The 230,686-nt window shown below is 46.8% G+C and carries 203 protein-coding genes and 1 pseudogene (1 of these 204 running past the window's edge); 151 read left to right on the top strand and 53 right to left on the bottom strand.

Annotated features, from left to right (window positions below):
* The 14 genes from ACFPTP_RS14030 to ACFPTP_RS13965 form a co-directional block, all read left to right on the top strand.
* On the top strand, positions 1-211 hold the final stretch of the coding sequence (locus ACFPTP_RS14030) for an HpcH/HpaI aldolase/citrate lyase family protein (protein WP_381446005.1). It extends 665 nt beyond the left edge of the window; 211 of the gene's 876 nt are visible here — the last part of the coding sequence; the start codon falls outside the window, past its left edge; its stop codon occupies positions 209-211.
* A gap of 12 nt (positions 212-223) precedes the next feature.
* Positions 224-688 (top strand): MaoC family dehydratase, encoded by a 465-nt coding sequence (locus ACFPTP_RS14025; protein ID WP_381446003.1) that lies wholly within the window; start codon positions 224-226, stop codon positions 686-688.
* A 16-nt stretch (positions 689-704) separates the two neighbouring features.
* Positions 705-1,835, top strand: coding sequence for a CaiB/BaiF CoA transferase family protein (locus ACFPTP_RS14020; protein ID WP_381446000.1), 1,131 nt, complete (start codon positions 705-707; stop codon positions 1,833-1,835).
* 443 nt (positions 1,836-2,278) lie between these two features.
* Positions 2,279-2,773, top strand: a complete 495-nt coding sequence (locus tag ACFPTP_RS14015; protein WP_381445998.1) for a tripartite tricarboxylate transporter TctB family protein — start codon at positions 2,279-2,281, stop codon at positions 2,771-2,773.
* A gap of 13 nt (positions 2,774-2,786) precedes the next feature.
* On the top strand, positions 2,787-4,307 hold the full coding sequence (locus ACFPTP_RS14010; RefSeq protein WP_381445996.1) for a tripartite tricarboxylate transporter permease: 1,521 nt from the start codon (positions 2,787-2,789) through the stop codon (positions 4,305-4,307).
* Positions 4,308-4,348: 41 nt separating this feature from the next.
* Complete coding sequence (locus tag ACFPTP_RS14005) at positions 4,349-5,335, top strand: tripartite tricarboxylate transporter substrate binding protein (protein ID WP_381445994.1); 987 nt, start codon at positions 4,349-4,351, stop codon at positions 5,333-5,335.
* A gap of 94 nt (positions 5,336-5,429) precedes the next feature.
* A complete protein-coding gene (locus ACFPTP_RS14000) occupies positions 5,430-6,446 on the top strand; it encodes a mannonate dehydratase (RefSeq protein ID WP_381445992.1) in 1,017 nt (338 codons plus the stop codon).
* 15 nt (positions 6,447-6,461) lie between these two features.
* On the top strand, positions 6,462-7,994 hold the full coding sequence (gene garD / locus ACFPTP_RS13995) for a galactarate dehydratase (RefSeq protein WP_381445990.1): 1,533 nt from the start codon (positions 6,462-6,464) through the stop codon (positions 7,992-7,994).
* 1 nt (position 7,995) lies between these two features.
* Entirely contained in the window at positions 7,996-9,003 is a 1,008-nt protein-coding gene (kdgD, locus tag ACFPTP_RS13990) for a 5-dehydro-4-deoxyglucarate dehydratase (RefSeq protein ID WP_381445987.1), read from the top strand.
* The gene (gene gucD, locus ACFPTP_RS13985; RefSeq protein ID WP_381445985.1) at positions 9,004-10,473 is read left to right on the top strand and encodes an alpha-ketoglutaric semialdehyde dehydrogenase GucD; all 1,470 of its coding nucleotides are present in this window, start codon (positions 9,004-9,006) and stop codon (positions 10,471-10,473) included.
* Between the two features lie 84 nt (positions 10,474-10,557).
* Positions 10,558-11,883: an MFS transporter gene (locus tag ACFPTP_RS13980; RefSeq protein WP_381445983.1), complete on the top strand. Its 1,326-nt coding sequence runs from the start codon at positions 10,558-10,560 to the stop codon at positions 11,881-11,883.
* Positions 11,880-13,235 carry a glucarate dehydratase gene (gene gudD, locus ACFPTP_RS13975; RefSeq protein ID WP_381445980.1) on the top strand — a complete coding sequence of 452 codons (1,356 nt, stop codon included), beginning with the start codon at positions 11,880-11,882 and terminating at the stop codon, positions 13,233-13,235. The genes ACFPTP_RS13980 and gudD overlap by 4 nt, the downstream gene beginning before the upstream one ends.
* A gap of 130 nt (positions 13,236-13,365) precedes the next feature.
* Positions 13,366-14,046, top strand: coding sequence for a FadR/GntR family transcriptional regulator (locus tag ACFPTP_RS13970; RefSeq protein ID WP_381445978.1), 681 nt, complete (start codon positions 13,366-13,368; stop codon positions 14,044-14,046).
* A gap of 75 nt (positions 14,047-14,121) precedes the next feature.
* Positions 14,122-15,093, top strand: coding sequence for a 2-hydroxyacid dehydrogenase (locus tag ACFPTP_RS13965; protein ID WP_381445976.1), 972 nt, complete (start codon positions 14,122-14,124; stop codon positions 15,091-15,093).
* 883 nt (positions 15,094-15,976) lie between these two features.
* Here ACFPTP_RS13965 and ACFPTP_RS13960 read toward each other — a convergent pair.
* The 3 genes from ACFPTP_RS13960 to ACFPTP_RS13950 form a co-directional block, all read right to left on the bottom strand.
* The gene (locus ACFPTP_RS13960) at positions 15,977-16,372 is read right to left on the bottom strand and encodes a VOC family protein (protein WP_381445974.1); all 396 of its coding nucleotides are present in this window, start codon (positions 16,370-16,372) and stop codon (positions 15,977-15,979) included.
* 46 nt (positions 16,373-16,418) lie between these two features.
* Complete coding sequence (locus ACFPTP_RS13955; protein ID WP_381445972.1) at positions 16,419-16,934, bottom strand: DUF2975 domain-containing protein; 516 nt, start codon at positions 16,932-16,934, stop codon at positions 16,419-16,421.
* A 161-nt stretch (positions 16,935-17,095) separates the two neighbouring features.
* A complete protein-coding gene (locus ACFPTP_RS13950) occupies positions 17,096-18,715 on the bottom strand; it encodes an ATP-binding protein (RefSeq protein ID WP_381446082.1) in 1,620 nt (539 codons plus the stop codon).
* 357 nt (positions 18,716-19,072) lie between these two features.
* Here ACFPTP_RS13950 and ACFPTP_RS13945 point away from each other — a divergent pair, with 357 nt between their 5' ends.
* Entirely contained in the window at positions 19,073-20,104 is a 1,032-nt protein-coding gene (locus tag ACFPTP_RS13945; protein WP_381445970.1) for an SDR family oxidoreductase, read from the top strand.
* A gap of 75 nt (positions 20,105-20,179) precedes the next feature.
* Here ACFPTP_RS13945 and ACFPTP_RS13940 read toward each other — a convergent pair whose 3' ends face one another.
* Positions 20,180-20,821: a collagen-like protein gene (locus tag ACFPTP_RS13940; RefSeq protein ID WP_381445968.1), complete on the bottom strand. Its 642-nt coding sequence runs from the start codon at positions 20,819-20,821 to the stop codon at positions 20,180-20,182.
* Between the two features lie 36 nt (positions 20,822-20,857).
* Positions 20,858-22,654 (bottom strand): PKD domain-containing protein, encoded by a 1,797-nt coding sequence (locus ACFPTP_RS13935; protein ID WP_381445966.1) that lies wholly within the window; start codon positions 22,652-22,654, stop codon positions 20,858-20,860.
* 187 nt (positions 22,655-22,841) lie between these two features.
* On the opposite strand from ACFPTP_RS13935, the gene ACFPTP_RS13930 reads away from it, so the two are divergent.
* Genes ACFPTP_RS13930 through ACFPTP_RS13895 form a run of 8 tightly spaced genes read left to right on the top strand, consistent with a single transcriptional unit; the run spans position 22,842 to position 29,969 of the window.
* Complete coding sequence (locus ACFPTP_RS13930) at positions 22,842-23,252, top strand: hypothetical protein (protein ID WP_381446080.1); 411 nt, start codon at positions 22,842-22,844, stop codon at positions 23,250-23,252.
* Positions 23,253-23,258: 6 nt separating this feature from the next.
* Positions 23,259-23,717 (top strand): hypothetical protein, encoded by a 459-nt coding sequence (locus tag ACFPTP_RS13925; RefSeq protein WP_381445964.1) that lies wholly within the window; start codon positions 23,259-23,261, stop codon positions 23,715-23,717.
* A 13-nt stretch (positions 23,718-23,730) separates the two neighbouring features.
* A complete protein-coding gene (locus tag ACFPTP_RS13920) occupies positions 23,731-24,312 on the top strand; it encodes an SCO family protein (protein WP_381445962.1) in 582 nt (193 codons plus the stop codon).
* A gap of 17 nt (positions 24,313-24,329) precedes the next feature.
* The gene (locus ACFPTP_RS13915) at positions 24,330-25,070 is read left to right on the top strand and encodes a hypothetical protein (RefSeq protein WP_381445960.1); all 741 of its coding nucleotides are present in this window, start codon (positions 24,330-24,332) and stop codon (positions 25,068-25,070) included.
* A complete protein-coding gene (locus ACFPTP_RS13910) occupies positions 25,071-25,361 on the top strand; it encodes a hypothetical protein (RefSeq protein WP_381445958.1) in 291 nt (96 codons plus the stop codon).
* A gap of 17 nt (positions 25,362-25,378) precedes the next feature.
* A complete protein-coding gene (locus ACFPTP_RS13905) occupies positions 25,379-25,654 on the top strand; it encodes a hypothetical protein (protein ID WP_381445956.1) in 276 nt (91 codons plus the stop codon).
* Between the two features lie 17 nt (positions 25,655-25,671).
* Positions 25,672-29,313: a multicopper oxidase domain-containing protein gene (locus ACFPTP_RS13900; protein ID WP_381445954.1), complete on the top strand. Its 3,642-nt coding sequence runs from the start codon at positions 25,672-25,674 to the stop codon at positions 29,311-29,313.
* A gap of 17 nt (positions 29,314-29,330) precedes the next feature.
* Positions 29,331-29,969, top strand: a complete 639-nt coding sequence (locus tag ACFPTP_RS13895; RefSeq protein WP_381445951.1) for a hypothetical protein — start codon at positions 29,331-29,333, stop codon at positions 29,967-29,969.
* A 67-nt stretch (positions 29,970-30,036) separates the two neighbouring features.
* Here ACFPTP_RS13895 and ACFPTP_RS13890 read toward each other — a convergent pair whose 3' ends face one another.
* Positions 30,037-30,306 (bottom strand): hypothetical protein, encoded by a 270-nt coding sequence (locus tag ACFPTP_RS13890; RefSeq protein ID WP_381445949.1) that lies wholly within the window; start codon positions 30,304-30,306, stop codon positions 30,037-30,039.
* Positions 30,307-30,336: 30 nt separating this feature from the next.
* On the opposite strand from ACFPTP_RS13890, the gene ACFPTP_RS13885 reads away from it, so the two are divergent.
* Positions 30,337-30,471, top strand: coding sequence for a hypothetical protein (locus ACFPTP_RS13885; RefSeq protein ID WP_381445947.1), 135 nt, complete (start codon positions 30,337-30,339; stop codon positions 30,469-30,471).
* Between the two features lie 135 nt (positions 30,472-30,606).
* Here ACFPTP_RS13885 and ACFPTP_RS13880 read toward each other — a convergent pair whose 3' ends face one another.
* On the bottom strand, positions 30,607-31,314 hold the full coding sequence (locus ACFPTP_RS13880; protein WP_381445945.1) for a DNA alkylation repair protein: 708 nt from the start codon (positions 31,312-31,314) through the stop codon (positions 30,607-30,609).
* A 307-nt stretch (positions 31,315-31,621) separates the two neighbouring features.
* On the opposite strand from ACFPTP_RS13880, the gene rihC reads away from it, so the two are divergent.
* Together rihC and rbsK are read left to right on the top strand one after the other, a co-directional pair.
* Positions 31,622-32,545, top strand: a complete 924-nt coding sequence (rihC, locus tag ACFPTP_RS13875; protein WP_381445943.1) for a ribonucleoside hydrolase RihC — start codon at positions 31,622-31,624, stop codon at positions 32,543-32,545.
* A 23-nt stretch (positions 32,546-32,568) separates the two neighbouring features.
* Entirely contained in the window at positions 32,569-33,444 is an 876-nt protein-coding gene (gene rbsK, locus ACFPTP_RS13870) for a ribokinase (RefSeq protein ID WP_381445941.1), read from the top strand.
* 191 nt (positions 33,445-33,635) lie between these two features.
* On the opposite strand, the gene ACFPTP_RS13865 is transcribed toward rbsK, so the two are convergent.
* On the bottom strand, positions 33,636-33,983 hold the full coding sequence (locus tag ACFPTP_RS13865; protein ID WP_381445939.1) for a DUF192 domain-containing protein: 348 nt from the start codon (positions 33,981-33,983) through the stop codon (positions 33,636-33,638).
* Positions 33,984-34,447: 464 nt separating this feature from the next.
* On the opposite strand from ACFPTP_RS13865, the gene ACFPTP_RS13860 reads away from it, so the two are divergent.
* On the top strand, positions 34,448-35,101 hold the full coding sequence (locus tag ACFPTP_RS13860) for a plasmid pRiA4b ORF-3 family protein (RefSeq protein ID WP_381445937.1): 654 nt from the start codon (positions 34,448-34,450) through the stop codon (positions 35,099-35,101).
* Positions 35,102-35,210: 109 nt separating this feature from the next.
* Here ACFPTP_RS13860 and ACFPTP_RS13855 read toward each other — a convergent pair whose 3' ends face one another.
* The 3 genes from ACFPTP_RS13855 to ACFPTP_RS13845 all read right to left on the bottom strand — a co-directional run bounded on the left by ACFPTP_RS13855 (position 35,211) and on the right by ACFPTP_RS13845 (position 40,388).
* Positions 35,211-36,461, bottom strand: a complete 1,251-nt coding sequence (locus ACFPTP_RS13855; protein ID WP_381445935.1) for an S-layer homology domain-containing protein — start codon at positions 36,459-36,461, stop codon at positions 35,211-35,213.
* A 173-nt stretch (positions 36,462-36,634) separates the two neighbouring features.
* Positions 36,635-38,185, bottom strand: a complete 1,551-nt coding sequence (locus ACFPTP_RS13850) for an NlpC/P60 family protein (protein WP_381445933.1) — start codon at positions 38,183-38,185, stop codon at positions 36,635-36,637.
* Positions 38,186-38,651: 466 nt separating this feature from the next.
* Complete coding sequence (locus tag ACFPTP_RS13845) at positions 38,652-40,388, bottom strand: ABC transporter ATP-binding protein (RefSeq protein WP_381445931.1); 1,737 nt, start codon at positions 40,386-40,388, stop codon at positions 38,652-38,654.
* Positions 40,389-40,507: 119 nt separating this feature from the next.
* Here ACFPTP_RS13845 and ACFPTP_RS13840 point away from each other — a divergent pair, with 119 nt between their 5' ends.
* From ACFPTP_RS13840 to ACFPTP_RS13815, 6 genes are all read left to right on the top strand, one after another.
* Positions 40,508-41,926 (top strand): ABC transporter permease, encoded by a 1,419-nt coding sequence (locus ACFPTP_RS13840; protein WP_381445929.1) that lies wholly within the window; start codon positions 40,508-40,510, stop codon positions 41,924-41,926.
* Between the two features lie 13 nt (positions 41,927-41,939).
* Positions 41,940-43,436, top strand: a complete 1,497-nt coding sequence (locus ACFPTP_RS13835; protein ID WP_381445927.1) for an ABC transporter permease — start codon at positions 41,940-41,942, stop codon at positions 43,434-43,436.
* Between the two features lie 62 nt (positions 43,437-43,498).
* Entirely contained in the window at positions 43,499-45,313 is a 1,815-nt protein-coding gene (locus ACFPTP_RS13830) for an ABC transporter substrate-binding protein (RefSeq protein WP_381445925.1), read from the top strand.
* A 407-nt stretch (positions 45,314-45,720) separates the two neighbouring features.
* Entirely contained in the window at positions 45,721-46,680 is a 960-nt protein-coding gene (locus ACFPTP_RS13825) for a hypothetical protein (RefSeq protein ID WP_381445923.1), read from the top strand.
* An 18-nt stretch (positions 46,681-46,698) separates the two neighbouring features.
* A complete protein-coding gene (locus ACFPTP_RS13820; RefSeq protein WP_381445920.1) occupies positions 46,699-48,477 on the top strand; it encodes a hypothetical protein in 1,779 nt (592 codons plus the stop codon).
* 16 nt (positions 48,478-48,493) lie between these two features.
* Positions 48,494-49,081 (top strand): class D sortase, encoded by a 588-nt coding sequence (locus ACFPTP_RS13815; RefSeq protein WP_381445918.1) that lies wholly within the window; start codon positions 48,494-48,496, stop codon positions 49,079-49,081.
* Positions 49,082-49,268: 187 nt separating this feature from the next.
* Here ACFPTP_RS13815 and ACFPTP_RS13810 read toward each other — a convergent pair whose 3' ends face one another.
* The gene (locus tag ACFPTP_RS13810) at positions 49,269-49,910 is read right to left on the bottom strand and encodes a metal-dependent hydrolase (RefSeq protein ID WP_381445916.1); all 642 of its coding nucleotides are present in this window, start codon (positions 49,908-49,910) and stop codon (positions 49,269-49,271) included.
* Positions 49,911-50,119: 209 nt separating this feature from the next.
* Here ACFPTP_RS13810 and ACFPTP_RS13805 point away from each other — a divergent pair, with 209 nt between their 5' ends.
* The gene (locus tag ACFPTP_RS13805; RefSeq protein ID WP_381445914.1) at positions 50,120-50,383 is read left to right on the top strand and encodes an excalibur calcium-binding domain-containing protein; all 264 of its coding nucleotides are present in this window, start codon (positions 50,120-50,122) and stop codon (positions 50,381-50,383) included.
* A gap of 237 nt (positions 50,384-50,620) precedes the next feature.
* On the top strand, positions 50,621-52,258 hold the full coding sequence (locus tag ACFPTP_RS13800) for an SWIM zinc finger family protein (RefSeq protein WP_381445912.1): 1,638 nt from the start codon (positions 50,621-50,623) through the stop codon (positions 52,256-52,258).
* Between the two features lie 317 nt (positions 52,259-52,575).
* Here ACFPTP_RS13800 and ACFPTP_RS13795 read toward each other — a convergent pair whose 3' ends face one another.
* The 4 genes from ACFPTP_RS13795 to ACFPTP_RS13780 all read right to left on the bottom strand — a co-directional run bounded on the left by ACFPTP_RS13795 (position 52,576) and on the right by ACFPTP_RS13780 (position 57,225).
* Positions 52,576-53,442 (bottom strand): YitT family protein, encoded by an 867-nt coding sequence (locus tag ACFPTP_RS13795; protein WP_381446078.1) that lies wholly within the window; start codon positions 53,440-53,442, stop codon positions 52,576-52,578.
* Positions 53,443-53,527: 85 nt separating this feature from the next.
* Positions 53,528-54,679, bottom strand: coding sequence for a Ger(x)C family spore germination protein (locus ACFPTP_RS13790; RefSeq protein WP_381445910.1), 1,152 nt, complete (start codon positions 54,677-54,679; stop codon positions 53,528-53,530).
* The gene (locus ACFPTP_RS13785) at positions 54,672-56,111 is read right to left on the bottom strand and encodes a spore germination protein (RefSeq protein WP_381445908.1); all 1,440 of its coding nucleotides are present in this window, start codon (positions 56,109-56,111) and stop codon (positions 54,672-54,674) included. Before ACFPTP_RS13785 ends, ACFPTP_RS13790 begins: the two co-directional genes overlap by 8 nt.
* Positions 56,112-56,136: 25 nt before the next feature.
* Positions 56,137-57,225, bottom strand: coding sequence for an endospore germination permease (locus ACFPTP_RS13780; RefSeq protein ID WP_381445906.1), 1,089 nt, complete (start codon positions 57,223-57,225; stop codon positions 56,137-56,139).
* A gap of 527 nt (positions 57,226-57,752) precedes the next feature.
* On the opposite strand from ACFPTP_RS13780, the gene ACFPTP_RS13775 reads away from it, so the two are divergent.
* The 13 genes from ACFPTP_RS13775 to ACFPTP_RS13715 all read left to right on the top strand — a co-directional run bounded on the left by ACFPTP_RS13775 (position 57,753) and on the right by ACFPTP_RS13715 (position 74,662).
* Complete coding sequence (locus tag ACFPTP_RS13775) at positions 57,753-58,328, top strand: NEAT domain-containing protein (protein WP_381445904.1); 576 nt, start codon at positions 57,753-57,755, stop codon at positions 58,326-58,328.
* Between the two features lie 17 nt (positions 58,329-58,345).
* Positions 58,346-59,791 (top strand): NEAT domain-containing protein, encoded by a 1,446-nt coding sequence (locus ACFPTP_RS13770; RefSeq protein ID WP_381445902.1) that lies wholly within the window; start codon positions 58,346-58,348, stop codon positions 59,789-59,791.
* 68 nt (positions 59,792-59,859) lie between these two features.
* A complete protein-coding gene (locus tag ACFPTP_RS13765) occupies positions 59,860-60,795 on the top strand; it encodes an NEAT domain-containing protein (RefSeq protein WP_381445900.1) in 936 nt (311 codons plus the stop codon).
* 15 nt (positions 60,796-60,810) lie between these two features.
* A complete protein-coding gene (isdE, locus tag ACFPTP_RS13760; protein WP_381445898.1) occupies positions 60,811-61,689 on the top strand; it encodes a heme ABC transporter substrate-binding protein IsdE in 879 nt (292 codons plus the stop codon).
* Between the two features lie 23 nt (positions 61,690-61,712).
* Positions 61,713-62,696 carry a FecCD family ABC transporter permease gene (locus ACFPTP_RS13755; RefSeq protein ID WP_381446076.1) on the top strand — a complete coding sequence of 328 codons (984 nt, stop codon included), beginning with the start codon at positions 61,713-61,715 and terminating at the stop codon, positions 62,694-62,696.
* On the top strand, positions 62,686-63,456 hold the full coding sequence (locus ACFPTP_RS13750; RefSeq protein WP_381445895.1) for an ABC transporter ATP-binding protein: 771 nt from the start codon (positions 62,686-62,688) through the stop codon (positions 63,454-63,456). Before ACFPTP_RS13755 ends, ACFPTP_RS13750 begins: the two co-directional genes overlap by 11 nt.
* Positions 63,457-64,107: 651 nt before the next feature.
* Positions 64,108-65,985, top strand: a complete 1,878-nt coding sequence (locus ACFPTP_RS13745) for an NAD-dependent epimerase/dehydratase family protein (RefSeq protein ID WP_381445893.1) — start codon at positions 64,108-64,110, stop codon at positions 65,983-65,985.
* Between the two features lies 1 nt (position 65,986).
* Positions 65,987-66,904: a hypothetical protein gene (locus ACFPTP_RS13740; RefSeq protein ID WP_381445891.1), complete on the top strand. Its 918-nt coding sequence runs from the start codon at positions 65,987-65,989 to the stop codon at positions 66,902-66,904.
* A complete protein-coding gene (locus tag ACFPTP_RS13735; RefSeq protein WP_381445889.1) occupies positions 66,885-68,717 on the top strand; it encodes a DUF2194 domain-containing protein in 1,833 nt (610 codons plus the stop codon). The genes ACFPTP_RS13740 and ACFPTP_RS13735 overlap by 20 nt, the downstream gene beginning before the upstream one ends.
* A 4-nt stretch (positions 68,718-68,721) precedes the next feature.
* The gene (pelF, locus tag ACFPTP_RS13730; protein WP_381445887.1) at positions 68,722-70,131 is read left to right on the top strand and encodes a GT4 family glycosyltransferase PelF; all 1,410 of its coding nucleotides are present in this window, start codon (positions 68,722-68,724) and stop codon (positions 70,129-70,131) included.
* A 5-nt stretch (positions 70,132-70,136) separates the two neighbouring features.
* A complete protein-coding gene (pelG, locus tag ACFPTP_RS13725) occupies positions 70,137-73,250 on the top strand; it encodes an exopolysaccharide Pel transporter PelG (RefSeq protein ID WP_381445885.1) in 3,114 nt (1,037 codons plus the stop codon).
* 1 nt (position 73,251) lies between these two features.
* A complete protein-coding gene (locus ACFPTP_RS13720; protein ID WP_381445883.1) occupies positions 73,252-73,962 on the top strand; it encodes a polyphosphate polymerase domain-containing protein in 711 nt (236 codons plus the stop codon).
* Positions 73,963-73,981: 19 nt separating this feature from the next.
* Positions 73,982-74,662, top strand: coding sequence for a DUF4956 domain-containing protein (locus ACFPTP_RS13715; protein WP_381445881.1), 681 nt, complete (start codon positions 73,982-73,984; stop codon positions 74,660-74,662).
* A gap of 296 nt (positions 74,663-74,958) precedes the next feature.
* Here ACFPTP_RS13715 and ACFPTP_RS13710 read toward each other — a convergent pair whose 3' ends face one another.
* Positions 74,959-76,134: a M20 family metallopeptidase gene (locus ACFPTP_RS13710; protein ID WP_381445879.1), complete on the bottom strand. Its 1,176-nt coding sequence runs from the start codon at positions 76,132-76,134 to the stop codon at positions 74,959-74,961.
* 282 nt (positions 76,135-76,416) lie between these two features.
* On the opposite strand from ACFPTP_RS13710, the gene ACFPTP_RS13705 reads away from it, so the two are divergent.
* Positions 76,417-79,173, top strand: a complete 2,757-nt coding sequence (locus tag ACFPTP_RS13705; protein WP_381445877.1) for a M14 family metallopeptidase — start codon at positions 76,417-76,419, stop codon at positions 79,171-79,173.
* Positions 79,174-79,303: 130 nt separating this feature from the next.
* Here ACFPTP_RS13705 and ACFPTP_RS13700 read toward each other — a convergent pair whose 3' ends face one another.
* Positions 79,304-80,926 carry a glutathione ABC transporter substrate-binding protein gene (locus ACFPTP_RS13700; protein ID WP_381445875.1) on the bottom strand — a complete coding sequence of 541 codons (1,623 nt, stop codon included), beginning with the start codon at positions 80,924-80,926 and terminating at the stop codon, positions 79,304-79,306.
* A 350-nt stretch (positions 80,927-81,276) separates the two neighbouring features.
* On the opposite strand from ACFPTP_RS13700, the gene nikC reads away from it, so the two are divergent.
* The 4 genes from nikC to ACFPTP_RS13680 are packed head-to-tail and all read left to right on the top strand — an operon-like array spanning position 81,277 to position 85,173.
* Positions 81,277-82,170, top strand: a complete 894-nt coding sequence (nikC, locus tag ACFPTP_RS13695) for a nickel transporter permease (RefSeq protein WP_381445873.1) — start codon at positions 81,277-81,279, stop codon at positions 82,168-82,170.
* Positions 82,171-82,186: 16 nt separating this feature from the next.
* The gene (locus ACFPTP_RS13690; protein ID WP_381445870.1) at positions 82,187-83,128 is read left to right on the top strand and encodes an ABC transporter permease; all 942 of its coding nucleotides are present in this window, start codon (positions 82,187-82,189) and stop codon (positions 83,126-83,128) included.
* A gap of 16 nt (positions 83,129-83,144) precedes the next feature.
* Positions 83,145-84,197 carry an ABC transporter ATP-binding protein gene (locus ACFPTP_RS13685; protein WP_381445867.1) on the top strand — a complete coding sequence of 351 codons (1,053 nt, stop codon included), beginning with the start codon at positions 83,145-83,147 and terminating at the stop codon, positions 84,195-84,197.
* Complete coding sequence (locus ACFPTP_RS13680) at positions 84,142-85,173, top strand: ABC transporter ATP-binding protein (RefSeq protein WP_381445865.1); 1,032 nt, start codon at positions 84,142-84,144, stop codon at positions 85,171-85,173. Before ACFPTP_RS13685 ends, ACFPTP_RS13680 begins: the two co-directional genes overlap by 56 nt.
* 82 nt (positions 85,174-85,255) lie before the next feature.
* Here ACFPTP_RS13680 and ACFPTP_RS13675 read toward each other — a convergent pair whose 3' ends face one another.
* Entirely contained in the window at positions 85,256-87,031 is a 1,776-nt protein-coding gene (locus tag ACFPTP_RS13675) for a methyl-accepting chemotaxis protein (protein ID WP_381445863.1), read from the bottom strand.
* Positions 87,032-87,256: 225 nt separating this feature from the next.
* On the opposite strand from ACFPTP_RS13675, the gene ACFPTP_RS13670 reads away from it, so the two are divergent.
* Complete coding sequence (locus tag ACFPTP_RS13670) at positions 87,257-89,788, top strand: EAL domain-containing protein (RefSeq protein WP_381445861.1); 2,532 nt, start codon at positions 87,257-87,259, stop codon at positions 89,786-89,788.
* Positions 89,789-89,966: 178 nt separating this feature from the next.
* Here the strand turns inward: ACFPTP_RS13670 and ACFPTP_RS13665 are convergent, their stop codons facing one another.
* The gene (locus ACFPTP_RS13665) at positions 89,967-90,983 is read right to left on the bottom strand and encodes a hypothetical protein (RefSeq protein ID WP_381445859.1); all 1,017 of its coding nucleotides are present in this window, start codon (positions 90,981-90,983) and stop codon (positions 89,967-89,969) included.
* 133 nt (positions 90,984-91,116) lie between these two features.
* Between ACFPTP_RS13665 and ACFPTP_RS13660 the strand changes: the two genes are divergently transcribed.
* Entirely contained in the window at positions 91,117-91,824 is a 708-nt protein-coding gene (locus tag ACFPTP_RS13660; RefSeq protein ID WP_381445857.1) for a GDSL-type esterase/lipase family protein, read from the top strand.
* 31 nt (positions 91,825-91,855) lie between these two features.
* Here ACFPTP_RS13660 and ACFPTP_RS13655 read toward each other — a convergent pair whose 3' ends face one another.
* On the bottom strand, positions 91,856-92,911 hold the full coding sequence (locus ACFPTP_RS13655; RefSeq protein WP_381445855.1) for an acyltransferase family protein: 1,056 nt from the start codon (positions 92,909-92,911) through the stop codon (positions 91,856-91,858).
* 592 nt (positions 92,912-93,503) lie between these two features.
* Here ACFPTP_RS13655 and ACFPTP_RS13650 point away from each other — a divergent pair.
* Positions 93,504-94,913, top strand: coding sequence for an alanine/glycine:cation symporter family protein (locus ACFPTP_RS13650; RefSeq protein ID WP_381445853.1), 1,410 nt, complete (start codon positions 93,504-93,506; stop codon positions 94,911-94,913).
* Positions 94,914-94,928: 15 nt separating this feature from the next.
* Positions 94,929-95,993 (top strand): alanine/ornithine racemase family PLP-dependent enzyme, encoded by a 1,065-nt coding sequence (locus tag ACFPTP_RS13645; RefSeq protein ID WP_381445851.1) that lies wholly within the window; start codon positions 94,929-94,931, stop codon positions 95,991-95,993.
* A gap of 152 nt (positions 95,994-96,145) precedes the next feature.
* On the opposite strand, the gene ACFPTP_RS13640 is transcribed toward ACFPTP_RS13645, so the two are convergent.
* Entirely contained in the window at positions 96,146-97,318 is a 1,173-nt protein-coding gene (locus ACFPTP_RS13640) for a hypothetical protein (protein WP_381445849.1), read from the bottom strand.
* Between the two features lie 83 nt (positions 97,319-97,401).
* Positions 97,402-98,106 (bottom strand): YiiX/YebB-like N1pC/P60 family cysteine hydrolase, encoded by a 705-nt coding sequence (locus ACFPTP_RS13635; protein ID WP_381445847.1) that lies wholly within the window; start codon positions 98,104-98,106, stop codon positions 97,402-97,404.
* Positions 98,107-98,509: 403 nt separating this feature from the next.
* On the opposite strand from ACFPTP_RS13635, the gene ACFPTP_RS13630 reads away from it, so the two are divergent.
* The 3 genes from ACFPTP_RS13630 (at position 98,510) to ACFPTP_RS13620 (ending at position 100,886) form a co-directional block, all read left to right on the top strand.
* Positions 98,510-99,793 (top strand): helix-turn-helix domain-containing protein, encoded by a 1,284-nt coding sequence (locus tag ACFPTP_RS13630; RefSeq protein WP_381445845.1) that lies wholly within the window; start codon positions 98,510-98,512, stop codon positions 99,791-99,793.
* Entirely contained in the window at positions 99,793-99,930 is a 138-nt protein-coding gene (locus tag ACFPTP_RS13625; RefSeq protein ID WP_381445843.1) for a hypothetical protein, read from the top strand. Before ACFPTP_RS13630 ends, ACFPTP_RS13625 begins: the two co-directional genes overlap by 1 nt.
* 176 nt (positions 99,931-100,106) lie before the next feature.
* Positions 100,107-100,886 (top strand): hypothetical protein, encoded by a 780-nt coding sequence (locus ACFPTP_RS13620; RefSeq protein ID WP_381445840.1) that lies wholly within the window; start codon positions 100,107-100,109, stop codon positions 100,884-100,886.
* A gap of 217 nt (positions 100,887-101,103) precedes the next feature.
* Here the strand turns inward: ACFPTP_RS13620 and ACFPTP_RS13615 are convergent, their stop codons facing one another.
* Both ACFPTP_RS13615 and ACFPTP_RS13610 read right to left on the bottom strand, forming a co-directional pair.
* A complete protein-coding gene (locus ACFPTP_RS13615; RefSeq protein ID WP_381445838.1) occupies positions 101,104-101,238 on the bottom strand; it encodes a hypothetical protein in 135 nt (44 codons plus the stop codon).
* Complete coding sequence (locus ACFPTP_RS13610; protein WP_381445836.1) at positions 101,238-102,533, bottom strand: tetratricopeptide repeat protein; 1,296 nt, start codon at positions 102,531-102,533, stop codon at positions 101,238-101,240. The genes ACFPTP_RS13615 and ACFPTP_RS13610 overlap by 1 nt, the downstream gene beginning before the upstream one ends.
* 225 nt (positions 102,534-102,758) lie before the next feature.
* Between ACFPTP_RS13610 and ACFPTP_RS13605 the strand changes: the two genes are divergently transcribed.
* Positions 102,759-102,926: a hypothetical protein gene (locus tag ACFPTP_RS13605; protein WP_381445834.1), complete on the top strand. Its 168-nt coding sequence runs from the start codon at positions 102,759-102,761 to the stop codon at positions 102,924-102,926.
* A 114-nt stretch (positions 102,927-103,040) separates the two neighbouring features.
* On the opposite strand, the gene ACFPTP_RS13600 is transcribed toward ACFPTP_RS13605, so the two are convergent.
* The 3 genes from ACFPTP_RS13600 to ACFPTP_RS13590 form a co-directional block, all read right to left on the bottom strand.
* Positions 103,041-103,586: a manganese efflux pump MntP gene (locus ACFPTP_RS13600; protein WP_381445832.1), complete on the bottom strand. Its 546-nt coding sequence runs from the start codon at positions 103,584-103,586 to the stop codon at positions 103,041-103,043.
* 112 nt (positions 103,587-103,698) lie between these two features.
* Positions 103,699-103,884, bottom strand: a complete 186-nt coding sequence (locus ACFPTP_RS13595) for a hypothetical protein (protein ID WP_381445830.1) — start codon at positions 103,882-103,884, stop codon at positions 103,699-103,701.
* Positions 103,885-104,132: 248 nt separating this feature from the next.
* On the bottom strand, positions 104,133-104,678 hold the full coding sequence (locus tag ACFPTP_RS13590) for a GbsR/MarR family transcriptional regulator (protein WP_381445828.1): 546 nt from the start codon (positions 104,676-104,678) through the stop codon (positions 104,133-104,135).
* Positions 104,679-104,881: 203 nt separating this feature from the next.
* Here ACFPTP_RS13590 and ACFPTP_RS13585 point away from each other — a divergent pair, with 203 nt between their 5' ends.
* The 9 genes from ACFPTP_RS13585 (at position 104,882) to ACFPTP_RS13545 (ending at position 115,779) form a co-directional block, all read left to right on the top strand.
* A complete protein-coding gene (locus ACFPTP_RS13585; protein WP_381445826.1) occupies positions 104,882-106,147 on the top strand; it encodes a quaternary amine ABC transporter ATP-binding protein in 1,266 nt (421 codons plus the stop codon).
* Entirely contained in the window at positions 106,140-106,988 is an 849-nt protein-coding gene (locus tag ACFPTP_RS13580; protein ID WP_381445824.1) for an ABC transporter permease, read from the top strand. Before ACFPTP_RS13585 ends, ACFPTP_RS13580 begins: the two co-directional genes overlap by 8 nt.
* 5 nt (positions 106,989-106,993) lie before the next feature.
* Positions 106,994-107,902: a glycine betaine ABC transporter substrate-binding protein gene (locus ACFPTP_RS13575; RefSeq protein WP_381446074.1), complete on the top strand. Its 909-nt coding sequence runs from the start codon at positions 106,994-106,996 to the stop codon at positions 107,900-107,902.
* Positions 107,903-108,448: 546 nt separating this feature from the next.
* Complete coding sequence (locus ACFPTP_RS13570) at positions 108,449-108,826, top strand: MerR family transcriptional regulator (RefSeq protein WP_381446072.1); 378 nt, start codon at positions 108,449-108,451, stop codon at positions 108,824-108,826.
* A 4-nt stretch (positions 108,827-108,830) separates the two neighbouring features.
* Positions 108,831-110,336, top strand: a complete 1,506-nt coding sequence (locus ACFPTP_RS13565; protein WP_381445822.1) for a class I adenylate-forming enzyme family protein — start codon at positions 108,831-108,833, stop codon at positions 110,334-110,336.
* Positions 110,333-112,003 carry an acyl-CoA dehydrogenase family protein gene (locus ACFPTP_RS13560; protein ID WP_381445819.1) on the top strand — a complete coding sequence of 557 codons (1,671 nt, stop codon included), beginning with the start codon at positions 110,333-110,335 and terminating at the stop codon, positions 112,001-112,003. Before ACFPTP_RS13565 ends, ACFPTP_RS13560 begins: the two co-directional genes overlap by 4 nt.
* A 233-nt stretch (positions 112,004-112,236) precedes the next feature.
* Positions 112,237-112,458 carry a hypothetical protein gene (locus ACFPTP_RS13555; RefSeq protein ID WP_381445817.1) on the top strand — a complete coding sequence of 74 codons (222 nt, stop codon included), beginning with the start codon at positions 112,237-112,239 and terminating at the stop codon, positions 112,456-112,458.
* Positions 112,459-112,618: 160 nt separating this feature from the next.
* A complete protein-coding gene (locus ACFPTP_RS13550; protein ID WP_381445814.1) occupies positions 112,619-114,028 on the top strand; it encodes a tetratricopeptide repeat-containing diguanylate cyclase in 1,410 nt (469 codons plus the stop codon).
* A gap of 431 nt (positions 114,029-114,459) precedes the next feature.
* Positions 114,460-115,779 carry an acetamidase/formamidase family protein gene (locus ACFPTP_RS13545; RefSeq protein WP_381445812.1) on the top strand — a complete coding sequence of 440 codons (1,320 nt, stop codon included), beginning with the start codon at positions 114,460-114,462 and terminating at the stop codon, positions 115,777-115,779.
* Positions 115,780-115,829: 50 nt separating this feature from the next.
* On the opposite strand, the gene ACFPTP_RS13540 is transcribed toward ACFPTP_RS13545, so the two are convergent.
* Positions 115,830-116,336, bottom strand: a complete 507-nt coding sequence (locus ACFPTP_RS13540) for a hypothetical protein (protein ID WP_381445810.1) — start codon at positions 116,334-116,336, stop codon at positions 115,830-115,832.
* 256 nt (positions 116,337-116,592) lie between these two features.
* On the bottom strand, positions 116,593-116,829 hold the full coding sequence (locus tag ACFPTP_RS13535) for a hypothetical protein (RefSeq protein WP_381445808.1): 237 nt from the start codon (positions 116,827-116,829) through the stop codon (positions 116,593-116,595).
* 168 nt (positions 116,830-116,997) lie between these two features.
* Here ACFPTP_RS13535 and ACFPTP_RS13530 point away from each other — a divergent pair, with 168 nt between their 5' ends.
* The 6 genes from ACFPTP_RS13530 to ACFPTP_RS13505 all read left to right on the top strand — a co-directional run bounded on the left by ACFPTP_RS13530 (position 116,998) and on the right by ACFPTP_RS13505 (position 123,421).
* Entirely contained in the window at positions 116,998-118,608 is a 1,611-nt protein-coding gene (locus ACFPTP_RS13530; RefSeq protein WP_381445806.1) for an ATP-binding protein, read from the top strand.
* Positions 118,592-119,284 carry a response regulator gene (locus tag ACFPTP_RS13525; RefSeq protein WP_381445804.1) on the top strand — a complete coding sequence of 231 codons (693 nt, stop codon included), beginning with the start codon at positions 118,592-118,594 and terminating at the stop codon, positions 119,282-119,284. The genes ACFPTP_RS13530 and ACFPTP_RS13525 overlap by 17 nt, the downstream gene beginning before the upstream one ends.
* 139 nt (positions 119,285-119,423) lie before the next feature.
* Positions 119,424-120,437 (top strand): Bug family tripartite tricarboxylate transporter substrate binding protein, encoded by a 1,014-nt coding sequence (locus ACFPTP_RS13520; protein ID WP_381445802.1) that lies wholly within the window; start codon positions 119,424-119,426, stop codon positions 120,435-120,437.
* A gap of 110 nt (positions 120,438-120,547) precedes the next feature.
* On the top strand, positions 120,548-120,997 hold the full coding sequence (locus ACFPTP_RS13515; RefSeq protein ID WP_381445800.1) for a tripartite tricarboxylate transporter TctB family protein: 450 nt from the start codon (positions 120,548-120,550) through the stop codon (positions 120,995-120,997).
* An 18-nt stretch (positions 120,998-121,015) separates the two neighbouring features.
* Positions 121,016-122,542: a tripartite tricarboxylate transporter permease gene (locus tag ACFPTP_RS13510; protein WP_381445798.1), complete on the top strand. Its 1,527-nt coding sequence runs from the start codon at positions 121,016-121,018 to the stop codon at positions 122,540-122,542.
* A 99-nt stretch (positions 122,543-122,641) separates the two neighbouring features.
* Entirely contained in the window at positions 122,642-123,421 is a 780-nt protein-coding gene (locus tag ACFPTP_RS13505) for an SDR family NAD(P)-dependent oxidoreductase (RefSeq protein ID WP_381445796.1), read from the top strand.
* A 114-nt stretch (positions 123,422-123,535) separates the two neighbouring features.
* Here ACFPTP_RS13505 and ACFPTP_RS13500 read toward each other — a convergent pair whose 3' ends face one another.
* Positions 123,536-124,525, bottom strand: a complete 990-nt coding sequence (locus ACFPTP_RS13500; protein ID WP_381445794.1) for an ornithine cyclodeaminase family protein — start codon at positions 124,523-124,525, stop codon at positions 123,536-123,538.
* Between the two features lie 21 nt (positions 124,526-124,546).
* Positions 124,547-125,824, bottom strand: a complete 1,278-nt coding sequence (locus tag ACFPTP_RS13495; protein WP_381445791.1) for an MFS transporter — start codon at positions 125,822-125,824, stop codon at positions 124,547-124,549.
* A 161-nt stretch (positions 125,825-125,985) separates the two neighbouring features.
* On the opposite strand from ACFPTP_RS13495, the gene ACFPTP_RS13490 reads away from it, so the two are divergent.
* Entirely contained in the window at positions 125,986-126,528 is a 543-nt protein-coding gene (locus ACFPTP_RS13490; RefSeq protein ID WP_381445789.1) for a helix-turn-helix domain-containing protein, read from the top strand.
* 26 nt (positions 126,529-126,554) lie between these two features.
* Here ACFPTP_RS13490 and ACFPTP_RS13485 read toward each other — a convergent pair whose 3' ends face one another.
* The 3 genes from ACFPTP_RS13485 to ACFPTP_RS13475 form a co-directional block, all read right to left on the bottom strand.
* A complete protein-coding gene (locus ACFPTP_RS13485) occupies positions 126,555-127,298 on the bottom strand; it encodes a YitT family protein (RefSeq protein WP_381445786.1) in 744 nt (247 codons plus the stop codon).
* Positions 127,298-128,506 (bottom strand): thermonuclease family protein, encoded by a 1,209-nt coding sequence (locus tag ACFPTP_RS13480; RefSeq protein ID WP_381445784.1) that lies wholly within the window; start codon positions 128,504-128,506, stop codon positions 127,298-127,300. Before ACFPTP_RS13480 ends, ACFPTP_RS13485 begins: the two co-directional genes overlap by 1 nt.
* A gap of 292 nt (positions 128,507-128,798) precedes the next feature.
* A complete protein-coding gene (locus tag ACFPTP_RS13475; protein WP_381445782.1) occupies positions 128,799-129,716 on the bottom strand; it encodes a YflT domain-containing protein in 918 nt (305 codons plus the stop codon).
* A 185-nt stretch (positions 129,717-129,901) separates the two neighbouring features.
* On the opposite strand from ACFPTP_RS13475, the gene ACFPTP_RS13470 reads away from it, so the two are divergent.
* A complete protein-coding gene (locus ACFPTP_RS13470) occupies positions 129,902-133,738 on the top strand; it encodes an AAA domain-containing protein (RefSeq protein WP_381445780.1) in 3,837 nt (1,278 codons plus the stop codon).
* On the top strand, positions 133,739-134,479 hold the full coding sequence (locus ACFPTP_RS13465; protein WP_381445778.1) for a hypothetical protein: 741 nt from the start codon (positions 133,739-133,741) through the stop codon (positions 134,477-134,479). It abuts the gene before it with no gap.
* Between the two features lie 243 nt (positions 134,480-134,722).
* On the opposite strand, the gene ACFPTP_RS13460 is transcribed toward ACFPTP_RS13465, so the two are convergent.
* The gene (locus ACFPTP_RS13460; RefSeq protein ID WP_381445776.1) at positions 134,723-135,145 is read right to left on the bottom strand and encodes a general stress protein; all 423 of its coding nucleotides are present in this window, start codon (positions 135,143-135,145) and stop codon (positions 134,723-134,725) included.
* A gap of 153 nt (positions 135,146-135,298) precedes the next feature.
* Between ACFPTP_RS13460 and ACFPTP_RS13455 the strand changes: the two genes are divergently transcribed.
* The 12 genes from ACFPTP_RS13455 (at position 135,299) to paaX (ending at position 145,625) form a co-directional block, all read left to right on the top strand.
* Positions 135,299-136,036: a hypothetical protein gene (locus tag ACFPTP_RS13455; RefSeq protein WP_381445774.1), complete on the top strand. Its 738-nt coding sequence runs from the start codon at positions 135,299-135,301 to the stop codon at positions 136,034-136,036.
* 266 nt (positions 136,037-136,302) lie between these two features.
* Positions 136,303-137,256: a 1,2-phenylacetyl-CoA epoxidase subunit PaaA gene (gene paaA, locus ACFPTP_RS13450; RefSeq protein WP_381445772.1), complete on the top strand. Its 954-nt coding sequence runs from the start codon at positions 136,303-136,305 to the stop codon at positions 137,254-137,256.
* Between the two features lie 18 nt (positions 137,257-137,274).
* Positions 137,275-137,622: a 1,2-phenylacetyl-CoA epoxidase subunit PaaB gene (gene paaB, locus ACFPTP_RS13445; RefSeq protein ID WP_381445769.1), complete on the top strand. Its 348-nt coding sequence runs from the start codon at positions 137,275-137,277 to the stop codon at positions 137,620-137,622.
* Positions 137,619-138,431: a 1,2-phenylacetyl-CoA epoxidase subunit PaaC gene (gene paaC, locus ACFPTP_RS13440; RefSeq protein WP_381445767.1), complete on the top strand. Its 813-nt coding sequence runs from the start codon at positions 137,619-137,621 to the stop codon at positions 138,429-138,431. The genes paaB and paaC overlap by 4 nt, the downstream gene beginning before the upstream one ends.
* A gap of 23 nt (positions 138,432-138,454) precedes the next feature.
* On the top strand, positions 138,455-138,955 hold the full coding sequence (gene paaD / locus ACFPTP_RS13435; RefSeq protein ID WP_381445765.1) for a 1,2-phenylacetyl-CoA epoxidase subunit PaaD: 501 nt from the start codon (positions 138,455-138,457) through the stop codon (positions 138,953-138,955).
* An 18-nt stretch (positions 138,956-138,973) separates the two neighbouring features.
* Complete coding sequence (locus ACFPTP_RS13430; RefSeq protein WP_381445763.1) at positions 138,974-139,276, top strand: EthD family reductase; 303 nt, start codon at positions 138,974-138,976, stop codon at positions 139,274-139,276.
* Positions 139,276-140,055 carry an enoyl-CoA hydratase/isomerase family protein gene (locus tag ACFPTP_RS13425; protein WP_381445760.1) on the top strand — a complete coding sequence of 260 codons (780 nt, stop codon included), beginning with the start codon at positions 139,276-139,278 and terminating at the stop codon, positions 140,053-140,055. Before ACFPTP_RS13430 ends, ACFPTP_RS13425 begins: the two co-directional genes overlap by 1 nt.
* Before the next feature lie 12 nt (positions 140,056-140,067).
* On the top strand, positions 140,068-140,841 hold the full coding sequence (locus ACFPTP_RS13420; protein ID WP_381445758.1) for an enoyl-CoA hydratase-related protein: 774 nt from the start codon (positions 140,068-140,070) through the stop codon (positions 140,839-140,841).
* A gap of 13 nt (positions 140,842-140,854) precedes the next feature.
* Complete coding sequence (locus tag ACFPTP_RS13415; RefSeq protein ID WP_381445756.1) at positions 140,855-142,372, top strand: aldehyde dehydrogenase family protein; 1,518 nt, start codon at positions 140,855-140,857, stop codon at positions 142,370-142,372.
* A 195-nt stretch (positions 142,373-142,567) separates the two neighbouring features.
* Positions 142,568-143,440 (top strand): 3-hydroxyacyl-CoA dehydrogenase, encoded by an 873-nt coding sequence (locus tag ACFPTP_RS13410; RefSeq protein WP_381445754.1) that lies wholly within the window; start codon positions 142,568-142,570, stop codon positions 143,438-143,440.
* On the top strand, positions 143,437-144,642 hold the full coding sequence (locus ACFPTP_RS13405; RefSeq protein ID WP_381445752.1) for an acetyl-CoA C-acyltransferase: 1,206 nt from the start codon (positions 143,437-143,439) through the stop codon (positions 144,640-144,642). The genes ACFPTP_RS13410 and ACFPTP_RS13405 overlap by 4 nt, the downstream gene beginning before the upstream one ends.
* A gap of 122 nt (positions 144,643-144,764) precedes the next feature.
* Positions 144,765-145,625: a phenylacetic acid degradation operon negative regulatory protein PaaX gene (gene paaX, locus ACFPTP_RS13400; protein ID WP_381446070.1), complete on the top strand. Its 861-nt coding sequence runs from the start codon at positions 144,765-144,767 to the stop codon at positions 145,623-145,625.
* A 43-nt stretch (positions 145,626-145,668) separates the two neighbouring features.
* Here the strand turns inward: paaX and ACFPTP_RS13395 are convergent, their stop codons facing one another.
* Positions 145,669-146,187: a gamma carbonic anhydrase family protein gene (locus tag ACFPTP_RS13395; protein ID WP_381445750.1), complete on the bottom strand. Its 519-nt coding sequence runs from the start codon at positions 146,185-146,187 to the stop codon at positions 145,669-145,671.
* An 81-nt stretch (positions 146,188-146,268) separates the two neighbouring features.
* On the opposite strand from ACFPTP_RS13395, the gene ACFPTP_RS13390 reads away from it, so the two are divergent.
* The 12 genes from ACFPTP_RS13390 to ACFPTP_RS13335 all read left to right on the top strand — a co-directional run bounded on the left by ACFPTP_RS13390 (position 146,269) and on the right by ACFPTP_RS13335 (position 157,703).
* Positions 146,269-147,237 (top strand): NAD(P)H-dependent flavin oxidoreductase, encoded by a 969-nt coding sequence (locus ACFPTP_RS13390; protein WP_381445747.1) that lies wholly within the window; start codon positions 146,269-146,271, stop codon positions 147,235-147,237.
* A gap of 283 nt (positions 147,238-147,520) precedes the next feature.
* On the top strand, positions 147,521-147,922 hold the full coding sequence (locus ACFPTP_RS13385) for a thioesterase family protein (RefSeq protein WP_381445745.1): 402 nt from the start codon (positions 147,521-147,523) through the stop codon (positions 147,920-147,922).
* 48 nt (positions 147,923-147,970) lie between these two features.
* Positions 147,971-149,116, top strand: a complete 1,146-nt coding sequence (locus ACFPTP_RS13380; RefSeq protein ID WP_381445743.1) for a Leu/Phe/Val dehydrogenase — start codon at positions 147,971-147,973, stop codon at positions 149,114-149,116.
* A gap of 21 nt (positions 149,117-149,137) precedes the next feature.
* Complete coding sequence (gene pdhA / locus ACFPTP_RS13375; protein ID WP_381445741.1) at positions 149,138-150,193, top strand: pyruvate dehydrogenase (acetyl-transferring) E1 component subunit alpha; 1,056 nt, start codon at positions 149,138-149,140, stop codon at positions 150,191-150,193.
* Position 150,194: 1 nt separating this feature from the next.
* Positions 150,195-151,214 (top strand): alpha-ketoacid dehydrogenase subunit beta, encoded by a 1,020-nt coding sequence (locus ACFPTP_RS13370; RefSeq protein WP_381445739.1) that lies wholly within the window; start codon positions 150,195-150,197, stop codon positions 151,212-151,214.
* Between the two features lie 11 nt (positions 151,215-151,225).
* Positions 151,226-152,443 (top strand): dihydrolipoamide acetyltransferase family protein, encoded by a 1,218-nt coding sequence (locus ACFPTP_RS13365; RefSeq protein ID WP_381445737.1) that lies wholly within the window; start codon positions 151,226-151,228, stop codon positions 152,441-152,443.
* Position 152,444: 1 nt separating this feature from the next.
* On the top strand, positions 152,445-153,890 hold the full coding sequence (locus tag ACFPTP_RS13360; RefSeq protein WP_381445735.1) for a dihydrolipoyl dehydrogenase family protein: 1,446 nt from the start codon (positions 152,445-152,447) through the stop codon (positions 153,888-153,890).
* Positions 153,891-154,027: 137 nt separating this feature from the next.
* Positions 154,028-155,014 (top strand): ABC transporter substrate-binding protein, encoded by a 987-nt coding sequence (locus ACFPTP_RS13355; RefSeq protein ID WP_381445732.1) that lies wholly within the window; start codon positions 154,028-154,030, stop codon positions 155,012-155,014.
* Between the two features lie 17 nt (positions 155,015-155,031).
* Positions 155,032-156,084, top strand: a complete 1,053-nt coding sequence (locus ACFPTP_RS13350; RefSeq protein ID WP_381445730.1) for an ABC transporter permease — start codon at positions 155,032-155,034, stop codon at positions 156,082-156,084.
* Positions 156,059-156,856: an ABC transporter ATP-binding protein gene (locus ACFPTP_RS13345; RefSeq protein ID WP_381445728.1), complete on the top strand. Its 798-nt coding sequence runs from the start codon at positions 156,059-156,061 to the stop codon at positions 156,854-156,856. Before ACFPTP_RS13350 ends, ACFPTP_RS13345 begins: the two co-directional genes overlap by 26 nt.
* Positions 156,857-157,177: 321 nt before the next feature.
* The gene (locus tag ACFPTP_RS13340) at positions 157,178-157,435 is read left to right on the top strand and encodes a hypothetical protein (RefSeq protein WP_381445726.1); all 258 of its coding nucleotides are present in this window, start codon (positions 157,178-157,180) and stop codon (positions 157,433-157,435) included.
* 70 nt (positions 157,436-157,505) lie between these two features.
* Positions 157,506-157,703 carry a hypothetical protein gene (locus tag ACFPTP_RS13335; protein ID WP_381445724.1) on the top strand — a complete coding sequence of 66 codons (198 nt, stop codon included), beginning with the start codon at positions 157,506-157,508 and terminating at the stop codon, positions 157,701-157,703.
* A 166-nt stretch (positions 157,704-157,869) separates the two neighbouring features.
* Here ACFPTP_RS13335 and ACFPTP_RS13330 read toward each other — a convergent pair whose 3' ends face one another.
* A complete protein-coding gene (locus tag ACFPTP_RS13330; protein WP_381445722.1) occupies positions 157,870-158,925 on the bottom strand; it encodes a YsnF/AvaK domain-containing protein in 1,056 nt (351 codons plus the stop codon).
* A 144-nt stretch (positions 158,926-159,069) separates the two neighbouring features.
* Here ACFPTP_RS13330 and ACFPTP_RS13325 point away from each other — a divergent pair, with 144 nt between their 5' ends.
* Both ACFPTP_RS13325 and ACFPTP_RS13320 read left to right on the top strand, forming a co-directional pair.
* On the top strand, positions 159,070-160,089 hold the full coding sequence (locus tag ACFPTP_RS13325; protein ID WP_381445720.1) for a C40 family peptidase: 1,020 nt from the start codon (positions 159,070-159,072) through the stop codon (positions 160,087-160,089).
* 129 nt (positions 160,090-160,218) lie between these two features.
* Positions 160,219-161,139, top strand: coding sequence for a patatin-like phospholipase family protein (locus ACFPTP_RS13320; protein ID WP_381445716.1), 921 nt, complete (start codon positions 160,219-160,221; stop codon positions 161,137-161,139).
* Between the two features lie 42 nt (positions 161,140-161,181).
* Here the strand turns inward: ACFPTP_RS13320 and ACFPTP_RS13315 are convergent, their stop codons facing one another.
* A complete protein-coding gene (locus tag ACFPTP_RS13315) occupies positions 161,182-161,889 on the bottom strand; it encodes a C40 family peptidase (protein ID WP_381445714.1) in 708 nt (235 codons plus the stop codon).
* A 746-nt stretch (positions 161,890-162,635) separates the two neighbouring features.
* Between ACFPTP_RS13315 and ACFPTP_RS13310 the strand changes: the two genes are divergently transcribed.
* The 17 genes from ACFPTP_RS13310 to ACFPTP_RS13230 all read left to right on the top strand — a co-directional run bounded on the left by ACFPTP_RS13310 (position 162,636) and on the right by ACFPTP_RS13230 (position 182,239).
* Positions 162,636-164,381 carry an AAA family ATPase gene (locus tag ACFPTP_RS13310; protein WP_381445713.1) on the top strand — a complete coding sequence of 582 codons (1,746 nt, stop codon included), beginning with the start codon at positions 162,636-162,638 and terminating at the stop codon, positions 164,379-164,381.
* Positions 164,382-164,979: 598 nt separating this feature from the next.
* A complete protein-coding gene (locus tag ACFPTP_RS13305; protein WP_381445712.1) occupies positions 164,980-169,506 on the top strand; it encodes an endonuclease in 4,527 nt (1,508 codons plus the stop codon).
* A gap of 436 nt (positions 169,507-169,942) precedes the next feature.
* Positions 169,943-170,707 (top strand): CpaB family protein, encoded by a 765-nt coding sequence (locus tag ACFPTP_RS13300; RefSeq protein WP_381445711.1) that lies wholly within the window; start codon positions 169,943-169,945, stop codon positions 170,705-170,707.
* 33 nt (positions 170,708-170,740) lie between these two features.
* Entirely contained in the window at positions 170,741-171,901 is a 1,161-nt protein-coding gene (locus ACFPTP_RS13295) for an AAA family ATPase (protein WP_381445710.1), read from the top strand.
* 13 nt (positions 171,902-171,914) lie between these two features.
* Positions 171,915-173,267 carry a CpaF family protein gene (locus ACFPTP_RS13290; protein ID WP_381445708.1) on the top strand — a complete coding sequence of 451 codons (1,353 nt, stop codon included), beginning with the start codon at positions 171,915-171,917 and terminating at the stop codon, positions 173,265-173,267.
* The gene (locus ACFPTP_RS13285; RefSeq protein ID WP_381445706.1) at positions 173,261-174,187 is read left to right on the top strand and encodes a type II secretion system F family protein; all 927 of its coding nucleotides are present in this window, start codon (positions 173,261-173,263) and stop codon (positions 174,185-174,187) included. Before ACFPTP_RS13290 ends, ACFPTP_RS13285 begins: the two co-directional genes overlap by 7 nt.
* 4 nt (positions 174,188-174,191) lie before the next feature.
* Complete coding sequence (locus tag ACFPTP_RS13280) at positions 174,192-175,124, top strand: type II secretion system F family protein (protein WP_381445704.1); 933 nt, start codon at positions 174,192-174,194, stop codon at positions 175,122-175,124.
* Between the two features lie 29 nt (positions 175,125-175,153).
* On the top strand, positions 175,154-175,360 hold the full coding sequence (locus tag ACFPTP_RS13275) for a hypothetical protein (protein ID WP_381445702.1): 207 nt from the start codon (positions 175,154-175,156) through the stop codon (positions 175,358-175,360).
* 29 nt (positions 175,361-175,389) lie between these two features.
* Positions 175,390-176,802, top strand: a complete 1,413-nt coding sequence (locus ACFPTP_RS13270) for a vWA domain-containing protein (protein ID WP_381445700.1) — start codon at positions 175,390-175,392, stop codon at positions 176,800-176,802.
* Between the two features lie 15 nt (positions 176,803-176,817).
* Positions 176,818-178,500, top strand: coding sequence for an ICP22 family protein (locus ACFPTP_RS13265; RefSeq protein ID WP_381445698.1), 1,683 nt, complete (start codon positions 176,818-176,820; stop codon positions 178,498-178,500).
* A gap of 42 nt (positions 178,501-178,542) precedes the next feature.
* On the top strand, positions 178,543-179,097 hold the full coding sequence (locus ACFPTP_RS13260) for a hypothetical protein (RefSeq protein ID WP_381445696.1): 555 nt from the start codon (positions 178,543-178,545) through the stop codon (positions 179,095-179,097).
* Positions 179,094-179,441, top strand: coding sequence for a hypothetical protein (locus ACFPTP_RS13255; protein ID WP_381445694.1), 348 nt, complete (start codon positions 179,094-179,096; stop codon positions 179,439-179,441). The genes ACFPTP_RS13260 and ACFPTP_RS13255 overlap by 4 nt, the downstream gene beginning before the upstream one ends.
* Complete coding sequence (locus tag ACFPTP_RS13250) at positions 179,438-180,106, top strand: hypothetical protein (RefSeq protein WP_381445692.1); 669 nt, start codon at positions 179,438-179,440, stop codon at positions 180,104-180,106. The genes ACFPTP_RS13255 and ACFPTP_RS13250 overlap by 4 nt, the downstream gene beginning before the upstream one ends.
* Positions 180,094-180,501 (top strand): hypothetical protein, encoded by a 408-nt coding sequence (locus ACFPTP_RS13245; protein WP_381445690.1) that lies wholly within the window; start codon positions 180,094-180,096, stop codon positions 180,499-180,501. The genes ACFPTP_RS13250 and ACFPTP_RS13245 overlap by 13 nt, the downstream gene beginning before the upstream one ends.
* A gap of 41 nt (positions 180,502-180,542) precedes the next feature.
* A complete protein-coding gene (locus tag ACFPTP_RS13240; protein WP_381445688.1) occupies positions 180,543-181,142 on the top strand; it encodes a hypothetical protein in 600 nt (199 codons plus the stop codon).
* A gap of 18 nt (positions 181,143-181,160) precedes the next feature.
* The gene (locus tag ACFPTP_RS13235) at positions 181,161-181,577 is read left to right on the top strand and encodes a TadE/TadG family type IV pilus assembly protein (protein WP_381445686.1); all 417 of its coding nucleotides are present in this window, start codon (positions 181,161-181,163) and stop codon (positions 181,575-181,577) included.
* Positions 181,574-182,239, top strand: a complete 666-nt coding sequence (locus ACFPTP_RS13230) for a pilus assembly protein TadG-related protein (protein ID WP_381445684.1) — start codon at positions 181,574-181,576, stop codon at positions 182,237-182,239. Before ACFPTP_RS13235 ends, ACFPTP_RS13230 begins: the two co-directional genes overlap by 4 nt.
* A gap of 271 nt (positions 182,240-182,510) precedes the next feature.
* On the opposite strand, the gene ACFPTP_RS13225 is transcribed toward ACFPTP_RS13230, so the two are convergent.
* Both ACFPTP_RS13225 and ACFPTP_RS13220 read right to left on the bottom strand, forming a co-directional pair.
* Positions 182,511-183,134, bottom strand: coding sequence for a hypothetical protein (locus ACFPTP_RS13225; RefSeq protein WP_381445682.1), 624 nt, complete (start codon positions 183,132-183,134; stop codon positions 182,511-182,513).
* A 123-nt stretch (positions 183,135-183,257) separates the two neighbouring features.
* Complete coding sequence (locus ACFPTP_RS13220; protein ID WP_381445680.1) at positions 183,258-184,190, bottom strand: LCP family glycopolymer transferase; 933 nt, start codon at positions 184,188-184,190, stop codon at positions 183,258-183,260.
* Positions 184,191-184,370: 180 nt separating this feature from the next.
* On the opposite strand from ACFPTP_RS13220, the gene ACFPTP_RS13215 reads away from it, so the two are divergent.
* The gene (locus ACFPTP_RS13215) at positions 184,371-185,867 is read left to right on the top strand and encodes a class I adenylate-forming enzyme family protein (protein WP_381445678.1); all 1,497 of its coding nucleotides are present in this window, start codon (positions 184,371-184,373) and stop codon (positions 185,865-185,867) included.
* A gap of 68 nt (positions 185,868-185,935) precedes the next feature.
* Here ACFPTP_RS13215 and ACFPTP_RS13210 read toward each other — a convergent pair whose 3' ends face one another.
* From ACFPTP_RS13210 to ACFPTP_RS13200, 3 genes are all read right to left on the bottom strand, one after another.
* Entirely contained in the window at positions 185,936-186,418 is a 483-nt protein-coding gene (locus ACFPTP_RS13210; protein ID WP_381445676.1) for a VanZ family protein, read from the bottom strand.
* Positions 186,419-186,516: 98 nt separating this feature from the next.
* Complete coding sequence (locus tag ACFPTP_RS13205) at positions 186,517-187,956, bottom strand: S-layer homology domain-containing protein (RefSeq protein WP_381445674.1); 1,440 nt, start codon at positions 187,954-187,956, stop codon at positions 186,517-186,519.
* 30 nt (positions 187,957-187,986) lie between these two features.
* Positions 187,987-188,820 (bottom strand): hypothetical protein, encoded by an 834-nt coding sequence (locus tag ACFPTP_RS13200; protein ID WP_381445672.1) that lies wholly within the window; start codon positions 188,818-188,820, stop codon positions 187,987-187,989.
* A 191-nt stretch (positions 188,821-189,011) separates the two neighbouring features.
* Between ACFPTP_RS13200 and ACFPTP_RS13195 the strand changes: the two genes are divergently transcribed.
* Positions 189,012-190,400: a S41 family peptidase gene (locus tag ACFPTP_RS13195; protein WP_381445670.1), complete on the top strand. Its 1,389-nt coding sequence runs from the start codon at positions 189,012-189,014 to the stop codon at positions 190,398-190,400.
* Positions 190,401-190,421: 21 nt separating this feature from the next.
* Here the strand turns inward: ACFPTP_RS13195 and ACFPTP_RS13190 are convergent, their stop codons facing one another.
* Complete coding sequence (locus ACFPTP_RS13190; RefSeq protein ID WP_381445668.1) at positions 190,422-190,598, bottom strand: sporulation histidine kinase inhibitor Sda; 177 nt, start codon at positions 190,596-190,598, stop codon at positions 190,422-190,424.
* 380 nt (positions 190,599-190,978) lie between these two features.
* Here ACFPTP_RS13190 and ACFPTP_RS13185 point away from each other — a divergent pair, with 380 nt between their 5' ends.
* The 9 genes and pseudogenes from ACFPTP_RS13185 (at position 190,979) to leuD (ending at position 202,177) form a co-directional block, all read left to right on the top strand.
* A complete protein-coding gene (locus tag ACFPTP_RS13185; RefSeq protein ID WP_381445666.1) occupies positions 190,979-191,521 on the top strand; it encodes a DL-endopeptidase inhibitor IseA family protein in 543 nt (180 codons plus the stop codon).
* Positions 191,522-191,862: 341 nt separating this feature from the next.
* Complete coding sequence (ilvD, locus tag ACFPTP_RS13180) at positions 191,863-193,530, top strand: dihydroxy-acid dehydratase (protein WP_381445664.1); 1,668 nt, start codon at positions 191,863-191,865, stop codon at positions 193,528-193,530.
* Positions 193,531-193,868: 338 nt separating this feature from the next.
* Positions 193,869-195,629, top strand: a complete 1,761-nt coding sequence (gene ilvB, locus ACFPTP_RS13175; protein WP_381445662.1) for an acetolactate synthase large subunit — start codon at positions 193,869-193,871, stop codon at positions 195,627-195,629.
* Positions 195,626-196,141 (top strand): acetolactate synthase small subunit, encoded by a 516-nt coding sequence (gene ilvN / locus ACFPTP_RS13170; protein ID WP_381445659.1) that lies wholly within the window; start codon positions 195,626-195,628, stop codon positions 196,139-196,141. The genes ilvB and ilvN overlap by 4 nt, the downstream gene beginning before the upstream one ends.
* 16 nt (positions 196,142-196,157) lie before the next feature.
* Positions 196,158-197,210: pseudogene (gene ilvC / locus ACFPTP_RS13165) on the top strand (ketol-acid reductoisomerase); the annotation flags it as partial.
* Complete coding sequence (locus ACFPTP_RS13160) at positions 197,197-198,741, top strand: 2-isopropylmalate synthase (protein ID WP_381445656.1); 1,545 nt, start codon at positions 197,197-197,199, stop codon at positions 198,739-198,741. The pseudogene ilvC and the gene ACFPTP_RS13160, both read left to right, overlap by 14 nt.
* Positions 198,742-199,039: 298 nt before the next feature.
* A complete protein-coding gene (gene leuB / locus ACFPTP_RS13155) occupies positions 199,040-200,140 on the top strand; it encodes a 3-isopropylmalate dehydrogenase (protein WP_381445654.1) in 1,101 nt (366 codons plus the stop codon).
* A 19-nt stretch (positions 200,141-200,159) separates the two neighbouring features.
* Entirely contained in the window at positions 200,160-201,569 is a 1,410-nt protein-coding gene (gene leuC, locus ACFPTP_RS13150) for a 3-isopropylmalate dehydratase large subunit (RefSeq protein ID WP_381445652.1), read from the top strand.
* 23 nt (positions 201,570-201,592) lie between these two features.
* The gene (gene leuD, locus ACFPTP_RS13145; RefSeq protein WP_381445650.1) at positions 201,593-202,177 is read left to right on the top strand and encodes a 3-isopropylmalate dehydratase small subunit; all 585 of its coding nucleotides are present in this window, start codon (positions 201,593-201,595) and stop codon (positions 202,175-202,177) included.
* A gap of 111 nt (positions 202,178-202,288) precedes the next feature.
* On the opposite strand, the gene ACFPTP_RS13140 is transcribed toward leuD, so the two are convergent.
* Positions 202,289-202,744 (bottom strand): LytR/AlgR family response regulator transcription factor, encoded by a 456-nt coding sequence (locus ACFPTP_RS13140; RefSeq protein ID WP_381445648.1) that lies wholly within the window; start codon positions 202,742-202,744, stop codon positions 202,289-202,291.
* 185 nt (positions 202,745-202,929) lie between these two features.
* On the opposite strand from ACFPTP_RS13140, the gene aceA reads away from it, so the two are divergent.
* The 4 genes from aceA to ACFPTP_RS13120 all read left to right on the top strand — a co-directional run bounded on the left by aceA (position 202,930) and on the right by ACFPTP_RS13120 (position 207,299).
* Positions 202,930-204,213, top strand: coding sequence for an isocitrate lyase (aceA, locus tag ACFPTP_RS13135; RefSeq protein ID WP_381445647.1), 1,284 nt, complete (start codon positions 202,930-202,932; stop codon positions 204,211-204,213).
* An 84-nt stretch (positions 204,214-204,297) separates the two neighbouring features.
* Positions 204,298-205,854: a malate synthase A gene (gene aceB, locus ACFPTP_RS13130; RefSeq protein WP_381445645.1), complete on the top strand. Its 1,557-nt coding sequence runs from the start codon at positions 204,298-204,300 to the stop codon at positions 205,852-205,854.
* Positions 205,855-205,871: 17 nt separating this feature from the next.
* The gene (locus ACFPTP_RS13125) at positions 205,872-205,997 is read left to right on the top strand and encodes a YhfH family protein (protein WP_381445643.1); all 126 of its coding nucleotides are present in this window, start codon (positions 205,872-205,874) and stop codon (positions 205,995-205,997) included.
* Positions 205,998-206,129: 132 nt separating this feature from the next.
* On the top strand, positions 206,130-207,299 hold the full coding sequence (locus ACFPTP_RS13120) for a pyridoxal-phosphate-dependent aminotransferase family protein (protein ID WP_381445641.1): 1,170 nt from the start codon (positions 206,130-206,132) through the stop codon (positions 207,297-207,299).
* A gap of 211 nt (positions 207,300-207,510) precedes the next feature.
* Here ACFPTP_RS13120 and ACFPTP_RS13115 read toward each other — a convergent pair whose 3' ends face one another.
* A complete protein-coding gene (locus tag ACFPTP_RS13115) occupies positions 207,511-208,377 on the bottom strand; it encodes a glycerophosphodiester phosphodiesterase family protein (protein WP_381445639.1) in 867 nt (288 codons plus the stop codon).
* 138 nt (positions 208,378-208,515) lie between these two features.
* On the opposite strand from ACFPTP_RS13115, the gene ACFPTP_RS13110 reads away from it, so the two are divergent.
* The 10 genes from ACFPTP_RS13110 (at position 208,516) to ACFPTP_RS13065 (ending at position 218,561) form a co-directional block, all read left to right on the top strand.
* On the top strand, positions 208,516-209,646 hold the full coding sequence (locus ACFPTP_RS13110) for an ABC transporter ATP-binding protein (RefSeq protein ID WP_381445637.1): 1,131 nt from the start codon (positions 208,516-208,518) through the stop codon (positions 209,644-209,646).
* A complete protein-coding gene (locus ACFPTP_RS13105) occupies positions 209,643-210,539 on the top strand; it encodes a carbohydrate ABC transporter permease (RefSeq protein ID WP_381445635.1) in 897 nt (298 codons plus the stop codon). Before ACFPTP_RS13110 ends, ACFPTP_RS13105 begins: the two co-directional genes overlap by 4 nt.
* A 2-nt stretch (positions 210,540-210,541) precedes the next feature.
* The gene (locus ACFPTP_RS13100) at positions 210,542-211,354 is read left to right on the top strand and encodes a carbohydrate ABC transporter permease (RefSeq protein ID WP_381446068.1); all 813 of its coding nucleotides are present in this window, start codon (positions 210,542-210,544) and stop codon (positions 211,352-211,354) included.
* A gap of 34 nt (positions 211,355-211,388) precedes the next feature.
* Positions 211,389-212,774, top strand: a complete 1,386-nt coding sequence (locus ACFPTP_RS13095) for an ABC transporter substrate-binding protein (protein ID WP_381445632.1) — start codon at positions 211,389-211,391, stop codon at positions 212,772-212,774.
* A 190-nt stretch (positions 212,775-212,964) separates the two neighbouring features.
* Positions 212,965-214,203 (top strand): hypothetical protein, encoded by a 1,239-nt coding sequence (locus tag ACFPTP_RS13090; protein WP_381445630.1) that lies wholly within the window; start codon positions 212,965-212,967, stop codon positions 214,201-214,203.
* A 27-nt stretch (positions 214,204-214,230) separates the two neighbouring features.
* Entirely contained in the window at positions 214,231-215,424 is a 1,194-nt protein-coding gene (locus tag ACFPTP_RS13085) for a hypothetical protein (RefSeq protein ID WP_381445628.1), read from the top strand.
* Positions 215,425-215,441: 17 nt separating this feature from the next.
* Positions 215,442-216,335, top strand: coding sequence for an ATP-binding cassette domain-containing protein (locus ACFPTP_RS13080; RefSeq protein WP_381445626.1), 894 nt, complete (start codon positions 215,442-215,444; stop codon positions 216,333-216,335).
* Positions 216,307-217,035, top strand: coding sequence for a cupredoxin domain-containing protein (locus tag ACFPTP_RS13075; protein WP_381445624.1), 729 nt, complete (start codon positions 216,307-216,309; stop codon positions 217,033-217,035). Before ACFPTP_RS13080 ends, ACFPTP_RS13075 begins: the two co-directional genes overlap by 29 nt.
* Before the next feature lie 91 nt (positions 217,036-217,126).
* Positions 217,127-217,348, top strand: a complete 222-nt coding sequence (locus ACFPTP_RS13070; RefSeq protein WP_381445622.1) for a hypothetical protein — start codon at positions 217,127-217,129, stop codon at positions 217,346-217,348.
* Positions 217,349-217,472: 124 nt separating this feature from the next.
* Positions 217,473-218,561 carry a CapA family protein gene (locus ACFPTP_RS13065; protein WP_381445620.1) on the top strand — a complete coding sequence of 363 codons (1,089 nt, stop codon included), beginning with the start codon at positions 217,473-217,475 and terminating at the stop codon, positions 218,559-218,561.
* Between the two features lie 59 nt (positions 218,562-218,620).
* Here the strand turns inward: ACFPTP_RS13065 and ACFPTP_RS13060 are convergent, their stop codons facing one another.
* Entirely contained in the window at positions 218,621-219,517 is an 897-nt protein-coding gene (locus ACFPTP_RS13060) for a C40 family peptidase (protein WP_381445618.1), read from the bottom strand.
* A 371-nt stretch (positions 219,518-219,888) separates the two neighbouring features.
* Between ACFPTP_RS13060 and ACFPTP_RS13055 the strand changes: the two genes are divergently transcribed.
* The 4 genes from ACFPTP_RS13055 to ACFPTP_RS13040 all read left to right on the top strand — a co-directional run bounded on the left by ACFPTP_RS13055 (position 219,889) and on the right by ACFPTP_RS13040 (position 225,397).
* Entirely contained in the window at positions 219,889-220,968 is a 1,080-nt protein-coding gene (locus ACFPTP_RS13055; RefSeq protein WP_381445616.1) for a glycosyltransferase, read from the top strand.
* A 56-nt stretch (positions 220,969-221,024) separates the two neighbouring features.
* The gene (locus ACFPTP_RS13050) at positions 221,025-222,128 is read left to right on the top strand and encodes an amidohydrolase (protein WP_381445614.1); all 1,104 of its coding nucleotides are present in this window, start codon (positions 221,025-221,027) and stop codon (positions 222,126-222,128) included.
* 230 nt (positions 222,129-222,358) lie between these two features.
* On the top strand, positions 222,359-223,363 hold the full coding sequence (locus ACFPTP_RS13045; protein WP_381445612.1) for a TAXI family TRAP transporter solute-binding subunit: 1,005 nt from the start codon (positions 222,359-222,361) through the stop codon (positions 223,361-223,363).
* A gap of 66 nt (positions 223,364-223,429) precedes the next feature.
* Positions 223,430-225,397 carry a TRAP transporter permease gene (locus ACFPTP_RS13040; protein ID WP_381445610.1) on the top strand — a complete coding sequence of 656 codons (1,968 nt, stop codon included), beginning with the start codon at positions 223,430-223,432 and terminating at the stop codon, positions 225,395-225,397.
* A 197-nt stretch (positions 225,398-225,594) separates the two neighbouring features.
* Here ACFPTP_RS13040 and ACFPTP_RS13035 read toward each other — a convergent pair whose 3' ends face one another.
* Genes ACFPTP_RS13035 through ACFPTP_RS13015 form a run of 5 tightly spaced genes read right to left on the bottom strand, consistent with a single transcriptional unit; the run spans position 225,595 to position 230,495 of the window.
* A complete protein-coding gene (locus tag ACFPTP_RS13035) occupies positions 225,595-227,169 on the bottom strand; it encodes a SulP family inorganic anion transporter (protein ID WP_381445607.1) in 1,575 nt (524 codons plus the stop codon).
* Positions 227,170-227,174: 5 nt separating this feature from the next.
* Complete coding sequence (locus tag ACFPTP_RS13030) at positions 227,175-227,429, bottom strand: hypothetical protein (RefSeq protein WP_381445605.1); 255 nt, start codon at positions 227,427-227,429, stop codon at positions 227,175-227,177.
* 16 nt (positions 227,430-227,445) lie between these two features.
* Positions 227,446-229,104, bottom strand: coding sequence for an ABC transporter ATP-binding protein (locus ACFPTP_RS13025; protein ID WP_381445603.1), 1,659 nt, complete (start codon positions 229,102-229,104; stop codon positions 227,446-227,448).
* The gene (locus ACFPTP_RS13020; protein ID WP_381445601.1) at positions 229,101-229,868 is read right to left on the bottom strand and encodes an energy-coupling factor transporter transmembrane component T family protein; all 768 of its coding nucleotides are present in this window, start codon (positions 229,866-229,868) and stop codon (positions 229,101-229,103) included. Before ACFPTP_RS13020 ends, ACFPTP_RS13025 begins: the two co-directional genes overlap by 4 nt.
* Positions 229,869-229,892: 24 nt before the next feature.
* Positions 229,893-230,495 (bottom strand): ECF transporter S component, encoded by a 603-nt coding sequence (locus ACFPTP_RS13015; RefSeq protein WP_381445599.1) that lies wholly within the window; start codon positions 230,493-230,495, stop codon positions 229,893-229,895.
* Positions 230,496-230,686 lie beyond the last annotated feature (191 nt).

Genomic DNA, 230,686 nt, shown 5'->3' with positions numbered 1-230,686 from the left:
GCTACTTCATCCATCGAATGTGAGTATCGTTAATGCTATTTATTCACCAACGGAGGAGGAAATCGCATTTTATGAAGGGATGGTACAAGCTTTCAGGAATGCGGAAGAACAGGGAATCAGCGCCATCATGTACGAAGGGGATCATATTGACTACGCACATGTGAAAACTGCGGAAACAATCCTTTCCTATGCAAAGTCGTTGAATCGATAAGGGGGAATTTGAATGGCATCCGGAAAGTATTTTGAAGAGCTGTCGATCGGTGACGTCTTTCCGCATAGTTTGAGAAGAACCGTGACAGAGACGGATAACTTGTTGTTTACAACGTTGACGCATAATACACAGCCGTTGCATCTAGACGAAGAGTTTTCAAAAAAGACGATTCACGGAAGCAGAATTGTCAATAGTTTATACACACTGTCATTAGTCGTTGGGGTTAGTGTCAATGACCTGACGGAAGGCACAACTTTGGGCAACTTGGGTTTTGACGAAACGGTTTTTCCGGCAGCGGTCCGTATTGGGGACACGTTGCGATGTGAAACCGAAGTCGTCGGAAAACGCGAGTCCAAGTCAAGGACGGATTCGGGCATCGTCTGGTTTGAACACCGGGCTTACAATCAAAATGATGTAGTTGTCGTTAAAACGAAGCGTGCAGCTTTGATGCTCAGGAAGACGGACGGCAACGAATAAAAGGGAGGACGAACAGATGAAAGGACCTCTTGATGGTATACGAGTACTTGACTTGACGTCTGTTGTCATGGGACCTTATTGTACACTCCAGCTAGCCGATATGGGAGCAGATGTCATCAAGGTGGAAAGTGCAACCGGGGATACGACCCGCTATCTTGGACCTTCACGCAACAAGGGAATGGGCAGCATTTTTCTTCATTTGAACCGGAACAAACGGAGCGTCGTTTTGGATTTGAAAAGTGATGAAGGAAAGGGCAAGCTCCTTGAATTAGTTAAAACAAGTGATGTATTCGTCCATTCGATGCGTCCGCAATCCATGGAAAGATTGGGATTGACGTATCGGAACCTTGTCGAGGTAAATGATAAAATCATTTATTGCGGAATGTATGGTTTTAGCAAGGAAGGTCCTTATGGAGAAAGGCCGGCCTATGATGATATTATCCAGGGAGCGGCCGGAGTGGCGGCTGCACAAGGGCAAATGACGGGGAGTCCACAATATCTTTCTTCGCTCATGGCCGACAAAACAGCCGGCTTGATTGGTGTGAACGCAATCGTGGCGGCACTTTTCTCCCGCGAGCGAACAGGTAATGGACAGGAAATAGAAGTACCGATGTTTGAAACGATCATTTCATACAACATGATTGAACATATGTATGGAGAAACATTCACCCCAGCAATCGGGTCATCGTTTTATGCAAGGGCAACATCGCCTTTTAGAAAACCTTATAAGACGAAGGATGGCCATATTGGCGTATTGATTTATAACGACAAACAATGGGAAGCTTTCTTTGGTGTTTCCGGACATGAGGAATTGAGAAATGACACCCGCTTTTCCGATATAAGCGAAAGGGCGGCAAACATTGATTTTGTCTATGAAACTGTGGAACGAATTATGATGGAAAGAACTACGGATGAGTGGCTTGAAATATTCGAAACAGCCGATATTCCTTGCACACGAATCAACAATCCCGAAGATCTGTTTACAGACCCTCATTTACGCGCGACTGGATTTTTTAAGATGGTTGAACACCCGACAGAAGGAGAAATCCGCACAATGAAACATCCAGTAAACTTTTCAGGCACACCAGTCGCCATAAGAAGCCACGCCCCTCGCCTAGGCGAACATAATACTGAGATTCTTCGTTAAGTACCTATAATTTCTTTGATGCGACTTATTTGGTGCCTGCTCAACACAATATTCAGTTTATTAACTACAATTGCATATTTGGAAAGTAGGAAGCCAATCAATCAGGCGGTTGATTGGCTTTTGGTTGTATTTTAATACTGATTGTTGAATACCATAAATGTATTTTGCACAGGAACCGGAACTAGGCACCGGAACTATTCAGTTTATTAACTACAATTGTATATCTGAAAAACGAAAAGTCAGCCGTTTAAGCGAATAGCTGATTTTTTGTTGTATTTTCATGCTTTCGGTTGAATTGTCATAAATGTGTCTTGCACAGGCACTGCTTAAAAGTCGCCAATTAAATCTCTAAAACTATTTTAAATTTCATGTTGACATCAAATTATTATTGTCTTACAATAAAAACTAATTAATAGAATATTCAAAAGGGGTGAGGTATTGTAATGGTTTCGAAAATGAGGGATGTCCACTCAGGTATTTTCCTTCTGTTTGTAAGCGTTATCATGTTTTCGGCGACGTTAAGTTTTAAAAAGTTGACTACTTCGCAGATTGGACCTGCTTTTATGCCGCAAGTGATTTCGTTTCTGATTGCTGTCGTCAGCATAGTGATTATTATTCAAGGTTTAAAAAAGGTGAAGGCGAGTAGAGAGGAAAGTACATCTTCCACTGCTGAGGTTGAGGAGAATGTAAGTGAAGAAGTTACGTACAAGCCGGTCATTCTGTCATTTATTTCGATGGCTGTCTATGTAGTTGTGATGCCTATCGTCGGTTTTCTAATTACGACAGCAGTGTATATGTTTTTTCAAATGATGATTCTATCGTCAAAGCCAGAGCGTAGATGGCTACTATTCCTTGTGGTTTCGGTAGTTTCCTCAGGCGTTATCTATTATGTTTTCCGCAATGTCTTCTATATCATGCTGCCAAACGGATTTCTATAAGGGGGGTGGGCAAATGATTGATCTACTGCTAAGTGGTTTCGCATCTATTCTTACATTAAAAGGTGTCCTGCTCATCATGGGAGGGGTCATCCTAGGTTTGATCTTCGGGTCTATTCCTGGACTAACGGCAACGATGGCGATTGCCATCTGTTTGCCTATCACATTCGGTATGCATCCGATCGATGGAATGGCGCTCTTAATGGGCCTTTATATCGGCGGGGTCTCAGGTGGTCTTATTCCGGCAATTTTATTGAAGCTCCCGGGGACTCCATCGTCTATCGCAACTACATTCGATGGCTATCCGATGGCAAGGAAAGGGGAGGCGGGCAAGGCATTCAACTTTGCGATTGTCGCTTCCTTCATGGGCGGTCTGTTAAGCATTCTTGTTCTGATTTTGATAGCTCCACCACTTGGAAAAGTGGCGCTTCAGTTCGGACCGTTCGAGTACTTTGCAATCATCATTTTTGCCCTGTCTCTGATTTCGAGCTTGTCCGGTGATTCATTGCCGAAAGGGATGATGGCAGGGTTGCTGGGAATTGGATTTGCAATGGTCGGGTCCGCTCCGATTGATGCGTTTCCTCGATTTACATTTGGAATGTCATCTCTCAACGCCGGATTTTCTTTATTGCCAGTTCTGATTGGATTGTTCGCAATTTCGGAGATTCTAATTAATGCCGAGAAGAAGGTTAAGGACAACCTTAGGGTTAACATGAAGAAAATCAGCTACAAGGTGAGTCTTAAAGAATATCTATCTCAAGGCTGGAACTGGTTGCGGTCAAGTTTGATTGGGATAGGGATCGGTATCTTGCCGGGAATCGGGGGCGGAACATCGAATCTTGTCGCCTATGCGGCTGCGAAAAATTCTTCCAAAAATCCTGAGAAGTTCGGTACTGGTGTTCCGGACGGCGTCGTGGCATCTGAATCGTCGAACAATGCGGCTATCGGAGGAGCGCTTGTTCCACTAATATCACTTGGAATTCCAGGAGATACGGTTACTGCACTTCTTTTGGGCGGGCTTGTTCTTCACGGCCTGCAGCCTGGACCGCTGCTCATCCAGAATAATGGAGATATCGTTTACGCTATCTTCGCCGCTCTGCTTGTAGCCAATCTATTCATGATTTTATTCTTGTTCCTTGGAATGAGAGGGTTTGTAAAAATGCTAAGCATTCCGCAGAACATTCTAATGCCAGTTATTCTTGGGCTCTGTGTGGTGGGAGCATACGGAGAGAATGGTCGTGTATTCGATATTGGAGCTCTGTTCTTCTTCGGTCTTCTTGGCTACCTGATGGTCAAGTACGGTTTTCCATTGACGCCGCTTGTTTTAGGATTCATCCTCGGACCGTTGCTTGAAACAAACTTACGTCGAGGACTCATGCTGTCTCAAGGGGATTTTATGCCATTCCTGACTTCGCCGATAGCGGCAGCCTTCCTCATCTTTACCTTTGCATCTGTCGGGTTAAAGATCTACAGCAACTGGAAGAAGAAGCGTAGCAACAGCACTCAATCATTTGATGTATTAAAAGGGGAACACTGAATCACCAAATAACACTAAATTGAAAGCAGGGGGATATGCACATGAAGGGAATTTGGAAGAAACTTACGTTTGGAGCTGCTGCCATCGTGATTGCGGCAGGACTTGGAGCTTGTTCGGAAGAGGCATCAGGTGACACGAAAGCAGGGGGCTACCCTGAAAAGCCAATTGAAGTTGTTGTACCTGCAGGAGCTGGCGGTGATACGGACTTGAATACGCGGATCATGGCGAAGGCGATGGAGAAAGAAATCGGCAAGCCGCTTGTTGTCACGAACGTTACGGGTGCAGGGGGAACGACAGGGACACAAAAGGTGAAAGAGGCAAAGGCTGATGGTTATACAGTACTAGCATTCCACAATTCAATGATTCTGAACAAGGTCTACGGACTCGCAGACTATACCTACTCTGACATGAAAGTGGCGGGTGTGGGCGTCCTTGACCAATCCAACACGTTCCTTGTATCCAAAGATTCGAAGTTTAAGACAGTTGAAGAGCTGATTGAATATGCAAAAGCCAACCCGAAGAAAGTTACTGTTGCAACGGAAATCGGTTCGATGACGTACATGCAGATTGTCCAATTCCAAGAGCAAGCAGGGGTTGAATTTAACATCGCAGATGTCGGTGGTGCCTCTGACAAAATCACGGCACTTCTTGGCGGACGGGTGGATATCGTACCGACTTCTCTCGGACTTGTAAAAGGCTATATTGAGTCAGGAGACTTTGTAGCCCTTGGCGTCATGGCGGAGGATCGTCTTCAAGATCTTCCAGAAATCAAGACATTCAAAGAGCAAGGCATAGATTTGGTGGTCGACAAAGTTTTCTTGTGGGCATTCCCGAAAGATACTCCAGACGAAGTCGTGGCTGTCTTCACTGAGGCGATGAGCAAGGCGGTCGAAAGTGATGAGTATCAAGAGGAAATCAAGAAATCCTGGTTGAATCCAGTCTATCTGAATCCTGAAGAAGCGAGCAAGAAACTTTCCGAGATTGAGGCGGAATATGTGGAGCTTCACAAATTGACCGAGGGCAAGTAAAAAGTCTGTAGCACTGGATAATAGAAAGGCGGCCCGGGTACAGTCGATTTCAGATTGGTCCCGGGCTTCATTTATGGAATTGGGGGAGACGATGATGATGCATGTTTCGGTAACGGTAAACAGTGCTGATTTGACCGATCTGGATCTCAAGCAGATGGCACAGCTTGGTATTGACTATGTGGATTTTGGGAATGGGCAGTCGTTCAAAGGTGTTACGGAACAGGGCTATCCGGATCTCGATGAGCTGTTGAAGCTGAAAAAGCGTGTCCGTTCATTTGGACTTGACATCAATCGGGTCACACTGCCGAACATCTCGCGCCGTTTCATTGATGGCGAGGAGGGCGGCGAACAGGAGCTAGAAAACTCGCTCAATGCAGTTCGTGTATTCGGAGAGGCTGGAATCAAAATTGTCCGCCAACGTTTTGAGGGCGATGTCTTTATAGGGCGCGGTTTAAGTTATGAAGCGATACAGCGCGGGGGCGCTGTTGCCCGCGGTGAGAGTATCGGGCTCTTAAAGGAGAAAACCGAGACGCCGGGGCAGGAAGAGTTACAGAACTGGTGGGCATCTTTCCAACGTGCTTACAGAGAAATTGTTCCGCTAGCACAGGATTACGATGTGAAAGTGGCAATGCACCCATCAGACACGCCACATCCAGATTCACCGTTCGGCGGGATTGGTCTGAACCGGATCATCGATGACTTCCCACACAAGAATGTCGGGTTTGTATATTGCATTGGCACGCGCGCAGAGGCGGGCGGCTCTTCCCTAGTCATGGATGAAATCAATCATTTCGGGCGAAAAGGGCGTATATTCCTCGTCCATTTCCGGAATGTTCGGGGAAGCCTTCCGACAGCTGGAGCGTTTGAAGAAGCACTTCTTGAAGATGGAGATATGAATATGTTCAAAATTCTCTTGGAGTTGCGCAAAGTCGGCTACGAAGGCTGTTTGAATCCTGATCATGTCCCTACGTTTGCAGGGGATGTCGCGGATTTTCACGACAGCTGGAAGTATTCGAATATAGGATGGAAGCCATCAAGCCTTGGTTTCGCCTATTCAATCGGCTATATCAAGGCGCTTCTGAATGCGCTGAATGAATTTGAAGGTCGGTGAATGGAGGAGGAAATGATGACTGAACACGGGATAAGCATCAAGCCGCTCTTTATCAAGATGAATGACCGGGATAATGTTGCTGTCATTGCAAATGATGGAGGTTTGCCTGCGGGAACTACTCTTCAGGATGGCGTGGAGTTGACTCGGAGAATCCCGCAAGGACATAAGGTCGCATTAAAAGACTTTGCGGAAGGTGACGCGGTCTACCGCTATGGAGAGGTGATCGGGTATGCCGACCGGGAAATCCTAAAAGGGAGCTGGGTCCGTGAAACGATGCTGCGTATGCCGGAACCGCCGACGCTGTCCGAATTACAGATCGGTGGAAAAGTAGAACCGCTCGTTCCATTTGAAGAAACACATACATTCTTGGGCTATCCGAATCCGGATGGTTCCTTCGGCACGAAAAATTTGCTTGGCATAACTACAAGTGTACAGTGCGTAACTGGCGTTTTGGAATTTGCCGTGGAGAAGATCAGAAAGGAACTGCTGCCTAATTATCCGAACGTCGATGATGTGGTGGCGATTAACCATGCATACGGGTGCGGTGTCGCGATAGATGGGCTGGGTTCCGAAATTCCGATTCGTACGATCCGGAACTTGGCAAACCATCCGAACTTCGGAGGGGAAATGCTCATCATCGGGCTTGGCTGCGAGAAGCTGACACTTGACCGACTGAATGCCGGGGAAAGTGAATCCGACGTTCTGTTTCTACAGGATCGATCAGGTTTTTCTGAAATGGTTTCATCCATCATGGAGATGGCGAAACAGCGATTGGAACGACTAAACCGACGCAAGCGGGTCGAGGCCCCGCTGTCTAATCTGACAGTCGGACTGCAATGCGGTGGCAGTGATGCGCTATCCGGCGTGACTGCGAATCCAGCTGTCGGCCATGCTGCGGATCTTCTCGTACGTGCAGGTGCCGCTGTCATGTTCTCGGAAGTGACCGAGGTCCGTGACGGGGTCCATTTATTGGCGAAAAGGGTTGTGACGGAAGAGGTCGGCCAGGCGCTGATCCGGGAGATGCAATGGTACGATGCCTATTTGTCAAGAGGGCTTGCGGACAGGAGCGCCAATACGACTCCCGGCAATAAAAAAGGCGGCTTGTCCAATATTGTGGAAAAATCACTCGGTTCCATCGTGAAATCCGGCAGCGCTCCAATCGTGGACGTTCTCGCACCTGGTGAAAAAGTGAGAAAGACCGGGTTAACTTTCGCTGCGACACCAGCGGGAGATTTTGTATGCGGAACCCTACAGTTGGCTTCCGGGATGCATATTGAGGTCTTCACTACAGGCAGAGGCACGCCGTACAATCTGTCTATCGCACCGGTGATCAAAGTCTCTACAAGAACAGGGCTTGCCGAGCAATGGCATGATCTGATTGATATTGATGCAGGGAAGATTGCAGATGGGAAAGCGACGATTGAAGGCGTAGGAGAAGAAATATTCAAAGCCATCATCGACGTGGCGAGCGGGCGCCGAGAGACATGGGCGGACCACTGGGGCATCCGCAACGATCTTGTTTTATTCAACCCTGCACCGATAACGTAAAATGATTGTTGACAGAATTATTTTATTGTCTTACAATAATACAAAATCAATAGAAGGGTGGAAGATAAAAATGGGTAAACAACGACATTGCCCGACCGGCATTTTGGGTTTCCCGGTCGCGCCACTTAAAGAAAACGGGGAGTTGGATCTGAAGGGGCTTGAAGCGAACATTGAATTTCTGTTGGAAAACGGTCTTCAATCCGTCTTCGTCGCTTGTGGAGCTGGGGAATTGCATGCATTGAACAAGGATGAATATAAATCGATGGTTGAAACGGCAATCAAGCAAGTAGATGGCCGCGTACCTGTATACACGGGCGTGGGAGGCAACATCCAACATGCATTGGAGCAGGCCGAAATTTCGACTGACCTTGGTGCTGATGGTTATTTGATACTTCCTCCGTACTTGATTGATCCATCTCAAGACGGCTTGTTTAACTACTTGAAGGCCATCATTGAAAGCACGGATTTGAATGCGATCGTCTATCAGCGTGACAATTGCATCCTAACTAAAGAAACATTGCTAGCTCTCTGTGAGCTGCCGCAACTAGTTGGATTCAAGGACGGTATCGGCAACATGGAATTCAACACAGAAGCAGTTCAATTGATTGGCGACCGCTTGGAGTGGATCAATGGCATGCCTTTGGCGGAAGTCACAATGGCAACTTATTACAACCTCGGATATCGGACATATTCATCAGCCATTTCGAATTATATCCCGCATATCTCAGCTAAGTATTTCGAAGCTCTTAAGCAAGGGGATCTTAAGACGGTCCATGATTTGCATACAGATGTCATCCTGCCGATCCATTCAATCCGGAAGCGCAAAAAAGGCTATGCCGTATCACTTATCAAGGCGGGCATGAACATCGTAGGGCTACCGGTCGGCACAACCGTCCGACCGCCAATTGCTCCGGTTGAACAAGCGCATTATGATGAACTGAAAGAAATTCTGACTGCTGCAAACGAGAAATATCCGTCAGAAAAGGCAGCACAAGTGGAGGTGTCCTGAATGACGACGAATATAGACACGGCGGTTCAAACCGTCCTCAACTACATCGATGGACAGTGGGTTGGATCTAGCGGCGGCAAAACAGCGGAAAGCCGCAACCCGGCGAATGTAGATGACATAGTCGGTCGCTACCAGCTCTCTTCAGTGGAAGACTTGAACGAAGCTGTTGAGGCGGCTAGCGTTGCCCAGAAGGCATGGCGAAAGCTTTCGGGAAGTGCACGGGGCGATCTTCTTTTCAAGGCTGCCGACATTATGGAAAAACGAATTGATGACATCGCTCAGACGATGACACGTGAGATGGGCAAGACCTTGGCTGAGGCGAAAGGCGAAACTGCACGCGGAATTGCCATCCTCCGCTATTACGCAGGGGAAGGCATGCGACCGATCGGAGATGTCATACCGTCGACGGACAGGGATGCACTTATGTTCACGACACGGACGCCGCTCGGAGTTGTCGGTGTCATCACTCCGTGGAATTTCCCGGTTGCGATTCCAATTTGGAAGGCGGCGCCGGCACTGGTTTACGGAAATTCAGTTGTCATCAAGCCTGCAAGCGAAGCGGCGGTCACATGCGCAAAAGTGATTGACTGTTTGCATGAGGCTGGCATTCCGGCGGGTGTCATCAATATGGTCACCGGCTCCGGGTCGGTAATCGGCCAAGGGCTTGCCGAACACCCGAAAGTGAACGGAATCACTTTCACCGGTTCCAATGCAGTCGGGAAACAAATCGGCCAGGCAGCCCTTGCACGTGGCATCAAATACCAGCTTGAGATGGGTGGCAAAAATCCAGTCATCGTTGCGGAAGACGCAGATCTGGATCTGGCAGTGGAAGCAACGATTAGCGGCGGCCTAAAGTCGACCGGCCAGAAGTGCACGGCGACGAGTCGTGTAATTGTCCATGAGGAAGTTTACGAGGAGTTCCGCAAGAAGCTCGTGGAAAAAGTTGCGGAAATCACGGTCGGCGACGGACTGGAAGACGGGAGCTGGATGGGACCTTCCGTCAGTGAAAGTCAGCTAAATACGGTCCTTTCCTATATCGAAAAAGGCAAAGAAGAGGGGGCGAAGCTACTCTACGGAGGAAGGCGTTCTGAAGCAGGGGCAAATGCCAATGGCTACTTCGTTGAACCGGCAGTTTTTGATGAAGTGACTCCGGATATGGCGATTGCCCGTGAAGAGATTTTCGGACCGGTCCTAGCCCTTATGAAAGTTTCATCCTTTGAAGAGGCACTAGAACTAGCAAACGATTCCGATTATGGACTCAGTGCATCTGTATTCACAACCAATATTTCGAAGGCTCTCGCATTTATCAATGAAATGGATGCCGGCCTCGTCCGCATCAATGCGGAAAGTGCTGGTGTAGAGCTTCAGGCACCATTCGGCGGGATGAAGCAGTCGAGCTCTCACTCCCGGGAACAGGGACGTGCAGCGATTGAGTTCTTTACCTCGATCAAGACCGTTTTTGTAAAGTGATGGGACAGAAGGGCCGGACAGGAGTCCGGCTCTTCTTTTCGCTACTAACCGGAAGGCATTTTGGGGATGGAAGGAAGTTGTGGCATGGGCGCTTTTATTGCAATGAGAAAGCAGCGTAGGATGCAGGTGCGGCATGGTGTTTTGCTGATGCTATTCTTCTTTTCCGCTGTCAGCTTTTCGGAACGTTCAATCCTTTCGATTGCAGGGGCTCCCATTGCGGCAGATTTAGGTATTGGGGATGTGGCCATGGGCTTCCTATTCTCGGCGTTTGGCTGGGCGTACGTGATCGGGCAAGTGCCGGGAGGGCTGATTCTGGACCGTTACGGGTCGGGAAAGGTCTATGGAACGGTGATTATCACTTGGACCGTAATCATTTGTTTACATGCCTTTGCAGGTTTCATGGCACCACTTGCCGCTTATATCAGCCTGTTCTTGTTACGGATTTTGTGCGGATTCATCTCCGCACCGGTGTTTCCTGCAAACGCACGGATTGTCGGCGAATGGTTCCCTCCGTCTGAAAGGGGAAGGGCCTCCTCGGTATTTAGTTCGGCGCAATATTTCGCGATTGTCCTATTCGGACCGGTGATTGGCTGGATCGCCCAAGAATTCGGCTGGGTGAATGTGTTTGTCGTATTCGGAATAATCGGCGTGGCCTGTGCGGTTCTATGGGTGAATCTTTATAAAGATCCTTTTCCTAAAGAAGCGAAGAAAAAGGAGAATGCAGCGGAAAAGTCGAAACAAATAAAGGAAAGAATCAATGCTCGGAAACTTCCATGGAAACAGCGGCCAATCATCCTGCTTTTAACGAACAGAATGACACTAGGCATTTACATTGGACAATATTGTGTCACAGCGATTACTTATTTCTTCATGACGTGGTTTCCCGTCTATCTTGTCAGTGAGAAAGGCTTGTCTGTACTGCAAGTCGGACTTGTATCGACGATTCCGGCCCTGGCAGCCTTTATTGGGCAACTTTGGGGCGGCAGGTTTTCTGACGGTTTAGTGGGAAGAGGTATGCCCCTCTCAAAGGCTAGGAAATTACCGATCATCATCGGGATGCTTTGCTCAATGACAATCATCTTTGCAGAACAGGCTGAGTCGACCATCCTTCTGGTCGCCATTATGTCCTTCGCTTTTTTCGGACGGGGATTCGGGGGCATGGGATGGGCGATAGTCGCCGAGACGTCTAATCCGACGAATGCTGGACTGAATGGCGGGCTCTTCAATATGTTCGGCAATTCGGCCGGAATTATCACACCTGTTATTATCGGATACCTTGTACATTGGTCAGGGTCGTTCGGACTGGCCCTCCTGTATGTAGGCATCCATGCAGTGCTTGCCATCATTTGCTATATGTTTTTCGTAGGGGAAATTAAACAAATACCAATGAAACAGGAGGAAACGATATGAGAACTGCAATGGAGGAAGCAAAGAAGACGGTTACGCCTGTGATTACTAAAGTGACGGTTATTCCTGTTGCAGGCCGGGACAGCATGCTGCTGAATTTAAGCGGCGCACACGCTCCGTTTTTCACACGTAACATCGTATTGCTTGAGGACAGCAGCGGTAATACCGGAGCAGGCGAAGTGCCGGGCGGGGAAGCAATCCGCCGGACGCTGGAAGAGGCAACCCCATTTATCGAAGGGCAGTCCATTGGGAGATATAACCACGCCCTTAACCAGGTCCGTTTGGCGTTCGCCCATAGAGACGCAGGAGGACGCGGTAATCAGACATTCGATTTGCGCACGACAATTCATGCGGTGACTGCTCTGGAGGCAGCATTCCTAGATCTTCTGGGGCAGCATTTGAATGTGCCGGTTGCGGAACTACTTGGGGAAGGTCAACAGCGAGACAAGGTGAAGATGCTTGGCTATCTGTTTTACGTCGGTGACCGGAAAAGGACCGATCTCCCTTACAATGCTGGAACTGATGAACGGGATGGCTGGGAAAGAATCCGGCATGAGGAAGCACTGACACCGGAAGCCATCGTCCGTCTAGCAGAAGCGGCATATGACAAGTATGGTTTTGAGGACTTTAAGTTGAAAGGCGGCGTCCTGCCGGGGGAGCAGGAGATCGAAGCAGTGACAGCACTCGCAAAGCGTTTTCCGGATGCTCGGATTACACTTGATCCGAATGGCGGATGGCTGTTAAAGGATGCAATCTGTCTGTGCAAAGGAATGGAGGGAGTCCTTGCCTATGCCGAAGATCCATGCGGACCGGAAGACGGTTATTCCGGACGTGAGACGATGGCGGAATTTCGCCGGGCAACTGGGCTCCCAACTGCAACGAACATGATTGCTACGGACTGGCGTCAGATAGGCCATGCCATCCAATTGCATGCCATTGATATCCCGCTTGCAGATCCTCACTTCTGGACGATGCAGGGGTCGGTTCGGGTGGCGCAGATGTGCCATGATTGGGGACTTACATGGGGCTCGCATTCTAATAATCACTTTGACATTTCACTAGCAATGTTTACCCACGTGGCGGCGGCTGCACCGGGGAATATTACGGCAATTGATACACATTGGATTTGGCAGGACGGACAGCGTTTGACGAAAGAACCTTTTCAGATCAAAGGCGGAGAAGTGGATGTGCCACAATCGGCGGGTCTCGGCATAGAAATCGATATGGATGAAATTGAAAAAGCACATAAGTTGTATACAGACATGAAGCTTGGTACCCGTGACGATTCGATCGGGATGCAATACTTGATTCCAGGATGGAAATTCGATGCGAAAAAACCTTGCTTAGTCCGTTGACTTGATTAAGGTAAAGAGTTTGTTCAGCAGTGTTGCCAGTCTTACGTTTTTTGTCTGAAGATAGTATAATTAAGTACGGTTAATTTGTCGTATTGTAAGTCAATATTAATAAGAGAAAGGGGGAACCACTTTGCAACCCTATCAGGTCGATACAGTGAAACGCAACACTCTTGCCCAGCAGGTAATGGAGCAGATTATCACCCTTTTAATCAGCGGTCAGTTGAAGCCGGGCGACAGGCTTCCACCCGAAATGGACCTCATGGAACAAATGGATGTCAGCCGCCCGGTTGTCCGCGAAGCACTTAGTTCGCTAGAAACGCTGGAAATCATTACAAGAAAGCCCCGTGGCGGAACATTTGTCAATGATAAAGTCGGGAGTAGTCCGTTCCGGGCAATGCTTGCTATATCTATCAACAATTTGCCTGCTGTTATTGAAGCTCGTATGACACTTGAACTCGGACTTGTTACAATCGCCGCCGAGAAAATCACAGATGCAGAGCTGGCAGAACTGGCGGAGACGATTGAAAACATCCGGCTTAATGACGAAGACTACGGCCTGTATGACAAGATGTTCCACCGGATTATCGCCTACAGCGCGAAAAATCCAATTGTGGAAGGAATGATTGATTCCCTTCTCATTGCACATGAAAAGACCGACTCCCTCATTAAGTTTCGGGAACCGGAACTGACAATCCAGTATCATACTGCGATTTACGAGGCTCTAAAAAAACGGGATCCCGTGGAAGCATACATAAAGATGTATGACCATCTAAAGTATGTGCGGGATAAAATTCTGAAGGACCAACAATAATTCTTCATTTAAAACAGGACGGGAAAAGATGACTTCCCGTCCTGTTTTCTAATATGGATGAAAGGATGATTTCGGATGGGGGAAAAAGTGTTAGTATACAGTCCGATTTCCGAGGAAGGGGCTAGAAAACTGGAAGAGCGATTCACCGTTGTCATGGCGACTCCGGATAGCCCGGAATTCATGAAAGAGCTTTCCTCGGCAACGGGGCTAATCGGTACAGGATTAAAAATAGACTTGGCGCTTCTTGAACGGGCACCATTATTAAAAGTCGTCTCAAACATTTCGGTTGGGTATGACAATTTTGATGTTGAGGAACTTACAAGGCGGGGGATTCTGGCAACGAACACCCCGGATGTCTTGACGGAAACGACAGCCGACGCCATTTTTGGCCTGTTAATCGCGACAGCTAGAAGAATACCCGAACTCGACAAGTATGTGAAAGAAGGACATTGGAATGCAAGATTAAGTCCTTCGTTCTTCGGTGTCGACGTACATGGGAAAAAACTTGGCATCATTGGAATGGGGAAGATCGGACAAGCGATTGCGCAGCGGGCGCGATTCGGCTTCAAGATGGATATCCTTTATCACAACCGGTCAAGGAACCTGGAGGCTGAAGAAGAGTTCGGTGCAACGTACTTGGAAATGGACGACCTTTTACGGCAAGCGGACTTTGTCTGCCTAATGGCACCGCAAACCCCGGAAACTATTGGCCTGATCAGTCGCCGTGAGTTTAAGTTAATGAAAAAGAGCACCATTTTCATTAATGGATCAAGAGGCGGCTTGGTGAACGAGGATGATTTGGCGGCTGCCTTGAAGGAGGGTTACATCCTTGCAGCAGGATTGGATGTGTATGTACAGGAGCCCATAGCCGAGAATCATCCATTCCTTAGCCTGCCGAATCTGGTCACGCTCCCACATATCGGATCTGCGACTTCGGAGACTCGGGAGAAGATGGAAAAGATGGCTTGTCGGGATTTGATTGCCACGCTGACGGGTGAGAGGCCTGGGGCTTTAATTAATGAAGAGGTTATGGCTGGTAGGGTTTAATGAAGTTTAATTATTCGATGAGACATTAGAGATAGTTCGCACGAACGAAATCGTAAAGTGAATTGTAAGGTGCCTGTGCAGCACACTATTCAGTTTATTAACCACAAATGTATATTCGGAAAGTGGAAAGCCAATCAATCAGGCGATTGATTGGCTTTCTGCCGTATTTATATACTTTTTGTTGAATTACCATAATTGTACCTTACACAGGCATCCAAACAAGCGGTGAAAACCGACTTTCCGTGACAGCCCTTTCTGATTTACTGAGAGGATAGATTCAATCAGTTAGTCGCGGTAAAGGATCGAGAAGCTCCCAAGAAAGCGATAGACTATTTCAAAATGCTTGCATAAAATAAACAGATTGCTCTTATGTTTAGTTATAATCAAAAAGTTGTGGGGGGAGTTACTCAGTCATGCAGCGAATGAAGTTGATGTTCATGCAGTTTCTAAAAGAGCCTTTATGGTTTAAAATGCTAATCTCTACAACCTTGTTTATTTCGATTGTTTTTAGTAGTTCACTATTCTCGGATAATGCTATCTTTCAAGTCTATTCAAAATTAGCTGCAGTGATCTTTTTTTGTGCTTATGGTATAAAATTCAGGAGTAATCTTAAAATCTCTCTCATCTTCTTCACTTTAGCGGGTATATGTATTCTTCTTTCCATTCTGGCATGATAATAGTATTGATCAAAGGGGTATTGGTACGAGATGATGCAGTCAACAGATTATTTGTTGGCTTTTTCTTATGTCGCAATTGGACCAAGCTGTGTAGAAGGCGGAGCTTCTTAAAACTCTTCCCAGTAGTAATGAAGGGCTGTCCAGAAACCCGGCATAAACCGACTTTTTCATGACAGCCCTTAGTCTTTATCCCATATCAATAAACTTTATTTCGCATTCTCATCAGGTTGATGGATGCCAAATACATTGCCTTCCGTGTCGATATAATAGCCTTGCCACGCCATGCCTGGAAGAGCGTATTTTGGCATGGCGACCGTGCCGCCATTCGCCATAATTTTCTCATGCGTTTCATCGTAATTCTCGATGCCCATTGTGCAGGTAAATCCGTTCATAGCTTGTCCTGCTTCTGGCGGAGCACTTTGTCGCTGCATCAATGCGCCGTTGATTCCTAGTTCACTGTCATCCCCCGTGACAGCCCCAAAGTAAGGCAATCCAGCAAAATCACTCCAATCCTGGAATGACCAATTGAATACTTCCCCGTAAAACTTCTTTGCCCGATCCATGTCATCCACATGGATTTCGAAATGAACGATTCTTCCCATGATTTCCTCCCGATTTTCTCATTTTGGTTAAGAATATTGTGATTCGTTAGATTATACCATCTTCTGGGCAGTTTAGTAAATGATCTTTAGATGGTAATAAATCAGTAGTTTCCAGGAATAGCTTTTGGAGAACAAATGCAATGGTTGCAATTACGCTGGACGCAAAAATGGTTAGGAGACCAAGCATTATGACACCTGTGATGTCTTCCTTCCCTTGAAATAGAGCTATGCATGCAATGATTCCTACTGCCATTAAGATACTAATCGAGATGGCACAGTGCTTTATGATCTTCAAAGTCCGGACAGACATCCTTGAGAAAGCTTCGCCATTATGAATGAATGTTAAAAGTTTAAAGGCTTGATATAGTGCAATGAAAAATGGAATGCACAATGCATACGCATATAGTAAGAAGGGATATTGCAAGTAAGCAGTCTCTGGATGCACTATTGCATCTCTACTTGCGGCTCCGGGCAGCCAAAATATGCATAAAGCAAGAACTGGAATGCCGATAAGTAAAACAACTAACTTCAAGAAGAGGATTGAGCCTTGTTTACGTTTCATAAAAGCACCTCGCGATCTATTATAGTTATATTATATGCAGGTATTTATCGATTATCAATAAAAAAATATTGATATTGGATAAGCATGAAGAGAAAGGGCATTGATCCGGCTTGGATCAATGCCCTTGATGTCAATACTATTTACGATTTTTATCTTTTAAATTACTTGCCGTTAATCATTTGCTTAGCAGTATAGAAAATATCATATATATCTTTATCCTCTTTACTAAGTTTAGCTGGATTTGCCTTAACGGTAAGTTTACTAAATCGAGCCTCAAAGCGTCTGGTTATTTCAGTGAGTTCTCCAAGTCGCTTATACACTGAATCAATGTCTTTCCAATAATAAGGTTGTTGAAAATTGTCAGGGTTGGGGTTGTTATTTGTTCCTCCATTGTCATGGCTCCCGCCTGGAATTCCTGCTTCATCTCCAGTTGGAGACTTTGGTCCGTTCTTTTTTCCTCCTGAGGAAAATCCACTATTATTTCCTTTAGCCATCGGTTCTTTGCCGCCAAAATCACCTTGTTTAGGTTCTGGTTCCTTATCTTTTTCTTTGCTATTTGGTTCATTTTCCATATCTCTCATTATTTGATCCAGATTTTTTTTGATTGCATAAATCCCGTTTTGCAAATCATTATCAATCTCTTTCAATAAAAGAAATATTGATTTTCTTAGCTCATTAGCAAGTAAAGGGGTTGTAGATGCCATTGAACTTCTATCTGATGTAAGTTGGATTGCCTGGCAATTAATGAAACCATGAAGTATCTGGCTTGACGACGCCCCTCCATCCCCGACCCGTGGTAGCCAATCATTAATATTCTGAAGAGGGATATAGTCTTTGGAAAGATATACACCGTATCTGTCCATTACACGGTATGTGTAGGTGCTTCGATTCTTTCCAGTGCGTTTGATGCAAGGGTTATAAGATTTTTTGACCTCGTCACCCTCGAAGTATATGACATATTCGTATTCCGCTGTTATCTCATTTTGTTCTTCATCGTGGATGGTGACGGTTCTTTTCCCAACCCATTTTTGCACGGCATGCTTGAAGAAATACTTCTTTTTCTCTCGAACGACCTCCATTAAATTAGGCGTTAGAACTGGAAAATGATGACCGATTGGACAAGCCTCATATTCCATCTCAAACAAAGTAGGTATTGCAGGCATGTCGTCATGAATCCCTTTTAGAAAAACAGTGAAGTCTCGCGGCTGGTAGCCAAGTTCTTTCTCGAATGTCCCTACCTTAGTGAACCAGCAGATATAATCTTTCATCTTATCATGTGAAAAATCGATCGAAACGTTTTGATTAAAGCCAATCAATGTGATTTCCGTTCCTGTTTTCCCATTGTTGTTTTCTAGCTCTTCTATCGAGAAGCTGAACAAATTGCCTTTTGACAGTTCTGAAAGAGGGTGGCTTGCTTGTGAGCGATAGGAGCCAGTTGCATGGTATGTATCGATGATAATTTGCTCGGAACGCAAATAAATCAGTGTGCCGTGACTCTTATAGCCAATAGTCTCTTTTGAACCTTCTTCTTTATCACTGTAGCCTAGTCCCCAAAAATTTCTGATTAGGGTTTCGGTATCCATACCCGAGCCGTCGTCAATAAACTTTAGCACAAGTTTACCAGCCTCATTTTTATATGCATTGATATGCAGAGAGGTTGCTCCCGCATCATATGCATTAGAAATGGCTTCCCTGACAACTTCAAGTGGTTCAGAGAAATTGCACGACACCTCGTACATTTCCTTGATGGTATTCACCTGTGGTGTGTATCGATTAATCATCTTGTTCAATTGAATTCCCTCCTGTTTCTAATGTATGACTAGTAATAGGGTAGCAGAAGCGTATAGGTCTATATAGTAATATTGATTGGAGTTATCACCATAAATGGTACTGATCATTGATACATTCGCGAAATTCGCAGAATAAGACGATTCTATATAATATCTTAATTGATTAAAGAATGTAATTAGAGAGCCCGAAGCTTTTATTTATGAAAGGAAAATTAAAAAGCACTTGATTTCATATTGTTAAAAAAGGATTTTATCTGTTTAATATCGAAGTTGTTTTAATTAGTAATGTTTTTATTTGCTCTTATTAAAGAAATCAGCTTCACATAAGACGTCACGGGGGGAATTTTAATGAAGGTTCTTATATTAGGGGGCACTCGATTTTTAGGAAGGGCTTTGGTGGAGGAAGCGCTGAAACGAGGGCATGAGGTCACGTTGTTTAATCGGGGAACGAATCCGGAAGTGTTTCCGGGTGTAGAGCAACTGATCGGCGATCGAAATGGCGATGTGTCCCAGCTGGAAAATCGGAAATGGGATGTTGTGATGGACACATGCGGGATTTCCCCGCATCAAATTGAAAAGACTGCAGTTGCACTTGGGGACAACGTCGAGCATATGACCTATATTTCGAGCATCTCCGTTTATCCGGATTGGATTCCACTCCATATTGCGGAGGATTATCATGTCCATTCGATCCCGCCGGAAAATGTGTTGAAAGACATAGAGGAGGGGACCGTATCTCCTTACGAGTATTACGGTGGCATGAAAGTGGCGTGCGAGGCGGAAGCGGAGAAGCATTGGCCAGGCCGGGTTTTGCAAGTGAGAGCAGGGTTGCTCGTCGGGTCGTTTGATTATACAGACCGGCTTCCGTACTGGGTTCATCGCGTAGCGCAAGGCGGAACTGTGTTGGTGCCGGGGCGACCGGAGCGGGCTGTCCAATTCATTGACGTCAAAGATCTGGCCGTCTGGGCGCTCACTATGGCGGAAAACAGGAAAGCGGGTACGTACAATGTAACAGGACCGGGAACTGAATTGACGATGGAAAAGTTCTTGAATACGTGCAAAGCCGTCACGGGAAGCGACGCCGAATTCGTATGGGCGGATGAACAATTCATGCTTGAACAAAAGGTGCAGCCGTGGACGGAAATGCCGTTATGGATTCCCGAAGAGTTTGCGTTGGAAGGAGCCTCAGAACCGTGGAAAGGCAGTTCCTTCATTAGTATAGAGAAGGCGGTCACCGATGGCCTGTCCTTCCGACCACTTGAGGATACAATTTCCGATATTTATCAATGTGTAAAAGCAAAGGATACAGAATGGAAAGCGGGAATCCCACGGGAACGGGAGCAGGAGCTGCTGGACTTGTACTCCAAAGAGATAATCTAGAACAATATACCTCTTTACATGAGAAAGACAACCTGGCAGTGATGTAATACTGTCGGGTTGTCTTCCTTTCTGTTCTTATCCAATTCGCATAAGTTGCAAACTAGCCATTTTATAACTGCAATGTTCTTGTAATTCAGCGATCAGTTGGATGACATCGCCTTCCTGTAAGGAAACGAGTTGGGTGTTTGTCAATGTCGTGGAAATCAAGGATTCCGTTACGGATGAATGGACATGAACGTTGTCATTTATTTTCACCCGAAATGTTGAAGGGGTGCAGCTGATGACCTTCGATTCGAGAATGACGGTATAGCTAAGTTGAAAAATTCCATCCTTTAAGACTTGTAATCCATTGCGAACGACTTTGATGTCTTGTAACGGTCCAGCAATTTGGAAATTGACAATGCCTGATGTCGAGCTTTTTGTTGTTGTATAGGCATATCCGTATGTCGTATCAAACGTCCCGGCTGGCCCGCGTTCTCCTTGCGGTCCTTGAAGTCCCCGTTCACCCCGTTCCCCTTTCTGTCCAGGCTCGCCATCCAGTCCTTGATAACCCCGGGGGCCCCGATCTCCTTTTGGACCAGGTGGACCTTGTTCCCCTTTCGGTCCAGGACGTCCTGGTTCTCCTTTTGGTCCTTGATAGCCGCGCGGTCCTCTTCGTCCTCTGCTTTCACTGCATTTACAAAAGACATCTTCATTGCATTTTGAACACCGCTCCATTTATTTTCCTCCTTTCCACTGAAATGTTCCGGGCATTCATCTGCGGATGGTAATTGGCGCGGAGAGAAGTGTGCCGCCCGAGCTGGATTGAATGGAGATTGCCCTCGTTTCGTCAGGCTGTATGGTAGCTTCCTCGACGCGATATTCCCATTCGCCAAGTGTGTTGACCAGCACTTGGGCAAGAAGGACGCCTGCTGCTTCATTTCCGATGAAGATTGAAATGGCTGCACCACTGCCGATTACATCCGATGTTCCAGTCATTCGCCATTCTGCATCCCGAGTCCGGAATTCCGCCCGGGTGACCGTTAAATTACCTGTGGGTGTTGGAGCGGATTCGATCACATGAATGTGCACTTGATCGGTAGACGTATTCTCTTCACCAGTGACGGATAATTGAAAGCCTAACGTTTCTGCAGTGTTCGGGGCATTGAAGGAGGGGGTTAATGTATCTTCGTTTAGTAATTCAACGGGTGTACCTGTCAGCTGGGTCCAGTTAAATGAGATGATTTTTCCGCTCGATCCGGAACCATTCAGTGTCACCCTTTCATCGAAAAGTACTGTCGCATCCTCACCGGCGTTTGCTATAACTGTCGTCGGTGAAGTTGGAGAACCACTCACGGTTACCGGGATTGTTCGGCTTCCACCGGCAGTTGAGCGAACTGTCACAGCAGCGGGGGCGAATTGAAGATTCATGGAAAGAATCCCGGTCGATGGGATGACCAGTTCACCACGTCCAAATTCTTCTGCAGATAATGTCGGCGTTCCGATTGCATCACTGGAAACTGCTTCGATCGTAAGGGTCTGCGAATCTATATCGTAGTTGGCGGCGGCGGTAATAAAGTCGATGGGTGCCACATCTATACGGCTATCCGGCTCATCGCTCAAATTTGTAACAGTAATCGAACTTGGAGGACGGTCACCGGTAAATTGGACTCTGGCAAAATACTGTCCATTGCTTCCCGATAATAGAGTAGGGACAATCCCTGTGCCCGTCACTTGTATCGATTGATCCATATCGTCAGAGGCAGCAAACACATCGATCACCTGAAGATCAGCATTTTGGGTGTACGTCGCCCTTGGGACATCGACACCGGAGATTGTGGAGATTTTACCTAACAGACTGAAGTTTCTCGTCTCAATACAGTGGTCCGGGTCAAACCCCGGTGTAGTGGAACGGTCCGGCGAGCCGATTCCGATGCCAGGCCCTTCAATTCGGAAATAGTTTTGTGGTTGCCCGGACTGATCTACGAATTGACTTCCGATAATGGGATGAGGTACAGCCGGATCACCGATATATCCCGCGGGAGCGGCTGGTGCTGCAGCTGGATCCCATTGTAAAAAAGGTTGGACACGGCTATTCAATACAATGTCAAAGTCACCGCCGTTCATTCCTCCAAAGTCTTCTGTAAAATTGATCTCCCCGACAGTTGGATTACGGGGGGCCGCTTCTGCAATAAATGTGTCAATTCCATACGGGTGCGTGACGGTGTATTGTGCATTGGCTTGTAAGCCGGCAACTCGCACGCGGACCCTTGCAAACACGATTTGTTCATTCATTTTTGGCACTTCATTCACAAATGCAGCCTCCAGTGCCAACACGAGCCTTGCCCTTTCACCTGCACCAGTTGTCATTTCCGCTTCGGCCAGTTGATAAAAACCTTCATCCGGATAGTTGTCGGGAAATGATACGGGTTGTGTAGGGGCGGGTAAATCGGTAGATGCAATGCAGGAAAATGGATCGGTCGGGTCTATGTTCAATTGGAGGCGTAAGCCATTTTCATCCTTATACCAAATCGGAAAACCATCGAACGGATTGATGGGACCAACTCTCATAACATCTCTCCTACTAAAATGATTACTGAGGGACGCCAATTGATCCCCTAAATCTACTATATGCCCAAGGCTTTTGTTGAGGGGGGACAATTGAATCAGATCCCCGTCTTTTATTGGGTCAATTCACTAGGACTAGTTTCATTTGGAAACAAATCACCATAGCGTAAGAAGAGGTGAGGTCTTGGATATGCCCATTTGGCTGTTCATCTATGTGGATAGTTGCTTGTTTCTCATCTTTTATTTGTATGTGCGGAAAATAAAAAAGCGGATCGGTTTTCAATTGGGGATGAACATAAGCATCGTTATGGGCGGAATGATGGCAATGCTGTCAGGCGTTCTGTTCATTCTTCAATTTCCTTTCCATTTTACGTCTATTACAATGCTCTCCGCCCTGATCGGCATGGGATCGGGGGCGATGTACGGCAAACTTTTTGATTATCAGACGTTTGTGGCGGGCCTGACGAATGGGGCCATTGTCGGTTTAATGGCACCGATGATCGGGACCGTTGTTGAGATGCCCGGGAAGTTCGTTTGGGGCCTTCATATTTTATTCGCGATTTGCATGGTGGTAATTTTGAGTTCTGTCATAAGGTCGTGAGACACCATGTTGCTCATCCTCGTTTTACTCTTGTGGAATGTCGGCGAGATCATTTATATTTACGGCGTATTCCGGAAGAAGCAAACCCTTTTTGACGATCGGTACACAAAGACGATGTGCATGGCGCTGTCCTCGATTTCTTCGTTCGTCCTCGCCCTTTATTTAACATTGCTTCTCCCGCTTAACCCCTTAACGTATTTTCTTCCTTCACTCGCAGGACTTTGGATCGGTTGGAAATTCGGTTCATTCATGAAAGCTCCTGCCTCTTTGAACGGCATGTATAATGGTGCTCTCGGCGGCATAATGGGCATGATGTTTGGCGCTGTCCTTCAAAACCCGGCGATTTGCAACATCCCGATTGAAACGGAAGCATCATTCACCTCTAATCTTGTGAGCCTCGTCATTTTTTGTGCCGCGCTCCATACGCTTGTCCACCATTTCATACGTAATTCGCTGACAAACTAACGGAAGGATGAAGTTGCTGAAAATCGTATGGAGTATCATTGTCCTCACTCTAGGGTTCGTTGCGTTCTACTTGTTTTGGCCTCGCGCGCTTGACCTCCCACAAATCGGAACCGTGAAAGAATGGCCATTTACCGAGGTGAATGGAAAAGAGGTGTCACATCAGGATAAGCCGAAGCTCGTTACCTTTTTCTTTACCAATTGTCCGGATGTTTGCCCGATGACCTTTATTGAATTAAAAGAACTCCAGGAGGCGATGCAGAAAAAAGGGATTGCGGACGACGCGTACAGCATCCTGGCTGTTACGCTGGACCCCGAATTTGATACGGAGGAAAGAATACGTCAATACGCGGAAAATATGGGAATAGCGAAATCTAATTGGTTGTTTTTAAGAGGTACGGAAGAGGAGACGATGCAATTTACGCAAAGCTTTCATTTCACCTATACCAAAAATGCCGAGGGGTTTGTCACCCATTCCACTTCCATGTATATCGTCGATCCAAAAGACCGTATCCGTTCGCTTCATAATATGTCGGTTGGGACGAGACGGGTGAATATCGAGGAAATTGCCGACCAGTTGGAGCAATTCATCAATTAACGGAAGGGGGGCTAAGCATGTCCAAAGAGTTCAATCGGTTTGTGACAGGCAAGCCGGACTCTCCACCATACACATCGCAGACAAGCGCAGTTTCAGCGGAGGAAACCCGGATTCTCACAGAATATATCCAGCAGAAAAATCTGTTTCATGTGATCAACCGAGACGAATCCCGCCGAAAAACCCTTCTGCTAAAACAGTTTTTTAAAATGAAGCGGCATCAGCAAGTCACTATCATTTCAGCAATCAAACATGATGAAACAATCGCTACCGTGGGAAAGGTTGCCACAATCGGAAGGGATTTTGTTATGGTGAGCGACTTGAAAAAGAGGATTTGGATTCCTTATGAAGCCATCGAATCCGCTTCCATCCCCTTTGGTTTTCCTACCTATTCAACCCCGCATCAACACCATATCTATGACAATCAATTACAGCAAAAGCTCGTATTGCGTTTCGGGGAGACCGTAGCTGCAAAAGATGCATTGGTTCGCCAATTTTTTGAGGAAACGCTCCATACGAATCTCTCGACTTGGAAGGGCGTCTGGGTGGAGGTCGTCACAGTGGAATGTTCATTTTTCGGGAAACTGAAAAGCGCTTCCAAAACGGAATGCGTTTTACAACGAATGGGCAGTGAACAACGAATCCCGTTAAACGAAATACGATCCATTACAACAATCGGCATAGCTTCTTTATGGAAGAGGTTCGGGAATCAAGTAGTCACTGCCTTTAGCCAAAGATTAAAGGGATGGAGGGCTTCGTGAATGGGACTTAAAGAAGAAGACTTGCATGGGAAGTTAGAATTGTTGAAAGGGGAAGAGCTGCTCGTCATTACGAAAGCGACACAATTGAATTTATTAGGTCAAGTGTTCCGGCCTATTTTTGCAGGGACGGTGTCGGATGTCCAACCAGGCCATCTAACGTTATCACCCGTCATTATTAAAATGGTGAATGCCCCGTTTTATCGGTTTCCTTTTCCGTTAAGCATTCCCCTTGAGCAGATCGTCTCATATTCAACTGATGTGCCAAGTGATCTGGCATTTCCACTAACATAAGCGAGGAGGGTTAACAATTGGTTAAATCATTCAATGATAAAAAAGAGGAAGCAATCATCCATTTTTTTCGAAAGAATATGGGGCGCAGAGTCTTTATGTTAACCGAAGCATTTCCTTTTATGTTTATTGGGAAAATCAAGTCGATTGTGGAAGACATGGTCGTTTTGGATGTGGAGACGACATCCGTCCCCGCATTGGAGGGAAAGGAATGGACGGTGCATCTTCATTCCATTGAAGTCTTTTATATTGAAACAGGGACCGGTGCCAAAATTCCTCGTCTGAAAGACAGCTAGAAAAGAGGGGGTTGTCAATGCTCAGAAAGTATCACGTCGTGGCTATTCCGATTCGGATCGTCTTGAACACGTTTGGCGACCATAATCCGAACGGAATGATGTATGTGCTGAAAGAGAACGAAGAAAAAGTGAAGCGGTTGGTCAAGGAAAATCCCTTCATGCCAGTAGATCTCGTACAGCCCCTCATTATTCGGGCGAATGAAGGGGATACGGTGGAAATCTTGCTTGAGAATAAATTGCCGTTTCACGCAGGGCTTCATTTCCAGCAAGCTGAATATGATGTCCGGACCGCGGATGGCGCCAATGTCGGGTTGAATGAAGATAGTACGGTGCCGCCTGGCGGATCCCATCTGTATCGGATCAACGCTGTGAAAGAAGGGATCTATTTCTTTTCGGATCTGGGCCACCCTTCGAGCAGCGAAAACGGCTCAAATGGAAATGGATTATTTGGAGCTCTGTTTGTTCAAAAGCGTTTTTCATGGTGGACAGATCCTGAGACGGGGAAGCCGATGAATAGCGGGGTGTTCGCGGATATCCACCATCCTATTTTGCCGTCGTTCCGCGAGTATGCATGGGTTTTCCATGATGAAATGGAAGTGGATGATCTGACCGGGAATCGGCCGATCCATCATTTGACCAACCAAGAGGAAAGTTCGTTCCACGGTGCCAATTATCGGTTTGAACCGATTAACCGGCGACAGCAGTTGATTGCCGAAGGGGTGGTCTGCCCCAATTGTGAAGGGGAGGAAGTCCATCATGATTCGTGGGTGTATGGAGACCCTTCGACCCCTATATTACGCGGTTATGTCGGTGATCCCGCAAAAGTCCGGGTCGTTCACGGGGGTGTCAAGGAAACGCATGTTTTTCACTACCATGTCCATCAATGGCTAAGTGATCCGGATGATTTGGAATCCGAGATCATTGACGCCCAATCGATCAGTCCCCAAACCCATTATACAGTGGAACCGCTTTACGGATTAGGCAGCTTGCAAGGATCTTTCGGCGATTCAATCATTCATTGCCACTTATACCCGCATTTTGCGGCGGGCATGTGGGGGTTGAACCGGGTTTTTGATACGCTTCAAGACGGAAGTCAGTGCTATCCGAATGGCGTTCCGATCAAGCCGCTGCACCCATTGCCTGACCGGGAAGCGCCGCCCAAGCCGACAGCCGAAAGGCCGGGGTTCCCGAATTTCATTCCCGGCAAGGTGGGCTATAAAGCACCCCGTCCACCGCTTGGCATCGTAGGAGGGCGGGGATTGACAGAATTGGAGCGGCATGCTGCGATTGAGAATCCGAGACCGGGCGCCGTCTTTACGGATCCTTGCCCCGAAGAGGCCCCCATCCGGGAATTTAACATCTCGTTGATCGAACTGCCCATTACGTACAATAAGCAAGGATGGCATGATCCTAAAGGAAGAATATATGTGCTTGATGAAGATTTGAAAGATATTTGCGCAGGGCGGAAAGAGCCGGAGCCACTTGTCATCCATACGCCTGCCCATACGTCCTTTCGAATAAATTATACGAATCGTTTGCCGCATATTTTGGATGGGGATGCGTTTCAGCTAGTCACCCGAGCATATGAAACCGGTTTTCATATCCATTTTGTCAAATTCGATGTGTTGGTGAACGATGGGGCGAATGTGGGCTGGAATTATGATTCCTCCGTATTGCCGGGTGAAACGATCCAGTACTGCTATTATGCGGAGGCCGAATTGAAAGCATGGTTCTTCCATGATCATCTCTATCCGAATGCCCATCAACAGCATGGCGTTTTCGGCTCTGGCGTGGTCCACCCCCGTTTTACGGAATTCCTTGACCCGCGAACAGGAGAGCCTGTCGTGCATGGAGCGCAAATCACGTCAAAGAATCCATTGATTCCGGATTACCGGGACTTTGCATTATTTGTACAGGACTTCACGTTATTGTTTGATAAAAACGGAAAACCGCTGCAACCGCCAAAGTATCCGAGCTCTGATGACGATCCGGGTTTATTCGGCGTGAATTATAAGAATGAACCGTTGCAGTTCCGGTTAAGGAAAGATGGTGATCCCGCTTATTCGTTCAGCTCTTATCAAAATGGGGACCCCGTCACGCCGATTTTGAGGGCCTATGAAGGGGATCCGATCCGGATTCGGCTGCTGCAAGGCTCGCAAGAAGAATCCCATAGCTTCAACGTGCACGGGCTGAGATGGCATAAGGAGCGGGGCAGTCTGAACTCGTCATTGAAAGAACAGCAGCATATCGGAATTTCGGAATCCTTTACGATGGAAACGTATATCGAAAGAGCGGGGGATTACTTGTGGGCGTTTGAAACGGAGGAGGATTTATGGAACGGGCTATGGGGGTTGATTCGGGCGTATGATGAGAAAGTTCCGGATTTAATCCCATTATCTGACCGACCCGAGCCGTTAAAGCGTTCCAAACCGTTGCCGGAATACACGGGTGACAAGCCGCCGCAAGCAGAAGATCCAACTGTCCTTCCTGTGGAAGGGCCGATCCGCTATTTTGACGTTGTCGCTTTCCAAACTAAGCTGACATATAACGACTTTGGGGACCATGATCCGCATGGGATCATATTCGCCTTGCGAGAAGATCAAGCAGCCATTTTAAATGGAACGAAAAAGCCGGAGCCTCTTATTATCCGGGCCAATGTAGGGGATACCGTAGAAGTGACGTTAACGAGCGAGTTGGAGTTGGAGAAGTTTCCGTTTCCGGATGGGATCTATCCATATCCTATCGTAAAAGAACAAGCATATTATCCGCCTTCTTTACGCATTTCCTTGCATCCTCAATTAATTCAATACGACGTCAAGACGTCTGCCGGGGAAACCGTAGGATTCAATGGTGACCAAACGGTGGGGCCAGGGGAGAAACGAACGTATCGTTGGGTGGTGGATGCCCAAGTAGGCGCTTGTGGGTTATGGGATATGGCGGATATCCGGAACCATAAATCACATGGGGCGTTTGGGGCATTCATCGCGGAGCCTAGAGGAACGGAGTATCTCGATCCGTATACTCTACAATCCGTTGAATCGGGAGCGAATGTTGTGCTGCGTAATCCTTTTTTGGCCGATATTCGGGAGTTTGTCATCATACTGCATGATGGGGTGCGGCTGTACGATAAGCAAGGGCAGGTCATCTTTGATCCGGTTGACGGAATTCTGGTCCCGCCTCCAGAAATGGACGAAGATTTACTGGATACGTACGACCAAGGTTCCCGAGGGATCAATTATAGGAGTGAACGGTTGATTAACCGTTATCGAAAACATCCGAAGCTGCATGAGCTGTTCAGTTCCAAAGTGTTCGGAGATCCGGCGACTCCCGTTTTTGAATGTTATGCAGGAGATCCTGTGAACGTCCGGCTCGTGACGCCGGCTGATAGAAGAAGAGCGCATTCTTTCCATTTGCATGGACATCGTTGGCGGTTTGATACGAAAGACATCGAATCGAGGACAGAAGCCTTTGTCGGATTCCATGTCGCGGGAGCGGTGAAGAACTTGGAGTTGCTTGGAGGAGCGGGGGCGTATGGGAAGTTCCCGGGTGACTATCTGTACCGATCAGGGAATATCCGCTGGGATATCGAACAAGGCATGTGGGGCATTTTGCGCGTCCACGATAAACTGATTGCCGAACTGCCGCCTTTGGAGCATTAGGGAGAGGAGGGTTGCAAATGAAAAATGAAGAAAATCGGAAGGAATGTCCTGAAACCTTCCCGAACCCTCAACTCCCTTCCCCAACGGATAACCTGCCTCCTGAACTGCTTGAAAAAATCCATGATGCGAATGAGTTATTGCTCGATTTGGCTCTATCGGATGATCGATCGGCCAATGAAACGTATCAAAAAGTGTTCGATGGATTAATTGGCTTGTCCGTTGAAGTTCCCATTCGGGCAGGGAAGCCTGTCGTGGGTAAAGTGACACTCGCAGGTTTCGATTTTGTGGTGCTCCAAGCGGCGGATGAAACTTTCATTTTACCGTATGGGCAAATCGAAAAAATCAAGCCTGCAGGCCGATTTGCTGAACCTTTTCCCGACCCGAAACTGAAGGATGCCTCCCGGGACTGTCAGCAAGCACTGACCTTTCGTTTCGGAGAGAAGGTATCTTCCTCGCCTGAATTGATCCACCTGTTTTTTAGAATGCGGTTGGACGTCTATTTACTGACACTGGAGTCACGTTCCCTTCAGGTCGTTGCGGATGATTCAACATTCATCGGTACTTTACAACAGGTAAACAGGGAAACTATCCGTCTTTTCACGAAGGGAAAGGAAATCGAAATCCCGATTAGCGGGATCTGTCTTATCCATGTGTAATTAATAGAAAGAAGTCAGCTAGTTCTACACGGCTGACTTCTTTTTGATTGGATTGTTACTGACTGGGTCAGTGCGGCTTCTCATTGGAAACTTCCACATGCGCGATTTTATCGATTGAAAAAATCCAAGTCCGTCCGATCGGATGCTCCCGCTTGTCGGTTGACGACTCTTCTTCGATATCCACTTCTTTTCCTTCCCGATCCAGGGCAAGGGTTGTCTCATTTTCTTGTGAATTGGTATCTGCTAGTAGAACTTCAACAAAATTTGACCCAACCGAGACGATGGTCCCTTTTACTTCAGTGCCATCCTCGAGCTTGAACTGTGCTTCACTCCACAACAATCGGTGCAGCCTGGAAAGAAGTCCGTCTTGCAATCCAGCCAATCGGATACTGAAGTGATGGCAACCGCTGCTCCGACAACAACCACAATGATGGTGGAAGTGCCCACAACAGTCGAAGTGGCAGCACGCGGAACATTTATGCGAACAGCAACAATGATGTGAACTCATACGATAACCTCCCTACGGCTTCACCCTTACTATATGTGGAAAAATGGGAGGTCCTTGGTTGGTCAACCTATAGGCAACTACAACAAAAGGCGTTCATCCACATTGGATCAACGCCCTTGGAGCTATTGTTTAACATCTTACATATTTGCGTTTGAAGCCGATTTTCCCACGATCGATTTCCTTTTGGATGTTTTCGTATGCGTTGAGGATGGCGGGTTTTTTATTGTCCCGTTTCATTTCGACGGGGCCTACTGCCTTTGCAGTTTCGACTGCCAGTTCATGGAGCGGCAAATAGGAAAAGCCGACTGTGTACATGAAGTTATTCATGGCTGACTTTGTTCGTTCCGGCGCCTCGTGAATCGTGTTTTTCACAATTTCCAGCATGCCGGCCAGCTTGTCCGCGGAGAATTCAGCGTCTGGGCGGTTCCCTAGCAACCAGCAATAGCAGCTCCAGCCGGCTGACATCCTCAATTCCTCACCGCTCGCAATCCATTTATCGGCAACTTCTTGTGCAATATCCGCTTCCGCCAATGTGACGGCCACGACGTAATCGGACAGCATGTAAAAATACGCGGAATCTATCCACCGGTCATAGTCCGCCTCAGACATTCCGTTCGGATCTGCGATAATGCCTGCGAAGTACATGGCGTCGTAGTTACCTGTTGCGTAAAGCTCTTCCGCGAGGGATTGGTCAATTCCGATTTTCTTAGCGATCGGCTTCATAGCGCCTGTCGCCACGCCGAACAGCGGCTCATGTGCCCCGTTGGAGATGTATATTTTCTTGGTGCGTTCTTTGCCTAGAGCTTCTAGGTCTTGCATGACTGTTTCGAAATCCATTGTTTTAGCACTTCCTCTTAGAGTTCATCTTTCAAACCATTATACTGCTCGTATCACAATGAACCAAGTTCGTAACAAAATCAAATTCATTCGTAAGACAATCAAGTTCACTCGCATCGAAATAAGTCCTGCTCGTACCGCAAGAAAACGCCATCGCAACGAAACCAAAACAGGTTGCAACACAATCAATTAGTTACCAAGAAGCGAAAGGAGTATTTTGGGGACAGGTAAATAGCAAAGAATCGTGATGTTTTTACAACGTTCTTTTATAATTAAAGTGAGTACAAGTGAAATGAGGAATGAACTTATGAAAACACCGATTATTATCGATACAGATCCCGGAATTGATGACGTCATCGCCATTACGGCTGCATTATTTGCGAAAGAACTTGATGTGAAATTAATCACGACGGTCGGTGGCAATGTTGGGATTGAAAATACTACGACTAATGCCGTGAATTTGGTGAATTTTTTAGGTAAAGATACGCCCGTTGCGAGAGGTGCGGATCAACCGTTGCTGAAAAAATTGGTGTCAGCTGCAAAAGTACATGGGGAAAGTGGAGTCGGCGGCTATCATTTCGAAGCGAAAGAGAATCGTACGCTGCTTTCAACTAAACATGCAGTTGAGGAATTAAGGGATGCCATTCTTTATTCAAACGAGCCGATTACACTTGTGCCGATTGGGCCGCTTACGAATATCGCGTTGTTACTTAAAACGTACCCTGAAGTCAAAAGCAATATTAAAGAGATTGTCTTGATGGGCGGCGCGGCTAAAGGAGGCAACGTGACGCCGGTTGCAGAATTTAATATGTTCGTGGATCCGCATGCTGCGAAGATTGTTTTTGACGAGCAAATCAGCATCGTCATGTGCGGATTGGATGTGACGCTGCAGACCCGGATTTCGACCGATGATATAAAGGAAATCGCAGGCCACGGCAAAGTGGGAGAGATGGTCAGCCAGATGCTTAGTTACTACGACAGCCCTTCATCCACGGAAACAGAGATGTCAATTCACGATCTGAGCACGATTTTTTATTTGACGAGACCTGAATTGTTTACACTGAAACGGGCGACGGTCAATGTCGTCACGGAAGGTGAAGCATCAGGGTGTACCATTACGCATTATAATGAAGAAGGAAATGTGCAGGTAGGCTTGGATGTTGATGTTGAGGAATTCAGACGTGAATTCATAGCGACGTTTATGAAAGTGTATGGGATGTTAGGGGAATAAAGAATTCGAAAGAAGTGATGAAAATGATAACAGTCATCGGTAGTATGAACATGGATTTGGTCGTCGACACAGTGAGAATTCCGGAGAATGGAGAGACGATCTTAGGGAAGGATTTTTATACGTTTCCGGGCGGCAAAGGGGCGAATCAAGCGGTTGCGGCTGCACGGTTAGGCGGAAACGTCCACATGATCGCATGTGTCGGGAATGATGTATTTGGAACCGAATTGACCCGAAATTTATTCGATGAAGGAGTGAATACTGCCAACGTATCCTTCTCTTCGGAAAAATCCACGGGAATCGCCAACATCATCCTATCCGAAAATGATAATCGGATTATCGTCGTGCCCGGTGCAAATTATGAATTAACACCGCAAACGATCGAGGACTTAAGAGACGTCATCAAAACGAGCGATGTTGTTGTAATGCAACTGGAAATCCTGCCTGACACGGTGAAAGCAGTTTTGAAAATATGTGATGAGCTGGAGATTCCAGTCGTCATGGATCCGGCGCCGGCACAATACTTCGAGAGGGAAATGATTTCGAGCATTCGATACATAACGCCAAATCAATATGAATGCGAGCAGCTATTCGGCGTTGAGCTGGATGAAGCACTGGAGATGTACCCAAACAAGTTGATCGTAACATTGGGCAAAGACGGCGTCCGCTATTTTGACGGGGAGAAGCATATTCATGTCGAAGCCATTCAGACAAATGCAGTGGATACAACAGGCGCTGGGGACACGTTTAACGGCGCGTTGGCATTTGCGATCAGTCATCAATATGCATTACATGATGCGGTGAAATTTGCAAATGCAGCATCCTCCTTATCTGTTGAGAAGTTAGGTGCACAGACAGGCATGCCGACGAAGGAAGCGGTAGAAGAGCGCCTTGCTCGGTGAGGTGCTCTTTTTGTGGTGCCTGTGCAGCACACGATTCAGATAATGCACTACAATTGCATAATCGAAAAACGCGAAAGCCAATCAACTCGACTGTTGATTGGCTTATCGTTGTATTTATATTTACTGCGTTGAATTGTCATAAATGCACCGTGCACAGGCACCGACACAATTAGACGCCGGTAAATATAGGATCAACTATTCTCGTGAAAATTTAATTGAAGTGTATCGTCAACACGGATTTTCTCTTTTTTCACTGTGCCAAGGGGGAGAATAAGTGTTGAGTATGCATTTTTTACAGGAGGTACGACTCGCCAAGGTCTACGATAAGACATTGTTTTAAGGACACGATTTGATTTGTTTAGAAAGATGACGTCAATTGGATGCCTTATAAAAAACATACGGAGAGAATTGCAGGGTGTAAGTAGAAGACCTTTATTGACAAGCTGGCCTTTGTAACCTAAACGGCCTTTGAATCTGGCCCAGATCGTATCGGCGCGATTAATTTGGAATGGTAGAAGAATAGTTTTAGAAATGACCATCAAGCCTCCTTTTTAACTCATCTTATTCCTCGTGGATTGTAAAGATGCATGCATTGAAGAGGTGAAGTTTTCCGAATCTTTTTGGTGCCTGTGCAGCACATTATTCAGTTTATTAGCTACAATTGAATTCATAAAAAAAGAAATCCCATGACATCAATGTGTCATGGGATTATTTGTGGATATTCATACGTAAATATGAATCATCATAATTGAAGCTTGCACAGGCACCGGCACAATTCAGTTTATTTACTACAATTGAATATTGGCGAAATGAAGAGTCAGTCATAATAACAATAGAACGACTTTTGATTGTATTTAAATGCCTTTTGTTGAATTGTCATAAATGTGCCATGCACAGGCACCAGATCAGGCACCAGATCAGGTTCTCGTACAATGCTGGCTATTTACAAGTTGGAGAATTAGTATAGAGGTAAGTTAAATTTCTATAAAGTTGAGGTGTTTCCATGAAAGCATATATTGTAAAACTGGCGTTTGAAGATATCAGCCCCCTGATTTGGAGAAGGGTTGTTTTGCCTGCGGGGGCGACCTTTAATCGATTGCATGAGATGATTCAAAACGTGACGAACTTTCAAAGCAAGTATATTGATGAGCCATATCATTATTTCGATATAGAGGTTGATGGGCTTTTCATTACGAATAATCCTTTGATACATGAAGAATATGGGAAACAGTTTAATGGATTGACGCTTAAACGTCCTTCCCATCTAAAATTCGATAAGTATTTGGAGGCGGAGGGCCAATTTTTGTATCGTTATGATTCCGGGGATGATTGGCGTATTACTGTGGATCTTGAGGAGATTGTAGAAGATTACTATTTCGGTTTCCCGACCGTTCTTATGGGGGAGGGTACAGCGCCTCCCGAAGATGTTGGGGGACCGCCCGGATATGCTCATTTTATGAGTGTATATCACGATGCAACACACCCCGATTATTTGGAGATGCATGCATGGGCGGAAGGACAGTATTATAAACCCTTTGATATAGACGCTATCAACAAATCGATAAAATATATGAAGTACAAGAAAACGGAGTGGGACCGAATTGACCATGAAAATTATTATGTGAAATCGGATAAATATCGTGGTCCGAAGCAGTAGAGCAGGTGAATTGTCCATATAAATAGGAAGTCGATCAATTCAACTTTTTGATCGACTTCCCTTCGTATTTATATGTGTTTTGTCCTTGCACAGAAAAGGCGGTTTGACTTTATTTCCTGTTCCACCCCTTCTGGTCTAAACGGTAAATAATAGCGGCCATTTGTGCTCTTGTTATCGAATCACTGGGGCCAAAACGTCCATTTCCATATCCCGTCATAATTCCTTCTAGCTTGATTGTTTCAATTGCTGCATATGCCCAATGGGCTTCCTGTACATCTCTAAATGAAGTTGTACCAGTATTAACTGGTTGAGTATAAAAACCGGCATTGTAAAATATTTGAGCCATTTGTGCTCTCGTTAAGTTTGTATTGGGTGAGAAGCGTTCACGGCTTGTCCCATTCATTAATTTGTGTTGCGCAACTAATGTGATTGCATGGTGTCCCCAAAATGTTTTAGGTACGTCAGTAAAATAAACCGGTTGGGGCGTTACGGTTAGTCCTAGAAAATTGCTAATGATTTTGGCTGTTTCCGCTCTGGTTAACGTAGCATTCGGTTTAAAGGTTCCATCATTATATCCGTTTATCCAACCGTTGTCCTTTAAGAATTCAATTTCTTTTTGAGCCCAATGTCCGTTTACGTCTTTGAATGTTTTCTCATCGAGTTTATACAAGTCCCATTCTGTCATCACATTGCAGACTATGTTTCGGTAATAGTCGCCACCCAAGTGGTTGTACCCAGCAACTGCGATTTCATATATGTATTGTTTAGACGCTTGCTCGTAACTCCATCCTTTTTTTAGATTGTTTTCGTAATTTGTTTTTGCGAAACCGTATCTTTGATTGAGGAGAAATGTTCCTGCTAAGTAATCGACTGCATCTTTGTAGTCAGCAAACATACGATACCAATTATCGACTCTTTTGGACTCGTCATAGATTAATCGATCTTTGCCGTAATTAGCCAAAATAGGGACCGTTCCATTGTTTTCGTCAGGTTGACCTTTCAGTTGCCAGCCTCCGCTCGGGTTGTTCGCCCACACTTTTATTCCAAATATATTATTTGCATTTGTTGCAATTCTTGTTGTTCCATATCCACTTTCGATTATAGCCATTCCGATGATCGCACTGGCCGGAATGCCCCATTTCGCATTTGCCTCTTTTGCATAGACCGAAATCTCTTCAATGAAACTTTTCTTCAAATCCATGGACGGACTGAATGTCGGTAAATAAGCGTTACTGTTTCTTCCTGCCTCATTGTCTTCGAAAGGTAAAAAGTTTTTTGCACTTGCGCTTACAATCACTGTGTTCAGTGACAATAGTAAGATGACAACGAGCAACAGTATGATTCTTTTTGGTGTTGACATGATGTTTCTCCTTTACTAGTAATCTCGGAAAAAGTAAGCAAAACAAGTTGAATATGTTTTGTTCCGGAGAATACTATTATAAAGGATATAGTTTTCATAAAAATTGTTAAATTGCACCATCCATGGGTGGGTGTGGAGTTAAAGATTAAAAAGAAAACTACAGACAATCTCAATCAATTTGAAGGCAGGTATCTGCGCGAACCGGAATAATTCTTCTTATATAATGGCGTGTCAATTGAAATGATTTCGATACTACGGGAAGAGTTCGGGGCATGGATCATCTTCCCTTCGCCAATGTATATCGATACGTGATACACCGCTCCCTTTCCGCCATTGTGTGCAAAAAACATAAGATCTCCGGGTTGCAGCTGACTGCGGCTAACTGCTTTTCCGTGAGTCGCCTGAACGAAGGAATCACGTGGTATAAGGATTCCGTGGTTTTTATAGACGGAATAGATGAGGCCTGAGCAGTCAAAGCCATAGGCGGAAGTTCCGGCCCATACATAGGGAAGTCCTACATACTGTTTGGCGCTAGCGATAATGTCTTTTGCAGTCGGTTTTGGAATAGCGGCGTAATTCTCGTGTACTTTGGCGTCCCGCTTCAACATGAATTTTGTATCGCCTTCCACTGTTAATACTTCTAGAAACTGCCCATGATCTGCAACGACTGGCAAGATAGTCGTGTAACTAACATCCATCCATTTCTGATTGTCATCCCATTTCGCCATGTTGTAGAGCGTGGCTATCTTTGCATCCACAACAGCAATGGGGCAGTTCGTGTTATTGATAGTGGAGGCGGCGACGTGCGATTTAGGAATCCAACCTTCATAGCCGTTCTTATGTCCGGTTTTCGCTTGATCTTTTATGGCGATATAATGCCAGTTCCCACTCGATCTTATAATCTCGACTGGATCCCCATATAACGCCTGTGTGTCCGTTTTTCCTATAAGCCAATGCTTTTGGGGGATTGTCAATTGGGAGGACCATTTCTTCATATCCGGTTTTGCTTGGATTGAAATCTCATCTATAGGACGCGTCTTGCCGGGCACATGCCATACGTTCGTTACGGGCACACTTATTGCGTAAGATTTTTTGCTTTCCTTTGAATAGCAGGCAGGACGCTGTCTGAATTCCGGGTTCAGGATTCTAGCTAAAAAAGTGCTGAAATGCCCTTTTGTCAATGAAGCGGTCGGCTTGAAAGTTCCATCCGTATACCCGAAAGTAATTTCATTTTCTACAAGAATACCGATTGCATCACTCGCCCAATAGGATGCAGGGACATCGTGGAATAGTTTTTGTGAATTACCTTCTAACTTGAATGCGGCAACCAAGATGGACGCGGCTTGTGCCCGAGTCAACTGAGCTTTGGGCATGAACTCCTGGTTTGCATTTCCGATCATGAATCCCGCGGTTGCTGCCGCCTGGATGATCGCATAAAATTCATCCTCCGGGTTAACATCAATGAAATCGACATCGGGTAACCCTTCCGTCTCCAGCCCTAACGCCTTTACAATCATTTCAGCCGCTTCAATGCGCGAAATCGTATTGTTTACGCCGAATGATGGTGCTTCTGTCAGAATCCCATTGCCGACAAGGTATTCAATTTCCTTGCTTGCGGAATGGGTGAGGGGGACATCTGGATATGTAGGGGCAGCGGCATGAACAGAAACGCTTGCCAAGAACAAACAAACCGCCAAAAATAGGCCAACCATCGTTTTTTTCAAAGCGCAGTCTCCTTTTCTCGTTGATAGTAGTTGCACCAAAGGATTATCAGGTAGGTATACTGTGAAAAAACAGGGAGTTTTTCAGTTGTCGTATTTCTTTTATATTGGGAAGAGTTTGAAAGTTATTTAGTTACAGTCTACCATAAAGTGGTACCCACTTTCGATACAATCCTGCATTCAAACAGGTGCCTGTGCAGTATACTATTCAGTTAATTCACTACAATTGCATAATCGGGAAAAGGAAAGCCGTTCATTTAGTCATTTCATTGGCTTGCGTTTGAATTTGTATACATAATATTGAATAGTCATAAATGCGTCCTGCACAGGCACCGGGACAATTCAGTTTATTAACTACAATTGTATATAAGAAAAGAGGAAGCCGATGACAGCAACAAGTCATTGGCTTCCTCGCGTATTTTTACCCGGAATGATGAATTGTCATAATTGAACCATGCACAGGCACCTTTTACATAGCGACCCAATGTCCCTTTGATACTTCTACTAATTGAGCGTTGTGGAGGTTGTATCGGTCGCTTGTTGTTGCGCCTTCTTCAGGGAGGCGGCGCTGTTTGTTTGCTTCGACGCGTGGGTCGGGAATCGGGATGGCGGAGAGCAAGGATTTTGTGTATGGGTGCAGTGGATTGCTGTACAGTTCCTCGCTTTCCGCTAGTTCGACGATTTTGCCGGCGTACATGACGGCGACCCGGTCGCTTATATGTTTCACCATCGACAGGTCGTGGGCGATGAATAAGTAAGTGAGGCCTAGCCGGTGTTGCAAGTCCTCTAATAGCTCGACGATTTGTGTTTGGATTGAAACATCGAGTGCGGATAATGGTTCGTCGCAGACGATGAAATCTGGTTCTACTGCCAAGGCGCGGGCGATGCCGATTCGTTGGCGCTGGCCCCCTGAAAATTCGTGGGGGTACCGCATGGCGTGCTCCGGTTTGAGGCCGACCATTTCGAGCAGTTCTTCCACTCTCTTTTTCCGTTGCGCCTTCGTTTGACTTAGCTTATGGATATCAAGCGCCTGCCCGATAATGTCGAGCACTTTGAAGCGCGGGTTCAGAGATGAATATGGGTCTTGGAAGATCATTTGCATATGGCGGCGCATTGTTTTCATTTCATTTTTCGATAACCGGTTAACAGCGATCCCTTGGTAGAGGACGTCGCCTGATGTCGGTTCATTTAGCCGTAGGATGGCGCGGCCCGTCGTCGATTTGCCCGATCCGGATTCGCCGACAAGTCCTAACGTTTCCCCGGGGCGGATATAGAAGCTAATATCATCGACCGCTTTCAAAACCTCACCTTTTCCGCTGTCGAAATGCTGCCGCAATGAATCCACTTGCACGAGTGGAATCGTCGTGTCCACGCCTGCCTTTATATGTGGAGGAAGTTTCGGTTTCTTCTTTTCATCAAGGCGGGGCAATGCGTTTAATAGTTTTTTCGTATACGGGTGCTGTGGGTTTTCGAATATGTCGATCGTCGTCCCCGCCTCGACAATTTCCCCGTCTTTCATGACCGCGACACGGTCGCACATCCCCGCCACGACACCGAAGTCATGCGTGATCAGGATGATGGACGTGCCGAAGCGCTGCTGCATGTTCTTCATCAAATCCAAAATCTGCGCTTGAATTGTCACGTCCAGTGCTGTCGTCGGCTCATCTGCAATGAGGAGGGACGGCCTGCACGCGAGCGCGATGGCAATCATCACCCGCTGGCGCATACCGCCCGAAAATTCGTGAGGATACTGGGTAAAGCGCTTTTCACTGTTTTTAATTCCGACAAGCTTCAGCAGCTCGATCGCTTCATTCTTCGCATCTCCTTTCGATAACCCCCTATGCTTCACTAGGCTTTCCGCAATTTGTTTTCCTACCCGTATAGTCGGATTAAGAGAAGTCATCGGGTCTTGGAAAATCATGCCCATCTCTTTTCCGCGAATGCTTTCCATCTCTTTTTCCGTCTTCAAAGAGAGGTCTTCTCCTTGGAATTCGATTGTTCCTTGCTTCATATAGGATGGAGGGGAAGGGAGCAGCCGCATGATGGACCGCGCAGTGACGCTCTTTCCGCTGCCTGATTCCCCGACAATACCTAACGTTTCCCCTTTCTTCACTTCAAAACTTACGCCGCGGACAGCATCGAAATCCTCTTCCCTTCCGGCGAATGAAACATGCAGATCCGTCACGCGCAACACTGTATCCGACATTCAAAATCCCCCTATCGGTCATCAAAATGAAAATTCTTAAATTGACAACATCTTTTTGTTTGAATATAGTATAGTATACCGATAGGAATTATACAATATAGGGGAGGAGGGGACTACGGATGAAAATTGGCGTTTCTGCCTTGCTCAAGAGAACGGTCCTTGAGGCGCATAAAAGGGCATTGTATCGGTTCCTGCTCTATTTGACAGGGTTGCCTCTCCATTTACTTGTTTATCTCTTTTATTTATTGAAGAGGAAAGACGATACATACGAAGCAACAATAGCAGAAGTAGAGCGGGAGCTTTCTGATGGCAGACGCAACGAATATATAAAAGAGTACGAGGGCCAACTGCTGCGAAAAGCGGCATTCTTCCAAGAAAAGAGAAGCCGTGAGGAGATTCGCAGAGAGGCTGAAAAGCTTGCGGACGAACGGCTCAAGGATGAGGTTATACTCAGGACCGATGAACGGCTTGCGCAAATCGGTACAAAAAAGGAGACATATTCCGCATACTTCCTGTCTCTCCTTGAACGGCCGCTATTCCTCGTCGCCTCGCTAGTGCCGGGCGTCGTCATGTATGTTTGGCTCTTGCTGATCAGCAATCCGTTTTTGAAATACATTATGGAACGGCTCGTACAAAGCGTGTTCGTAATCATCGGGGTAGGGATACTTGTTTTTTCCATTCTTTATATTTCGCCTTTTGACCCCGCTTCCAACATCCTCGGTGAGTCGGCGACACCGGAGCAGATTGCCGCGTTCAATCGAATCCATGGTCTGGACCTGCCGTATTTGCAGCAACTATGGAATGCATTGAAAGGGATTGCGTCGTTCGATCTCGGCTCATCGTTTGCGGGAAGTGAGGATGTGGCGTCGAGCATTGCAAATAAATTCCCGATTACGTTTACGATTGCAATGTTCTCCGTCCTCATGGCAATCGTCATCGCCATTCCGGTCGGCATTTTGTCTGCGACAAGGCCGAATTCGTTTTTGGATACGACGTTCATGTTCATCGCGCTGATCGGCTTGTCGATTCCGAATTTCTGGCAAGGGCTTATCTTCATCTTGAATTTCTCGATCAAGCTCAATTGGCTGCCTGCTACTTATAGCCCGGGAAATGCTTTGTCGATGATCATGCCGGTTGTCGTGCTAGGAACGGCGCTCACTGCTTCGATTGCAAGGATGATGCGGTCGTCATTACTGGAAATCATTCATGAGGATTACATTATTACGGCGCGTGCAAAAGGGCTGACAAAAAGCCAGATGCTTTGGAAGCATGCGGTCGGGAATGCGATGATTCCGGTCATTACCGTCATCGGTCTGTTGTTTGGCGGCATGCTTGGCGGGGCCGCTGTGACGGAGAAGGTGTTCAATATTAAAGGGATCGGAAGTTATATCGTGGATAAGCAATTTATTCCAGATATCCCCGCCATTATGGGGGGCGTTGTCTATATCGCGATTACGATTTCGCTCGTGAACTTGCTGATCGATATTTTATACGCATTTCTCGATCCGCGTATCCGTTCGAAGATGAAACAATCATAAAGCAGGTGTAAAGATGGAAGATAAGCTTAACAATCGGCATGCATTGGTTTTATCAAAGGAATACCCGCAAGCGAATTTCACATGGATCATTTCATTGATCATCTCGGCGGTCTTCTTGGTGAACAGTTTCTCGTTCAAAACCGGGGAAATGAATACGTTTGTGTTTGCCTTGTTCATGGCCTATTTGGCAACAAGTCTTTGGCAGGTATTCATGACGCGGAGGATGAAGGAGGATTTGCTGCACCATGGCGCGATTCAACAAAAGACCCGAAGGCTTGGGTATGTGCAATTGCTTAGTTTATTGACGGGGAACGTCTTCGCAGTTGCGTTCGCGTTCACGATCATCAATAAACGAAAGACGCCGGAATACACATTTGCCGTGTATATGTTTTTGACGCAACTGTTCGTCATCGCGATTTCGGCAATGAATATTTTCAAACCATATGTAACGGATACGTTTCCTTTTGCGATGGTCGTGTTGCTTGCTATTGCCGTTTTCGATATTGCGGTTTTGATTATCGTGGCAAGGTCGGTGGGGGATTTGGAAGCTCCGAAATCGATGGCGATTGTTGGGGGCATCGTCCTTCTCACTGCAGTGACGGGCAATCTTTTCGCGCTCGTTTTAGGATGGAGCTTGTTGTTGAAATCAATGAGCAATGATCGTTCGCGGATTTTGAAATGGAATGTGATGTGGGAGAAGATTACGCGAAATTCGACAGCGGTTTTGGGCATGTTTTTCATTATCCTCATGCTGACGATTTCAGTTGTGAGCCGGTTCACGTTCGATTATGATCTAGCAGTCGAAAATGATTATGGGAACATTTTGCAACAGCCAAGCTTGGCCTATCCGTTCGGTACGGATAATTTCGGGCGAGATGTATTTTCGCGAATTGTTTTCGGCGCACGGATTTCGTTGATCGTCGGATTTGCATCGACGGTAATTCCAGCGGTTATCGGTGGATTCCTTGGTGGGATTGCCGGTTATTACAGCACCCGGACGGATAATGTGATCATGCGATTGCTCGATGTGCTGTACGCGATTCCGGGGATTTTGCTTGCGATTGCGATTATCGCGGCTTTTGGTGCCAACACGGTGAACTTGATCATCGCGCTCAGCGTCGGGTCGATTCCGACATATGCCCGGACGATGCGGGCGAATGTGTTGATGGTGTCGAATTATGATTTCGTCGATTCGGCTCGCGCGCTTGGCACTTCTGATTTATCGATCATCTTCAGGCAAGTTGTGCCGAATTCAATGGCACCGATGATCGTCAAGTCGACGTTGACGATTGGCGGGGCCGTCATTGCGACGAGCAGTTTGAGCTATTTAGGGCTTGGCGTGGAGCCGCATATTCCGGAGTGGGGGAATATTTTGCGGGTCGGAAGCACGTATTTGGAATCCCATTCGTATTTGGCGGTTTTCCCGGGGCTTGCCATCATCTTGCTCGTCCTTTCCTTTAACTTTTTAGGGGATGGGTTGAGAGATGCGCTTGACCCGCGGCTTGATTGAAAGTAGTTCTGGTTTTCGTTTTGGTGGAATGAACATAGATAGAAGGAAAAGGAGATTTGATTATGGGAAAAAGATTATTGGCCGTATTACTTGCACTTGTTGTCGTGTTGGCAGGCTGTGTGAAAACGAAGTCGGATGTTTCCGGTGAAAAGGATGGCGGAGAGACAAAAGGCGGCGGTGGTTCAGATAAAGTGACGATTGAGTTGCTTGGAACGAGCGCTGGCGAGGAAGATATGAATATTGTCCGGGATCAGCTCATTAAAAATGGGTTTGACGTGAAATTGAATATCCAGCCTGATTATGGCAGCTTCAAGGCGCAGCGCGATGCTGGGAATTACGATATTGCGCTATCGAGCTGGACGACTGTGACGGGGAATCCGGATTACGCGGTCCGTTCTTTATTCAAATCGGACGGTGATAATAGCAATATTAATGATTCTGTGGTGGATGAATTGATTGAGAAAGCGAGCACGGAGACGCCTGATGAATTCAAGGAGACGTATAAGCAGCTTGAACAGCAGATTGTCGGAGAGAAAGCGTATATTGCGCCGCTTTATATTTCATTCAAAGCGCAAGGGGTCAATAAGGATGTGTTGAACCCGGATACGGTCCGCCTTGCAAAATCGAGAGCGATCGCATGGGAGACAATTGATTTCAAGGATGCATCAAAGCGCGATGCGGACGCATTAATTACCCAACAGGCGATCGGTTCGTTGACGTCCCTTGACCCGATCAAAGGGAATGACGGCTCGATCAATACGTTGAATACGAATATGTACGTGCGCCTCGTCAATTTGACGGATGACGATCAAGTCGTATCGGAAGGTTCGCTTTCTTATAATTACGCAATTGGCGAAGGGAATAAGGATTATTACTTCATTCTCCGCGATGACATCAATTTTGCGAAAGTGGCGGATGGAAAAGCAGTTGATACAGGAGAGCGCGTCGGTGCGGATGATGTCGTATTTTCATTGAACCGCGCGAAAGATAGGGATTCCGTGCCGGATCACCGGACGTACAGCTTGCATGAGAGCATGAAGAATATCGAAGTTGTGACGGATCTTGCGGAGCTTGAAGACGCAAAGCTGTCTAGCGGCGAAGGGTCGGTTCTTGAGGCTCTTGGGGAAGGGCTTGAATCCGATATTACGGAGCTTGTTGGAGATAAAACTGCAGCGGACAGCAGTGCAGGGAAATACCAAGTTGTAAAAGTGACGACGAACGAGCCGTTCCCGCAAGTGCTGAACTATTTGGCGCACCAATCTGCCGGGATTGTGTCGAAAAAGCAAGTGGAGAGCATTAATACGTACGATGTGGCGGCGTTTGATGTGAATAAGGATATTCCGTACGGTGATCAGCGCACAGTGACGGAAGGCGCGAGCTATGACAACCATCTGTATGCGAGCGGTCCATATATTCTTTTAAAGAAAAACGATTACCAAGCAGACTTCGTGAAAAATCCGGCCTACCGTGCCGGCAGCGAATTCGAACCGAAAATTAGCAGCGTTACCGTTCGTTTCATTGAAGATGCGGACAGCGCGTTATCCGCATTGCGCAACGGGGAAATCCATCTCTTCAACGGCGTACCGGAAACGAAATATGAGTTAGTGGAGAATGACGATAAACTCGTCTTGCAAAAGAACGATAGCAACGCGGTCACTTACTTGCTCTTCAACGCATCCGACCGTGACGTTGCGAAAAGCGAAAACTTACGGAAAGCCGTTCTCTACTCCATCAACCAAGACGAGTTCTTGAATTATTACCAAGGGAATAAGAAAAAAGCCTATTCCACAGTAAGCCCATTAGTCGACACAGGCAACGAATTAGTGGCCGATCCGGCCAAAGTGAAACAATTCCTAGCGGATTATCAAGCGGAATAAACTTTCCAAACGGTGCCTTCAAACGGTGCCTGTGCAAGACACTATTCAGTTTATTAACTACAATTGTATTATGCAGAAATGAAAAGCCGATCAGTTAGTCATTTGATCGGCTTTTCTTTGCATGTGTATACGTACTGTTGAATTGTCATAAATGTTTCTTGCACAGTCACCGGAACAATTCAGTTTATTAACTACAATTGTATAATGCGGAAAAGGGAAGTCGCCAGATCAGGTTTTGGTTGACTTCCCTATGTGTTTTTATACTTGAAGGCGAATAGTCATAAATTCACCTCGCACAGGCACTGACACAATTTGGTTGGGAATGTTTACCTTTTTGACATTTGGGTACGTGTAAAGGAGATGGGGTGTTTTGAAATAAATGGATGGTTTCAAAGGAGGTGACTTATGTGAGATGGGTATTTATCTGCGCGAGCCTCTTGTTTTGCTTGTTTGTTGCTCCAGCTGCTGTCGCTTATGCCGAGGATGGCGGGGATGGAAACGGTCCTATGTCTGGCGTGTTGAAGAAGGTTGAATCGACGGTGACAGAGACGACGGAATCGGTTGGTAATGTCATCGGCTCGGAAACGGTTGAATTTGTCGAGGGAACGTTGGAGAATGTCGTGACGGTTGTTGAGAAAACAACGGCGGAGACGGTACAAGCTTCATCTTCGGCGGTGACGGGGATCGTGGAGAAGTTGCCTGAGATTCCTGTTGCTGCGCCAGTATTGGATGAAGTGAGTCAGGTCGTCAATAAGACAACTGAGAAGGTGAGTGAATCCGTTGAAAGTGTCGGAGTTGAAGAGACGGTTGATGCAATCGAAAAGATCGCCGAGACTCCAAGACTTCCGCGAACGGATGCGCCGGATATCGATGTTCAACCTGACGAAGTGATTGAGCCTCCAGTCAATGAGACCCGACAAGGCGTAGAAAATGATGAGTCGACTTCTATGATTGAGTCTCCTGAAATTCCTGAACCCACTGATCCGATGGTGGATGAAGAAACGATTTTCATTTCAAATGAAGTGTCTCAACAAACTGCCGTTCATCCCGTGAATCAAGTATCTGAAGATGCAAAAATGAAAGCACCGGCTGAACAGGGTCCACCATTGATTCCTATCCAATCCGATACGCAATGGGACAGGTTTCCGGTTGCCATCACTACGGGAACAACATCGGTCATTTCTCCTTTGGTAACCCATGGCGGGAGTGCTGATGTTGTACCGGGAATCGTTGATGGTTTTACAATGGTGCACAATCTATCAGGCAGGCCGTGGGTTCATTCCGACGAGCATATGAGGATCCAATGGGTTCACGCACCACCCGGCCAACCGCCACAATCTAATCCTTTTTTACAAGCAAAAAAGTAAAAAAGGAGAGGAAACGAAATGCAAACTAAATTGATGAATATGGGTGTCCTAGCGGTTGGTCTAACTGTGGCGCTTGTTTTTTCGCCTTCGAATGCCGCCGCGTCCGAAGACGATTCGATTGTTGACGTGAGTGTGTTTAGCCAAGAGGACGGAAAGTCATCGGTGCTTGATGTGGAAATGCTGGATGGTCCGATTGTCGGCGATGTTAGCGTGACGATTCCATCGGAGTCAGATGAGGAGCCTGTCGCATTGGACACTGTTGAGATAAGTGACGGTGTTTTGGATGATTTGGATGTAACGGTGCTGGAGAAAAACGACTCCAAAGCATCTGTGGCGACAGTCAAGGTGGAATCGACATTGACGGATGATGCGACGGTTGACGTTGTTTCCGGAGAAAGGACGCCGGAAACTGAGGTTTCAAATGCATTGGCCACTATAGAGTTAAAAGACGGCGATATGGATGATTTGGATGTAACGGTGCTGGAGAAAGCCGACTCTAAAGCTTCTGGGGCGACGGTCGAAACGGAGTTGACATTGACGGGCGATGTATCGGTCGACGTTTTATCGGGCGAAAAGACTGCGAACACATTTGTAGGCGGAGTGGTTGAAGCGAATGTGGAAGACCTGTCGGTGCTCGGCGGGACGCATGTCGGGGTGTTGGATGAACACGTGACTGCTGATGAGGAGGGACAGTCCTTTTCATCAGGTTTGATTCAAGCCGATCTCAATGCAGGTCTGCTGGATGATGCCTCCGTCGATGTGTTGTCGGCGGAATATGCGGCAGATGAGTCGGCAGAGCTTGAACTGTCCACTGTTGTTGATATTTCCATCGATGGCGATGAGGCGGTTGTGGATAATCTGGGCGTTTCTGTTTTGAAGAGTGAAGAATCTGAAACTGGAGCGAAATCTTCACTTGCTTCCGTCGTATTGGAAACCCCGGTGACGGATGATTTGATTGTGGACGTGGCTTCGCGTGATAGAACGGACGGCTCATTCGACGGCGGTCTTGCCGAAGTGAATGGGGAAGACGTGCCGTTGCTTGGCGAAACGCATGTCGGTGTGTTGGATAGGCATTTGGAAGCCGATGAGGAGGGGGAATCCCTTTCCGCCGGCTTGATTCAAACAGATCTAAATGAAGGTTTGCTTGAAGATGCGTCTGTCGGTGTGCTTGTTCAGAGGATGGCAGCGACTGAGGACGGCCAATGGGTGACTGAAAGCGGTGCTAGATTGGCTGTAGGATTGCCGTCGACGAATAATACGATTTCTGGAGATGTGTTGACAAGGGAGCGGCAGTTCACGATTCAGATGGATGGCAGCGTAACTGCTCCTGGGGAGGATAGCGGTATGGAGGTTCCAGGAAGTGCTGATGAAGCGGGTTCAAATGAGAGTGGGCATGATCAAGGAACAGCCACGCCCCCTGCAAACGAGGGGAATTCCGGAGACAGTTTCGGCAATGAAGACGATGGGACAACGAATAATAATGCTGGTGGGAATGATGCCATGGATGAAGCAGAGCAGGAATCTATCGCAGGGAATGGCTTGTCAGGTGATGTTGATGCGGATTTCGGCTCCAGAACAGGTGACTTAAGTGGAATTGCCGATGCATCTGCACTTCTTGGTAAAGGCCAATCCAGTTTCATGAATAGCCTTGCGATGAATGGTGCGGATTCACGTTCTTCATTGCCAAAAACAGGCGGATTTTGGGATGGAAAACGGTTGGCATTCCTTGCGCTGATTCTCATGGTGACGGGGTTTGCAATGCGGCGAATGGGAAAGTTGAAGATGTCGGCAGCGTGAAAGCGGTGGTTGACAGATGAAGCGGATATTGAACTGGCTTGGAACGCTGCTCATCGTTGCCGGTCTTGTGCTGTTCGTTTGGCTCATGAACGGCAAGGCAGAAAGTGAAGAGCACCAGCAAGAATTGATGGATGCATTCCGTTCCGTGCAAGTCATGGAGGAGACGGTCGAGTTGCTTGAAAAGGAAACCGATGCCACCAAACTTGATGGAATGGAAGGCATCTTATCAATCCCGGCAATTGACCTGGAAGCGCCGGTCATGCACGGCGCGGATGCAGAGACGCTTAACCGATCCCTCGGGGCCATCGAAAATATGGACCTGCCCGGCGAAATGGGCGGAAGCTATGCCATTGCCGGGCACCAGGCCCATGTTTTCGGCAAGTATTTCAATCGGCTGCATGAAATGAAGGTAGGCACGGAGTTCACATTCCAAACAGGTGAAGGAGAGATGGTCTTTAAAGTCTTCGACATTAAAATTGTAAAGCCTCACGAAGTCGATGTACTTGAACCAAAGGAAGGTATGGCGCTTATATCTCTCATCACCTGCTACCCCGCGCATTCCAACGAATATAGACTCGTCGTGCAAGGGGAGAGGATTGATTGAGAATTGTTTGAGAATTGTGTGGGTGCCTGCGCGGCACACTATTCAGTTTATTAACTACAATTGTATATTACTGAAAAGGGAAGTCTTCCAGATCGGATTCTGGTCGACTTCCCTTTGTATATTAATACTTTCAGTTGAATTGTCATAAATGCGCCGTGCACAGGCACCGGAGCAATTTGGACACAATTCACCATTCTTTATTCCAGAATGGGAGAAACCATTTCACGCCTCGGCGGTTCATGGGCAAGAGTTTCATGTCTGCAATCAAGTGGCTTGCGTACCCGGCTATGCCTGCAGCGAGCAGCCCTTCGAACGCCCACTCCTGCTGTAAATGATTCAAAATGAACGCATAAAATGCTAGGCCGAGAAACGAGTGGGTGTAGGATCGGTGCGGAAGGAATGAGGCGATGACAATATAGCTTCCAGCTAGCAAGATACCGATTGATTGATGCATCACAATTCCTAGCCACATCACCATGACGCCCGTTAGCGTCAACATTCTTCTTTGTGTAATAAATTGCGATACGATGAAAAAGAGCAAGCCGATTCCTGCATATAAAAGGATGGAGGGACTAAAGCCTGCAGTGAAATACTGATAGATAATCGCGACTAAAATGCCGATTCCGACGAACTGCATTAGCCACTGAGTGATCTTTTTTGAAATGGTGATCCGGTTGCTCGCCACTCCATTTGTGTCTAGGTCGGGGACGAGTGCTGACACTCCGCCGACCAAGGAGGAGATTGCGATGGTATATAGGTCAGGCTGCACCTGATACCCTGCAATTGCTCCGACGGCGGCTCCGATTGCTGCGTGTGAACTTCCTTTCATCTGTAAACCTCTCTTGTTGTGTAATCTATTTATTATCCCTTATTAGGGAGAGGGGAGGCAATGGGTGGATGATAACACTTGTTTGTTTTATGGTGGGTATAATGGTAGAAAGCTATTGAGATTAATAGTTGATTAATGAAAATTCGTATAGCTTAATTAGAATTTCGTGTTACAATTATTTGCAAATAATTGTAATTGGAGAGATGAAAATGAAAAGGATTTTAACAGGACTTATTGCTATGTCCCTTGCATTCCTAATTGCCTCAATGCCAATCCACTCAGCCAACGCCGCCCCTGCGAAGTTCAAAAACTGCACCGAATTGAATAAAACGTATCCAGGCGGCGTAGCCAAAAATGCTAAAGTTAAAAACGTAGGCGGAAAAACAAAGTACAAGCCTTTCGTGTCGGCTGAAATCTATAATGTGCACAAAGGGATGGACCGCGACAAAGATGGAATTGCGTGCGAACGGTGAAAAATAGGTGCTTGTGCAAAATACAATTCAGTTTATTCGCTACCATTGTATATTTGAAAATGGGAAGTTAATCAAATCATCATTTGATTAGCTTCCCTTCTTATTTATATACATATTGGTGATTGTCATAAATGCTCCTTGCACAGCCACCAACACGAATTTAAAAGGACTTTCTGGATGGGTGTCGTATTAGGTATAGTAGAGGTAGGTGTGGGAATAAGGTGAGGGGGAAGGGCGATGAATCTTTATGATTTTGAAGAGGCGGTAAGCTCCACTATCGTCGATCGCGGTTTTGAATATTATGAAGCGGGTTTTGTTGCCGAGCTTGCGCGCGTGGGAAACCGTAGATATACAGCGGTCGTTAAGGGGGCGGACATGTACGAGATTGCCGTCGAGCTTGATGAAGAGGGCAATATCCTTTCGTCTTACTGTGATTGTCCGTATATTATGGGAATGGTTTGCAAGCATGAGGTTGCCGTTTATTATGAGTTGATTGACAGACTGAAAGATGAAGATTTTCCCAAGGAAGCCAGTGAATTGGATTTGAAAGTGATCCTTGAAAATCTGTCCAAAGAAAAGCTGGTTGATATTCTGATCGATTTGGCAGAAAATGATCCGGTATTACATAACGGGTTGCTTTTCAACTACTCCGTCTACGATGATGTGAAGTGGGAAATTGATCGCTGCAAGAGGTTGGTGGACGCGATTATCGAGAAATATAGTGGCAGAGATGGGTTTATTACATATAAAAATGTTGGCGACTTTACGGAAGAATTGACTGGTGTCCTACATAAAACAGAGAGATTGAATGATCCTTTGATTTCCTTTGAAATTGCACGGATGCTTTTGAGTGAAGGGATGAAGGCCTTTCAATATGCGGATGATTCAAATGGCGATATCGGTTATTTAATAGATGTAACGATCAAAAAGATGTCTGCGATTGCGCATGAAACATTAGAATGGAATGAACAAACCGAGTTGCTGGATAAGCTCATTCATTTATCGAAATCCGATATATTTGAAGGCTGGGATGACTTCCGAATTGACGTACTTGCCATCTGTATGGAGTTTGCAGGAAATGAACAGATGCGTAAGAGATTGATGAATGAATTGGAAACAATGATCGAGGATTCGTCTGCAAATGATTATGGCCGGTATGCAAATGAACGGATCCACAACTTGATGTATGACATCATTGAATCCTACGGCACGACGGAGGAAGCAAGGCAATTCTTACAGGAGAATTTGAACTATCCAACATTTCGGAAACGGTTAATGCAATATGAAATGAAGGCCGGAAACTTTGAAAACGTGTTGGCACTAGCGTCTGAAGGGGAGAGATTGGACAAGGACTATCGTGGCTTGGTGGCGCGGTGGAAGAAATGGCGCTACAAGGCGTATCGACATTTGAAATCTATTGAAGAGCAAATGAAAATAGGTCGTGAATTACTGATAGAAGGAGAATTTGAATTTTATTGGGAATTAAAGGATCTAGTATCGGAGAAGAAAGCTTTTTATGAAGAAATGAAGCAAGAATTGGCAGTGAAAAATAAATTGATGTTTGTTAAGCTCATTGAGGCCGAAAATGACGTTGACTCCATCCTTGAATATGTCCGTGAGAATCCTTCATTGGTCGAGCATTATTGGAAATATCTTGTAGGGTCGCATAAAGAAGAGGCGATCCGGCTGTTCGAATACAAAGTGAAAGTGGCCGCGGAAAATTCATTCAACCGCAAAGAATATATTCAAGTGTGCCAACTGCTGAAGCGCTTTGGGAAATTAGCCGGACGGGAAGTCCAAATGAAAGTGGCGGGGGAGCTTGAGCAGACATACAAAAATCGTCCAGCATTTCTGGATGAACTGGCGAAGCTTTAAATCGTTGCTTAAGGCGGTGCCTGCGCAGTACACAATTCAGTTTATTCGCTACAATTGTATATTTAAAAATAGGAAGATAATTAAATCGTTATTTGATTAGCTTTCCTTCTTATTTATATACATATTGGTGAATTATCATAAATGTACCTTGCACAGGCACCAACACAATTCAGTTTATTTACTACAATTGCATAAATAAAAACATGGAAGCCGATCAAGTCAACAATTGATCGGCTTCCATTTGTATTTATATAAATCCCAATGAATTGTCATAAATGTACCTTACACAGGCACCCACACAATTCCCACACAATTCGTTAATGGATATTGCGCTTGCTGAAGTTGCCGCCGCGGACTTCGGCGACTTCGTAGACGGTGACGAATGCGGACGGATCGATTTCGAGGATGATTTCCTTCATTTTGCTATCTTCCAGCCGGTTGATGATGCATGTGATTTCCTTGAACTGTTCGTGGGAATAAGCACCTTGAACGATGCTGTACGTCGCGCTCCGGCCAAGACGGTCGCGGATGGTTTCTACCATATCTTCTGGCTCATTCGTAATGATTTTATACATCTTGGAACCGCTCAGCCCCTCTTCGACAATGCTAATCACTTTGGTCGCGATATAATAAGCGATTGCGGAGAGGAAGGCGCCTTGGAGTCCGAAAACAGTCGAGACGATTGCGAAAACGAAGACGTTCAGGAAGAGAATCAAGTCACTCGTACCGAAGGGCATTCTTCGGGAAAGCAAGACAGCCAGCATATCGATTCCGTCAAGTGCGCCCCCGTTTCGTAACGCCAGACCCATTCCGAAACCGAGGATAATTCCGCCAACGACTGTGATCAATAGCGTATCGCCGTGAATGATCGTCGGTACATGGTGCATCAAGCTCGTGCTGATCGCCAGTGTGGAAATCCCGAGAACGGAGAAAAGGGCAAACGTTTTCCCGATCTGTTTGTACCCTAAAAATATAAAAGGAATGTTCAAGCTTGCAATGAGAAGACCTAGTGGAAAGCCGAATAGTTCTGATCCGACGATACTTAGACCTGTCACACCTCCATCAGATACCTTGTTCGGAATCAACACGGATTCCAACCCGTAAGCCGCAATGACTGCTCCAAGCATAACCATTGCGCCGCGGGCAAACAACTTCCATATAGGCGCTTTCTGTTGTGTTTTCATCATTCGTCGTTCCCCATTTACCTATTTTTATTTCATTTTACACTCCCTAACCACCTATTGTCAGTTCATCTCCCTTGCAGGGAAATCAGTGAATGGTGCGTTCAAATGATTTTCGGTCGGAAGATAGCTTGTTAATGGTGATGGTGATGTTTTGGATTGAATCCTCGGTAAGTTCGACTTTGCCGTCTTTGTGGAGCCGTTTCCATTCGTTTACGTTTTTACGGTAGAGTTGCTCGGATAGTCGATAGATGTCGGAGTCTATGTTTAAGGCCTCCTTGAAGGTTGTGCGAATTTGTTTTTCCATTTCCTTTTTCACGAGGTTTTCGATTTCCTTCGGAGTGACTTCGTCGGTAATCGTATTGACAAGCCCATTGGCAGATACAGAAATGTCGAATTTCGCTGTTCCATTTACAATCACAGGTTTGATTTTCACCTTTATCTTTTCCATAATGAGGGAGATGTAGCTTCCGCTTTCCGTTTGAACGGTAATTCCCGTTCTCATTGTATCGTTCGACATCCATCTGATCCCTCTTGCTTTCTCTCCTTCGACGAAGCCTTTGAAGCCATGGGGGGTAACGATTCCTGCCCCTGCGAAATCGGGGGCTTTTATTGTTTCATTTATTGAATTCCAATTGTCTTTGATCGTAATGAGCGGAATCAGGGCTTCGTGGCTAGGTTCATTCAATTGAATGAGCAATTCCCGGATATTAGCAGGTTTAATGAATGACTCCTGTTCGTAAGAGTTGTGTGGATCCCCTAACTTTGACAACGTGATGGCTTTGTTGATGACGGGTTTTACTAATAGAACTTCCTCCACTGGATCTTTTGTTGCGTATAACCATATTTGGTAGCGTGTTTCTCGGTAACGGATAAACAGGTCGATGACTGGACTTAATTTCACTTCTTTAATTGCTTCTTCCGAAAAGACGAAGTAGGATAAGTGCCCCCAGAAAACCTTTTGATCGATCGTGTTATAGAGATTGGAAATGGCTTCATCCAATGATTTTCCTGAGGCATGTCCGACTTCGGCTTGTGGTGTGTCGGGATTTGCCGGCTGCTCTGATTTAGCGGTATTTGCAAAATTAATGATTTGGACATACAGCTCGTACTTACCGTCTTTATAGTCGATGCCGATGCCATTGACATACAACATTCTTTCGGGTTCATTATTATCCCAACAGCCGGATAAGGTCAATGTAGCTAGCAACAGCAGTAAGGCGGCCATTTTTTTATACATCCTTCTCCACCTTCTTCATACGTGTTGGGTCTGTCGGTTTCATCGTTTTAGGCCGTGTTGTATAAAAAGGTTGGGGCAGCCGGAAAAACGACTTCATGATTGTCTTAAAACTTAAGTCGGTTGAAACGTTGATGTAAGGAATGCCGAAAGTCCGTATGTTTGATAAGAACACAAGTGTCAGGAAAACGGACATAAGTAGGCCGAACAAGCCTAATAGTGCAGTGAGTAGGATGAAGCAAATCCGCAATAAACTCACCGCGTTGACGAGCGATTGGTTGACCAATGTAAATGTTGAAATTGTTGAAATGGCTATTACGACGATCATCGCGGGACTTGTAATGCCTGCCCGAATGGCGGCATCCCCGATGATCAAGCCGCCGACGACGCCGATTGTCCCGCCTAACGCTGTCGGCAGACGCAAACCGGCTTCCCGGAACAGTTCGAACATGAGCAGCATAAGCAGCATTTCAATCGATGAAGGGAGCGGGAGCCCTGTATTTGCCTGTACGACTGTCGCTAATAATTGTACCGGCAGCTGATTCTGATGATAGGTTGTCAACGCAAGCCAAAATGCAGGTAACGCCAAACCGACTGACATCCCGAATATGCGCATTACACGCTCCATGGAACCATAGAGGGGAGGTGTTTCGTTGTCCTCCCCCGTCTTTACAAGCAAAAACAGGTTGACGGGCAGAACGACGCCGTATGCAGCTCCGTCAACAAAAATCAGGAATCGGCCCCTCACAAGCGACTGAACGGCGTTATCCGGGCGTCCCGTATAATCGATCCGTGGGAAAAGGGTGGAGCTTTTATTGACAAGTTCCATTAGAAGTGTAGGGCTGATTACGATGTCGATATCGACTTTCTGAAGCTGCCTCCGAATGCCATGCAAAATCTCTTTATTCGCAATATCATCGAAATATAAAAGGGCGACAGTTGTTTTTGAGCGTCTCCCCAACTCGAATTTTTCAACGCATAATGAGTTGGTTGGCAGCCTTTTCCTCATTAAGGCGATATTGACGGCCACGTCTTCGATGAAATTGTCGCGAGGGCCTTTGACAGGCACTTCCAATCGAGTTTCCTCTGGACTGCGATTCGGTTTTTTGGCGATATTGCTTGTGTAAAGAATTCCGGAATCCTGAAAAAATAATAAAACATGCCCTGTATAGACGAGGGGAATGATGGTTTCCAAGTCATGCCCCGCTTTTAAATCGGGGATGTGAAGTTCCGATTCAATCGTACTTTCGATTGGCTTCTCTTCCAAGTTGCTGACGAAATGGCCGACACGGGGCACGATGACTTCTTGTAAGAGTTGTTGGTCGATCATTGCCTCACAAGTAATAAAGGCCACTGTAGAGCCATTGAATGTGTAAGTTTGAAAATGAATATCTGCCGACTTCTCGAATGTTTGTCTTAACGATGCGATGTCCATTGCACTCACCATTTTCTAGTTAGGTTTACCCTTCTTTTGCTGTTCCTTTTTTGATTGACGCCGTGATTGTCAAAAAGAGCGTAAGCCCTAGCATGAAGAAGAATGTGGCGATTAATAGATAATCACCTTTTATTTTAAGGAAAATATGGTCATGTAATAGTAAAAGCGCCAAGCTCATGAAGAAGAATGCTGGAGCTAGTATTCGCCAAATCTGTATACGGTCGCCTTTGATTTGCAACAAATCCGTGACGACGTACAGAATGAAAGACACACGTACGAAGGCGCCAGTCAGCCATTGGTAAATGGAGAGGAAGTCAAGGTGCTGGATGAATCGTCCGATGGTAACGAGCCCCCATTCCTCATAAGCAGGATACCTTTGCTTTGCGGCTTCGTCAGGCCCGAATTCTGTAATTGCTCCAACGAGCGGCCCCATCGTCAAATTGTGCAGGATGAAGAGCATGACCGCATAATGATACCAGCGGAATTTGCCTTTCACGTTTTGCTGGATGAACAGGAATAGCAGAAGTTCGACGAAGCCGGAAGCCGGATACACCGCTGAAGAGATGACAGGTTTGAATCCGTGTTCTAAGAAGGGTCTCAGCAATGCATAATCCTTCACTTGGATATTCGTGATTGCGACAAAAATACCGAGGATGACGACCCAAAATAAGACGACGACATTTACCATGACAATCGTTTGCAGATTTGTGGCGGCAAGGAAGATACATAGAATCGTGTAAATCAAAATCATAAGAACTAAAGGGGAGTTGGGAAGAAACGTCGCTTTAATCCACTGAACGGTCTCTCCCATTGTAAAGATGGCCATCACAAAGAGAAAAATGGCTGTGATATACCGGAATATGGTGGTCGGGGCTTTGCCGATCTTTGTTTGCAGCCAATCCGTGAGCGAAACCTGTTTTGAGCTGCGATGAATGTACACGAGAAGGAATAGCCACGGAATCATCGCCACTGCGGCAATGAGAACGGATATCCACCCATCACGACCTGCATCGTCCAATAGCGATGGAATAATGGTCACATGATTTTTTAACCCGATGACTGTCATCGATAAAAAAATGACGTGCAATATACTAATCGACCCAGCCTTATTCATACCCAAAACTCCCACCCGAATGATATCGACTAGTCTTGACATAATCAGTGGGGATTATAACTTCAACACAGGTGCCTTCCAAACCGGTGCCTGTGCAGTGCACGATTCAGTTTATTAACTACAATTGTATATTTGAGGAAAGGAAAGCCCTCCAAAATAACATTTAATAGACTGGTGTGTGTATTTTTATGCCCTCAGGAGAATTATCATAATTGCGCCTTGCACAGGCACCCGAACAATTCAGTTTATTAACTACAATTGCATAAAGTAAAACAGGAAACCCTGTTAAATTAATATTTGACCGTCTTATTTTTGCATTTATATTAATTCCGATGAATTGTCATAAATGCACCATGCACAGGCACCAACAAAAAGGCACCAACAAGGAGGGGGGTGGACACAAATCGGTCTTTATTCTGTGAACAATATGTGAATAGTGGCGGGGGAGCTTTCAAATGGGGGGCTCTTGGCCTATGATGGGATTGTAATAATTGATAACAGTTCTCACTAGTAGGAGAGGGGTTTGAATGAGGAGACGGGTGGCGCCTTTGCTTGGTGCTATTTTGCTGTTGTGGGCGATCGCGTCTTTGCCTGTAGGGGCGGAGCCGTTGTCCGACGGTGTATATGCAGTGGAGTATGAGCTGCTGCAGGGCGATTCCGATTCGGTGTCGATTGCGAATGATTATTTCGAGAAGCCGGCGTTGCTGAAGGTGGATGGCGATAAGCAGGTTTTGCAGTTGACGTTGAATCATAGTAAATGGGTCCAGGAACTGGAAGTACATAGCGGCGATGGATTTGCGGATGCAAAGGTCGTTGCCGAGGACGAAGAGGCGGATACGCGTGTCGTTGAGCTGGATGTGGATGGTAAGTTGGACGAGCCGTTTCCGGTGAAGATGCATGTCGTGATCGATGAGTTGGAGATCCCATATGACCATGCGTATACCGTGCGTGTTGCTGTGGACGCCGATTCCTTGAAGGAGACGAACCAAGAGTGGATCGACTCAGTTAGCACAGGTAGTACAATATGGTTTTGGATTGCGACTGCAATTGTGATTGTAGCGACAATTTTTGTTGCAATGCGATTGTTTGGGTCGAAAAAGTAGAAAAGGAGAGTACTAGAATGAAGAAGAATTTGATGGTTTTATTCTCAGCAATCTTGCTGATCTTTACAGCAATGCCTGCATTTCCAGCGGCTGCTGAAGTGGCTGCTGCACAGGAGGCGTCCTATGAGCTTCCGTTAAAAGTGTTGCATGAAAATAAGGACGAAGTTTCTGTAGCAGGGAGATATGTGAAAACGCCTGCACAAGTGAAAGTGGAAGGCGGAAAGACAATTGTCTACATGACACTTTTGGATAGCCAGTATTGGCAGTCGCTGAAAATCCAAAATGGCGACAAATTTGTTGACGTTGAAATTGTGAGCGAAAACAAAGAAGAGCAGACTCGCCTTGTGAAGTTTGAATTAAAAGACGTCAAACAAATTTTGAATGCAAAAGCGCATATTATCGTGACTGGAATTCCTGGACTCGGTGAATATGATCAAACGCATGATATCCGTTTCCAATTCGATGCAAGTAAAGCTCCAGCTGAGAAAGAAGAAGCACCAGAAACTCCTGAAACACCAGCAGCATCCGTTAAAGATGGCGATTACACGATAGGCTTCAAAGTATTGCATGAGAAAGAAGATAAGGAATCTTCAATGACACGCTACATTGAAGCTCCAGCGGCATTGTCGGTAAAAGACGGCAAGCAGATTGCTACAGTAACATTGACAAACAATGAGCAAATCACTGAATTTCAAGTTGAGCAAGATGGCGGATTCGTCGATGCGACTGTTGTAAGCGTGGATGAAGAAGCGAACCGCCGTACGGTATCATTCGAAGTAGCTGATCTCTCGAAGATTATTGACGCGAAAGTGGCGGTTTCCGTTCCGGCTATGAACCATAATGCAAATTACACAATTCGCCTTGCATTCGATAAGGGCAGCCTTAAGCCCGTAGCAGAAGAAGTAAAAGTTACATTCAAAGATATTAACAACACATTTGCAAAACCTTACATCGAAGCTCTTGCTGCGAAGCAGATCGTAAAAGGTAAAACGGCAGATACGTTTGCGCCTAACGACAACATGACGAGAGCGGAATTTGCTCGCATTATTTCCCGCGCATTGAATCTTGAAAAGAAGGAATACCAAGGGACGTTCACTGACTTGACGAAAGGTACAAGTTACGTGTACGAAGTGGAAGCGGCGAACCGTGCCGGAATTATTCTTGGTGATGCCGGGAAATTCAACCCAAACGCACAAATCACTCGCCAGGAAATGGTTGCGATGATTGTCCGTTCAATCGAATATAAAAATGCTTCACTCGTGAAAAACGTTGACACGTCTGTTAAATTTGCGGATGCGGGCAGCGTGAGCAACTACGCGAAGGAAGCTGTTCAATTGGCAGCTGGCCTTGGCATCGTCGACGGCAACGTTGTGAACGGCCAAAAAGTGTTTGAACCGAAAGCGACCGCGACGCGTGCGCATGCAGTGAAAATGCTTTACTACATGCTTGAAACGATTAAATAATTCACTCTGATGCCGGCGTCACACACTTTGTGACTGCCGGCGTTGTGTGTAGAATAAAGGAGTTTGAAATGAAAAGAAATCTTATTATTGCTATGGCGGTTGCATTGGTCACAGTGCTTTTCATTCCAGTCATGCCGTTAAACGCGGCCGCTGCTACGTTTGCGGACGGGGAATATTCCGTGCCGTTCACTGTGCTGAAGGATATCGGCAACGAGCGGTCTACGACGGCGGATTACATGGTCAGTCCGGCGAAAGTGCAGTTGGTGAACGATAAGGCGACGGTGACAGTCACGTTGAAAAATAGCTCGTGGTGGCAATATTTTAAGGTGCAGAACGGCGGCAGTTTTTCGGATGTACAAGTGGTGAGCGAATCAGGGGATCAGCGTGTCGTACGGTTTACGGTGTCTGACCTGACGAAAATGGTCAATGCCAAAATCCACATCATCGTGACAGGCATCCCGGGGTTTGAATATGACAATAAATACGATATCCGCTTCAATTTCAATACGTCGTCCATCCCGGCGCCTGCGGTGGAAAAACCGGTAGCGACGCCTCCTCCGGCTAAGGTGACAAAACCTGAAACGCCGAAGACTGAGGCGAAGCCGGCTCAAAAGACTGTACAAAAACCGGCTCAAACGCCAACTGTGAATAAAACCGAGACGGCCACAACGACGGAAAGTGTCACGAAAAAAGAAGAGAAGTTGACTGTAAATGAAACCGAAAAAGATAAAGCTGAACAATCCGGGGAAAAAACTGAAGACGCGACTGAACTGAGCACGGAAACTGAAGATGCTTCAGAAGACGCGGAGGCTGAAGAAGCTGACACGGAGACGGCATTAGATGATGAAGCAGCTGAGGTAGCCGAAGCTGTTGAAGAGATTGCGATTGAAGAGGTCAAAGATGAGAAATCCTCGAATTCCTTCTTCATCACCATCATGGTGCTTACTGCAGTACTTATCGCCGCAATCGTATTCATGTTTGCAAGGAAACGTGCTCGAAACTAAGGGAGTTGTGCTGGAATGAAAAAAGCGATCAGCCTTTTCGGCTTGTTGGTAAGTGTCGCGCTTGCCGGCTGTTCGGCTAGTGCGGGGAATACTGCGAATGAAATCGGCGAGCAGGACGGCGATCGAATCGTTGCAACAACTGTCGCGCTGACGGAAATCATGGACGTGCTTGATATCGATTTGGTAGGTGTCCCGTCGAGTTATAAGGATTTGCCGGAACGGTACGCTGGTGCGAAGAAAGTCGGCAACCCAATGAGCCCGGACATGGAAAAGCTGCTGTCGTTGAAGCCGACAGAAATCTATTCGGTGACAACGTTGAAATATGACTTGCAAGAAATGTTTGAGGAACGCGGGATCGATATGACGTATGTGAACCTCGAAAGCATCGACGCGATGCACGAAGAAATCTTGAAAATCGGTGAGAAGTACGACCGGAAGGAGCAGGCAGAAGCGATTGTCGCGCAGTTCGAGGAGAAGGCCGCTGCAATCGAGAAGGCGATTGAAGGGAAAGAGAAGCCTTCCGTGCTCATTCTCATGGGGATTCCGGGAAGCTACCTGGTCGCAACGGAGCATTCGTACATCGGGGATCTCGTGAGGCGGGCTGGCGGCGTGAATGTCATTACGGGCGAGGATGTTGAGTTTATTTCCTCCAATACGGAATATTTGCAGCAGACGGATCCGGATGTCATTTTGCGGGCGGCGCACGGCATGCCTGAGCAGGTGATCGAGATGTTTGATAAGGAATTCCGTACGAATGATGTGTGGAAACATTTCGATGCGGTGAAGAATGGGCGCGTTTATGATTTGGAGGAGACGCTGTTCGGCACGACGGGCAATTTGGCCGCGGCGGATGCGCTCGATGAGTTAATGAAGATATTGCATGAATCGAAATGAAGGCAGGTAAAATCATGTCGGGAATCAATCGGAAAACCTTCAGTTTCATAGTTGTTGCCTTGTTGTTGGCGTTTGTTTTCGTCCAATCCACATTGACGGGCAGCATTTCGGTGACGCCTTTCGAATTGATTCATGGGCTTTTGACGGGAGCGAACGACGATGTCGCTATCATTAAAGACTTGCGGCTGCCGCGGATTTTGATTGCAGTGTTCGCGGGGGCGGCGTTGTCTGTGGCGGGCGTTTTGCTGCAGGCAGTCATGCGCAACCCGTTGGCGGACCCCGGAATCATCGGTGTTTCCGCGGGTGCGAGCTTCATGTCAGTGCTGGTGATTGCGATGTTCCCGACATTGTTCTTTTTCGTGCCGCTGTTTGCGTTTATCGGCGGTGCGCTGGCGTTTTTCATAGTGTATTCATTATCGTGGAAGTCGGGCTTGGATCCGCTGCGGATGATTTTGATCGGGATCGCGGTCAACGCGCTGTTCACTGGACTCGGGCAGGCGATTGGGTTTAGCGGGAACGGGATTACGCAGGCAATGAGCCAAGTGACGACGTCGACGCTGACGATGAAAAAATGGAGCGAAGTGGAAGTGCTCGCGCTTTATGGGGCGATCGGGCTGGTGCTGGCGTTTTTCGTTTTTAGATGGTGCAATTATTTGTCGCTTGAAGACCGGACTGCGAAAAGTCTTGGCGTCAATGTGAACTTGGCGCGATTCGTCATTTCAATCATCGCGGTTTTATTGGCTTCGATTGCGACAACGGTTGCGGGCATGTTTGCGTTTGTTGGGTTGCTCGTTCCGCATATCGGACGGACGCTTGTCGGCAATGACCATAAAGTGCTGATCCCGTTTTCCGCGTTGGCGGGCGCGCTGTTGATTTTACTAGCGGATACATTAGGTAGGACGTTGATCGCGCCGAATGAAATCCCGGCATCCATCATTATGGCGGTGATCGGCGGGCCATTCCTCATATTCTTGCTGAGAAAGAGTGATCGCATTTATGGACATTAATGAAGTCACATTTTCATACGACAAGAAGAGGGACACGCTGCATGGGATTGACAGCTCAATCGACATCGGAAAAGTGACGACGATCATCGGGCCGAATGGATGCGGGAAATCGACGTTGTTGGGCGTTTTGTCCAATCACCATCAGCCGCAAAATGGGGACGTGCTGTTGGATGGGAAGTCGTTGCGTGATTTTAAACCGAAGGAGCTGGCGCAACGGTTAGCTGTTGTTCACCAGCAAAATAATGCGCCTTCCGATATGACGGTGGAAAAGCTGACAGCGTACGGGCGGATTCCGCATAAGAACTTCTTCACTTCTTCGACTGATAAGGATGAAGAGGCAATCGAATGGGCGCTCGCAAGCACGAACCTGCTCGATAAGCGGCATATGCCGATTGACAGCCTATCCGGCGGCCAAATGCAACGCGTCTGGATCGCTATGGCGCTGACACAGCAAACGCCGTATCTGTTTTTGGATGAACCGACAACGTACTTGGATATTTTCTACCAATACGAACTGCTCGAGCTTATCCGCAGTTTGAATAAACAGCATGGCATGTCCATCGTCATGGTCTTGCACGACATCAACCAAGCCATCAAATACAGCGATGTCATTATCGTCATGAAGGACGGTCAAATCGCCGCCAAAGGCAAGCCGGAAGACATCATCACTGCCGACCTGATCCACGACATCTACGGTGTTAACGTAGTTGTGAAACGTGATGCAGAAGCCGGGATGTACATTGTGCCGGTAGGGATTTAAGCGGTGCCTGTCCAGCGCACAATTTTGCTTTTTCACTATAATTGTATATTCGTAAACAAGGAAGCTAGTCATTAGAACTTTTGACTAGCTTCTTTTTGGATTATAACCTAATAAAGTGGACGTTCCAATGTAGTGCTCGTTCGCGTTCTGTACTCAGTTAAAGCAATATGAAAGTTAATAAACAAACCTGTTAAGCTTACTAACGCACCTATCAAGATCAATACAGGTCCGGTTAACCTTTCCTCAGGTGTTATCATTCCCTGTTGCAAAATCCCCACCTCACTCATTCTGTTCTATATAGTGTATTCACCCAAAGCTAATTCGTTCGAAGAGAATAATAGCAATAGCGAAGCGGTCCACATATGAATCGGAGCCTGTGCAGCGTACTATTTTGCTTATTCACTACAATTGCATACAAATAAACAGGAAGTCAGCCAAATCAACGTTTGGTTGGCTTCCTTTTACATTTTTATACCCAAAACCGAATTGTCATAAATGCACCATGCACAGGCACCACAAAAAAAAGAACATATATCTAGTGTAGTCCTATTTTAGTTTAGGGCTTCATATATTGTGGGAGGTTTGTTGGTCCTTTGTCGTGGGTTGGAGGTTAGACTTGCTTGCTATTTTTCGATTGAAGAAGGTGAATGGATGAAAGTCCTGATTACAGGCGGGTATGGGTTTATTGGGTCGCATGTGGCGGATCGGTTTTACAAAGAGGGGTATGAGGTTTACATTATTGATGATTTTTCGACGGGTCGACGGGATCGGGTGGCTTGCAAGCATAAAAGCTATGATCTTTCTGTCGTAGATACAGCTTGTGAGGAGGTGTTCCGGTCATTTCCGTTTGATGTTGTCGTCCATTTGGCGGCGCAGGCGAGTGTGCCAGCGTCCGTGAAGGATCCGAAGGCGGATGCGGAGGCGAATGTGCTTGGTCTTGTGAATATGCTGACGCTTTCGGAGAAGTACAAGGTGAGTAAGTTTTTGTTTGCTTCCACTGCGGCGGTGTATGGGACGCGCGCGCGGCTTCCGCTGAAGGAAGGGGAGGCGGCCAATCCAATTTCACCGTATGGGATGAGCAAGTGGACTGGCGAGTTGTATTGCGCAAAGTGGAGACAGTTATACGGGTTGGATACGGTCTGTTTCCGGTTTTCGAATGTGTATGGCCCGAGGCAGGGAAGTGACGGGGAAGCGGGTGTGGTGGCTAAATTCCATTCGAATTTGCTTGTGGATCAGCCATTGAATATTTTCGGCGACGGTGAGCAGACGCGCGATTTCATTTACGTCGAAGATGTGGCGGATGCGCTTTTCCGGGCATCCCATTCGGATTTGACGGGTGTTTATAACTTGTCGACCAACACCGAAACAACTGTGAACGCGCTTGCCAACACCCTCATTTCCTTGCACGGTTCAGGCGGAGTGGAGTACTTGCCGAAACGGGATGAGGATATCCAAAGGTCCTCTCTAAGCAATGAAAAATTGAGGAACCATCTCGACTGGGCCCCTCTCTACGACTTGGAGGAAGGGCTGAAGCGAACGTATACGTACTTTCAAGCGCAGCAGGAAAAGGAAGAAAAGAAAGAGGCGCGTCAAAAAGGAAATTTCCTATCTTCCGTGGCTTTCAAGACTGCCAAACCATATATCGAAAACTTGCTCGCTTTCTTTGTCATCGCGTTTTTCTTTGTTAATGGAAATCTGGGGATGCAGCAGTCGGTCGGAGTGGCCATCGTCATTTACATCGTTGTGCTCGGCATTCTGTACGGCAAACGGCAAGCAGTTTTGGCTGCCGGGTTGTCGATTTTGCTCATGCTCTATGACAGGTTAGCGGATGGCAGGGAATTCATCTCGCTCTTATATGATACTGCGTTTTTATTCCAGTCGATCATTTACTTATTCACTGCACTCGTCACCGGTTATGCAGTTCAGCGGAAAAATAATATGATTTTGGCGCAGAAGGAACAGGTTCAACGTTTGGAAGTGAAATATGCCTTGTTGAATGAAGTGCATGAGGACGTGCTGGAAGTGAAAAACGCGCTGCGGCGCAGAATTCTTACAGATGAAGACAGCTTTGGCAAGGTGCATACGCTTTTAAAGGAGCTCGACGGGTTCGACCCGGAAACGGTGCATATGCAAACTGTGCAAGTCGTGCAGAAAGTGATGCATGCAAAAGAAGTATCCTTCCTCATGTTGAGCGGGAATCGCCAGCACGCTCGTCAACTTGCACGTTCGGGTCAACGGGTCGGGCGATCTGCAATCCCCATGAAAGTTGCCGATCATGCTTTCCTCCGGCACATCCTTGAGAAAGGATCTTTATTTGTGAATAAAGGGCTGGATGCCTCCGCGCCGATGATGGCGGCCCCTATCCGGCATAACGGAAAAATAGTTGCCGTCGTTTGTGTGAAAGGGCTCGGCTTCGACCAAATGACGCTCTATATGGAAAACGTGTTGACGATTGTCGCGGATATGGCGGGAACCGCCTTGTCCCGCGCCATGAAATTCGAAGAAGCGAGGGCAGGAGGAGGGGGTTGATATGCTTTACATCTATGTCGCCTATGCAATCATTTCCGCTTTGCTTCTTGCCCTTCTGCACCGCGGTTCCCGGAAGGAATGGCTGCTAGGGGTCGCCGTCGTCTGCCTCGTTCCTGTCATTGGCTGGTCGTTCGCATCCGTTTGGCCGAAACGGGCAATCCGGAATGACGATGGCGAGTTCGGGCGCTATATGGCCCGGTTGGATGAAGATATCCTCATCAAAGGGGAGGATATCCATGAAAAGGTGAATAAGAGGAAAGAGACCGATGTCGTCGCCATTGAAGAGGCGCTGCTCGTCAATGATCACGCCACGAGAAGGCAAATCATGATTGACGTGTTGAAGGATGATGCCGCCCGTTTCATCGGTGTCATCAAAACCGCGGTCGAAAATGAAGATACGGAAACTTCCCATTATGCAGTAAGTGCAATCATGGAAGTTAAAAGGAAACAGTCGCTGACAATCCGGCGGCTATCCGATGAATTCGTACGTCACCCCGATGATGTAAGGGTGGCGTGCGAATATCGCGATGCGCTCAAGCTATATATGAACAGCGGATTCATGGATGAAAATACACTCCGCATTTATCGAAGCGAATACATCGATGTGCTCCGGAAAATCATTGCCGGGCATGACGGAGATGTCGGAAACGAGTACGAAGAAAAAATGCTAGCTGAAATCGAATGTGCCGACTATACGGAAGCTGAACAGACGGGTCTAGCCTACTTGAACCGGTACCCGGAGCGGGAAGAACCTTATTTATATTTAATCCGGCTTTATTACACCATCAACTCACCTACCGCATTGCAACAGATGATTCAAGCGGTCAAGGACTCCCCAGTCATCTTAACGAATCGTGGAATCAAGATTGTCAGATATTGGTCGGAAGGGAAGTCTGGTAATGAAGGTGAACTTTGCTAAAAGTGTTTACATCGTACTTTTTATGGTGCTTGCATCGGGCGTCTTCTTCCTCATCGCCCGTTCACAATTCGTGTTGACTTTTCAACAGAATGACGACCTGCTTCATCAAATGGATGAACTTCGTACGGTTGTGGATGAAAAGGGAGAACTATCGGCAGAAGGAAGGAGCTCCCTTTATTGCATCGCATATACGCCATCCGACGAAACGAGCGTGAAGCTGAAACAAAATGCCGAGAAGACGTTGACCCATATGAAGCTTGATACGACGAGCATCAATCTGGACGTGCAAACAATTGATTATGCAGCTTGCGACGTCGTTCTTCTCGCGATCGACCACCTTGGCATGGCGGGAAGTGAGAGGGAATTGGAGGAGTACGTCGCCGATGGAGGCTATGTGTTAATGATGACAGCGTTGGAGCCGGATGCTGAGTTTCTTGTCCTGTACCGGAAGTTGGGCATCTCCTCATACGGCTACCAAGTGGGTTCGTATGGACTCGATCTCGTCTCCAATGTATTGATCGGGGAAGATGGCTGGGAAATCAGAGATCATTTCATCTACAACTCTTCTTTGCTTATCTCGCTCGATGATCATGCGAAGCTCCTGGCGAAAACGCCCGAAGGAATTCCAATCCTGTGGAGGACGGAACTTGGTAAAGGGGCGATTATCGTCCATAACGGAACGATGTTTGAGGAAAAATTGAATCGCGGCTTCCTTACGGGGGCAATCAGCATGTTGCAGCCGGATTCCATGTACCCGGTTTACAACTCGAAAGTCTTTTTCATCGATGATTTTCCTGCGCCGATTGCCAAAGGAAGGAATGCGGCCATTTACGAGCAATATGAAAAAGACTTGCCGACATTTTATCGGGAGATTTGGTGGCCGAATATGCTGGAAGTCGCGAAACGGCACAATTTGCGGTACACGGGAGTGCTCATCGAGACGTATGGGGATGACGTCAATCCGCCATTTGCGTATCCGGTGGATGCATCCCGGTTGAATCTCATCTCGTATGGCCGCGAAATCATCAAGAGCGGAGGGGAGTTGGGGATCCACGGATACAATCACCAGCCGCTCAACCGAGATGCCAGAATTGCCGCCCAGTTCGACTACAAAACGTGGGAGAACGGGCAAAACATGGTGGCTTCCATCGAGGAAGTATTGGAGTTCACGAAAGGTTCGTTTCCGAATTACACGGTCACATCCTATGTGCCGCCTTCCAATGTCCTCTCGGCTGAAGGACGGGAGGCGTTGAAAAAGGCATGGCCCGAGTTAAAAGTAATTGCCGCGCTTTTTATCGAGGATGAGACGAATGCAGCCTATGTGCAGGAATACGAAATCGCACCGGATGGGGTCATTGAAATGCCGCGTGTCACTTCCGGCTATACCGAAAGGCCGTTTGACAGGTGGGCGGAAGCGAATGTGATGACATCCGTAGGCATTTATTCGAACTTCCTTCATCCGGATGACGCCATCAGTGAGGATCGGAGCTACAACATGACATGGGAGCAGATTTACAAAGGATTCAAGGAAAACATGGCGAGAGTTGAAAAAACGTATCCATGGGTGCGTGCGATGACCGCTACGGAAGCAGCGCTTGATATGGCGCGTGTCATGAAAACCGATGCGAAATGGTCAGTGACGGAAACCGGAATTGAAGGGGAGCTGTCGGGTCAAGACGCAAATATGTATTTCATTTTACGGACTGAACGTAAAATCGGCCGCTTGACGAATTGTACGGTGAAACGCATCGATGAGGGAGTGTTCCTTGTCAACGTTTATGACACCGAGTTCAAACTGGAATTTGGAGGGTAGTTGGATGAAAATCTGTTTGATTGCGGAAGGGTCTTATCCTTACGTAACAGGCGGCGTTTCGACGTGGGTCCAAACATTGATGACAGAGATGCACGAGCATGAATTCATCATTTACGTCATCAATGCCGATTCGAAACGGCAAGGTCAGTACGTATATGAGTTTCCTCCAAATCTTGTCGAGGTGAAGGAAGTCTGCTTGGATTCCTACAAGATCGAAAAAGGGAAGTGGGGAAAACGGTTTAACGTTTCGGATGGAGACTTCGCTAATATCGCTTCCTTGATCGGCGGGACGGCATCGACGGATTGGGGGCGCGTGTTTGATTTATTGCGAAGCGGCATGTTCGAAAATACGATCGATTTCCTTTCGAGTAAAGATTATTTGGATATTGTGGAAGGATTGGCGGAAGAAACGGGTCATCCACTTCCATTCAATGATTTGTTTTGGACTGTCAACTCAATGATCCAGCCTCTTCTGATCATCGTTCGTGAGACGATTCCGGAGGCGGATCTTTATCATAGTGTTTCGACCGGCTATGCGGGAATTGCCGGTGTGCTTGCGAAACACTTGCACGGCAAACCGCTTTTGCTGACGGAACACGGAATTTATTCCCGGGAAAGGGAAGAGGAGATCATTAAGGCGGATTGGGTAAAAGGGGAGTTCAAGGACTTATGGATTCGCTATTTCTATAATTTGTCGAGCGCCATTTATGATGCGGCGGACGAGGTGATCACGCTGTTCCACCGCAATATGGAAATCGAAGTGGAGATGGGATGTGCGGAGGAGAAAATCAGCATCATTCCGAATGGGGTGGAAGTCGGACAGTATGCAGCACTTCCGGCTGTCCCTGACGATGGAGTCATCCGTATCGGCGCAATTGTCCGGGTCGTTGCAATCAAAGATATTAAGACGATGATCCATAGTTTCGCGCTTGTCGAAAAGGAAATTCCGAATGCTGAACTCCATATTATGGGTTCGGCGGATGAGGAAGAAATGTATTATGAGGAATGTCTGCAGCTCGTCTCATCTCTTGGTGTCAAAAATATCATCTTCACGGGGCAAGTCAACGTGAAGGAGTATGTCGGCAACATGGATATGATCGTTTTGACGAGTATAAGCGAAGGGCAGCCATTGGCCATATTGGAGGCGATGGCAAACGGGAAGCCTGTCGTCGCAACGAATGTCGGCAGCTGCAAGGAGCTTCTGTTAGGGAAGTCGGGTGACGATAAGCCTGCCGGTATCATTTGTCCAGTCCTTCATTACGAAAAGATTGCCGAAGCGCTCGTCAAACTTTGTCGCAATCCGAAGATGCGGGAGACGATGGGGAGGAACGGCTATGAACGTGTCCGCCGATTTTATAGGAAAAGTGTGTTCATCGAACGGTACAGGACGTTGTATCAATCTTTAGGTAGGTGATTTTATTGGCAGGAATCGGTTTTGAACTTCGGAAATTATTCAAGGAAGAGGGCATCGTCCGGACAATCAAGGCATTCGGGTATTCATCCGCTATGACAGTGGGGCCGATGCTTCTTTGCATTGCGCTGGTGCTCGTGTTGAGAAAAATGATGGAATTGTCCGGCGGCGTACGCTTGGAATCCGAATTATTCATTGCGACGATGACGTACGGCTTCATCTTTTCGATCGTCTTGACGAGCGGGATTGCAATGGTGTTGACGAGGTTCGTCGCGGATAAAGTGTATGAGGGACAGTATGAGAAAATCATTCCATCTTTCTATGGGGCACTTTTGCTGACGCTTCCGATTGCAGCGGTTGTTGCCTTTATATTTCTAAGCGGCGTTTCGGAAAGCGGCGTCTTTAAAGTAATTGCCTATTTGTTGTTCATGATATTGGTTGTCATTTGGCTGCAAACGGTGTATATGTCAGCGTTGAAAGATTATGCCCGTGTTTTCAGAAGCTTTGTCATCGGTTTCGCCGTCACTGTCCCGATAGGATGGCTGCTGTTCACCTACACGGACGCGGAACGGGTCGTTATCGCGACCGGTTCATCCGTCATCGGGCTCGGCATTGTTGCCGCACTGCTCATGATTCATCTGGAACAAGTCTTTCCCCGCGGGCAGGCAGAAGAGTATTTTGCGTTCCTTTCGTACTTCAAGAAGTATCCGGTGATTTTCTTTACAGGGGTATTCGTCTATACCGGTGTGTTTGTCCAAAACTTCGTTTACTGGCTGCAAACAGATGCGATGATAATGGCAGAACGTTTTCGGTTGATGCCTTTTTATGATCTCCCGGTGTTTTATGCCTATTTATCCGTCGTTCCTTCACTCATCCTATTCGTTGTCCTCGTTGAAACTTCCTTTTATGAAAAATACAAGATCTTCTACACGAATGTCGTAACAGGCGGAACGTTCGAACGGTTGAAGCGGGCAAAAGAATCGATGCAGACCTCCTTGATTGCAGGCATTAGCTTCTTGATTGAAGTGCAGCTGCTCTTCTCGTTGCTATCGATTGCGCTCGGTCTTTTATGGCTGCCGAAAATCGGGTTTTCGATGGAGCAGCTCGATCTGTTCGTCATCCTTGTCCTCGGCTTCTTTTTCTTCATCTTCTTCTTCGTCATGCTCCATGCATTAATGTATTTTGATGATAAAAAAGGTGTGCTCATTTGCGGCTCCTCGTTTTTCATCCTTAATGCGGGTCTGACATATGGAGCGTTGAAGCTGGGAATTGACGGGGCCGGCCTCTTCATTGCGGCGATTTTGGTAATGGGAATCACGTTGCTGCGTCTGTTATATGTGCTTCGACATATTAACTATTATACGTTTTGCCGGGAACCGCTTGATACGCTTGGGAAGTTGAAAAGCAAGCAAAGGTTGCGAAGTTCGGTTTCCGTTCTTTTATTAGCCGCTGCCGGGGTTGCATTATCGGCTTGTTCCCCTTCAGAGCAGAAGCCGGAGAAATCAATGGTTCAGGCGACTGGGGACGCCGTTGTCGGTGGAAATGTCATGGACTCGGGCAAATTGCGAGAGGATAAACGGCTATACGAACGGGATGTCGATGAATCCGTCAAAGCGTTGTATATAACGATTTGGCCAGACGAACATCCGGATGCCGATTCGGTCGACTGGTATGGACTGAATCGAATGACGGATCGGCATAGTACGGCTGACCTGCGCATTACAATTGCGGAAGGTTTTGATGACGGTAAAGGCCCCCAGTCCGGCATGTTCGGCTACGGGGCCGATTTACCGAACGCCAAAATTAGCCTTCGCGGTAATTCTGCGCGGTACGATGCGCAAAAATCATACAAAATCAAGCTGTTCGATGAAACGGGATTGTGGAACGATCAGCGGGTTTTGAATTTGAATAAGCATTCAAATGATTTTTCCCGTGTGCGGAATAAGCTTTCTTTTGATTTGATGGAAACAATCCCGGATTTGACAAGTTTACGGACCCAGTTCGTTCATTTGTATGTGAAGGATTTGACTGTGAACAGGAGTGTCGGCACATATGAGGATTACGGCCTGTACACGCATGTCGAGCAGCCGAATGGGAAGTTTCTCAAGACACATTGGCTCGATTCGCACGGCTATTTGTATAAAGTGAGGTTCTTCGAGTTCGGCAGATACCCTGGTCAGATCAAACCGACTTCATCCCCTTCGTACGATAAGGCGATGTTTGAATCAATCCTTACAATCAAGGGCCGAAAAGAACATGAAAAACTGATTGCGATGTTGGAAGATGTGAATGATCTGAAGAAGCCGATCGATGAAGTGATGGACACCCATTTCGATCTGGATAATTTTTTGACGTGGACAGCGGTCAACATCCTTATGGACAATATGGATACCGATGCAAACAATTTCTATTTGTATTCGCCGTTGAACTCTGACAAGTGGTACATCCTCCCATGGGATTATGACGGGGCCTGGGAGCTTCAGCGGGAAGAAAAGAGCATTCGGCCATTTCAGGCGGGAATCAGCAACTATTGGGGGAGCATCTTGCATAATCGCTATTTCCGGACGGAGGAACATGTCCAGCTTCTCGTCGATAAAGTGGAAGAAATGCGTGAATATATTAATGAAGAAACAATCGGGGAGCAACTCGAAAAATATGCCCCCGTCGTGGAACCTTTCCTTCATCGGGCACCTGACATCCGGTACTTGCCGAAAAGGGTTGACATGTATGAGCAGGAGATGCAGCAACTTATCAACACCCCGGAACGAGCCGTTGCACGGTTTTTAGAGGATCTGCAAAAACCGAAGCCATTTTATATGAATGACGTTGACGATGATGGTGAAACGACTCTCATATTCTCCTGGGATATTTCATTCGACTTGCAAGGGGATGATCTATTTTACACGGCTGTCGTAGCGAAGGATCCTTTATTCACGGAAATCATTCACTCCGAAGAGGATTTGCGGACGAACAGTTTTCAAATGGATCGGCCGCAGAGCGGAATCTATTATTGGAAAGTGACAGTGAGGGACAGCGAAGGCAATGAGCAGACTTCTTTCGAATTGCATACGGACGAAGAGGGAGAAAATTATTTCGGCGTCCGGGAATTCGAGGTGGATTGAGGTGTATTTTCAAGGGAAGAAACTGCGGAATGAGCTGAAGTATTACGTCAATATCCAAGATTATATGACATTGAGGTCGAAAGTTTCCGCCATTCTCGAGATGGATGCCCATTCCATTTCAACTGATGGGTACGGAATCCGAAGCCTGTATTTCGACGGCATCCACGATCATGCCTTGTATGATAAAAATGACGGGATTTTCAACCGGGAAAAATACCGGATACGGATTTATAACGGGAGCGACAAGGTCATCAACTTGGAGAGGAAAAGCAAATACGGAAACTATGTCCACAAGGAAACCTCTTCATTGAGCAGAGTGGAGTATGACTGCATTTTGGCAGGGGACTACGAAATTATGAGGGGCGCGGCTGATCCGTTGCGCCGCGATTTCTATCATGCGTTAGCGTATAGGAATTTCCAGCCTGGTGCGATTACGGATTATACGAGGGAAGCCTATGTCCATCACGCCGGCAATGTGAGGATCACTTTTGATAAGCGGCTGGCGGCAGGGGTGAATGGGATGGATATGTTCCATGACGATTTGATTCTCGAAGAAGTGATCGGGCCGGGGCAGACGATCATGGAAGTGAAGTTCGATGAATTTCTTCCGGATCATATAAGACGCATCTTGCAGCCTGAAAATTTTGTGCGCTCCGCCATTTCCAAATATGTCATTTGCAGAGAGCGGAATATAGTTCATTATAAACAATAGTACCCGGGGGGCTAAGGGATTGAATGATGCGTTGAATTTTGATGATATTATAAAGAAAAGTGTCCTGAACCTAGATGTATTCAAAAGTGTTTCCTATATCGACATGCTTTTCGGCTTTCTCTGTTCCTTTGCAATCGGCATGTTCATCTACTGGATCTATCGTCGCTGCTTCCGCGGCGTCGTCTATAGCTATAATTACAATGTATCGTTCGTGTTGATGACGATGATTACGGCTTTGATCATCATGACGATTAGCACGAACATCGTCCTTTCGCTCGGGATGGTCGGAGCCCTGAGCATTGTGCGGTTTCGGACGGCAGTAAAGGACCCGCTCGACATCGTCTACATGTTCTGGGCGATATCGGCGGGCATCGCTAGCGGCGCGGCCATGTACCCGCTCGCCATTTTCGGCTCCTTGGTGATCGGTCTGACGCTTGTCATTCTTTCAAGAAAGAAAATTCGTCAGCAATCGTATCTGCTCATCATCCGGCATACCGATTCGGCGACCGATGAACTACGGGACGCCTTGAAAAAACTGAACACAACATTGAAATCCAAAAACGTCCGGAGAGGCTACATCGAACTCACCCTCGAACTCAAACTGCGCGACGACAACACCGCATTCATGAAAAAAATCTCCGACATCCCCGGCATCGTCGAATGCTCCCTCATCAACTACAGCGGCGATTACGCCCAGTGACTTGCCTTCAAATAGGTGCCTGTGCAGCACACTATTCAGACAATACGCTACAATTGTATAAATGGATTCGGAGAAGTCAGCAGTTTCAATGTTTAATCACTATTTTTGCGTATTTTTACCCACTAAGATGAATTGTCATAAATGTTTCGTGCACAGTCACCCGTACAATTCAGACAATACACTACAATTGTATAATGTAAAAAAGAAAAGCTGACCACATCATACTTGGTCAGCTTTTTGTTGAATATATATGCTTTGAGTTGAATTGTCATAAATGCACCTTGCACAGGCACCACTTACCCCCGGCAGACTACTTCCGCGACTGCTTTGGCGGCGACGAGGAGGGCGTCTTCGTCGATTTCCCATTTTGGATGGTGGTTGAAGTACGGTTTTTCGACGCCTTTCGGTTTGCTGCCGATATAGAAGAAGCAGGATGGATACTTCGCCGCGTAGTAGGCGAAGTCTTCCGATCCGGAGAACATCGGGAATTCCGTTACCGATTTGATTTCAGGCTCCGTGGAACTTTGAAGGGCGGCGACAACCTCTGCCGTAATTTCCGGATCGTTGAAGAGTGGCGGATAATCAGGCACATAATCGAGTTCGCATTTCACACCAAATTCCTCTTCAATCCCTTTGGCAATTCTGTGGATCTCCTTGCTGATCAACTCCTGGACTTCCGTCGTCATATACCGCACGTCGCCTTCCAGTTCGACACTATCCTTAATAACGTTGAACTGCCCTTTTCCGTCAAACGAGCCGATCGTGATGACGCCCATATCAAAAGGATTCAACCGACGGCTTACGACCGTTTGGATCGAGGTAACAAAATGTGCGCCTGCAACAATCGCATCATTCGCCATGTGGGGAGATGACCCGTGGCCACCAACACCCTGAATCCGCAGCTTGAAGTAAGTCCTGCCCGCCATCGAGTAGCCGCTATGATACCCGACATCGCCAGCCGGATTCGTGGGGAATAAATGAATGCCGTATACTGCATCCACACCATCGAGCACCCCGGATTCCACAATGCTTTTCGCCCCACCCGGAGGCACTTCCTCTGCATGCTGGTGAATCACTTTAATCGTCCCTGCCAACTCCGCCTTCAGTTTGATCAGACAATCCGCCAGCACAAGCAAATATGCGGTATGCGCATCATGCCCGCACGCGTGCATGACGCCCTCATTTTTCGACTTGAACGGCACGTCCGTCTCCTCATGAATCGGCAGTGCGTCAAAATCCGCACGCAACCCGATTGTTCGACCAGGTTTTCCGCCTTCGATCGTCACGATGATGCCATATCCATTGCCGACATTCGTCTGGATTTCAACATCTTTTCCTTTATAAAAATCGGCAATGTACTGTGCCGTCTTCTCCTCTTGGAATGATAACTCGGGATACTCGTGTAAATAACGCCTGATCTGAATCATTTCATCTTTACGTTGCTCCAACATTTTCATCAGTTGCTGCTTCATCGGGCGACCATCCTTTCCGTTCCATCTATTCATAAGTATTCCGCTGATTTTACCACATCAAACATCGACATAGTCATAAATGCACCACCCACAGGCACCGAGGAAGGGTGATTTGTATGGAGTTTCCAAATGGCTAGTGACCTTGTCCTGGACCGTTTAGTGCATTTTTAGAGGTATTTCAGATTTCGAAGTAAATCGCTGTCTATCTATCTGTCAATTTGATATAGTCGCATTATTGTAGACTATTATCATACAATACAAAATTGTAGAGGGGATGAGATGTTGAAACGTTTTTTGGTCGGGTTTTTAGCGTTGTTCATGGTGTTTGCGACAGCGGTGCCATTGTCTGCGCAAGCTGTCCAGTCGGCTGAGACAGTCCAAGTTGCCGATACGGTTGAACTGGATGTCAGCCGGTCGATATTGTCGCTGACGGAAATCCGGGATGTGACGATTGAGGCAGATTTTGGACGGGAGGTCGATTTGGAGGGGCTGGAACTGCAATTCGGCGGGAAAGCACTTGATGAATGGAAGCAATGGGATGCGGCTGCGAGATCGTATTCCGGGAAGCCGTTCATTCTCGTGAAGAAAGAGCCTCATTTTGTAGATGGCACAACGAAGATTGCAGCGGAGCTGGAATTCGGATTGCCTTTCGGGACGGATGACCTTTCTCCACGTTCGATCCGGGTCATCTACAAGGAATTGCTCGGGGACTACGAGCTTGCGTTAGTTGATTCGGAGAATGAAGTGAAAGCCGCCGCGACGGTCGAGTTGAATGTATATGACGAATTCCAGGAATGGGATGAAATCAAGCCTACCATCGACCGAATTTTCGAAGAGGCTCATGAATTGAATGACCGCTATCTGCATTATGAAAGTCCAGGGAAGAGTGTGGAAGGCAAAGAAATGCACCTTGTCGTCCTTGCGAAGGATGAAGACGCGGTGAATAACTATTTGGAGAACACTTTGCCGGCTGCGCTTGAAACACCTGAGGATTTATTAGCGAAGCTGAAAGACGGGACGATGGGCGATTACCAGATTCCGATCTGGTTCAACAATATCCATCCGGATGAAGTGGAAGGGATTGATTTCCAGACCGGATTATTGAAGAAGTTCGCGTTAGAAACCGAAGTTACCTTCACGACGACGAATGAAGACGGGACAGATGAAGAAGTCGTGTTGAATGTCGATGAGGTCCTTGACCATATCATTTTCATTTTCAACTTCTCGCATAACCCGGACGGCCGTGTCCACAATACGAGGGCGAACGTGAACGGCTTCGACTTGAATCGCGACAATGCGTATCAGACGCAAGTCGAAACGATACAGTTGAATCAAGTGATCGCGAAGTGGACGCCTCTTGCGATGATGGAAGGCCACGGTTATGTGAAAGGGTTCCTCATCGAGCCTGCGACACCGCCGCATAATCCGAACTTCGAATATGATCTTTTAATGGAAGGAATGATCCCGCAGGCGCATGCAATGGGACAGGCAGGAATCGGCAGCTCCGGGTTGACGTCCTATTTCCTGGCGTCCGAAGAGTATGAAGACGGCTGGGATGATATGGGTCCTTCCTATACACCGATTTTCTCGATGCTGCATGGCACGCTTGGCCATACTGTCGAAGTGCCGACGCTCAGCCAGGATGCCTATTACGCGATGGTCGGGGCTGGTCTCGGGATGATCAATTATGTGTTTGAGAATAAAGATGATCTGTATGCACGGCAGCTCGAAATCTTCGACCGGGGCGTCAAAGGGGAAGATAATCGCGCGGTAGATCCGCTGTTGACGAATGCAGCGGGCGAATCGATCGGGCGAGTCCGCGGAGAGCATGAAAACTTCTTCCCGGATTATTATGTGCTGCCGACCGACCCAAGGAATCAGAAAAACGTGTCGGAAGTATACAATATGGTTGAATACTTGATCCGCAATGGAGTGAAAGTCGAGCGGACGACAAAAAACGTCAAAATCGGACAGACAACGTATCCTAAAGGTGCTTACATCGTACCGATGAAGCAGGCAAAACGTGGCTTGGCGAACGCGATGCTGTACGCAGGCGATGACGTCTCCGACTGGAATGCGATGTATGATCCGGTCGTTGCCAACTTCCCGGCACTCAGAGGATTCGATATCGTCGACGTGCGAATGGGCGGGGAAGATGTGCTTGAAGGGCTGACCGAGCAAGTGACGGAAGTGGCGGTGCCTTCAAGTGAAGTGGATGCGAAAAAAGCGATGCAAGTATTGAAGAATGTCAATAACGATACGATCAGATTGGTGAATGAACTGTTGAAAGACGGCAAGCACGTCGGGATTGTCCAGGAAGATAAGTTCGGATTCAAAGTGGGCGATTTTGTCGTCAGGTCTGTAGATGTCGCACCGTTCAAGGACGATTATGTGTTCGAAGCGGCCGTATTGCCAGCTTACCAAGCGATCGATATGAAATGGATCGCCGCGCCGAAAGTGGCAAGCAATGGATCTGATCAATTGATCTTTTCATTGAAAGAATTAGGATTCAATTTGACGGATGAGAATCAGGCTGACGTCATCGTTTCCGATTCTAATCTGCCGAAAGAGCTGGCCGGCAAAACATTCGTCGGTATCGGCAACAGCGTGTTGAGGGCGGTTCATCAAGCAGGATTGCTTGAAGGGTTCGAATACAAGACGACAAGAAGCGGACATGAAGGGCTGATCAAGGCGACAGTGGATGTGGCTCACCCGTTGATGGCCGGTTATCGTCCAGATGAGCTGTTCTATACGACGAGAGGTTCGTGGATCACTGCTGTTCCTGAAGGAGCGGAAGTGTTGGCGAAAGTGAAAGCGACCGATGACTTCTATGTCGCCGGATGGTGGCCGGGCCATGAAGGTGCAAAGGGACAAACCCTTGCCTTCACTCAGAAATTGGACAATGCGACCATCACGCTTTTCGCGAATGACCTTGCTTTCCGGGCACATACGAAACACTACTACCGCATGCTTGCGAACAGCATTTTCGCAGCAGCGGAAGAAGCACCGGCACCTAAGCCAGGAGCGAATAAAAACTGAAACACGAACGGCCCTGTAGATGATTCTGCAGGGCTTTTTGTTTTTAATCGCGCCCAAAGCAAGTTTCCACCTCCCCATATATCACCCGCACACAAAAAAGGATGCCGCCTAAAGGCAGCATCCCCTCCCATTATTTTTCTTCCACGAACTGGACATCTTTCAGCTTATAGATGCCATCAGTGCCGATGGAGAAGCCTCTGATTTTATTGCTGACGCCCGTTAGGTATTCCGTATGGATCAAGTATGCCATCGGAGCGTCTTCGATTAAGTGCTCTTGTACTTTATTGTAGATTTTGATGCGCTCATCCGGATCTGATTCGCGGCGGCCTTGTTCGAGAAGCTTGTCGACTTCCGGATTTTCATAGAATGAACGGTTTCCTGGGTCACCCTTTTGGGATGAGTGGAACAGTGCGTACAATCCGTAGTCGGCGTCTCCTGTCGGGTTGGACCAGCCAAGGATGAACATTTCATGCTCGCCGTTTGCTGTTTTATCGAGGTAGGCGCCGAATTCCATCACTTCAATGCTCACTTCGACATTGACCTTCTTCAATTCATCCTGCAATAGGACTGCAATTTGTTGACGCTGTGGATTGTCGTTCGTCCAGATGGAAGATTTGAAGCCATTCTCATAGCCCGCTTCCTTCAGAAGTTTTTTCGCTTCTTCCACATTGTACTCAATCGGTTTTGCATCTTTGTTAAAGCCGAAGATTCCAGGGGCAAGAGGCCCTATTGCAGGCACTCCGAAACCGTCGTACACCCCTTCGCTAATATCGTCTTTATTCACAAGCATGGAGATTGCCCTACGAACTTTTGGATCATTGAATGGTTCTTTTTCGGTGTTGAACCCTAAATATGCAAGGCTGGATGATGCTTTTTGGTTGATTTTCGCGTAGCTGCCTTCATTGATGCCGGCGACTTCATTTGGTTGGACTGGATCTGCGATATGAACGTAGCCTGTTTCGAGGTCTGCGTTACGGACCGCACTTTCAGGGACGACTTTGAACGTCACTGTGTCCACATGCGCTTTGTCCCCCCAGTAGTCTTCGTTTTTGGAGAGTTTGATTTCTGCTCCAGGCGTCCAGCTTTCAAATTTGAAATAGCCTGTTCCTACAGGGTTTGTCGCAATGACGGAACCTGCTGCCTCACCGGCTTTCATAGCCGCATAATCCGCCTCGATCGACTTCGGACTTACCATGCTGCCACCGTTATGTGAAAGGTGGGCGAGCAAAGGAGCAAATGGATATTCCGTTTTGATTTGTACGGTATGCTCGTCTTTTACGATGATGTCAGTGATCATTTCATATAGGAAATAGCGTGGTGATGCAACATCCGGATCAAGGACGCGCTCCAAGTTCATTTTCACGACTTCCGCGTTGAAAGGCTCTCCATCATGGAATTTGACGCCTTTGCGGAGTGTGAATTCATACGTTTTATCATCGAGGGCTTCCCATTTTTCAGCAAGGCCTTCGATAATTTTATTATTGTCATCCCGCTTCACAAGCGTTTCATAAATGTTCGCCTGGATAACGGAAGACGGCACGTCATTGGAACCAGCCGGGTCCAAAGAAGATGCATCCGATAGAACCGCGAGCACCAAGTCCCCGCCTTCAATCCCTTTCCCTTTGCCTTCGTCAATATCCGTCCCCGATCCACTTTCCGAAGAAGATGAACCACCCCCAGAACATGCAGCAAGAATCATCGACAAAGCGAAAGCAAGAACAAACAGCCACTTTACATTGCCATTTTTCTTCATGTGTGTTCCCCCCGTTTGTTTTTAACATATTACATTTCCGGCAGATTAATAGGATTTGTAATAGTCAGATGCAATATAGCACACAATATGGAAAGTGACAATACAAATTCTGAATAATTGCTATTATTACACTTTTAAATGAAAATTTTCGGGTTTTTAAATAAATTCACTTTCTGAAAGAAAGATGGATGCAAAACAGTTACCTTACCGGTCTATCATTTAAAAATCATATTATTTTAAATAAAACGAAAACAATGATAAAAAGGATTCCTCAAAACGCCTATTCGTGATATGCTACTGTCAATATACTGATTTTTCATAGAAAACAAAATAGGGGATGGTGTTCAAACATGGTTCAGCATACACCTGTTGCACAAATCGGGCAGAAACGGTCAAGTCCGAGAATCGAAGCATACAAAGCTTTTTGGCGCAGACTCCGCAAAAATAAAGCGGCAGTTGTCGGAGGTGTCCTGGTCATATTTTTCGTTTTGACGGGGATATTCGGTCCATTCATGACATCGATGGATCCAAACACGACTCAGATTGCGAATAAACTGAAGCCGCCTTCCGCAGAGCATTGGTTCGGCACGGACAATTACGGGCGTGACATTTTCACGCGGATTATCCATGGAATGGGGATCACGATGAAGGTCGGCTTCTTTTCAGTTGCGCTCGGTGGTGTGGTCGGTGTCTTCCTCGGTATCATTTCCGGTTACTATGGCGGGAAGCTGGACACGATCATCATGCGGATCATGGACATCCTGCTCGCATTTCCGGGCATCCTTCTTGCACTTGCCATCGTTTCGGTGCTCGGCGGCAGCATACAGAACGTCATCATCGCGGTGGGTGTCTTCTCCGTTCCTGCATTCGCCAGGATCGTGCGCGGGTCGACACTATCTGTACGAAAGCTCGAGTACATCGACGCGGTTAAAGCGTTGGGGGCGAAAGACGGGCGAATCATTTTCAAGCATATTTTGCCGAATGTGCTTTCACCGATTATCGTCCAGTTGACGCTGCGGATTGCGACGGCTGTCTTGACGGCAAGCGGGCTTGCATTCCTCGGCCTTGGTGCGAAGCCGCCGACTCCGGAATGGGGCGCGATGCTCAGTGAGGGAAGGCAATATATGCAACAGGCGCCGCATCTTGTTTTATTCCCGGGCGTCATGATCGTCATTGTCGTGTTGGCATTCAATATTTTTGGGGACGGGCTGCGGGATGCGCTTGATCCGAAGATGAATAAGTGATGGAGGGGGCATATATATGTCGAAATTCATTATAAGGCGCCTGCTCCAGACGATTCCGGTCTTGTTTGGCGTATCAATTCTTGTGTTTTCAATGATGTATTTGATACCTGGGGACCCGGCGCAGATCATGGCGGGGGAGGGGGCATCCCCGAAGACGGTGGAGCAGATCCGGGAAAAGCTCGGGTTGAATGAACCGGCACCTACGCAATACCTCAAGTATATGAAGAATGTCGTCCAAGGGGATCTCGGAAATTCCGTCCGGAGCGGCCGTGCCGTCACGGATGAAATAAAGGCGCGTTTTTGGACGACTGTAGAGCTGTCCTTTTACGCGACAATTCTTGCCGTATTTCTAGGGCTGATTGCGGGCATCATTTCGGCTGTCCGCCATTATACATGGTCCGATATCTCAATAATGATTGTCGCGCTTTTCGGCCTGTCCATGCCGAATTTCTGGTTCGGGCTCATGTTGATCCAGTGGTTCGCGCTAGGTCCGGATTGGATGCCGGAATTCATGAAAATGCGTCCTTCGGGATGGGGGGAAGATTGGCGACAGCTGCTTTTGCCCGTCATCACACTCGGAACTGGGGGAGCAGCAATCATCGCGCGGATGACCCGTTCATCGATGCTTGAAGTAATCGGACAGGATTATATCCGTACGGCGAGGGCGAAAGGGATGGGGGAGCGTGTCGTTATTTATCGCCATGCACTGAAAAACGCATTGATTCCCGTCATCACGGTTGTCGGACTTGAGTTCGGTGGTTTTCTTGGCGGCGCTGTTTTAACGGAATCGGTTTTTGCAATCAACGGCATGGGACGTCTGACGATCGACGCGATCCGGACGCGGGATTTCCCGATTGTTCAGGGAGCCGTCCTCGTCATTTCATTTCTGTTCGTGTTTGTGAATTTGCTCGTCGATATATCGTATCGCATTTTGAACAAGCGTATCGATTTGAACTGATAGGGGGGTGTTTTACATGGTAACGGATTTATTGGAAGTGCGGGATCTCCGCACATCCTTTTATACGGATGACGGGGAAGTGAAGGCGGTCGACGGCGTCAGTTTCACGCTTCCGGAGGGGAAGACTCTCGGGATTGTCGGAGAGTCGGGTTCGGGCAAAAGCATTACGGCGCTTTCGATATTGAAGCTTCTTGCGAACAACGGCAAGATCATCGGGGGCAAAGTCAGATTCAAAGGGGAGGATCTCCTGTCCTATTCGGATAAGCAAATGCGGGATATTCGTGGAAACGCGATCTCGATGATCTTCCAGGAGCCAATGACATCGTTGAACCCGGTGTTCACGGTCGGCCAGCAGATCAGCGAGTCGCTAATGAAACACCAGGATATGTGGAAGAGAGCGGCGCAAATGAAATCGATCGAGTTGTTGAAACTCGTCGGAATCCCTTCGCCGGATAAGCGCGTGAAGCAATATCCATATGAATTGTCGGGGGGCATGCGGCAGCGGGTCATGATTGCAATGGCGCTTGCTTGCAATCCGGAAATTTTAATTGCCGATGAACCGACGACTGCGCTCGACGTGACAATTCAAGCGCAGATTCTTAGGCTCATCCGTGATTTACAGAAGCGGCTCGGCATGTCGGTCATCATGATTACGCATGACCTCGGTGTCGTTGCGGAAACATGCGAATTTGTTGCCGTTATGTACGCGGGGCAAGTCGTGGAATATTCGGATGTCGTGACGCTTTTCCAGAAGCCGAAACATCCGTATACGATTGGGTTGATGAATTCATTGCCGAGGCATGATGTGGAGCTTGAGAAGCTGGAGTCGATCCGCGGGAATGTGCCGAATCCGAAAGAGATGCCATCGGGCTGCAGGTTTGCGCCGAGATGCCCGGCGGCGACGGATCTATGCAGGAACGTAATGCCGGACCTGTTTAAGGATGATGCGGGGAACGACGTGCGCTGCTGGATTTATTCGGAAAAATGGGAAGGCGAATCGGAGGTGGTTGTCTATGGCGAAAAAAGAATTGCTCAAAGTCGAGGGGCTGAAACAATACTTTCCGATTAAAGGCGGAATGATGGGTCGCACAATCAACCATGTGAAAGCGGTCGATGATATCAGTTTTACGATTTACGAAGGGGAGACGGTGAGCATCGTCGGGGAGTCCGGTTGCGGGAAGTCGACGACGGGCCGCGCGATCCTCAGGTTGGAAGAACCGACTGAAGGTGTTGTCACATTCAATGGGCATGAGCTGACGTCGCTGTCGAAACGGGAAATGAGGAAGCAACGGAAGGATTTACAGATCATTTTCCAGGATCCGTACGCCTCCATCAACCCGCGCCAAACCGTGGCGGATGTCCTTAACGAAGCGATGACGATCCAGAATGTGCTGCCACCGAGGGAAAGAAGGGCACGAATCATCGAGTTGCTCGAAACGGTCGGGTTGAATGAATACCAGGCGGACCGCTATCCGCATGAATTCTCAGGTGGGCAGCGGCAGCGCATCGGGATTGCCCGGGCATTATCGGTCAATCCGAAGCTCATCATATGCGATGAAGCCGTTTCCGCATTGGACGTGTCGATTCAAGCCCAAGTGCTGAACTTGCTGCAGGATTTGCAAAGGGAGTTCAAATTGACGTATTTATTCATATCCCATGACTTAGGTGTCGTCCGCCATATTTCAGACCGGGTCATTGTCATGTATTTAGGGAAGATTGTCGAAATCGGCGATAAATATTCGATTTTCGAAAATCCAAAGCATCCATACACGCAAGCCTTGCTTTCAGCGATTCCGGTGCCAGATCCGACACGTGAGAAAAAGCACATCGTCCTGACGGGGGATGTCCCTTCGCCGATCGACCCGCCGGAAGGGTGCCGTTTCCATACGCGCTGCCCGTTCGCACAGGAAAAGTGCAAGGTCGATGTGCCTGTATTGCGCACACATGAATCGATGATCAAAGGCCATAAAGCGGCGTGCCATTTCGTCGAGGAGATCGAAAACGGCGAGCTGCATGTAAAAGGGTTTGAGGAAGCGGTGTTTTAGAGTGTGTTGGTGCCACCAGGCTGATATTTTATTCGTGAAAATCAATAACACCGCCCATCATTTGATAGGCGGTGTTTCATTATTAATTGGAACTTTCTTCTTCAAGTGCTTCCACTTCATCTTCAATTTCTTCGCTCGGCGCTTCAATCTGGATTTCATCGACTTGAACTTCTTCATTCACCCTGAATTTACTGATTTCCATTTTCAATTCAGTCGCCAAGTCGTGCAATGTATCTGTTGTCGCAACCATTTCTTCCATTGAGGCAAGCTGCTCTTCCATGGATGCCGCGATATTTTGCGTATGGCCGGATGATACTTCAAGCGACTGGACGGTGTCGTGGGTCGACGCCAATATCTGTTCGGAGCCGGCCGAAATTTCCTGGACCGTTGCGGAAACGGATTGGACATTATCCGAGATGTTCGCGATTTTCGACATGATGCTTCCGAACGTTTTACCGGCATCATTGACGATGACCGTTTCGCGCTCAACGTCGGAAAACACTTTCGCCATCGCCTCGACAGATTGACGGGAACCGTTTTGCATTTCAGTGATGAGCGCACGGATCTGATTCGCGGAAGTGGCAGATTGCTCCGCTAGGTTTCGCACTTCGCTTGCAACGACGCTGAACCCTTTGCCGGCGTCCCCCGCACGAGCCGCTTCGATGGCGGCGTTCAATGCGAGAAGGTTGATTTGACTGGAAATGTCGGTGATCATGCCGATGATCTTCTCGATTTCAGATGAACGGATATGCATCGTTTCCGTAATTTTCATTGATGCCTGTACAGATTCGTTGATCGTATGGATGCCCTCAATCGAGTCGGTGATCAGCTGGCTTCCTTGTTCTGCTGCTTCCGACACTTCCAATGTCTCTTCCGCCACTTTTGAAGTGGAATCCGCAATGTCCTGGATGCCGGCCGTTATCTGTTCAAGTGCCGTCAGATTTTGATTGGCTGCTACGGAAAGTGATTCGCTTGACGTCGAAACTTCCTGCGTTGCGACGGTCGATTGGTTCACAACTTCGCTCATCTGCTCGGCGCTGGATGCCAATTCACTGGACGAATTGACGACATTGTCCGCCGCCGTATTTACATGCTTGATCATACTGCTCAGTTCATTTTTCATATGCTCGAAGCTATGGGCAAGACGCCCGATTTCATCCTGACTCTTCAGTTGAACCGTTTGCGTCAAGTCGCCCTGCGCGATAACTTCGGTGAAACGTACCAACTCCTGAAGAGGGTTCGTAATCCTTCGAGATATAATAGAAGGAATTGCGACGCCAAGAATGCTGCCAAGTACAATAAGAGATATGGTAACGATGATGTTTGTCCGTTGCAGATCGGTGATCGACGACGCATCCTGGCTCACGACAATCACTGAATCCGACTCCGGAATCGGGTAATAAAGGGATTTATGTACGCCGTACTCATCTTTGTAGACGCCGCTGAACAATGCTTCGCCCTTTTCAAGTGCCCGGTTATGGTCCGCGTTGAAAGCCTGCGGTACCAAATAATCGGTGGAATCTGAGAAGGCGAGGAGCATATCTCCGCCGTCCACAATGCTATGTACTGAGATATTTTCCACACCGCTTTTTTTCTTCTCGCCATTGATGATGTGCAAAACCTGGTTATGCGCATTCTTATCCTGCAATGCGCGATTGACGAGCCGTCCCGTCACTTTCTCCTTCACACCATCCATCGTGGTGCTCAGCGACTTCTCAAACTCCGGCATGACATTCACTTCCACAATGCGCATCGACGTGTAATAAAACACAAATCCGAACAGCATCGTAAGAAGATAAATAGGAATCAAAGTCCCTAGAATAATTTTCTTCCGAACGCTTCCTTTTTGCCTAAACAAAGAAGTTCCCCCTGACTGAATCTAAAGTAGTGAAAATAGAAAGAATAGTGCTTCCCTCATTATACCTACAAAAATATGAAAATACTATCACTAAATAGATTTTTGTGTTTGTTATGTCTTTGACTGTTCAGCGACTTTTTTGAATAGGTCTATACTCTTATGAAGTTTCAATAATATGATACAATTGTATAAAGGGAAAACTATGAATTTGGGGGTTGTGATCAAATGCTTTCAAATATTAATAAACGAAGAAAGTTGACGGCTTATTTGGAGAAGGAATCGAATTCCTACCCGGAAGTATTTGAAAATTCACCCGATATCCTGCTTTTTGTGGTGGACCTGAAAGGTGTCATTGTGAATGTCCGTGGTGGGACAAACCAATTACTGGGTATGGATCCGAAAGAAGTCATTGGAAAAAAGTACCTAGATTTTGTTTTTAAGGAAGATTTGCAGAAAGTGGGAGACTATTTCGCCGAAGTGTTGAAAGGAGAAAAGCTATATATAAACTATCGTGTGCTGGATAGGAAAGGCAAAATCCTCCCGGTAGATGTTACGCTTACCCCGATTCAATTGGCGGATGGCGAAGTGATCGGTTTTTACGGATTGGCGCATAATATGTCCAGCGAGTATCAGTTGGAGGAAAAGATCCAGGAATTGCAGGGACGGCTTCAGTCGTTGATTCGCCATTCCCATGAAGTCATCGGAATTTTGGATGCGGAAGGGACTTTCGTTTTTGAAAGCCCATCCATTGAGTCCATTCTCGGTTATACGGTGGAGGAAATCACAGGACGGAAAAGCTTTGATTATATACATCCAGACGACTTGCCGATCGTCAAAAGAAACTTTACCGAGATTCGTAAACGGCCTAACACCCCATTTACGATAGAACTTCGCTTGCGGCATAAAAATGGGGAGTGGAGGAACTTCACTGTCGTTTGTACAAACTTGCTCGATAATCCGACTGTGAATGGCATAGTTTGTAATTTCCATGACATCACCGATATCAAAAAGCAAGAGCGGGAAATCAATTATATGGCCTACCATGATTTTTTGACGGCATTGCCGAATCGGCGCGCCTTTGAAGAGAAGCTGAACCTCGAAATCAGGTTGGCGAACGTAGACGATCGGAAATTTGCCGTCCTCATATTCAATTTGAACGGTTTCAAGTATTTAAATGATACATTCGGACATGATATCGGCGATCTTTTATTGAAGGAAGTTGCTAAAAAAGTACCCCATGCACTTGCTGGTGATATCGAAATGATGGCGAGAATCGGCGGGGACGAGTTCGCCATTTTAACGGCCAACCTTCAATCCGAGGAGAATGTCGAGAGGATTGCAAAAACAATTTTACACCTATTTGAGCAGCCGTTTGAAGTGAAAAGCTATGAGCTTTATCTGACGACGAGCATCGGGATCAGCATCTATCCCGAATCCGGCGACGACTCGGGCACTCTTATGAAGAATGCAGGGCTCGGGGTCTACCTCGCGAAAAAAGGCGGGCATCATACGTATCGAATCTATTCCCCTTCCGCCAACGTCGAGACGTACAAATTATTTTATTTGCGGAATGAACTGCAGTACGCTTTGCATAATGATCAATTCCTCGTTTATTATCAACCGATCGTCCAGGCGGGTACGGACGAGATTGTGACGGTGGAGGCGCTTATCCGGTGGAATCATCCGGTCTGGGGAATCGTCAGGCCGGACGAATTCATCCCGCTGGCAGAGGAATCGGGGTTGATCATAAAGATCGGCGAGTGGGTGTTGAAAACGGTATGCCGGAAATTGCGGGAGTGGCATGATGCCGGGTATATGGTGAAAGGCTCCGTCAATCTTTCATTGACCCAATTTCTGCAGGCCGACTTGATCGGCGTAATTGAAAGGATCTTACACGAAAATGGGCTGGATCCGGAATGGCTGATCCTTGAAATTACGGAAACCGCGATGTGGGTGCAAAAAGATAAGGCGTTGGAGAAAATTGCCCAACTACGTGCACTTGGAATAACCATATCGCTCGATGATTTCGGTGCAGGATATGCGTCATTTAAAAATCTATTGGAAATCAAACCGGATACATTGAAAATCGATCGCTCCATAGTGAAAAATATACCCGAAGATAAGGATAGTACAGAAATTTTGACGTCCCTCATTCAACTTGCCCATCGGCTTTCCATACTCGTCGTCGTGGAAGGCGTGGAAACGGAAGAACAGAAGGAATTTGTATTGGGACTGGAAGTCGATAGGATGCAAGGTTATTTATTCAGCAGACCGGTTTCTGAAGAAAATATGCAGAAATTATTGGAGAGGACGGCGAAACCGGAGATCGAAACGGCCCTCGGGAAAGAGCGCAGGAAATATTTCAGAATCGATTTCCCATACCCGCTCGAAGCGATGATGACAATTTCGGAACTGAACGGGAAAAAAGTGCAGTTAGGGAACACGAAAGTCTTGGTGGAAAATCTCGGGCCCGGAGGTTTGCGTTTCTTATCGACCATCAAGCTGCCTGTAGGTTCGGATATGACCCTGAAGTTCCAAACGACGATTGAAGAAGAAGAGATGATATTATACGGAAAGATCATCCATGAGTCCGAGTTCAAAGAGCTGAATCGATACGGCGTCGAATTTCATATCGATGAGGAGGGCAGGGAGCACCTGATTAAAAGCTTCAATCAGCTGCAACTCCAGTTACGAAAAAACCCCCTCCCGCCTGGCTACAATTTTCACACAGAAAATGTGTCTGCCTATTTTGAATAAAATTCAGAATAAAGTGTCGGTGCCTATGCGGCGGATAATTTAGACAATACACTCCAATTGTATATGGGAAATTAAAAAGCCAATCAACTCAACGGTCGATTGGTTTTTGCACGTTTATTTATTCATCAGGTTGAATTGTCATAATTGCACCGTGCACCGGCACCGGCACAATTCCGGCTCAATTCTCTTCGTCGGAGTAGTCGCCGCGAAGTTGTCTTCTATTTTTCTCTAGTAGTTGCTCGAAATAGGATTTCGGTTTTTCGGTGTCTTGTTCATGTTGTGGAGCGTCTTGCATGATTTCCGGGTTTACTTCCGAAATGTCCTTCGCATCCTTATACAATGACAATGCATACCGGTCCATGTCAACGTCCACCGTAAGCCGCGTCATTTCTTGCGTTACAACCGGTTTCGGAGTTTCCACTTGAACAGGGGACTCGAATGTTTCAATCTGGCTCTCTACTTTCTGTGCAGCATCGTTCTGTTGCTCAATAATGGTTTTCAGCCTAGTAAACCATTCCTGACGCTCTTTTAAATGTGCGGCATAGCCAAGTGAATCTTTACGTAACGGGGTGTAAGGAGCATGATAAAAACGAATGAGATGTCTCGGGTTCGTATTGTCGTCAATGATGATCTCAAGGTCCAGGGACGTGATTTTGTCGACCGGTTGACTGGCTGGAGTCCCCATCACCGTTCCTTCCTCCTTTAATTTATTCAATAGGAAGTTGGTGAAATGTGTATCTCTTTGAACCGATGCAGTTTCATAATTATCTTCTTTGAGATTGATCGCTAAAATATCGGAATAGTTATAGGTCTTGATTAGGTATGGCATATTGACATACGCTTTTGTGACCCTTTCACCCTTTTTCGTGTCGGGCATCCATAAATGGATCTTTTCCCGCTGTTCATCGATTGCGATTTTGGATAATAGATCGTAAGAGGTGGAAGACTTATATTTATGGAAATCGGACTGACCCGGTTGGAATGTTTGAAGGAATTCCAACTGCGTTTTTTTACGTTTATCTTCAGCTTGCTGCGCGATGCCCAAAATGAATAATGCCGCTAGGATACAAGCGACCAATGCGATGATGCCAAGCCCGAATGACTGGTTGTAAAAAAAGTAACCAAGCAAAACGAAACCAAGAAACGGGGCAGTACACCCGATACCAGTGAATAAATTTGTTAGTTTAGATGGCATAATTGAATCCTCCCGTAAACAACCATTGTATATGCTTACGGACGATTATGAAATAGGTTTCGTTTTTGCGGTTATATTCGGTTCAAATCAGGGTATAGCAAGCTTTATTGATGGAAGAACAGGAGTGTCAGGATTGGAAAAAGGAAATTTATTATTGATAATATCATTATTTTTAAATGCATTGTTGATTGGAACGGGAGGTTATGTTGTACATAAGATTGGCGGAGTTGAATTTGTGAAGACAAAAATACAATCCACGCCTCCCGTGAAAAGGGATGCCGCATATTATTTTACGAAAAAAAGCGTTTTCGAGCATTCTGCAGCGAGTGATGTGGATATTGCGTTCATCGGGGACAGCATTACCGATTACGGGGAGTTCCAGGAGTATTTCCCTGACGACGTTGTGTTGAATCGGGGAATCAGGAATGATGTGGCGAAAGGCGTATTGGATCGGCTTCAGGAAGTGGTCGACCGGGATCCGAAAGTGGCCTATTTGATGATCGGCGTCAATGATATCCGGTATGGAACGGATGCCAAGGATTATGAAAGTAGCGTCAATGCGATTGTCGAATCATTCGCAGGGAAGGAAACCAAGCTTTTCATTCAATCCATATTGCCCGTGAATAACGGGATTTTCGGGAATGAAGTATCCAATAAAAAAGTGAAGCAATTCAATGATATATTAAAGCGGATTGCGGATGAAAATGAAATCGAGTATATCGATCTGCATCCGAGTTTCACCGATAAGAGCGGTCAACTGGATAAGAAGTTCACGGTTGATGGGCTTCATTTAAACGGAAAAGGATATGACGTTTGGGTGGAGAGGCTGCGTACTAAATGAAAAAGCTGAACCCCGTGAGGGTCCAGCTTTTTTACGTTGGTATCGGTTCCGATTTCTTCTTCGGTGAAAATCCGCCAAGCAGCAGTTTTCCATGCGGCAGCAATTTATTAATTAAAATAGAAACGATGATCGGAACGAATAGCCCGATGGCCGTGAATCCGATTAGGCCATATGTGAAGTAATCGTTCAAAATGATGTCTGCGAATATATGCAAATACATAATGGAAAGCGAGTGCTGCTCGATTTTCCGCAGCCAGCTGAGCGACAACCGTGCTGTGATAAACTGGAATGCGCCCACCAACAGAATCGTGAAGGATAGGGGGATGACCAAATCCAATAAGAAATGGTCATACCGTAAAAACTTCATGCTGAGCCGGTAGTCAATGACTTTGAAGCTATCGAGCAGGACGGCTGTCACACTGACGGTGAATGCCGCGGCCATCCATCGTTTCGAAATACCCATCCAAAAATCTTTCAAGTAATACCCGATGGCGAAATAGACAATGGCCATTAGGGCGACATCGATATTCCAAATCATCGGAATCGATTGCGCCGCCTCAGACGGTTTTCCGCCAATGACATGCATGGCGAAGATGCTTTCGAAGTGCGCAATGATATAGAAAATGGCGAGAATGACGAACTGCTTCTTCCGATTAAATTTTTTCGTCAGCCATAAGAAAAACAAATATGTGAAAAATAACGTCGTCACAAACCAAAAGACCCCGTACGCTCCGCGAATAAAACGACCGCCGACGGCAAGCGTCCATAAGTCATTGAGATACCATGACAACTCCCGGTTGCCTGAACCGATTTCCATCCCGTAACGGATCAGCGTAATGCTGACCAGGAAAAACAGGTAAGGGACGATCAATTGCATAAAACGCTTGTGAATTGTCGGCTTCATAAGTCCTTTTTCAAAAACCGGCTTGAAAAACAAACCGCTCAAAATGAAAAAAGCGGGCATATGAAACCAATAAATATATTTCGCGAGTGGAAAATCAAGTTCTCCCGGATAATGCCCAATCACGACAAGAATCATCAGAAACCCTTTCGTTACATCCACCCACGTCAACCGTTTCTTCTTCATGAACAAACACCTCTAACTAAATATGCTGCTATTATATACCCCATTTCTAAGCTTTTATCGATTTGTAACAGCATTGATAACTAATTGAAAGAAAGCTGGTAAAAATCGGTGCCTGTGCAGCACACTATTCAGATAATGCACTACAATTGCATGAAGAAAAATACAAATGCGATAAAATCAGGAGTCCATCAGAGTTAAAGTGTATTTTTATTCAGGGAACCGAATTATCATAATTGCACCTTGCACAGGCACCGAAACAATTCTGACTATGCACTACAATTGTATAAAATAAAAGAAGAAGCTAACCATATCAATCTTTGGTTGGCTTCAATCTGCATTTATATAACTATTGTTGAATTGTCATAAATGTATGGTGCACAGGCACCGCTTAAAGTTCCTTTGCCATTTAATATCAAGATAAAAGTATTTATTGCCAATGTTTTATGTCTAAAAAGCTATTATTTACAGTATTTAACATTGTAATTTCAACAAAAAAGCTATATTGTAATAAAGTACTAAAAGTAGATGACTGTTTTCCGAAATGAAAGCGGATTCATTTAAAAATCAAATTTTCAGAGGGGAAGTGTTTTACATGTATGAATTGTATAATAATTTAATTGACAGCTTCAGTACGTGGTTATATAGCTACATACTTATTATTCTTTTGATCGTTGCTGGTCTTTATTTCACTATCCGTACGAAGTTCGTCCAATTCCGTCTATTCAAGGAATCCATTAAACTTGTTGCAGAACCGAAAGAGGACAAAAGCTCGATTTCAGCGTTCGAAGCGTTAATGGTTTCGACTGCATCCCGTGTCGGCGTCGGAAATATTGCCGGCGTTTCGACAGCAATTGTGCTCGGCGGGGCAGGTTCCGTATTCTGGATGTGGGTAATCGCGATCATTGGTGGCGCGTCCGCGTTCATCGAGAGCACGCTCGCACAGATCTATAAAAAGCGGGATAAGGATGGCGGCTCTTACGGGGGTCCTGCGTACTACATCCAAGCGGCGCTGAAAAGCAGATTTCTAGGTGTCGTTTTCGCTGTTGCCCTCATTTTGACCTATATGGGCGGATTCAATATGGTTGCTTCCTTCAACATTGCGTCTGCGTTTGAAGGGTACAGCTTCTACAATTCGTCGACACCGCTTATCGTTGGAGCGATTTTGGCGCTTCTGACAGGCTTGAGTATTTTCAAAGGCGGAAAAACATTAAGTAAAATTACGAGCATCATCGTTCCGGTCATGGCGATTGCCTATATCGGCGTGGCGTTGATCATGGTCATCATGCATTTGAACCTTGTTCCGGCGATGTTCGTTGACATCTTTACATCTGCATTTGATTTCAAATCGGCATTCGGCGGTTTCGCCGGCTCCGTCATCATGTACGGTATTAAACGTGGCCTTTATTCCAACGAGGCGGGTGTCGGTTCTGCACCGAACGCAGCTGCAGCAGCAAGCGTATCCCACCCGGCGAAGCAAGGTCTTGTCCAAATGCTGTCGGTGTTCATCGATACGTTACTGATCTGTTCGGCAACAGCTTTCATGCTCTTAAGCTCAGGCGTCGTGCCGACTGAAGACATGGCGGGCGTTCCTTACGCACAAGCGGCCCTATCATCGACATTCGGTGAATTCGGTATTTGGTTCATCACGTTTGCGTTGTTCTGCTTTGCGTTTACGTCGCTGATCGGGAACTTCTTCTATGCAGAATCAAATCTGAAGTATTTGAATAAAAAAGAAGTCGGCAAGACAGGTCTTACGCTCTTCAGACTGGCTGCGGTCGTCATCGTCTTCTTCGGCGCGCAACTTGATTTCTCGGTTGCATGGAACACAGCTGACGTCCTGATGGGCATCATGGCATTGATCAACATACCGATCATCTTGATCCTCGGTGGAACTGCGTTCAAATGTCTTGACGATTATACGAGACAGAAGAAGGAAGGGAAAAACCCTGTCTTCAAGGCGAAATCGATTGATCTTAAAGAGAAAACGGATTTCTGGAATTAAGAGTGAGGGATCTACATGTATCCAATCGTTCGTGTGAATAAAAAGCATTTGCTTGAAAATATCCGTGCTGTCACGGCGCTTTGCGTAGCGAAGAAGATTGCTGTGACAGGCGTGACGAAAGTGTTCGGAGGGGACCCGGAAATCGCGGCGGTCTATGTCGAGGGCGGCATTACAAGACTTGGGGACTCACGGGTCGATAATTTGAAGCTGCTCAAAGGGCTGGATGCGGAGAAATGGCTCATCCGCCCGCCGATGATGAGTGAAGTGAACGACCTCGTCACGTACGCGGACGCTTCACTCAATTCGGAGCTTGCGACGATCCAGGCAATCAATGACGCCGCGATTGCAAAAGGGAAGGTCCACAAGGTGATTTTGATGGTAGACCTTGGCGATATCCGCGAAGGGTTCATCGATCATGAGGAGCTTATTGATGTTGCGAGGAAGACAGAGGAAATGGAAGGTGTCCATTTGTATGGCATCGGGGTCAACTTGACATGCTTTTCTTTCATCCAATCCGATTCGGAGAAGATGGCGGCGCTTGCGGAGCTTTCGAAAACGGTCGGCGAGAGGATCGGCAGGGAATTGGAAGTTGTCAGCGGCGGAAATTCCGCAACTCTCGACTTGATGATGAAAGGCGGAGTGAGCGAAGGCGTGAACAATTTGCGCCTCGGCGAATCCCTTTTGTTCGGCAAGGAGCGCGCCAACTACACATTTCTGCCGGGAACGCGTAAAGATGTGTTCACATTGGAATGCGAAATCGTCGAGCTCAAAGAGAAGCCATCCGTTCCGTGGGGGACAGTCGGCGTCGATTCGTACGGCAACAGCCCGACATTCACGGACCGGGGCATGCGGTTGAAGGCAATCTGTGCGCTCGGGAAACAGGACTTCGATGTCGAAACATCTGTGCCTGTCGACGAAAACATCATCATCCTAGGCGCCAGCTCCGACCACCTCATGCTCGACGTCACCGACAGCAAGAGGGGATATAAGGTCGGCGAGACCATCCAACTCCAACTCGGCTACTTCTCCACCATGCGAGCCTTCACCTCCCGCTACGTCCGGAAAGTCTACATGGATTAAGTAGGTGCCTGTGCACGACACATTTATGACAATTCAATTTTAATCATTTTTATACAGAGAGAGGCCATCCGAAGATTGAATCGGATGGCCTCTCTCATTTTTTATACAATTGCAGTGCATAGTCAGAATTGTTTGCTGCACAGGCACCATATTTACCTCACTATAAAATCATAGGAGGAAATGCGTTTTTTCTTTAGGCGTGCGTAGTCGAACATGTCGTCCAGTCCTTCAATCGGCATTTCGCTGAGCAGGTTGCCTGTCCTTAAGTCGTAGGTGTCGATTGCGTATGTGTCGGATGATTGATGATAGCGGAAGAAGTGGAGCTTGCCGTCACGGAAATATATTTGCTCGGACATTTTCAATTGTCCCTGGCTCGCTCCTTCAAGGGTGAAGGCGAGACGGACTTCTCCGGTTTTCGAATCGAGCGTATATACGTCCCCAATTCCATCAGCATAGTAGAAGACGCCTTCATGGATTGTGGCGGCGTTCCGGAGGTTATAGGGAAGGCGGATGATGTACTCTTTGATGTCCTTGTAAGTAGTTAATGGAAACGTCTCGATGTCCTTCGTCTTTTCGTGGATGCGGTACACATCGCTTGTCAGCTTTTCCGTGTCGGCCATTAAAAGATAATAAAAGTCGCCTTCTTTGAGAATGGATGCCAATCCGATCCGTTCGCCAATCGGGCCGAGCGATACAATTTCATCCAGCTGGATATCTTTTTGAAGGGGCATCTTTTGCAATGAAATGTGGGTCTCGTCACCGATCACCATCAGCAGATTCCCGTCTGCCTTGCCGGACATTTGTAAATAATGGGGGATGTGGATTGTTTCGAAGCCGTCTTCATTTCCAAACCGAATGTTGGATGCATAGCCGCCATCCTCGGTGAAGCCAGAGTTATAGACGCTGTAAAATTGACCGTCCTTATCATTGAAAGCCGTCAACTCACCGGTATGCTCTTCCGTCGGCATGGTGAACGTTTTGCTCCCATTCAAATCGTTCAAATAGAGATGGCTGCGGTCCGCCAAAAAGAATGCATCCTTTGTTGCAAACACCGTTCCAAGTTCAAGGCCATGCATTTTCCACAGCTTCGATTTTCCATCCTGATCCACAAAAACCGCAAAGCTGAGGCCATCCTTATTCTTGTCCTGATCCGCAGTCGTTGAGAAATAAAGGATTGCTGCAGTATTCGTCAATAAATCGGAATTGTGAAAGTCATCCGCGGAAAGAAGCCCCACCGGCTGTAGGCGGCTAAACGTCTTATAGGTAGTTCCTGCGACCACGATGAACAAGGCGATGATACAAATCATCATCCATTTCTTCTCCATACTCCGAAACCTCCTTAGCTGAATAAAGGGGCTGGCCTTGAACGGACAGCCCCATTGTAAGAATCAATTGCGTCTCGGTGATATCAGATTTGGCGGACGAATCTTGTCTGTTTAGCGTCACGGATATCCCGAGGGTAGACGCCAAAGCCTTTATTTACATCCAAATCCAGTCCGCCATGCAAGAAGTATGCTGACCAGATGAGTTTGGAGCAGTTTTTCGCACCTAGATGTCCCGTGCGGCGGTTGTTCATGAAGTTCAACGAGTACGGCTGTCCAATTTGGGTATACGCCCAGTTTGCCGCATTTTGCTTGACCGCTTCCGTTGTGGAAACGGATTTCACAACTGCCCCTTTTTCTACCATCTTGACGTTGGCGGAAATGCTGCGAACGCCGGTTGGGAAGATCGATTCCACAATCGTGTTGCTGGAATAGTATAACCCGACATGACCGTGGTTTACGAAGGCTGTCGAGGCCGGTGTATAGAAGAAATCACCGGTATCGCTCGGACCGATAATATAGTTTGCAGATCCTCCGCCTTGAGTCTTGACACTTTTGCCGAAATGCTCGGCCAACAGCTTCGTCATTTCAATGGACAATTGGTTTTGTTTCACCATTTCCTTGGTCTGCTTCTCGTGCAATCTTGATGAAAGGACGGGCTCCTCGACGGAAGCATTAGGTTGAATCGTTACCATTACATCTTTATGTTGCTGGACTGCTGAAGCGCGGAAAGGGGACTGAACACCGATAACGAGAATTCCTGCCAATGCCATTGCAATGAATCTTTTCACGTTACTCGCTCCTTTTGCGAAGGCAACTGGCCAGTTTGCCTTCAAAATGTATGTTGTCCAACATACATCTACTATAACATGGATATTTTAATAGTTAAAATTTTGGGAAAATAATTGATTTGCACGGAATTCTTGTATATTATTGAATGAAAAGCCGGGAACCTTTTGTGTATATGCAAAGATTAACGCGGCTTGCTAGGTAAATAGGCGGTATTCTTGATGAAATGATCAAAAACTTAATAGAACAAATTGCGGAGTGGATTTTCCCTATCGTGATGGAAGAATCATTTGCCTGTCCACAAAACAAGTACTAAAGAATGAAAATTAACAATAAACAGAATTCATGTTGTGTACAACAATAAAGTTACGTACAATGGTGGAAAGGAAGAAAAGAGGTGCCCACATGCACATCGGCAGTCGGATAAGGAGGCTGCGGGAGAGTCGAAACCTTACACAAAAGGACGCAAGCTCCGGAATCATATCAACTTCCCACTATAGCAATATTGAAAGCGGCCGTTTTGAACCATCCAGCGATGTACTCGAAATGCTTGCCGAACGGCTAGATGTGCCAATTGCCTATTTCCAGCGAGTTCATGAAGATGATGCTGATCTACAAAAATTATTAACGGAGTATGAGGAGCTGCTATCTTCGGATTTGAAGGGAATCCAGAATTTTCATAACAATCATTGCAAGCAATTTGCATATATCTCCTCCATCCATCAGGAAATCCTGTTTGATTTATTGAAATACACCGAACTAGTAAAAGTAGGCAAAATTGCAGAAGCGCAAGCTTACTACTCCTCAGAAATCGCCTACATCCCACAAACATTCTTCGAAAACGCCAGCAGGCTACTCCTTGAAAAATATACGTTCATATCAGGGCTGTTTTACTATTTTAACAAAGACTACGAGGCAAGCATTTCCCATTTTCAAGACGCTCTCCACTTGACGAGAGAGGAATCCCTTTCGGCTAAAATCAATTACAATATTTCTTTGGCGCTTTACAAGCTATATGATTATGGCACCGCACATGTCTATGCGATGCGTGCGAAGCATCAGTATATCCACTTGCATAATTGGGCGAAGTCCGGAGATTGCTATAATCTGATCGCGGTACTCTACCTCGAACAGTATAAGACGAAAGAAGCGAGAAAGTATATTGACAAGGGATTCAGTGTATTGAGGATCCCGATGACCGAGACGCATGGACGGCTTTACCATAACCTGGCTTTTGTGCTGATGGAAGAAAATGAGTATGCACAAGCGCTGAAAACAATCAATCAAGCCATTGAAATGAAAAAACAGTTGAAGTGCAAAACCCTCTTCGACTCACATCTTCTGAAATTAAGGATTTTATTCCAGCATGGTGACCTGTTGGCGTTACGGGAAAGTATTAACCGGTTGCAAAGTGAGATCGAGAATGAGTTAGAACAGGCCAATGTCGACTATTTTGAAGGTAAGCTATACTACGATCTAGGTGAATACGATCTGTATGAACGGAAAATGACAAACTGCATCCACCAACTGCATGCAAATGAAGACTGGAAGAAACTGAAGGATGCCGCCCGCCACATCTCGCTTTATTATGAATCAATCAAAAAATACAAAAACGCATACAAATTCCAGGAGCTTTGCATCGAAGCATACGAGCGGTTAACGATGGAGGTGAAAGGAGGTGTAGAATAATGAGGGGGAAAGTCTTGATGATCTGCCTCGTCCTCGGTTTAGCAGTAGTCGCTCCATCGATGAATACGGCAAGCGCCAGCGATTTCGTCACAAATGGCCAACCGGATGTCGGCCCGCCGCATGGCGCCAAAGCGTAAAAAGATTGTCAAGTAAACTTTTACAAGCACGTAAATCAGCAATCGGATGTACGTGCTTTTTTTTTGCCTGCAAATAGTCGTAACAAATGGATTATCGTAATACAGTTACTATAGAAGGCAAGTTCTCTGGATTGGCTGCGTAGTCTTGGATGAAGAAATAAATAGGAGGAGAACAATTGACGTGTACAAATTGCGGGAATAAGCATGCGAATGGACGGTTTTGCGGAAGTTGCGGCATGAGGATAGCGGAAACAGGGGAAGTCTTTCAAGATGGACAGACGGTCGTTGATGCGACTGTGGTGAATGCAGAATCAAACGTTCATCTGGAAAATGTGGGCAATCTGACGAAGGAATACTGGTCCTATTTTGTGCAGCACTTGAAACATCCATCGCTCAGTCTGACAACGAAGAACGATGAATTCAGGAACGGCTTCATTTCTTTGCTTCTCTATGCAATCATCTTTGGCCTATCATTTTTCACGGCACTTAAAGGAATGGCACTCGAATCGATTGGCGCGGATGGAAGCCCCTCGTTTTCATCGGTTTTCTTGAATGTGGCCGGATTTGTGGCGATTTGCATCGCAATCATATCATTCGGGCTTTTCATTATCGGAAAGAACTTTGGACCTGCCTATCCATTTAAACAGACATTGACGTTATACGGCGCACACTCCCTGCCGGCCATCGTCATCGTCGCAGTCGCGCTGTTTTTGCTGCTGATGAAATCCTATTGGTATGGAATCTTCCTGCTGATCCTTAGTTTCATCTATATCCTCATGCTATCGCCAGGTTATGTCATAAGCGTCCTCCTATCCAAAAAACCAAAAGGAATCGACCCGCTCCACGGTTACGCAGCCTACACTGTCTTCGTCATCATCCTATTCGGCCTCCTATTCAAACTCCTCGTCGACTCCACCGTCGGCACCTACCTGGCAGAACTAAAAGCAATGCTGTGAATTGTGTGTAAGTTGTGTGGGTGCCTGTGCAAGGCACATTTATGACAATTCGGTTTTAGTTATATCCATACAGAGAGAGGCCATCCGAAGTTTGACACGGATGGCCTCTCAATATTTTTTATACAATTGTAGTGCATAGTCAGAATAGTTTGTTGCACAGGCACCGGGAAGAAGGGTAATAATAAGGAATGCATCCATAATGGTGCATTCCTTTTTTTCATTTTTGAATTGTGTAAGAGAACGTTTTGAATACTCGTGGCATTTCATCGGCACTGCTGGCTGAAGCCGTATTACCTTGAACTGACATGCCTAAAACAATCGCTAGTAAAAGAATCGATACAACTTTTTTCATTATATATCCTCCCAGTTTTCTATTTTTCTATAAATATAGCCATATCTATTTGCTTCTCGATAGAAAATAGATGATAGCTTATATTTCCTATTATTATAGTACCACTCCGCTAGCGAAATGCAATATTTATGAATATATCTGAAGTTTTGAATATCTTTGAAGTGTTGAATCGCCGCTTCTGCAATTTCTACAGACAATCCCTCTTTACTATGCAGCGATTTATAGAGACCGAAATGATGCAAATAAGAAATTTGATTTTCATCAGCTAATTGATTATACAATGCAATCCCTTTCTCAGCCCAATAATTAACAAGTTCCTTTTTCTCCGTTTTTGAATATTCCTCGATTAAGGAGAGAATTGTAATCAGCTTTTCAGATGGATCTGTTTTATGGTCGATACTTTTATTATAGTACTCGATAGCCTGCTTGCTATTTCCCATGCTACTATTCAGAGTACCAAGATTATGATAAATAATCCCTTTTTCGTTAGGCAAATTAAAGTCTTCGCTAATTTGCATTGCTTTTGAATATGCTTCCAGAGCGTCTTGGAATTTATCGCTTCTCTTATAAGAAATTCCGATAAGAATATAGCAGTCTGACACTCTACTCATCATTAGATTTTCCCGGAAAAAATTAAGTGCACGTCTAGCATGATCAATGGAATTGAATGTATGCCCATCAGCCATATAAAACACAGAAATTATATAATTAAATTCAGCTTTTTCCCATTCTCCAATAGGTAATGACTCTAGCTTATCGAGGATTAACTCAAAATATTGTATGGCCATTTTTCGATTGCCAGTATTGTAGTAGTAAAGCCCTTTGTTTAATTGAAATAAATAAAGTTGATATGCATCAAAATTATCACTAGACTCTTCAAGTAATTCAATTTCTTGTTTGAGTTTTTCTGAATCAAATCTTAGTATCAAATTAAATCGAAAAGTAATTAGCGAATAAGTGAAATGTAACGAATCGTTTTCAAATAGGGGAACGTTTTGCTTAAGATACTCTAATTTTTCTTTCGTGAAATTTAAATCTCTCTCTGTCATTACTTCACGATAGGTCTCCATCAACATCTTCTCAAACTCAATTTCCGTTTCCTCATCGGTCTCCTGCAATTTCTCCGGGTCCATCCCCAGCCGCTCCATCAGCATTTCCGCAATGTCATCGCTTGGTTCGATCTGGTTCCGTTCGATTTTTGATAAATAGGAAGGCGTACAAATCCCTTTGGCCAGGACAACTTGCTTCATGTCTTGCCGTACACGCTCCGCACGTATCAAATGACCTATTTTCATCTGCCATCCCTCGCTTTATCTATCTAATCCTAATTTACAGTATAAAGCACAAACATGCAAAGTGAGAAACTTTTCCTGAAAAAGCGAAAAAAAACGCGGTTATTGAAAAAAATGTCCCAACCGGTTATACTTCTTTGGGAGGACTTCGCATGATATATTATAGTTAATAGTCCCACGCCATGGAGGTTCATCTAAATAAAACAGTACAAAAGGAGTGTGAAGGGGATGACGACTGCAAGGACTGAAGTAAGATGCGATATGGAATTCCTGGACATCGAGATCATGAAGATGAAGATGGAGCTCTTACAATTTGTTAAGAAGATGCAATCCAATGGTTTATTGAAATCTGTTGATTACGATGAATTGACGAATACGCTGAAATCAAATGAATGATATTGGATAGGAAGGTGACTGACATTCTGAGGAGTGCTTCAGTCATCTTTTTGATTATATACGAATAAAAGCATCAAATTATGAAAGTATGTTATGAAATAAGCAGCAGTGCACCTAAATGAAGACCTCAAACAGGCCGATTGCCATCAATAGAATGCCTCCGATGCGCTCCGCCTGTTGCCCAAGCCAGCTTGTACCGATATGTTCTCCCAGCCGGACGCCAAGCATGATGGAAATGAATGAAAAAATACCGATCGCTACTGAAGTCAAATACGGCTCCACACCAGTTATGCCTGCGCCAAAGCCGATGGAAAGGCAATTGAGGGCAAGGATGAAGCCTAAAACAATGGACTCCTTCCAATGGATGGAGTCCATTTTGTTCGTACACCCCTGGGAAGGGCTTGATGATTTTATGACAACCCAAAGGCCAAGTAAGATCAGCAGTATTCCGCCAATCAGGTTAGATGCGGATTTGGAAAGGACATCGGCTAACATGCCCCCGGCAAAAATGGAAACGAATGCACAACCTGTGGAAATGAATGAAATGATAAAGTTAAAACGAAATGGAATCCGGTTGGCGCGTAACCCGTAAGCTATACTGATCCCCAAATTATCGATATTAGCCGCCGTTGCAATGATCAAGATGGTGATTAATTTCATGGAGAATCCCTCCGTGCAAAAGTCTATCTCTTATGTATATGACTGGCGTAAGCGGCAGGATGGGCGCACAAAAAAACCGTTTCGAAGTGAATTCCAACTTCGAAACGGCTTATTAGGAACCTCTCGTCCTTTTCACGCCGATGATCATGAGCCCGACCGCGCTTGCGATATTGAGCAGAACGCCAGTGATGAGCAACATCCATTCAAAGACGTTGGGAAGCGAGAGGGTTAATGATAAAATGAGCGATACTGAGCCGATGACTAGCAGGAGCATCAGTAACGGTATTCTGTTTTGCATCCGAATGCCTCCTTTTGCGAGAACTGCGCATCTTTAAGCGTAGACTAACTGCTTTATGAATGCAATGGGATTCGTTGTTATGCGCCGTTTTAGCGTTTTATGAGCTTTTGCGGAGATTTATGCGTTTCTGCAGCGGTTTATGCGCCGAGAATGGCATTTATGCGTGAATTTCGTGGTTTATGCGTGATTCAATGAAAAAAGGTGGTCCCTTCCATTAAGGGGCCGCCTTTTTGAGCGTTTTTCTTCTTTTATTCCCCGTTGCCTTCCTTCAAAGGGACAAGGTCGAAGATGTCATGGTCTTCGAAGGCGTCGATGAGACGGTCTAGCCATTCGTAGTAGTCGCGCACGTATTGAAGCTTGCTGATGTCCTTTTCAACGGTCGCTTTCAATTCTTCACTGATGTCGGGATTGTTTTTCAACTGTTGCAGTTCGCGCAGCGATTTCCTGACGGCGACGGACTGGAGTGAAATGGATCTGCGCCATTTGATGGAAAATAGATTGATAAAGCTCTGGTACCAATCATCTTTCACTTGATACAAGTCTTTGCGGACGCCGCGGACCCATGCCCGCTCGACCAATTTCAGTTCTGCGAGCGCCCGTACGGAAGTGCTCATGCTTGTTTTGCTCATGCCGAGTTCTTCGGTCATGTCGTCCAATGTCATCGGTTCATCATGGAAGAACATCGTGCCGTATTGTCTGCCGGCTGAAGCTGTAAGTCCGTATAGATGTATGTTTTGCGCGATTGTCTCGATAATCCGCTCGCGTGCTTTGTCGAGTGTTTCTTTACCTTCCATAGTGCTTTCCCTCCGCTGTCCGGGAATTAATTTCCCAATCACTAACCTAAGCGTATTATACCCGCATTTCAAGTGTAACGATAAGTTTAAACTTTGTACAGTTTTTACCGTACAAACAATTTATTTCGTAAAAACGGTTGTAAAGAAAAATCTTTATGCATATACTAGTAGACGATGAGTTTCAAAGTTTAGGGAGTGTACACATGACAGAACTTAGAAAGAAAATCGAAGTTGTCAACACGACGAAGATCTTCGGTAAAAACAGCAGGCGCGCGGCGCAGCTGTTGAATGAGGGGAAGTCGAAAAGTGAAATCCTCAAGTCTACAGGCGCGACGGTAGGCGTGAAAAACGCGACATTCGACGTCTATGACGGTGAAATATTTGTCATCATGGGTCTATCGGGGAGCGGGAAATCCACATTAGTCCGGTTGCTGAACCGGTTGATCGACCCGACGATGGGCTCGATCCGCATCGATGGGGAAGACATTGTCAGTATGAATAAAGAGCAGCTTCGTCAAGTGCGCAGGAAGAAAATCGGCATGGTGTTCCAGAATTTCGCCCTTTTCCCGCATAAGACGATTCTTCAGAACACGGAGTATGGGCTTGAAATCCAGGGCATCGCAAAAGCGGAGCGCAAGGAGAAGGCGGTCGAGTCATTGCGGCTCGTCGGACTTGCAGGCTATGAAGAGCAATATCCGAACCAGCTGAGCGGCGGCATGCAGCAGCGGGTCGGCTTGGCGCGGGCGCTTGCAAACGATCCCGATGTGCTATTAATGGATGAAGCGTTCAGTGCGCTCGATCCGTTGATCCGGAAGGATATGCAGGATGAGCTTCTGCAGCTGCACCATGACATGGGGAAAACGATCATCTTCATTACCCATGACTTGGACGAGGCGCTCCGGATCGGCGACCGCATTGCGTTAATGAAAGACGGCGATATCGTCCAAATCGGAACACCTGAAGAAATTTTAATGAATCCTTCGAATAAATACGTCGAGCGCTTTGTTGAAGATGTCGATCTTTCGAAAGTGTTGACGGCGGGCCATATTATGAAAAAAGCGGATATGGTGCAAATCGACAGGGGAGCCCGTGTTGCACTGCGCCTCATGAAGAGGCAGGGGATTTCCTCCATCTATGTCGTGGATAAAGGAAATCGACTTCTTGGCGCCGTAACAGCGCTAGACGCGAGCGACGCGGCAGAAACGGGCAAGACGTTGGAGGATGTCCTCATCACGGACATTCCGACGATTTCTCCGGATACCGTCTTAACCGATCTGTTCGATACCGTATCGACGACACAGATTCCGGTTGCGGTCGTGAATGAAGAGCACCACTTGCAAGGCATTATCATCCGCGGCGCATTAATCGGCGCATTGGCGGGAGACAACCAGTTCATTAACGGTGCCTCGAGTGATGTCGCGGCTGAACCGGAAGACCTAATGGAAGTCGAGGTGAGCAACATTGGATAATCTATTCCCACGATTGCCATTTGCCAGTTGGATCGACAGCGGCGTCGATTGGCTTGTCACCCATTTCGGCTCGGTCTTCGATGGCATCTCCGCCTTCTTGAAAGGCATCGTCGAAGGGGCCGTCGATTTGATGGCACTGGTGCCATCCATTGTACTGGCGATCCTTTTCGCATTGCTTGCCTGGTTCATTTCCACGCGGCGGATTGCACTTTTCACATTGGTCGGGCTATTGTTCATTGACTATCTCGGCTATTGGCATTCAATGCTGCAAATGCTGGCGCTTGTCATCACGTCCGTCGTCATTGCACTTGTCGTCGGCATCCCGCTCGGCATTTGGGCATCTCAAAAGTCTGCAGTAAAGAAAGTCATCAGCCCGATCTTGGACTTGATGCAGACGATGCCGGCATTCGTTTATTTATTGCCAGCTATCTTCTTCTTCAATATTGGCGTCGTACCGGGGGTAGTTGCATCGGTCATCTTCTCGATGCCGCCGACGATCCGGCTGACGATGCTCGGAATTGAACAGGTGCCGAAAGACTTGATCGAAGCGACTGAAGCATTCGGTTCGACGACGTGGCAGCGGCTGTGGAAAGTGCAAATACCGCTCGCCCAACCGACCATCATGGCAGGGGTCAATCAAAGCATCATGCTTTCCCTATCCATGGTTGTCATCGCGTCGATGGTCGGCGCACCGGGGCTCGGCGAGGAAGTATACAGAGCGGTAACACAATTGAAGACAGGTGTAGGCTTTGAAACAGGCCTCTCGATCGTCATCGTCGCCATCATCCTCGACCGGATCACACAGCACGCAGGCAAGAAAAAACAAGGGGGAACCATTTAATGAATTTGACAAAGAAAATGTTTGGACTAGGAGCAGCAGCACTACTCGCATTAGGCTTGGCCGCTTGCGGAAGCGACGATAAAGTGGACGGGAAATCGACATCAGGCGGGGACAGCTCGGCATCGGTCGGCGCATCCGTCGATTATAAAATTACAGGGATCGACCCGGGTGCAGGCATCATGGAAGCAACCGACAGAGCAATCAAAGACTATGAGCTCGACAAATGGGACGTCACGACGGGATCTGGCGCTGCAATGACTGCGGCATTGAAGAAGGCGTATGACGCAGAAAAGCCGATCATTGTCACTGGTTGGACGCCTCACTGGAAATTTGCGAAATTCGATCTGAAATACTTGGAAGACCCTAAAGGTTCATTCGGCGGGGAAGAGCAAATCCGTACAATCGGAAGACTCGGACTTGCGGACGACCTACCGGAAGCCCACCAAATCCTTTCGAACTTCCATTGGTCTGAAGAGGATATGGGTGAAGTGATGGTTGCCATCCAGGAAGGTGAAAAAGAGGAAGTTGCTGCACAGAACTGGATTGACGCCAACGCTGACAAAGTCGCTGAATGGACAGACGGCGTGGACAAAGTGGACGGCGATGCAATCAAGCTTGCGTATGTTGCATGGGATAGCGAAATCGCAAGCCATAACGTCATGAAACTCGTCCTTGAAGAGATGGGCTACAAAGTTACATTGACGCAAGTCGAAGCAGGCCCGCTATGGACAGCGATTGCTGACGGAAGCGCGGATGCATCACTCGCGGCATGGTTGCCCGTGACGCATGAAACCTATGCGAATAAATTCGATGGCAAATTCGAAGAACTCGGCATCAATATGGAAGGCGTGAAAATCGGACTCGTCGTTCCGCAATATATGGACATCGATTCAATCGAAGATTTGAAGGAATAAATAGATCAGGCAGCCCGCTTTGAAGTGGGCTGCCTGCTTTTTTAATTTCTATATTCAATTGAATAATATTGTTGGTTGAATTCTTTAATGCAAGGAAATATGTAATTCAATTGCCCTTCATTATTTAAGAAGGTATGTAAGCAATTACATTTGTGTTTGATCAATTCCTCAGGGGTCAGATCAGAAAGAAAAGCATCATAGGTCGTTATCATCTCCGACAAATTATGCGATACATTTACCCAACTTGATGGGCGAGCTCGATGACCAAACAAATGTTTATGGGCCATAAGGTATCCTCCTTTTCTCATGTGATGAAATTAGTATAGCACGATAGAATGGAGAAATATAGTAAAAATGAATTAAAAACTTTTAATTTTTAAAAAATAAAGTAAAGCGTACATAAATCGAGCAATCAAAGGCTCAATTAATCGATCAAGGAATCTATTACAAGCACTTGCTCAGTTTATTCACAATTCAAAACAATAACTTGACCTTTACGTTAACGTCAATGCTATAGTCAAAGGAAAGGCTGAAGGGGTGGTGAAGCTGAAGACGATTACGGAAGTGGCGGAATCATTTGGGGTGTCGACGCGTACAATCCGGTATTATGAGCAAATCGGACTGCTTGCTCCGGATCGGTCTGAAGGGAATCAACGGCTTTATTCCAATGCTGAGCTTGCGAAGCTGAAGCTCATTTTCCGCGGTAAGCGATACGGGTTTTCATTGGATGACATCAAGGAAATGGTGCTGCTGTTCGACAAGGATCGGACCGGGCGCAAACAGCTTGAAGTCACGGTCGAATACGGCAAACGGCGTATCGGGGAAATCGATCGGAAAATCCGGGAACTGAAGGAAATGAAGGCTGAAATGGAAGAGTTGCTCGAAGAATTCACGGAAAAGTTGGATATTACGAAAGGGGAATGAAGGGATGAACAGTTCACAGCTGTTGGAGAGAAATGCGAGGAAATACCCGGAAACAGAAGCGGTCGTCTGCATGGGGAAGCGGACGACATACAAGGATTTAGACAATCGAGTCAATCGGTTCGGACATGCGCTTCAGAATGAAGGTATCCAAAAGGGATCGAAAGTGGCGTTGTTCCTGCCGAATGTCGAGGAATTCATTGTCGCTTATTTCGCCGTTCAGCGGATTGGTGCAATCGTCGTTCCGATCAACGTCAAGCTGACCACGGAAGAATTGACGTATGTGCTGAATCATTCGGACGCTGAAGCGCTCATTGCGCATGAAATGCTGTTTGAAACAGTGAAGCCATTGCACTCTCCTTCTTTATTAATCAAAACAGGGGAAGCGTCTGGAAACTGGAAAGCCTTTGAAACGCTTATCCAAAATGCAGACGATGAACCAATTCATTGCAATTTAAAGGAAGACGACGAATCGACGATCCTTTACACGTCTGGAACGACCGGAAATCCGAAAGGAGTATTGTTCAGCTACCGGAACATCCTCACCGTTGCGTCGATGATCGCCGTCGAAATGGAGGTCAAGCCGGAAAGTCGCGTCCTGCTCATGATGCCGCTCAGCCATTCGGCCCCTCTTCATCTATTCATGATGGCGGCGATGTATGTCGGCGCAACTTGTGTCCTTACTCCGACATTCACTCCTGATCTATTGATCGACTCGGTAGAGAAAGAGAAGACGACCCATTTCTTCGGGGCGCCTGTCGCCTATTTGCTCACGGCGGGGCAACCACGTCTGAAGGATGCGGACCTAACCTCAATGAAATGGTGGATCTACGGCGGAGCGCCGCTATCTTCGAATGAAGTGAACATGGTGCAAACCGCATTCCGGACGGATAATCTCGTTTGCGTGTATGGCCTGACAGAAGCTGGCCCGAGCGGTTCATTGCTATTTGCGGATGAGCATGCGACGAAATCCGGCAGCGTCGGACGCCGAGCGCCGCTGCACACAGAACTCCGGATTGTGAATGAACAAGGCGAAGACGTTCGACTTGGTGAAATCGGTGAAATCGTCCTTCTCGGCGAAGGGAATATGCTCGGCTACTATAAAAACGAAGAGGCGACGAAAGAAGCATTCATCGGGGAGTGGCTAAAGACCGGCGACTTGGCGAAGTTCGATGAGGACGGCTATATATGGATCGTCGATCGGAAAAAGGACTTGATCATTTCAGGCGGCGTCAATATCTATCCGAAAGAGATCGAGGAAACAATCCTCGGCTATCCGGGCATCCGAGAAGTTGCGGTCGTCGGCGTGCCTCATCCCGAATGGGGCGAAACAGTGAAAGCGGTGTTCGCTTCAGCAAATTCGGTCGACGTCGACGAATTAAAAGCATTCCTCCAAGAGCATCTTGCGAAATACAAAGTGCCGCGACTCTATGAACAAGTCGACGCATTGCCTCGGAACGCCTCCGGGAAAATTCTGAAGCAGCCATTGCGGGAAGGAGTGACTGTCCAATGAAAGTCGTACAGGAAGCGAAATCGATCAAAACTGACAATTTCTTTGAAGGCGACGACACGCTCCGCCTGATTCTCGAAGAGCATTTGCAAGGTCCTTTCCTTGAATACGCGAAACGCGAGCTTTCCCTTTTCGGGGAGCATTGCGCAAATGCAATCGACGAGCGCGCAAAGCATACCGACCGCGAAGGGGAGCCGCGCCTCATTCGGTACGACAAATTCGGAGAGGAAGTTTCCGACGTTTGGGTGAATGAAGGGTACAAAAAAACCGTCCAAGAAACGTATGATACAGGCATCGTCGGGTATGTCCACAAAGAAATTCCGGAGCTTGGCCATAAGGGGAATTACACGTACAGCTTCGCGCAAGGCTATGTGCTGTCGCATGCGGAGCCAGGATTTTATTGCCCCGTCACACTGACGATGGCGACCGCCTACTTACTCGACCATTATGCGGATGAACATGTGAAAAAACTGTTCCTCGGCAATGTCTGTTCAACGGGAGAAGTCCCTTTGTACGAAGGCGCGACGTTTCTGACGGAGCGCCAAGGCGGATCGGATGTCGGGGCGAATGTCGTAAAAGCAGTTAAAGACGGTGATCAGTACCGACTCTACGGCGAGAAATATTTCGCCTCGAACGCAGGAATGGCAGGAGTCGCCATGGTGCTTGCGAGAATTGAAGGGGCGCAGGAAGGTTCACGCGGATTGACATTGTTCGCGGTTCCGTGGCGACAGAAGGACGGCAAGTTGAACGGTCTCCGCATCCGCCGGTTGAAAGATAAACTCGGCGTCCGAGCGGTCCCTTCAGGAGAAGTCGAATTCGACGGCGCCCTCGCCTATGTAGTCGGCGATCCGGCAAAAGGCTTCTATTATATGATGGAAGCCCTCAATCTTTCACGGATTTGCAACGCGGTCGCTTCCATCGGCATAATGCGGCGCGCGTTGTTGGAATCAAAAGCGTATGCAACCCGCCGGAATGCATTCGGCCACCGGCTCACCGACTATCCGATGGTGCAGGATACACTCGGTAAAATGGCGGCGAGGCTCCATGTTGAAGTGGCAACCGTCTTTGATTTCATTAAATTATACGAACGTGTCACGGAAGGCGACGCGTCTGATCGCGAAAAGGTCCTCAACCGGCTTTTCATCGCGCTCATCAAAAAGGAAACGGCAGAGCAAGCGATCTACTTTGCGCATGAAGCGATTGAAATGCATGGCGGCAACGGCTATATCGAGGATTTTGTCACGCCGCGCCTGTTGCGGGACGCGCAAGTGCTCACTGTCTGGGAAGGCACCGCAAATATTCTCGGTCTCGAGCTCATCCGCCTCGTCAATAAATTCGAGGCTCATAAACTGTTCATCGACGAAATGCGAAATCGCCTAGTCGTCATTAATGACAGTGAGATGAAGAAGGCGTTGCTGGTGGAAATACATGCACTATCCACTGACCTCACTGCATTTGCTGCCTTCGATAATGCCCTCCAAACATTCGAAGCGAAAGATCTTATGAAGCGGATGGCGCACCTATACGAAAGTGTCGTAGCGCTCGAATGGGCAATGAAACATGGCGGCAAATTCGAGAAATTGGCGGAAATTTATATCGAGGATACTTGGTCATTAAGAAAAGTCGGAGATCCAATGAAGACAGTCGCTTATTTTGATCAGCTTATGTAAATAGAAGGAAGTCGGCTAAAGATGCTGGCTTCCTTTTTCAATTATGCCTGTCGCGAAAAATGAATGTTTCTCCAAGTTCCCCCAGCATCTGACAATATAATTTGTCGATGCTTATGAGTTCATTTTATATGATGGCGATTTTCAAGGGGGAATAGCGTATTTTATCAATAAAATTGAATTTTCTATTCGCCGGAAAACCCGTATAGTTATAGACAATACCATCACTTGGGGGAGTGATTGCGATTAAAAAGATAGCAGCAATTTTACTGGCAGGAGCCGTAGTAGCAAGCAGTGGAGCCATATTTGCGGGAGTTGGCCCTGCAGTGGATCTCCTTGCTTCATTCGAAAAGGAGTATGAGAAGAATTTATTCAAAGCCGAATCGAACATGCTGGACGTAGCTGAAATGCCAAGGGGAACAATCGCCAACGCACTTCAAGGACAGTCAAGTAAGTAGGGGGAAATGTAAACATAAAGGAGCTGATTCATACAGCTCCATACATAATTATCCAATAAATAAGTTCCACAATAAACCATTGTATGATACTATAGTATTAAATAATGATATGGTTCATACAGTTATATTGAACTAATAAAATAGGATAGGGGTTGTGGACATGGAGAAGGAAGATCTGGTTTCATTGCAGCGAAATGTCCTGAAGCTGCGTGTGGAAGGGAAATATGAAGAGACAATCGAAGCGTGCTTTCAGTTATTGGAAGCCGGTTTAGCAGCGAATGACCCGAAATCCATTTTGACAGCCCATATCAACAACGCCGCGTCCTTTTATTGCATCGGCGCGATCGAAGAGGCGTTCCATAGCATCGATGCCTATATCGAATACTGCGCCGATCATGGCGATGAAGCCGATAGATTGGATGGCTACAACGTCCTGTTCCTGCTTCATGAGTTTAATAAGGATTATGAAAAAGCAAAAGAAACATTGGAGCGCGCCATCGAGCTCGGTGAAAAGCTCAAACATTACAATATCGTGAGCAATGCATATAGCAATTACAGCATGATCCTCGCAATCGAATCGGATTTTGAAAACGCGTTAATGATGGCGGAAAAAGGATTGGCCATGGCTAAATTGCATGAACCGCGGACCCCGATATTGGAATTCCGGGTGACGCTGAACATTGCAAACGCGTTGATCGGCATGGAACAGCTTGAAACAGCGGAACAGCTAGTCAAGAAAATGGTCAATGATCCGCTCCTCGATTCATTCATTCGGGAAAAGACGCAAGTGCACGATTTGTATGGACGTTATTTAATGAAGAAAAAGATGTATCCCGAAGCATTGCAAGCATACGATACTGCGAAAGAGCTTGCGGAAAGCTATAAGGACAAGAATTTGCTGAAAGGCATTTTGGAAAAGAGATGCACGCTTTGTGAATTGATGGGAGACGTGCAACGGGGTTACAAAGCCCAGCAAGCATACATCAATCTCTTAAGCGATCTGCGCCAGCACGAAGTCACAATGGCGGCAGTTAAACTTGGCGTGAAGCATCGGATTTCGACAATTGAACGCCGGGCCAACACCGATTTCCTCACTGGACTGTACAACCGGAGCTATATGGAAATGACGACGGACAAATGGCTTGCCGAGGCCGCGCTGACAGGTGAAAGCATCGTCTGCATCGCGTTCGATCTCGACAATCTGAAAAGCTTGAACGATGCTTACGGCCATATATTCGGCGACAAAGTCATCAAGAAAATCGGTCAAGAATGCGCAAGGCTTATTCGAAGCGGGGACTTGATGGGACGTTTCGGCGGCGATGAATTCGCAATCATCCTGCGCAACCTTTCCCTAGAAGAAGCCCGACATAAAGCAGAGAATCTTCTCGAGGCCATCCGTTCCATCAAAATCGAAAAAGACGGCATTTATATTTCATTAACCGCCAGCGTTGGCGCAGCCGATAACGCAAACGGCACGATCCAAACCTTCTCCGGACTGTTCCACCAAGCAGACGTTGCGCTTTATCAAGCAAAGGAAGCCGGGAAAAATCGCATTTGTATAATGAATTGAGAAAAAGAGGCTGCAAAAGGCCTCTTTTTTTGCTGAATCGCGCCATGGTGCTTTTTGGAAATGACGTCAACCCGCGTTACAGAGCCCGCAACGCAATCAAGGTTGGTCGTAACACAATCAAATTGGCTCGCAACGCAATCAAATTGTCGCAACACAATCAAATTGAATCGCAATACAACCAAAGATGCTCGCAACGCAATCGAATTGTCGCAACACAATCAAGGTGTGCCGCAACGCAATCAAACGGTCGCAACACAATAAAAGCGGACTGCAAAACAATGAAATGAGTTAGCAACGCAAACAAGTGAAATCGCAACGAAATGAACTGGCTTCGCAACGAAACCAACGACAGCAAAGGGTTTGAAAATTTCTATAAAATTATGAAATTTGATATAATGAATATAGTACGAGTAAACAAGGGGGAAGAAAAGATGGAAACTGCAGTAAAAACACCAGTTGAAACACTTTTTGTGAACTCATTCATTGACGGGGTATTGGATCCGGCAAAAGAGATGCTTGGACCTGTGAAGGATGGCGGGCAAATTGTCGCGAATACGGCACCGGGCTGCTGGGGACCGATGATTACGCCTTGCATTAAAGGCGGCCATGAAGTGACGACGCCTGTTTTCGTTGAAGGCGCGGAAGTCGGGGACGCGATTGCCATCCGGATTAAATCGATTGAAGTGACATCAATGGCGACATCGTCCGGACATGACCAACCTATCGAAGGCCGTTTCCTAGGTGATCCATTTGTAGCGGTGAAATGTCCGGGGTGCGGAACGATGTATCCCGACACCGTCATCAAAGGGATCGGGCAGGAAGCAATTCGCTGCGCTGCATGTGATGAGGACATTACGCCATTCACGTTCACGAACGGTTATACGATCACATTCAGCGACCGTGGTGATGTCGGCTTGACGGTGACGAAGGAAGCGGCAGAGAAAATCGGACAAAATGGAAGACATTATATGAGCACGCCTGAAGCATCTGTCCAAAACCCGATCGTCACATTTGCACCCCATGACCTGATCGGCACAGTGGCGAGAATGCGTCCTTTCCTCGGCCAACTTGGCACGACGCCATCAATGCCGATGCCGGATTCTCATAATGCCGGCGACTTCGGATCTTTCCTCGTCGGCGCGCCCCATGAATACGCGGTCACACAGGAACAGCTGGACGAGCATCGGACGGACGGGCATATGGATATTAGCCGTGTGCGTGCGGGTGCGACACTGATCTGCCCTGTGAAAGTGCCGGGTGGCGGCGTTTACATCGGCGATATGCATGCGATGCAAGGAGATGGCGAAATCGCTGGGCATACAGCCGACGTTGCAGGAATCGTCCATCTGCAAGTGAACGTCTTGAAAGGGATGAACATCGAAGGGCCGATTCTTTTGCCGAATGAAGAGGACTTGCCTTATACGGCAAAACCATTGTCGGCTTCCGAAAAGCAATCCGCCAAGGTGCTCGCTGCACAATGGGGAGTAGAGGAAATCGAGGAGAGCCTTCCGATCTCTATCGTTGGCACAGGCACCGATTTGAACGTCGCAACCGCAAACGGACTCGCCCGCGCAGCGGCACTTTTCGAAGTCCCAGTCGAGGAAATCATGAACCGTGCCACGATTACCGGCTCCATCGAAATCGGCCGACATCCGGGCGTCGTCACCGTAACCTTCCAGGCACCACGAACTTATTTGGAAAAGGCGAATTTGTACGATGTAGTGGATGAGCAATATCGAAATAGGGATTGATTGCGAAAAGCCTCATGGGATTGTTTTCCCCGTGAGGCTTTTTCGTTTTATTACAATCCTGGAAGGAAAAATAGAATGAGAATGGCAATCAGAACTGCAATGTTTGCAGAAATGGAAATCGTCTTTGTATCCTGCTTCACCTTTCCATATCGGACAACAAGAGAAAGGGTGAGAAAATAAAATACTCCCAGGAAATAAATGAGGAATAAATCAAGTAACCAATGCATTCCAGTGTCGATATCCGATAGAACAGTCATACCAAGAATAAGAAAACCGATGATCGAAAGCAACAGCCAGCCCCCAGCAATTACCGGCATAACACGCCAAATTCTGTGTTTGAACAGCGGCTTCCCTTTTTTGCTTTGCCAAAATAAAAGGAGAGCGACTCCCCAAATAACAAGGATGATTGTTGCAAAAGTGATGATGATTGTTGGCTGGACGCCGATGTTAATTGAAGAAAGAAATGAATTGATACTTGTCCGGAATAGTTGAATTCCAGTGAGAAATATTCCTACGACCACAATTGTTACGAGTTGAAACCAAGTCCATCTAGTCAAATTGCCCACTCCTTTAAACATCTCTTTACGAGTAGGAAGTGGAATGGTTTCAAAATACGAGCAAAAAAGCTTCCCGGGAAATAATTCGGCATGGATTTTTTTCTTTTGTCGAATTTTGTAGATAAAAGAAGTCCCGATTAATTTGGCAAAGGTTTATTCTTTTGTGTTCAGGGCCCATTCTTTCGCGTTCAAGGTCCATTCTTTTTCACAAGGGCCCATTCTTTCGCGTTCAGGGTCCATTCATTTTCATAAGGGCTCAATCTCTCTCAGTCAACTTTTTCTTCTTATCCTCCCGGAAATATTCCGAAACTTGCACGACGCGCACTTTGCCGGTGTGCAGCTCATGGTAGATTCCCCGGCTATCGCGAAACGAAATGTACTGGTCCCGTTCCGATTTGACAAGCTGTTCTGCGCTTTCCAACGAGTCGGTGTGGATGAAGCGCCTTATGTAATGTTCCTCATCGAAAAAATAAGTGATTTTGAATTCCCTCATCGCGTCACGCACGCTCCTTTCTCTCAATGATATCGTACCCGCATCCATCCAGATTGATGCACCCTATTCCCCCACAATTCCCAATAGTGTAACATAGAGAGAAACGGATTTCCCGATGAAGTCCCTATACAACTTGCACGTATACTTCAAGATTGAGAGATGATCCTCATGAAATCGAAATCCTTGCAATCACGCATATTTTCATATGGCGCCTTGTTTGTTTCGCTCGTCGCCATCATCATCGGCATATCGTTCTATTTCACGATGTCGCAAGGGATTGAAAAGCAGATCGGCATCCGGGCGCTGAGCATTGCGAAGACGACGGCGGCCCGTCCCGATGTCCGAGCCGCTTTTGAAACGGATGATCCATCCAGGTTGCTGCAGCCGATCGCGGAAGCGGTCCGTCACCAAACCGGTGCCGAATATGTCGTCATCGGGAACAGCGAAGGCATCCGGTACGCCCACCCCGTCGTCGAGCGGATCGGCCAAAAGATGGTAGGGGATGACAATGAACGCGCGCTTCACTTAGGAGAGTCGTATGTCTCGAAGGCAACCGGGACACTCGGTCCCGCACTCAGGGGGAAAACGCCTGTCTTCAATGACAAAGGGGATATTATCGGGGTCATTTCCGTCGGTTATTTGAATGAAGACATTTCGTCCATATTCTTTCAATACGTCGATAATATTTCGTACATCGTGCTTATCGCCATCGTTCTCGGCATTATCGGCTCAAGCTTTCTTTCCCGGAACATCAAGAAAGAACTATTCAATCTCGAACCGGCGGAAATCGCCAATTTATTCACCGAACGGAACGCGCTCATCGAGTCCGTTCGCGAAGGGATCATCATGGTCGACGCGAAAGGGATCATTACGACGGCAAATGCGGCCGCCTATGACACGCTTTCCATTTCCGGCCAAACGGAACTGATCGGCAGGACCATCCAGGAAGTGCTTCCGAACAGCCTTCTGCCGAAAGTGCTTGAAACGGGGGAACGGCATCTCGACAGGCCGATGGAAATACACGGACGGAAGATCATTGTCAACCGCATCCCTATCCGGGCGGATGAACAAATCATCGGAGCTGTATCCACGTTCCGCCTTCAATCGGAAATCGACCAGCTTTCGATGGAATTATCGCAAGTGAAGCGGTACACGGAAGCACTCCGGGCGCAGACGCATGAATATAATAATTTCCTTTATACGATTTCGGGGCTCATCCAGCTTCATTCATACGACGAGGCGCTCAGCCTCATCCATGACGAGACGGCGGAGCACCAATCGCTTATCCAGTTCGTGACGAAGCGGCTGCAGGATCCGTTCCTCGGCGGAATCGTCATCGGCTTCTTCAACCGGGCGAGGGAGTTGAAAGTCCGTTTCCTTCTCGATGAAGACAGCTTTCTGAACGAGCTGCCGGCCAATCTGGAGAAAACCCATTTCGTCTCCGTCATCGGGAATTTGGTGACGAATGCGTTTGAAGCGGTCGAAATGATTCCCGAGGAGAGACGGATGGTCCGTCTATTCATTCTGGATAACGGGGAAGAGATCCTGTTCGAAGTGGAGGATTCGGGCAAAGGGATCGCGAATGAACTATTGGATGATCTATTCCGGGAAAAGGTTTCGACGAAAGATGTGGAAGACAGGGGATACGGGCTTATGAAAGTGGCGGAGAACGTCGAAGACTTGGGCGGCTCCATCACGGTGGAAAAAGGGGATTTAGGTGGTGCGCTGTTCGTCATCTCCATCCCGAAAAGGGGGTACCATTATGCCAACTCCAATTGAAATCCTAATCATAGAAGACGATAAACGGGTGGCCGACATCCATCGCCGATTCATCGACAAAATGGAAGGCTTCAAGGTGGTCGGGGCCGCGCATACCGGCGAGGAGGCGAAGGATTGGGTGCAGGCGCTGACGCCGGACCTTGTTTTGCTTGATGTCTACTTGCCTGATGCGCTTGGCACGGAGATCATGGGCTTCATCCACGAAAACAGCCCTGAAACGGATATCATTTTCATTACGGCAGCGACCGAAGTCGACATCGTGAAAAAAGCATATCGCCGCGGCGTTGCAGATTATATAGTGAAGCCGCTCACATTCGACCGGTTCAAGGAAAGCCTTTTTTCCTATAAAGCGAAAAGGGAGAAGCTTGCGGGGGAAGGCGTCATGAAAGAGGATTCCATCCAATTCCTGTGGAATAAAACAAATGCCGCAGCAGACAATCAGGACCCTCTTCCTCCGAAAGGGATCGACCCGATCACGAAGGAGAAGGTCGTCAGCCATCTAAAGCAGGTCGAGGGGGGAATCACCGCGGAAACGCTCGGCGTGGACATCGGCGTCAGTCGATCGACCGCAAGGCGTTATTTGGAATACCTCGTTTCAGAAAAACGGGCGTATACCGAGTTGATCTATGGTTCGGTCGGCCGTCCAGAACGAAGGTACTTCATTCAACGACGGTGAACAATATGAACAAAATGACGTTTACGCCCAATATCGAACTTATGACTGCAAACATTGAAAACTACTAACCTTCTGATAAATTGATGATAGCGTAATGAAAACGCTATCATCAATTTTTTATTCCAAAGGGGGATGCAAGATGAAATGGAAGAAGTTGAAGTTTGTTGCCTTGGCAAGTGTTGTGGCACTGAGCCTTGCAGCATGTTCAAAGAATGACGGGGCAGAGGGGAGCTCTTCGAAATATCCTGAGCGCAACATTACGATTGTCGCACCATCAGGGGCAGGCGGCGGATGGGATTTAACCGCCCGTGCAATTGCGAAAACGATGAATGACACGAAGCTGATCGAAAAGCCGATCACCGTCGAGAATAAACCAGGTGGCGGCGGTGCCGTTTACATGGCGGAGTTTGCAACGAAAGAAGTGAAGAATGATTACGCGTTGATCGTGAAATCTCCGCCACTTCTGATCAACCACAACAAAGCTGAAGGAAACAGCCCTTACGGCTATAAAGATACGACGCCATTGGCACAGTTGACACGCGATTACGGTGCGATTGTCGTGAAAGCGGATTCGCCATTCAAAACGTTGAAAGATGCATTGGAAGCGATTAAGAAAGATCCAAAATCAGTCACGCTTGCCGGCGGTTCTGCACCTGGATCAATGGACCATCTCGTCGGTGTCCTGCCTGCTTACGAATTCGGAATTGACCCGAAGACAGTGAAATACGTGTCGTATGACGGCGGTGGAGAAGCAGTTGCAGCATTGCTTGGTGGAAATGCGGATGTGATTGCAACGGATGCATCGTCAATTGGACAATATGTGAAATCCGGCGACGTCCGAGTCCTTGCTGTCAGCTCATCGGAGCGTCTCGGCGGCGAATTGGCTGAAGTGCCGACATTCAAAGAAGAGGGCATTGATGCTGAGTTCACAATTTGGCGCGGACTTTTCGGACCGAAGGAAATGACCGATGGGGCTGTCGACTATTGGACAGCGAAGCTGAAGGAAATGATCGAGACGGACGAATGGAAAGCAGAACTTGAAAGAAATGGCTGGGAAAGCGAATACCGCGGTCCGGAAGACTTCACGAAGTATTTGGAAGAACAAGATCAAGTCATCGTGGAACTGTTGACAGCACTTGGCATGCAAAAATAAGGCAGCTTCATTCAGGGCGTTTGAAGTGGAATCTTATAGACGGTTAATGCAGGACAATGTATTTTGGCGGCTTGAACGGCCGCCTTTTCTTTTAGGGGGTGTCAAGGACTATGAGTAAAACATTCGATCGTTATGCAAGTATCGCTTTTTTACTGATCGGTCTTTTATTTGTCATTGAAAGCATGAAGATTGCAAGCAGTGCATATGGGTCAACGGTTGGACCGAAAATCTTTCCGTTGGGACTCGGCATCATTTTGATTTTATTGAGCTTACGATTGCTGTATGAAACGTTCAAATATAAAACGGAAGCGGCTTCTGCGGAAAAGCTTCAATATAAAAAGTTCCTCATCATTCTAGTAGGTGCGGCGTTGTATGCATTCCTGCTGGAGAAGATCGGGTACGTCATTTCCACGTTCCTCTTTTTACTTATCGCATTCCAGACGATGGAACGCGGCCGGATTGTTCAAAGCCTTATTATCGCAGCCGTTTTCTCGTTTGGCGTCTATTATTTCTTTGCGGAATTTCTTGGCGGCTCATTGCCTGGATTCCCTAGGTTTTAAGAAGAAAGGAGTCACACTATGAGCACATTGCAATTTTTGGCTGACGGTTTTGCGACAGCCTTCCAATGGCATAATCTATTATTTGCGTTCATCGGCGTTGTCATCGGAACAGCTGTCGGCGTGTTGCCCGGCATCGGTCCAATGAGTGGAGTGGCCCTTCTCATTCCGGTTACGGCAACGATGACATCAGGCATGCCGACGACCGCGGCTGCCGCCAGTTCCATTATTTTGCTCGCCGGTGTCTATTACGGCGCGATGTACGGAGGCTCAACGACATCGATTCTATTGAACACTCCCGGCGAATCATCTTCCGTCGTCACAACGCTTGACGGCTATCAAATGGCAAGACAAGGCCGGGCCGGCGCAGCATTGGCAATCGCTGCAATCGGGTCATTCTTTGCCGGCATCGTATCCCTGATCGGACTTGTCCTATTGGCGGAACCGCTGTCGAATGTCGCCATCAAATTCGGACCGGCTGAATACTTCTCTTTGATGCTATTAGGCTTGGCGGCGGTCAGCGGTCTTGCAGGAAAATCGATGACGAAGGCGTTGATGATGACCGTCTTCGGACTGATGCTAGGCACGATCGGTATCGACGCTGTTTCAGGAATTGCCCGATTTACATACAACCAGCCGATCCTGTTTTCGGGATTGGAGTTTTTGACGATTGCAGTCGGGCTATTCGCACTTGGTGAAGTGTTCAAGACGGTATTGGAAAGGGACGAAGAAGGTGGGGCGATTGCGAAAATCAATCGCATCCTTCCGACGAAGCAGGATATGAAGGACAGCACCGTCCCGATCGTCCGCGGCTCCCTGCTCGGATTTTTCATCGGGGTTCTTCCTGGCGCAGGCGCGACGCTCGCTTCCTTTTTCTCATATATGACGGAGAAGAAATTCAGCAAGCGCCCTGAAACATTTGGGAAAGGGAACATCGCGGGCGTCGCCGGTCCAGAATCGGCAAACAATGCAGCTTCCGGCGGCGCCATGATTCCATTGCTCACTTTAGGGATTCCGGGTTCCGGCACAACTGCCATCTTGATGGGCGCGCTCATCATGTACAATATCCAGCCGGGTCCGTTGCTTTTTGATGAACATCCAGAAGTAGCGTGGGGGCTCATCGCGAGTATGTTCATCGGCAACTTGATGTTGCTGGCGTTGAATATGCCTCTCGTCCGTGTTTTTGCGAAAGTCATACAAACACCGAAGAAATATCTGTTGCCGATCATCGTGGCGATTTCATTTTTCGGTGTGTACGCTGTGCAGTATACGACGTTCGATTTGTATTTATTGCTCGTATGCGGCGTGCTCGGGTATTTGCTAGCGAAAAACGATTACCCGGTCGCTCCTCTCGTCCTTGCGCTCGTACTCGGCCCGATGATCGAAAACAATATGCGCCGCGCGCTCACGATTTCCAACGGCGACTTCAGCATCTTCGTCACGAAGCCGCTATCGCTCGTATTCATCATCGCGGCAGCAGCATGGCTATTGATTCCGCTATTGCTGAAAATGAAAGGCAAAGCGGTCATTGTGGAAGAAGAAGGTTAATAAATAAACGGATTGCCTTAAAAATGGGCAGTCCGTTTTTTAGATTAGTATAATGGGAATAGTCAAGCCAATTTTATTATTCACGGAAAGGGGATTATTATGGATTTGGGGTTAAAAGGAAAAGTCGCTATCATTACGGGTTCAAGTAGAGGGATTGGTTTAGAAACGGCTCTCTATTTAGTGAAAGAAGGCGCAGAGGTAACGATTTGTGCGAGAAATAAAGGACGGTTGGAAGAAGCGGCAGCTTATATTCTAGAACAAACAGGAAAAGAAGTGTTCTTTGTGGAAGCGGATGTTACAAAAGAAGAGGAATGTGAAAAAATTGTTACTGCTACAGTCGAAAAATATGGACGTTTAGATATTTTAGTGAATAACGCTGGGACTTCTCAAGCCCATCCTTTTGATGAAGTAGGAACGGACCTTTGGCAGCAAGATCTTGACTTGAAACTATTCGGTGCTATCCATTGCTCCCGAAATGCGATACCATATATGCGAAAAGTTGGCGGGGGTGCCATCCTCAACGTAACAGCCGTTAAAGGAAAGACACCTTCTGCGGCATCATTGCCAACTTCAGTGAGCAGAGCAGCAGGAATGGCGTTAACAAAAGCAATGAGCAAAGACCTTGGTCCAGACAATATTCGGGTGAATACCGTGTGTATTGGTTTGATTCGCAGTGAACAGATTGAAAAGAAGTGGAAAAACCAGAACCCGGAACTATCATGGGAAGAGTTTTCTAGCAGCCAAATTCAGATTCCGTTAGGACGTATTGGAAATACGGATGAAGCAGCTAAAGTGATTACCTTCCTTGTGTCAGATGCCGCTTCTTATGTCACGGGCACATCAGTTAATATTGACGGTGGTGCGGCGGGGGTTTTATAAGACCTGTCTTTCTTTGAATCGTGCCCAAAACAAGCTATCGCGCGATCAAAGTGAGGGATCCTGTGTCCAAAAAAAACAGGCGATGGAATTCAAATGAATTCCGCGCCTGTGTTATTATACATCCACTTCAATCCCAATCCCAGTTTCCAACGCTTTCCGGTAAACGCCTTGTGCTACAGCGAGGTCGAAGTAGGCGGCTCCGACAGATTTGAAAAACGTGATTTCTTCACCGTCGCTTCTTCCTGAAGTTTGCCCAGTCACTACATCCATCAGTTCGCCATGCAAATTATCGAACGACCATCCAGGCTGCTCGTTCGCATGAATCAATTCGCCGGCTTCCTCTTTGACGCCAGATTCGTCGTCGACAACAATCTTGCTGCAACGTTGAATGAAAGTGAAATCCATTTCACGCATATGGGGCAAATAAGAGCCAACGCCATTGACGTGCGTGCCGGGCCTTACATCTTTTCCGTCAAATACCGGTGTATTCGAACGGGTGCTGCAACAGATAATATCAGCTTCGCTGACCGCTTCTGAAACATTATCAATAATTTCAATCTGGATGTTTTCATTAACGCCGAAAGCGAGCAATCTCTCCTTGAAACGTTCCGCCTTTGCTGTCGTCGGGTTGACTAGCAGCATTTTTGTGATCGGTCGGACTTCCAAGACGCCGAGAACTTGTTCAAATGCCATCGCTCCAGTTCCGATAACGGTCAGTACAGTCGTATTTTTACGCGCAAGACGGTCGGTTGCGATTCCGCTAAGTGCTCCCGTCCGCAACCTCGTCAAATACGAAGCGTTCATCATCGCAAGATGTTCACCGTTCTTCGCGTCTGTTACGAGAATGACTCCTTGTGTCGTCGGTTTTCCCGCAGCCGGATTCTCCGGAAAAATTGACACCGTTTTGATCGTGGCCGTTTCATTTACCAAATCAGCACTTGGCATGTACAGCACAGATGCGCTATGTTGCGGGAATTCGATGACGGTTCGGTGAGGATTGGCGATTTTGTCATCCGCTTTTGCACGCAAAATCTGTTCAACGTCATATACTGCCTCTTTCATTCCGTACGTTGTTTGAATCTCTTTTTCATTAATAATTAGCATGAAATCGCTCCTTCAATATTATTATTGATCGAGCGCTTCGTTTTTTCGGTCTTTCACAGCCCAAATGGCGATAAGGGAAACGACCGCGGTGAAAATAATATAAAGCGCAACCGGAACATATGAATTGTTAAACTCAGCAAGCAGTGCTGTTGCGACGAGTGGTGCAGTCCCCCCAGCAAGGGCTGCTCCGATTTGATAACCGAGCGAAATACCTGTATAGCGGACTTCCGCCGAGAAAATTTCAGAGAACATCGTACCAAGAACCGCTGTAATCGGAGCCCAAATGATGCCAAGTCCAATGATTGTTGCAATAACGAGCAAAGCGACAGATCCTTGTTTGATCAACCAGAAGTATGGAAATGCATAAAGGATCATTCCAACCGCACCCCATACATAAAGGGGTTTGCGTCCGACTTTATCTGAAAGTCTTCCCATAATCGGAATCAAAATCGTCGTGATAATTGTCGCAATCATGACGGCATTCAACGTTGCAGTCCTCGAATAGTCGAGATAGCTTGTTGCATAGGAAACGATGAACGTGCCGAATATGTAGAATGGTGCCGTCTCGACAACTTTCGCTCCTATTGCGATCAACACTTCACGCCAATGCGTTTTAAATGTTGTGACGAGAGGGATTTTCGGAATCTCTCCTCGCTCTTGAACTTCTTTGAATGAAGGTGTTTCATCGATACCTTTACGAATCCACAATCCAAATAAGACGAGCAATGCACTTAAGATGAACGGCACGCGCCAGCCCCATGTCATGAATGAGCCTTCAGGCAGCAATGTCATGATCGACAATGCAAACGTACCAAGCACCATTCCGATTGTAACCCCCATTTGCGGAACAGATCCGAAAAGGCCTCTTTTTTCAGGTGGCGCATATTCAACTGCGAGTAAAAGTGCGCCGCCCCATTCGCCACCGATTCCTAAACCTTGAATAAGCCTAAGTGTAATTAACAAAATCGGCGCCCAAATACCGATTGCCTGGTAGGTAGGCAATAACCCCATGCCGAATGTAGCAATCCCCATAAGGCTTAATGTTAAAACGAGCGTTTTCTTCCTTCCGATTCGATCCCCGATATGACTGAATATGATACCACCGAATGGCCGTATGAAAAAGGCGAGCGCAAATGATGCATACGCCAATAATAAACCAATAGTCGGGTCTTCATTGACAAAGAAGAGTTGATTGAAAACGAGCGCTGCGACTGTTCCGTATAGGAAGTAGTCGAACCACTCAATCGAACTACCAACGAGACTCGCAACCAACACCTTGTTTAACTGTTTTTTCTCCACATTTTCTTCCCCCTTTGCTATAATTGAAGCACTACTTCAATTGATCGCTAAAAAAAATGAAAGCGCTTTACTGAAATATTGAAGTGTCACTTCAATTATATGTACGTCCATCATAGAGTCACGATAATATTCTGTCAATAGGGATTTTTAGGAGAATGCAAATGACTGCAAATCATTTAGGAATAAAAATTAAAAAAATAAGATCGGAACGGGGCATGACATTGAAAACGCTTGCCGATCGAACAGGCTTTTCCATCAGCTTCCTATCGCAGTTGGAGAGAGGAAAGTCGTCTGCGACATTGGAGTCTTTGAAAAAGATATCGATTGCATTCGATGTGAACCCAAGTTATTTCTTTGAGGAGGAAGACACAGTTACCTCTCAATCTCTTTTTTTCGATCAACGGATGGATGCACATCAAATTTTTTACAAAGACTTAGGAACGATGGTTACCGACCGCGATTTTGCCCCGCTATTAGTCGTCTTGAAACCAGGGCAGACGGAAGGAAATCTCATCACGCATAGAGGACAAGAATTTCTTTATGTAATCGAGGGGACTCTCACCGTCCGGATTGAAAACGAGCTCTACGAATTAGGTCCGACAGAATCGCTTATGCTCGACTCCACCCGTCCGCATTATTGGTATAACTACTCGGATAGTGAAGTGAAAATCCTTTGTGTATCGTCGGAAATAAAAAGTAAATGAAAAACCGGAAGAGGCTCCTTCCGGCTTCATGCATATCGGTCACTCGCTTTGTCAAATGAAATAGTATGACGTCTTTTCGAAGTGGATACTAATAGACTAATCGTGATGCCTACAAAGAACACGGTCGTAAACGAAACGAATAGTTGCGTTGATGAAATGAGAATGCTTCCGATCGTAACGATCAGAATATCAAAAGAGAAAATGACGTATCCGGGATTTAATTTCAAACGTTTTGCAAGCATTTGCGCGAGTAAATCAGTACCGCCTACACTAATGTCGCGACGAAGCATAATCCCAACACCTGCGCCAATAAAAACACCTCCAAATATAGCGCTTAAAAGAGGGGCAGTTCCTACAGCCTCTCCGAAAATATGAAGAGGGTACAGAAGATCTATCATTAATGAGGAAAATAGCAAGCCATGAATACCATTATAAAAAAATGAACGGTAGAAGAACCAAGCTGCAAAAAAGATAGGTATATTTATTAAAAGTAAAGCAAAGCCTACTCTTACATCCGCCACATAATGAAAAATCAAACTAATGCCGAGAGCACCACCGTCTAATAACTCAAATGGAACAAGAAAAAAATTCACACCGATCCCAACTAATAAACTACCAATCAAAATGATAATAGCTTTCTGAATAAATATAAGGACACCACCTATTTCAATGCTTTGTAATGTATATGCTTGGCCATTGCGAATCTTGATTCGAATCAACGAAAAAGCCGATTGTTTCCAAAAGGATTCAATCGGCTTTTTGTCATTCATTATCTTTCACATGCATATCCGTCTTTGTCACGGTCCATTTTTGCCTGGTAGGCGGGATGGCCTTTTGCTACGCCGTTCGGATATTTCTTCCGGAGCTCCGTACAGTTTTGGAACCATTCCTGTCCGCCAGCAACATTCGTGCTCGGCGTAGCCACCGGCTTGCTCGGCGTTGGGCTTGGAGCTTTTGGCGTTGTTGCAGAACTAGCCGAACTTTGCGTTTTCGGTTTCGCGGCAGGAACTGCATTGCTGTCGAATCCTGAATCGGTCGTATAGTTTTCAATCGACCAGATGCCGAGTCCTTTTTTCTTCGCTGCCGCCTGCGCTTCCTCGAAAGGCGTCAAATGACGGGTGTTCGGCGGGTATACGTAAGCTACGCGTGCCAAACCTTCCGAAAGCAGCGTATTTTGTACGCTTTTCCCGTCGACATATACATAGGCGAGCAATCGATCATACTTGTCGTAGCGCTCCCCGATATCGAATTCGAGCGTGAGCGCGCCGCTATTGACCAATTGCCGGTTGCGCTCCTTGGCCTCTTCGCCGAACGGCTGCTTGCCAAGGCGCGGATGATTCGTTTCCGGCGTATCGATCAATAAATAGCGGACATTGATCTCCTTGCCGTTATACAATACTTTGATCGTATCTCCGTCTATCGTTTTCACGAGTTTAACGGGCACATGCGCCGTCGTCCCGGATGTCTCCGTCTTCTTCACCGGAGCCGGTTTTGCAGCGGGAGCAGGTTTCTTTTCTAAGGCAGGTGCGCTGACTACTGGGATATTTTTCGCAGCTTCCGTTTCAGTTTTTGCCTTTTCCGCTTCTTCCTTTTCCGCCTTTTCAGCGTCTTCTACCGGTGCCTTCTCTTCCGGCGTTTCCTTCTTGTCTGTAGCCACCTGCTCAGTCGTCGTCGCTTTATCAGCAGATTCTTCATCGTCTAAAGAACCCGCGCATCCTGTAAGCGCGAGCAATAATCCGACAATCAGTAAAGCAGGTGGCAATTTCGATTTCTGATTCAATTTCTTTTGCTTCTGTATTTTAGTCACTCCCCAGATCGCAATCGCGATGCCAATAAAGAAAACAGGGAATTTAAATAACAATCCAATGAACACCAATCCGACAATAACCATTAACCAACCTTTCAAATTTCCAATCCTCCAACTTTGAATTGCGATGTTTCCAACATTCTCATCCAAATAGTTTTCATGCTTCTGCATGGGGAATCCCCCTTGCAATAGCACTCTATTATTATAGCAGGAAAACTTGTAAGGCACGAGAGATTGAATAAAATGGATATGAATAACTGTTTATGAGCGCCGTTCGTCGTTTTATGATCACTTAAACGGATTTATGAGCGCAAAACGAGGTTTATGATTACTTAATCGGATTTATGAGCGTAAAACGGGATTTATGATCACTTCTCCGGTTTTATGAGCGCAAACCGCGTTTTATGAGCGCAGCATCACAAAAAGACCATACACCCGATAAGGTGCATGGTCGACTTCTTTATCATTTATCTAGATCCCGGTTTTTCGGCTGCAGCCAAGTTCCGGCATCGTCTTCCACTTTCTCCACATTCCGCAAGTCGATGATGATTGGTTTCTTCTGCTCGCCGGCTTCTTCCGAGTAAATTCCTTGCAGTGGGTCAAGCTCATCATCAAAATCATTCGCCTCCGTCATCGCATCCTGTCGGTCCATCTGACTTTCCATGAACTTTCGCGGATCGGGAATGCCATCATGGTGCTCTTGATCAAATCCTTCAAACTCCCTACTCCGACGGGACGCACGCTCCCTGGAAGGTGTGCCGCGAATTTGCGATGGGGAAAGATTGGATGCGGTCGGCTCATATTCGGACCTGTCGAATAAAGCCTCCGCTCCCACTCTGCCGAACAGCAGGTCTTCTCTCGCGACTGGCCTATTGCCCTCGAAGCCATCCGTCAACACACTATCCCGATAATCATTTTTCGGCAAGCCATCCTCCCCGATGCCGACAGGCGAATCGTCATCTTGATTCAAGCGTTCAGCTTCCGAAACCGAATGATTGAACGGGTTCGTTTCCGCCAAATGCCTCTCCTCGTTGATCTCATAAGCGGATTTCTCCGGCTCGCCATCGACATAAAGCAGCCATTTCCCTTGCCTGATCTCCGCTTCATACCGCCTTAAATCCGCCTCATCAAAGCCGACTTCGACGAGCATGCTGCGCACATGATTCTCACCGGAAATATATCCGATGAAACGATCCAGCCAATTCGATGGTGCCGACTGGATATCCTCGGACGTCCGGCGCCTCAGCATTTCGACATCCTCCTCTTTCCGGGCAATGACATACATATTCTCCGGGTCGATCCCTTTATGATCCAACTCCTCAATGGCGGCAAGCAATGCCTCTTCTGTATCGTACAACCCGACAAAGGTTTTCTGGTTCATATTCACTCACTCCTTCTATCAGTAACAACCTACCAATGCCATACCCGAATCTTCGAAATGGGAAACGATTTCAACAAGTTCCACTTCCCGATTTTTAATGAATCCGTACCCGATTTTGTTGTATGATAGAACGTATGGTTTTATTTCGGAAGAGAACAGAATGAATCAGAAAGGAGGATGTCATGATGAACGATAAGGAAGTCTTGGGCTGCCGCCTCGATATGACACAGCGGGCGCGCAAGGAGATCGGAAACTGGGCGATCGACGAAAACGAGCTCTTTTCCATGCAGGCACATTACACCGTCTACATTGAAAAACTGCCCGCAAAACAGGACAACATGGCATTCTCCTTCTATTTCGACCCGGAGCAAAATCCGCAGCTCGCCAATCATTTGAACGAACGGGTCGCCGTCATGGAATGCGTCTACAAAAACGAAGGATTCCTCGCGACGAGCTTCAGAGTGAAAGGGCGGAAAGAGCCTGTCCGGACGAATCGCCGACTTGGCGTCCGCCTGGCATTCGCCGTCAACCGGCGTACCGGCAGTCCGATGCCGATCCAGCTCTATACGAGCCTTCGGGAGCTCCCGATTGCACAAGAACGTTCGGAATACGTGGAAAAGCGGATCAAGAGCTGGGAAGGATACTTGCGGATCGAGGAGAAAAATGCGGACGTCGCGGATGTGACCGCCCATTGCTCAAACCCGGTCGTCAATGAATCGTTCAGCCAGCTGACGATAACGTGCGGCGGATTGGAAGCGAAGGACTGGAATGCAATTACCGGATTCAGCGCAAAGGTGAAAGGTTCAAGCGACGATCTTGGAACGGTCGTTGATGTGAACCGGGGAAGACGGTCGGTGAAGATCGAGTTGAGCCGGAAATACCAGGCGATTGCAAGACGCGGCTCTTTATTGCCGAATGGCGCCCGGGAAATCGTCTTCAGCAATTTTGCGGAACTGAGCCAAATCAGGCGGCTGCGGAAAGGGTTCAAAGATCTGCAGGACGGCTTTGCGGCGAATCCTAATTTGGAGAAAGTACTGTTCGAAGAACGGCCTGTCGTCCAAATTACGAATAAGCGGATGGAGCTCGATTTCCATCATCCGTTGAATGAATTCCAGCGGGAAGCGGTCACCGGCGCGATGTCTGCGCATGATCTGTATGTCATTCAAGGGCCTCCGGGAACGGGGAAAACGACGGTCATTTCGGAACTTTGCCACCAGCTCATGTTGGCGGGGCAGCGGACGCTCGTCGCTTCGCAATCGAATTTGGCGGTCGACAATGCGCTCGGTAGGCTGCTGTCCGATCCGGGCATCCGGATTTTGCGCTATGGGCGGACGGAGAGCATCGAAGAGGAAGGCAAGCGGTTTATTGAGGAAAATGTCGCTTCCTACTGGCGGGATGAAACATTGGCTTCCGTTAATGAACAGCGGGAGAAGCGTGCGGAACGGGAGAGGGAAGTCGCCGAGGAAATTGAACGTCTTGAGGAAAAACTGCAGCAACTTATGACGGAACGCGAAGAAATGGAACAGCGGATCGCCGAGAAAAAGGCCGCTGAGACGGAAAGCAGTGACTTGCAATTGCAGCGGGGTTCTTTGAAAAAACTGCAGTCTAAGCTTGATGAGCAACTGAATTCGCTTGGCCGTCAACTTAATGAACTTACCGAAACACTAGAAAAGCTGGCGATTGAAAAAGTCAGGTTGCTTGAAGAACAGGAAGCCGCTTCTATCAGTCAGGAAGTGCATGAAAGGATGGCCGCGGCTGAACTCGATCTAACGGAGAAACGTAAAAAGCTCCGTTATTTCCAAACGGTCGAGGCGATCGGCTTCGCGGAGATGGAGATCCGTAGGCTAACGGAGGAATCTGCGAATCACAGGTTACAGGTAGGCTCTTTGCCGCGATTCATCGAAGAACTTCCGGACGTCAGGAAGCTTCAGGAGCTGGAAGGGCTTTTCACTTCGCATAACATGAAGCCTTCGCTTCCGACCAGCCTCGAAATCAATACACTTCGCCGTCTGCGGGTTGACATTCAAAACGGTACATATCCGTATGCGCTTCTCGAATGGAAGGAAGTGGCGGAGCGGCTGGCGAATGGCATCTCACATGCGGAAAATCTGCTCCGGAAGCATCATTACCCGGTGGAACAGGTCCGCGGCAAGCAAGACGACAAATACAAAACAGCTGAAGAGATGCATGACATGCTGGATAAAATTGGCCGTTTCTTTGTGAGACCGGAGACGAAACGGATTTTGGCGGCGCCAGCGAATGCGGAAAAGGCCGCTCTCTTACATCGACTTGCCGAGAATCTCGGCTATTTATATGGTAAAGCGGACGACGTACGGAAAACCGCTGCGACGATCAAGGCATCTTCCGACCGCGAGGCTGCGGGGCGGTTCACCACTTTGAAAAATGACGTCATGGAGGAGATGACTGCTCAACTTCGAGAAGTCGAAGCAGAAGTGCTTTCAGCGGAACGTGCCATCGAAAACAATCAGAAACAGCTTCATCAATTGAAGGAAGAAAGTTCCGTGCTTGCCTTGCTTGTGGATGAGCATGTCAATCAGGCGGACGTCGAGAAGATGATCGAGGAACTTGAAAAGACGATTGCCGACTTTGAAGGGCGGAAGGTTTTATTCCAACGGGCTGAGCAGGCTGTCGAGGAGAACGCAACGGAATTACGCAGTACTTCCGAACAGCTGGCGACCTTACAAGAAGTCTTTGATTCACTCCTGAAAGAGAAGGCGGATGCAGTGAGCCGAGTGGAATCTCTTGAAGTGCGGATTTCCGCTTTGGAGGAAATCATCCGTTCCGAACCGGAGAAACGGAAGAAGGAATTGATGGAAGAAATCGATGGGTACTCGGCTAAAGCCGCGGAATTACAGTACGAGCTTGACCGCATGCCGGTCGCTCGTATGTTGCAGGATGAATGGAGCGAGATGCTTGCTGGGGCAGAGGAGTTCGATTTGGATGAAATCCGCAAGCTGTATGTGAAGCATGCGAATGTCATCGGAACGACTTGTGTCGCTTCTGCGAGACGGGATTTCATGGAGGATTATCCTGAATTCGACGTCGTCATCATCGATGAAGTGTCGAAAGCGACGCCGCCCGAACTGCTTCTGCCGATGTTGAAAGGGAAGAAGATCGTCCTTGTCGGGGATCATCACCAGCTGCCGCCGCTCGTCGGCCGGGAGACGATGGAGGAATTCATCGAGGAGATCAAGGACGACTTGGAGAAGGAAGAACTGCGCGGCATGCTGAAGGAATCGCTGTTCGAGCGGCTGTTCAGAACGTTGCCGAAACAGAACAAGACGATGCTCGGCATTCAATACCGGATGCATGAGGAGATAATGGAGACGATTGCGCCGTTTTACGAAGATGGCCAGTACCGGCTGCAATGCGGGCTGAACGATTCGGACGCGGTGCGAGATCATCTGCTTTCCTCTAGTCTCGTGAGACGCGATGACCATCTGCTCTGGTTTGATATGCCGAATGAGCCCGCGTTTTTCGAAGCGCAAGTGAAAGGCGGCACGAGTCTTTACAATGAAGCGGAACTGGAAAGGGTCCGTGAATTGCTATTGGATATAGAGGAAGCGACCGAATCGGCGAAGCGTGAAGGCAGGATGCGGCCGGACGAGAAGAAAAGCGTCGGCGTCATCAGCTTCTACGGCGAGCAGGTGAAGCGGATCGACCGGCTCATCGAACAGGACATCATGCCGAAGCATTTGCATTGCCGGACCGGTTCTGTCGATAAATTCCAAGGGATGGAAATGGACATCATCATTTTGAGCTTCGTCCGGAACCACGAGCAGCCAAGCGGCACAATCGGTTTCGCGGAAGATTATCGCCGCTTGAATGTCGCCTTGTCGCGAGCGAGGGAATTGCTGGTCATCGTCGGCAGCTCGGAGATGTTCACGAAACGTCCGAAAAAAGCTGCGACGAAGGCGATGTACACACGACTTGTGGAACAAGTGAAACTGCAGGACGGCTTCAGGGAGCTCGCACTTGCAGGTTCAGAAAGGAATGGATGAATGGACGCATTGGAAAAGCGGCTGCGGGATGAATTGCTGAGGGACTTGAATGTGAAATTGCTCGAAACGGCCAAATGGTCAATACCGATCCAAGTGGTCGATATCGAGTACGAAACGGTGAAACGGACGAAGATGGACATTTTGATGAAAATGCTGCTGGTCGCTTTCCGAACGTCGCAATTCACTTCAGCTGAAGAATTAAGCGAGATGCTTGTCGTCGAACCGTTGTTCATTGAAGACATTATTGAGCGAATGGTTAGGGCAGGCATGATTGTGAACAGTGGCGGTGTCTATTCATTGACGGAAACGGGAAAGCAGCAGTTCGAGGCCGGGATTTACGTCCAGCCGCCGGAGATGGAGGAGTCGACTGTCCATTATAGTCCGTCGCACGGGAGATTCATTGTAGGGGAGACGACGGATAGTGCTGGGGAGGCGTACCGGCACGCAGTGGATTCCCGGAAGCTGAATGAATTCAAGGAGGACGAGTGGCGGGAAGCGCTCGACCAACTTGATGTCGCTTATACGGATGGCAATGTGCAGCTCGTTGTCCAATCAATTACGGCGGTCAATGAACTCGAAAAAAAATCCGCCCCCTGCATCGAATTCCGACTTCACCAAACCGCCGACGACAGGCTTTATGCACGCGTCTGGAACACGATGACAGGCGAGTGGGACGAGACGCTTGAAAATCAGATCATGGAGCGCGAACTGACGGAGTGGCGGGAGAAGTATTTAGGGTGAGGATCGAATGGGTTTGACTGCAACGGAGTGACCGCCTGAAATCGGGTCTTAACCGCCTGAAGTCAAGTGCGGACCGCCTAAAGTAGTATCGCGACCGCCTGAAAAGTCACCCGAAACGCCTGATACAACATCCTGACCGCCTGTAAACACGCTCCAACCGCCTGAACGAGCATTGAAACCGCCTAATAACCCGTCAACTACTATAAAAAGAGGAGGAAAAGCGTAACGCTTTTCCTCCTTTTTTCAATGATCAGGACTCGCCTCAGTTTCATCCAACGGAATCGGCTTATAGCCCTCGTATTGCCTTTCAACCGCAATCGGCTCATCGCTATGCTCTTTTTTCAGCTTTCCATTCATGTAAAGCAGCAACGCGCCATCTTGTACCGCGTCGAAATAATGTTTTGCTTCATTTTCAGTGAAGCCAGAGTCCTTCAGCAAGCGGCGCACATTTTGTTCGCCGGCATGGAACCCCATGAAATGATTGAATAGATTATACGGGGAATCCTCCCCTTCCCGCAGCGCATTGCTACGCAGTTCATCGATCGCCAATTCGTCCTTCATGACAATATGCAAATCCTGTTCCTCTACACCTTCATGCTTCAGCTCCAGTATTTTAGACAGTAATCGTTCGTGATTCGGAAAAGATCCAATAAACGTTTTATTCATCATTGTACCTCCTCATGCCTCTTTGTCTTCGGAAAATACCCTTGTTGCGGGAAAAGGAAACAACCAAGATGCGTGGCGCTCAGTAAAAACGTGAACAATAGGCAGTCCGGGCGACATAGTATAGGAGAAAGACTCGGTAGAGGAGCTAGCAATTTGGAACATTCGAAGGTTCATCATAATGACAAGCCGACCGGTTTTCCGGCGAATCAAGATCGATTCGTCTGGAATCCGTATGTCGAATTCATAAGAGAGCAAAACGATGTCAATGCAGAGATGATGGCGGCGATTGACAAGTTGGAGAGGCTTTGCGTCAAGATTTTGGATGTCGTGTCCAAGCAGCAGCAAGTCCATCGGAACCGTTATCTTCATTTGCGGGACAGGATTTGGGAAGTCCATGAAAAGTTGAGGTCGGAATCCATCAGACAGGACGCCATACGGGAGGAACTCGGAAAACAGGGAGAAGCCGTTTTCCGGCTGCGCAAAAGCATTCAAAACCATCGGATGTCGATGCGTGAATTCACGTACAATCAATATGATGATCTGCATGACGTGCTGGACATGCTCGACAGGATCAGTGCCGATCACGCGAAAATCGGGGAAATGCATGAGAAGGTCATCAATAAGTTGGAAGAACAAGATGTGCAGCGTAAACGGGAATCGGAGGAAGTGGAGAAGTCGATCGGAAAAATCCTGCTGGCAAAGAAAAGCATCGGCGCGCTGCTCGCCACGTTGCCTCCGACTTATCCGATCCAACAAATTGTATTGGAAGGCGGAACGATTGACGTCGACCATTTGCTGAATGTGGATGAACATAAGGGAGTCGCCTATTTTTCATCCCCGACAGGCATCGTGACCGCGTCAATCGAAAAGCTGGATGCCATCCATTGGTAAGGAGGATGGGCGTTCAAAGTCGAATCGACAGTTCAATCTAGGCCGAAAGTAAATTGCCTGGTTTGGACTGTTTTTTTATGAGTACTATTCATTCATTTAGTTAAATATCATGCAATGTAAATTAGAAGTTAAATTTATCAGAATACATTTGCTTTTTGAATATCAATCTACTATACTGACTGTATATAACACTATTATAAGTCATCGTTAAAAACTTGTTATGCGTGGCGAGGAGATTTCATACCTTAGGCAAAGGGGGATTTTTCATGTCGGCTTTACACAATACGGCTGAAGAGGAACAGTTAGCGCACTTTATGCAACGTATTGAGGCGGGGGATAAGATTGAAGCAGATGATTGGATGCCTGAAGAATACAGACTGACATTGATTAAACTGATTTCCATGCACGGAATTAGCGAAATAATGGGAGCACTTCCCGAGAAAGAGTGGGTACCGAAAGCCCCGTCCCTTAACCGGAAACTTGGCATTATGGCAAAAGTGCAGGATGAAATGGGCCATGGTCAGCTGCTGCTTCGCGTTACGGAAGACTTACTGGCACCCTATGGAAAAAACCGCGGAGATTTAATGCAGGATCTATTCAACGGGGACTTGAAATTTCATAACGTGTTCCATATGGAAACGAAAACTTGGGCGGATGCCGGAATCATCGGTTGGCTCGTTGATGGAGCAGCTATCATTACGCAGACCGATATGCTCGGAGCTTCCTATGGACCTTATGCAAGGGCGTTGCAACGCATTTGTGCGGAGGAAGTGTTTCATGCGCAGCATGGAGAGTCGATCATCATGGCGTTGGCAGAAGGAACGGATGACCAAAAGGCAATGATTCAAGAAGCCCTTGATCGCTGGTGGGAAGCATTGCTCATGTTTTTTGGACCGGCAAGCAAGGAAACAACGGGTTCGTCGAAGCAAGACGTAACGATTAAATATAAGATCCGTACGAAAACAAATGAAGACTTCAGGCAACTCTTTTTTGACAAGTACATTCCGCGTATTTTATCGCTTGGCTTAACCATTCCGGATCCTACTTTTCGCTACGACAAAGAAAGTGGATTATGGTCGTACAAACAACCAGACTGGGAAGAGTTTAAGAGAATCATTAAAAATAAAGGACCTCGTTCGCAAGCGCGCCTGAACCTGCGCAGGTCTTCTTATGAAAATAATGCATGGGTTCGCGATGCATTAAGTGCAACAGTCAGCTAGGAAAGGAGTCAGAAGGAAATGGCCGAAGAGAAATTGTTTTATCAAGAATATGAAGTTTTTAGCAAACGGACGCCGAGCTCGGCATTCCAGCACCAATTCAGCTTACTGGCTCCTAATGAAGAAATGGCACTCGTTTTGGCTCAGGAAAATTTCATGCGCCGCGAACCGGTTGCTGACATTTGGATCGTGAATCGAAAGCATATCCGAAAGATGGATGCAGATGAAAAATTGACGCTTCGCAGACTGGACAATAAAGATTATCGTCTGACGAAAGGCTATGGCTACTTAAAGAAAAAGTGGCGTCACTATGAACAGGAAATCTTGGATGAAAAAGAAATCTTGTCATGGGGAGGAAAACGGAAATGAGCGCAACCGAAAACGTGTTGACCGCGGAACATAAGGAAGCAATTACGAGCTTGCTATTCCAATTGGCGGATGATGATTTCTTGTATGCCTACCGTGGATCTGAGTGGCTCGGACTCGCTCCGCATATTGAGGAAGACGTCGCTTCTTCATCAATCAGCCAAGACAGTATGGGGCATGCAGCTATGTACTACAAACTTCTTGAAGAGTTAGGGGCGGGAAATGCAGATGAGCTGGCCCATTTGCGCCCGGCACATGAGAGAAGGAACAGCATACTGACAGAGCGGGTGAACGGTGAAGGCTATTATATGGAAACACCGAATTATGATTGGGCCTATCAAGTGGTCAGAAGCTATTTTTACACACAAGCAAAAAAAGTCAAAGTCGATTCTTTATGCCAAAGTTCATATCAACCCCTTGCGGAAGCTGCGGTGAAAGTGAAAATGGAACTTTATTATCATAGGATGCATTGGGAAACGTGGTTTAAGCAATTGTTAAGTTCCACCGATGTTGCAAAAAAGAAAATGAATGACGCCATTCTTCGAGTTATGAATGACTTTGGAGATATGTTCTCTCTTGGAAATCAAAAACAGGCCATTGAAAACTATAAGCTGATCGACAATGAGGAAAAATTGAAAGAAAACTGGATAGCTAGCATTAAACCAGTGTTTGCTGCTCTTCATATGGACGTCCCGACAATTCCGGAAAAACTTGCGAATAACGGAAGGAATGGCGAGCATACAGTAGACCTGGATGAAGCTCTTCTTACACTTTCAGAAGTTTACAAGTCAGACCCGGTGGCTTCTTGGTAATGAGAGAGGAAAGTGGTGAATGTATGGCAATTTCTGAAAGCGTTTCCACGAATCGCGTCTTTGAAGTGCTGAGGCGTGTAAAAGACCCTGAAATTGATTCGGTCAGCATTATTGACCTTGGCATGGTTGAAGAAGTCACGACCTCGGGGAACAACGTGAAAGTGGTTTTGCTGCCTACATTTTTAGGATGTCCGGCATTAGAGATCATCAAAAAGAATACAATTGAGGCAATCAAACAATTGCCTGAAGTGGAAGAAGTTGAAGTGGAATTCGTCTTTCATCCGCCGTGGACAACGGACCGCATTACAGAAGAAGGGCATAAGAATTTACGGGCGTTTGGAATAGCCCCGCCCCCGCGGCATGTTGAAGAGGACGGCTCCTGGCATGTAGATTGCGCGTATTGCGGATCGACCTATGTGACAATGGAAAACATTTTCGGGCCGACAGCTTGCAGGAGCATTTTGTATTGCAAGAGCTGTAAAAATGTATTCGAGGCAATGAAACCTGTTTCAACACTACTATAAAGTGAGGAGAATGAGTAAATGGCAAAATTAATCGCACTGTACAAACACCCTGAAAACAAAGAGGAATTTGATAATCACTACTTCAACATTCATGCGCCGATCACGGCGAAAATTCCAGGCCTTCGTGAAATGAAGGTGACAAAAATGACAGGATCTCCGATGGGGGGAGAAGGTAAATACTACCTCATGTGTGAGATGACTTATGACAGTTTGGAAGAATTGCAGCAAGGATTACGTTCTCCTGAAGGGAAAGCGTCCGGGAAGGACCTGATGGGGTTTGCAGGTGATCTTGTAACCTTAATGATCGGCGAAGACTCGTAATGAATCGATTCGACTTCATTGAAACATCCATGAAAGGAAACGGTGTAGCGGTCATCTATTTGAATCGGCCCCGTCAGTTTAACGCATTGAATCGGAAAATGGTCAGCGAAATCGTCGGAGCAATGGAAGAATATGATCGTGATGAAAACGTCCGTGTCATTGTGCTTACAGGCCATGGCCGTGCTTTTTCAGCGGGAGCTGATATTGATGAAATGACTGGAGATGACCCGATCAGCCTTGAACTGTTGAACCAATTTGCGGATTGGGACCGTTTAGGACGCATTAAAAAGCCGATCATCGGTGCAGTCAAAGGATTCGTATTCGGAGGAGGATTCGAGCTTGCCCTTTGTTGTGACCTATTAATCTCAGCTAGCGGAACAGAGTTTTCATTTCCGGAAGTAGGTCTTGGCGTCATGCCAGGTGCAGGAGGTACGCAGCGATTGACGAAACTTGCAGGCCGTACGAAAGCGATTGAATGGCTATGGACTGGGGAGCGGATTTCAGCTGAAACCGCTCTTCAACATGGGATCATTAACAAAATCGTTGCACCTGAATTATTAATGGAGGAAACGCTGAAGTTTGCTACTAGGCTTGCCAATCAACCGCCGTTATCGTTGCGCCTTATTAAAGATTCGGTAAATAAAGCAGTGGATTATCCATTATTTGAAGGGATGCAATACGAACGGAAAAATTTCTATCTACTTTTCGCTTCGCAGGATCAAAAAGAAGGTATGAATGCTTTTGTGGAAAAACGAAAACCGGATTATCAGGGGAAGTAAGGAGGTTGTTGAATGTTTGAGACGATCCGCTATGAAGTTGCAGATGGAATTGCATGGCTCTATTTGAATCGACCCGACAAACTGAATGCATTTATCGCACAGATGAACCGGGAAGTGAAAGATGCAGTCAAAGCCGCATCTACTGATGATGAAGTACGTTGTATTGTCATTACGGGTGAAGGGCGGGCGTTTTGTTCCGGTCAGGATTTGTCGGAAGTAGATGAGAACATGGATCACGGTCAAGTGTTGCGTGACCATTATGGGCCTATGATGAAGCAGATTCGAGAATGTGAGAAACCGATTGTTGCAGCTGTAAACGGGGTTGCTGCTGGAGCTGGATTCAGCCTTGCACTTGCATGTGACTTCAGACTAGTTTCAGAACGCGCAAGTTTAGTGAACGCCTTCATTCACGTCGGTCTTATTCCGGATTCCGGCAATCTCTATTACCTGACACAACTTGTAGGACATGCCAAAGCAACGGAACTGGCGATGTTGGGAGAAAAAGTACCGGCTGCTGACGCGGTGGAAATGGGTCTTGCGAATCGACTGATTCCAATAGATACATGGGAAGAAGACGTCACCACATTCGCTGCTCGACTTGCCGCTTTGCCAACAAAAGCGATTGGGTTGATCAAACGTTCATTAAAGGCAACAACTACACTTTCTTTTGAAGACTATCTTGAACAAGAAGCCCAAGGACAGCGGATCGCGGGTCTCACAAAAGATCATCGTGAAGGTGTCAGCGCATTTATGCAAAAAAGAAAACCTGTCTATTCAGGACAATAGGAGGAATCATCCAATGACAACAATCCAAGAAGGAGCAATAGAACGGGAATCAATGAAACGTGACTACTACAAACTGTTCATTAACGGTGAACAAGTCGATAGCAGCAGTGGGGAGCGCACAAAAATCTATAAGCCTGCGACGGGTGAACTGCTTGCTGAAGTAGCTAAAGCGACAAAAGAAGACGCTGAAAAAGCTGTTCGGGCTGCAAGAGATTCATTTGACAATGGGAAGTGGAAAATAACTCCGGCAGGTCGCCGTGCACGTGTGCTGAACAAAATTGCAGCAATTATGGGCGAGCGTTTCAATGAACTTGTAGAACTGGAAATTTTGAATACAGGAAAATCACTTGCAGCTGCGAAAGGGCAAATTGCTCAAGCAATTGAAGACTTTGAATTTTATGCGGGCGCTATTGTTGGGCACGGTGGATCTGTCAACAACGTACCCGGTCAATTCCATAACTATACGGAAAAAGAGCCGCTTGGCGTCTGTGCGCAAATTATTCCGTGGAACTATCCTCTTATGATGGCCGCTTGGAAGATTGCTCCCGCCATTGCTGCAGGATGCTCCGTCGTTATAAAGCCAGCATCCCTAACGCCACTAACAGCGATTGTTCTCGGAGAAATTTGTCATGAAGCAGGCGTTCCGGCAGGCGTTGTGAACATTCTGCCTGGATCCGGTTCAGAGATTGGCAACTATCTGGTCGAACATGAACTGGTGAATAAAGTTGCGTTTACAGGTTCTACTGCAATCGGAAAAGATATCATGGCAAGAGCGGCAGGAACAGTGAAACGCGTAACACTGGAGCTTGGCGGTAAATCTCCGAGCCTTGTTTTCGAGGATGCAGATATTGATGCAGCCGTCGATGGTTCACTCTACGGTGCATTCAATAATACGGGTCAATCTTGTGATGCGCGTTCACGCATTTATATTCATGAAAATGTGTACGATGAGTTTGTTGAGAAATTTATTGCGAAAACTGAAAAACTCGCAATCGGAGATCCGTTTAGCAAGGCGACACATATGGGTGCTGTGATTGATCAAACCCAATTGGACACAGTGAAAATGTATGTCCAATCTGCAATCGACGAAGGTGCTGAAATCCTTACGGGCGGTAAAGAATTGAAACCGGAAGGCTTTGAAAACGGATTTTGGTATGCGCCGACAATCATCGGAAATGTAACTCAAGACATGAAAGTTGTCCGTGAAGAAATCTTTGGTCCAGTTGTCGTCGTCTCGAAGTTCAAAGATGAAAAAGAGGCAATTGCGTTGGCGAATGATTCGGATTATGGGTTAGCCTCGTCTATTTGGTCGACAAATACTGCAACGACAACGCGGGTTGCGAACCAAATCCAAGCAGGAATCGTAATGATCAACACACCTTTCTCTGCATTCCCAGGCACACCGTTCGGCGGCTTTAAACAATCCGGATTCGGCCGTGAACTGTCAGCAGGATCGCTTGATCTGTACACGGAAACGAAAAGCATCATGTCGTACTTCGGCAGCCGTCCGGTAAATCCGTTCGGTCTATGAAATGCGTAAGGCGCCGCCTAGCCCCGACAGGCATAAGGCGGTTTGCGAGGAGGCGTACCTCAGCCACCACAGCAAAACGACTTATGACCCGAGGGGCTGGCGCCTGGAGCTAGACAGTAGAAAAGCAAAAATATGACGGACAGGAATGAATGCCCTCCTGTCCGTATTCTTTCATCATAAAGGGGAGGAATATGGATGATTCAACGTATCGTCGTGGTTGGTTCGGGCGTCATGGGAAGAGGGATTGCCTATGTCGGTGCCCTCGGTGGGTACTCAGTTACACTTGTCGATATAAACGAAACTGCACTTCACAATGCAAAGAGTGAAATTAAAGCCATCTTTGAAAAAGGAATTATGTATGGAAAAATCACAGCGGATGCAGCTGACAATGCGCGCCAAAAACTGACTTATGATAAAACCATCGCGGAAGCTGCAGGAAAAGCTGATTTAATTATTGAAGCCGTCCCTGAACTAGCTGCCATTAAACAACAAGTTTTTGAAGAAATAGAACAATATGCACCAAAGAACTGTTATTTTGCAACGAATACATCTACGATGAGTCCGACAGAAATCGCTTCTTTTGGTAAACGTCCGGATAAAACAATTGCGATGCACTTTTTCAATCCCGTACATAAAATGCCGCTCGTTGAAATTGTCCGGGGGTTGGAAACAAGCGATGAGACAGTCGAAATCATTAGAGAAGTGGCCGTGAAGATGGGGAAAGAAACAGTCGTTATCAATGAATTTCCAGGGTTCGTTACAAGTCGGATTAGCGCACTTGTCGGCAACGAAGCATTTTTCATGCTGCAAGAAGGGCTTGGAACGCCTGAAGAAATTGATAAGGCGATCAAGCTTGGGTTGAACTACCCTATGGGTCCGTTTGAACTTGGCGATCTGGTCGGACTTGATACACGTCTGAACAACTTAAAGTATTTACATGAAAAGCTTGGGGAGAAATACCGCCCTGCGCCTCTTTTAGAGCAATATGTAAAAGCGGGCAGGCTTGGCCGGAAAACGGGTAAAGGCGTCTACGACTATACAGTTGGAAAAGAGTTGGTTGAGAAATGAGAGAAGTTGTCATCGTGGATGCTGTCCGTACACCAATTGGAAGATATAATGGCGCGTTGAAAGATGTACGTCCGGATGATCTGGGTGCAGTCGTAATAAGAGCGCTTATCGAACGGAACCCGAGCTTACCGGTAGGGAAAATAGAAGAAATCGTTTTAGGAAATGCGAATCAAGCTGGGGAGGATAACCGGAATGTAGCCCGCATGTCCGGCTTATTGGCAGGTCTTCCTGTCGAAGTGGCAGGCACGACGATTAACCGTCTTTGTGGTTCGGGGCTTGACGCTGTCATTTACGCTGCAAGAGCGATCGCGGTTGGCGATGGCGATATTTACATTGCAGGTGGAACGGAAAGCATGACGCGTGCTCCCCTTGTCATGGCAAAGCCGGATCAAGCATTCCCGCGAGGCAATATGGAATTACAAGATACAACAATCGGTTGGCGCTTTACAAATAAAAAGCTGAAAGAAATGTATGGTACAGATACAATGCCGCAGACAGCTGAAAACGTTGCAGAACGGTACAATATAACGCGAGAAGATCAGGATCTATTTGCTTATGAAAGCCAGCAACGGGCAAAAAAAGCAATCGAAGAAAACCGGTTCGCCGAAGAAATCGTCCCAGTTGTCTATAAGGACCGGAAAGGGAATGAAACCACAGTGGATCAGGATGAACATCCACGGCCGGATACGACGCTTGAAAAGCTAGGGAAACTGAAACCGATATTTGAAGGCGGCACTGTAACTGCAGGAAACGCCTCGGGTGTCAATGACGGCGCGTCTGCTTTGCTTCTAATGAGTGCTGAGAAAGCGAAAGAACTGAATCTCGCCCCCCTTGCGAAATATGTTGTCGGGGCAACAGCAGGATTAGAACCCGCTGTGATGGGGCTAGGTCCAATTTATGCAACGAGAAAAGCACTTGAACGAGCAGGTCTGACGACAAATGATATTGGACTTGTCGAATTGAATGAGGCTTTTGCGTCCCAAGCTCTAGAATGTATACGCCAATTGGAGTTGGATGATAAGAAAGTGAACGTCAACGGCGGCGCCATCGCTTTTGGCCATCCTCTGGGGGCAAGCGGTGCCCGAATTCTCACAACACTTCTTTATGAAATGAAGAAACAGGATATTCAATATGGACTGGCAACGATGTGTATCGGGGTAGGTCAAGGGATTGCCGCGATAATAGAAAACGTAACAGAATAATTAATTGAAATAAGTTTTCTTTTAATCGTATAACGATATAATGGAAGGAAGGGAATATTATGATACATCTAGAGTGAACAAAAAGAGAAAGAGTGTGAGGTTAATTGGCGAATGCACAATCGATGATTTTTACAATATACGGAGATTATATCCGACATTATGGCAATAAAATATGGATTGGCAGCCTGATTCGATTAATGAAAGAATTTGGTCATAATGAACAATCCGTAAGGGTAGCGGTTTCTAGAATGATGAAGCAAGGATGGCTTGATTCCGAAAAGCAAGGGAATAAAAGTTATTATTACTTGACACCCCGTGGAGAACTCCGAATGGAAGAGGCTGCTGTCCGTATTTTTAAATTGATGCCGCACGACTGGGACGGAAAATGGCGCATGCTTATGTATACGATTCCAGAAGAAAAAAGGCAGATTCGTGATGAACTTCGTAAAGAATTATTATGGAGCGGGTTTGGCAGCTTTTCAAACGGGTGCTGGATCACACCGAATAATCTCGAACAAGAAGTGAGATTGCTCATTGATAAATATGACATCCAAGCTTACGCAAATTTATTTTTGTCCGAAAATAAAGGACCGCAAGCAGACAGGGAACTTGTTGAAAAAAGCTGGCCGCTTCAAGAAATCGACAGGAAGTATGAAGAATTCATTTCAACCTATAGCAATAAATACATCATTCATCAAAGCCTAATGAATAACGGGCAAATGACGGATGCGGAGTGTTTCGTGGAAAGGACAAATCTAGTTCATGAATACCGCAAGTTCCTCTTTGTAGATCCCGGGCTTCCGAAAGAGCTGCTGCCGGAAATATGGAACGGCAATCATGCCGCTTATTTGTTTGAACAATATTATAAGTTGCTTGCGCAATCGGCCAGCCGGTTTTTTGAAGATGTCTTTCAAGAAGATAACGACATGCGGCGAAAAGACAAATCATATGATGCGGATAATCATCCGCTCATTATCGAATAAGCGGAAAAAAGGAGGGATTTAATTTCATCCCTCCCGTAGCTTATTACTCATTTTGAAAAATCTCACGGTAGTCGTACCCTTTTTGAACGTATGAATCTATCGATAGTTGGATCAGTTCAAGATCCTTTTCATTCAGTTCCCTCACTACTTTTCCTGGAGATCCGACAACGAGGGAACGGGGAGGGATTTTCTTTCCGGGTGGTATGAGCGTATTTGCACCAATGATGCATTCTTCGCCAATTTCCGCATGGTCAAGAATTGTAGATCCCATGCCGATAATCGAACGTCTTCCGACTTTGCATCCATGTAAGATGACGTTATGCCCGACAGTCACCTCATCTTCTACAACAACAGGAGCACCTTCATACAGATGGATTGTCGAATTATCTTGGATGCTGCATCTTTTCCCAATCGTAATTGGCCCTTCATCTCCCCGTAGTACTGTATTAAACCAGATGGTCGATTCTTCCCCTACTCGAACATCCCCGATCACTTTCGCTCCAGGCGCAACAAAAACAGTAGAATCCAGTTCGGGTTTATCCCCTTTATAAGGCACTATCATACATATCCCCCTCAATTCTATTAATCTAAATTGTCATTCTATTAATACTAGTATAACATAATTTTGTGGAGGTGGAGAAATATGATAGATGTATGTGAGAAGTTACAAATTGACTACCCGATTATCCAAGGGGGTATGGGGAATATTAGCAATGCACAGCTCGCTGCGGCTGTGTCCGAAGCGGGGGGACTGGGGACAATCGGTTGCGGGACGATGACTCCGGACGAAGTGGAGCAAATAATACTTGAAACGAAACAACGGACGAAGAAGAAATTTGCAGTTAATATTGCGGTGGGCGTTTCCCCTTATACGGATAAGATGATTGATCTTGTCATTAAACATGAGGTTCCAATTGTATCCTTATCAGCAGGTAACCCAGCCCCATTTATTCCTAGACTTCTTAACGATAATATCATCGTAATAGCAGTCGTCGCTTCAGTGAAGCATGCACAAAAAGCGGAAGCGGCAGGAGCGGATCTAGTAGTTGCAGAAGGGTTTGAAGCAGCAGGCATCAACTCCAACCTGGAACTGACGACATTCGCACTCATTCCACAGATTGTGAAGCATGTAACAATCCCTGTACTTGCTGCAGGAGGAATCGGTGACGGTAAAGGACTGGCGGCTGCACTTTTGTTAGGGGCGAGTGGTGTGCAAATCGGCACTCGTTTAATTGCAACGAAGGAAGCGCCGTTTCATGACAAGTACAAGCAAAATCTTGTCAACGCAAGTGATACGGAAACGTTGATCATCGGGCGAAGCGTTGACCGGCTAAGAAGAGTGCTAAAGACACCTTATGCGATGAAACTCAAAGAGTTTGATAAAGCGGGTATGACACTGGAACAATACGGTGAATTGACATCGGAAATCCAGCATGTCAAGGGTGCGATTGAAGGCGATATGGAAAACGGATTTTTGAATAGCGGTCAGATTGCAGGGCTGATCGAAGACATTCCAAGTGTGAAAGAATTACTGGACAACATGATGGAAGAGGCAGGAAATCGGTTGGAGAAATTGACTGGGGAGTTTCGCGTGGGGATGAAAAGAAAATAAAGAAGAACTACCTATTAAAGTTTTTTTGAACGCCGCTGCCTCCAGGGTTGCGGTTCTTTGTGCTGTAGTTTATATCGATCTATTCCGAAATCATGGAGTTTTCCAACTATAATATTGACTTCAGTATTACGTATTGGTACGATTACGTTATAATAGTGTTATATAAAGTTAGCGGACTCCAAGGAGAAATGTAAGCGCTCTCATTTATTTATGAAGCTTAGATTTGATGGGCACCGAGAATCGTAGTTTATGGGCGAGAATCATAGTATATAGGGGGTAAGCGATGAAGCAGGGAATGGAAGTCGGCAGGACAGAAACGATAGAGATTATCGTTACAGAAGATATGTTGGCTGCTTTTGAAGGCGAAGTTGTACACCCCGTCTATTCGACAGTGGCGATGACCTATCATATGGAATGGGTTTCCCGAAAAATCATTCTGCCTTTTTTGGAGACGCATGAAGAAGGGATGGGGGCGTCCGTTCAGCTAAAGCATTTAGCACCTTCCCCACTAGGTTCTAAAGTGACGCTGACTGCAGTGCTGGTAGAATTTCAGAACAATGCTGTCATTACGGAAGTTACCGCGCACAACCACGTCGGAATCATCGGTCAAGGCATCGTAAAACAAATCATTCTTCCGAAAGAAACGATTGCCCAAAAATTGAGGGATGCATCGTTATCTTCCTAGGAAGTGAAGTTTAGCAGACAGATTGTAAATGTTCAGGGGGCTTAATCCATGAAAATTGAAGAAGAAAGAGTATCAGTGGCAAGCAACTTCGATCTTTTTGAAAAAATGGTCGAACATGAACAAGTCGTTTTCTGTAATGATCCATCGACAGGCTTACGCGCAATTATCGCAATCCATAATACTACACTTGGGCCTGCCCTAGGCGGCTGTCGTATGCATCCATACGAAAGTGTGGACGCGGCTCTGGAAGATGCGCTTCGTCTATCCAAAGGGATGAGCTATAAATGCGCAGCGGCTGATGTGGATTTTGGCGGTGGAAAGGCGGTCATCATCGGAGATCCGAAAACGGATAAGACACCCGAATTATTCCGTGCTTTTGGCCAATTTGTGGAATCGCTTGGCGGCCGATTTTACACAGGCACTGATATGGGAACGACCGTGGAAGATTTCGTCCATTCAATGAAGGAAACCCATTGCATTGTAGGAAAACCCGAAGCCTATGGAGGTGGAGGGGATTCTTCCATCCCGACAGCAGAAGGCGTTCTATACGGCATTAAAGCGACGAATCTGGAGCTATTCGGTAATGATGATTTAGGGGGGCATTCATACGCCGTCCAAGGTCTAGGAAAAGTGGGGTTCAAAGTCGCAGTTGGATTACTTGAAGCCGGTGCTCATGTTTATGTGACGGATATTGATGAAGAGAGTCTGCGTGCCATCGAAGAAAAAGCGGCTGCTACACCTGGAACCGTGAAAGTTGTTGCAAGCGCGGATATTTATTCACAGGAAGCGGATGTATTTGTTCCTTGTGCACTAGGCGGAATTATTAACGAACAGACAATCAATCAGTTCAAAGTGAAAGCGATTGCAGGATCGGCCAATAATCAGTTAATCCATGAAGATTACGGAAAAAAGCTACAAGAGATAGGCATTCTTTATGCTCCGGATTATATTATCAATTCCGGCGGTCTCATCCACGTGGCAGATGAATTGTACGGTTTCAATCATGAGCGGGTGCTGGCCAAAACAAAACATATTTATGATGCGATTTTAGAAGTATACAAGCTGGCAAAAATGAGCGGCATCTGCACGATGGAATCCGCAAATACGATGTGTGAGAAAAAAATGGAAAGTAGAGGCGGGCGGAACAGCTTTTACACCCCATCCATTAAACCGAAGTGGGCAATCCGCAAATAATCGTGAGTGGGGGTCATGTCGTTGGAAATTGACTTTCCGATTAAGAAAGTAATTGATGATGAAGGGATATTACTAGATTCTTCCTACGAGAAACAGATTGATGAGCAATTGGTCAAAGATTTTTATTACAACATGGTGCGGGTCCGGACATTCGACAGAAAAGCGATTAACTTGCAGCGGCAAGGACGCCTCGGCACCTATGCTCCATTCGAGGGACAGGAAGCTTCGCAAGTTGGCAGTGCACTTGCTTTAGGCAATGATGACTGGATTTTCCCGACCTATCGCGACCACGGTGCGACGTTGACGTACGGTGCAGATATGGCGAGGACCTATTTGTACTGGAATGGCCGCGTTGAAGGTTGCGTCCCTCCGGAAGGGAAGAGGATTTTTCCGCCGGCCGTCCCGATTGCGACACAGCTGCCGCATGCAGTAGGAGCGGCTTGGGCAGAGAAGAGGAAAGGTACACGAAATGCAGCCATCGCTTACTTCGGTGACGGTGCCACTTCAGAAGGCGATTTCCATGAAGCATTGAATTTCGCTAGCGTTTTCCAAGTGCCTGTCGTCTTTTTTAATCAAAATAATGGCTACGCGATCTCAGTACCGATGGAAAAACAGATGAATTCAGCAACAATTGCCCAGAAATCGGTCGCATACGATATTCCGGGCATTCGTCTTGACGGCAATGATTGCTTTGCAGTCTATTTTGAAACAAAAAAGGCATTTGATGATGCCCGGAATGGATATGGGCCGACGTTGATCGAAGCGGTCACTTGGCGGACAGGTGCTCATACGACTGCCGATGACCCATCTAAATATCGATCTGCAGAACAAGGCAAGCATATTATAGACCCGCTAGTCCGATTGGAAAAATTCATGCGGAATTACGGCTACTGGGATGAAGAATGGGTCACGAAAATAAAAGACAAAACGACAGTTGAAATTGAAGCGGCAGTAGAAGAAATGGAAAGCTTCCCAGCTCCGAACGTCGAAGATCTTTTTGATCATGTCTATGCAGAGTTGCCAGCAGACTTGGCTGCACAAAAAGAGGCTTACCTCGCACAACTAGGAGGGCAGTGACATGGCGATTGATATGAAGAAATCAGCCGGACCGACGGAGACGACCCGACTGATGACGATGATCCAGGCAATCAATAGCGCGATGGAAACAATGCTTGAAGAGGATGAACGAACAATTATCATGGGCGAAGACATCGGGAGAAATGGCGGTGTGTTCCGGGCGACTGAGGGACTTGTAGAGAAATTTGGAGAGGACCGTGTGGTGGATACACCCCTTTCGGAAGCTGGCATTATTGGGGCGTCTATCGGTCTAGCGATAAATGGCTTCAGACCGGTTGCGGAAATTCAGTTTCTTGGTTTCATCTACCCGGCATACGAGCAAATCATGACGCATGTTTCCCGTATCCGCATGCGGACCATGGGGACTTTTACAGTACCGATGGTCATCCGTGCGCCGTATGGAGCGGGAATCCGAGCGCCTGAAATCCATTCGGACAGTACAGAATCCTTGTTCACTCATATGCCTGGCCTCAAGGTCGTCTGTCCATCCCGACCTTATGATGCGAAGGGTTTACTGATTGCAGCAATGGAAGATCCGGATCCGGTGCTCGTTTTGGAACCGATGAGGAATTACCGCGCACAAAGAGAAGATGTTCCAGTAGGTAAATATGCAGTTGAAATCGGCAAGGGGAAAATCGTCTGTGAAGGAACCGATGTGACAATCATTGCATGGGGCGCCATGGTGGCAGTGGCTGAAAAGGCAGCCGAGCAGGCAATGGAAATGGGCATCAGCTGTGAGATTATTGATCTTCGAACGTTGTACCCGATAGACCGTGACATCATCGCACAATCTGTACAGAAAACAACAAGGGCGGTCATTGTCCACGAAGCACACTCAACCGGGGGACTCGGAAACGATATCGTTTCAATTATTAATGACACCTCTTTCCTTTATTTGCGTGCGCCGATTGAACGGGTAACAGGGTTTGATGTGCCGGTTCCGCTATTTGCACTTGAAAACCACTACCTTCCAACACCTGAACGAGTCGTTAAAGGCATTGAAAAAGTTGTCCATTTTTAGGGGGGAATGAAGTGCTGGATGTAAAATTGCATGATATCGGAGAAGGGATGACGGAAGGGGAGATTGTCCAATACCTTGTGCAGGTCGGGGATAAAGTGACGGTTGACCAGCCGCTTGTTGAAGTGCAAACGGACAAAATGACAGCGGAACTTCCTTCGCCATGCGCCGGGATTGTGAAGGAAATCATCATTGAAACGGGAGAAACCGTCCAAGTCGGAACAAGCCTCCTCTGCATCGAAGAGGATTTCAGTGCAAGAATCGGAAATGAACCCAAACCTGAACTGTCAGCTGCGAAAGAAGTTGCGGCGATTGTCAGTGAAAAAGCCGGGAAATTTTCCTCAACTCCGTTCAGGCGTGTATTAGCTGCGCCTTACACACGTAAAATCGCACGTGAAAACAATATTACTATTGAAGATGTCCCATCCAGTGATCCATCAGGACGAGTGACTGAGGAAGATGTTTACCGATTTATCGAAGGGAAAAAGGCTGTGAAGGAACCTATTATTGAAGTGCAGCCTGTAACTTCAAATGAAAACCCTTCTGATGAAATTTCATTTAAAGGAATTCGGAAACAAATCGCAAGAAAAATGACGCACTCTTTATTGACCATTCCCCATGTAACCCATTTCGACGAAGTTAATATGACGAATATAATTAATATGCGTGATGAACTGAAAATGGCAGGGGAATCGGTGTCTCTATCCGCATTTTTCATTAAAGCGCTCACGATTTCATTGAAGGAATTCCCGATTTTTAACGCAGAGCTGGATGAGGCAAATGATCGCATCGTGCTGAAGAGAAATTACCATATCGGCATTGCAACGAACACGGCTAACGGATTGCTAGTTCCTGTCGTTCATGATGCGGATAAAAAGACAATCAAAGATCTTCACCGAGTGATAAAGGAGTTGACCGAGAAGGCAATCACAGGAAAACTGAAGCCTTCTGAAATGCAAAACAGCACGTTTACGATGAGCAATGTTGGTCCGCTTGGCAGTACCGGTGCAACACCTATTATTAACCACCCCGAAACGGCAATCATCGCATTCCATAAAACAAAAAAACAACCCATCGTCAATGAGCATGATGAAATCGTTATCGGTCATGTGATGACATTGTCCATGTCGTTCGATCACCGCGTTGCTGACGGGGCAACGGCCGTTGCATTTACAAACCGCTTTTCCAGTTTAATCGAACAGCCGCATAATTTGTTGTTGGAGATGATATGACATGGTAGTGGGGGAAATCAGTCAACAAAGGGAACTTGTTATTATTGGCGGCGGTCCTGGCGGCTACACGGCCGCCATACGAGCGGCTCAATTAGGGATTGCCGTCACGTTAATTGAACAGGGCAAAATGGGCGGTGTCTGTTTAAACAAAGGGTGCATCCCTTCTAAAGTTTTTACGCATGCGGCAATGAAACGTTCGGAAACCGCTCATTTGAGAGAGATTGGAATTGGCGAAGGCAATGACACTTTTAATTTACCAAAGCTGCAATCCTATAAAACAAAGGTGATCGAAGGGCTGAGAGCCGGTGTTGAAAGACTATGTCGGGAAAACAAAATTGAAATAATCCAGGGAAAAGCTGCATTCATCTCTGTAGATCGAATCGGTTTGGAAAATGGGCATCAGTTCGATATTTTTGAATTCAAACAGGCAATTATCGCTACAGGAAGTTCGCAAATTCTGCCAACCATCTCAATGGAAACAGGGAAACGGATTCTGCTGCCCCATCAAATATTCGAGTTGGAAGAGGTGCCCGAACATCTTATCATACTCGGACACGACACAATCGCACTTGAAGTGGCTTCCAGCTATGCTGCTTTTGGGGCAAAGGTCTCTTTACTAATGTCGAAAAATTCAGTCCTTTCATTTGATGAATCAATCAATAAAGAACTGACGCGGATCTATAAAAAACGGAAAATGAACGTCGTCAAAGATGTAGATGTGGTAAATATTAATGAGCTGGATAACGAAATTGCAATTACATTTCAAACGAATATGGGCGTGCACGAAACGATCCAAGGGTCACATCTATTCATTTCCGAAGGAAGGAAACCGAATGTGGAACCGTTAGGCATCAGTCGCTTCGGAATTGAACTGACAACGGAAGGTTTCATCAAGGTGGACGGGAATATGCAATCGTCAATCCCGAACGTTTATGCAATTGGGGATGTGACGGAAGGGCCGCTTCTTGCAGTAAAAGCAATCAAACAAGGTAAAGTAGCTGCAGAAGCGATTGCAGGAGGAAGACCGGAAGCCGATTTTACTTTCTTGCCAATCGTCGCTCACACAATACCGCCCGTCGCTTCTGTTGGTCTTACGGAGCAACAGGCACGTGACTTTGAAATAACTATTCGCGTCAGTCAATTTGCCCTCGGAGGAAATGGCTATGCGGCAATCACCGGCAAAAAAGAGGGGTTCATCAAGGTGATTTCCGATTCAACGACCGATCTGGTCGTGGGCATTCATATGATCGGGGATGGGGCCATTGAAATGTCGGCTTCCTTTGTCCAGTTACTGGAGATGGCTGCGAAAGAAGAAGATATGACGTTTCCGACGTATGCTCATCCAAGCTACAATGAAGGGCTGCTCGAAGCGGCAGAAGGGTTGATCGGACAGGCGATTCATGCTGCCCCGGTTAAAAGGAGAATGCAAGATTTGTCAAGAAGGTAAATAATTATAAGCTTGTAATGACGGAATATTACGTGTAATATATCTACAATGTTGATATATAAGTTGAAATATTTCGTCTTACTTTCTTCAACTTGTATACCAGTATAGAAATGTTAATGATAACAGGGGGAGAAAAAATGAGGAACAATTGGAAAAAAGCATTGATTGCGGTTTTCGGTGCTACACTGCTTCTTTCAGCATGCGGCACATCGTCTGGGGGCAGTACGAGCGCTGGTGAAAAAGAAAAGGTCTATAAAATCGGTGTCACGCAAATTGTCGAACACCCATCTTTGAATGCAGCATATGACGGCTTTAAGAAGGCCCTGGAAGACGCGGGAATCAAAGCGGAATATGATCCTCAAATTGCTCAGGGTGATCCCACTGCAAATACGACAATTGCCAATAACCTCGTAAGTTCCGGCGTAGATCTGATCTTTGCAAACTCGACGCCGAGTGCACAAGCTGTAGCAAGCGCAACGAAAGATATTCCGATTGTTTTCACTTCTGTTACGGATGCTGTCAGTGCAGAACTCGTTGAATCGATGGATAGCCCGGGCGGAAATGTAACGGGTACGATTGATAATCATCCCGATGCAATTCCGAATACATTGAAGTTCCTTAAAGAGGAATTAGGCGCGAAAAAAGTCGGCATGGTGTTCAACTCCGGCGAGGCAAACTCCCGTGCCCAAGTGGATGCGGTGAAGGAATTGTTGAAAGAAATGGATATGACTGTTGTTGAAGCATCTGTTGCTACGTCCGCAGATGTGAAGCAAGCGACAGAGTCATTGATTGGTAAAGTGGATTCTTTGTACATCATTACGGATAACACTGTTGTGTCTGCACTGGAATCAGTCGTTTCAGTTGCCAATGAACATAAACTGCCAATGATGGTCGGTGAATTCGACTCTGTCAAACGAGGCGGTTTAGCGGCATATGGATTTGAATATTATGATATCGGCTATGAAGCTGGACAAATGGCTGTGAAGATTTTAAAGGGTGAAAGTAAACCTGCTGATTTAGCCGTCCAAGTTCCGCAAAACTTGAAACTGATCATGAACGAAGATACGGCGAAAGCATTGGGGCTATCCATTAAAGATGAGTGGAAAGCTGAATTCAGTGAATAAATAGGAGATGATTCTTAATGTTTTCAGCGATATTTGGCTCTGTTGAACAAGGGATCATCTTTGCAATCATGGCGCTCGGGGTGTACCTATCCTTTCGAGTGCTGGATTTCCCGGATCTGACGGTGGACGGAAGTTTTGTATCGGGAGCTGCAGTTGCTGCTACAATGATTCTATTCGGCTATCATCCTGCTATCGCAACAGCTGTAGCGCTCGTCGTTGGCTTCTTGGCTGGCTGTGTAACCGGTCTTTTGCATACAAAAGGAAAGATCAATCCGCTGCTTTCCGGGATTTTGATGATGATTGCATTGTATTCCATTAATTTACGCATCATGGGCCTTACATCTGAAAACTCGATTGGCCGCCCTAACATTCCTTTATTAAATGCAGAGACGTTATTCAGTAAATTTCAAGCGTTTTTCGCTCCATTAGGCATCGATAATGTGATGAACCAATTTTTCAGTATGCTAGGTGTCCGCTATTTACCTTCCACATGGGGAACTGTCTTCATCATGGCGATCATCGTTTTACTCATTAAACTTATTGTGGATTGGTTCTTGAAAACTGAAGTGGGACTTGCGATCCGGGCAACTGGAGATAATAAAAAAATGATTAGGAGTCTATCGGCGAACACGGATACACTCGTCATTATCGGGCTCGGTTTCTCAAATGCGCTCGTCGCCTTTTCAGGAGCGTTATTTGCGCAATATGCAAAGTATGCCGATATCGGCATGGGTATTGGAATGATTATCATCGGTTTAGCTTCCGTCATAATCGGTGAAGCGATCTTTGGAACAAAAACAATCGTGCGAACAACTTTTGCGGTTATTGCAGGGGCAATCATTTATCGGGTTGTCCTAGCGTTTGCGCTTAGGATTGATTTTCTCGATACAGGAGATATGAAGTTAATTACAGCGGTGATTGTCATCTGCGCATTGGTGTTGCCGCAGTACTTTGAAAAGAGACGTGAGAAAGCGAGAAAAGCGAGGCGTCATGAGGAACGTTCGGCCGAACGCAATTTTTCTCTCAACAAGGAGGGGAATGCAATTGTTGAAGCTCGAACAGATAAATAAAGTATTCAACGAAGCAACACCTGATGAAAAGATTGCGTTAGATGAAATCAACCTCGAGTTGAAATCCGGTGATTTTGTGACCGTAATCGGAAGCAATGGAGCCGGAAAATCAACAATGTTAAATATGATTTCCGGAGCCCTTACCCCTGACTTTGGCGAAATTGAAATTGCGGGTAAAGATGTTACAAAGCTGCCGGAATATGTACGTTCTCGTATGATTGGAAGAGTATTCCAAGATCCGATGGCAGGTACTGCCCCCTCGATGACAATCGAGGAAAACCTGGCAATGGCGTATTCCAGGAATAAAAAACGGGTGTTGCGTAGGGGTGTCGATAAAAAACGCCGGGAGTTTTTCCGCAGCTCGCTTGAAACACTGCATTTGAATTTGGAAAATAGGTTGAATGCAAAAGTAGGCATGTTATCCGGGGGGGAGCGTCAGGCGTTATCATTGCTGATGGCGACATTCACCCAACCGTCTATTTTACTGCTGGATGAGCATACAGCTGCGCTTGATCCATCCCGTGCAGAATTGATTACGAAATTAACAAAAGAACTTGTTGAAAAAGATCAATTAACAACACTTATGATTACACATAATATGCAACAGGCACTCGATCTCGGGAACAGGCTCATTATGATGGATAAAGGCCAGATTATCATAGAAGTGGGAGCCGAAGAGAAGAAGGGGCTGACAATCGATAAACTCATGGCTGAATTCCAGCGCATTCGTGGTGAACAGTTAACGAGCGATAAAGCGTTGCTCTCCGTTTGAGTATATTGAGAAGAACTAAACGATCACCTCTGATGGTGAGCGTTTAGTTTTTTGTTGTTTCAGCAATGAATTTTCAAAAATACGACGATTTTTGCGCAAGGGCCCATTCTTCGAGTTTAAGGTCCATTCTTTCGAGATCAAGGTCATTTCTTCACACAATGACTCCTTTATTCCCGTGCACCTCTTCCATTTGACCCGATTTTCAAGAAAAAAATATGGACAACCAAGCAGACGTCCTATCTCACGCGAAATTACAATAATACAGTATAAGGACCCCTTGAATGCAAAGGGGTTTTCCAACCGGAAGGGGGTGACCAAGCCATGGGCAGCATGCATGAGGTGGAAATGGGCAACTTTTATGAACAGAGTCGGAAAGGCAAGGGTGATGCGAGTATTTGTCAACTATTATCGACCTTGCCACCGAACACCACAGTGGCGGAAATACTCGTCGACGGGTTGCCGTTCGCAGTGTCTGCTTTCGTCAACTTGAACACGGATACGAAGCTTGCGTATTTCACATCAGTCGTCGGGACTACCCTCATTGTAGATTGCGATAGCATCTCCCAAGTGATTTTCTAGAATTATCGTAGATGAATCATGGACATGCTACCCAATACGCACATCTATGAGGAAAGGAGATGAACCGGACATGGCAAGGACAGCAATTTGTGATCTGATGGAAACATTTCCTGCGAACTTCACATTGTCGAGTATAGTAGTAGACGGATTTCAGCAAACGGTCACATCATTGACGACAATCGATCGAGAGAGATCCCTCGCTTTTTTCAATTATGGTGGATCGACTGTAATTGCAGATTGCAAAAAGATTTCCTTAATTGAAATTTGATCCATCGACATAGGGCAGAGAAAGCATCTAATCTAATTGAAAATCCATAGATCCATTCAATCATCATCCTACACAAAAAGTGTCTCACCCCAAAACAGGCACTCGACATAGAAAAAGCCCGCAAAGCGGATTCCTGCTTTGCGGGCCCATTTATTTTCCTGGATAATCAAAACCGTTCGTCTTCCCATTTGTTGCGGCGCATCGACGGTTCATCGATGAATTCATCCTGCACGTCGACTTCTCCCGATTGATCGAAGTGGGCTTCTTCCCGTCTAACGGTCTCATTTACAGTTTCCGTATCTTCCACTTGTCGCTTGCCGACGACGATTTCTTCAGAGACATATGGTTGTTTTGTAACTTCCAATCGCTCTTCGGTAATCGGCACACGGATCGTTTGATCGTCCTGCATCATTTTGAATTCATCGAGATCCGATTCGTACTCATTGACAGGACGGCGCTCGACGTAGACTTCTTCGCGCATCACAGGTACGTCAAAGGATTGTTCTTCTTCAACAACGTCTTTATGAAGCGTTACTTCGCCTCTTTCGACCTCTTCCTTGTCCACGTTGAGACGCTCCTCATGGAGACGCATTTTCTCCTCTTCTGTGTTACGGTCGAATTGGTCTGATTGATTGTAGCGGTTTTGCACTCCGTAATAGTTGCTTGGAGGTGTCTCGTAGTCGTATTCGTTGCGCACAGCCTCTCCGCCGACTCGGCCGAAGCTCTCGTCCGCTCCTTCATATAAATTGGAATCTTGATAGGCACCCGTTGAATAATTGCTTCGGTACAATTCATTTTCTTCAAAGTCAGACACGCGGTTTGCGCCTAAGTTCGGGTCGACACCGTCGTCCGTAACGCCGAAACTGCCATCGCTTCTCGTATGAAGCCGATTCAATTCGCCTTCATCGACATAGAGCAGCTTCCCGCCATTTTGAATTTCATTATAGTAATTGTCCATATCGCCATCAGGGACACCGGCTTCGTGCAACATGGTTCGGACGTGATTTTCACCGGTCAGGAAATTCATGAAGCGGTCAAACCAAGATTCCGGGGTCGTCTGGACATCTCCGTATTTCATTCCTTGGAACATCGTCACATCAGAATCATCCTGCGCAATGACGTAAATATTCTCTCCGTCGATTCCTTGAGCTTTCAAGTCATCTATCTTTGTCATCAATTCCGAGTCGTTGTGATACATACCGATAAATTTTTTATCATTCATGCTATATCTCTCCTTCTCTTTGATTGATGGTACTGTCTTATAGATACCCAATCTGACAGGATGGAAACGTTTGTGAATGAAAGACCCGCTATGCAATCAATTAAGAATATACTAACATTAGAGGGGAGGGGGAGAGGAACGTTCATGCAGAAAAAAATAATGGCTTTCATAATGATCATTTGTTTATTCATCACTTTTCATCACGCATCCGCGGCTCAAGTTGCTCCGGGCCCATCCGGAAAAGATGCAGCGGAGCACTATGCGATCAGCGTCCCCGTGACAAATGTTTGGCGGGTGCCGAATGAGACCCGCAAGATCGACGCAGTTTCCATCGCAGCGAAGCCCGATATTGCGAAGTGGACGAAAGGCTTGACGGTGGCGGAGAAGAATTGGCTCATCGGCAAGACTGACACACAAGCTTTATACGGAGATAAAGTGGAAGTTTTGAAGTCGAGAGGGGACTGGGTCTATATTGCAGTTGCGGACCAGTTTAATAAAGGGCAATCGAAAGGCTATGAAGGCTGGGTGCCGAAATCGCATGTGAAGGCCTATACTCCATCCGAAGACGGTTTGAAAATTGCTATCGTCACGGCGAAGATCGCTTCCTTATACAATGAACCGAAACTCAATGACAACTATAAATTCTTCGACATCAGCTATACGACAATCCTTCAGGTTGTGAAGGAGGAAAGGGATTGGCTGCAAGTGAAGACGAAAACGGACGGCTTGAAATATATCCGCAAGAAGGACGTCAACGTTTACGCCGATTTTGCTTCCATTCCAAAGCCGACGCAAAAGGAGCTCGTCGACAGCGCGAAGCAATATATCGGCCTGCCGTATTTGTGGGCGGGAGTATCTGCATATGGATTTGATTGCTCGGGATTGATGTATTCAGTTTATAAGAATCATGGCATCCTTATCCCGCGCGACTCTTCCGTCCAAGCGACCAAAGGGACGGCGGTGAAACGGAAAGACTTGCAGCCCGGCGATCTGATGTTTTTCGCGCATAATAAAGGAATGGGGAAGGTGTATCACGTCTCGATGTATATCGGAGACGGCAAAATGGTCCACGCCCCTAACTCATCAAAGAAAGTCGAAATCGTCAGCATCAACTCGGGCATGTATAAAACAAACTACGCCGGCGCGCGGAGATATTTGAAATGATGTAATGAAGAGTGGTCCTTTCCGAATTGGAAAGGGCCATTCCGCACTCCAATCAAACCAGATTTACCTTTCAAGTTCTACATTCCTTCCCCGAGTATTATATTGTAACAACGCCATGGGAGGGATGCTGTGTTAATTGATGGGGTATTTGCAGGTGGCGGATTGAAGGGGTTTGCATTGGTCGGTGCGTACCAGGCATTGGAAGAGAAAGGGTATCGTTTCAATCGGGTGGCGGGGACGAGTGCTGGGGCGATTCTCGCTTGTTTCATTGCTGCAGGCTATTCGGGCAAGGAAATTGAACAGATGATGCAGGAAGAGGACTTGAAATCATTGCTCGATCCACGAAACACAATCCTACCAATACCATTCATGAAATGGCTGCTGCTCTATTGGCGCATGGGTCTTTATCAAGGAAGTGCCTTGGAGGACTGGTTTTTCGAAAAGCTGTCCGCAAAAGGAATTTATAATTTTGCTGATTTGCCGCCGGGATCGCTCAAACTGGTGGCATCCGATCTGACACACGGGAAAATGATCGTACTGCCCGATGACCTCGTCCACTATGGTATCGAGCCGGGGATGTTTCCGATAGCCCGCGCGTTAAGGATGAGTTGCAATATCCCGTTCTTCTTTGAACCTGTCCGTTTAAGAGCGCCTAGCGGGGAAACAATCGTCGTCGACGGGGGGGTGCTGAGCAATTTTCCGATGTGGATATTTGATGACGCAGAGGGCAGGAGGGAGCGGCCTTTGATCGGAATGAAGCTGAGCCATCGGAAAGATGATATGGGAGGCCGGGAAATCCGCAATGCGCTCAATTTGTTCGAAGCCTTGTTTTCCACGATGAAAAACGCGCATGACGATCGGTATATTTCCCGGAAGCACGAAAAGGATATCATCTTCATTCCCGTCGAGCAATACAGCGCGACACAGTTCAATATGGAGGATGAACAGAAGGATGCGCTGATGGCAATGGGATGGACGCGCGCAAATGAATTTCTGCGGACTTGGTCACATTCAATCGAAGGTTCCAGGCATTTCCGTCTAATTGTCTAAAGCAAAAAAAGCGTCTGCACAAATATGCAGACGCTTTTCACCTTATAATCTTTTGAAGCTATGGAATTTCGATTTCCAATAGCTATTGTTCAAGCTGGTAATTTGGGATTGCTTGCCGCCAGCATGGACGAACTTATTGTTGCCGATATAAATGCCGACGTGGGAAATCCCTTTACGGTATGTGTTTTGGAAGAATACCAAATCACCCGGTTGCGGCTTGCTCACTTTTTTCGATTGTGCGTATTGACCAAGCGTATCCCGGGCAACCGATTTACCGGATTGCTTATAGACATATTGGACAAAGCCGCTGCAGTCGAACCCTTTCGTCGACGTTCCACCGAAAACGTACGGAATGCCAGTCAATCCAGTTGCACGTTTGACGACTTTGTCCGATAGAGCAACATGATTACTGCTCTTCGCTGCCGATACATTCGCTGCTGATACGGATTGCTTTGTCAATAAAGTGTTAAGCGCCCAGCCTGTTTTGCCGTTCACTTTCACTTGATACCATACTTCTTTGCCGACTTTCTTTTCACTTACGTAAGTGACTTTTGTACCCTTTTTCGCTAATAAAAGGATTTTATGGTTTGTTCCTGCTTCGGAACGGATATTTACATTATATGCGGTTGAATATGTCCCTGTATGTGCAGATACAGTTTGTGATGAAGGAGCACTTGCCTCCGCATCTGCTGCCGTAAATCCAAATGCCAATGAACCTGCTACGAATAACGATAAAGCAACTTTCTTCACACTATTCCCCTATCTACCATTTTAAAGTTTGGTTTTATATTTTTATATCTTGCTGATCACCTCTCCAATTGTAGAGGCTGAATGTTACAAGACGGGGGCAGTAATGTTACAAAAGCATTACAACAGTATGACAGGACTTTACTAAAAGTCTATATTGTTAATAAAGAATTGGAAAAGGGTTGCTCTCATGATGAGAAGCAACCCTTAATTTGTATAGTAACTTTTATTGTTGAAGTTTATGTCCATCTAAAGATCCGTGATCCGGATTCTATTGAAAATGATCAATGCCGCGGTCATTTTCCACTGGGTGTCTTCTATCCTTAAGCAACGCAAGCCCTACCAACTCTTGCGTCCTTGCGACCCTTTAGCCGCGCCAGTGTGAATAAGTGTCCTCAAAAACAGTACGTAGAATGCCATGTCAAATTAAAAGTTACTATGGCGTTAACTTATTGATTATAGCATGGATGGAGATGGATGGCAAGTCGAATAAAGAGTATACAGTTTATAAGCGTATTTCCCGGGAAATTTACTTTTTTTGACATTGTAAACGCTGTTATGGAGGAAATGTCTTCAGTTGGAAAAATAGTATATTTTTATTATGGAATAATATGATAGATACGGATAAAAGGCTCAAGCAAGCCATTTATCGTAATGGGATTGTCACTATTTCTACAACTTTCTTCTTGTTCTATCGGCTCTATTTCCTATATAATAATATTATCTTGCTAAAGGGAGTTGGGGATGGCTTGAAGCCGAATTCAAAATTTGCAACGAAGATTGTCGTCCTTGTCGTTTTGGTCATTGGAATAGCAACAAGTGTCGGATGGTACGTCGTCTCGGGTGCAAATAAAGGAATGGATGTCTCGTTTTCGCAATTTGAGAAGACGATCCAGGCTCAAGAAGGAAAGCCTCTATCCTTGAAGGAAAAGGCTGACGGCACCTTGTCACTAAAGACGAATGATGGACTATACGTAACGCAGGTCCGTCCGCAAAGCCAACTGGCAGAACAATTAGTTGAAAAATATAACCTTTCATATACATTTGCCGATGCTGGCCAATATAATGGCTTGTTTGTCGGAGGTTTGATCATAGCATCAGTCTTGACGTTAATGATTCTTCATAAAAAAGGAAAGCTTGGGGTAGGCGTTTCTTCGATGAAGAACGGGACTTCGAAGGCGACTCCGCTTCCTGAAATCACACTTGATGATATCGGCGGCCTTCCGGAAGAAATGAAGGAAGAGATTCACCAGACCCTGTCGATCATCAAAGATCCGAAACGTGCAACACAAGTCGGAATCCAGGCACCAAAAGGGATTCTCCTGTACGGACCTCCGGGAACCGGGAAAACATTGCTTGCCCAAGCGATTGCCCGCGAAATCGGAGCAACATTCTATTCATCCAGCGGTTCCGCATTTACGGAGCTTTTTGTCGGAGTCGGTGCGTCACGTGTGCGCACATTATTCCAAAACGCCCGCAAGCACCGTCCGGCTGTCATATTCATTGACGAAGTCGACGCGTTAGCCGGCAAGCGTAAGGAACATGGCGGGGAGGAATCCGAAAAGACGTTGACGGAGCTTCTCGTTCAGTTGGACGGAGGAAACGATAACGAAGGGATCCTTTTCATTGCTGCAACAAACCGGAAAGATATGCTCGATGAAGCATTCCTTCGTCCAGGGCGTATCGATTATACATTCAATGTACCGCTTCCGGACACGCATGGCCGTCGTGAAATCATCGACATCCATACGAAAGGACGTTTGTTGGCGGAAGAAGTGTATGCTTCATTAGATGTATTGGCTGAAAGCACGTCCGGTTTTTCCGGCGCGGAACTAGGCTCTTTATTCGAAACGGCGAGCAAGCGGGCAATCCGTGACGGCCGTGAAAAGATCGGCAAGGGAGACCTTGATTTCGCAATCGACCGGACAATCCTCGGCAGTACATCGCGTACGCTGAATGATCCTGATACGAAAAGAAGGGTCGCAATCCACGAAGCGGGCCATGCGTTGATCGCTGCGTTGACAAAACCGGGTTCTGTCCGGAAAGCGACAATCATTCCGCGTGGACAAGCACTCGGATACGTAGCGCCAATCCAGAAAGAGCTGCATTTGCAGACGGCAAGCGAATTGCTTGATCAAGTGAGCATGATTCTGGCGGGAGGCGTCGCGGAGCGGCTTTACCTCGGTGAGCATAGCATTGGCGTCACCGGAGATGTGCAGCAAGCGAAGGACATCATCGAACGGATGGTTGACACAGGTTTGCTCCAAGATGGATTCATGCTGACGTTCAATAAGGGCGAAAAAGAGTTGAAAATGCAAGCGCTCTTCGCCGAGGCATTGAAACAAACCGAAACACTTATCCAGGAAAATGCCGCACAGTTCGAGGAATTGGTCAATGTCCTCTTCCAGAAAGAGACATTGGATGGTTCCGAAGTACAGGAAATCGTCGATGGCAAAGGTGTAGAAGAAGTGAAAGAGCTTGTTATCATCGTGTAATACAAGAACTCCTTGGTCCGATTGGACTGGGGAGTTTTTTTTGTGGCATGAAATTGATTTATTGCAACACAATAAAAAAGCGGCGTAACGAAAGCAATTGCAGGCGTAACGCAATCAATTTGGATCGCAAAGCAATCAAACTAGGGCAAAACGCAATCAATTACGTGCACAACGCAATCAATCCGGATTGCAACACAACCAAACTCGAGCAACGCAATCAATTGCGAGCGCAACACAATCAGTCTGTATAGCAACGCAATCAAACACGCGCAACGCAATCAAAGTGCTTCGCAACGAAATTAATCTGCATCGTTACGAAACGAATAAGCTTCGTTTCGCAATCAACCTCCCTCGCAACACAACCAACTCCCATTAAACCAGTGCGTCTAATCTCACAATACCACCGGAAAAATCCATGTCGAAAGTTTGATGGAATAATCGCAAAAAATTGCAAAAAGTCGCATGGTCATGCATTCCAGGCAATGGTACGATGGGAATGCAGTCTATTACTCTATCAAACTAATATGGAAAGGGAGCGGTTAACGGAGGATTTTCACGCACTGCACCATATTTTCAAATTTGAAAGGAGAATGGTTTCATGCGGAGTAAGAGATGGAGGAAGCGTTTGAATGGCTTTTTGGCGTCTAGTTTAGCTGTAATGATGGTTGTGCCGACGGTTCCTGCGATTGTGAAAGCGGAATCGGTAGCAACGGATCTGTTAATTTCCGAATATGTGGAGGGCAGCAGCTTCAATAAGGCAATTGAACTTTACAACGGAACGGGACAGACCGTCAATCTGGGCGATTACACGTTGGAGCTATACGCGAACGGAGCAACTACAGCTTCGCAAAAGCTGACATTGTCAGGTGCATTGGGACATGGTGAAACATATGTCTTATATCATAATCAAGCAGCTGACGGAATAAAGGATAAAGGAAATTTAGCAAACTCAAGCGTCATCAATTTCAACGGTGATGATCCGCTTGTTCTCAAAAAAAGCGGTACAGTTATAGATTCAATCGGTCAAGTCGGCTCCACTGCCAAATGGGGAGTTGATGTGACACTAGTCCGGAACGGCTCCGTTACACGCGGGGACTCGAATCCGGGGGATGCATTCAACCGTGACGCTGAATGGACCGCTTATCCAAGAGACACATTCGATCATCTAGGGTCGCATGAGATGGATGGCACAACACCGGGAGAGCCGGGTGAACCTGGTGATCCGGGCGATATTTCAACAATCGGCGATGTACGCTCTAAGGCACTAGGTGAAACGGTGACGATTAAAGGAACAGTAGCCGCCAAATTGAAAAACACGATTTCAGTGCAGGACGCTACGGGCGGAATTGCTGTCAGGCCGACAAGTCTAAATGTGCAAATCGGTGATGAAGTGACATTGACTGGCAAGCTTGCGGATTACCGCGGATTGCTGCAGCTGGACAATGCGACAATCGTTGAAGTGACGAAAGATGCCGGCACTCCGGAACCACTCGTCATTACAGGATCGGAAGTCGGTGAAAAGGTCGAATCACAGCTTGTCACTGTGCATAACGCAATTCTTTCCGATGTACAAGCGGGCAGTGGCTGGTCGAATTATTTAGCGACAGATGGAACTGGTGACTTTATCGTCCGTGATGAGACGGCAACCCTGGGACTCACCGTCGGGACGGCCTATGATTCGATTACTGGGATCGTCCAGCAGTTCGATAATGATTACCAGATCATTCCGCGCTCGACCGTCGATGTTGTCGTTGACAGCTCCGCCATCCAGCCGGTCGTCGCAAGTCCGGGAAGCGGTACGTTTGTAGGCGGTGTGAAGGTTTCATTGAAGACAGGAACGTCTGGTGCGGAAATCCTTTATACGCTGGACGGGACAAGCCCGATTGAAAACGGGGCGACGTATGCAACACCGATCGATATCCAAGAAGATACGACAGTGAAGGCAGTCGTGAAAACGGATGACGATCGTTTTGGAGATATATTCACTTTTACGTATACGATTACGGAAGCCCTTCAAATTCATGATATCCAAGGGGATGGCCATACATCTCCGTTTGACGGACAAACCGTTGAAGGTGTTGAAGGGATCGTCACATACAAATATGAGCTGAACGGCTCGACGTATTATCATATCCAAACTCCGGACGATAAGCGCGACGGCAATTTGAATACGTCCGAAGCGATTGTTCTTTACAGTGGAAGGGATGCTTGGAATCTTTCCGTCGGAGATCTAGTTTCTGTCAAAGGAAAAGTGAGCGAGTATGCAATCGATGGATATGCAGACCGCCAGGAAACGGATTTGAAGACGACGCAGATCAACGTCCGTGATGACCAAGGCGGCAAGGTGCAAATCCTTGAGCGCAATGTCCCACTTCCAACACCTTTCATGATTAATGAAGAAAACTTGCCGCAACATGAAATCGCGAGTCATCAGTTCTCTGAATTCGATCCGACAAAGTATGCGGCCGATTTCTGGGAAAGCCGTGAAGCGATGCTTGTGCAAGTAGGCAATGTGAAAGCAGTCGGACCTCAAGAGCACGGTGATCTCGTAACAGTATTCGAAAATGCGGAAACTGAAACATTGAACGGCGGCATCCTCTTGAAGGAAGACGACCAAAATGCGGAGCGGGTCCAATTCCGTTTGGAACCGAACGGACCGGCACGTGATTTCGAAGTCGCGACTGGCGACCGTTTCGCAGGCCCGATTACGGGAGTTGTCGGCTATTCATTCCAAAATTACAAGATCTACACATCTTTGAGCGACATGCAGCAAGCACATTCGAAGGGCGATGCAGTGCCAGAGAAGACGACGATTGTGAAGGATGCGGATAAACTGACGATCGCTTCTTACAACTTGGAAAACTTCTCGAACAATACTAAAACGACTTCGAATGACAAAGCGAAAAAACTTGCACGGGCATTTGTACAGGATATGCAAAACCCTGACATTATCGGTGTGACGGAAGTACAGGACAATAACGGACCAGATGCTGGCGATTCCCGTGCGAATCAAAGCTACGAGCGCCTCATCCAAGCGATTGTCGATGCGGGCGGCGTCAAGTATGAATACGTCAATATCGATCCAGTGAACAATGAGGATGGCGGACAGCCGAACGCGAACATCCGTGTCGGATTCCTCTACAATCCTGCACGTGTTTCATTGACGGAAGGGATTCCGCATGGCGATGCAACGACAGCTGTCGGATATGAAAATGGCAAATTGACACAAAATCCAGGGCGCATTGCTCCGAATGACCCGGCGTTCAAGAGCAGCCGGAAGCCACTCGCCGCACAATTCGATTTTCAGGGTGAGTCAGTCATCGCAATCGTGAACCACTGGAATTCAAAAGGTGGAGATACGCCGTTATTCGGTTCTATACAGCCACCGGTCTATGGCAGCGAAGTGCAGCGGAAACAGATTGCACAGCTCGTCTATGATTTCGTTTCCGAAATCAAATCGGATAATCCGGAAGCGAATATCGTTTCTCTTGGAGATTTCAATGACTTCCAATTTGCGGAGCCTTTGAAAATCCATGAAGGCAGCCTCATGACGAACATGATCAACCATGTCGACAAGGCTGACCGTTATTCGTACGTCTACCAAGGAAACTCCCAAGTGCTCGATCACATTCTCGTGTCGAATAACTTGGCGGATCAAACAGAAATCGACATTTTGCACATCAACTCGGACTTTACGGACATGGCGGGACGTGCAAGCGACCACGATCCGGTCATGGTACAGATCGGCTTCGAAGCCCCAGTCGTATGGGATCCAGTTCCGATCAAGAAAGTGTATACCCTGATCAATGAACATAAAAAACAAATTATGATTGCTGAGCCAAGCGTCTCCGTCTATATGGATGCGCAATCTTCATTGAAGGACGGCATGTACTTGAAAGGGGACTATGCCGAGTTGACAGGTGAAGGATTCAAAACGAATACTGTCATCCTGCAGCCGAAGAAAAAAGGTTTGATCGTCGATATGAAAGGAACGGAAATGGGCCATGTGATCGTAGAAGGCTCGCATCCGCTCGAAATCAGAGGCGCTGAAAACATTAAGAGGATCGACTTTGTCAAAGGGGCGGATGCTTCTAACGTCATCTTCTACAACTCGAAAGGGAAGAGGATCGGCGTGCCAACGGTGAACAATGCACCGATCGTCACGAAACCGATCCCGAATCAGGAAGCGAAAGCCGGAGAGACGATTTCAATCGTCCTCTCCGGACATTTCAGTGACCCGGACGGCGACAAGCTGACATATTCCGCAACGAAAGGGACAGTCGACCTCAATAAGAATGTTCTCACTTTGCAATTGGAGGAAGGCTCCCACATCGTCGGAGTGACGGCGACAGATGGGGATAAATCCGTAACAGCAAGCTTCTCGGTTATTGTCACGAAAGCTGAAGTGCCGGCTGACGGCTATTACAAAAATGCAATCGGCAAGGAAGGGCAGGAATTGAAAGCGGCCCTTCACGACATCATCTCCGACCACCGGAAGCTGACGTATGCACAAGTATGGGACGCGTTGAAAGAGACGGATCAAGATCCGAACAATCCGAACAACGTCATCCTGTTCTATTCAGGTGAATCCCGTTCTAAAGATAAGAACGGTGGGAACGTCGGCGATTGGAACCGGGAGCACGTATGGGCGAAATCGCACGGAAACTTCGGTACAAGCATTGGTCCCGGCACGGACATCCATCATTTGCGTCCGACCGACGTCCAAGTGAACAGCACCCGCGGCAACTTGGATTTCGACTATGGCGGAAGTGCAGTGAAGGGCTGTGACGGCTGCTTCAGATCCGCTAACTCATGGGAGCCGCCCGATCGCGTGAAAGGCGACGTAGCACGGATGCTGTTCTATATGGCAACCCGTTACGAAGCGGGCGACAAGGTTGATTTGGAGTTGAATGAACTACTCAATAACGGCACCAATCCATACCATGGAAAGCTGTCCGTCCTATTGGAATGGCATGAAATGGACCCGGTAGATGCGTTCGAAATGAACCGCAACAACGTCATCGAACAGTTGCAAGGTAACCGCAACCCATTCATCGACCATCCTGAATGGGTGCAGTCGATCTGGAAAAAAGCCGGTTCAAACGATCTGAAAAAAGCTTCATAATGAAAACAAGACCAGGGGATCAAAAATTTCCTTTGGTCTTTTTCTTTGGCTGCGACATCGTTCCTACAACATCCATCCTCCAATCAAACGAAAAAAGCAATTCAGCAAGCATTACCATAGTCTTGAAGTCAAATATCTTAAATTCCAGACTTTCAAATTATGGAAAATGATTCATAAGTTGTGAACGACAAAAGAAAATATGCTATTCGACCTTGATTTCCAATATAGGACCATAAGTGAAACGCTGTTGGAAAAACTTGCTTAACCGTCATTGCCCTTTGGTCCAATGACTAATGACTTAGCGCAATTCGGGCCGTTCTGTCACGGTTTTGACATACAATCGTCACAATGATATTAATAATGAACATAGGAATCTACCAAATGGAACAGAGAGCGGAAGTTTTCCGGATTTCTTTAGAATGAAAGAGGGATTGGCATGTTAGAGGCGAAGAGGCGTGCGGCGATATTTTTACTATTGGCCTTCTTATTGGCTGCTGTGGCAGGTTATCTCGTGCTGGAAAAGGTCAAAGAGTTGAATGCGGAATTAGGCGGAATGACATCGATTTACATCGCGAAAGGGTCTATCCCTTCCCGTTCGCCGATAGAGGCTTCACAAGTGACGAAAATGGATATCCCAAATAAGTTCGTAACGGATAGCCATATTTTGTCCGTAGATGAGTTCGAACATCAAGTATCCATCGTCCCATTGAATCCAGGGGACATCATTACGAAAAACATGATCAAGCCCGTATCGAATCTGCAGGATGCCAACAATCGGCTCGTCACAATGTACCGGACGGATAAGATCCAGTTCGATCAGGTGCTGACGGCATTGGACCGCGTCGACATCATCGTATCGACAAATGACAATGGAAAGAAAGAGACAAAGGTCTTCCTGAAAGACGTGCTGGTCGCTTTTGCGCAAGGAACAAATGACAATTTCTCCGGCATTGCGGTTGAAGTGACGGCTGAAGAGGCGACGGACCTAATACATATGCAAAATTACGCCGAGCATATTCGTGTGTTGAAGGCGAACGTCGGACAGGCTTCTTCATTCGGCGATGCCGCGGATAAATCGGATGATCCAATAAAGAAGGAAGAACCGAAAGAAGAACCGGCCGGTGAACAGCCTGAAGGATCGGCCGCAACTGTTAAGACGGAAGGATCATCAGATCAGAAATCCGATGAATCAGGAGAATAAAGGTGAACAGTCACTTATCGAAGGGTGAGGCAGTTGGAAAATAAATTGAATATTATGATTGTTTCCGATGAGGATGCGCTTATGTCGCAGTTGAAGACCATTGCCGAGACGAAATCGGAACAGGTCATTGGTGTACGTTCGAATGAAGCGGTAAGGGAAATGAACCGGGAAATGGCGCATATTGTCATTTTTGGACAGACGGATACTGATACATCGGTGGAAGTTGTTCAAATGCTGAAAATCATCAATCCGAATGCGCTCATCCTGTTCATTGCCAACGCATCCGACTTCGGCTTGCTTCGAAATATGACAAGGGCAGGGGCGGATGAGTTTTTCGTCTTTCCGGAGGAGGCTGGCCTATTCTCCAGCCGGTTCCCGAATATCGTTAAAAGTTATGCAGCCAAAAAAGCGAAGAACGAGGAGTCGGCAGCACCGACTTTCGGCCGAGGAAGAGGAAAAATCATTTCATTTTATAGCGGGAAGGGAGGGAGCGGTTGTTCATTGCTTGCCGCGTCCTTTGCACAAACGATGAAGCTCGAATCATCTGCCGAAGTGATCCTTATCGATTTGAATGGGCAGTTCGGCGGTGTTGAAACATTGCTTTCCATTGAATCGAACCGATCGCTTGCCGACTTGCAGCCGGTCATCGAAGAGTTGAATGAAAGCCATATCCGGAACGTCTCCCAAACACAGGAGCACTCCAAAATGGAAGTGCTCATCAGTCCATGTGATGCGGAAATACTGGAAACGCTCGATGAGGAATTCATCGCGAAGCTGCTTCGGACATGCAGGCGGTCATTCGATTATGTCGTTGTCGATTTGCCTTCCTCGATCAATGGCCTTGTTGTCACAGCGATGGAGGAATCGGACAAGATCTATTACGTCCTTACTCCGGATACGCCTTCATTGAAAATCATGAAGCACTACGAGGAGCTGTCTGAAAGGCTCGGGCTTGTCCTGACGAGCCGGATGGAAATCGCTCTGAATAAATTATCGAAGAATTTCGAAGTGAAACAGAAAGATCTGAAAAATGTATTGCGCTACCCGATCATCGCTTCGATCAGGCAAGACACGAAAGGTCTCCAGTCGTTTATCAATCAGGGGCAGCCTGTACGTAAGCAAGCCAAGGAGAGGAAACTGATCCCGTTTGCAAAGGATATCCGGAAATTCGCCCGTCAAGTCGCAAAGCAGTAGGAGGTGGTGAACGATGAGTTCTTTATTCGAACGGCGCAAAGAGAAATTGGCCAAACAGAATTCGGCGAATTACAAGTATGAAAATCATCTCGTCGATGAGTTGGTCGATCACTACAAAGCAAGATTGCTGAGGGATACGAACCTGGAGGCGCTCACCCAGTTGTCACAAGGTGAAATGCGGCTCCGAATCGAGCAATATGTCTCCCATTTCATGTCCGAAGAGAAAGTGATCATCTCACGGAACGATAAAGATCTTTTGATCACAAGGATTCTTGACGAGGCAGTCGGATATGGGCCGCTTGAGCCGCTCATCAAAGATCCCGCAATTACTGAAATCCTCATTAATGGGTTCGATGAGGTGTATGTCGAGAAAGCGGGTCGCCTGGAAATGGTGGATGTCGCATTCAGGGATGATGAACATGTCCGGCATATCGTCGACCGCATCGTTGCCCCACTAGGAAGACGTGTCGATGAAAGTTCTCCGATGGTTGACGCAAGATTGCCGGACGGGAGCCGTGTCAATGCAGTTATCGCGCCTGTCAGCCTTTCAGGGACATTGGTTTCCATCCGGAAATTCCGTGAAGAGCCATTCAAGATGGAAGATCTGCTCAACTTCAATTCATTGGATGAAACGATGGGACGCTTCCTGCAAGGTATCGTGAAAGGGAAGATGAACACACTCATCTCCGGCGGTACCGGTTCCGGGAAGACGACGCTTTTGAACGTCGTCGCTGCTTCCATTCCGCATGGGGAACGGGTCATCACGATTGAAGACTCCGCTGAATTGCGCCTCGACAGACCGAATGTCGTCGGCATGGAAGCACGGCCGGCTAACGTGGAAGGCCGGGGGGAAGTGACGATCCGCAACCTTGTCCGGAACGCGCTCCGGATGCGGCCAGATCGGATCATCGTCGGGGAAGTCCGAAGCGGAGAGGCATTCGACATGCTCCAGGCGATGAATACGGGGCATGAGGGGTCGCTGACAACCGTCCATGCGAACTCGCCTGCCGATGCGATGCGGCGTGTCGAGTCGATGGTCATCATGGCGGGCATGGACCTGCCTTCGACCGTCATCCGCGAATATATCGTCGGTGCGCTTGATATCATTATCCAGGCAACACGCCTGACGGACGGGACGCGGAAGATCATCTCCATTTCGGAAGTGCAGAAAAATGAGGAGGACGGCACGTTCCGGATTGTCGAGATCTTCAAGTTCAAGCGGACCGGCATGCTGGAAGATGGGACTGTTCTCGGTCACTTCACGCCAACCGGTGAAATCCCTGCCTGCCTTGAAAGGCTCAAGATTTTCGGCATCCATATGGATGAGTCGGACTTCCGGGTGAAAGAGGAGGTCACTGCATGGTAGAAGCATTCATTGCCGCATCAGCTGTTTTCGTGTTCCTGGTCGCCGTCTATTTCCTTCTCGATTACCGGAAGTCAAAGAGGGAGTGGCGGAAGGAAGTCGAGCAATTTTACCTGGACGGGGAAAAGCGGAAAAGCGTCATCGTCCTCGTTGGAGCAAAATTCGATGAGACGGAGACGGCGAAAGAATTGGAGCCGAAGCTGGTGGACGCCAATATCCCGTTCACTCCGTCCGAATTTATAGGGGCGCTCCTTGTCGGCTATATGGGCATCGTCTTCGTGCTCGTCAACATGTTCGGGTTGGATTTGATGCCAGCTTTGCTTATTGGAATGCTGCTTGTTGAAGGGGCAAGAAGGCTTTTATTCCTGCTAAGGAAGAATAAGAAGAAACAGATGCTGATCGATCAGCTGCCAGAAATTTGCCGGATACTCGCAAATTCGACCCGTTCCGGCATGACGTTGAATCAAGGAATCCAGCTTGTCACTCAGGAAATCAATGAGCCTGCGAAAAGGGAGTTCAAACGGATGGCCCATGAGCTATCATTAGGCATCGAATTCTCTGCGGCGCTGAGAACGATGGAAAGACGGATCGATCATAAGGAATTCCAATTGTTCGCGGCGACGATGCTCATTCAGAAAAAAGCGGGAGGCAACTTGTCCGCGGTGCTTGATGAAATGAGCCAGACGCTTGACGAACGGAAGCTGTTGAAGCAGGAAGTGAAGACGATGACTGCGGAACAACGGTATGTCTCGACGCTCGTTCCCATCATTCCGATCTTCTTGGTGCTCATGATGAACAATATCATCGACGGCTTCCTCGATCCTTTATTTACAGGAATTGGATTGATCCTGTTGACGTTCTTCCTTTTCGGGACGGTCCTGACATTTGTCATCGTCAGGAAAATTACGAATATCAGGGTGTGAATGAATGGATGGCATAATTGCATTATTTACGTTTCTAGCTGTAGCAACAATCGGAATCTCGCTACGGGCTTTCTATGTCTATTTGAATGAAAAAAGGATTCTGCGTGAAGAAATCAGCGAGTCCGTCTATATCGAAACATGGATACGTAAAAAGAAGTCGCGCAAAGAGAAAGTGTTGGAAAAGCTATTCAAGTTCGCAGACGACTTTTCCGATCTCGGGCAGCGTGTCAACTTCTTCAGTGAAAACGTAGAGGTGAAGAAGCTTCTTATACAAGCAGGACATCCATACGGATTGACGGTCGCCCGCTTCCAAGGGCTGAAAATCTTCATGCTGATTGCGGGATTTTTCATAGGCGGAATTTTATTCATCCTCAGATTTCCATTGTCGCAATTCATGCTGATTCTCATGCCGATTGCCGGATTTGGTGGAACCGTCCTTTGGCTCAGATCCAAGGCAAGAAAAAGGCAGGAGGAGATTTCCTACCAGCTTCCTGACTTCCTTGACACGATGAGTGTCACCTTGCAGGCAGGTGTCGGGATGGATCAGGCGCTCCGAGACATCGTTCATTATTTCGAGGGGCCCATCAAAGAGGAATTCGGCCGTTTCATCCAGGAATTGAGCGTCGGCGTCCCACGGGCAGAAGCCTACAGATCATTGCTTGAACGGAACGACAGCAAGGAGTTCCAACTATTGATCAAATCACTATTGCAAGGGGAGCGACTAGGCGTTCCGATTGCGGACACGTTTAAACACCAAGCCGAAGAGATGAGGAAACTAAAGAAAGAATTGATTAAGGAGAAGGCAGCCAAAGCATCACCGAAAGTGACGTTAGTAACTACTTTCCTTGTGTTGCCCTCCGCCCTCATCCTGATCGGAGGCTTGATGATTATAAATATCTTCAACCAGAACAAAGGGATTTTCGAGTTATTCAATTAAAATACATTTATTTAAGGAGAGAATGGAAGATGAAAGAAAAAATGATGACAGCTTGGACGAAAATGATGTATCCGGTACAGAACGAAAAAGGAGCGCAATCGCTGGAATGGCTTGGAATCGCGGCATTGCTCATTTTGGTGCTCGGGATTATTTCGACTGCATTGAAAGGCCAAGAGGGAACAATCACTGAGGTGATTACTTCGATCGTTTCAAAGATCAAAGGGATGGTAGGTTAATAACAACTTGATTAGCAAAAGGAGAACTTATGAATAGAAAAGGAATAGTTCCATTCATTCTTCTGCTTATGCTCCTTCTACTGGCAGCATGCAGTGATAAGGCTAAAGAGAATGAAAAGGTTACAGCGGATGAAATTGTTTCATCAGATGAAAAAGAAGATGATAAAGACGTTGATCTTCAAGAGGATCAAGCAGAGCAAGAGGAAAACAAGAGTGAGGAGGTAGTTGCAGCTGCCCCGCTCCCGCAATCATTAGAGGAGCTTGAGCAGCTGCCTACGGGATATACCTCTTTCATCTCGATTTTGGATAAAGATGGGCAAGCCCAAATTGACGAGCTGACTTCCCATTTGCCTGATATTTCCGGGGAGCCTACTCAAAATGAGTTGGACCACTATTACAACGAACTATTGGCGGTTTTCCAGCAAGACTTCAAAGGACCGAGTGAGCTGATTGCAAGATTGAAGTTCCACGCAATCGGCAGCCCGGATATCGATAATCCTCGAATGCAGTTCAAGGAAAACATGAATGTCCTTGTCATTTTAGATGCTTCAGGCAGCATGGGGCAATATGTCGGCGGCCAAACGCAAATGGAAGCTGCAAAAAAGGCGATTGTCCAGTTCGTTGAGAATTTGCCGAAGGAGGCAAATGTCGGACTTCGCGTCTATGGACATGAAGGGACCGGCAGTTCGGCAGATAAAGCGATGTCGTGCGCAAGCAGTGATTTGCTCTATCCGCTTCAAGAATACGACAAAGCTTCGTTTAAACAGTCTCTTGACCAAGTGAAGCCCGCAGGTTGGACTCCGACAGAACTTGCCATCAGGGAAGCGAAAAAGGACCTTGCGGAATTCGACGGAGAGCATAATACGAACATTGTCTACCTTGTGGGAGACGGCATCTCGACTTGCAATGACGACCCGGTTGCCGCTGCGAAAGACCTTTACGATTCCAACATTACACCGATCATCAATGTCATCGGATTTAATGTCGATAATGAGGGGCAGCGTCAATTGAAAGAAGTGGCGAAGGCGGTTGAAGGGACGTATCAAGATGTCCAAGATGCAGCAACGCTTCAGAAAGAGCTGGATCAGGCAAATGAGATTGCCAAGCAATGGGCCGAGTGGAAAAAACGCGAGTCGCAAAATCTTGGCCATGAAAGATTAAAAAAGGATCTGGAAATATTTGTTTTCGATAGTCAGCAATTCACGAAGATCGTAGATGAGAGGCAGCAAGTCGGCTTCACTTTGCAATATCTGTATCAGACGAAAAAAATCATGTCGTCTGAAAGCTATGACTATCTCGTAAAGCGGAATACAGACTACCATAGTTGGGTGCAAACCGAATATGAAGCACTCAAAGCCGATTTAGAGAACATGAATGAAATGCAATACAGTGAAGCAATCCAGGCTCTTGAAGAAAAGTACTTACAAAACTCTCCTGACTAAGAAAGGAGGATGAATTTGAAGAGTAGACAGTTGAGAAGAACGTATGCGATTTTCATGCTGTCAGTCATCCTATCCTGGACAATATTGCCGGGGATTGCAATGGCGGACTGGTTGAAGGCGGGAAAATCGATTGACGTAACGGAACCGATTACCGGCGGGGAAGCAATCACAGGCGGGCAATCATTTACAGGCGGCGAATTCATAACGCCTGGGGAGGTCTATACGTACGGCTCGGCATTCAAAGGGACATTTTCTCTCACATCCGGAACGGTCATTGTTCCGGTAACTGCCGAAAACAAAGGGTTATTTTTAATTCCCAGTACATTGAATGGTACGAAATACGGGGAATTCCTTAAAGCGGGAGACATCATTTCCGGAGGGGAGTCACCGACTGGAGGACAGGTTTCAGGCCCGGGCGGAACTCCGCCTGCATCCGGCGAAGCGGTTAGCGGCGGTGAAGGTCCGAATGGCGGGCAAGCGGGAAAATCCGGTGACGCGCCGACAGGAGGAGAAGGACCTTCAGGAGGAAATGCCAGCACCGGAGGCAAAGGCCCGGACGGCGGTAATCCAGGAACCGGCGGCGAGGCTCCAAGCGGCGGAGAAGGTCCGAATGGCGGAGAAGGCCCAACTGGCGGTGATGGCCCGACTGGAGGGAACGGCCCTACAGGAGGCGAAGGTCCTGACGGAGGAACAGGTCCATCCGGCGGTGACAGTCCGACGGGCGGCGACGATTCCACTGGGGGAGAAAGTCCGACAAGTGGAGAAGGTCCGTCTGGAGGCGATTCAAACGGTACGGGTGATGGAACTTCAGGAAACACTACCGGCGGAGGTCCGACGATTGAATCTGCATTGAATATAATCGGGGGTGTCGACAAATACAGCTCGAAACTCAAGAAGGGATTAACAATATTCGACGGCTTTTTGTCGATATCGGCAGGCTTCAAAATTACCGATTTAAAGAAGGCATCGGGAAATAAAAACCTGTTTCAAGTTGATGGCAAGACCAAAGTTATGAAAGGCGATAATTTCGTCAGCAAATGGGTGAACAAACGCTATAACGACTATCTCGGCTCTTTTGAAAACAGGAAAGATGTTGTCAAAGGGGATAGCAAAAGTGAGTATAAGCGAAAGTGGTACGACTATAAAAAACGGACACACAATGACGTTACATTTTCGCCCCGGACTGATGAACCGATAAGAGAAAAGAAACTCCAAGGATTTCTGAAGGAAGTCAAATCAAAAAAAATGCTCAGCAATGCATTCAAAGATTATTTTAAAGACTTTGTGCCGAACAAAGAATTCTTCCACCCAAAAACGCTGATAAAAGGAAATGGCCTGACTAGTGTCTTGTTCACTGTTTCCGATAATGTGAAAAAAAATTATGATGATCCAAAAAGGACGGGGACAGACTTTGCAGCTGGAGTTACTACGGATGTCATCGTCGGTGCCGCTACAGCAGTGGCGGGTGCGGGTGCAGCATGGGGAGCAACGGCAATGACCGCCGCCATAGCGGGAAGTGTTATCCCGGGCGTTGGTACGATAGCCGCTGTCTTGGGTGCATTAGCATTTACAGCCTTGACAAAAACTCCATTCGGCGAAAGGATTACCGGGGCCATCGAAGCTGGTGCGAAAAAAGTGTTTGAAGGTGTTAAAAACTATGGTAAAAGTATATTTAAAAAGTTTGGTTGGGGGTCGTAGGTAATGGGAAATCCATTCAAGGTTATGATAGGGGGATATTTGATGCCTTTATTTACAGCGGTGGTAGCGCTGCTCATCCCCGAATATGATCAGCAATACTTCAAATGGATAGCGGCCGTTTTTGTCCTATTGTTGGTATTGCCGATTGTCTTATCATACCGATTCCCAGCTAATAAGGAGAAAGCGTATAGGTTGACGATCATGTATCAACTATACGCTTTCACCTTCTTTGCAGCATTTCCATTGCTGAAAGTGTTGAAGGGAAGTATCGTTATTCAATTGCTGTTGGTCGGCTTTTTCATTGGGATTTATTTTTTGGCGAGATTCGATCAGCGGACGGAAGTCCCAATTCTGTTTCCTGATTCAGATAAAAGGAAATGGCTTGCAATACCTTTTTATGCGGTACCCGTACTGCTCGCGATTTTCAGTTTTGGAGGAAATCACAGAGTTACAAGAAGATTTTTTGAGACACATGGGTATGATTTCTCGATGACTTATATTTCAATAATTTTATATTTATTTGCTTGTTGGCTACTGTTCTTGTTCAGTTCACTGGCGTATAAATCCTTTGTGAAGGAGAAGAGGTGGGAAAAATGAAGTATGTACAAGTATTGGGGATCGTAACCATTGCGATGATTGTAATCAGCTTTGTCATGGTCTTCGTCATCCCGGATTTTTTTATTCATTCCATCATCGTCATGCTTTTCTCCTATGGATTGTTAGGGTATCTAACCAAGTCATTTCATTTTCCATATTTCGCCGCCTATATGCTGGCATGCGCGCTGGTCGTCATCAATATTTTGATTTCCCACTTCTTTATCGGACTTCCAATGTTGTTTGAACCGGATATTGCACTCTTTAGCTTTGTCAATGCAACCGCAATTGCGATTGCAAGTGTGTTCATTTTCAGGAAAGTTGACGCAAGGAGGGCATATGGATGAGGGAAGCGGCTCAATATTATAATGAACAGTTGTTGAAAATCGTCGCATATGGGCTTTGTGTAATGGTTCCTGCCTGGCTCTTCTTTTCCAATTATAGTTTACTCCTGTTGACTGTCGATTGGGGAGGCAGGGAAAATCTCATCAATATTTTATTGAATATCCTCATGTTCGTCATTTTCGTCCGCCCGTTGTTTTCCTTGTACAAAAGAGTCAGTGTAAGCGATGAATTGGAATTCAAGGAAATGATCAAGGAGTTCATTTGGTCAATCGGGCCTCTATTCGCAATCGGCTTGTTCTTTTCGGCTTTAGTGTATGGAGGGATATTCGCATTCTATGTTCCAGGAATACTGATTGCACCGATATTATTCATTTTACCTTTCATGTATAGCGGAACAAGATCGATACGAGCGTGGATTAAATCCTCCATTGATTTCTACATTAATCATTTCGTGCAAGTTTGGATACAAATCATCTTTTGGTCGTCCATCGTGACATTAGTTTGGGCAGGCGTGCTGTACATCACCTCTTTTTTGGAAATGAGCTACGATGCATACAACATTACACGATTGGTATTCTCATTAGTGATTTTCCCTTTTATAGTATTCTCCTTATCCGAAAAATTTCTAAGCATGACCGAAGAGGTGGAAGATGAATGGACGAACTGACATTTAAAAAGACGAATACCGCTCTCACTGTTGTGCTGACGAATGTGACATTTGGCGTTTACTTGCCGTATTGGTTCATTTCACGGAGAGATTCGATCAGCCAACTTGGCAAAGTGCAACTGAATTACAACTGGTTGAAATTCCTGTTCGTCATGTATGCGTTTCTCGCATTCTATTTTGTAATCGGAGGCGCATTCCTGACCGAGATGGGGATAGATTTTATGGATACATTCAATATTATCATCACGTTCATCGGGCTTGGCATTACATATTATTCCGTGTTCCGTGTCGCGGAGGCGATTGAAGAGAAGGCTGGAGCGGAAATTTTCAACCGTGTGCTTTTGGTTTTGTTCCATATCTGGTATTTGCAATACAAAATCAATAGATATGAATGATAGGAAGCAATGACATTTGTCTACAAAGGGGAGGGAAGCCGATGACATTACGACAAATAATCAACGAGCCTGTGAAACCGGATAACCTTATTGTCTTTACATTTTTTCTGCACCTATTGTTTCTAACCGGCGCCAGCGCAGTACCGGAAGGACGTTTCTTCTTTTGGATGCCCATCAATCTGACAGTGGAAGCATTCATCATGTTCCGCCTCATCCTCTTTTGGAGGCGTTATAGTAAGCACGAACCGAGACGGTACAATTCTCTACAGTTGTATTGGATGCTTATGGGCTTATCTATTTTTACGACAATGCCTTTTGTGAGAATGAGCTATGGGACAGTGGTTTTCTGGCCGCTTCTAATCGGTACTTTACTACTTTTCCTATTAGGACATCTTTTGAAGGAGAAAGTTGGAGAAGTCTTTGTGAATCCGCGTAAGTTGAAACAGCTTGTCATGTGGCCAACGGCCTTGGCTGGCATTGTCCTTATTGGCATTGCGATCATGGCAGTTCTACGGTTTCAATCGGTGGATGAGAATGTTGGAATTGCTGTCTTTTTATACATGCTTGGCGTGTTTTCAATATTTGTAGCAAATCCATTTTCGTTGTCGAAAGAACGGATAGAGAAGCTGATAGGCGATTGAAGAAGCTTGATATAAAGATTGATTGAAGGGGTGTTAACGCTGAAAAAGTTCAAATCCATCCGCAATGAAAGAGGATCGATGAGCATCGAGTTCATAGGCATACTCCCTTTTTACTTCCTGTTTTTCCTATTGCTTTGGCAAGTTGTCGCTTCCGGCTATGCAGTGCTCAGCCTGAAATCCGCGGCGAACGACGGCGCGCAAGTGTATGCATTGACGGGCAGTTATAGCGAAGCGGTCGATGCGGTGAATGAATCGATCGGCGACAGCAGCTTGCTGACAAACCCGCTCGTCACCATTACATCAGACGGTGGGGACGGGCTATTCGACTTTAAGATTTCAGCGAAGCATCCTCTTGTGTTCATTCCTGAAAAGTGGAAGTCGACGATGTCCGTAGCTATCGACTCGAAAGCTGCCGGCAAGGTGATGCTCCGATGAAGCATCTAAGGAACGAACGTGGAAACGGCATGGTGTACATCCTTTGGATCATGGTCGTATCGATTGCCATATGCGTCATCGTATTGAATTTCGCGAAAGTGTACGCTGTGAAGCAACAGGCTGCAACCGCTACGCAACAGGCTGCACTCGCAGGGACGTCCGTGTTGGTGAATGCGGCAAAGGATGCAGTAAAAGATTTTGACACACGCTCGGGTGACTTGGAAGTAATAGCGCAAAGAGCCTTGCAAAGAGTTGCGGACGGCGGCAAATCCATCGAGGATCTGGTTGATGAAAAGGCTCGAGAATATCGGTATCAAGGGGTAACAAAGGATATTGCGTATATTAATGCGATGAATGATATCCTGTCTCCAAGGATGGGAACTTATGGTTCATTTAAATCCCTTGTGAACGATCAAGTTAATCTTGCTAATGGTGATTTCACACAGACCGTGCGCGACGTAGTAAAGAAAAACGGCGGCAACGAGGAACGGATCGAAGTTGCATTCACTTCTGACTTCCGTGTCGAAGTGAAAGCGGACGTAACTTTTGATTCGATAACGGACAGTGCTGAGAAATACATACAAAAGATAACGAAAGAAGTTCCTCAAAAAGGATACGGACCGTCCTTACTCTTTTTAAGAGGCGTGTCTACTGACGGGTAAAAAAAGATGAAGGAAAATACATTTTCCCCTCATCTTTTTTTAATTTGCCCAAGTTATCAGGCGGTCTTCATGCTTATTCGGTCGGTTGCCGTCTCATCAAGTTTTTATTTCAAGTTAATTACCATTTGGCTTGCAGGCACAATCCAACTTTTCGAATAAAAATTCGAACCATACTTGTCGACGAGGCCCGTATCACCTTTCAGGAAGTGAGAACCAATCGATTCAAACTTATGACGGGCGACTGCAGCGAGAAAGGGGTAAACTGTTTGCTCTAGTTAACTTTCTCGTAAATCCCTTCATCTACATAATAAAAGAAGTTTTCATCCGACATGAGCAAGCGCAATTCCGCATCGCCGTCAACACTGTTTGCAGTGCCATAAATGAGCAATTGTCCGGTATCCGGCTCGAAGAAGAATTCAGCATCCCCTTCCGGAGTATGATAATGGTCCCCTTGGAACTTATCGGTGATTTCCTGAAGATCTTCTTCATCCGCATCCACAGCGAGGGATGAAAGCTTTTCCTCATAGTAGCCGACGGTCATGTCCATATTAGGATAATAATGATAAGTTTCCCCGTGAATCGTGTTCTCTTCCTCCAAGATTTCCGGAACGCCCCATATCTCTTCCGCGGTAGAAGGGGTGTCTCCCAATTTCAATCCATAAACGATGAGATTGCCATTTTCCATATCAAAGAGCGGCGGTTTACGTTCTGCCTCAATCGTTTGGTCAGCGCCTTCATCTGACGTGTCCTGTTCGTTCAGCTCCCCATGATCAACTTCGATATCCGATGGGTTCTTCTCTTCCGCCTCAATCGGCTTCTGTTCAGCTTTATCTTTTGAACATCCCGCTACTAGTAATATTGCAACTGCAATCGATAACCAAAGTGAACGTTTCATTCGAAATCATCCTCCTATTAGATATAATTGAGTCTCACTCTGTTAACAAGATTATCCAATACAACCGCCTGCTTATCAAATAAAACCAAAAAAACAGCCCATCTGCAATGGGCTGCGTCGAAGCTATTCCATTCCCAAATGCTCCTTCAATTCCGCCTTCACATCCTCCAGCTCTTCAGAATCCATCATATAATACCAGATGCCGTCCATCCGTTTACCTTCGCCTTTTTCAAACCTGATCTGCTCAACGGACTTCGCGGCGTCCCGGTAATTTTTTTGCACTTCGACCATCTCATCGAACGTCATATTCGTCCGAACATTATTGCCGATTGTTTCGAAAATGCTTTTGAATTTCAGTAAACTTGAAAGCTTCGATCCTTTTTGCAAAACGCCTTGGATGACTTGCTTCTGCCTATCTTGCCGCCCGAAATCTCCGCGCGGGTCGTCCATGCGCATCCGGACAAAGGCGAGGGCTTCCTCTCCATCCAAAGTCAGTTCACCTTCCGGAAATGAATGGTCATCGACAGAAAAATTGAGAGTATTCGTAACGGAGACGCCTCCGATTGCATCGATAATATCCTTGAAGCTTTCCATATTCACTTGAACGACATAGTCAATCGGTATGTCGAGAAAATGCTCGACGGTGACAAGTGACATTTCGATTCCGCCAAAGGCATAAGCGTGATTCATTTTATCTTCGAATCCCATCCCGACAATTTCGCTGTATGTATCGCGCGGGATGCTCAGCATTTTCGTCGATTGGAGTGTCGGATTGACGGTCAGGACAATCATCGTATCGGAACGGCCTTTGTCGCCATCCCTTTCATCCACGCCCAAAATGAGCACCGAAAAGGGGTCCTTATCTTTGAATGTGATCGGGTCCTCCCGTTTTTCGGAGAAGACGCGCACCATCGGCTCATGGATCTCTTTAGCCGTTTCCGTCAGTTCATTTACAAAAAACAACGCGTAGCAAACGATGCTGACTAATAGGAGAAGAACGAACCCCCCTGCCCAAAACAACAATTTCCTATACGATTTTTTCCGGACTTCCGCCATTGTTCTCTACCGCCAGTCATTCAGAATATAAACTTGATACCTCTTAGCAGTTTACGCAGAGAATAAAAGAAATAGACACTTACGCTGTTATCTGAATATTAACTATATAACTTGTAATCTGAAATATTGGTTGCTAGAATATGAGTAGATGACAAAATGGTGCAAAGGGGATGATTGTCCATGTTCATGACAGGGGTGTTGGGGGAGTATGCAAAAAATCAGCCGGACAAAGTTTTCACTTCATATAACGGCAGGGAGTGGACCTTTGGCGAGTTTTATGAGAAAGCGAAAAAGATTGCGGGACATTTCCAAGCGGAAGGGTATGAAAAGGGGGACATCATCGCCCTTTATTCGCTGAACTCCGACCATTTCCTCGTCTGCTATTTCGGTGTTCAATTGGGCGGCTTCACCGCCATGCCAGTTAATACGAAATTAGCACCTCCGGAAGTGGAGTATATCTTCAACCATTCAGAAGCAAAAGCACTTATCTATGATAAAAGACTGGAAGACGTCGTTGGTCAATCGAATCATCCATTTAAAGAAAAATTGTCGATACAAGAGGATATAGAGAAATTACTTGCGGACAATGAGAGGAAATATGAACCAGTTGATCTGGACGGGGAAGATACAGCGGTCGTCATGTATACATCCGGGACAACGGGCAAGCCGAAAGGGGTCATGTTGACGCATCAAAACATCATTTCCACCGCTGAAATCTGGTCGGAGGCAATGTCTATTACGGATACAGACAGAATGCTGATTTCGACACCGTTATTCCATTGTGCAGCCTGCCATGTTTTCATGATACCCGTCACGTATAAAGGCGGGACGGTCATTATCGAAGAAGCTTTTTCTCCAAAGGGAACATTGGATTTATTGCAAAAAACATCACCGACCATGTTTTTCGGTGTTCCGGCGATGTATACGATCATCTTGAACTTGCCGGAAATAAGTAAATTGGAGCTGCCATCCCTTCGCTTGTTCGGATATGGCGCCGCACCGATGCCATATGAAATATTGAAAAAGCTGAAAGAGACATTCCCGAATGTGAAAGTGCAAAACCTGTATGGGCAAACGGAAAATTCGCCGGCAGCCTCAACGTTGAAAGATCATCTGGCACTAGAGAAGATCGGCTCGGTCGGGGAAGCTTTGCCGCAGACGGAAGTCCGGGTTGTCGATGAATTCGGGGAAACGCTCCCAACCGGCCAAGTCGGCGAAATCGTCATGCGCGGACCGCAAGTGATGAAAGGCTATTTGAAAGACGAAGATGAAACGAGGCGGACGATCAAGAATGGCTGGCTCTATACGGGCGATCTTGGGCGAATGGACGAAGACGGTCTCCTCTATATCGTCGACCGAAAAAAAGATATGATCATCCGCGGTGGGGAAAATGTCTATCCGGTCGAAGTAGAAGAAGTACTCTATCAAATTCCTGGACTGTTTGAAGCGGCAGTCGTCGGTATCCCGCATGAAGTGCTCGGTGAAGTGCCGAAAGCGTATGTCGTCGCAAAAGAAGGGGCGACCCTGACTGAAGCCGACGTGATCAGCTATTGCTCAAGCAATCTCGCCAAGTATAAAATCCCTGCAGAAATCGAATTCCTAGATGAACTACCGAGAAATGCATCCGGCAAAGTGCTGAAACATACATTGAGGTCGGCAAATTATATTAGTTTGTAAATGGAATCCCCTGTCTTGGCTGTAGTTAACTGTACAGGGGATGACTCACGATTATTTTATTGATTGATTCAATGTATCTTTTTAAACTTAGCCTTTATGATAAGGGCAATTTGTAATATGAGCAGGAAGGTGAATCCCCCTGAAATATCAAGAATGACATCATATCCACTTGGGGTTCTTCCTCCCGTCAAGGATTGGTGGTATTCGTCTAATACTGCAAAAACTCCCGTAAACAAAAGGGAAAAGGAAAATCTGTAGATTGATCTGAGTTTATTTGAAAACAGCAAGTATATGACTACTGCAAGACAACCGAAAATGAAAAAATGCGCGCTTTTTCTTATTAGAAATTCAACAAAGTGATAGTATCCCCTTTCTTCTATTGATATTATCCTGCCCCAATAAGGCACTTCAATCTTATCAAGCACGGAGTACATTGGTTGGTTGGGAAGCCATTCCTTAAGAGTGGATATCAATGATTGATCTTCATATGTCTGTGAAGAAGAAATAAATAGGACTCCAACGATGAGTAATAACACGGTTAACTTTTTCATATGTGAATTGTACCATAACTAATTTTTTCATGATCAGGCTAATTGAAAGAGCTTCAAAGAAAAAACCTCTCGATTATTGAGAGGTTTTTCAAATGTATTTAATTCGAATTTAAGATATCGTCTCTATAATTCTTTTGAAGATCATTTTCCAAGAAATCGACAAACCGTTGGAGTAAAGCGGCTGCTTCTGCCCTAGTCAACTTTTGTTGGGCGTTAAATTCATTTCTAGCATTGCCATGTACTAAACCCAGTTCATTAGCAACATAAGCGCTGTCCTTAGCCCATAACGGAATGCTTCTATCATCTGCAAAATTCGTTCTATATCCTGAACCCGGCGCTCTGCCTTCCATGCCAAGTGCCCTGACAAGGATCGCAACTGCTTGGGCTCTCGTTAAAGATTCAGCCGGTTTGAACAAGTCTGCAGTGTATCCATTGATGATTCCTTGATTGACTGCACTTTCAATATACGGATACCCTTTATCATTTCTGGAAACATCCTTGAAGATTGATTTGGCTGACGAATTTTTAGTCTTCGTCTCGAACACACGAGTGTCGACTGCTTTTAACACCCCGATTGTGAAGTTGTATCGGGTCATTGGTTTATTGGGTGAGAAGAATTGAGTAGATTCATCCAACACTCCAATCGAATAGAGTTTCTCAATGGAGTCCTTAGCCCAATGGTTATTCAGATCACGGAATTTAGGAACGATCAGTCTTTCCAATGTCGGCGTGTTCTGTTGTGATAGTTTGATGGATCCTGTTCTAAGATAGTATGGATACGAATAAGTGTATTCACCTACCATGTTTGCATTGCTGACGATAATATGTCCGCCTGTAAAACTCGAAAGGGAAGGGTCATGCGGCTGATACTCCAATGTTTTCGTTTTACTATCGGATACTTTACTTGTCACAAAAGTCGTACCTGAGCTGAAATTGCTCGAAATCTCATAATTGATGATCTGGGTTTCGGTTGCGCCCCAAAAGTTTTTGTAGCCCATATTACGCCCCGTCATAGAAACTGTTATCGTTTCATTGATACCAGGAACTTGCGGGCGAGTTACTTTATAAATCTTTGTACCGACTAGATCACCTGAATAAAAATCAGATGCAGGAGGATTGTCGATTATTGTTGCCTGGGAAAACTGAAAATCCTCCAAAGTATAAACCGCTTTTGTTGCAGTTGTGATTTTTTCCGAGTAGCTCTTCACAATTGTCTGAGAGGCTGTCTGTCCTTTGTCCTCTCGATTGTTCAATGTTGTTTCGTACACAACATTCCGGACCAGTTTATCACCGTTTGCACTTGTTAAGTTGTGTCGATAAGTTGTCGTGATTTTATCTTTTGATTGTCGTTCCGTCACTGTCGGCTTCCCTTTAAATGTAATCGGATAGGACTCCAAAAAGAATACTTCTTCATATGTATTCTCGTTTAAAACACCGCCATTATAGTCGGGTGGACTTGCGTTCACTTGGCCAGGCATAATAACGAATACTGAACAGAGCAGTACAAACATTAATAAATTGTTTTTGAAATTCCTCATTCTATTTTATTTCACCCTCATCTTCATTAATTAGTAAATATAAACGATATTTGCATACAGCTTTCCATTAATGACATCTGTCGTAATAAAAGCGTTATCCCCTTTGGTGATGCTGATTGGATCGACTGCTCTTTTATTCCGGATAAAGATGGTGCCTTCATGGAAATATACTTTTTCAGAAGATTTTAATGTTAGATAATTACTATTCAGGTTTATCGAAATAATTTCTTCTCGCAGGTGTTTATCGTTGCCCCGTTGAATGACGACGTGCTCAACAACTTCCTTATTGAATTGCATCGTCGTAATAAAGTATGCATCGTACAAGTTATAGTACCGGTATTGGGACTTATTGATCAATTGATCGCCAAAATAGACTGAGGCTTCTTTTGCTAATGGATAGGTGCTGTTTCTATCATAATAGGACTGATAGCCCCACCAATACGTGTCGAATTTACTGCCGTCACTTATATTCAATTTCCCAGCCACGGAGTCCAAAAGGTGAATCTTCCCTTTACGGATAGATTTTACTTCTCTTTCCTCCTTCATGATTTCAACTTTATCCAGAAAGACTGAGCCTGCCCGTTGAAATTGAAGTTTGATCCGATCCCCTTCTATTAAAGCACTGCTGCCAGCAAATCCTTTGTCGTTTCTAATTTGTGTAGAACGTTGGAAAAAGTAGTTTTCCAATTTTCCATTATCCCTTTTTATCGTCAAATATCTCCCGTTTTTGTCAAGATAGTGAAGTGTACCAAAAATCAACGTACCTTGTTCATCTAGCTGTGAGGCAGCTGATGCGGGATGTAGTAAGGGAAAAGTTCCGAGAAGAAGAGTAAATGCCAATAGAAAAAAATTTTTTTTGATCAAGCTCTAACACCTCCATAAGATATACAAGTCCGAAAATAAGACAGTTAGACTATATATCGGTTTTAAAGCATGAAATTTAAGAACGAATCTTAAAGAACTTTTTGTAGTTAAAGCTTCCTGAAAACTACTTACGTAACTTGCCGCCAAATAGTATAATAGTAGGAACTCAATTCAGAAACGGGGAAACCGACTTGTTACGAAACCCAATGCAACGATTCATCATGCTCTTCGCCGTTCTTTTCATTATGCTGCCGCTCCATCACGCGACAGCCGCAGAGCCGATCGACGCGATTCGGCAGCTTATTAAGGACTATTATGTTGATGAAGTCCCTGACTCGGTATTATCAAGAAGCACCGGAAAAGAGATTGCAAATGGCCTTGACCCGCATTCCGCATACATGTCCAAGCAGGAGTATGAAGCATTCATTAACGGAATCGAGCAGCGAATCGTCGGCATCGGTGTCGTACTCGAAGAAAGCCAGAATGGCATAAAAGTGATTTCCGTCATTAAGGACGGTCCCGCTTTTAAAGCCGGCATTGTTCCAGGTGACATCATTACGCATGTTGATGGGACTTCATTGAAAGGGAAGTCTGTACAGGCGGCAGTCCCTTTGATCGGTGGAAAAGAAAACACGGATGTCTCCCTTACAATTGAACGTGAAAAAACCGAAAAACCATTGATGCTGACGATCCGCCGGGCTGAAATCCATTTGCCGACGGTTGAGTCGGAAATGCTCGGCGGCAATATCGGCTACATCCGGTTAAATAGTTTTGCAACCGATTCCGCCCGTGAAATGGAGGATGCAATCCGTTTGCTGGCAGGCGCTGATGGTTTCATTGTCGATATCCGGAACAACGGAGGCGGCTATATTACCGCTGCACAGGAGATTGCCGGATTTTTCCCTGGAGTGGAGCAAGCCTTCCAATTGCGTGAGAAAAATAAGAAGCCGGTCATTTATCCTTCTGTGAATCAAAAACAGAAAATCAACGGTCCGGTATCGTTGCTTATTAATGAATATAGCGCTAGTGCTTCCGAAATGTTGGCGGTCAACTTGAAGGAGCAGAAAGCTGCTATGTTATATGGTGAAAATACGTACGGAAAAGGGACGATGCAATCGATGTACGCTTTCACCGACGGAAGTGTATTGAAAATGACGACCGCCCGTTTTTATTCGCCAAAAGGCATTGTTGTGGATAAAGTCGGTGTAACACCGGACGTAAAGACACACAAAAACGAAGAATTGACGACAGCTCATTATGAGCAATTGCTAAAGAAATTAGATGGCTATACGGCATTCCCGGCAATGGAAAATGTAAAGACGACGAAGAGATTCACAGTCAGCATGACGAAGGAAATGGATTGGCGTCAACTTGGAACAAAAGCTGTGCAATTGATTGAAGTCGGTGGAAAAGAGAGAAGTGTCCGTATTGAAGTGAAGGATGGCAAAACTATCGAAGTGATACCCGAAGCACCATTGCTTTCAGGCGAAAAATATGTGCTGATCATCCATCCGGCCTGGAAGGATAAAGCGGGAGTTGGTATGAAGAAAGGGATCTATCTCGATGTGACAGTAGAATAAATGGGAATGAGAGCTTGTCCGTCAATGAATGGATGGGCTCTCATTTTCACGATAGCTGGATTCCGTTCCGCGTTTTGAGGAATGTATGGAACGCCGCCTGATCTCTTTCTCCAATAGAGTGATGAATTGCGGGCAAAGATTTAGCGCAATCGCTTTTTTATACGTATCCATTAGAAAGTCGTCCGGTATACTCAACAATTTGTGTCTCCTCCTTGTCATCAAATCGTTCCCGGTTGCATATCTTGAAGTTTGGCTGCTATTACCTTACCAAATTTCAATTGTCAGAACAACCGTTCCAATATCCACAGTCAACAGTGGATAAGTTGTGGTTAACTTGTTTGTAAACCGTACAAGTCAAGGGGAACAAGGTGGATAACGTGGACAAGGTTATCCACAGTTGGGGAAAATGCGAAATTTGTCGAAATGTTTTTCGGAAAGTGAACTATATTTGCAATTCCCATTTATAGTTTGGCTGAATTCCCATACTAGAAGGAGCTGTGAATGAATTCGGCTTGAAGGCGTATGCCGCCCCTTGATTGTTCATACGTTTAAGTATCAGCAAGTCAGGGGGGTGCGCGTTGAACAAGAGGGCACTGAACGTAATGGCAGTCATTTTACTATTGCTAATGTTGGCGGCTTGTGGCGGGAATCCGCCGGCCGGTCAAGCCGCACTTACGCCGAGGGATGCAGTCGAACTGGCCACCGGATGGACCGGAACGGCAGCGATCATCCAGGCCGGCGGACTGTACAAGGAAGGCGAGTACAAGACATTCGACCATAAAGGCATGGAGTATCGCTATTTGGCCGCACACTTGGATACCAAGAAGAAATTAAAAGCGGAACTGCACAATTTCGTGACAAAGAAGAAAGCAAAGCGGTTCATGAAAGACAATGGGATCCTGAAGCATAAAGGGAAGTTGTCCTCACCCGTAACGGAAGCGGCGCCAGCCTCGCTGCTCCAATGGGAGATCGCTACAGCAAGAGTATTGAAAACGAAAAAAAGCAAAATGACATTCGAACTCACCGTCCCGATCGGCGACACCCGAACCGCCGAAACAATGATCGTGAACTACCGCTACGTGAAGAAATCCGGTTGGCGGATTGATAAATTCAATGAATAGCGGGGAAGAGCCCATTCTATCATGTCCAGGGTCCATTCTTTCACACAAGAGCTCCATTATTTACGCTTTTGCATTCCGCAAAAGCGTTTTCATATTTCCTCCGCAAAAATAAAATAAAAATATTTTCAAATTGTCATATTTCGTACAATATGCAATATATCGCTAATGTAAGCGGATACAAAATAAAGCATTATTCATAATTGAACAATAATTATAAAAAGACGGTTGACTTGGGCATATATCCGATATATGATAGCAACAATCTATTTAGATATGTGCTGCATTTCACATAATTCATATAGTTCGTAAGCTCTTGGATGATTTGATTAGGAGAGATTGCAATGAGAAGTGACATGATTAAAAAAGGGATCGACCGTGCGCCGCACAGGAGTCTACTGTACGCGACGGGCGTCAAAACGAAAGATTTGGAGAAACCTTTCATCGGTGTATGTAATTCATATATTGATATAATTCCAGGCCATAAACATTTAAATAAGTTTGCTGAAATTGTAAAAGAGGCAATTTGGGAAGCAGGCGGAGTCCCATTCGAATTCAACACGATCGGTGTGGATGATGGAATCGCGATGGGGCATATCGGAATGCGTTACTCGCTTCCGAGCCGCGAACTGATTGCGGACTCCGCTGAAACGGTCATCAATGCCCACTGGTTCGACGGGGTGTTCTATATTCCAAACTGTGACAAGATCACACCGGGAATGCTCATGGCGGCAGTACGGACGAATGTCCCTTCCGTCTTCGTCTCAGGCGGACCGATGGAAGCAGGCGTCTCCTCTTCAGGTGCTCCACTATCCCTCACATCTGTATTCGAAGGGGTCGGAGCGTATAAATCTGGCAAGATGACGGCGGAAGAGCTTCTCGACATTGAAAACAACGCATGCCCGACGTGCGGATCCTGTTCGGGAATGTTCACGGCGAACTCGATGAACTGCCTCATGGAAATGCTGGGATTGGCATTGCCGGGCAATGGAACGATCGTCGCCACTTCAGATGAGCGTCATAAGCTGATCAAGGAAGCGGCAAGGAACTTGATCCGCATGGTGAAAGAGGATGTCAAACCGCGTGACATCGTTACGAAGGAAGCGATTGACGATGCATTCGCGCTCGATATGGCGATGGGCGGATCGACCAATACGGTTCTACATACATTGGCGATTGCACACGAAGCGGAAATCGAATACAGCGTCCAGGATATTAACAAAGTTGCCGAACGGGTTCCGTATTTAGCGAAAATCATGCCGGCTTCCGACATTTCCATGGATGATATTTTCAAAGCGGGCGGCGTCAGCGCAATCATCAATGAACTTACTAAAATACCAGGCGCCATTCATCCGGATCGCATCACGATCACAGGAAAGACAATCGGTGAAGACGTACAAGATTATCAGATTTTGAATGACCAAGTGATCCGGACGAAAGATAATCCATATAGTCCGGTCGGCGGCTTGTCCGTCCTATTCGGCAACATCGCTCCTGACGGCGGAGTCATCAAAGTCGGGGCGGTCGATCCTTCCATCAAGCAGTTCACGGGCGAAGCGATCGTCTTTGAATCACAGGAAGCAGCGCAAGAGAACATCGACAACGGAACGGTCCGAGAAGGGCATGTCGTCGTCATCCGCTATGAAGGTCCGAAAGGCGGGCCGGGCATGCCGGAAATGCTCGCTCCGACGTCAGCTATCCAAGGAAGAGGTTTAGGAACGAAAGTTGCGCTTATTACGGATGGCCGTTTCTCAGGAGCATCCCGAGGGATTTCCATCGGCCACATTTCACCGGAAGCGGCTGAAGGCGGCCCGATCGCATTAGTCGAAGATGGAGATATCATCGACATCGATTTGACGAACCGGACGATCGAGCTGAAAGTGTCAGCTGAAGAATTGGCGGAGCGCAGAGAGAAGCTGCAACCATTTGAACCGAAAATCAAAAAAGGCTATTTGGCCAGATATTCAAAACTAGTGACGTCCGCAAGTACAGGTGGCGTCATGAAAATATAATAACTCGATGATGGGGTAAAAGGGGATAGATCCTTGCATTCACAGAGAGCCGGTCGTGCTGGAAGCCGGCAATGCAACTATCCGCGATATCTCCCCGGAGTGGACTGCTGAAAAGGGAACTGAGTAGGCAATCCCGGGCTTGTGATAAACGGGCTCGTTATCAGCGAATGAACCTTTTATAGGCGCATTCACGAGGCGGCATATGCCGCGAACAAGGGTGGTACCATGAAAAGCTTTTTCATCCCTTATACGAAGAACAGGGTTTCTTTGTGTGGGGAGAAAAGGCTTTTTCTTTTTAAATAAAATAAGCAAATAGAAAAGTAAGGAGGAGTTCGTATATGAGTGCGGAAGTTCAAACGAAGCAGGCAGTCATGGAAATGGCACCGGAATCTACAGACGAAAAACAGAATAATCAATCGATGGATGGTTCTGCAGTCTTGATTCAAGGGTTGAAAGACCAAGGTGTCGAAGTTATTTTCGGTTACCCTGGAGGTGCCGTCCTACCGATTTACGACGCATTATACAAGGATCCGATTCCCCATGTGCTTGCCCGTCATGAACAGGGAGCCATCCACGCGGCGGAGGGCTATGCGCGAGTATCCGGCAAGCCGGGTGTTGTCATTGCAACATCGGGTCCAGGGGCGACGAATCTGGTGACTGGAATTACGGATGCAATGATGGATTCATTGCCGCTAGTTGTTTTCACAGGACAGGTGGCAAGCACCGTCATTGGGACGGATGCATTCCAGGAGGCGGACGTCATCGGCATTACGCAGCCGATTACAAAACATAACTACCAGGTGCAGGACGTTGCGGATCTTCCAAGGATCATCAAAGAAGCATTCCATATCGCTTCAACAGGAAGACGCGGACCAGTAGTCGTCGACATTCCGAAAAACGTCGCTACGGAAATTTTCGTCACGGAGGAAGAACGGAATGCCGAAGTGAATTTGCCGGGCTACCAGCCGACGACCACTCCGAATTACTTGCAAATACAGAAGGCGGCCGAAGCGATCCGATTCGCACAAAAGCCGCTCATCTTAGCCGGCGCGGGCGTGTTGCACGGCCAGGCGATGGAAGAGTTGAAAACATTAGTGGAAACGAAACGGATCCCGGTCACGAACACATTGCTCGGTCTCGGAAGCATTGCAGGAGACCACGAATTGTTCCTCGGCATGGCAGGCATGCACGGAACATATACGGCAAACATGGCAATTAGCGAATGCGACGTATTGATCAACGTCGGTGCCCGGTTCGACGACAGGCTGACAGGCAATCTCGAGAGTTTCGCACCCAATGCAAAAGTCATCCATATCGACATCGACCCCGCGGAAATCGGAAAGAACGTCCCGACGGAAATCCCGATCGTGGCGGATTCGAAGGAAGCGTTGAAGGCGTTGCTCAACCATGAATTCCATGCACCGGACACCGAAGAATGGCTCGGCTATTTGAACGGTTTACAGGAAGAGGCGCCATTATGGTACAACACCGACGAGCACGAAATCCTGCCGCAAGAAGCGATTCAAATGATCCACCGCATTACCGAAGGAGATGCAATTGTCACGACGGACGTCGGACAGCACCAAATGTGGGCGGCCCAATATTATTCATTGAACAATCCCGATCATTGGGTCACGTCGGGCGGTCTCGGAACGATGGGCTTCGGATTCCCGGCTGCAATCGGCGCGCAGCTCGCGAAACCGAATGAAAGAGTCGTTGCCATCGTCGGTGATGGCGGTTTCCAAATGACAGCGCAGGAGCTTTCCCTCTTACAAGAGATGAGGATTCCGGTGAAAGTCGTCATCTTGAACAACGGAGCGCTCGGAATGGTGCGCCAATGGCAGGAGACGTTCTATGATGAACGCTACTCGCAGTCATTGATTCCAGTCCAGCCGGATTTCGTCAAGCTTGCGGAGGCGTATGATCTGAAAGGGGTTCGCATCACGAAAAAAGAGGATGCCGAGCAGCTCTTCCGGGAGGCTCTCCTGTCGGATGAACCGGTACTCATCGATTGCCGGGTGAAAATGTTGGAAAACGTCTATCCGATGGTTGCGCCAGGAAAAGGACTACAAGAAATGATCGGGGTGAAGAGCGAATGAGAAGGGTCATTACAGTCACGGTCATCAATCAAAGCGGCGTATTGAACCGGGTGACGGGATTGCTTATGAAACGGCAATTCAATATCGAAAGCATTACCGTCGGGCATTCCGAACAGCCAGGCATGTCGAAAATGACATTCATCGTCCATGTGGAGGATGAACGGAAAATCGAGCAGCTCGTCAAGCAGCTGCAAAAGCAGATCGACGTCATCAAGGTGAATGACATCACTGAAAAAGCGATCGTCATGCGGGAACTGGCGCTCGTGAAAGTCGTCTCGCCGCCCCATGCGCGCAGTGAAATCAATAGCATCATCGAACCGTTCCGAGCAACGGTCATCGACTCCGGGAAAAACGTCGTCACGTACCAAGTGACCGGCGCGCCCGAGAAAATCGAAGCATTCATCGATCTCGTCAAGCCTTATGGCATCAAAGAATTGGCTAGGACCGGAGCCACGGCATTCACCCGAGAAATCCAAAAGGTCAACTCACCACAGTTATCCATTTTAAAATAACTATAGAAACTTAAAATCCAAGGAGGAATCACCAATGGCTAAAATGTATTACAACCAGGACATCAATGAAGGACTACTACAAGGAAAGACGATCGCGGTCGTAGGGTACGGTTCACAAGGCCACGCGCACGCACAAAACTTGAAAGACTCAGGATTCGACGTAGTCGTCGGCGTACGCCCAGGAAAATCATTCGATCAGGCAAAAGAAGACGGCCTTGAGGTTAAAACAGTAGCAGAAGCAGCTGAACAAGCAGACATCATCATGATCCTGCTTCCGGACGAGAGACAGAAGCAAGTGTATGACGAAGAGATCCAACCGGCATTGAAAGCGGGCAAGTCGCTTGTATTCGCACACGGATTCAACGTGCATTTCGGTCAAATCGTACCTCCGGCGGATGTTGACGTATTCCTCGTCGCACCGAAAGGCCCTGGACACCTCGTTCGCAGAACGTATGAAGCAGGCGCTGGCGTACCGGCATTGTTCGCTGTATTCCAAGACGTTTCAGGCCAAGCGAAAGACGTTGCACTTGCTTATGCAAAAGGAATCGGCGCAGCTCGTGCAGGCGTCCTTGAAACTTCATTCAAGGAAGAAACTGAAACGGATCTATTTGGAGAGCAGGCAGTCCTTTGCGGCGGATTGACTTCCCTCGTCAAAGCTGGTTTCGAAACGTTGGTGGAAGCAGGTTATCAGCCTGAACTCGCTTATTTCGAAACGATGCATGAATTGAAACTGATTGTCGACCTCATGTACGAAGGCGGCATGTCCGGAATGCGCTACTCGATTTCCGACACTGCTGAATGGGGCGATTACGTATCAGGACCGCGTATCGTTGATGCAGACACGAAAGCACGCATGAAAGACATCTTGACTGAAATCCAGGAAGGCAAATTCGCGGAAGGCTGGATTGCAGAAAACGCAAACGACCGTCCGGACTACAATGCCTATAAGGAATCGGAAGCGAAGCACCAGATCGAAGTCGTTGGTGAAAAGCTTCGTGCAATGATGCCATTCGTAAATGAAGGCAAGAAAACAAAACAGGAGGAAGTGGTGGGCAGTGCGACAAATTGACATCTTTGATACGACACTTCGTGATGGTGAACAATCGGCCGGCATCAATCTGAACACGGCTGAAAAGATGGAAATTGCCCGCCAACTAGAACGTTTTGGCGCTACGGTGATCGAAGCAGGGTTCCCTGCTTCCTCACCTGGTGATTTCGAAGCAGTGCAGCGCATTGCGAATACAGTGAAGAACTCGACAGTGACCGGGCTTGCCCGTGCCATGAAAAGCGATATCGATACTTCATGGGAAGCGTTGAAAGGCGGACAGCAGCCACATCTCCACGTGTTTTTGGCAACTTCTCCGATCCATATGGAGCATAAATTGATGAAGACGCCTGACCAAGTCGTGGATATCGCAGTGGAAGCCGTTAAATATGCAAAAAAATTCTTTCCTCTCGTTCAATGGTCAGCAGAAGACGCATTCCGTTCCGACCCTGCATTCCTCGTCCGGATTATCAATCAAGTGATCAAAGCCGGTGCGACGACTATCAATATCCCTGACACGGTCGGTTATGCAACGCCTCAGGAGTACGGTGCTTTATTCAAATTCTTGAAGGAGAATGTGACAGGCATTGAGCGCGTGAAGCTATCTGCGCATTGCCATAACGATCTGGGAATGGCTGTCGCCAACTCCATCGCAGCGATTGAAAATGGTGCCGATCAAGTCGAAGGCACGATTAACGGGATCGGTGAACGGGCTGGAAATGCTGCACTCGAAGAAATCGCAGTCGCCCTCCATATTCGCAAGGATGTCTACGGTTTTGAAACAGGCATCAATCTCCAGGAAATCAAGCGCACAAGCCAATTGGTCAGCCAGTTGACGGGCGTCGTCATTCAGCCGAACAAGGCCGTAGTCGGGAAGAACGCTTTCGCACATGAATCGGGAATCCATCAGGACGGCATGCTGAAAAACCGGGAAACGTATGAAATCATCACGCCGGAACTGATCGGCGATAAGACGGCTCCGCTCGCGCTCGGCAAGCATTCCGGCCGTCATGCATTCAAGGACCGTGCCGTTACGATGGGCTTCGAGCTGAGTGACGCGCAATTGAATGAAGCATTTGTCGAGTTCAAGAAGCTCGCCGACCGCAAGAAGGAAATTACGGAAGACGATCTGTTCGTCCTCTTCACAGGCAAGCAGATCGCGAATGCCGATGCAGACATTTATGAACTGACGAATGTGCAAGTGCAATACGGCACGTCCAATGTTCCGACGGCGACCATCGCTGCGAATGTCCCTTCCGGAGAAAACGTCGTCGTTGCCACAACAGGCGCTGGTTCAGTAGAAGCGATCTTCAATGCACTCGAGCTCCTCGTCAAAGGGCATGTCAACATATTGGATTACCGCGTCACATCGATCGGCAAAGGCCGTGATGCGTTAGGGGAAGCGGTCGTCAACTTGCGTTTTAACGGCGAAACGTTCACAGGCAGAGACATCTCTCAAGACGTCCTGGAAGCATCCGCCAAAGCATACCTGAACGCAATTAACAGGAAGCTGGTGAAGGATCAAGTGAAAGTGATGGAAACTGTCAGTCAGTAACGGGGTTATGATATTGCATTATGCGTGAAAAACCGGGTTTACGCGTAATTCTAGCTGGTTTTGTGTCTCTATCAATGGAAATTTATATAAGTAGATGTAATGTATAAGGATTGGAGCGGAAGGCGGCGACTCCTGCGGGAAAGCGAGACAGGTGAGACCCTGGAGGGAGCGAAGCGACTGAGGAGGCTCACCGCTCGCCCGCGGAAAGCGTCCGCCTGGAGTGGAAATCCGGATTATTTATACACCACTGAGTCTGAAGATTTTGTGAATGGGAATGACAACAAGGAGGAGAAGTTCAATGGAAAAAAGAGTGGCTGTATTACAGGGTGATGGAATCGGACCGGAAGTGACGTCGGCGGCTGTACGAATTCTTGAAGTGGTTGCAAGACGGTTCAACCACACATTCCATTTTGATTACGGTTCAATCGGAGGGGAAGCGATCGATTCGTTCAATGATCCGCTTCCGAAGGAGACAATCGAACTCTGTGAATCAAGTGATGCAGTGCTCTTGGGGGCGGTCGGCGGTCCGAAATGGGATCGGAATCCATCTGAGCTGCGACCTGAAAAAGGGCTGCTAGCGATTCGGAAGCACTTTGATTTATTCGCGAACCTGAGACCGGTCAAAGCGGTCCCTTCCTTGCTCCAAGCTTCTCCTCTAAAAGAGGAAATCGTCCGGGAAGTCGATATGATGATCGTCCGTGAGCTGACGGGCGGCATCTATTTCGGGCTACCGAGCCGCAAGACAGCAACAGCTGCAGTCGACACGCTCGTCTATACGCGCGAAGAAATTGAACGCATCGTTGAAAAGGCATTCGAGCTTGCGCGGATGAGACGCGGAAAGGTGACATCCGTCGATAAGGCGAATGTACTTGAGTCGAGCAAGCTTTGGCGTGAAGTCGTCGAAGAGAAGCGGCAAAGGTATCCGGATGTCGAAGTCGAGCATCAGCTCGTCGACTCGGCGGCGATGAAATTGATTACGAACCCGAAAGCGTTCGATGTTGTTGTCACTGAAAACATGTTCGGCGACATTTTAAGCGACGAAGCGTCCGTCATCACCGGTTCGCTTGGCCTTATGCCATCAGCTAGCGTCCGGTCCGATGGATTCGGTCTTTATGAGCCTGTGCATGGCTCCGCTCCGGATGTTGCCGGAATGGGCATCGCAAATCCTGCAGCAGCCATTTTGTCAGCGGCGATGATGCTCCGCTATTCATTCGGAATGGATACGGAAGCGGCGGCGATTGAAAAAGCGGTCGATACCGTATTCGAAGACGGGCATTTTACTGCGGACCTTGCAGGAAGCACAGATCGCGCCCTTTCGACAACGGAGTGGACGGATAAAGTGATCGGTGAGCTGGATTTGCAGTTCGTCTCGAATAGCATCATGTTTTCGTACGTCTGAATTGAAAGGAGAAGTTCAAATGGCCAAAACGATTATTGAGAAAATATGGGATCAGCATGTTGTGTACGAAGAACAGGGGAAACCGGATCTGTTATATATCGACCTTCATTTATTGCATGAAGTGACTTCTCCTCAAGCGTTTGAAGGCTTGCGGCTGGCGGGGCGGAAAGTTCGCCGTCCCGACCTCTGCTTCGCAACAATGGATCATAATGTGCCGACCCGCAATTTGCCGACAATCAACGATCCGATTGCCAAAAAGCAGATTACGACGCTGGAGAAAAACTGCGAGGAATTCGGTATCGAGCTTGCGCATATGGAGCATCCCGACCAGGGAATTGTCCATATTATCGGCCCCGAACTCGGATTGACACAGCCCGGGAAGACGATTGTTTGCGGGGATAGCCATACGTCGACGCACGGCGCATTCGGCGCCATCGCATTCGGGATCGGCACGAGCGAGGTCGAGCATGTCCTGTCGACACAGACGCTTTGGCAATCAAAACCGAAAACGATGGAAATACGGATCAACGGAAAACTTGGCTTCGGCGTTACTGCAAAAGACGTCATCCTGGCGATCATTTCGAAATTCGGCATCGACGTCGGAACGGGGCATATCGCGGAGTATACGGGCGAAGCGATCCGCTCCATGACGATGGAGGAACGGATGACCATTTGCAATATGTCCATCGAGGCGGGGGCGAAAGCCGGTTTGATCAGCCCGGATGAGACGACAATCGAGTACTTGAGAGGACGTCGTCATGTCCCTGAAGGTGAAGCGTTCGAAGAGGCTGCAGAACAATGGCTTTCCTTGGCATCGGATGAAGGGGCGTCTTACGATACCGTTCTTGAAATCAACGCAGATGAAATCGAGCCGTTCGTCACGTGGGGCACGAATCCTTCGATGGGGTCAGGCATCAGCGCACAAGTTCCATCGGCTGAGGATTTCGAGAATGAATCCGATAAGGAAGCATTGAAAAAGGCGCTCGCCTATATGGGGCTTGAGGAAGGGACGCCGCTTACGAAAATCGAAATCCAGCACGTCTTCATCGGTTCGTGCACGAACGCTCGCTTGAGTGATCTGCGGGCTGCTGCGGAAGTGATCGATGGCCAAAAAGTGCATCCGAATGTGACGGCAATCGTCGTTCCAGGTTCCCGCACCGTGAAACGGCAGGCAGAAGAGGAAGGTTTGGATAAAATCTTCCTTGAATCAGGATTCGAATGGCGCGAATCGGGCTGCAGCATGTGCCTCGCGATGAACGATGATGTCGTTCCAGCGGGCGAACGATGCGCATCGACATCGAACCGGAACTTTGAAGGCAGACAAGGGGCGGGTTCACGCACCCACCTGATGAGCCCTGCAATGGCTGCGGCTGCAGCAATTTCCGGCCGTTTCACGGATGTTCGAGAAATGAAATTGGCTCATGCGTGAGGTAATGAAGAAAGGATGATTCCATGAAACCGATCAATGAAGTGCGCAGCGTCATGACCCCCTTGAATCGAAAAAATATAGATACGGACCAGATCATATCGAAAGAATTCCTGAAGCGGATCGAACGGACCGGCTTCGGAAAATACCTTTTCTACCATTGGCGCTTCCAAGCGGACGGCACGGAAAACAAGGAGTTCGTCTTGAACGACGAATGGTTCAAAGACTCGAAAATCCTCGTCGCCCACGACAATTTCGGCTGCGGTTCCTCCCGGGAACACGCACCGTGGGCTATTCTTGACTACGGCTTCGAAGTCGTCATCGCGCCGTCGTTCGCGGATATATTCCACAATAATTGCTTCAAGAACGGCATCCTGCCGATCCGGCTTCGTGTAGAGGAAGTCGAAGAGCTTTTATCCAAAGGCGAATCCGCTCCGTATACATTGGACATCAATCTTGAAGAGCAGAGGGTAACGGGCGAGGACGGGAAAACGTACTCATTCACTATCGATCCGTATTATAAGCAAATGCTGTTGAATGGCTGGGACGAAATTTCGTTGACGTTCCAATATGAAGAGCATATTACCGAATATGAAAAACAGCATGCTTGATGAATGGGCTGCAGATGAAATCAACATTGATCTCATCTGCGGTCTATTCTTTTGTCCATTCCCGCTCCTAAGCCTTCCTTCCTTCCTTCCTTCCTTCCTTCCTTCCTTCATTCAAAACCCCAGCACGCATTTCACATCATTCACATACGACTGGCTCACCGGCAGTTCTGTACCATCCACTAATGTCACAACCAAATTCGATGAGAAGTCGCGGGAGATCCGCGAGATTCGAGCTGTATTCACAATGTACGACCGGTGAATGCGCAAGAAGATTTCAGGCAGCCGCTTCTCCAATTCCTTCAGCGTGCTTGACACGCAAAATTGACCTTCCTCTGTATAGAAGAATGTCTTTTTCTGATAGCTTTCGATATGGGTGATCTGTTCGATCGGCACCGGGTACCATTCGTCGTTGAGTTTTCCAGTGAGCATCCGCAATGGAGTAAGTTGATCAGAAGGCAGGATGACGACAAGTGCAGCTTGTTCCCCGTTGATTTCAATCGGCATCCAATCCCCTTGCTGACGCGTTAGTTGCTGTAGAATCTCCTCGTGTAATCGTTTCCTATCCATTCGATTCATCTTCCCCTTTTCGATTTCGTCGAGTTATTTCCTCATTCATCCTCTGAAACTACCTTTTTGTCGGAATGTACAGACGTTTCAAATAATCTGTTATATAGTAATGTATAACAACTTACTCTGTTGTGGAACAGTAGGAAAGTATCAATTAATCTATTAAACGAAAGGTGATGGTTGAAATGATGAATCGAACAGAACAAATGGAGCAGTTGGAGAGAGGCTGGCAGGAAGATGAACGTTGGGCAGGGATCGAGCGTGGATACAGTGCGGAGGACGTTATCAAGTTACGAGGGTCTGTTCAAATAGAACATACATTGGCGAAAAGAGGGGCGGAACGGCTCTGGAAATCACTTCATGAAGAGGATTTCATCGCCGCACTCGGCGCTTTAACGGGCAATCAAGCCGTTCAGCAAGTGAAAGCGGGGCTGCAGGCGATCTATCTGAGCGGTTGGCAAGTGGCGGCGGATGCGAATATGGCAGGACAGATGTATCCCGATCAAAGCCTTTACCCGGTGAACAGCGTGCCGAACGTCGTGAAGCGGATCAATCAGGCGTTGCAGCGTGCGGATCAGATCGATTGTGCGGAAGGAAGGCTTGACGGATTTGATTGGTTCGCCCCGATTGTCGCTGATGCCGAGGCAGGATTTGGCGGACCGTTGAATGTGTTTGAATTAATGAAAGCGATGATCGAAGCGGGTGCAGCCGGTGTCCATTTCGAGGACCAGCTTGCTTCTGAAAAGAAATGCGGCCATCTTGGCGGGAAAGTGCTTCTTCCAACGCAAAATGCAGTCCGGAATTTGATTTCGGCAAGGCTTGCGGCTGACGTTTCGGGTGTCCCGACGATCATTATTGCGAGGACGGATGCCGATGCGGCGGATCTGATCACGAGCGACATCGATGAACGTGACCATGAATTCATTACAGGGGAGCGTACGCCGGAAGGTTTTTATCGCACGAAAGCCGGCATCGAGCAGGCGATTGCCCGCGGTCTCGCATACGCGCCATACGCCGATCTGATCTGGTGTGAAACATCGACGCCGGATCTCGAGGAAGCGAAACGCTTTGCGGACGCCATCCACGCAAAGTTCCCGGGCAAAATGCTTGCCTATAACTGTTCGCCTTCCTTCAACTGGAAAGCGAATTTGGACGACGAGACGATTGGCAAATTCCAGCGGGAGCTCGGCAAGATGGGCTATAAATTCCAGTTCGTCACATTGGCCGGATTCCACTCATTGAACCATAGTATGTTCGAATTGTCACATGGGTATAAAACCGATGGGATGGCCGCCTATTCGAAGCTGCAGGAAGCTGAATTTGCGAATGAAGTGAACGGCTACACGGCAACCCGCCATCAACGCGAAGTCGGAACAGGTTATTTCGATGAAGTGGCACAGGTCATTTCAGGAGGCACCTCCTCCACGACAGCAATGAAAGGGTCGACTGAAGAGGCGCAATTCGTTTGAATGACGGCCCATTCCTAACTAAATGAAAGGATGATTCAACTGACTATTCAACAGACGCGTTTCAATATGGATGTGGCCGGTGATATGACGGTGGGAACGGAGGAGATCCTGACGCCGGAAGCGCTTGAATTCCTTTATTGCCTACATGAACAATTCAATGGACGCAGAAAAGAATTGCTTGCGGCTAGGGAAGCGAGGCAACGCCGATTCGATGCCGGCGAGAAGCCCGATTTCCTTGAGGAAACGAAGCATATTCGTGAAGGCGATTGGACGGTGGCACCGATTCCGCCCGACTTGCAGGATCGACGAGTGGAGATCACAGGTCCCGTCGATCGGAAAATGATCATCAATGCACTCAATTCAGGAGCGAAGGCGTTCATGGCGGATTTTGAAGATGCGACTTCGCCGACGTGGTCGAATATGATCGACGGACAGCTCAATCTGAAAGATGCCGTGAGACGGACGATTTCATTCGAGCAGGCGTCCAATGGAAAGAGCTATTCATTGAATGATGAGACGGCAGTTTTAATGGTAAGGGCGCGCGGATTGCATTTGGATGAAAAGCATATCCGCATTGACGGCGAGCCGATTGCGGGAGGACTTTTCGATTTTGGACTTTATTTCTTCCATAACGCGAAGGAGTTGTTGTCGCGGGGCACAGGTCCGTATTTCTACTTGCCGAAACTCGAAAGCCATTTGGAGGCGAGATGGTGGAATGAAGTATTCGTCTTCGCACAGGAGAAGCTCGGCATCCCGAATGGCACGATCCGGTCGACGGTGCTGATTGAAACGATTCCCGCCGCCTTCGAAATGGATGAAATCCTGTATGAACTGCGCGATCACATAGCGGGGCTGAATTGCGGTCGCTGGGACTATATTTTCAGCTTTATTAAACGACTTCGCACTCAGCCAGATGTCATCTTGCCGGATCGCGGGCAAGTGACGATGACATCGCCTTTCATGAGGGCGTATACACAGCTTTGCATCCAGACATGCCATAAGCGGAATGCGTTTGCGATGGGCGGGATGGCGGCCCAGATCCCGATCCGCAACAACGCGCAAGCAAACGAGGAAGCATTCCGGAAAGTCGCGGAAGATAAACGCAGGGAAGTGACGGATGGACACGACGGTACATGGGTCGCTCATCCGGGGCTCGTAGCTGTCGCGAAGGCTGAATTCGATGCCCAAATGGAAACGCCTAACCAAGTCCATCGGAAACGCGAAGATGTGAACGTGACGGCTGCCGATTTGCTGGAAGTGCCGACCGGGACGATTACGGAGGAAGGGCTGCGGACGAATTGCAGTGTCGGCGTCCAATATATCGCTTCGTGGTTGAGAGGGAATGGGGCGGCGCCCATCAATCATCTGATGGAAGACGCGGCAACTGCGGAAATTTCCCGCTCCCAAGTATGGCAGTGGATCCGTCACCCTGAAGGCAAGCTGATTGATGGCCGGGACATCAATGTTGATTTATTCAAGAAAGTATTTACGGATGAAATGAAGAAGTTGAAGGAAGTCGTCGGAGAAAAGGAGTTCCGTTTCGGCAAATTCAATGAGGCAGCGGATCTGTTCGTTGATTTGACGTTCGAGGATGAGTTTGAGGAATTTCTGACGCTGCAAGGATATGAAAAATTATCATAGGAAAAGGAGGGTTCATTATGCAGAAAACGAAGGAAGCGCAAAGGTCGAAAAAGTATTGCCGGGAATGCGGTTGTGAAATCGTCGAGAAAGTTGAATCCCTGCTCTATGAATGTGAACGCTGCATCGGCAAACATAAGGAATGAAGGAACAGGCCCGCTCTCCCGCCCACGGGGGAACGGGCTTTTCCCATTTTCCCCCCGAAAAAAGGGTTTCATGCCTATTCTGGCGAATGGGGTATAATAGAGAAGATAATTTAATGTAAAGGGGATGTTTCTATGCGTAATGAAGAGATGCTATTGATACCTGGACCGACGCCTGTCGTCGATTCGATTTACGACGCGATGGCAAGTGAGACAAGAGGGCATACTGATCCGCGCTTCGTCGAAATTTACAAGCGCTCGATCGAAAGGACCCGCGAAATGTTCAAAACTGACGGTGAGGTATTTGTCATCGCCGGGTCGGGGACGATTGGCATGGAAATGGCGCTCGTCAATACGGTCGGTGCCGGAGAGCGATTATTGGTCATCAGCCATGGCTATTTCGGGGACCGCTTCATTCAGCTTGGAAAAGCGTTCGGGATTGAAATCGATGTCCTTCAGGCAGAATGGGGACAGCAAGTCGCACCTGAAGAAGTGGAGCGTCAACTGTCGGAACGTACATACAAGGCGGTGACGATTACGCATGCGGATACGTCGACAGGTGTGGCGGCAGACTTGGATGCGCTCGTTCCGATCGTGAAAAAACATGGCGCACTTGTCATTTTGGACGGAGTTTGCGCAACTGCGGCGATGGAAGAGGATATGAGCAAGGAGTATGGCGGCGAGGGTTATACAATTGACGTCGTGCTGACGGGCTCCCAAAAGGCGATCGGCGTTCCACCGGGGCTCGCGATTGTCGCGTTCAATCAAACCGCATTGGCAGCACGCAAGGAGCTCGGACACATTCCTGCGTATTATTGCGATATCGAAAATTGGATTCCGATCATGCACGATCCATCCAAATATTTCGCGACGCCTCCGGTGAACTTGATTTATGCATATGATGAAGGCATGAAACTTGTTCTGGAGGAAGGCTTGGAAAAACGGTATGCAAGGCATACGGCGTATGGACGAGGTGTGCGCTCTGCACTCCGTGAGTACGGCATGAAGCCGTTGGCGGAAGAGGAAGTTGCCGCATCGACATTGAGCTGCTTCCTATATCCGGAAGGCGTAAATGATGCAGAATTCCGTGCCGCCTTGGCGGGTGTTGGTCTCATCGTCGCGGGCGCATTGGCACATTTGGGAGGCAAAGCATTCCGCCTTGGCCATATGGGCAACACGACGGAGGATATGCTCATTTCCGCAATCGAAAAGATCGGCGAAGCGTTGAAGGATGTCGGACAAGACGTTTCAATCGAGCAAGCTGTTAACCGTTTCAAGGAAGAAACCGCATCGATTGTTCAATAAAAGACAGAATCACCCTGTTCGAAAACGGAACAGGGTGATTTTTTTAGGGTGCAGAAGTTATGCGCAATTTTGGCGGGGTTATGCTCGACTTTGGGCCAGTTTTGCGCGACTTTTGCGTGGGAATGCGCAACTTTTCACGAGTTATGCGCGACTTTGACATAGTTATGCTCATCTTGGGACTTTAGGTCCGCATCCTCCGAGCGAAAAAACCTCACCTCCCGCGCTCTTCCTCCAACACCTCAACCGCCACATCCGGCATATCCGTAAAAATCCCATCCGCCCCGATTTCAATCATGCGTCGGATCTCCTGCTCTTCATTCACTGTGAATGGATGGACATGCAAATCCACCCCGTGGACAAGCTCCACCAACTCCTTCGTCACAATCGACTTATCCATACCGATGCCTGACGCATACTCTGCGACTTTTTCCAATTGCTTTTTCGTTAGCATCGTTTCATTTTTCGCTGAATACAGTTGTATAAGCGGAATGGCCGGCTCCTGTTCATGGACTTTCTTCAAAGAGGCCGCATCGAATGATTGCAGGATGATTTTCGGCAATTCCGCGTCTTCCAATGGCAGTAGTCCAAACTCCCGCAACTGTCCGAGCAAAGCTTCTTCGATTCCCGGGTAGGAAGCAGGTGACTTCAGTTCAATATAGTAATTGACATCATCTTGGAAATACGAAAAAATCTCCTCCGTACTGACGATGCGCAGCGGATCGATGCCTTCCGGCAATGAAACCGTCAGCTTCCCGTCATAGTCGGACTCACGGTGTACTTTTTTCAACTCCTGGAAATCCACTTCTGCGATCCATTTTCTGCCATCCGGCAAATGAACGAAAGGGTCATGCATCGATACGAGTTCCCCATCTTTCGTCATATGCACATCCAATTCGATATAATCCGCCTTCATCTGCACAGCCAATCCGTAAGACAGCAAAGAGTGCTCCGGCGCATAGGCGGAAGCCCCGCGATGCGCAATAATCAAGAATTTATCCGCCGGCAAAGAGGCTGCAACCGAAGCGGTTGAACATGCCGATAGAAGGATCAGCAGGCTAAGAAGAATCCCTTTTTTCACGGTAGTTTCCTCCTTGAACGTAAAGTAATTGTAAAGATTGAGAAAAAAGGAAGGAATCATGACATCTTTTATCGAAGTGTGTCACTAGCACAAATTTCAGATTAATAGAAAACTATTGGGCGGAAAGGAATTTGATCAATGAAAAGAGTTGAACTGATTGACGTCTCCAAATCATACGATAAGCAAGTGGACGTTATATCCAATATAAACGTAACCATTGAGCCGGGCGAGTTTTTTGTCCTTGTCGGCCCTTCAGGCTGCGGGAAGAGCACAATGCTCCGGATGATTGCGGGTCTTGAGGAAATCACCGGCGGGACGTTGAAAATCGGGGAGAAGGTTGCCAATAACCTTTCTCCGGATAAACGCGATCTTTCCATGGTATTTCAAAACTATGCACTGTACCCGCATTTGTCGGTTCAGCAAAATATAACGTTCGGCCTTGATGTAAAAAGAATGAAAAAGGAGGAGCAACGGAAAAAGGCGGTTGAAGTGGCCGAAATGCTAGGCTTGACGGAATACCTCGACCGCAAACCGCGTGAACTATCCGGTGGGCAGCGTCAACGGGTCGCACTCGCGAGAGCGATCGTCAGTGAGACACCGATCTGCCTGATGGATGAGCCCCTTTCGAATCTTGATGCCAAACTGCGTGCCCATATGCGTTCGGAAATCAGAAGGATTCAAAGAAACCTCGGCATTACGATGATCTATGTGACGCACGACCAAGTGGAAGCGATGACGATGGGCGATCGGATCATGATCCTCCATGAAGGGAAGATCCAGCAAATCGGCAAGCCGATCGATATATACAATTATCCGGCGAATCCATTCGTCGCGACGTTCATCGGATCGCCGCCGATGAATTTAGCAAAAGCGGAATTCGATCCGAAAACATCGGAACTCGTCATCGGCAATGCATTGCGGTTATCCGTACCGAAAGACGAAATCGGAAAACTCCCAAGGACATCGATGACCGTCGGGGTACGGCCTGAAAACCTGCATCCTGCAACTCCCGAAAATCAAGAGGATGTTTTCCATGTGGAAGTGACGAATGTCGAAATCCTCGGGAATGAAACTGTCTTTTCATTCAAACTCGGTGAGGAGGAATGGATGGCCAAATGGAGCGGCCAATGGCATATCGACATCGGTGACCGAATGCCCGTCCGCATGGAATTCGAGGCATTGTCCATCTTTGATGAACAGAGCGGAGAGCTTATTAAAAAGACGATTGACTACGGTAATTACGTCAAGCAGCAAGAGGTGTCGCCATGACACGGATTTCTACGATGTGGCGAAAGTCCGTGGACGGCCGGACAGCTGCCCTTTATTTATTGCCATCTATCATTCTATTTTCCATTTTTGTATTCTATCCGATGTTCCGTACGATCTATTTAAGTTTTTTCCTGACGGATCAAACGGGCAATGCGGCCATCATGGTCGGAATCGAAAACTTTCAATACTTGCTTGGATCATCCGAATTCCAAAACAGTATGAAAGCGACGGGGCTTTTCGTCTTGTATACCGTACCGATCACAATCGTCCTGGCGCTGTTCTTCGCATTGCTTGCGAATGAAAAGTTGAAGGGGATCGGATTTTTCCGGACGATGTATTCATCGACGATGGGCATCTCTGTGGCGGCTTCATCCGTCATATGGCTATTTATGTTCAACCCGAGCATCGGTATGTTCAATCGGTTATTGAGCGTCTTCAATTTCCCACAAATCCAATGGCTGCTTGATCCGGAATGGGCCTTGTTATCTGTATCAATTTCTACCATCTGGATGAATATCGGCTTTTCATTCCTCATCCTACTAGGTGGTTTGCAAAACATTGACGAGCATCTTTACGAGAGTTCGAGGATCGACGGGGCGGGCTATTTCTATCGATTGAGGCGCATTACATTGCCGATGCTGTCGCCGACGCTGTTCTTCATCATCACGATTTCCCTCATCAACGCGTTCCAGACGTTCGGCCAGATCGATATTTTGACGAAAGGCGGACCTTCGCAGTCTACGAACTTGATCGTCTACTCGATTTACCGGGAGGCGTTCATCAACTATCAGTTCGGGACCGCCAGTGCACAAGCCGTCATTTTATTCTTGATCATTTTGGTCGTCACCATCCTTCAATTCAAATTGGGTGAGAGGAAGGTGCATTACCAATGAAAATGGGGCTTGCCTCAAAGATATGGATCTATTTCCTATTGATCGTCACGTCGGCATTCGTCTTCTTTCCGGTATTGTACGCATTCATGATTTCATTCATGACGGGGCCGGAGATCATCCAAGGTAAATTTTTTCCGGAGTCGATCAGCTTTGAGAACTATACAAAAGTGTTCAGCAGGCTGCCGTTGCTCAACTATTTGCTGAACAGCTTCATCGTTTCGGTTAGCGTCATGCTTGGCCAACTCGTCGTCTGCAGTCTTGCAGCCTACGCGTTCGTCTTTTTCAAGTTCAAAGGCAGGGATTTCATCTTCTTCCTGTTCATTTCGACGATGATGATCCCTTGGGAAGCGACGATGATCCCGAACGTGTTCACAATCCGCAAGCTTGATTGGTTCAATACGTATCAAGGGCTCACTTTGCCGTTTTTCGCGCTTGCATTCGGCACATTCCTGCTTCGTCAGCATTTCCTTACAATCCCGAAGGAGCTGCACGAAGCTTCCCAAATCGCTGGTTTGAGCAGATTCCGCTTTTTCTGGCGGGTTGTGCTGCCGGTTTCAAAAACAAGTCTCGTCACATTGGGAGCCTACGGTTTTCTGACGACTTGGAATATGTATTTATGGCCGTTGCTCATCACGACAAACAAATCCGTGCGAACTGTGCAAATCGGCCTGAAGCAGCTGCAGTCCCAAGAAATCGCAACCGAATGGGGGGTGGTCATGGCAGGAGTCATCGTAGTCATCATACCAACGCTGTTGTTGCTGTTCATCGGACAGAAGCAGCTGCAAAAAGGGTTATCCCAGGGTGCATTGAAATGATGAATTCAATTACTTAAAAAGGGGTGCATGGAAATTGAAGAAGATAATCTCTTCATCATTGTTTTGGATGTTGATTCTAGCTGTTGCCATTTTGACAGCTTGTACGAACAGCGACAGCAAGGAAACGGAAAAACCAGCGACGGATAATACGTCTTCCGAATCGGAAGGGACGAAAGAAGAGGGCACTGCGCCCGGCGAAAAAGTAACAATTGAATTCTGGCATGCAATGTCGGGCACGGGGCAGGAGTCAATCGATGCCATCGTCAAAGGGTTCAATGAATCACAGGACAAATACGAAGTGAAGGCGGAATTCCAAGGATCCTATGAAGAATCATTGACGAAGCTTCGAGGTGTCGGCGGAACGAAGGATGCACCTGCCATCACGCAAGTATTCGAAGTCGGAACGAAGTATATGATCGACAGCGGCTACATCGAGCCGATGCAGAAATTCATCGATGAAGACAACTATGACCTTTCCCAGCTGGAAGGGAATATCCTGAACTATTACCGTGTCGATGGCGATCTCTATTCGATGCCGTTCAACTCTTCGACACCGGTCATGATCTATAACAAAGATGCATTCAAAGCAGCCGGGCTCGATCCGGAAAAGGCTCCCGAAACGTTCTCGGAAGTGATCGACGCCGCAGCGAAGCTAAAAACGGATGAGATGTACGGGTTCTCCATGCTAACATACGGCTGGTTCTTCGAGCAGCTCGTCGCGACGCAAGGCGGTCTATATGTGAATGAAGACAACGGAAGATCAGGGGATGCAACGGAAGCTTTATTCAACGGGCCAGAAGGGTTGAACGTCTTCCGATTCCTCGATACGATGAACAAAGCGGGTACTTTCGGCAACTTCGGAACGAACTGGGATGACATACGCTCCGCATTTGCAACAGGCAAAGTCGCTATGTACATGGATTCATCCGCTGGTGTTGCTGGCGCGATCAAGAACGCTCCGTTTGAAGTAGGGGTCGCTTATATCCCTCATGCGGATGAAGTCCAGCGTAACGGTGTCGTCATCGGAGGCGCTTCGTTATGGATGTCCAAGGGAATTGCAGAGGAAGAGCAGAAAGCGGCTTGGGAGTTCATGAAATACTTGACGACGCCTGAAGTCCAAGCGAAATGGCATCTGGACACAGGCTATTTCGCCATCAACCCTGCTGCATATGAAGAGCAGAATGTAAAAGACAAATGGGCGGAATTCCCGCAATTCAAAGTAACTGTAGATCAGCTTCAAGACACGATCCCGGGTCTTGCAACACAAGGCGCGCTTATTTCCGTCTTCCCTGAATCAAGGCAGCAGATCGTAACAGCCCTGGAGGAACTCTACCAAGGGAAAGATCCGCAAGAAGTACTTGATAAAGCCGCGGAAGGCACGAACCGTGCGATGGAAATCGCCAATAAGACGAAAAAGTAAATGACGGAAGCCCCTATTCGTGAAATTGCGAATAGGGGTTTTTCAATGTCTTCAATAAAACTTCTCCGACAGTCATGTTGCCTCCAGACACTATTGAACTATGACATTTATACTTGTATAGTAGAATGTGATGGATTATTTAGAAATGAGAAATAAATTATAATATACAAATAAAAAAGGGGAAGCTGTGATGAATCGAAATTATTTAAAGCATGAATTTTTAATTACAGCAAGAAGCAGACGTACGATTCCATTTGTTTTCTTCATCGCCGTTTTATTGTTTAGCTATTGTTTAATTTTATGGCCCTATGCGAATACGAAGGAAGCATTTAATAAAAAGGAGACGGAAGAGTACCTAGCTTATTTGGAAGACCAGCAAAACCTATGGAGAAGTATCGGTAATACCGGCCTTGTATATGATTGGACGAGCATAAAGTATATTAAGCAAAAAGGTCATCCCGTTTATGCGACGAACGCCCGTAATTATGATTTGTTTTCTGGTATGTTGACATCTTTTGAGGATCGGGACTTTGCACGCGTACTCAATTTAAGGACATTATATTTGCAAGATAATCCAGATGATTATTTAGAGGACCGGTATTTATTTCAGACCGCCCCATTTCCAAGTAAGGATCGGGAGCACGCCTATATCCGAACGATGATGAAGTATGAGGATTATCTCAATAAGGATCACCCCGTCACATTTGGTTTGATGTATGAGAAAACGGGGCTGCAAACATTGCAGAATTTCCTGCAGCACTTTGGGGTTTACTTCCTTTTGTTTTGCGTTGTTTATTTTAGTAGCGACATTCTTTCAAGGGATCGAAAACATCAGACTGTCCTCCAAGGCTTGCCATTATCTTGGTATCGCCAACTGAATTTAAAATCATTGTCGGCATTCCTTTATTCAATGGTGTTCATTAGTAGCGTTATCGTAGTCGGAGTGCTCGTCATGACGATTCAGTTTGGGTTCGGATATTTCGATTTGAATGTTCCCATCATGATTCAGCAACTAACGTTTACACCCGAGGATTATAGTGTAATTTCTTTAGCTTCCTATTTAGGAAAGACACTCGTCGTCATACCGCTATTAGTCATCCTATTCGTGAGATTGAATATCGTTTTAAGTTTGCTTTTTAAAAATGAATGGATTGTTCTATTCATTAGCAGTTTGCTATTGTTCTCTGAACGCCTTTATGTAACGCGCTCGACAAGAGAGTTGTTCGGCAAGGACATCAGCCTGTTCCCGCAGACTTATTTTGATTTTGGCAAAATAATTGATGGGCAAAAGAATTATTTATTGAACACGGAAACGATAACCTATGCAAAAGGCATCCTTGTACTACTTATCACGTACTTCATTATTGAAGTCATCCTGTTTATCGTTTCACTTGTCATTAATAAACGCCGATTCTATCTAGCTAGTTAATAGCCGGGAAGGAGGAGAGGTACAATCATGTTCTTGAAATATTTATTATTTGAAATGAAATTATTACTATTAAATAAGAAAAATTGGTTGTTAGGAATTGCATTGATTCTATTTTTCCCGCTTTATTATTCACATTACAGCCAATTGGATATGGTTGACATAAGGGAAGAAAAGAATGAGGAAGCAGAGAACTTTCCTAAGATTTTAGATAAATTTCCAGGTTCTGTTTGGCAGACCGAAGAAGGAAAAGAAATTCGGAGCATTTTGATACAACAATCCTCATTGCTTAACATGCAAAGGCTTTACTTGCGGAACGAAGAACAGGGAATCTCTCATGGTTTTTTTGGTGCAGGACCTAACTTTCATAAGTTTTTTGATGCCGGTCTTGAGTTGAATGAATTGCGTCTTGAGCTGCATCGACGAGGGAATAAAGGGATACAAAAAGAGTATATTGTTCCAATTGACGAAATCCAAAAAGAAAATGCACTCTACCGGTATCACATAGAGCATGAACTCTCCCTCATCCAGGATCCATTTAAAGCGAGCAATTATATACCAGTAGCATTGCGACTTATAAGCGGAGTCATGTTTTGCTTGCTTGTATTGTTTGCGGGAAGCAGCATGCTTTTAAATGATCAACAGCATCCTTCTGTCATGTTTGGGTTTCCCATTTCGTTCATGCAAAAAGCAATTAGTAAAGTAACGGTACATTTCGCGCAAATTATGCTCTTCCTTTCAGCAAGTATATTATTAGGAGGTTATTATGTAGCGAGAAAAACGGGGTGGGGAGACTTTAGAACCCCTGTACTCATTTATCAGAACGCCGATTATACCGCAGTATCCATGCTACGCTATTTGTTTCTCATGTTCGTCGCATTTGGTTTGATTGCGCTATTGCTTTTATTCGCTTTTCTGCTGCTTAATATCGTGACGAAAAACTTGTACGCGGCCATAGTCATATTGCTATTTATTTTATTGTCCCCACAACTTCTTCTAGCTGCCGGTGTGGAAACGAATTGGCTATATCCACTAAAATTCTTGGATATCGGCGCCGTTCTAAGTGGGGAAGCGGCGAAGGAATTTGGTATTGAAAAACTTGATTTCAGGCATGCGTATAGTTGGCTTCTCGTCCTTAATTTGATTGTCATCTCCATCTTATATGGAAGAAATAAGCTAATGAGTATTCAAAAAGTGGAAACAGCACCAATAAAATTAAGTTGAAAGGCCAGGGGAAGATGATGCTGAAATTATCGAATGTATCGATTGCCTATAATGATAAGGTCGTTATGGATTCATTGGATTTAACAGCGAATAAAGGGGAAATTATAGGCCTAGCTGCGCCGAATGGAACGGGTAAGACGACGATGTTCAATGTGATGGCGAACTTTGTGAAACCCGATTCCGGACATGTTTTTTTTGATGGGAAATATACGTACCGCAATGAAAAAGAAGAATTGCACATTCATCGGAGGTTGGCGACGTTTCCGGAACAAAAGGATTTGTTTGAAGAGTTGTCCGGCGTCGATCATATGAAACTATACGCAAATATGTGGAAAGGATCGACAAAGCATGTGCCCTCCATTATCGAACGGCTTCACATGGGGCATTATGTGAAACGGAAAGTTCGAACGTATTCATTAGGGATGCGGCAACGATTATGTTTCGCAATGATGATGGCAGCTGACACGCCTATTATGCTGATGGATGAAGTGATGAATGGGCTAGATGTCGAGAACGTCGCGCTTATATCCAAGTGTTTGATGGAAATGAAGCAACATAAGCTCATATTTGTCGCTTCGCATTTATTGGAAAACTTGGATCTTTACGCGGATCGAGTTCTTTTTTTGAAAGATGGAAAGTTTGTACATGAACAAAAGTTTACGGGTGAAAACGAGATTTTTCTTAAACTGGACGTAACTGCTGAACAGTTCGAATCGATTAAAGCAGAACTCGATTTACCGGCCGGCCATATGTATATAGCCAATTACCTATTATGCATTCCTATAGGTGGGATGAGTAAATCGGAACAAACAAAATGGATGAGCCAGATGCTTAAATATAATAAGGAAATGACAATCGGGCCATTGGGGACGGTGGAGTATTATGAGAAATATTATGCTAAATCGGTTTGATGCCAAGGGAATCGTAATTGGACTTTTCATTTGCATGCTAATTTTGTCAGGTTGTCATAATTTACAAGGAACCCAGTCGGAAAAAAGAATCGTATATGCAGACAACTATGAAATTACAGGAACTACAAGGGATGAAATTATCGGAAAGGTTCATCCGGCAATTTTCACGACAGTCGATCGGAGTAATAAAGAAGCAAAAAGAGGGTTCGGACCCATGCCGACAAAAAGAGGAGCAAAGCCAACTATCGAAACTGGAAGATATGAATTGACTGGTATTCCATCAGGAAATATTTATATTTACGATAAGGACGATAACTTGCTCGTTCAGGAAATCGTAGGAAATAAAGCCGGTGTGCCTACATTGACCGTTGATATCGATTCAACGTTTTCGGTTTTTTTTGACGGAGGCTATAATACAGTAACCATCGAACCTGTAAGAACAAAGCTTTCCACAGAGTTGACCGCAGGCATATGGGATGTCGGGTTGGATATTGAACCGGGGGACTATACAATAAGCACCCCAAATGGGTATGGCTTTGTACAAATTTTGGAACAAGGAAAAGACCCTCGCCTATTTGAATTGATGGGAGGCGGATTGATAAACTCCAAAAGTCTAGTTCAGTTGAAAGAAGGCCAGAAGGTACGTGTATCAAAAGTTTCGGTTGTTTTCTTTGAAACCTCAAACAAAACGAAACAATGAGTAGAAGCCGTACGGTGATCGTCGATCGTTTGCCGACCGGCTGTTTTTGAATAAAGTCCATTATGTTAGTACCCGATTAAAAGGACAGATAATGGGTATCGTTAGGGTAAGAAGTGAAAGTGAGGAGCTGTTCATCATGAAGGACAACAACCGTTTTCAAACAAATCCCAACGAAGAGAAGGGTAAAGCATTTACAGGAATGCCGAATGCAGAGCCCTTCCCGGATTTTGAACCCGAACAGGACGCGAATAAGCAAGTGGCACAATTCATTAATTCAACCGAATGCAGAGAAAAGCCGTCGGATAATAAATGAATGGAAGTACACAGAGACCTATGCATTCGTTCAATCGAAGCATAGGTTTTTTTGCGTCTTCCATAATTTACAATATTGGAGTATAGTGAAAAAAAGACTACTACTTACGACTGGGGATAGTTGCTTGAAGCGTTTTGTTTTATTGTACATGGCATGTAGCTGCTTATTGTCAGGCTGCATCCGCAATGAAGAAAAAGTCATTCATCCCGAAGACTTTGCCATACTCCAATGTAATCCGCCTGAGATGATTGTGAACGAAAAATCAACCGCTATCACAATCGGAATGATTGGGGACATTCTATTGCATTACCCGCTCTATACCTACGATACCTACGACATTCCGTTCAGGTCCGTGAAAAACCAGTTGACCGGCATCGACTTCCTGCTTGCGAACCAGGAGTCGTTGCCGGGTGGAGCTGAGTACGGGCTGTCAGGCTATCCCCGATTCAATAGCCCGAAGCATATCATTCGGGACCTGAAGGCGAATGGAGTAGATTTACTATCCATAGCGAATAATCATACGATGGATCTATCCGAAGGCGGTTTACTCAAGGCCATTCACCATATGAAGGAGTATGGGATGCCCTATATTGGAGCATATGAATCTGCCGAAGATCGCGAGGAGAAGCGGATATTTGATGTAAAGGGAATACAGATCGGGGTGTTGGGATACACATACAGTCTGAATGGATTGGGGATTCCAAAAGGGAAAGGGTATTTGGTATCCCTCATTGATAGGGACAAGATGGAGACGGAAATACGGGAGATGAAAAAGGTCGCGGATATCATCGTTGTTTCCATCCATTGGGGCAATGAATACGCTTTGCAGCCTTCGGAGTACCAGCGGGAGCTGGCAGATTGGTTGGCCGCACAAAAAGTGGACATCGTCTTTGGTCATCATCCCCATGTCCTTCAACCTTACACGGAAATTGGGGAGACAAAAATATTCTATTCATTGGGAAACTTCTATTCTGCACAGCAATTCGATTCAACAAATATGGGTGGAATTGCGGAAGTGGAGATTTCGAAGGTGCAGTTTGCCGGAAGGAGTTTTACTTATGTCGGGGATTCGTCTTTCTATCCGACAACTGTCATTCGCAATGAGAATGGAAGATTTGTAGTTGTCCCTCTGGAGCGTGGAGGTGCGAAGTATGATGCACAGTGGGTGGAAGGGCATGTGGGATTGTCTGCTGGGAGAGAGGATGGAAAATAGATATTTTCAAAAGAAAGAGGGTGGGAATTTTACTATTCCCACCCTCCATTTTATTTGATTTATCGTTTTGAAAGTCTGTCTATAAATAATTTAAGTTCATTTGAAGTGACCTTATTTGTTGTGCCGAATGTCCCATCAGGGTATCCCGCAGTCAACTTGTTTATATAAAGCGTATTGATGTAGTCATTCGCCCAATTTGAAGGGGATACATCCTTGAAAGGGGTTGTCCCAGCAGTAAGTTCCAAATCGAATGCTCCGACAAGAACCTTTGCGAGCTCACTTCTTGTCAAATAGTCATCAGGCTTGAATTGACCTGCCGTGTTCCCCGAAAAGATTCCAGCTTCGGCAACTGCCGCAATGTCATCGTATTGTGGATGAGAAGTTGAAATGTCGGAAAATGCCGTTGAGCTAGTTGTACTTGAAAGATGCAATTCCTGAGCAAGGATTTCTGCCACTTCAGCCCTCGTTGCATAGTCGACCCGAGGAATGGAGGCAACTTTGGTTTCCGCCGAAAAATCCGCTACACGGCGGGCTCCAATATAACGTGATCCCCAATACGCCGGGTCATTGATGGATGAAATCATAACACCTTTACTTGTCGAAGCATGGATGAAATTATTTGATCCAATATAAATTCCAACGTGTGAAACCCCGCGTCCGCTTGTATTGAAGAATACAAGGTCACCAGTCAGTAAATTGCTTTTTGAGACAGGCTTTCCAGTGGAATATTGCTGACCTGTAGCTCTAGGTATTGAAATTCCTTCTTTATTGAAAACGAATTGCGTATAACCTGAACAATCGAACCCCGATGATGTAACTCCGCCGTATCTGTAAGGCGCGCCTAATTGTGCTTTTGCGCCGCTGACGAGAGAAGTCGGCGTGCTAGCTGATGCCGTGTCATGGGTGAACGTTGAGATTAAAAGGCATGCAAAAACTGTAAACATGATTCTTTTCATATGCTTCCCAAATTCCCCTTTCGCACATATCTGTAGGTGTGCTTTGTCTGTGAATACATCCTAACACGATTAAACCTTCATTTTTGTTACAGTCGCATTACGTTGTTGTTACAGTCGGGGGAATGTCGCTAGAAATGCACTAGATTCAATGTTTTGCACAGAGTTTGATAGATGAAATTACATGGAAATACTATATTCCACATATTTAAATAGACCATATTCGTCTAAAGTGTGTAATTCTATGAGAATCCTTGTAACATAATAGAAATAAAGCTGGAAGAAATGAACTATTTATTAAAGAGTTTTGATGTATGGTATAATTCTTGAATAAATTACTGCAAAAAACGATGGAATTTGAAGGTGAATAGTTGATGCGTAAACTAACAGTTTTCAGCAATATGTATCCGACGCAAAAGCATCCGACGTTCGGAATTTTTGTGAAGAATCAAGTGGAGACCCTCCGTTCAAAAGGATTAGAAGTGGATGTTTTGGCAATCGATGATCCTACAAAGGGAAAGGCCGCTGTTTTGAAAAAGTATTTAACTTGGTTCATGAAAGCAATGATCTATATTCTAATGAACAACAAGGGAATTTCTTTGACGCATTCACATTACGCTTTTCCGACAGGGCTGCTTTCATTGATCGGGAAAAAGTTGTTCAGATTGCCCTATGTCATTACCGTCCATGGCGGAGATATCGACAAGATGGCCGCAGGGAATGGAAAGATTAAAAAGATCACTAGAATAATATTGCAGCAAGCGGACGCAGTCATTGTCGTAGGGGAACGATTGAGGAAGGATGTAATCGGAAATTTTGGCGTTCAGGAAGAGAAAGTCCATGTCATGAGCATGGGTGTGAATACAGAGATATTTAAACCGATGGCGAAGGAGGAAGCCCGTAAAGAATTGGGCATACCTTCCGATGTTGAACTTCTGTTATTTGTCGGCAATATGATTGAAGCAAAGGGGATCCTCGATCTCATTGATGCGTATAAGGAAGTTCAAAGAGATCATCCGAATGCCGTCCTTCATATGATTGGATCGAGTAAAGACGAAGGATTCATGCGAAAGTTTGAAAAACATTTAAGCGAAAGGATTCACCATCATGAACCATTGCCCCAAAAGGAAGTGGCGAAATGGATAGCTGCCGCAGATATTTTTGTATTGCCTTCACATCATGAAGGGTTCGGACTCGTTGCCCTTGAAGCGATGGCAGTGGGAACAACAGTAGTTGCATCTGACGTCGGGGGACTTTCATACCTTCTTGACAATGAAGCTGGGATCCTTGTAGAGAAACAAAATCCGGCATCTCTTGCGGCTGGTTTAAAGGAAGCTTTGGAACATCCCTCCGAAAAAAGAAGGATGGCTGCTGAAGAAAAAGTCGCCGATCACACATACGAGGTCATTACTGAAAAACTATTGGCGATTTACCAAGCGGTATCGAAAGATTGAAAAATGCAATGAGCTGACAGTCAGAAGATAATCAGAATAAGGATGGGGAGATTGCAATGGTCATAGAAAAACAAATAGGGGAATGGTTTACTCATTTTCATGCACACCCTGAAATCAGCTGGAAAGAAGTCGAAACAACAAAAAAACTATCCGAGATCCTGACGGAAATGAACGTACAGCATCATACATTCGACGATGTGACCGGTGTCGTTGCGGAAATAGGGGAAGGCGATCGGATCATCGCGGTCCGTGCCGACATTGACGCGCTCTGGCAAGAGGTTGACGGCGTTTTCCGCGCAAACCATTCTTGCGGGCATGACGCCAATATGTCGATGGTGCTCGGCGCACTTTCCTATTTGAAGGGACAACAGATCGGCAGCCGGATCCGGTTCATTTTCCAGCCTGCCGAGGAGAAAGGGAATGGTGCGAGATCGATGATCGAACGCGGGGCAGTCGATTGCGTTTCACATCTATTCGGTGTCCATCTCCGGCCTCAAGAAGAGATTCCATTCGGCAAGATTTCACCTGCAATCCATCACGGGGCCGCGATTTTCCTTGAAGGGAAAGTGAAAGGGGAAGACGCGCATGGCGCCAGGCCGCAACAAGGGAAAAATGCACTTGATCCGATTTTCGCGATTGCACAGTTCCTGAAAACGATTCACTTCTCTCCATATGAGGCCTACTCCGCAAAGCTGACGAAAATCCAGGCGGGTGGCGAAAGCTTAAACATCATCCCTGGAAACGCCCTATTTGCGATCGATGTAAGGGCGCAGGCGAACACGGTTCTGAATGAATTGAAAGAGCGCATTGATACGGGCATCCAGTCGATCGCAGAGTTGTATGGCGTCGATATTGAATTGACTTGGTCGGACTATACACCTGCGGCAGAAGTGTCCGAAGAAGCCGCTTTGATTGCTAAAGAAGGGATTCTGGAAGCAGTCGGGGAAGAGGCGTTTGCACCGGCAATCGTCACATCCGGAAGCGACGACTTCCATTTCTATACGATCCATCGCCCCGATTTGAAAGCCGCCATGATCGGCGTGGGTGCCGACTTGGGACCGGGCCTTCATCATCCAAATATGACGTTCAACCGGGATGCGCTCGACATAGGTGCAAAAGTGCTGGCGGCGACGTTGGCGAAAGCTTCATTTCTAAAATAAAAGCATTGCTCCATCTACTAGGTAAGCCCTAGGTAGATGGAGTTTTTCAATATATATTCTATTACATCTAATCAGAATAAAATGAAAACTAATTGCTTATTGGGCATATTTTAGTATAATTAATAGTAGACTCCTTTTTTCATAGCGTATTCACCTCCATAAGAGCTCCATTATCCTTCGCATTGTAAGCGCTTACGAGAAGGGGAAATGAAAATAGAGGGGGAACAACATTGAAAAGAAACGGCGTAAAAGGCTTATTGTTACTGTTGCTTGGTGCATTGCTCGTTTTATCAGCCTGCAGCGGTGGCGGGAAGAAGAATATCGCAATCGGACCGCCTGCAAGTGAAACGAATAATCTATCCAAAATCATTTTGGATGCCTATGGAATTGGTGATGGCGACTACAAAGCTTTCCAGGAAGGATTCGGGGCTGCAGCTGACGGAGTCCAGGACGGTAATATCGACATTTCGATTGGGATTTTGGGACTTCCAGCGGCAAGTATCGAGAGCTTGCAGGCATCAGCCGGCGACGTGAAAATGTTAAGTCTCTCCGATGAAGCAATCAAGAAGATCGAAGCCGAATCAGGCTACAAGCGCTTCACAATTCCGAAAGAATCCTACGATTTCCTGACAGAAGATGTCGAGACCGTTACAGCCTACGCAATTTTAATGGGGAATACGGATACGATCGATGAAGAGCTCGGCTATGAATTAGCGAAAAGCATGATTGAACATGCAAGCGAAAATACACATGCGCAAGCGAAGCAGATGATTCTCGAAAATGCATTGAACGGGGCAGAAGGGCTGTTGATCCACCCAGGTGCTAAAAAATATTTCGAAGAACAAGGTTTGACGGTCAACAATGAAGTGGCAAAGTTGACGGCTACAGCAGACAAGCGGAAAACAGAACTGACACTTGGCACAGGCAGCCAAGGTGGTACGTATTACCCGCTCGGCGGGGAGATGGCGAACCTCTGGAATAAATACATCGACAGCATCAACGTTACAAATATGGAAACAGGGGCTTCCGTCGAAAACTTATCGTCGATCAGCCAAGGTCAGATGGACCTAGGGATGACGGTCCATGTTCCCGCATTGAATGCGATGAATGGAAAAGCGGATTTCAAAGACAATCCAGTGAAGAATGCGGCATTCATCGGCCATATTTATCCAGAAGTCGTTCAAATTGTAACGAGGGAAAAAACGAAAATCAACAGCTTTGATGATGTGAAATAATAAAACATTCATTCGCGGAAGTCTTGCAGCAAGATAAAATAGTCAAGTAAGGAAAGGCGGCAAAAAATGAAAGAGCATAAGGTGGTAGATGCGCAGGAAATCCTAGAAAAGTTCGATAAAGAAAATCAGTTTCGTGTAGAAATCGGCAAATGGGCGTACGTCGTCACCTTCCTGGCAGTTTCGCTCACAATCTTTCATCTATATACAGGATCAACGAGTGTTCTGCCGTCACAACAGCAAGGGGCCATCCATCTTGGAACCGCTTTAGGGATCATCTTCCTTCTGTATCCGGCCAAAAAGGCATGGAGGAAAACACAGAAGAAAGTGCCCTGGTATGACGTGTTGCTAGCGTTTACCGCAATGTATGTGGCCTATCATAAAATCTTTTTTTACGATTCCATTCTTCAAAGCAGGGTGTCGGGCTACAGCTCGTTGAATATTATCATTTCGATCTTAGGCGTATTGCTCGTATTGGAAGCGACACGCAGGACGGTTGGCCTTCCCATCGTCATCGTTGCGAGCGTCGCGATGCTCTATGCGATGTACGGAAATCTAATTCCGACGCGGATCTTATCGCATGAAGGATTTGCGCTCGATCGGACGATGACGAATTTGTGGTATCGCGAAAGCGGTGTGTTCGGAACGCCGATTCAAATTTCCGCGAAATTCATTTTCCTGTTCCTGTTTTTCGGAGTGCTTCTCGTTAATACGCCGATCGGTAGATTCTTTAACAATCTGGCATTCTCGTTAACCGGGCGTTATACAGGCGGTACCGCCAAGGCGGCTGTCGTGGCGAGCGCACTTCAAGGAACAGTATCTGGAAGCTCCGTCGGAAACACTGTGGCGACTGGAAGCTTCACGATTCCGATGATGAAAAAGGCGGGCTTCAAACCGGAATTTGCCGCAGCGACAGAAGCATCCGCTTCGACTGGCGGGCAGATCATGCCTCCGATGATGGGCGCGGCCGCCTTCATCATGATGGAGTACCTCGGCGTCAATTATTCGGTGATTATGCTGGCGGCACTGATTCCCGCCATTCTCTATTTCACGGGGATTTTCATCGGAACGCATTTCGAGGCGAAACGGCTGAAGATTCTTGGGTTGCCAAAGTCGGAGCTGCCGGTGTTCAAGAAGATCTTCATTCGCGACGGCTATATGATCATTCCGCTCTTGGTCATCATCGTTACGATCATGTCCGGCTTCACGCCGCAGCGGGCAGCGTTGTTCGGAATCCTTTCTGCTGTTGTCATCTGGTTTTTCAATGCTTTTGTCAGAAAGGAATCGGAGTTCAGTTTAAAAAGAGTCATTTATGTACTGGAACAAGGGGGAAGGGTGGCGCTGCCCGTCATTGCGGCGGTAGCGACAGCCGGCATCATCGCAGGCGTGGTGAGCATGACGGGCTTGGGAGCGAAATTCGCTTCCGGCATCATCGCCCTGTCGAACGGCTACTTGATCTTGGCGCTATTCTTCACGATGGTCGCGTGTATTGTGCTTGGAATGGGATTGCCAACGACGGCCAACTATGTTGTCACGGCAACAATCGCGGCACCGGCGCTCATTAATGAATTTGGCATCGCACCGATCGCTGCCCATATGTTCGTCTTCTATTTTGGCATCGTCGCCGACATCACGCCGCCGGTCTGCTTAGCGGCCTATGCGGGGGCGGGGATAGCGAAGGCGAATCCGTTCAAAACCGGTATGACCGCTGTAAAGCTAGCGATTGCCGCTTTCATCATCCCATACGTCTTCATCTACAATCCGATTCTCGTCTTCGTCGATGTTACGCCGGTGAAGCTCATACTCGGCATCGCAACTGCGATTGTCGGGATGATCGGGGTCAGTAGCGCCGTCATCGGCTACTTCGTACGGGATGCCCGCATTTGGGAGCGGCTCGTACTATTTGCCGCTGGTCTGCTGCTCATCATCCCTGAGCTGACGACAAGCGCCATTGGGCTCCTGCTCATTGCAATCGTCTGGTTTATTCAACGAAGAAGACCGGAAGAGAAACAGTCCGTTAAAGAGGTCGTTGCATAGGGGAATAAATAAAAAGCTGTCACCTGGAAAATGGGTGACAGCTTTTTGCTTGAAAACGGTACTGCGCTCATAAATTCGGAATCGCGCTCATAAATGCTGCGTCCGCGCTCATAAATTCGGAATCGCGCTCATAAACGCTACGTCCGCGCTCATAAACCCGGAAATGCGCTCATAAACTCAGAAAACGCCTCTCAACATCACATGAAAAAATTCTCTTCGCCGATCCGGTCATACAACCCGCTCTTTTTGAACATGGAAAGCTTCTCTTTCGGCAGTTTCTTAACAATGATCCTAACATTCTTTTTGCTGGCGCCGTCCAATAATGCGGATAGGGCAGCCTCGCCCGTTGCATCAATCATTGCGAGATGCTCCAGATCTAAAATGATCTTCGCAGTATCCTGTGAAAGGAGAGTTGGCATCCTATCTTCAAACACTTTCGCCGTACCAAAGAACAATGGCCCTTCAATGATGAACTTGGACACATCGTCTCCGAATTTATGAATTTCGACATCGGAAAGTTTATCCGGCACGATATGAAGCTTGCCGCTCATTTTACGCAAGAAGGATATGGCTGCGAGCAGAATTCCGATTTGGACGGCAACCGTCAGATTAATGAAAATCGTAAGCAGGAATGTCGTCACCAACACGATCGAATCGCTCGACCTTACTTCTAAAATATGAACAAACGCTTTTCGGGCACTCATATTCCACGCGACAAACATTAAGATAGGTGCCATCGCCGCCAATGGGATATATGAGGCAAACGGTGCGAAAACCAAGATGAACAATAATACGAAAACACTTTGTACAATGCCTGAAACCGGGCTGACAGCGCCTGAACGGATATTGGTCGCCGTACGCGCAATCGCTCCCGTTGCGGGAATGCCCCCGAATAACGGCGAAACGATGTTCGCGATTCCTTGACCGAATAATTCCCGTTTGGAATCATGCTTCGGACCCTCTTTCATTCCATCCGCAACGACCGCAGACAGCAACGATTCAATCGCGCCGAGTGCAGCAATGATCAAAGCGGGCTGCCAAAGGCTTACAAGTTTTGTCAATGTGATTTTAGGAATTTGCAGTCCAGGCAACGATTGAGGAATACCCCCAAAGGCAGTTCCGATTGTTTCCACTTTCCCCGGATAAAACAAGACAGATACAATAGTTGGAATGATAAGTGCGAAGAGCAGCAACGGAAGTCGAGGGGCGACTTTCGGCAAAATGAATATCAAAGCTAGGCCGACCAACGCTGTGAGCACACTGAAGAGATTCACCGTATGGAGATGCTTGGCGACATCGATCATATTTTCATGGAAGAATTCTTTGCTTTCGAGTCCTGATAGGCCAAGGAAGTTCCCGAATTGCCCAGTGAAAATGATGATTGCAATTCCCGACGTGAACCCGATCGTCACGGAGCGGGGGACGAAATGAATGAGATTGCTGACGCCTGCCAAACTCATGATCACTAGGAAAATACCTGCTAGAAACCCGGCAATCAAAAGATCTTCATAGCCATACTGAAGGACGATTGCCAGAAGGATCGGGATGAAGGCCCCAGTAGGACCCGCAATTTGATAACGGGACCCTCCTAATAAGGCGACTAAAAAACCGGCAATGATTGTCGTATACAAGCCATACTCCGGTTTGACACCCGAGGCAATTGCAAAAGCCATCCCGAGTGGAATGGCTACGATACCGACAGTTATCCCCGAAAGCAGATCCTTCCGAAATCCTGACGCATTATAATCAATAAAACGCTGATCTTTGAACAAGGCGGTCACTCTTCTTCCACAGTATTTGTTAAAATATTTCCTTTCTTCATTATAAGCCACAAACACAGTGCTGGCAAGGTCCCGCGCCCAATAACGATGATCCCGCGCCTAAAGCGAGCAGTTTCGCGCTCAAAGTAGGTGATCCTGCGCCCAAAGCGAGTAAACCCACGCTCAAAGACGGTGGTATCGCGCTCAAAGTAAGTGATTCCGCGCCTATAGCAAAAAGAGGGCTGCCGCAATAAATCAGTTTCCCCTGACATTCCCGACAGCCCCTCACTATACAAGTTCGGTTTCCTTCAATACAATCCGATCATAGCCTAATCGCTGCACAATCTTCGTAATATGTGGCTGCTCGACACGTGCGAGCCGCAATGCCTCCTCTTGAGCAAATGCCTCGCGTGTCGGGCCGTCGAACAGCATGCCGCCATTGCTGAAAATGATTGTCCGTCCAAATGTTTCTGCAACGAAATCCATGTCGTGCAAAATGCAGATGACGAGCTTGCCTTCTTCATGAAGCGAATGGATGATTTCCTTCACATTCGCTTTCCCGCGGACATCCTGGCCCATCGTCGGTTCGTCGAAAATGACGATATCCGTGTCCATGGCAAGTATCGATGCCATCGCGACCATCTTCCGTTCAGCGAGACTCAAGTCATACGGATTCTCTTCCGCTTTATCCGCTAGTCCGACTAGCTTGAGCATCGCTTTTGCGTTCGTCAACGCTTCCTCATTGGATTGGCCGATGTTCAAAGGTCCGAACATCACTTCATCAATCACTTTATGCTTAAAAATCTGGTCGTTCGGATTTTGAAAGATGAGTCCGATCCTTCCTGCCAGTTGAGCGGCTGTCGTTTCGGACGTCCTCTCTCCATTCAATACAATCTCGCCGGAGTCCGGTTTCAACAGGGCTTTCAGTAATTTGACAAACGTCGTTTTCCCAGCGCCATTCTGCCCGATGATTGCAATCGGCTCGCCGCTCAACGTAACGTTCAGTCCGCGGATCACTTCCTGTCCTTTTTCGTAGCTGAAATGAAGATTCCGGACAATAAGTTCCGCAGTCGTTTTGCTGGCCAAACTGATTTTATCATCCGGACGAAATCGAATTTCCCGCTCAATCGGCATATCATTCAACGAAATCGGATAATGCCCTGTCGTTTCATTCCGCAGATTAAAAGTACGCGCGATTTTCACATGGACTGGAGGTTCGACGCCATATTCATGCAAATCATCCCGTGAGAAGACTTCCTTCGGTTTCCCGTCCGCTATCAGCTCCCCGTCATGCATCAACAGGATCCTGTCTGCATATGCCGCAAGCTTCTCCATTTTCTGCTCCACCATAATGATCGTCATACCGCCGGCCGCCAATTTTTCAACGACGCGAAACACTTCTTCCGCGCCTTCCGGATCGAGCTGGGACGTCGGTTCGTCGAGGATGAGGATATCAGGCTTCATGGCGATGACGCTCGCAATGGCGACCCGCTGCATTTGGCCACCGGATAATGAAAAGGGGTTCTTCTCACGATGCCCTTCAATATCGAGCAGCTTCATACTTTCACGGACCCGCTCATGCATGACATCCCGCGGCACCCCTTGGTTTTCCAAGCCGAATGCGATTTCATCAAAGACGGTGAACTTGGCGCCGGTCATTTGCGAGAAAGGATTTTCAAAAACGAGACCGACGCTTGCAGTTATTTCACTTATGTCATGCGACAACACGTCCATGTCGCCGATATACACATCGCCGCCATATGCACCTTTGAAAAAGTGGGGGACGAGTCCGCTCAGCGCATAACATAATGTCGTCTTTCCGGCTGTATTCATGCCGACAATCCCGACGAATTCGCCTTTTTCCACTGTGAATGAAATATCATCGAGCGCAAAACTGGAGCTTTCCGGATACTTATATTTCAAGTTCTTCACGCATAATAAACTCATGACATCACCCTCCAAACGATGACTGCCAAAAAGAAGGCGATCAATGCAATTCTGAGAGGCATGCTATATCGATAGTTTTCCTGTTCATACAAAAACGTCCGTTTCCCTTTCGCATTGAATCCACGGATTTCGAGCGCGATGGACCGCTCCCGTGTTTCCGTAAGTGAATTCAGTACGACGGGCCCCAATAGCGGAAGGAATGATTTGAATCTTATCCATATCCCGCCTTCCGTTTCCATGCCGCGTGCCCTTTGCGCATCTGTAATTTTGCCGGTCAATGCGATCATTTGCGGAATGATCTGCAATACAGAGAGCAATACGTAGCCGAATTTCGGCGACATGCCTTTCTGCATCAACGCCTCCACAAGATCATCCGGCTTCGTCGTCAAAATGAGCACTCCGAACGCGGCCACCATATTGACGACCCTGAGCGTGATCAGAAACGCGATCAAAAAGCCTTCTTTGTAAATGGCGATCGGGCCAATCTCGAACAGGACCGTCGCCCGGTCAGGATGGAAAAATCCTTGGACGATGATGATGGATGCGATTAGCAAAAAGCTGACCCCGATGACCGGCAAAATGGATTTGAACACTTTGCCGATCAGCAGGATGCAAAATGTGAACAAAAGGATTCCGAACACGGCTAGATGATTCGATAAAATATAGGTCGATGTGATGGAAAGAAGTACGAATAATAGCTTTGTCAATGGATCCACCCGATGGACCGGCGAATCCCTGCCGACGTACAATGTCATGTTGTTCATTCGGACACCTCCTGCAGGCAATGCTTATAACCTTTCAATCTCTCCTTGGTTGTCATACATGAGCTTCACGTTTTTCGGCAATCCTTTGAAGATCAAGAAGCTGAGCAGCACAGTGACAACTTTGTCGGGCACATCGACGACGATGCTGTCCGCAAACGAAGCGAGCCATAGCGGCATATCTTTCGCGAGCATCGTTGCAAACAATGCATCTCCCCAGATGTTTCCAGTCGTCCCTTCCCAAAACATGATATTAAGCGGCGTCGATACGGTTGCTGCTAGGAATCCAACGACAAGCCCAAGGACGATCGCTTTGCCGGCATTCGAAATCCACCCTTTATACGCCATGATTCCGACCGCTAAGCCGATGGCGGCCTGGGTGATGGCATAGACGAAGGAGACTGGACTCGTCGTGAAGCCGTAGACGATATTATTAACGACACCGACAATTGCACCGACCACAGGCCCTGCAAGCATACTCGCCAAAACAGTTCCAATGGCATCGATCCATAGGGGCAGTTTTAACACGTCGGCAAACAGTTTCCCCAAGAAGTTGATGCCGACCGCTGCCGGGATCAACACAAACGCAGCTGTTGAAAACTGCAATGTCCATAGACGATTCTTTTTCATTTGTATTCTCCTTCTTCTTTGTAATCAAGATAGTTGTCAAGACACATGACTATACTAATTCATTCTGAAGAAATAGGGAAGCTTTTCTTGAAAAAGAGATGGTTACTTATTCTCATCTTATGCCCGATTAAAATTTTTAGGTATTGAAAAGACCGAGAGAATACAAGATCATGTGTCTCTTGGTCTAGGTG

This window comes from Sporosarcina koreensis, assembly GCF_042655825.1.
GTDB lineage: Bacteria > Bacillota > Bacilli > Bacillales_A > Planococcaceae > Sporosarcina > Sporosarcina koreensis.
Note: the sequence above shows the minus strand (reverse complement) of the source record. Positions and strands in the feature narration are given on the sequence as shown.

Bases quoted from the DNA above. Each gene is read 5' to 3' on its own strand.
- ACFPTP_RS14025 (WP_381446003.1), top strand. From the start codon at position 224: ATGGCATCCGGAAAGTATTTTGAAGAGCTGTCGATCGGTGACGTCTTT.
- ACFPTP_RS14020 (WP_381446000.1), top strand. From the start codon at position 705: ATGAAAGGACCTCTTGATGGTATACGAGTACTTGACTTGACGTCTGTT.
- ACFPTP_RS14015 (WP_381445998.1), top strand. From the start codon at position 2,279: ATGGTTTCGAAAATGAGGGATGTCCACTCAGGTATTTTCCTTCTGTTT.
- ACFPTP_RS14010 (WP_381445996.1), top strand. From the start codon at position 2,787: ATGATTGATCTACTGCTAAGTGGTTTCGCATCTATTCTTACATTAAAA.
- ACFPTP_RS14005 (WP_381445994.1), top strand. From the start codon at position 4,349: ATGAAGGGAATTTGGAAGAAACTTACGTTTGGAGCTGCTGCCATCGTG.
- ACFPTP_RS14000 (WP_381445992.1), top strand. From the start codon at position 5,430: ATGATGCATGTTTCGGTAACGGTAAACAGTGCTGATTTGACCGATCTG.
- garD (WP_381445990.1), top strand. From the start codon at position 6,462: ATGACTGAACACGGGATAAGCATCAAGCCGCTCTTTATCAAGATGAAT.
- kdgD (WP_381445987.1), top strand. From the start codon at position 7,996: ATGATTGTTGACAGAATTATTTTATTGTCTTACAATAATACAAAATCA.
- gucD (WP_381445985.1), top strand. From the start codon at position 9,004: ATGACGACGAATATAGACACGGCGGTTCAAACCGTCCTCAACTACATC.
- ACFPTP_RS13980 (WP_381445983.1), top strand. From the start codon at position 10,558: ATGGGCGCTTTTATTGCAATGAGAAAGCAGCGTAGGATGCAGGTGCGG.
- gudD (WP_381445980.1), top strand. From the start codon at position 11,880: ATGAGAACTGCAATGGAGGAAGCAAAGAAGACGGTTACGCCTGTGATT.
- ACFPTP_RS13965 (WP_381445976.1), top strand. From the start codon at position 14,122: ATGGGGGAAAAAGTGTTAGTATACAGTCCGATTTCCGAGGAAGGGGCT.
- ACFPTP_RS13960 (WP_381445974.1), bottom strand. From the start codon at position 16,372: ATGGGAAGAATCGTTCATTTCGAAATCCATGTGGATGACATGGATCGG.
- ACFPTP_RS13955 (WP_381445972.1), bottom strand. From the start codon at position 16,934: ATGAAACGTAAACAAGGCTCAATCCTCTTCTTGAAGTTAGTTGTTTTA.
- ACFPTP_RS13950 (WP_381446082.1), bottom strand. From the start codon at position 18,715: ATGATTAATCGATACACACCACAGGTGAATACCATCAAGGAAATGTAC.
- ACFPTP_RS13945 (WP_381445970.1), top strand. From the start codon at position 19,073: ATGAAGGTTCTTATATTAGGGGGCACTCGATTTTTAGGAAGGGCTTTG.
- ACFPTP_RS13940 (WP_381445968.1), bottom strand. From the start codon at position 20,821: ATGGAGCGGTGTTCAAAATGCAATGAAGATGTCTTTTGTAAATGCAGT.
- ACFPTP_RS13935 (WP_381445966.1), bottom strand. From the start codon at position 22,654: ATGAGAGTTGGTCCCATCAATCCGTTCGATGGTTTTCCGATTTGGTAT.
- ACFPTP_RS13930 (WP_381446080.1), top strand. From the start codon at position 22,842: ATGCCCATTTGGCTGTTCATCTATGTGGATAGTTGCTTGTTTCTCATC.
- ACFPTP_RS13925 (WP_381445964.1), top strand. From the start codon at position 23,259: ATGTTGCTCATCCTCGTTTTACTCTTGTGGAATGTCGGCGAGATCATT.
- ACFPTP_RS13915 (WP_381445960.1), top strand. From the start codon at position 24,330: ATGTCCAAAGAGTTCAATCGGTTTGTGACAGGCAAGCCGGACTCTCCA.
- ACFPTP_RS13910 (WP_381445958.1), top strand. From the start codon at position 25,071: ATGGGACTTAAAGAAGAAGACTTGCATGGGAAGTTAGAATTGTTGAAA.
- ACFPTP_RS13900 (WP_381445954.1), top strand. From the start codon at position 25,672: ATGCTCAGAAAGTATCACGTCGTGGCTATTCCGATTCGGATCGTCTTG.
- ACFPTP_RS13895 (WP_381445951.1), top strand. From the start codon at position 29,331: ATGAAAAATGAAGAAAATCGGAAGGAATGTCCTGAAACCTTCCCGAAC.
- ACFPTP_RS13880 (WP_381445945.1), bottom strand. From the start codon at position 31,314: ATGGATTTCGAAACAGTCATGCAAGACCTAGAAGCTCTAGGCAAAGAA.
- rihC (WP_381445943.1), top strand. From the start codon at position 31,622: ATGAAAACACCGATTATTATCGATACAGATCCCGGAATTGATGACGTC.
- rbsK (WP_381445941.1), top strand. From the start codon at position 32,569: ATGATAACAGTCATCGGTAGTATGAACATGGATTTGGTCGTCGACACA.
- ACFPTP_RS13865 (WP_381445939.1), bottom strand. From the start codon at position 33,983: ATGGTCATTTCTAAAACTATTCTTCTACCATTCCAAATTAATCGCGCC.
- ACFPTP_RS13860 (WP_381445937.1), top strand. From the start codon at position 34,448: ATGAAAGCATATATTGTAAAACTGGCGTTTGAAGATATCAGCCCCCTG.
- ACFPTP_RS13855 (WP_381445935.1), bottom strand. From the start codon at position 36,461: ATGTCAACACCAAAAAGAATCATACTGTTGCTCGTTGTCATCTTACTA.
- ACFPTP_RS13845 (WP_381445931.1), bottom strand. From the start codon at position 40,388: ATGTCGGATACAGTGTTGCGCGTGACGGATCTGCATGTTTCATTCGCC.
- ACFPTP_RS13840 (WP_381445929.1), top strand. From the start codon at position 40,508: ATGAAAATTGGCGTTTCTGCCTTGCTCAAGAGAACGGTCCTTGAGGCG.
- ACFPTP_RS13835 (WP_381445927.1), top strand. From the start codon at position 41,940: ATGGAAGATAAGCTTAACAATCGGCATGCATTGGTTTTATCAAAGGAA.
- ACFPTP_RS13830 (WP_381445925.1), top strand. From the start codon at position 43,499: ATGGGAAAAAGATTATTGGCCGTATTACTTGCACTTGTTGTCGTGTTG.
- ACFPTP_RS13820 (WP_381445920.1), top strand. From the start codon at position 46,699: ATGCAAACTAAATTGATGAATATGGGTGTCCTAGCGGTTGGTCTAACT.
- ACFPTP_RS13815 (WP_381445918.1), top strand. From the start codon at position 48,494: ATGAAGCGGATATTGAACTGGCTTGGAACGCTGCTCATCGTTGCCGGT.
- ACFPTP_RS13810 (WP_381445916.1), bottom strand. From the start codon at position 49,910: ATGAAAGGAAGTTCACACGCAGCAATCGGAGCCGCCGTCGGAGCAATT.
- ACFPTP_RS13805 (WP_381445914.1), top strand. From the start codon at position 50,120: ATGAAAAGGATTTTAACAGGACTTATTGCTATGTCCCTTGCATTCCTA.
- ACFPTP_RS13800 (WP_381445912.1), top strand. From the start codon at position 50,621: ATGAATCTTTATGATTTTGAAGAGGCGGTAAGCTCCACTATCGTCGAT.
- ACFPTP_RS13795 (WP_381446078.1), bottom strand. From the start codon at position 53,442: ATGAAAACACAACAGAAAGCGCCTATATGGAAGTTGTTTGCCCGCGGC.
- ACFPTP_RS13790 (WP_381445910.1), bottom strand. From the start codon at position 54,679: ATGTATAAAAAAATGGCCGCCTTACTGCTGTTGCTAGCTACATTGACC.
- ACFPTP_RS13785 (WP_381445908.1), bottom strand. From the start codon at position 56,111: ATGGACATCGCATCGTTAAGACAAACATTCGAGAAGTCGGCAGATATT.
- ACFPTP_RS13780 (WP_381445906.1), bottom strand. From the start codon at position 57,225: ATGAATAAGGCTGGGTCGATTAGTATATTGCACGTCATTTTTTTATCG.
- ACFPTP_RS13775 (WP_381445904.1), top strand. From the start codon at position 57,753: ATGAGGAGACGGGTGGCGCCTTTGCTTGGTGCTATTTTGCTGTTGTGG.
- ACFPTP_RS13770 (WP_381445902.1), top strand. From the start codon at position 58,346: ATGAAGAAGAATTTGATGGTTTTATTCTCAGCAATCTTGCTGATCTTT.
- ACFPTP_RS13765 (WP_381445900.1), top strand. From the start codon at position 59,860: ATGAAAAGAAATCTTATTATTGCTATGGCGGTTGCATTGGTCACAGTG.
- isdE (WP_381445898.1), top strand. From the start codon at position 60,811: ATGAAAAAAGCGATCAGCCTTTTCGGCTTGTTGGTAAGTGTCGCGCTT.
- ACFPTP_RS13750 (WP_381445895.1), top strand. From the start codon at position 62,686: ATGGACATTAATGAAGTCACATTTTCATACGACAAGAAGAGGGACACG.
- ACFPTP_RS13745 (WP_381445893.1), top strand. From the start codon at position 64,108: ATGAAAGTCCTGATTACAGGCGGGTATGGGTTTATTGGGTCGCATGTG.
- ACFPTP_RS13740 (WP_381445891.1), top strand. From the start codon at position 65,987: ATGCTTTACATCTATGTCGCCTATGCAATCATTTCCGCTTTGCTTCTT.
- ACFPTP_RS13735 (WP_381445889.1), top strand. From the start codon at position 66,885: ATGAAGGTGAACTTTGCTAAAAGTGTTTACATCGTACTTTTTATGGTG.
- pelF (WP_381445887.1), top strand. From the start codon at position 68,722: ATGAAAATCTGTTTGATTGCGGAAGGGTCTTATCCTTACGTAACAGGC.
- ACFPTP_RS13710 (WP_381445879.1), bottom strand. From the start codon at position 76,134: ATGAAGCAGCAACTGATGAAAATGTTGGAGCAACGTAAAGATGAAATG.
- ACFPTP_RS13700 (WP_381445875.1), bottom strand. From the start codon at position 80,926: ATGAAGAAAAATGGCAATGTAAAGTGGCTGTTTGTTCTTGCTTTCGCT.
- nikC (WP_381445873.1), top strand. From the start codon at position 81,277: ATGGTTCAGCATACACCTGTTGCACAAATCGGGCAGAAACGGTCAAGT.
- ACFPTP_RS13690 (WP_381445870.1), top strand. From the start codon at position 82,187: ATGTCGAAATTCATTATAAGGCGCCTGCTCCAGACGATTCCGGTCTTG.
- ACFPTP_RS13685 (WP_381445867.1), top strand. From the start codon at position 83,145: ATGGTAACGGATTTATTGGAAGTGCGGGATCTCCGCACATCCTTTTAT.
- ACFPTP_RS13680 (WP_381445865.1), top strand. From the start codon at position 84,142: ATGGCGAAAAAAGAATTGCTCAAAGTCGAGGGGCTGAAACAATACTTT.
- ACFPTP_RS13670 (WP_381445861.1), top strand. From the start codon at position 87,257: ATGCTTTCAAATATTAATAAACGAAGAAAGTTGACGGCTTATTTGGAG.
- ACFPTP_RS13665 (WP_381445859.1), bottom strand. From the start codon at position 90,983: ATGCCATCTAAACTAACAAATTTATTCACTGGTATCGGGTGTACTGCC.
- ACFPTP_RS13655 (WP_381445855.1), bottom strand. From the start codon at position 92,911: ATGAAGAAGAAACGGTTGACGTGGGTGGATGTAACGAAAGGGTTTCTG.
- ACFPTP_RS13650 (WP_381445853.1), top strand. From the start codon at position 93,504: ATGTATGAATTGTATAATAATTTAATTGACAGCTTCAGTACGTGGTTA.
- ACFPTP_RS13645 (WP_381445851.1), top strand. From the start codon at position 94,929: ATGTATCCAATCGTTCGTGTGAATAAAAAGCATTTGCTTGAAAATATC.
- ACFPTP_RS13640 (WP_381445849.1), bottom strand. From the start codon at position 97,318: ATGGAGAAGAAATGGATGATGATTTGTATCATCGCCTTGTTCATCGTG.
- ACFPTP_RS13630 (WP_381445845.1), top strand. From the start codon at position 98,510: ATGCACATCGGCAGTCGGATAAGGAGGCTGCGGGAGAGTCGAAACCTT.
- ACFPTP_RS13625 (WP_381445843.1), top strand. From the start codon at position 99,793: ATGAGGGGGAAAGTCTTGATGATCTGCCTCGTCCTCGGTTTAGCAGTA.
- ACFPTP_RS13615 (WP_381445838.1), bottom strand. From the start codon at position 101,238: ATGAAAAAAGTTGTATCGATTCTTTTACTAGCGATTGTTTTAGGCATG.
- ACFPTP_RS13610 (WP_381445836.1), bottom strand. From the start codon at position 102,533: ATGAAAATAGGTCATTTGATACGTGCGGAGCGTGTACGGCAAGACATG.
- ACFPTP_RS13605 (WP_381445834.1), top strand. From the start codon at position 102,759: ATGACGACTGCAAGGACTGAAGTAAGATGCGATATGGAATTCCTGGAC.
- ACFPTP_RS13600 (WP_381445832.1), bottom strand. From the start codon at position 103,586: ATGAAATTAATCACCATCTTGATCATTGCAACGGCGGCTAATATCGAT.
- ACFPTP_RS13595 (WP_381445830.1), bottom strand. From the start codon at position 103,884: ATGCAAAACAGAATACCGTTACTGATGCTCCTGCTAGTCATCGGCTCA.
- ACFPTP_RS13590 (WP_381445828.1), bottom strand. From the start codon at position 104,678: ATGGAAGGTAAAGAAACACTCGACAAAGCACGCGAGCGGATTATCGAG.
- ACFPTP_RS13585 (WP_381445826.1), top strand. From the start codon at position 104,882: ATGACAGAACTTAGAAAGAAAATCGAAGTTGTCAACACGACGAAGATC.
- ACFPTP_RS13565 (WP_381445822.1), top strand. From the start codon at position 108,831: ATGAACAGTTCACAGCTGTTGGAGAGAAATGCGAGGAAATACCCGGAA.
- ACFPTP_RS13560 (WP_381445819.1), top strand. From the start codon at position 110,333: ATGAAAGTCGTACAGGAAGCGAAATCGATCAAAACTGACAATTTCTTT.
- ACFPTP_RS13550 (WP_381445814.1), top strand. From the start codon at position 112,619: ATGGAGAAGGAAGATCTGGTTTCATTGCAGCGAAATGTCCTGAAGCTG.
- ACFPTP_RS13545 (WP_381445812.1), top strand. From the start codon at position 114,460: ATGGAAACTGCAGTAAAAACACCAGTTGAAACACTTTTTGTGAACTCA.
- ACFPTP_RS13535 (WP_381445808.1), bottom strand. From the start codon at position 116,829: ATGAGGGAATTCAAAATCACTTATTTTTTCGATGAGGAACATTACATA.
- ACFPTP_RS13530 (WP_381445806.1), top strand. From the start codon at position 116,998: ATGAAATCGAAATCCTTGCAATCACGCATATTTTCATATGGCGCCTTG.
- ACFPTP_RS13525 (WP_381445804.1), top strand. From the start codon at position 118,592: ATGCCAACTCCAATTGAAATCCTAATCATAGAAGACGATAAACGGGTG.
- ACFPTP_RS13520 (WP_381445802.1), top strand. From the start codon at position 119,424: ATGAAATGGAAGAAGTTGAAGTTTGTTGCCTTGGCAAGTGTTGTGGCA.
- ACFPTP_RS13515 (WP_381445800.1), top strand. From the start codon at position 120,548: ATGAGTAAAACATTCGATCGTTATGCAAGTATCGCTTTTTTACTGATC.
- ACFPTP_RS13510 (WP_381445798.1), top strand. From the start codon at position 121,016: ATGAGCACATTGCAATTTTTGGCTGACGGTTTTGCGACAGCCTTCCAA.
- ACFPTP_RS13505 (WP_381445796.1), top strand. From the start codon at position 122,642: ATGGATTTGGGGTTAAAAGGAAAAGTCGCTATCATTACGGGTTCAAGT.
- ACFPTP_RS13500 (WP_381445794.1), bottom strand. From the start codon at position 124,525: ATGCTAATTATTAATGAAAAAGAGATTCAAACAACGTACGGAATGAAA.
- ACFPTP_RS13490 (WP_381445789.1), top strand. From the start codon at position 125,986: ATGACTGCAAATCATTTAGGAATAAAAATTAAAAAAATAAGATCGGAA.
- ACFPTP_RS13485 (WP_381445786.1), bottom strand. From the start codon at position 127,298: ATGAATGACAAAAAGCCGATTGAATCCTTTTGGAAACAATCGGCTTTT.
- ACFPTP_RS13480 (WP_381445784.1), bottom strand. From the start codon at position 128,506: ATGCAGAAGCATGAAAACTATTTGGATGAGAATGTTGGAAACATCGCA.
- ACFPTP_RS13475 (WP_381445782.1), bottom strand. From the start codon at position 129,716: ATGAACCAGAAAACCTTTGTCGGGTTGTACGATACAGAAGAGGCATTG.
- ACFPTP_RS13470 (WP_381445780.1), top strand. From the start codon at position 129,902: ATGAACGATAAGGAAGTCTTGGGCTGCCGCCTCGATATGACACAGCGG.
- ACFPTP_RS13465 (WP_381445778.1), top strand. From the start codon at position 133,739: ATGGACGCATTGGAAAAGCGGCTGCGGGATGAATTGCTGAGGGACTTG.
- ACFPTP_RS13460 (WP_381445776.1), bottom strand. From the start codon at position 135,145: ATGAATAAAACGTTTATTGGATCTTTTCCGAATCACGAACGATTACTG.
- paaA (WP_381445772.1), top strand. From the start codon at position 136,303: ATGTCGGCTTTACACAATACGGCTGAAGAGGAACAGTTAGCGCACTTT.
- paaB (WP_381445769.1), top strand. From the start codon at position 137,275: ATGGCCGAAGAGAAATTGTTTTATCAAGAATATGAAGTTTTTAGCAAA.
- paaC (WP_381445767.1), top strand. From the start codon at position 137,619: ATGAGCGCAACCGAAAACGTGTTGACCGCGGAACATAAGGAAGCAATT.
- paaD (WP_381445765.1), top strand. From the start codon at position 138,455: ATGGCAATTTCTGAAAGCGTTTCCACGAATCGCGTCTTTGAAGTGCTG.
- ACFPTP_RS13430 (WP_381445763.1), top strand. From the start codon at position 138,974: ATGGCAAAATTAATCGCACTGTACAAACACCCTGAAAACAAAGAGGAA.
- ACFPTP_RS13425 (WP_381445760.1), top strand. From the start codon at position 139,276: ATGAATCGATTCGACTTCATTGAAACATCCATGAAAGGAAACGGTGTA.
- ACFPTP_RS13420 (WP_381445758.1), top strand. From the start codon at position 140,068: ATGTTTGAGACGATCCGCTATGAAGTTGCAGATGGAATTGCATGGCTC.
- ACFPTP_RS13415 (WP_381445756.1), top strand. From the start codon at position 140,855: ATGACAACAATCCAAGAAGGAGCAATAGAACGGGAATCAATGAAACGT.
- ACFPTP_RS13410 (WP_381445754.1), top strand. From the start codon at position 142,568: ATGATTCAACGTATCGTCGTGGTTGGTTCGGGCGTCATGGGAAGAGGG.
- ACFPTP_RS13405 (WP_381445752.1), top strand. From the start codon at position 143,437: ATGAGAGAAGTTGTCATCGTGGATGCTGTCCGTACACCAATTGGAAGA.
- paaX (WP_381446070.1), top strand. From the start codon at position 144,765: ATGATTTTTACAATATACGGAGATTATATCCGACATTATGGCAATAAA.
- ACFPTP_RS13395 (WP_381445750.1), bottom strand. From the start codon at position 146,187: ATGATAGTGCCTTATAAAGGGGATAAACCCGAACTGGATTCTACTGTT.
- ACFPTP_RS13390 (WP_381445747.1), top strand. From the start codon at position 146,269: ATGATAGATGTATGTGAGAAGTTACAAATTGACTACCCGATTATCCAA.
- ACFPTP_RS13385 (WP_381445745.1), top strand. From the start codon at position 147,521: ATGAAGCAGGGAATGGAAGTCGGCAGGACAGAAACGATAGAGATTATC.
- ACFPTP_RS13380 (WP_381445743.1), top strand. From the start codon at position 147,971: ATGAAAATTGAAGAAGAAAGAGTATCAGTGGCAAGCAACTTCGATCTT.
- ACFPTP_RS13370 (WP_381445739.1), top strand. From the start codon at position 150,195: ATGGCGATTGATATGAAGAAATCAGCCGGACCGACGGAGACGACCCGA.
- ACFPTP_RS13360 (WP_381445735.1), top strand. From the start codon at position 152,445: ATGGTAGTGGGGGAAATCAGTCAACAAAGGGAACTTGTTATTATTGGC.
- ACFPTP_RS13355 (WP_381445732.1), top strand. From the start codon at position 154,028: ATGAGGAACAATTGGAAAAAAGCATTGATTGCGGTTTTCGGTGCTACA.
- ACFPTP_RS13350 (WP_381445730.1), top strand. From the start codon at position 155,032: ATGTTTTCAGCGATATTTGGCTCTGTTGAACAAGGGATCATCTTTGCA.
- ACFPTP_RS13340 (WP_381445726.1), top strand. From the start codon at position 157,178: ATGGGCAGCATGCATGAGGTGGAAATGGGCAACTTTTATGAACAGAGT.
- ACFPTP_RS13335 (WP_381445724.1), top strand. From the start codon at position 157,506: ATGGCAAGGACAGCAATTTGTGATCTGATGGAAACATTTCCTGCGAAC.
- ACFPTP_RS13330 (WP_381445722.1), bottom strand. From the start codon at position 158,925: ATGAATGATAAAAAATTTATCGGTATGTATCACAACGACTCGGAATTG.
- ACFPTP_RS13325 (WP_381445720.1), top strand. From the start codon at position 159,070: ATGCAGAAAAAAATAATGGCTTTCATAATGATCATTTGTTTATTCATC.
- ACFPTP_RS13305 (WP_381445712.1), top strand. From the start codon at position 164,980: ATGCGGAGTAAGAGATGGAGGAAGCGTTTGAATGGCTTTTTGGCGTCT.
- ACFPTP_RS13300 (WP_381445711.1), top strand. From the start codon at position 169,943: ATGTTAGAGGCGAAGAGGCGTGCGGCGATATTTTTACTATTGGCCTTC.
- ACFPTP_RS13290 (WP_381445708.1), top strand. From the start codon at position 171,915: ATGAGTTCTTTATTCGAACGGCGCAAAGAGAAATTGGCCAAACAGAAT.
- ACFPTP_RS13285 (WP_381445706.1), top strand. From the start codon at position 173,261: ATGGTAGAAGCATTCATTGCCGCATCAGCTGTTTTCGTGTTCCTGGTC.
- ACFPTP_RS13280 (WP_381445704.1), top strand. From the start codon at position 174,192: ATGGATGGCATAATTGCATTATTTACGTTTCTAGCTGTAGCAACAATC.
- ACFPTP_RS13275 (WP_381445702.1), top strand. From the start codon at position 175,154: ATGAAAGAAAAAATGATGACAGCTTGGACGAAAATGATGTATCCGGTA.
- ACFPTP_RS13270 (WP_381445700.1), top strand. From the start codon at position 175,390: ATGAATAGAAAAGGAATAGTTCCATTCATTCTTCTGCTTATGCTCCTT.
- ACFPTP_RS13260 (WP_381445696.1), top strand. From the start codon at position 178,543: ATGCCTTTATTTACAGCGGTGGTAGCGCTGCTCATCCCCGAATATGAT.
- ACFPTP_RS13255 (WP_381445694.1), top strand. From the start codon at position 179,094: ATGAAGTATGTACAAGTATTGGGGATCGTAACCATTGCGATGATTGTA.
- ACFPTP_RS13250 (WP_381445692.1), top strand. From the start codon at position 179,438: ATGAGGGAAGCGGCTCAATATTATAATGAACAGTTGTTGAAAATCGTC.
- ACFPTP_RS13245 (WP_381445690.1), top strand. From the start codon at position 180,094: ATGGACGAACTGACATTTAAAAAGACGAATACCGCTCTCACTGTTGTG.
- ACFPTP_RS13240 (WP_381445688.1), top strand. From the start codon at position 180,543: ATGACATTACGACAAATAATCAACGAGCCTGTGAAACCGGATAACCTT.
- ACFPTP_RS13230 (WP_381445684.1), top strand. From the start codon at position 181,574: ATGAAGCATCTAAGGAACGAACGTGGAAACGGCATGGTGTACATCCTT.
- ACFPTP_RS13225 (WP_381445682.1), bottom strand. From the start codon at position 183,134: ATGAAACGTTCACTTTGGTTATCGATTGCAGTTGCAATATTACTAGTA.
- ACFPTP_RS13220 (WP_381445680.1), bottom strand. From the start codon at position 184,190: ATGGCGGAAGTCCGGAAAAAATCGTATAGGAAATTGTTGTTTTGGGCA.
- ACFPTP_RS13215 (WP_381445678.1), top strand. From the start codon at position 184,371: ATGTTCATGACAGGGGTGTTGGGGGAGTATGCAAAAAATCAGCCGGAC.
- ACFPTP_RS13210 (WP_381445676.1), bottom strand. From the start codon at position 186,418: ATGAAAAAGTTAACCGTGTTATTACTCATCGTTGGAGTCCTATTTATT.
- ACFPTP_RS13205 (WP_381445674.1), bottom strand. From the start codon at position 187,956: ATGAGGAATTTCAAAAACAATTTATTAATGTTTGTACTGCTCTGTTCA.
- ilvD (WP_381445664.1), top strand. From the start codon at position 191,863: ATGAGAAGTGACATGATTAAAAAAGGGATCGACCGTGCGCCGCACAGG.
- ilvB (WP_381445662.1), top strand. From the start codon at position 193,869: ATGAGTGCGGAAGTTCAAACGAAGCAGGCAGTCATGGAAATGGCACCG.
- ilvN (WP_381445659.1), top strand. From the start codon at position 195,626: ATGAGAAGGGTCATTACAGTCACGGTCATCAATCAAAGCGGCGTATTG.
- leuB (WP_381445654.1), top strand. From the start codon at position 199,040: ATGGAAAAAAGAGTGGCTGTATTACAGGGTGATGGAATCGGACCGGAA.
- leuC (WP_381445652.1), top strand. From the start codon at position 200,160: ATGGCCAAAACGATTATTGAGAAAATATGGGATCAGCATGTTGTGTAC.
- leuD (WP_381445650.1), top strand. From the start codon at position 201,593: ATGAAACCGATCAATGAAGTGCGCAGCGTCATGACCCCCTTGAATCGA.
- ACFPTP_RS13140 (WP_381445648.1), bottom strand. From the start codon at position 202,744: ATGGATAGGAAACGATTACACGAGGAGATTCTACAGCAACTAACGCGT.
- aceA (WP_381445647.1), top strand. From the start codon at position 202,930: ATGATGAATCGAACAGAACAAATGGAGCAGTTGGAGAGAGGCTGGCAG.
- aceB (WP_381445645.1), top strand. From the start codon at position 204,298: ATGACGGTGGGAACGGAGGAGATCCTGACGCCGGAAGCGCTTGAATTC.
- ACFPTP_RS13125 (WP_381445643.1), top strand. From the start codon at position 205,872: ATGCAGAAAACGAAGGAAGCGCAAAGGTCGAAAAAGTATTGCCGGGAA.
- ACFPTP_RS13120 (WP_381445641.1), top strand. From the start codon at position 206,130: ATGCGTAATGAAGAGATGCTATTGATACCTGGACCGACGCCTGTCGTC.
- ACFPTP_RS13110 (WP_381445637.1), top strand. From the start codon at position 208,516: ATGAAAAGAGTTGAACTGATTGACGTCTCCAAATCATACGATAAGCAA.
- ACFPTP_RS13105 (WP_381445635.1), top strand. From the start codon at position 209,643: ATGACACGGATTTCTACGATGTGGCGAAAGTCCGTGGACGGCCGGACA.
- ACFPTP_RS13100 (WP_381446068.1), top strand. From the start codon at position 210,542: ATGGGGCTTGCCTCAAAGATATGGATCTATTTCCTATTGATCGTCACG.
- ACFPTP_RS13090 (WP_381445630.1), top strand. From the start codon at position 212,965: ATGAATCGAAATTATTTAAAGCATGAATTTTTAATTACAGCAAGAAGC.
- ACFPTP_RS13085 (WP_381445628.1), top strand. From the start codon at position 214,231: ATGTTCTTGAAATATTTATTATTTGAAATGAAATTATTACTATTAAAT.
- ACFPTP_RS13080 (WP_381445626.1), top strand. From the start codon at position 215,442: ATGCTGAAATTATCGAATGTATCGATTGCCTATAATGATAAGGTCGTT.
- ACFPTP_RS13075 (WP_381445624.1), top strand. From the start codon at position 216,307: ATGAGAAATATTATGCTAAATCGGTTTGATGCCAAGGGAATCGTAATT.
- ACFPTP_RS13070 (WP_381445622.1), top strand. From the start codon at position 217,127: ATGGGTATCGTTAGGGTAAGAAGTGAAAGTGAGGAGCTGTTCATCATG.
- ACFPTP_RS13060 (WP_381445618.1), bottom strand. From the start codon at position 219,517: ATGAAAAGAATCATGTTTACAGTTTTTGCATGCCTTTTAATCTCAACG.
- ACFPTP_RS13055 (WP_381445616.1), top strand. From the start codon at position 219,889: ATGCGTAAACTAACAGTTTTCAGCAATATGTATCCGACGCAAAAGCAT.
- ACFPTP_RS13050 (WP_381445614.1), top strand. From the start codon at position 221,025: ATGGTCATAGAAAAACAAATAGGGGAATGGTTTACTCATTTTCATGCA.
- ACFPTP_RS13040 (WP_381445610.1), top strand. From the start codon at position 223,430: ATGAAAGAGCATAAGGTGGTAGATGCGCAGGAAATCCTAGAAAAGTTC.
- ACFPTP_RS13030 (WP_381445605.1), bottom strand. From the start codon at position 227,429: ATGTCAGGGGAAACTGATTTATTGCGGCAGCCCTCTTTTTGCTATAGG.
- ACFPTP_RS13025 (WP_381445603.1), bottom strand. From the start codon at position 229,104: ATGAGTTTATTATGCGTGAAGAACTTGAAATATAAGTATCCGGAAAGC.
- ACFPTP_RS13020 (WP_381445601.1), bottom strand. From the start codon at position 229,868: ATGAACAACATGACATTGTACGTCGGCAGGGATTCGCCGGTCCATCGG.
- ACFPTP_RS13015 (WP_381445599.1), bottom strand. From the start codon at position 230,495: ATGAAAAAGAATCGTCTATGGACATTGCAGTTTTCAACAGCTGCGTTT.